This window comes from Lactococcus petauri (assembly GCF_023499275.1).
In the GTDB taxonomy this organism is placed as follows: Bacteria; Bacillota; Bacilli; order Lactobacillales; family Streptococcaceae; genus Lactococcus; species Lactococcus petauri.
Map to the genome: position 1 here is coordinate 172222 of NZ_CP094882.1, position 230686 is coordinate 402907.

General features: G+C 39.7%; 215 protein-coding genes and 4 tRNA genes (2 of these 219 running past the window's edge). 178 read left to right on the top strand and 41 right to left on the bottom strand.

All coding sequences use genetic code 11. From position 1 onward, the window contains the following. From rpsH to lgb_RS00935, 9 genes are all read left to right on the top strand, one after another. Window positions 1–220: the 3' portion of a 30S ribosomal protein S8 gene (rpsH, locus tag lgb_RS00895; protein WP_003133755.1), read on the top strand. It extends 179 nt beyond the left edge of the window; 220 of the gene's 399 nt are visible here — the last part of the coding sequence; the start codon falls outside the window, past its left edge; it ends in the stop codon at window positions 218–220. Between the two features lie 87 nt (window positions 221–307). Further along, window positions 308–844, top strand: a complete 537-nt coding sequence (gene rplF / locus lgb_RS00900; RefSeq protein WP_019291431.1) for a 50S ribosomal protein L6 — start codon at window positions 308–310, stop codon at window positions 842–844. A 142-nt stretch (window positions 845–986) separates the two neighbouring features. Beyond that, a complete protein-coding gene (gene rplR, locus lgb_RS00905) occupies window positions 987–1334 on the top strand; it encodes a 50S ribosomal protein L18 (protein WP_003133759.1) in 348 nt (115 codons plus the stop codon). 20 nt (window positions 1335–1354) lie between these two features. Next, complete coding sequence (rpsE, locus tag lgb_RS00910) at window positions 1355–1849, top strand: 30S ribosomal protein S5 (RefSeq protein ID WP_003133760.1); 495 nt, start codon at window positions 1355–1357, stop codon at window positions 1847–1849. Between the two features lie 10 nt (window positions 1850–1859). After that, window positions 1860–2042 carry a 50S ribosomal protein L30 gene (rpmD, locus tag lgb_RS00915; protein WP_003134512.1) on the top strand — a complete coding sequence of 61 codons (183 nt, stop codon included), beginning with the start codon at window positions 1860–1862 and terminating at the stop codon, window positions 2040–2042. A 137-nt stretch (window positions 2043–2179) separates the two neighbouring features. Further along, on the top strand, window positions 2180–3229 hold the full coding sequence (locus lgb_RS00920) for a BMP family lipoprotein (RefSeq protein ID WP_003133762.1): 1050 nt from the start codon (window positions 2180–2182) through the stop codon (window positions 3227–3229). 201 nt (window positions 3230–3430) lie between these two features. After that, entirely contained in the window at window positions 3431–3883 is a 453-nt protein-coding gene (gene rplO / locus lgb_RS00925; protein WP_003133763.1) for a 50S ribosomal protein L15, read from the top strand. 70 nt (window positions 3884–3953) lie between these two features. After that, window positions 3954–5270 (top strand): preprotein translocase subunit SecY, encoded by a 1317-nt coding sequence (gene secY, locus lgb_RS00930; protein ID WP_019291430.1) that lies wholly within the window; start codon window positions 3954–3956, stop codon window positions 5268–5270. A 151-nt stretch (window positions 5271–5421) separates the two neighbouring features. Continuing rightward, a complete protein-coding gene (locus tag lgb_RS00935) occupies window positions 5422–6069 on the top strand; it encodes an adenylate kinase (RefSeq protein ID WP_003133767.1) in 648 nt (215 codons plus the stop codon). Window positions 6070–6117: 48 nt separating this feature from the next. Here lgb_RS00935 and lgb_RS00940 read toward each other — a convergent pair whose 3' ends face one another. From lgb_RS00940 to lgb_RS00950, 3 genes are read right to left on the bottom strand one after another with little or no spacing between them, the layout of a single operon-like run. Continuing rightward, window positions 6118–6927 carry a metal ABC transporter permease gene (locus lgb_RS00940; RefSeq protein WP_019291429.1) on the bottom strand — a complete coding sequence of 270 codons (810 nt, stop codon included), beginning with the start codon at window positions 6925–6927 and terminating at the stop codon, window positions 6118–6120. Then, the gene (locus lgb_RS00945; protein WP_019293000.1) at window positions 6920–7642 is read right to left on the bottom strand and encodes a metal ABC transporter ATP-binding protein; all 723 of its coding nucleotides are present in this window, start codon (window positions 7640–7642) and stop codon (window positions 6920–6922) included. Before lgb_RS00945 ends, lgb_RS00940 begins: the two co-directional genes overlap by 8 nt. A 21-nt stretch (window positions 7643–7663) precedes the next feature. Next, window positions 7664–8107 carry a zinc-dependent MarR family transcriptional regulator gene (locus tag lgb_RS00950; protein WP_019291427.1) on the bottom strand — a complete coding sequence of 148 codons (444 nt, stop codon included), beginning with the start codon at window positions 8105–8107 and terminating at the stop codon, window positions 7664–7666. Between the two features lie 201 nt (window positions 8108–8308). On the opposite strand from lgb_RS00950, the gene infA reads away from it, so the two are divergent. The 8 genes from infA to lgb_RS00990 all read left to right on the top strand — a co-directional run bounded on the left by infA (window position 8309) and on the right by lgb_RS00990 (window position 13202). Continuing rightward, window positions 8309–8527, top strand: coding sequence for a translation initiation factor IF-1 (infA, locus tag lgb_RS00955; protein ID WP_003133772.1), 219 nt, complete (start codon window positions 8309–8311; stop codon window positions 8525–8527). A gap of 52 nt (window positions 8528–8579) precedes the next feature. Next, window positions 8580–8696, top strand: a complete 117-nt coding sequence (rpmJ, locus tag lgb_RS00960; protein ID WP_014024193.1) for a 50S ribosomal protein L36 — start codon at window positions 8580–8582, stop codon at window positions 8694–8696. A 17-nt stretch (window positions 8697–8713) separates the two neighbouring features. Beyond that, complete coding sequence (gene rpsM / locus lgb_RS00965; RefSeq protein ID WP_003133773.1) at window positions 8714–9079, top strand: 30S ribosomal protein S13; 366 nt, start codon at window positions 8714–8716, stop codon at window positions 9077–9079. 17 nt (window positions 9080–9096) lie between these two features. Further along, window positions 9097–9480 (top strand): 30S ribosomal protein S11, encoded by a 384-nt coding sequence (rpsK, locus tag lgb_RS00970; RefSeq protein WP_003133774.1) that lies wholly within the window; start codon window positions 9097–9099, stop codon window positions 9478–9480. A gap of 51 nt (window positions 9481–9531) precedes the next feature. Further along, a complete protein-coding gene (locus tag lgb_RS00975; protein ID WP_003133775.1) occupies window positions 9532–10470 on the top strand; it encodes a DNA-directed RNA polymerase subunit alpha in 939 nt (312 codons plus the stop codon). A 15-nt stretch (window positions 10471–10485) separates the two neighbouring features. After that, window positions 10486–10866, top strand: coding sequence for a 50S ribosomal protein L17 (gene rplQ, locus lgb_RS00980; protein ID WP_003133776.1), 381 nt, complete (start codon window positions 10486–10488; stop codon window positions 10864–10866). Window positions 10867–11255: 389 nt separating this feature from the next. Further along, complete coding sequence (locus lgb_RS00985; RefSeq protein ID WP_019292999.1) at window positions 11256–12740, top strand: S-layer homology domain-containing protein; 1485 nt, start codon at window positions 11256–11258, stop codon at window positions 12738–12740. Window positions 12741–12749: 9 nt separating this feature from the next. Beyond that, on the top strand, window positions 12750–13202 hold the full coding sequence (locus lgb_RS00990; RefSeq protein WP_019292998.1) for a hypothetical protein: 453 nt from the start codon (window positions 12750–12752) through the stop codon (window positions 13200–13202). Window positions 13203–13449: 247 nt separating this feature from the next. On the opposite strand, the gene lgb_RS00995 is transcribed toward lgb_RS00990, so the two are convergent. Next, a tRNA-Thr gene (locus lgb_RS00995) sits at window positions 13450–13522 on the bottom strand. Window positions 13523–13710: 188 nt separating this feature from the next. Between lgb_RS00995 and radA the strand changes: the two genes are divergently transcribed. From radA to ald, 4 genes are all read left to right on the top strand, one after another. Then, window positions 13711–15072, top strand: a complete 1362-nt coding sequence (gene radA, locus lgb_RS01000; protein WP_029345652.1) for a DNA repair protein RadA — start codon at window positions 13711–13713, stop codon at window positions 15070–15072. 131 nt (window positions 15073–15203) lie between these two features. Then, entirely contained in the window at window positions 15204–16280 is a 1077-nt protein-coding gene (locus lgb_RS01005; RefSeq protein ID WP_019291422.1) for a PIN/TRAM domain-containing protein, read from the top strand. 22 nt (window positions 16281–16302) lie between these two features. Continuing rightward, window positions 16303–16932, top strand: coding sequence for a pyridoxamine 5'-phosphate oxidase family protein (locus lgb_RS01010; RefSeq protein ID WP_019292996.1), 630 nt, complete (start codon window positions 16303–16305; stop codon window positions 16930–16932). 186 nt (window positions 16933–17118) lie between these two features. Continuing rightward, window positions 17119–18240, top strand: a complete 1122-nt coding sequence (ald, locus tag lgb_RS01015; protein ID WP_019291420.1) for an alanine dehydrogenase — start codon at window positions 17119–17121, stop codon at window positions 18238–18240. 30 nt (window positions 18241–18270) lie between these two features. Here the strand turns inward: ald and lgb_RS01020 are convergent, their stop codons facing one another. Continuing rightward, on the bottom strand, window positions 18271–18765 hold the full coding sequence (locus lgb_RS01020) for a GNAT family N-acetyltransferase (protein WP_019291419.1): 495 nt from the start codon (window positions 18763–18765) through the stop codon (window positions 18271–18273). A gap of 145 nt (window positions 18766–18910) precedes the next feature. Between lgb_RS01020 and gltX the strand changes: the two genes are divergently transcribed. Further along, entirely contained in the window at window positions 18911–20350 is a 1440-nt protein-coding gene (gltX, locus tag lgb_RS01025) for a glutamate--tRNA ligase (RefSeq protein ID WP_249663227.1), read from the top strand. 26 nt (window positions 20351–20376) lie between these two features. Here the strand turns inward: gltX and lgb_RS01030 are convergent, their stop codons facing one another. Next, complete coding sequence (locus tag lgb_RS01030; protein ID WP_029345651.1) at window positions 20377–21330, bottom strand: zinc-dependent alcohol dehydrogenase family protein; 954 nt, start codon at window positions 21328–21330, stop codon at window positions 20377–20379. A 248-nt stretch (window positions 21331–21578) separates the two neighbouring features. Between lgb_RS01030 and lgb_RS01035 the strand changes: the two genes are divergently transcribed. Next, entirely contained in the window at window positions 21579–27947 is a 6369-nt protein-coding gene (locus lgb_RS01035; RefSeq protein WP_249663228.1) for a SpaA isopeptide-forming pilin-related protein, read from the top strand. 72 nt (window positions 27948–28019) lie between these two features. On the opposite strand, the gene lgb_RS01040 is transcribed toward lgb_RS01035, so the two are convergent. After that, on the bottom strand, window positions 28020–30317 hold the full coding sequence (locus tag lgb_RS01040; protein ID WP_019292992.1) for a Xaa-Pro dipeptidyl-peptidase: 2298 nt from the start codon (window positions 30315–30317) through the stop codon (window positions 28020–28022). A 176-nt stretch (window positions 30318–30493) separates the two neighbouring features. Here lgb_RS01040 and lgb_RS01045 point away from each other — a divergent pair, with 176 nt between their 5' ends. The 11 genes from lgb_RS01045 (at window position 30494) to lgb_RS01095 (ending at window position 41999) form a co-directional block, all read left to right on the top strand. Beyond that, window positions 30494–30700 carry a hypothetical protein gene (locus tag lgb_RS01045; RefSeq protein ID WP_019291414.1) on the top strand — a complete coding sequence of 69 codons (207 nt, stop codon included), beginning with the start codon at window positions 30494–30496 and terminating at the stop codon, window positions 30698–30700. A 343-nt stretch (window positions 30701–31043) separates the two neighbouring features. Continuing rightward, a complete protein-coding gene (locus lgb_RS01050; protein ID WP_019335976.1) occupies window positions 31044–31706 on the top strand; it encodes a Crp/Fnr family transcriptional regulator in 663 nt (220 codons plus the stop codon). A 248-nt stretch (window positions 31707–31954) separates the two neighbouring features. After that, window positions 31955–32824, top strand: a complete 870-nt coding sequence (gene gla / locus lgb_RS01055) for an aquaglyceroporin Gla (RefSeq protein WP_003133793.1) — start codon at window positions 31955–31957, stop codon at window positions 32822–32824. 542 nt (window positions 32825–33366) lie between these two features. After that, window positions 33367–34218, top strand: a complete 852-nt coding sequence (locus tag lgb_RS01060) for a MetQ/NlpA family ABC transporter substrate-binding protein (protein ID WP_019293605.1) — start codon at window positions 33367–33369, stop codon at window positions 34216–34218. Window positions 34219–34239: 21 nt separating this feature from the next. Then, the gene (locus lgb_RS01065; RefSeq protein WP_019291411.1) at window positions 34240–35316 is read left to right on the top strand and encodes a methionine ABC transporter ATP-binding protein; all 1077 of its coding nucleotides are present in this window, start codon (window positions 34240–34242) and stop codon (window positions 35314–35316) included. Further along, on the top strand, window positions 35317–36012 hold the full coding sequence (locus tag lgb_RS01070) for a methionine ABC transporter permease (RefSeq protein WP_003133796.1): 696 nt from the start codon (window positions 35317–35319) through the stop codon (window positions 36010–36012). It begins immediately after the preceding gene. Between the two features lie 20 nt (window positions 36013–36032). Next, window positions 36033–37454: a dipeptidase PepV gene (gene pepV, locus lgb_RS01075; RefSeq protein WP_019291409.1), complete on the top strand. Its 1422-nt coding sequence runs from the start codon at window positions 36033–36035 to the stop codon at window positions 37452–37454. A gap of 98 nt (window positions 37455–37552) precedes the next feature. After that, window positions 37553–37840, top strand: a complete 288-nt coding sequence (locus lgb_RS01080) for a helix-turn-helix transcriptional regulator (protein ID WP_003133798.1) — start codon at window positions 37553–37555, stop codon at window positions 37838–37840. A gap of 171 nt (window positions 37841–38011) precedes the next feature. After that, window positions 38012–38917: a LysR family transcriptional regulator gene (locus lgb_RS01085; protein WP_003133799.1), complete on the top strand. Its 906-nt coding sequence runs from the start codon at window positions 38012–38014 to the stop codon at window positions 38915–38917. Between the two features lie 97 nt (window positions 38918–39014). Then, window positions 39015–39716 (top strand): phosphoglycerate mutase, encoded by a 702-nt coding sequence (locus tag lgb_RS01090; protein WP_003133801.1) that lies wholly within the window; start codon window positions 39015–39017, stop codon window positions 39714–39716. A gap of 126 nt (window positions 39717–39842) precedes the next feature. After that, entirely contained in the window at window positions 39843–41999 is a 2157-nt protein-coding gene (locus tag lgb_RS01095; protein ID WP_019294194.1) for a penicillin-binding transpeptidase domain-containing protein, read from the top strand. Window positions 42000–42036: 37 nt separating this feature from the next. Here the strand turns inward: lgb_RS01095 and lgb_RS01100 are convergent, their stop codons facing one another. Next, the gene (locus tag lgb_RS01100; protein WP_019294195.1) at window positions 42037–42969 is read right to left on the bottom strand and encodes a TDT family transporter; all 933 of its coding nucleotides are present in this window, start codon (window positions 42967–42969) and stop codon (window positions 42037–42039) included. 158 nt (window positions 42970–43127) lie between these two features. On the opposite strand from lgb_RS01100, the gene lgb_RS01105 reads away from it, so the two are divergent. Then, window positions 43128–43970, top strand: a complete 843-nt coding sequence (locus lgb_RS01105; RefSeq protein ID WP_019294196.1) for a LysR family transcriptional regulator — start codon at window positions 43128–43130, stop codon at window positions 43968–43970. Here lgb_RS01105 and lgb_RS01110 read toward each other — a convergent pair. Then, window positions 43933–44850: an alpha/beta fold hydrolase gene (locus lgb_RS01110; RefSeq protein ID WP_019294197.1), complete on the bottom strand. Its 918-nt coding sequence runs from the start codon at window positions 44848–44850 to the stop codon at window positions 43933–43935. The genes lgb_RS01105 and lgb_RS01110 overlap by 38 nt on opposite strands. 267 nt (window positions 44851–45117) lie before the next feature. Between lgb_RS01110 and recR the strand changes: the two genes are divergently transcribed. From recR to recA, 21 genes are all read left to right on the top strand, one after another. Then, window positions 45118–45720, top strand: a complete 603-nt coding sequence (recR, locus tag lgb_RS01115) for a recombination mediator RecR (protein ID WP_017368792.1) — start codon at window positions 45118–45120, stop codon at window positions 45718–45720. Window positions 45721–45732: 12 nt separating this feature from the next. After that, window positions 45733–46782 (top strand): D-alanine--D-alanine ligase, encoded by a 1050-nt coding sequence (locus tag lgb_RS01120; protein ID WP_019294198.1) that lies wholly within the window; start codon window positions 45733–45735, stop codon window positions 46780–46782. Window positions 46783–47021: 239 nt separating this feature from the next. Then, window positions 47022–47288, top strand: coding sequence for a metal-sensitive transcriptional regulator (locus lgb_RS01125; RefSeq protein ID WP_019294199.1), 267 nt, complete (start codon window positions 47022–47024; stop codon window positions 47286–47288). 105 nt (window positions 47289–47393) lie between these two features. Next, complete coding sequence (locus lgb_RS01130) at window positions 47394–48725, top strand: UDP-N-acetylmuramoyl-tripeptide--D-alanyl-D-alanine ligase (RefSeq protein WP_019294200.1); 1332 nt, start codon at window positions 47394–47396, stop codon at window positions 48723–48725. Between the two features lie 314 nt (window positions 48726–49039). Beyond that, window positions 49040–50713 carry a peptide ABC transporter substrate-binding protein gene (locus tag lgb_RS01135; protein WP_019294201.1) on the top strand — a complete coding sequence of 558 codons (1674 nt, stop codon included), beginning with the start codon at window positions 49040–49042 and terminating at the stop codon, window positions 50711–50713. A 73-nt stretch (window positions 50714–50786) separates the two neighbouring features. Continuing rightward, window positions 50787–51704, top strand: a complete 918-nt coding sequence (locus lgb_RS01140) for an ABC transporter permease (protein ID WP_003133819.1) — start codon at window positions 50787–50789, stop codon at window positions 51702–51704. Window positions 51705–51719: 15 nt separating this feature from the next. Beyond that, window positions 51720–52754 carry an ABC transporter permease gene (locus lgb_RS01145; protein WP_003133820.1) on the top strand — a complete coding sequence of 345 codons (1035 nt, stop codon included), beginning with the start codon at window positions 51720–51722 and terminating at the stop codon, window positions 52752–52754. A 16-nt stretch (window positions 52755–52770) separates the two neighbouring features. Next, window positions 52771–53832 carry an ABC transporter ATP-binding protein gene (locus tag lgb_RS01150; protein WP_003133822.1) on the top strand — a complete coding sequence of 354 codons (1062 nt, stop codon included), beginning with the start codon at window positions 52771–52773 and terminating at the stop codon, window positions 53830–53832. Beyond that, entirely contained in the window at window positions 53832–54767 is a 936-nt protein-coding gene (locus lgb_RS01155) for an ABC transporter ATP-binding protein (RefSeq protein WP_019294202.1), read from the top strand. Before lgb_RS01150 ends, lgb_RS01155 begins: the two co-directional genes overlap by 1 nt. A gap of 152 nt (window positions 54768–54919) precedes the next feature. Further along, the gene (locus lgb_RS01160) at window positions 54920–55363 is read left to right on the top strand and encodes a divergent PAP2 family protein (protein WP_003133825.1); all 444 of its coding nucleotides are present in this window, start codon (window positions 54920–54922) and stop codon (window positions 55361–55363) included. A 107-nt stretch (window positions 55364–55470) separates the two neighbouring features. Beyond that, entirely contained in the window at window positions 55471–57042 is a 1572-nt protein-coding gene (locus lgb_RS01165; RefSeq protein ID WP_003133826.1) for a peptide chain release factor 3, read from the top strand. Window positions 57043–57208: 166 nt separating this feature from the next. Further along, the gene (locus lgb_RS01170; RefSeq protein ID WP_242359052.1) at window positions 57209–59803 is read left to right on the top strand and encodes an LTA synthase family protein; all 2595 of its coding nucleotides are present in this window, start codon (window positions 57209–57211) and stop codon (window positions 59801–59803) included. Window positions 59804–60024: 221 nt separating this feature from the next. Beyond that, window positions 60025–61644, top strand: a complete 1620-nt coding sequence (gene cshA / locus lgb_RS01175; protein WP_019294205.1) for a degradosome RNA helicase CshA — start codon at window positions 60025–60027, stop codon at window positions 61642–61644. A gap of 726 nt (window positions 61645–62370) precedes the next feature. Then, the gene (locus tag lgb_RS01180; RefSeq protein ID WP_249663229.1) at window positions 62371–63546 is read left to right on the top strand and encodes a signal peptidase I; all 1176 of its coding nucleotides are present in this window, start codon (window positions 62371–62373) and stop codon (window positions 63544–63546) included. Beyond that, the gene (locus lgb_RS01185; protein WP_019294345.1) at window positions 63521–64585 is read left to right on the top strand and encodes a hypothetical protein; all 1065 of its coding nucleotides are present in this window, start codon (window positions 63521–63523) and stop codon (window positions 64583–64585) included. The genes lgb_RS01180 and lgb_RS01185 overlap by 26 nt, the downstream gene beginning before the upstream one ends. A gap of 101 nt (window positions 64586–64686) precedes the next feature. Beyond that, window positions 64687–65709: a hypothetical protein gene (locus lgb_RS01190; RefSeq protein ID WP_019294344.1), complete on the top strand. Its 1023-nt coding sequence runs from the start codon at window positions 64687–64689 to the stop codon at window positions 65707–65709. A 38-nt stretch (window positions 65710–65747) separates the two neighbouring features. Next, the gene (locus lgb_RS01195; protein ID WP_019294343.1) at window positions 65748–68810 is read left to right on the top strand and encodes a DUF7601 domain-containing protein; all 3063 of its coding nucleotides are present in this window, start codon (window positions 65748–65750) and stop codon (window positions 68808–68810) included. Window positions 68811–69098: 288 nt separating this feature from the next. Then, window positions 69099–69200, top strand: coding sequence for a putative holin-like toxin (locus lgb_RS10305; RefSeq protein ID WP_080567271.1), 102 nt, complete (start codon window positions 69099–69101; stop codon window positions 69198–69200). Window positions 69201–69823: 623 nt separating this feature from the next. Beyond that, window positions 69824–70735 carry a GTPase Era gene (gene era, locus lgb_RS01200; protein ID WP_019291394.1) on the top strand — a complete coding sequence of 304 codons (912 nt, stop codon included), beginning with the start codon at window positions 69824–69826 and terminating at the stop codon, window positions 70733–70735. A gap of 190 nt (window positions 70736–70925) precedes the next feature. Then, window positions 70926–71750: a DNA-formamidopyrimidine glycosylase gene (gene mutM, locus lgb_RS01205; RefSeq protein WP_019294342.1), complete on the top strand. Its 825-nt coding sequence runs from the start codon at window positions 70926–70928 to the stop codon at window positions 71748–71750. A gap of 100 nt (window positions 71751–71850) precedes the next feature. After that, on the top strand, window positions 71851–73002 hold the full coding sequence (gene recA / locus lgb_RS01210) for a recombinase RecA (RefSeq protein ID WP_019291389.1): 1152 nt from the start codon (window positions 71851–71853) through the stop codon (window positions 73000–73002). 36 nt (window positions 73003–73038) lie between these two features. On the opposite strand, the gene lgb_RS01215 is transcribed toward recA, so the two are convergent. After that, window positions 73039–74403: an amino acid permease gene (locus tag lgb_RS01215; protein ID WP_019291388.1), complete on the bottom strand. Its 1365-nt coding sequence runs from the start codon at window positions 74401–74403 to the stop codon at window positions 73039–73041. A 204-nt stretch (window positions 74404–74607) separates the two neighbouring features. Between lgb_RS01215 and lgb_RS01220 the strand changes: the two genes are divergently transcribed. Then, entirely contained in the window at window positions 74608–74982 is a 375-nt protein-coding gene (locus lgb_RS01220) for a YlbF family regulator (protein ID WP_019291387.1), read from the top strand. Further along, window positions 74966–75322, top strand: a complete 357-nt coding sequence (locus lgb_RS01225; RefSeq protein ID WP_019291386.1) for a YlbG family protein — start codon at window positions 74966–74968, stop codon at window positions 75320–75322. The genes lgb_RS01220 and lgb_RS01225 overlap by 17 nt, the downstream gene beginning before the upstream one ends. 57 nt (window positions 75323–75379) lie before the next feature. Here lgb_RS01225 and lgb_RS01230 read toward each other — a convergent pair whose 3' ends face one another. After that, window positions 75380–75898 carry a hypothetical protein gene (locus tag lgb_RS01230; protein ID WP_019291385.1) on the bottom strand — a complete coding sequence of 173 codons (519 nt, stop codon included), beginning with the start codon at window positions 75896–75898 and terminating at the stop codon, window positions 75380–75382. A gap of 129 nt (window positions 75899–76027) precedes the next feature. Next, window positions 76028–76624, bottom strand: a complete 597-nt coding sequence (locus lgb_RS01235; protein ID WP_003133845.1) for a CYTH domain-containing protein — start codon at window positions 76622–76624, stop codon at window positions 76028–76030. Window positions 76625–76941: 317 nt separating this feature from the next. Here lgb_RS01235 and lgb_RS01240 point away from each other — a divergent pair, with 317 nt between their 5' ends. The 4 genes from lgb_RS01240 (at window position 76942) to lgb_RS01255 (ending at window position 79847) form a co-directional block, all read left to right on the top strand. Then, entirely contained in the window at window positions 76942–77622 is a 681-nt protein-coding gene (locus tag lgb_RS01240) for a GTP pyrophosphokinase (protein ID WP_019291383.1), read from the top strand. Beyond that, entirely contained in the window at window positions 77609–78421 is an 813-nt protein-coding gene (locus lgb_RS01245) for an NAD kinase (protein WP_029343532.1), read from the top strand. The genes lgb_RS01240 and lgb_RS01245 overlap by 14 nt, the downstream gene beginning before the upstream one ends. 212 nt (window positions 78422–78633) lie before the next feature. Then, window positions 78634–79515 (top strand): RluA family pseudouridine synthase, encoded by an 882-nt coding sequence (locus tag lgb_RS01250; RefSeq protein WP_019291381.1) that lies wholly within the window; start codon window positions 78634–78636, stop codon window positions 79513–79515. Window positions 79516–79763: 248 nt separating this feature from the next. Beyond that, window positions 79764–79847: a putative holin-like toxin gene (locus tag lgb_RS01255; RefSeq protein ID WP_225210261.1), complete on the top strand. Its 84-nt coding sequence runs from the start codon at window positions 79764–79766 to the stop codon at window positions 79845–79847. Window positions 79848–80041: 194 nt separating this feature from the next. On the opposite strand, the gene lgb_RS01260 is transcribed toward lgb_RS01255, so the two are convergent. Next, window positions 80042–80800, bottom strand: a complete 759-nt coding sequence (locus tag lgb_RS01260; RefSeq protein ID WP_249663230.1) for a peptidylprolyl isomerase — start codon at window positions 80798–80800, stop codon at window positions 80042–80044. 324 nt (window positions 80801–81124) lie between these two features. Here lgb_RS01260 and lgb_RS01265 point away from each other — a divergent pair, with 324 nt between their 5' ends. The 4 genes from lgb_RS01265 to lgb_RS01280 are packed head-to-tail and all read left to right on the top strand — an operon-like array spanning window position 81125 to window position 84976. Next, complete coding sequence (locus lgb_RS01265) at window positions 81125–82555, top strand: amino acid permease (protein ID WP_019294221.1); 1431 nt, start codon at window positions 81125–81127, stop codon at window positions 82553–82555. Window positions 82556–82567: 12 nt separating this feature from the next. Beyond that, the gene (locus lgb_RS01270) at window positions 82568–83371 is read left to right on the top strand and encodes a transporter substrate-binding domain-containing protein (RefSeq protein WP_019294220.1); all 804 of its coding nucleotides are present in this window, start codon (window positions 82568–82570) and stop codon (window positions 83369–83371) included. A 56-nt stretch (window positions 83372–83427) separates the two neighbouring features. Further along, window positions 83428–84024 carry an NADPH-dependent FMN reductase gene (locus lgb_RS01275; protein WP_019291376.1) on the top strand — a complete coding sequence of 199 codons (597 nt, stop codon included), beginning with the start codon at window positions 83428–83430 and terminating at the stop codon, window positions 84022–84024. Continuing rightward, window positions 83993–84976, top strand: coding sequence for an FAD:protein FMN transferase (locus lgb_RS01280; protein ID WP_019294219.1), 984 nt, complete (start codon window positions 83993–83995; stop codon window positions 84974–84976). Before lgb_RS01275 ends, lgb_RS01280 begins: the two co-directional genes overlap by 32 nt. Before the next feature lie 19 nt (window positions 84977–84995). Here lgb_RS01280 and lgb_RS01285 read toward each other — a convergent pair whose 3' ends face one another. Further along, the gene (locus lgb_RS01285; RefSeq protein WP_019294218.1) at window positions 84996–86594 is read right to left on the bottom strand and encodes an NAD(P)/FAD-dependent oxidoreductase; all 1599 of its coding nucleotides are present in this window, start codon (window positions 86592–86594) and stop codon (window positions 84996–84998) included. Window positions 86595–86689: 95 nt separating this feature from the next. Beyond that, window positions 86690–88180 (bottom strand): lysine--tRNA ligase, encoded by a 1491-nt coding sequence (gene lysS, locus lgb_RS01290; protein WP_153188328.1) that lies wholly within the window; start codon window positions 88178–88180, stop codon window positions 86690–86692. 415 nt (window positions 88181–88595) lie between these two features. On the opposite strand from lysS, the gene lgb_RS01295 reads away from it, so the two are divergent. Further along, a complete protein-coding gene (locus lgb_RS01295) occupies window positions 88596–90434 on the top strand; it encodes an APC family permease (RefSeq protein WP_019294216.1) in 1839 nt (612 codons plus the stop codon). A gap of 14 nt (window positions 90435–90448) precedes the next feature. Here the strand turns inward: lgb_RS01295 and lgb_RS01300 are convergent, their stop codons facing one another. Next, entirely contained in the window at window positions 90449–90937 is a 489-nt protein-coding gene (locus lgb_RS01300) for a hypothetical protein (protein WP_019294215.1), read from the bottom strand. Window positions 90938–90958: 21 nt separating this feature from the next. Next, on the bottom strand, window positions 90959–91747 hold the full coding sequence (locus lgb_RS01305; protein ID WP_019294214.1) for a hypothetical protein: 789 nt from the start codon (window positions 91745–91747) through the stop codon (window positions 90959–90961). Between the two features lie 350 nt (window positions 91748–92097). Between lgb_RS01305 and lgb_RS01310 the strand changes: the two genes are divergently transcribed. The 3 genes from lgb_RS01310 to lgb_RS01320 all read left to right on the top strand — a co-directional run bounded on the left by lgb_RS01310 (window position 92098) and on the right by lgb_RS01320 (window position 95908). Beyond that, window positions 92098–93105 (top strand): YeiH family protein, encoded by a 1008-nt coding sequence (locus lgb_RS01310; protein WP_227671647.1) that lies wholly within the window; start codon window positions 92098–92100, stop codon window positions 93103–93105. Between the two features lie 89 nt (window positions 93106–93194). Continuing rightward, the gene (thiI, locus tag lgb_RS01315; protein ID WP_019294212.1) at window positions 93195–94415 is read left to right on the top strand and encodes a tRNA uracil 4-sulfurtransferase ThiI; all 1221 of its coding nucleotides are present in this window, start codon (window positions 93195–93197) and stop codon (window positions 94413–94415) included. 65 nt (window positions 94416–94480) lie between these two features. Continuing rightward, a complete protein-coding gene (locus tag lgb_RS01320; RefSeq protein WP_019294211.1) occupies window positions 94481–95908 on the top strand; it encodes an MFS transporter in 1428 nt (475 codons plus the stop codon). 20 nt (window positions 95909–95928) lie between these two features. On the opposite strand, the gene lgb_RS01325 is transcribed toward lgb_RS01320, so the two are convergent. The 3 genes from lgb_RS01325 to tyrS form a co-directional block, all read right to left on the bottom strand. Further along, the gene (locus lgb_RS01325; RefSeq protein ID WP_019291366.1) at window positions 95929–98019 is read right to left on the bottom strand and encodes a cation:proton antiporter; all 2091 of its coding nucleotides are present in this window, start codon (window positions 98017–98019) and stop codon (window positions 95929–95931) included. Window positions 98020–98097: 78 nt separating this feature from the next. After that, window positions 98098–98565, bottom strand: coding sequence for a hypothetical protein (locus lgb_RS01330; protein WP_019294210.1), 468 nt, complete (start codon window positions 98563–98565; stop codon window positions 98098–98100). A gap of 124 nt (window positions 98566–98689) precedes the next feature. Then, window positions 98690–99949: a tyrosine--tRNA ligase gene (gene tyrS, locus lgb_RS01335; protein ID WP_019294209.1), complete on the bottom strand. Its 1260-nt coding sequence runs from the start codon at window positions 99947–99949 to the stop codon at window positions 98690–98692. Window positions 99950–100085: 136 nt separating this feature from the next. Between tyrS and lgb_RS01340 the strand changes: the two genes are divergently transcribed. From lgb_RS01340 to lgb_RS01350, 3 genes are all read left to right on the top strand, one after another. Then, window positions 100086–102509, top strand: coding sequence for a transglycosylase domain-containing protein (locus tag lgb_RS01340; protein ID WP_019294208.1), 2424 nt, complete (start codon window positions 100086–100088; stop codon window positions 102507–102509). 78 nt (window positions 102510–102587) lie between these two features. Then, the gene (locus lgb_RS01345) at window positions 102588–103097 is read left to right on the top strand and encodes a methylated-DNA--[protein]-cysteine S-methyltransferase (RefSeq protein WP_019294207.1); all 510 of its coding nucleotides are present in this window, start codon (window positions 102588–102590) and stop codon (window positions 103095–103097) included. After that, window positions 103087–103491 (top strand): methylated-DNA--[protein]-cysteine S-methyltransferase, encoded by a 405-nt coding sequence (locus tag lgb_RS01350; RefSeq protein WP_019294206.1) that lies wholly within the window; start codon window positions 103087–103089, stop codon window positions 103489–103491. Before lgb_RS01345 ends, lgb_RS01350 begins: the two co-directional genes overlap by 11 nt. Window positions 103492–103507: 16 nt before the next feature. Here lgb_RS01350 and lgb_RS01355 read toward each other — a convergent pair whose 3' ends face one another. Continuing rightward, window positions 103508–104191: a phosphatase PAP2 family protein gene (locus tag lgb_RS01355; RefSeq protein WP_242810646.1), complete on the bottom strand. Its 684-nt coding sequence runs from the start codon at window positions 104189–104191 to the stop codon at window positions 103508–103510. Window positions 104192–104301: 110 nt separating this feature from the next. Further along, a complete protein-coding gene (gene pepA / locus lgb_RS01360; protein WP_019291359.1) occupies window positions 104302–105369 on the bottom strand; it encodes a glutamyl aminopeptidase in 1068 nt (355 codons plus the stop codon). A 200-nt stretch (window positions 105370–105569) separates the two neighbouring features. Between pepA and lgb_RS01365 the strand changes: the two genes are divergently transcribed. From lgb_RS01365 to groL, 7 genes are all read left to right on the top strand, one after another. Continuing rightward, the gene (locus lgb_RS01365; protein WP_029343529.1) at window positions 105570–105857 is read left to right on the top strand and encodes a hypothetical protein; all 288 of its coding nucleotides are present in this window, start codon (window positions 105570–105572) and stop codon (window positions 105855–105857) included. Next, window positions 105854–106174 carry a thioredoxin family protein gene (locus tag lgb_RS01370; RefSeq protein ID WP_019291357.1) on the top strand — a complete coding sequence of 107 codons (321 nt, stop codon included), beginning with the start codon at window positions 105854–105856 and terminating at the stop codon, window positions 106172–106174. The genes lgb_RS01365 and lgb_RS01370 overlap by 4 nt, the downstream gene beginning before the upstream one ends. Window position 106175: 1 nt before the next feature. Beyond that, complete coding sequence (ytpR, locus tag lgb_RS01375; RefSeq protein ID WP_019293856.1) at window positions 106176–106799, top strand: YtpR family tRNA-binding protein; 624 nt, start codon at window positions 106176–106178, stop codon at window positions 106797–106799. A gap of 69 nt (window positions 106800–106868) precedes the next feature. Further along, entirely contained in the window at window positions 106869–107258 is a 390-nt protein-coding gene (locus lgb_RS01380; RefSeq protein ID WP_019293857.1) for a single-stranded DNA-binding protein, read from the top strand. Between the two features lie 56 nt (window positions 107259–107314). Next, on the top strand, window positions 107315–107845 hold the full coding sequence (locus lgb_RS01385) for a ClbS/DfsB family four-helix bundle protein (RefSeq protein ID WP_019293858.1): 531 nt from the start codon (window positions 107315–107317) through the stop codon (window positions 107843–107845). A gap of 117 nt (window positions 107846–107962) precedes the next feature. Further along, complete coding sequence (gene groES, locus lgb_RS01390; RefSeq protein ID WP_019291353.1) at window positions 107963–108244, top strand: co-chaperone GroES; 282 nt, start codon at window positions 107963–107965, stop codon at window positions 108242–108244. 29 nt (window positions 108245–108273) lie between these two features. Beyond that, window positions 108274–109899, top strand: a complete 1626-nt coding sequence (groL, locus tag lgb_RS01395; RefSeq protein ID WP_003133890.1) for a chaperonin GroEL — start codon at window positions 108274–108276, stop codon at window positions 109897–109899. Between the two features lie 49 nt (window positions 109900–109948). On the opposite strand, the gene lgb_RS01400 is transcribed toward groL, so the two are convergent. The 3 genes from lgb_RS01400 to yycF are packed head-to-tail and all read right to left on the bottom strand — an operon-like array spanning window position 109949 to window position 112870. Further along, window positions 109949–110761, bottom strand: coding sequence for an MBL fold metallo-hydrolase (locus lgb_RS01400; protein WP_019293859.1), 813 nt, complete (start codon window positions 110759–110761; stop codon window positions 109949–109951). Beyond that, window positions 110758–112176, bottom strand: coding sequence for an ATP-binding protein (locus lgb_RS01405; protein ID WP_242810645.1), 1419 nt, complete (start codon window positions 112174–112176; stop codon window positions 110758–110760). Before lgb_RS01405 ends, lgb_RS01400 begins: the two co-directional genes overlap by 4 nt. Continuing rightward, window positions 112169–112870, bottom strand: a complete 702-nt coding sequence (gene yycF, locus lgb_RS01410; RefSeq protein WP_003133894.1) for a response regulator YycF — start codon at window positions 112868–112870, stop codon at window positions 112169–112171. The genes lgb_RS01405 and yycF overlap by 8 nt, the downstream gene beginning before the upstream one ends. A 210-nt stretch (window positions 112871–113080) precedes the next feature. Here yycF and tmk point away from each other — a divergent pair, with 210 nt between their 5' ends. The 6 genes from tmk (at window position 113081) to lgb_RS01440 (ending at window position 117586) form a co-directional block, all read left to right on the top strand. Then, the gene (gene tmk, locus lgb_RS01415) at window positions 113081–113710 is read left to right on the top strand and encodes a dTMP kinase (protein WP_019293861.1); all 630 of its coding nucleotides are present in this window, start codon (window positions 113081–113083) and stop codon (window positions 113708–113710) included. Between the two features lie 25 nt (window positions 113711–113735). Next, entirely contained in the window at window positions 113736–114599 is an 864-nt protein-coding gene (locus tag lgb_RS01420) for a DNA polymerase III subunit delta' (RefSeq protein WP_019293862.1), read from the top strand. A gap of 12 nt (window positions 114600–114611) precedes the next feature. After that, complete coding sequence (gene ricT, locus lgb_RS01425; RefSeq protein ID WP_064305280.1) at window positions 114612–115385, top strand: PSP1 domain-containing protein; 774 nt, start codon at window positions 114612–114614, stop codon at window positions 115383–115385. Window positions 115386–115409: 24 nt separating this feature from the next. After that, entirely contained in the window at window positions 115410–115751 is a 342-nt protein-coding gene (locus lgb_RS01430; RefSeq protein WP_019293863.1) for a DNA replication initiation control protein YabA, read from the top strand. Then, window positions 115751–116614 (top strand): 16S rRNA (cytidine(1402)-2'-O)-methyltransferase, encoded by an 864-nt coding sequence (gene rsmI, locus lgb_RS01435; protein WP_029345808.1) that lies wholly within the window; start codon window positions 115751–115753, stop codon window positions 116612–116614. Before lgb_RS01430 ends, rsmI begins: the two co-directional genes overlap by 1 nt. 129 nt (window positions 116615–116743) lie before the next feature. Beyond that, window positions 116744–117586, top strand: a complete 843-nt coding sequence (locus tag lgb_RS01440; RefSeq protein WP_249663231.1) for a transporter substrate-binding domain-containing protein — start codon at window positions 116744–116746, stop codon at window positions 117584–117586. A 19-nt stretch (window positions 117587–117605) separates the two neighbouring features. Here lgb_RS01440 and lgb_RS01445 read toward each other — a convergent pair whose 3' ends face one another. Continuing rightward, window positions 117606–117794 carry a hypothetical protein gene (locus tag lgb_RS01445; protein WP_172796624.1) on the bottom strand — a complete coding sequence of 63 codons (189 nt, stop codon included), beginning with the start codon at window positions 117792–117794 and terminating at the stop codon, window positions 117606–117608. 164 nt (window positions 117795–117958) lie between these two features. Here lgb_RS01445 and mvk point away from each other — a divergent pair, with 164 nt between their 5' ends. From mvk to lgb_RS01535, 18 genes are all read left to right on the top strand, one after another. Then, entirely contained in the window at window positions 117959–118891 is a 933-nt protein-coding gene (mvk, locus tag lgb_RS01450; protein WP_019291344.1) for a mevalonate kinase, read from the top strand. 147 nt (window positions 118892–119038) lie between these two features. Then, on the top strand, window positions 119039–119452 hold the full coding sequence (locus tag lgb_RS01455; RefSeq protein ID WP_019291343.1) for a universal stress protein: 414 nt from the start codon (window positions 119039–119041) through the stop codon (window positions 119450–119452). A 182-nt stretch (window positions 119453–119634) separates the two neighbouring features. Then, window positions 119635–120582: a diphosphomevalonate decarboxylase gene (gene mvaD / locus lgb_RS01460; RefSeq protein WP_019293866.1), complete on the top strand. Its 948-nt coding sequence runs from the start codon at window positions 119635–119637 to the stop codon at window positions 120580–120582. Continuing rightward, the gene (locus tag lgb_RS01465) at window positions 120569–121510 is read left to right on the top strand and encodes a mevalonate kinase family protein (RefSeq protein WP_019291340.1); all 942 of its coding nucleotides are present in this window, start codon (window positions 120569–120571) and stop codon (window positions 121508–121510) included. The genes mvaD and lgb_RS01465 overlap by 14 nt, the downstream gene beginning before the upstream one ends. After that, complete coding sequence (gene fni, locus lgb_RS01470) at window positions 121503–122558, top strand: type 2 isopentenyl-diphosphate Delta-isomerase (RefSeq protein ID WP_019293867.1); 1056 nt, start codon at window positions 121503–121505, stop codon at window positions 122556–122558. Before lgb_RS01465 ends, fni begins: the two co-directional genes overlap by 8 nt. 52 nt (window positions 122559–122610) lie before the next feature. Beyond that, window positions 122611–123219, top strand: coding sequence for a superoxide dismutase (locus lgb_RS01475; protein WP_017369434.1), 609 nt, complete (start codon window positions 122611–122613; stop codon window positions 123217–123219). Between the two features lie 119 nt (window positions 123220–123338). After that, entirely contained in the window at window positions 123339–124679 is a 1341-nt protein-coding gene (locus tag lgb_RS01480; RefSeq protein ID WP_019291337.1) for a DEAD/DEAH box helicase, read from the top strand. Then, entirely contained in the window at window positions 124679–125263 is a 585-nt protein-coding gene (locus lgb_RS01485) for a YdcF family protein (RefSeq protein ID WP_019293868.1), read from the top strand. The genes lgb_RS01480 and lgb_RS01485 overlap by 1 nt, the downstream gene beginning before the upstream one ends. 19 nt (window positions 125264–125282) lie before the next feature. After that, window positions 125283–126023 carry a MurR/RpiR family transcriptional regulator gene (locus lgb_RS01490; protein ID WP_019291335.1) on the top strand — a complete coding sequence of 247 codons (741 nt, stop codon included), beginning with the start codon at window positions 125283–125285 and terminating at the stop codon, window positions 126021–126023. 214 nt (window positions 126024–126237) lie between these two features. Beyond that, a complete protein-coding gene (locus tag lgb_RS01495; protein WP_019291334.1) occupies window positions 126238–126564 on the top strand; it encodes a PTS sugar transporter subunit IIB in 327 nt (108 codons plus the stop codon). 24 nt (window positions 126565–126588) lie between these two features. Continuing rightward, a complete protein-coding gene (locus lgb_RS01500; RefSeq protein WP_019291333.1) occupies window positions 126589–127929 on the top strand; it encodes a PTS sugar transporter subunit IIC in 1341 nt (446 codons plus the stop codon). 200 nt (window positions 127930–128129) lie between these two features. Next, entirely contained in the window at window positions 128130–129632 is a 1503-nt protein-coding gene (locus lgb_RS01505; RefSeq protein WP_019293869.1) for a 6-phospho-beta-glucosidase, read from the top strand. Further along, window positions 129632–131068 (top strand): glycoside hydrolase family 1 protein, encoded by a 1437-nt coding sequence (locus tag lgb_RS01510; protein ID WP_019293870.1) that lies wholly within the window; start codon window positions 129632–129634, stop codon window positions 131066–131068. Before lgb_RS01505 ends, lgb_RS01510 begins: the two co-directional genes overlap by 1 nt. A gap of 91 nt (window positions 131069–131159) precedes the next feature. Beyond that, the gene (locus lgb_RS01515) at window positions 131160–131480 is read left to right on the top strand and encodes a PTS sugar transporter subunit IIB (RefSeq protein WP_003133928.1); all 321 of its coding nucleotides are present in this window, start codon (window positions 131160–131162) and stop codon (window positions 131478–131480) included. A gap of 34 nt (window positions 131481–131514) precedes the next feature. Continuing rightward, window positions 131515–131847, top strand: a complete 333-nt coding sequence (locus tag lgb_RS01520; RefSeq protein ID WP_019293871.1) for a PTS lactose/cellobiose transporter subunit IIA — start codon at window positions 131515–131517, stop codon at window positions 131845–131847. A 141-nt stretch (window positions 131848–131988) separates the two neighbouring features. After that, window positions 131989–132059, top strand: a tRNA-Cys gene (locus lgb_RS01525). Window positions 132060–132439: 380 nt separating this feature from the next. Then, on the top strand, window positions 132440–133570 hold the full coding sequence (locus lgb_RS01530; protein ID WP_242810649.1) for a phage tail tip lysozyme: 1131 nt from the start codon (window positions 132440–132442) through the stop codon (window positions 133568–133570). A 136-nt stretch (window positions 133571–133706) separates the two neighbouring features. Continuing rightward, window positions 133707–135452 carry an ABC transporter ATP-binding protein gene (locus lgb_RS01535; protein WP_019293873.1) on the top strand — a complete coding sequence of 582 codons (1746 nt, stop codon included), beginning with the start codon at window positions 133707–133709 and terminating at the stop codon, window positions 135450–135452. A gap of 42 nt (window positions 135453–135494) precedes the next feature. Here the strand turns inward: lgb_RS01535 and lgb_RS01540 are convergent, their stop codons facing one another. Further along, window positions 135495–137636: a transglycosylase domain-containing protein gene (locus tag lgb_RS01540; RefSeq protein WP_064305282.1), complete on the bottom strand. Its 2142-nt coding sequence runs from the start codon at window positions 137634–137636 to the stop codon at window positions 135495–135497. Next, window positions 137636–138757 carry a PASTA domain-containing protein gene (locus lgb_RS01545; RefSeq protein ID WP_064305283.1) on the bottom strand — a complete coding sequence of 374 codons (1122 nt, stop codon included), beginning with the start codon at window positions 138755–138757 and terminating at the stop codon, window positions 137636–137638. Before lgb_RS01545 ends, lgb_RS01540 begins: the two co-directional genes overlap by 1 nt. A 103-nt stretch (window positions 138758–138860) precedes the next feature. Between lgb_RS01545 and ligA the strand changes: the two genes are divergently transcribed. The 12 genes from ligA (at window position 138861) to lgb_RS01605 (ending at window position 155127) form a co-directional block, all read left to right on the top strand. Then, window positions 138861–140828: an NAD-dependent DNA ligase LigA gene (ligA, locus tag lgb_RS01550; protein ID WP_064305284.1), complete on the top strand. Its 1968-nt coding sequence runs from the start codon at window positions 138861–138863 to the stop codon at window positions 140826–140828. Beyond that, window positions 140825–141829: a diacylglycerol kinase gene (locus lgb_RS01555; protein ID WP_019292903.1), complete on the top strand. Its 1005-nt coding sequence runs from the start codon at window positions 140825–140827 to the stop codon at window positions 141827–141829. Before ligA ends, lgb_RS01555 begins: the two co-directional genes overlap by 4 nt. A gap of 310 nt (window positions 141830–142139) precedes the next feature. Beyond that, the gene (locus lgb_RS01560) at window positions 142140–143885 is read left to right on the top strand and encodes a hypothetical protein (RefSeq protein WP_019293425.1); all 1746 of its coding nucleotides are present in this window, start codon (window positions 142140–142142) and stop codon (window positions 143883–143885) included. A gap of 142 nt (window positions 143886–144027) precedes the next feature. After that, a complete protein-coding gene (locus lgb_RS01565; RefSeq protein WP_019292901.1) occupies window positions 144028–145164 on the top strand; it encodes an ABC transporter ATP-binding protein in 1137 nt (378 codons plus the stop codon). Window positions 145165–145424: 260 nt separating this feature from the next. After that, window positions 145425–149072: a pyruvate:ferredoxin (flavodoxin) oxidoreductase gene (nifJ, locus tag lgb_RS01570; RefSeq protein WP_249663232.1), complete on the top strand. Its 3648-nt coding sequence runs from the start codon at window positions 145425–145427 to the stop codon at window positions 149070–149072. 114 nt (window positions 149073–149186) lie between these two features. After that, window positions 149187–150014: a diadenylate cyclase CdaA gene (gene cdaA, locus lgb_RS01575; RefSeq protein WP_019292889.1), complete on the top strand. Its 828-nt coding sequence runs from the start codon at window positions 149187–149189 to the stop codon at window positions 150012–150014. After that, window positions 150014–150967, top strand: coding sequence for a CdaR family protein (locus tag lgb_RS01580; RefSeq protein ID WP_019293423.1), 954 nt, complete (start codon window positions 150014–150016; stop codon window positions 150965–150967). The genes cdaA and lgb_RS01580 overlap by 1 nt, the downstream gene beginning before the upstream one ends. 30 nt (window positions 150968–150997) lie before the next feature. Further along, window positions 150998–152359, top strand: coding sequence for a phosphoglucosamine mutase (gene glmM, locus lgb_RS01585; protein ID WP_019293422.1), 1362 nt, complete (start codon window positions 150998–151000; stop codon window positions 152357–152359). Between the two features lie 193 nt (window positions 152360–152552). Continuing rightward, window positions 152553–153008 carry a tRNA (adenosine(37)-N6)-threonylcarbamoyltransferase complex ATPase subunit type 1 TsaE gene (gene tsaE / locus lgb_RS01590; RefSeq protein WP_019293421.1) on the top strand — a complete coding sequence of 152 codons (456 nt, stop codon included), beginning with the start codon at window positions 152553–152555 and terminating at the stop codon, window positions 153006–153008. Continuing rightward, window positions 153005–153520, top strand: coding sequence for a GNAT family N-acetyltransferase (locus lgb_RS01595; protein ID WP_019292884.1), 516 nt, complete (start codon window positions 153005–153007; stop codon window positions 153518–153520). The genes tsaE and lgb_RS01595 overlap by 4 nt, the downstream gene beginning before the upstream one ends. A 96-nt stretch (window positions 153521–153616) precedes the next feature. Continuing rightward, window positions 153617–154990 (top strand): LCP family protein, encoded by a 1374-nt coding sequence (locus lgb_RS01600; protein ID WP_046401076.1) that lies wholly within the window; start codon window positions 153617–153619, stop codon window positions 154988–154990. Between the two features lie 63 nt (window positions 154991–155053). Next, window positions 155054–155127: transfer RNA gene (locus lgb_RS01605), tRNA-Arg, on the top strand. Between the two features lie 157 nt (window positions 155128–155284). Here the strand turns inward: lgb_RS01605 and lgb_RS01610 are convergent. Further along, the gene (locus lgb_RS01610; RefSeq protein ID WP_019294176.1) at window positions 155285–155875 is read right to left on the bottom strand and encodes a hypothetical protein; all 591 of its coding nucleotides are present in this window, start codon (window positions 155873–155875) and stop codon (window positions 155285–155287) included. Between the two features lie 11 nt (window positions 155876–155886). Further along, on the bottom strand, window positions 155887–156231 hold the full coding sequence (locus tag lgb_RS01615) for an XRE family transcriptional regulator (RefSeq protein WP_019292652.1): 345 nt from the start codon (window positions 156229–156231) through the stop codon (window positions 155887–155889). A gap of 280 nt (window positions 156232–156511) precedes the next feature. On the opposite strand from lgb_RS01615, the gene lgb_RS01620 reads away from it, so the two are divergent. From lgb_RS01620 to lgb_RS01655, 8 genes are all read left to right on the top strand, one after another. Further along, entirely contained in the window at window positions 156512–156718 is a 207-nt protein-coding gene (locus lgb_RS01620) for a hypothetical protein (protein WP_019292651.1), read from the top strand. Window positions 156719–156729: 11 nt separating this feature from the next. After that, window positions 156730–156945, top strand: coding sequence for a hypothetical protein (locus lgb_RS01625; protein ID WP_019292650.1), 216 nt, complete (start codon window positions 156730–156732; stop codon window positions 156943–156945). A gap of 213 nt (window positions 156946–157158) precedes the next feature. After that, window positions 157159–157905 (top strand): tRNA pseudouridine(38-40) synthase TruA, encoded by a 747-nt coding sequence (truA, locus tag lgb_RS01630; RefSeq protein ID WP_019294175.1) that lies wholly within the window; start codon window positions 157159–157161, stop codon window positions 157903–157905. Beyond that, entirely contained in the window at window positions 157898–158731 is an 834-nt protein-coding gene (locus tag lgb_RS01635) for a pyridoxamine kinase (protein ID WP_019294174.1), read from the top strand. The genes truA and lgb_RS01635 overlap by 8 nt, the downstream gene beginning before the upstream one ends. Further along, the gene (locus tag lgb_RS01640) at window positions 158728–159210 is read left to right on the top strand and encodes an ECF transporter S component (RefSeq protein ID WP_019294173.1); all 483 of its coding nucleotides are present in this window, start codon (window positions 158728–158730) and stop codon (window positions 159208–159210) included. The genes lgb_RS01635 and lgb_RS01640 overlap by 4 nt, the downstream gene beginning before the upstream one ends. After that, complete coding sequence (locus lgb_RS01645) at window positions 159191–159733, top strand: TIGR01440 family protein (RefSeq protein ID WP_019292646.1); 543 nt, start codon at window positions 159191–159193, stop codon at window positions 159731–159733. Before lgb_RS01640 ends, lgb_RS01645 begins: the two co-directional genes overlap by 20 nt. A 484-nt stretch (window positions 159734–160217) precedes the next feature. After that, on the top strand, window positions 160218–161822 hold the full coding sequence (locus lgb_RS01650) for a CTP synthase (RefSeq protein WP_019294172.1): 1605 nt from the start codon (window positions 160218–160220) through the stop codon (window positions 161820–161822). Between the two features lie 105 nt (window positions 161823–161927). After that, window positions 161928–162545, top strand: coding sequence for a sugar O-acetyltransferase (locus lgb_RS01655; protein ID WP_019292644.1), 618 nt, complete (start codon window positions 161928–161930; stop codon window positions 162543–162545). 36 nt (window positions 162546–162581) lie between these two features. On the opposite strand, the gene lgb_RS01660 is transcribed toward lgb_RS01655, so the two are convergent. Continuing rightward, window positions 162582–162758, bottom strand: a complete 177-nt coding sequence (locus lgb_RS01660; RefSeq protein ID WP_017369403.1) for a DUF2929 family protein — start codon at window positions 162756–162758, stop codon at window positions 162582–162584. A gap of 106 nt (window positions 162759–162864) precedes the next feature. Between lgb_RS01660 and lgb_RS01665 the strand changes: the two genes are divergently transcribed. Further along, on the top strand, window positions 162865–165981 hold the full coding sequence (locus tag lgb_RS01665; RefSeq protein ID WP_019294171.1) for a DNA polymerase III subunit alpha: 3117 nt from the start codon (window positions 162865–162867) through the stop codon (window positions 165979–165981). Window positions 165982–165990: 9 nt separating this feature from the next. Here lgb_RS01665 and trhA read toward each other — a convergent pair whose 3' ends face one another. Further along, entirely contained in the window at window positions 165991–166644 is a 654-nt protein-coding gene (trhA, locus tag lgb_RS01670; protein WP_019292642.1) for a PAQR family membrane homeostasis protein TrhA, read from the bottom strand. Between the two features lie 167 nt (window positions 166645–166811). Here trhA and lgb_RS01675 point away from each other — a divergent pair, with 167 nt between their 5' ends. From lgb_RS01675 to lgb_RS01695, 5 genes are all read left to right on the top strand, one after another. After that, window positions 166812–167648: a DegV family protein gene (locus lgb_RS01675; RefSeq protein ID WP_019292641.1), complete on the top strand. Its 837-nt coding sequence runs from the start codon at window positions 166812–166814 to the stop codon at window positions 167646–167648. Then, window positions 167641–168465 carry an SGNH/GDSL hydrolase family protein gene (locus tag lgb_RS01680; protein ID WP_029345879.1) on the top strand — a complete coding sequence of 275 codons (825 nt, stop codon included), beginning with the start codon at window positions 167641–167643 and terminating at the stop codon, window positions 168463–168465. The genes lgb_RS01675 and lgb_RS01680 overlap by 8 nt, the downstream gene beginning before the upstream one ends. Continuing rightward, window positions 168455–169039: a YpmS family protein gene (locus lgb_RS01685; RefSeq protein WP_019294169.1), complete on the top strand. Its 585-nt coding sequence runs from the start codon at window positions 168455–168457 to the stop codon at window positions 169037–169039. The genes lgb_RS01680 and lgb_RS01685 overlap by 11 nt, the downstream gene beginning before the upstream one ends. 117 nt (window positions 169040–169156) lie before the next feature. Continuing rightward, window positions 169157–169432 (top strand): HU family DNA-binding protein, encoded by a 276-nt coding sequence (locus lgb_RS01690; protein ID WP_003133973.1) that lies wholly within the window; start codon window positions 169157–169159, stop codon window positions 169430–169432. A 243-nt stretch (window positions 169433–169675) separates the two neighbouring features. Continuing rightward, window positions 169676–170821 carry a cysteine desulfurase family protein gene (locus tag lgb_RS01695; RefSeq protein ID WP_029345878.1) on the top strand — a complete coding sequence of 382 codons (1146 nt, stop codon included), beginning with the start codon at window positions 169676–169678 and terminating at the stop codon, window positions 170819–170821. A gap of 110 nt (window positions 170822–170931) precedes the next feature. On the opposite strand, the gene cysK is transcribed toward lgb_RS01695, so the two are convergent. Continuing rightward, on the bottom strand, window positions 170932–171852 hold the full coding sequence (cysK, locus tag lgb_RS01700) for a cysteine synthase A (protein ID WP_019294167.1): 921 nt from the start codon (window positions 171850–171852) through the stop codon (window positions 170932–170934). Between the two features lie 184 nt (window positions 171853–172036). On the opposite strand from cysK, the gene lgb_RS01705 reads away from it, so the two are divergent. After that, entirely contained in the window at window positions 172037–172966 is a 930-nt protein-coding gene (locus lgb_RS01705; RefSeq protein WP_019294166.1) for a glucosaminidase domain-containing protein, read from the top strand. 102 nt (window positions 172967–173068) lie between these two features. Here the strand turns inward: lgb_RS01705 and lgb_RS01710 are convergent, their stop codons facing one another. From lgb_RS01710 to recU, 3 genes are read right to left on the bottom strand one after another with little or no spacing between them, the layout of a single operon-like run. Further along, a complete protein-coding gene (locus lgb_RS01710) occupies window positions 173069–173695 on the bottom strand; it encodes an MBL fold metallo-hydrolase (protein ID WP_019294165.1) in 627 nt (208 codons plus the stop codon). A 3-nt stretch (window positions 173696–173698) separates the two neighbouring features. Next, window positions 173699–175786 carry a transglycosylase domain-containing protein gene (locus lgb_RS01715; RefSeq protein WP_019294164.1) on the bottom strand — a complete coding sequence of 696 codons (2088 nt, stop codon included), beginning with the start codon at window positions 175784–175786 and terminating at the stop codon, window positions 173699–173701. A gap of 31 nt (window positions 175787–175817) precedes the next feature. Then, complete coding sequence (recU, locus tag lgb_RS01720; RefSeq protein ID WP_019294163.1) at window positions 175818–176468, bottom strand: Holliday junction resolvase RecU; 651 nt, start codon at window positions 176466–176468, stop codon at window positions 175818–175820. A gap of 272 nt (window positions 176469–176740) precedes the next feature. Between recU and lgb_RS01725 the strand changes: the two genes are divergently transcribed. From lgb_RS01725 to lgb_RS01860, 28 genes are all read left to right on the top strand, one after another. After that, window positions 176741–177268 (top strand): SLOG family protein, encoded by a 528-nt coding sequence (locus lgb_RS01725; protein ID WP_029345876.1) that lies wholly within the window; start codon window positions 176741–176743, stop codon window positions 177266–177268. Window positions 177269–177404: 136 nt separating this feature from the next. Continuing rightward, a complete protein-coding gene (gene spx / locus lgb_RS01730; RefSeq protein ID WP_003133982.1) occupies window positions 177405–177797 on the top strand; it encodes a transcriptional regulator Spx in 393 nt (130 codons plus the stop codon). 23 nt (window positions 177798–177820) lie between these two features. Further along, window positions 177821–178102 carry a UPF0223 family protein gene (locus lgb_RS01735; RefSeq protein WP_019294161.1) on the top strand — a complete coding sequence of 94 codons (282 nt, stop codon included), beginning with the start codon at window positions 177821–177823 and terminating at the stop codon, window positions 178100–178102. Next, the gene (locus lgb_RS01740) at window positions 178068–178856 is read left to right on the top strand and encodes an inositol monophosphatase family protein (RefSeq protein ID WP_019294160.1); all 789 of its coding nucleotides are present in this window, start codon (window positions 178068–178070) and stop codon (window positions 178854–178856) included. Before lgb_RS01735 ends, lgb_RS01740 begins: the two co-directional genes overlap by 35 nt. A 72-nt stretch (window positions 178857–178928) precedes the next feature. Beyond that, window positions 178929–180212 carry a UDP-N-acetylglucosamine 1-carboxyvinyltransferase gene (gene murA / locus lgb_RS01745; RefSeq protein WP_019292629.1) on the top strand — a complete coding sequence of 428 codons (1284 nt, stop codon included), beginning with the start codon at window positions 178929–178931 and terminating at the stop codon, window positions 180210–180212. Further along, window positions 180205–180390 (top strand): DNA-directed RNA polymerase subunit beta, encoded by a 186-nt coding sequence (locus lgb_RS01750; RefSeq protein ID WP_019292628.1) that lies wholly within the window; start codon window positions 180205–180207, stop codon window positions 180388–180390. Before murA ends, lgb_RS01750 begins: the two co-directional genes overlap by 8 nt. A gap of 153 nt (window positions 180391–180543) precedes the next feature. Next, the gene (gene tig / locus lgb_RS01755) at window positions 180544–181827 is read left to right on the top strand and encodes a trigger factor (protein WP_019292627.1); all 1284 of its coding nucleotides are present in this window, start codon (window positions 180544–180546) and stop codon (window positions 181825–181827) included. A 156-nt stretch (window positions 181828–181983) separates the two neighbouring features. Continuing rightward, window positions 181984–182316, top strand: a complete 333-nt coding sequence (locus tag lgb_RS01760; protein WP_019294159.1) for an ArsR/SmtB family transcription factor — start codon at window positions 181984–181986, stop codon at window positions 182314–182316. Further along, window positions 182313–182990 (top strand): type 1 glutamine amidotransferase domain-containing protein, encoded by a 678-nt coding sequence (locus tag lgb_RS01765; protein WP_019294158.1) that lies wholly within the window; start codon window positions 182313–182315, stop codon window positions 182988–182990. The genes lgb_RS01760 and lgb_RS01765 overlap by 4 nt, the downstream gene beginning before the upstream one ends. Next, on the top strand, window positions 182990–183910 hold the full coding sequence (locus lgb_RS01770) for an NAD-dependent epimerase/dehydratase family protein (RefSeq protein ID WP_019294157.1): 921 nt from the start codon (window positions 182990–182992) through the stop codon (window positions 183908–183910). The genes lgb_RS01765 and lgb_RS01770 overlap by 1 nt, the downstream gene beginning before the upstream one ends. Before the next feature lie 97 nt (window positions 183911–184007). Then, a complete protein-coding gene (locus lgb_RS01775; RefSeq protein ID WP_019294156.1) occupies window positions 184008–184697 on the top strand; it encodes an HAD family hydrolase in 690 nt (229 codons plus the stop codon). 51 nt (window positions 184698–184748) lie between these two features. Continuing rightward, window positions 184749–184820, top strand: a tRNA-Arg gene (locus tag lgb_RS01780). Window positions 184821–185006: 186 nt separating this feature from the next. Continuing rightward, window positions 185007–185939 (top strand): ribonuclease Z, encoded by a 933-nt coding sequence (gene rnz / locus lgb_RS01785; RefSeq protein WP_064305286.1) that lies wholly within the window; start codon window positions 185007–185009, stop codon window positions 185937–185939. Continuing rightward, complete coding sequence (locus lgb_RS01790; RefSeq protein ID WP_019294154.1) at window positions 185920–186567, top strand: SDR family NAD(P)-dependent oxidoreductase; 648 nt, start codon at window positions 185920–185922, stop codon at window positions 186565–186567. The genes rnz and lgb_RS01790 overlap by 20 nt, the downstream gene beginning before the upstream one ends. 32 nt (window positions 186568–186599) lie before the next feature. Beyond that, window positions 186600–188834 (top strand): single-stranded-DNA-specific exonuclease RecJ, encoded by a 2235-nt coding sequence (gene recJ / locus lgb_RS01795; protein ID WP_019294153.1) that lies wholly within the window; start codon window positions 186600–186602, stop codon window positions 188832–188834. Further along, on the top strand, window positions 188824–189336 hold the full coding sequence (locus lgb_RS01800) for an adenine phosphoribosyltransferase (RefSeq protein ID WP_003134000.1): 513 nt from the start codon (window positions 188824–188826) through the stop codon (window positions 189334–189336). Before recJ ends, lgb_RS01800 begins: the two co-directional genes overlap by 11 nt. Window positions 189337–189461: 125 nt before the next feature. After that, window positions 189462–190022 carry a DNA-directed RNA polymerase subunit delta gene (rpoE, locus tag lgb_RS01805; protein WP_003134001.1) on the top strand — a complete coding sequence of 187 codons (561 nt, stop codon included), beginning with the start codon at window positions 189462–189464 and terminating at the stop codon, window positions 190020–190022. Between the two features lie 105 nt (window positions 190023–190127). Then, entirely contained in the window at window positions 190128–191843 is a 1716-nt protein-coding gene (gene mltG / locus lgb_RS01810) for an endolytic transglycosylase MltG (protein ID WP_019294152.1), read from the top strand. A 24-nt stretch (window positions 191844–191867) separates the two neighbouring features. Further along, the gene (gene greA, locus lgb_RS01815; RefSeq protein WP_019292667.1) at window positions 191868–192341 is read left to right on the top strand and encodes a transcription elongation factor GreA; all 474 of its coding nucleotides are present in this window, start codon (window positions 191868–191870) and stop codon (window positions 192339–192341) included. A 119-nt stretch (window positions 192342–192460) separates the two neighbouring features. Next, window positions 192461–192913 carry a CtsR family transcriptional regulator gene (locus lgb_RS01820; RefSeq protein ID WP_019292666.1) on the top strand — a complete coding sequence of 151 codons (453 nt, stop codon included), beginning with the start codon at window positions 192461–192463 and terminating at the stop codon, window positions 192911–192913. After that, window positions 192903–195353 carry an ATP-dependent Clp protease ATP-binding subunit gene (locus tag lgb_RS01825; protein WP_029345874.1) on the top strand — a complete coding sequence of 817 codons (2451 nt, stop codon included), beginning with the start codon at window positions 192903–192905 and terminating at the stop codon, window positions 195351–195353. The genes lgb_RS01820 and lgb_RS01825 overlap by 11 nt, the downstream gene beginning before the upstream one ends. 122 nt (window positions 195354–195475) lie before the next feature. Then, on the top strand, window positions 195476–196033 hold the full coding sequence (gene hpf, locus lgb_RS01830) for a ribosome hibernation-promoting factor, HPF/YfiA family (RefSeq protein ID WP_003134010.1): 558 nt from the start codon (window positions 195476–195478) through the stop codon (window positions 196031–196033). A 247-nt stretch (window positions 196034–196280) separates the two neighbouring features. Further along, window positions 196281–198614 (top strand): formate C-acetyltransferase, encoded by a 2334-nt coding sequence (pflB, locus tag lgb_RS01835; protein ID WP_019292664.1) that lies wholly within the window; start codon window positions 196281–196283, stop codon window positions 198612–198614. A 238-nt stretch (window positions 198615–198852) separates the two neighbouring features. Then, window positions 198853–199458 (top strand): dephospho-CoA kinase, encoded by a 606-nt coding sequence (gene coaE, locus lgb_RS01840; RefSeq protein WP_019294150.1) that lies wholly within the window; start codon window positions 198853–198855, stop codon window positions 199456–199458. Next, a complete protein-coding gene (locus lgb_RS01845) occupies window positions 199454–200695 on the top strand; it encodes a multidrug efflux MFS transporter (RefSeq protein ID WP_198495147.1) in 1242 nt (413 codons plus the stop codon). The genes coaE and lgb_RS01845 overlap by 5 nt, the downstream gene beginning before the upstream one ends. Further along, the gene (rpmG, locus tag lgb_RS01850) at window positions 200692–200838 is read left to right on the top strand and encodes a 50S ribosomal protein L33 (protein WP_014024306.1); all 147 of its coding nucleotides are present in this window, start codon (window positions 200692–200694) and stop codon (window positions 200836–200838) included. The genes lgb_RS01845 and rpmG overlap by 4 nt, the downstream gene beginning before the upstream one ends. Before the next feature lie 132 nt (window positions 200839–200970). After that, entirely contained in the window at window positions 200971–202194 is a 1224-nt protein-coding gene (locus lgb_RS01855) for an FtsW/RodA/SpoVE family cell cycle protein (protein ID WP_019294148.1), read from the top strand. Between the two features lie 432 nt (window positions 202195–202626). Beyond that, entirely contained in the window at window positions 202627–206046 is a 3420-nt protein-coding gene (locus lgb_RS01860; protein WP_019294147.1) for a pyruvate carboxylase, read from the top strand. 45 nt (window positions 206047–206091) lie between these two features. On the opposite strand, the gene lgb_RS01865 is transcribed toward lgb_RS01860, so the two are convergent. Beyond that, window positions 206092–206691 carry an ATP-dependent Clp protease proteolytic subunit gene (locus lgb_RS01865; RefSeq protein ID WP_003134020.1) on the bottom strand — a complete coding sequence of 200 codons (600 nt, stop codon included), beginning with the start codon at window positions 206689–206691 and terminating at the stop codon, window positions 206092–206094. A 169-nt stretch (window positions 206692–206860) separates the two neighbouring features. On the opposite strand from lgb_RS01865, the gene lgb_RS01870 reads away from it, so the two are divergent. The 7 genes from lgb_RS01870 (at window position 206861) to lgb_RS01900 (ending at window position 211525) form a co-directional block, all read left to right on the top strand. Next, entirely contained in the window at window positions 206861–207238 is a 378-nt protein-coding gene (locus lgb_RS01870; RefSeq protein WP_019294146.1) for a VOC family protein, read from the top strand. 59 nt (window positions 207239–207297) lie between these two features. Beyond that, window positions 207298–207828, top strand: coding sequence for a hypothetical protein (locus lgb_RS01875; RefSeq protein WP_019292658.1), 531 nt, complete (start codon window positions 207298–207300; stop codon window positions 207826–207828). A gap of 161 nt (window positions 207829–207989) precedes the next feature. Then, window positions 207990–208388, top strand: coding sequence for a transcriptional regulator Spx (gene spx, locus lgb_RS01880; protein ID WP_003134024.1), 399 nt, complete (start codon window positions 207990–207992; stop codon window positions 208386–208388). Window positions 208389–208523: 135 nt separating this feature from the next. Then, the gene (locus lgb_RS01885) at window positions 208524–209297 is read left to right on the top strand and encodes a TatD family hydrolase (RefSeq protein ID WP_019294145.1); all 774 of its coding nucleotides are present in this window, start codon (window positions 208524–208526) and stop codon (window positions 209295–209297) included. Beyond that, window positions 209294–209839: a ribonuclease M5 gene (rnmV, locus tag lgb_RS01890; RefSeq protein WP_019292656.1), complete on the top strand. Its 546-nt coding sequence runs from the start codon at window positions 209294–209296 to the stop codon at window positions 209837–209839. Before lgb_RS01885 ends, rnmV begins: the two co-directional genes overlap by 4 nt. Continuing rightward, window positions 209836–210762 (top strand): ABC transporter ATP-binding protein, encoded by a 927-nt coding sequence (locus tag lgb_RS01895; RefSeq protein WP_019294144.1) that lies wholly within the window; start codon window positions 209836–209838, stop codon window positions 210760–210762. The genes rnmV and lgb_RS01895 overlap by 4 nt, the downstream gene beginning before the upstream one ends. Then, entirely contained in the window at window positions 210755–211525 is a 771-nt protein-coding gene (locus lgb_RS01900; RefSeq protein WP_019292654.1) for an ABC transporter permease, read from the top strand. The genes lgb_RS01895 and lgb_RS01900 overlap by 8 nt, the downstream gene beginning before the upstream one ends. 60 nt (window positions 211526–211585) lie before the next feature. On the opposite strand, the gene lgb_RS01905 is transcribed toward lgb_RS01900, so the two are convergent. Then, window positions 211586–212554, bottom strand: coding sequence for a LacI family DNA-binding transcriptional regulator (locus lgb_RS01905; protein ID WP_019293323.1), 969 nt, complete (start codon window positions 212552–212554; stop codon window positions 211586–211588). Beyond that, entirely contained in the window at window positions 212554–213969 is a 1416-nt protein-coding gene (locus lgb_RS01910; RefSeq protein ID WP_019293324.1) for a sucrose-6-phosphate hydrolase, read from the bottom strand. Before lgb_RS01910 ends, lgb_RS01905 begins: the two co-directional genes overlap by 1 nt. A gap of 182 nt (window positions 213970–214151) precedes the next feature. Between lgb_RS01910 and lgb_RS01915 the strand changes: the two genes are divergently transcribed. The 4 genes from lgb_RS01915 (at window position 214152) to lgb_RS01930 (ending at window position 218628) form a co-directional block, all read left to right on the top strand. Further along, complete coding sequence (locus lgb_RS01915; RefSeq protein WP_019293325.1) at window positions 214152–216089, top strand: sucrose-specific PTS transporter subunit IIBC; 1938 nt, start codon at window positions 214152–214154, stop codon at window positions 216087–216089. Between the two features lie 16 nt (window positions 216090–216105). Beyond that, window positions 216106–216981 (top strand): fructokinase ScrK, encoded by an 876-nt coding sequence (gene scrK, locus lgb_RS01920; protein WP_029345684.1) that lies wholly within the window; start codon window positions 216106–216108, stop codon window positions 216979–216981. A 174-nt stretch (window positions 216982–217155) separates the two neighbouring features. After that, window positions 217156–218046 carry a 16S rRNA (adenine(1518)-N(6)/adenine(1519)-N(6))-dimethyltransferase RsmA gene (gene rsmA, locus lgb_RS01925; protein ID WP_029345685.1) on the top strand — a complete coding sequence of 297 codons (891 nt, stop codon included), beginning with the start codon at window positions 217156–217158 and terminating at the stop codon, window positions 218044–218046. Beyond that, a complete protein-coding gene (locus lgb_RS01930) occupies window positions 218047–218628 on the top strand; it encodes a uracil-DNA glycosylase family protein (protein ID WP_019293328.1) in 582 nt (193 codons plus the stop codon). A gap of 97 nt (window positions 218629–218725) precedes the next feature. Here lgb_RS01930 and lgb_RS01935 read toward each other — a convergent pair whose 3' ends face one another. Continuing rightward, on the bottom strand, window positions 218726–219172 hold the full coding sequence (locus lgb_RS01935) for a GNAT family N-acetyltransferase (RefSeq protein ID WP_019293329.1): 447 nt from the start codon (window positions 219170–219172) through the stop codon (window positions 218726–218728). A 109-nt stretch (window positions 219173–219281) separates the two neighbouring features. On the opposite strand from lgb_RS01935, the gene lgb_RS01940 reads away from it, so the two are divergent. The 8 genes from lgb_RS01940 (at window position 219282) to yjeM (ending at window position 229250) form a co-directional block, all read left to right on the top strand. Then, window positions 219282–220403, top strand: a complete 1122-nt coding sequence (locus lgb_RS01940) for an AI-2E family transporter (protein ID WP_019292424.1) — start codon at window positions 219282–219284, stop codon at window positions 220401–220403. Between the two features lie 45 nt (window positions 220404–220448). After that, window positions 220449–221777 (top strand): hemolysin family protein, encoded by a 1329-nt coding sequence (locus lgb_RS01945; RefSeq protein ID WP_004259258.1) that lies wholly within the window; start codon window positions 220449–220451, stop codon window positions 221775–221777. 112 nt (window positions 221778–221889) lie between these two features. Next, window positions 221890–223350, top strand: coding sequence for a DHA2 family efflux MFS transporter permease subunit (locus tag lgb_RS01950; protein WP_019293330.1), 1461 nt, complete (start codon window positions 221890–221892; stop codon window positions 223348–223350). A 66-nt stretch (window positions 223351–223416) separates the two neighbouring features. Beyond that, entirely contained in the window at window positions 223417–224211 is a 795-nt protein-coding gene (pflA, locus tag lgb_RS01955) for a pyruvate formate-lyase-activating protein (RefSeq protein ID WP_019293331.1), read from the top strand. Window positions 224212–224356: 145 nt separating this feature from the next. Then, window positions 224357–225301 carry a manganese-dependent inorganic pyrophosphatase gene (locus lgb_RS01960; RefSeq protein WP_014024319.1) on the top strand — a complete coding sequence of 315 codons (945 nt, stop codon included), beginning with the start codon at window positions 224357–224359 and terminating at the stop codon, window positions 225299–225301. Beyond that, complete coding sequence (locus lgb_RS01965; RefSeq protein WP_019293332.1) at window positions 225301–226065, top strand: DUF1803 domain-containing protein; 765 nt, start codon at window positions 225301–225303, stop codon at window positions 226063–226065. The genes lgb_RS01960 and lgb_RS01965 overlap by 1 nt, the downstream gene beginning before the upstream one ends. Before the next feature lie 2 nt (window positions 226066–226067). Further along, complete coding sequence (gene pepT, locus lgb_RS01970) at window positions 226068–227309, top strand: peptidase T (RefSeq protein WP_019293333.1); 1242 nt, start codon at window positions 226068–226070, stop codon at window positions 227307–227309. Between the two features lie 339 nt (window positions 227310–227648). Further along, a complete protein-coding gene (gene yjeM, locus lgb_RS01975) occupies window positions 227649–229250 on the top strand; it encodes a glutamate/gamma-aminobutyrate family transporter YjeM (protein ID WP_019292419.1) in 1602 nt (533 codons plus the stop codon). Between the two features lie 60 nt (window positions 229251–229310). Here the strand turns inward: yjeM and lgb_RS01980 are convergent, their stop codons facing one another. Next, a protein-coding gene (locus tag lgb_RS01980) for a UDP-N-acetylmuramoyl-L-alanyl-D-glutamate--L-lysine ligase (protein WP_019293334.1) crosses the window boundary here: on the bottom strand, window positions 229311–230686 show its 3' portion. Its footprint extends 76 nt past the window's final position; the window shows 1376 of its 1452 coding nt (coding positions 77–1452); the start codon falls outside the window, past its right edge; its stop codon occupies window positions 229311–229313.

A 230686-nucleotide genomic window follows, 5' to 3' on the forward strand; every position in this document is an offset into this window, starting at 1 on the left:
CCGTGTATTCTTGAAATACGGAAAAAACAACGAAAAAGTTATCACTAACTTGAAACGTATCTCTAAACCAGGTCTCCGTGTTTACGTTAAATCTGACGAAGTACCACGCGTACTTAACGGACTTGGTACAGCAATCATCTCAACTTCTGAAGGCGTTGTAACTGACAAAGCTGCACGTTCTAAGAACATCGGTGGTGAAGTTCTTGCTTACATCTGGTAATCCTTTACCGGTAAGCTGAAAGTATTATAATTGTGAAAACAGGTAGTAGAAATACTCTTGATAATTTAACAGAAAAGGTAAAAAAACATGTCACGTATTGGTAATAAAGTCGTTGTTTTGCCGGCTGGTGTAACAGTTGAACAAAATGGCGCAACAGTAACAGTTAAAGGCCCTAAAGGCGAATTGACTCGTACATTTGCAGAAGCAATCACAATGGAAATCAATGGTTCTGAAGTAACATTCAAACGTCCAGATGATTCTAAAGAAATGAAAACTATCCACGGAACAACTCGTGCAAACTTCAACAACATGGTTGTTGGTGTTAGCGAAGGTTTCCGTAAAGAACTCGAAATGATCGGGGTTGGTTACCGTGCACAACTTCAAGGTTCAAAACTTGTATTGGCTGTTGGTAAATCTCACCCAGACGAAATCGAAGCTCCAGCAGGAATCACTTTCGAAGTTCCAGATGCTACACACATCAACGTTTCAGGTTCAGATAAAGAAGTTGTTGGTCAAACAGCTGCTTACATCCGTAGCCGTCGTTCACCAGAACCTTATAAAGGTAAAGGTATTCGTTACGTTGGCGAATTCGTACGTCGTAAAGAAGGTAAAACTGGTAAATAATCTCTTTGAGATTATGATCCGTCATTTGGTGAATGTAAGTTTGCCAAAATTCTGTACAGACAGAAACTTCCCGCTTGCATTTTTTGCAAGAAAATCGATGGCAGAAACTATCGAAATATAAAATATTTAAAGAGGTAGAATTGTGATTTCTAAACCAGATAAAAACAAACTCCGTCAAAAACGCCACATTCGCGTTCGCGGAAAAATCTCAGGTACTGCTGAGACTCCACGTTTGAACGTTTTCCGTTCAAACACAAACATCTATGCACAAGTTATTGATGACGAAGCAGCTGTAACACTTGCATCTGCATCATCACTCAAATTGACTGGTACTAAAACAGAACAAGCTGCTGAAGTTGGTAAACTTGTTGCTGAAGCTGCTAAAGCTAAAGGCATCGAAGCAGTTGTATTTGACCGCGGTGGTTATCTCTATCACGGACGTATCCAAGCACTTGCAGAAGCTGCACGTGAAGCTGGATTGAAATTCTAAGGAAAGGGGTAATCATTAAAATGGCTAGAAACGAAGAAGTTAAAGAATTCGAAGAACGCGTTGTTGGTATCAACCGCGTTACTAAAGTTGTTAAAGGTGGACGTCGTCTCCGCTTTGCTGCACTTGTTGTAGTTGGTGACCGTAACGGTCGCGTAGGTTTCGGTACTGGTAAAGCTCAAGAAGTTCCAGAAGCAATCCGTAAAGCTATCGAAGCAGCTAAGAAAAACATCGTGACAGTTCCTATGGTAGGAACTACTGTACCTCACGAAGTACTTGGTGTATTCGGCGGTGGTAAAATCCTTATCAAACCAGCTGTAGAAGGTTCTGGAGTTGCCGCAGGTGGTGCCGTTCGTGCCGTCCTCGAACTCGCAGGTGTTGCTGACGTAACATCTAAATCATTAGGTTCAAACACAGCAATCAACGTTGTTCGCGCAACAGTTGAAGGTTTGCAACAATTGAAACGCGCTGAAGAAGTTGCGGAACTCCGCGGCAAATCAGTAAGCGATTTGGCATAAGGAGGATATCATGGCTCAAATCAAAATTACATTGGTAAAATCACCAATCGGCCGTATCCCTGCACAACGTAAAACTGTTGTTGCACTTGGCCTTGGTAAACTTGGTTCATCAGTTGTGAAAGAAGACAATGCAGCACTTCGCGGCATGGCTAACTCAATTTCACACTTGGTAACAATTGAAGAAGTTAAATAGTAATTAAAAAAGTTCAGATTATCTGGACTTTTTTTCTGAGGAAATTGTAAAAATTTTCAAGATGTCGAATTAAATAAGTAAAAATGTACATTAAATTTTAAGGTATAATTGTTTTTAAATGTGAAAGGAAGAGAAGAATGAACAAACGAATTTTTGCACTTGCGACAGTAGCACTTGCATCAGTAATTGTACTTGCAGGTTGCGGAGGACGCAATACAGAAAGATCGCAAGGAAAAACAGACCTTAATGCAGCCTTAGTTTTAGGTAATGATGGGGTTGATGATCGCTCATTTAACCAATCAGCTTGGGAAGGTCTTCAAGCTTGGGGTAAAGATAACGGGCTTTCAAAAGGAAAGGGAATTAACTACTTCCAATCTAACTCTCCAGCTGAATTCACTTCAAACTTTAATTCGGCCGTTTCAGGTGGTTATGATCTTGTGTTCAGCATTGGCTTTGTTTTGCACGAAGCAACTTCTCAAGCCGCACAAAACAATCCTGATACAAAATTTGCTGTTATCGATTCGGTCATCGAAGGTAAAGACAATGTGGTCTCTGCAACTTTTGCGGATCAACAGTCAGCTTACCTTGCAGGTGTAGCAGCAGCAAAAACAAGTAAAACAAATCATGTTGGTTTCATCGGTGGGATCAAGTCAGATGTTCTTGCCGCTTTTGAAACAGGCTTTACAGCGGGTGCCAAATCAGTATCACCAGATATCAAAGTTGATGTACAATATGCGCAGTCCTTCACAGATGCCGGCAAAGGTAAAACAATGGCTTCAGCAATGTACGCTAGTGGTGCAGATGTGATTTATCAAGCAGCAGGTAGTGTCGGAACAGGTTTGTTCACAGAAGCTAAGAATTTGAATGAAACAAGAAAAGAAGAAGATAAAGTATGGGTTGTTGGTGTTGACCAGGACCAAGAATATTTAGGTGGGTATACATCAAAAGATGGAAAAAAATCAAACTTTGTCCTTGTTTCAACAGTTAAAGAAGTTGGAAACGCAGTTAAAGATATTGCCAATAGAACAGAAAAAGGGAAATTCCCTGGTGGTGAAAACCTCAAGTATGATCTTTCTAACGGCGGTGTAACACTTGCTCGAGATAATGCTTCAGATGAAGCTTGGAAAGCAGTTGAAGCAGCAAAAGCTGATATTGTTTCAGGAAAAATTGAAGTTCCAGCAAAATAAACGAAAAAAGGGTATGAAAGACATACTCTTTTTTCTGTTTTAAAAAAAGAAAAGACTATGGAATGATTTGCTTTTTCAGAGTAAATTTAGTAAAATGGAAAAGGTTTAAAAGCCAAAAATTAGAAAAGTACAGGCGAGTTGAACTCCATCCTTCCTTAGAGTGGAGCGAGGCGGCAGCATTGTACAAAATAAGGAGAAAACATGAAACTTCATGAAATGAAAGCTGCTGAAGGCAGCCGTAAAGTTCGCAACCGTGTAGGTCGTGGTACTTCATCTGGTAACGGTAAAACATCTGGTCGTGGACAAAAAGGTCAAAAATCACGTTCAGGTGGTGGCGTACGTCCTGGTTTTGAAGGTGGACAAACAGAATTGTTCCGTCGTCTTCCAAAACGCGGATTTACTAACGTAAACCGTAAAGAATACGCAATCGTAAACCTTGACACTTTGAACCGTCTTGGTGATGGTGCTGAAGTTACAGCTGAAACTCTTGTAGCTGCTAAAATCATCAAAGATGTTAAATCTGGTATCAAAGTTCTTGCTAACGGCGAATTGACAGTTAAAAACCTTAAGGTTAACGTTGCTAAAGCATCTTCTGCTGCGAAAGCTGCTATTGAAGCTGCTGGTGGTTCTGTAGAACTTCTTGAAGCAAAATAATTCAATTGGCGGTTGATTTTCAACCGCTTATTTTATAGGGTTAATATTTAAGAAAGTTTAGAGGGAAATTATGTTTTTCAAAACTCTAAAGGAAGCTTTCAAAATAAAAGATGTAAGAGCACGGATTATCTTCACCATCTTTATTCTGTTTGTCTTTCGATTAGGTGCGCATATCACAGTACCGGGGATCAATGTTGAAAACTTGAATGCCCTGAGTGATTTACCGTTCTTGAACATGATGAACTTGGTGTCTGGTAATGCCATGCAAAACTATTCATTGTTTGCTATGGGGGTATCACCTTATATCACAGCATCAATTATCGTTCAACTTTTACAAATGGATATTTTGCCGAAGTTTGTAGAGTGGTCAAAACAAGGGGAAATCGGACGTCGTAAGCTTAATCAAGCGACACGCTATATTACTTTAGTTTTGGCTATGGCTCAATCTATCGGTATCACTGCAGGTTTCCAAGCTATGAGCTCGGCAAATATCGTACAAAATCCTAACTGGCAAACTTACCTAATGATTGGTGTCATTTTGACAACAGGATCAATGGTTGTTACATGGATGGGTGAACAAATCAATGAAAAAGGGTTTGGTTCTGGTATTTCTGTTATTATCTTTGCGGGTATCGTTTCAGGTATTCCAAGCGCCATTCACGAAGTTTATACAGAGTGGTTTGTAAATGTTCGTCCGAGTCAAATTCCAATGTCGTGGGTAATGGTCGCTATTCTGGTTGTTGCTTCAGCATTGATTATTTACTTCACAACATTTGTACAACAAGCAGAACGTAAAGTTCCGATTCAATACACTAAGTTGACACAAGGGGCGCCTACAAGTTCATACTTGCCACTTCGTGTTAACCCAGCAGGCGTTATTCCAGTAATCTTTGCAGGTTCTATCACAACTGCTCCAGCAACGATTTTACAGTTCTTACAACGCGCTCAAGGTAACAATGTTGGCTGGCTGAATAGCTTACAATCAGCCCTTTCTTATAATACATGGACTGGGATGTTACTTTATGGCTTATTGATTGTTCTCTTTACCTTCTTCTACTCATTTGTACAAGTTAATCCAGAAAAGATGGCAGAAAATCTGCAAAAACAAGGTTCATATATCCCATCTGTTCGTCCAGGTAAAGGGACTGAAAAATATGTTTCAGGCTTACTTATGCGTCTGGCAACAGTCGGGGCACTTTTCCTTGGCTTTATTTCGATTCTTCCAATCGTTGCCCAAAATATTTGGGGATTGCCAAAAATCGTTGCCTTGGGAGGAACATCGCTCTTGATCTTGATTCAGGTTGCTATTCAAGCTGTTAAACAACTTGAAGGTTATCTCTACAAGAAAAACTACAAAGGATTTATGGATAATCCAATTGAAAGCTAAAAAAATCTTGCTTCGGCAAGGTTTTTCTTTATTTATCGTAAGAAATGCGGTAAAATATTAAGGTATAATTTATATTATGTTGTCTGTAACCTCATAAGCAAGAGTTGCAGCATCTATAGTAAAACTTGTAAGAAGAAAACGGGAGAAAACAATGAACTTGTTAATCATGGGCTTGCCAGGCGCAGGTAAAGGTACACAGGCAGAATTTATCGTTAAAAATTACGGTGTGAATCACATCTCTACAGGAGATATGTTCCGTGCAGCGATGAAAAATGAAACTGAGATGGGCAAACTTGCTAAATCTTATATCGACAAAGGAGCATTGGTTCCAGATGAAGTAACAAACGGTATCGTCAAAGAACGTTTGGCACAAGATGACATCAAAGCTTCAGGATTCTTGCTTGATGGTTATCCACGTACATTTGACCAAGCAGAAGCTTTGGACAAAATGTTGGTAGAACTTGGCATTAAACTTGATGCAGTCATCAACATCGAAGTAAACCCAGATATCTTGGTCGAACGCTTAAGTGGACGTTATATCTGCCGTACATGTGGCGCAACATATCACAAACTCTTCAAACCTACAAAAGTTGAAGGCACATGTGATGTATGTGGAGGACATGACCTTTATCAACGTGCCGATGATGTTCCAGAAACAGTTAAAAATCGCCTAGAAGTAAACATCAAGGAATCAGCACCAATCTTGAAACACTATACAGAACTTGGTTTAGTTAAATCAATCGATGGCGGACAAGCTATGGAGAAAGTAACCGAAGATATTCAAGCTGTTCTTGGCTAAAATAGAACAAAAAAAACACTGAACATTATTTCAGTGTTTTTTGTTTGTCTATCTTCGGAAAAGACGTTTTAATAAAGAAACAATTAAGAAAAGTGCAACGAAGATTAAGGTAATTGCAGAACTTGCAGGCGCATTGAAGTAATAGGAGATGATCAATCCACTGTTCATACCAATAAAACCAATGATAACTGACCAGATTAGTACGGTCTTGAAAGATTTTCCAATAAGCATAGATACACTAGCGGGTAAAACCATGATTGCAGAAACCAGTAGGGCGCCACAGGCAGGAATCATCAAAGCAATCGCCAAACCAGTTACAATATTAAAAATCATTGACATAGCACGAACGGGAAGACCATCTACTAAGGCTGTATCCTCATCAAAAGTCATCACATAAAGTGGACGGAGAAAGAATATAAAGCCAGCTAGAACAATCAGAGCGATGATGTAAAGCATCACGACTTGCGGAGTAGCGATAGTTACAATTGAACCAAACAGATATTGGTCAATGCTGATGCTGGTTTTACTTCCTGCCACATTAATAATAAACATGGCTAAAGCAAGTCCAGCGGACATTAAAATCGCGGTTGCGAGCTCAAGATAATTTTTATAGACGGTACGGAGAAATTCCATAAAGATAGCGGCAATAATAACGACAATTAAAGTTGTCCATGTCGGATTTAAACTAAAGAGGACTCCGAAAGCAACGCCTGCTAGAGAAACATGGGAGAGGGTGTCAGAGAGTAGAGACTGACGACGCAGAACAAGGAAAACCCCAAGAAGTGGTGCAAAAAGTGAAATGGCAGTTGTCGCTAGTAAAGCGTTGCGCATAAAGTCATAAGAGAGGATTTCAAACATTAGCTTTTACCTCCTGTTTCATTTTTGCATTAGGGTTGCCATGGACTTCAAAGCATTCAAATTTTCCGTTTTTGTCTCGGGCAAGGTGGATGTTTCGGTCCATATATTTTTTAACAGAGTCAGGATCGTGTGTAACCATGAGAACACTTTTACCATGCTCATGTGCAGCATGGGCCATGAGCTCATAAAAGGCTTCTGTGGTTACATCGTCCATCCCGACAGTTGGTTCATCCAGAACAAAGACATCAGGGTCAGAAGCAAATGTACGAGCAATGATGATACGTTGCTTTTGTCCACCGGAAAGCTCTCCAATTTTTTTATGACGAAAGTCCCACATGCCTACAGCATTAAGAGCAGCTTCTACGTGCTCTTCGTCATGTGCATTAAGCTTGCGGAACCAACCTTTACGGGGATAACGACCAGAACGAACAAATTCATGAACAGTTGAGGGGAAACCCGCATTGAAACTGGAAATTTGTTGTGGGACGTAAGCGATACGTAAACGGCGATTTTGTGTGTCATGGTGTGCAATGATAACTTTACCAGACTTAGGTTTCAAAATTCCGAGCGTTATTTTGATTAGCGTTGACTTTGCCGCACCGTTTTCTCCAGTCAATGTTACAAATTCCCCTGGGTTAACCGAGTAACTCACATCTTCTAAAACAGGATTATTGTCATAATAAAAGCTTACATTTTGAACATCAATATAAGGCATAATTTTTATTTACTTTCTAAACTACTTAAATTTTTCAGCGAGTTGATGAAGAAAGTCTTGGATTACTTTTTGTTCATCTTCTGTATATTTCTGTGTAAGTTGCTGATAACTGTCTAGCGTTGCCTCATGATGTGCAGCGTGTTCACGTGCAATGGGCAATGCTTTTTCTGTTAGATTCCATAAAACAACACGTTCATCGGTCTTACTTTTCGTGGGCGATATAAGTTCTAAATCTTGTAACTTTTTTAAAGCTTTAGTGATGGCAGCCGGAGAGACCGAAAGAGTTTCTGCCATCCGAGCATTGGTTGTTGGTTCTCCATTCAGGAGCATCAAGAGATGTTCTTGAGTAGAAGTTAATTTGATATCACTTTGACACTTTCCAAGAAGAATTTCGTGCTTGTTTTCAGCAAATTGCATGACTTGAGATAAGAATTGATCAATTTGTTTTTCTAAATTTGTATGCATGATTCCTCTCCTTTCATTTACTGGTTAATAATAACATGGCTCTCATTAAATGTCAACCGGTTAATATTAAAGCAGAAAGAAAAATAAAGGAAAAAAATAAATAGAGGGCTTGTCATTTGTCAGTCAGTGTGCTATAATATATCAGTCCGACTTTTTAGATACACTTGTATCTTTCGGGGATTTTTAAGGAGGTACTTTTGCTTGGCAAAAGATGATGTTATCGAAATTGAAGGTAAAGTAGTAGATACTATGCCGAATGCGATGTTCACTGTTGAACTTGAAAATGGTCACAAAGTTTTGGCGACGATTTCTGGAAAAATTCGTAAGAATTATATCCGTATCCTGCCTGGCGACCGCGTGCAAGTGGAAATGTCACCATATGATTTGACACGTGGACGCATTACCTACCGTTTTAAATAACCTGGACATTCATTGAGTGCGAAAGCACAGTAACCATAGAAAGGAAGACACAATGAAAGTAAGACCATCAGTTAAACCAATCTGCGAATACTGTAAAGTAATTCGTCGTAACGGTCGTGTTATGGTAATTTGCCCTGTAAATCCAAAACATAAACAACGTCAGGGATAGAAAGGAACTATTAAATTATGGCTCGTTTTGCTGGAGTTGATATTCCAAACGAAAAACGTATCGTTATTTCATTGACATACGTTTACGGTGTTGGACTTCAAACTGCTAAAAAAGTGCTTGCTGCTGCAGGTGTTTCAGAAGATGTACGTACTAAAGATCTTACATCTGATCAAGAAGACGCAATTCGTCGTGAACTTGACGGCTTGAAACTCGAAGGAGATCTTCGTCGTGAAGTAAACCTCAACATCAAACGCTTAATGGAAATTGGTAGCTACCGTGGTATGCGTCACCGTCGTGGACTTCCTACACGTGGACAAAACACAAAAAACAACGCACGTACTCGTAAGGGTCCTGCTAAAGCTATCGCTGGTAAGAAAAAATAATCTAGAAAGGAGTTAAAATGGCAAAAATTACTCGTAAACGTCGTGTGAAAAAGAATATTGAAACTGGTATCGCCCACATTCAATCAACTTTTAACAACACTATCATTATGATTACTGACGTTCATGGTAACGCTCTTGCTTGGTCATCTGCAGGTTCACTTGGTTTCAAAGGTTCTAAAAAATCTACACCATTCGCTGCACAAATGGCATCTGAAGCTGCTGCTAAAGCTGCTCAAGAACAAGGGTTGAAAACAGTATCTGTTACAGTTAAAGGTCCTGGTTCAGGTCGTGAATCTGCAATCCGTGCACTCGCGGCTGCTGGTCTTAACGTAACTTCTATTAGTGATGTGACTCCTGTACCTCACAATGGTGCACGTCCTCCAAAACGTCGTCGTGTATAATCGTTAGTGAGTTGCAAAATCACTTTACTTTTCTTTTAGAGGAGACTATACATGATTGAGTTTGAAAAACCAAAAATTATTAAATTTGACGAAACAGAATTTTACGGTAAGTTTGTAGTAGAACCACTTGAACGTGGTTACGGTACAACTTTGGGTAATTCTTTACGTCGCGTTCTCTTGTCTTCATTGCCTGGGTCTGCTGTTACTTCAATCCAAATTGAAGGTGTTCAACACGAATTCGCAACAATCCCTGGTGTACGTGAAGATGTGGTCCAAATCATCCTTGCTATTAAAGGACTTGCGATCAAATCTTACGTTGAAAATGAAAAACAAATTGAGCTTGACGTTACTGGACCTATGACAGTAACCGCAGGTGACATTTTGACAGATAGTGATATCGAAATTGTCAATAAAGACCATTATCTTTTCTCTATCGCAGAAGGTCATTCTATGCGTGCTGTGATGACAGTAAACAAAGGTTACGGATACGTTCCTGCTGACGAAAACAAAGTCGAAGGCGCACCTATCGGTACAATTGCTGTGGACTCAATTTACACACCAGTTAGCAAAGTTAACTATCAAGTAGAACCAGCTCGTGTAGGTGGTGATGCATCTTACGATAAGTTGACTTTGGAAATCACTACAAACGGCACAATCGTTGCTGATGATGCTTTGTCTCTCTCTGCGAAGATTTTGACAGATCACTTGAACTTGTTTGTTGACTTGTCAGAAACAGCTTCAGAATCTGAAACTCTCGTGGCTAAAGAAGAAGTTAAAACAGAACGTGTCCTCGATAAAATTATCGAAGAAATGGACTTCTCAGTTCGTGCTTACAATGGTTTGAAACGCGCTGGAATCAATACCGTAGCTGATATTGTGGAAATGAGTGAAGCTGACATGATTAAAGTCAAAAACCTCGGTCACAAATCAGTAGAAGAAGTCAAGGTTAAATTGACTGACTTGGGCTTGGAGCTCAAAAAACGAAAATAATACAGGAGGAAAAAAATGGGTTACCGTAAACTTGGACGCACATCTTCACAACGTAAAGCTATGCTTCGTGATTTGACAACTGATCTTATCATCAACGAAACTATCGTTACAACTGAAGCTCGTGCTAAAGAAATCCGTAAAACAGTTGAAAAGATGATCACTCTTGGTAAACGTGGTGACTTGCACGCTCGTCGTCAAGCAGCAGCTTACGTTCGTAACGAAATCGCTATTAAAGATTTCAACGAAGAAACTGAAACTTTCCCAACTGCACTTCAAAAATTGTTCGACGATATTGCTAAACGCTACGAAGGCCGTAACGGTGGTTACACTCGTATCTTGAAAGTTGAACCACGTCGTGGTGATGCTGCCCCTATGGCAATCATCGAGCTTGTTTAAGAGAGTTCGGATTTAAATATTATATAAGATTACTTATTGAGTGTTATGATGATGGCGCTGTGTTTGAGTTGACGTAAAAACGTCGAGTAGCACTGCTTAGTCTAGCTCTGTCTACCGAGATATTTATTTCGGTAGTTCACTCAATATGTTTTTTTTTTTTGCTTTTTTATAAAAATATAGGTCTCTTTTCAATAAAGAGGCTTTTTTAAGTGTGGGGATTAAAAGAATATAAAATTCTTTCCTTTGATATGATATAATCAAATCAAGGACTACGAACTTGGGAGAGGATATAGTGTCTGTTGTAGTGTGGAATAATTTTAAAAATCACTAAGACGATTTTTTGTTAAGGACGTATGAATAGGAATTTATGAGAAAAAGGAATAACATTTGTGAAAAAATATAAAAAAATATTCACGCTTAGCGCTCTCGTTTTATCGTCAACGCAAGGAATCTTGGTAAGTGCCAGTGAGCTTACAACGACAAATGTGGACAGCAGTGTACCAATAACGAGCAATGTGCAAGAAGAGGTCGAAGCTTCTAGTAGTTCAGAAGGAGGTTCTGAAAATAGCTCTACTGCTGATAGTTCTTTGGAAGAAAGTGTTTCTGAAAGTGACCATCAAAGTAATCCCCCTTCAGATAAGGAAACTGAAGAAACCGGGACAGCTCCAGGAAGCACAACTGAAAAACCAGAGAAAAATAATAGTGAGAAGGAAGTGGCCAAGGAGTCGGTTACCCAAGAGTATTTTTCACGCAAAAATCTCCCCAGAGTTGGTGTTAGTCTTAAACAATTACCCGTAAAAAATTCAGGATCTCCTTTTAGAGATATCTCACAGTCAATGTTCAAAAATAACATCAACTGGATTTATGGTCGTGGTATTACTACAGGTTATACGCCAAGCACCTATAACCCTAATGCAAAAGTAACACGCGGAGAGATGGCTGTTTTTCTACACCGCTTAGCAGGAGCACCAACATATAAAGCACCTTTCAATGTTTATACAGACATTAGTCAGTACAAAAGCCAAATCCTTTGGTTAACAGCGACCACAGTATCTAATGGTACAGCCCCTCACTATAATCCTAATGGTAAGGTAACTCGTGGACAAATGGCGGCCTTTCTGCACAGGATGGCAAAAGCATCAGGAAAAGCTTCTGCTTCTGCAAAATATAATCCAAAGTTTTGGGATGTCCAAAATCATATGTTTAAAAATGATATAGGATGGCTAAGTTCAAAAGGGATAACGACAGGATATACAGCGACATCTTTTAAACCAGATGCGGATATCACACGTGGAGAGATGGCCGCATTTCTCTATCGCTTCTATAGTGTTGTAGTAAATAATCAGAAACTTCCGGCAGCACCACAACCTCATGCTAATCAACCAATATATTATTCTCAGCTGGATGCAAGATGGAAGAATAACAGATTGAATGGCTCCAATGTAGGAGTTTCAGGGTGTGTGCCTACAAGCTTGGCTATGATTCTACGGGGAAGCTATGGACAAAATGTTGACCCAGGAATTGTTGCTAAAAAAGCGGATACGATTAGTCACGAAAGCTTTGGACTCTCAGGGAAGGATTTGATCAATACTGCTAAAGCTTATGGACGTAGTGTAGAAGTTATCAGTAATATCAACCGAGCAGAAACTTTGCTCAGAGCAGGATATCCTCTCATATTTTATATTAATGTGGGTATTGGCCATGCCGTTGTCGTTTCCGACTATGACAACACTAATGGTCGAGTAAATATTAACGATCCTTATGGAAAACTATTCTATCCTTCAGGAAAAACAACTTTGCGTGAACTATGGGGACGTCCTAGTCAAGATGCTATGGATTGGAATGCAGGCCGTCCTGTATTTGCGATTAAGTAGGAGGAAACCATGAAAAAAATATCAGTAGTAGCTCTACTCCTTGTCAGTTTACTTGGTTTATCTGGATGTGGAAATCAGCAAACCAATAAACAACCGCAAAAGGATTCCAGTACAGTGGCAGGTAAAAGCAAAGAAAGTACAGTAAAATCCGATACAGCAACATCAAAAAATGATGCAAGTTTAGAGCAGTCTAAGTCAGAAAAAAACCAAGAATCAACAAGTAAGGATAATACCAGTACAGAGGCTTCTAAAGTGTCTCCAGATCCCCAAGCTCCAGAAGCAGACCATACGGTAAGAACTGAATCAGGCAGCACCACGGACTTAGGTCAAGCACGTATTGCACTTTATGAAGCAGGTATTGATTCCCATAGTATGACGGATGATGACATTTTAACTGTCTGGGAACGTTCAAAAGACAAGGAAGAATTTGTAAAAAATGTAAAAGAATATCTCAGACAATAGTGTTGTTTAGAGCTAAAAATAGGCTTTACAGAGCGTTTTAAGAAGTACTTTACAGTAAATACAATAAAAATGGTAGTGCTATTATAACTACCATTTTTATTGTATTGAATTATCATAAGGAAGAGGATTTGAGAGCTTGAAGAACTCTTTGAGGAGAAAAGAAAACAGTCAGTGAAGTCTGTCTTTTGATATGTTATAATCAAATAATGGGTAAAATAAAAAGCCTTAAGAGGCTAAAATTTATTCATGCCACTGAATGGAATCGAACCATCGACCTCCACCTTACCATGGTGTTGCTCTACCGACTGAGCTACAGCGGCTATATTTGTGCTTTCGCCCAGTCAGAGAGCAACAGATGAGGATTTGCTCTGCAAACCCTTATCCACCGATTGGAAGCAGTGCTTCCAACTCTACCGACTGAGCTACAGTGGCTTATAGTTAAACCATAATTATTTTAACAAAAATACGAATAAAAGTCTATAAGAATAATAGAAATGAGGACTTCAAAATAGCTAAAAAAAAATCAACCTTTCTTTGTCAAGAATGTGGCTATAAATCAGTAAAAAAACTCGGACGTTGTCCCAATTGTGGCGCTTGGGGCTCCTTTGTAGAAGAAGTAGAAGTCCAAGAGGTAAAAAATCAGAGAGTAAGTTTGACAGGTGAGCACTCTAAACCCATGAAGTTAGATCAGGTTGAACTTTTTGATACACCGCGCGTGGAAACCGACCTAGATGAGTTTAACCGAGTCCTTGGAGGCGGTGTCGTTCCAGGAAGTCTTGTCCTTATTGGGGGCGATCCAGGGATTGGTAAATCGACTCTGCTGCTTCAAGTATCTACACAACTTGCTTCAAGAGGGCGTGTGCTTTATGTGAGTGGGGAGGAGTCAGCTCAACAAATTAAGCTGCGTGCTGAGCGTTTGGGAGACATTGATACAGATTTTTATCTTTATGCCGAAACCAATATGCAAAGTATCCGAAATGAAGTGGAACGTCTACAGCCAGATTTTCTTATTGTAGATTCGATTCAAACTATCATGACGCCTGAAATTCAGAGTACCCAGGGTTCAGTTAGTCAAGTGCGCGAGGTGACAGGAGAATTAATGCAGTTGGCCAAAACTAACGATATTGCGACTTTTATTGTCGGACATGTCACCAAGGAAGGGCAACTTGCAGGACCACGTATGTTGGAACATATGGTTGATACCGTCTTGTATTTTGAAGGAGAACGCCAAAATACATTCCGAATTTTACGCGCGGTCAAAAACCGTTTTGGTTCAACAAATGAAATTGGAATTTTCGAGATGCAAGGCAGTGGTTTAGTGGAAGTAACCAACCCGAGTGAAGTCTTTCTGGAAGAACGTCTAGAGGGTTCTACCGGATCTGCTATCGTCTGTGCGTTAGAAGGTACTCGTCCGATATTGGTTGAAATTCAAGCTTTGACAACACCAACCATGTTTGGGAATGCCAAACGTACAACCTCCGGTTTAGACTTTAACCGTGTGAGTTTAATCATGGCAGTACTTGAAAAGCGTGCCGGTTTTCTTTTACAACAGCAAGATGCTTACTTGAAATCTGCAGGTGGGGTCAAGTTGGATGAACCAGCCATCGACTTGGCAGTCGCTGTGGCAATTGCTTCCAGCTATAAGGAAGAGCCAACAGATGCACGTGAATGCTTTATTGGCGAAATTGGCCTAACTGGAGAAATCCGACGTGTCACACGTATGGAGCAACGTCTCAATGAAGCAAGTAAATTAGGTTTCCAAAAAGTATATGCGCCTAAGAATAGCTTAGCAGGTGTAGATATTCCAGAAAATTTGCAAGTGATCGGCGTGACGACTTTATCTGAATGTTTGAAAAAAGTGTTTGGCTAAGAAAAAGCTTTGTGAGTCAAGATGTCATAATCGTAATGGGACAAACAAGTATCTTGTTATGATGTGTGATATAATTGACACAGAGCTTTTTAGTTATAAAAAATTGAGGCTATGTACAGAAAGGAAGTCTTATGCGTCGTTGGATAATTCATGTTCTCATGGGTATTGTGGGTGCTTCTTTAGGCATCACTACTCTCCCTTGGGTTTGGCACCTCTTTAGACAAGAGGGAAATGCTTTTAATCAGGAAATTGTAAATGGGTTAATTGGAGCAATTATTTTTGTTATTTTATCATTCTTTATGTCCAATTTGCTGATGCGAGCATTGAAAAAACTAGATCAAAAAATCACGAGAGTCAATCTTTCAAAAATGGTATTTAATTTTATTGGTGCTATTTTAGGTCTGACCGTAGGTGTGCTTTTAACGATTCCTCTCTCTTTACTTGGGGTACCAGTATTAAGCAACATCATTTCCTTTGTGCTGATTATTGGTCTGCTTTATCTTGGCTATACGGTCTTTGATAAGCGAGGAGATGAAATCTTTAAAATCGTTTTTCGTAAACGTAAAGAAGTCGCTGCAGTGGATAAGCCCGTGGTCAAAGAAGTCGTTACAGCTCAACATGCTATGATTTTGGATACAAGTTCGGTTATTGACGGACGTATTTTGGATGTATTAAAAACAGGTTTTATCAGTGATAAAGTAATTGTACCTAATTTTGTATTACTAGAGCTCCAGCTCATTTCAGATAGTGCTGATCCCTTGAAACGTGCCAAGGGTCGCCGTGGTTTGGATCTCGTAAATTCCTTAAAAGAATTTGACAATGTTGAAATTTCTAATAAAGACTATAAGGACATACGCGAGGTTGACACTAAACTGCTTCGCTATGCTAGCGAAATCGGTGCGAAGTTAGTCACAAACGATTTTAATCTCAACAAAGTAGCGGAGATCCAAGGCGTAATCGTCCTAAACATTAATGATCTTGCAAACGCCGTTAAGACACAACTGGTGGTTGGGGAGCAGATTGAAGTAACAATCATTCGTGAAGGTTCTGAACGTCAGCAAGGTGTAGCCTATCTACCAGATGGTACAATGATTGTCATTGAAGATACGGCCAAAATGATTGATAAAAAAGTGTTGGTTGAGGTTGCAAAAGTTCTGCAAACAAGTGCAGGACGTATGATTTTTGCTGAGCTTGTTCATCCAAAATAGTTAAACAAAAATAAGGAGAAACATGTACTTTAAGCGTTTTTTACAACTTTTTCTTATCTATGTACTAGCAGCACTTGTCCTTGTTGGTATTATTTCAACAAATTTTTTGCAAAATAAAAATCTGACTTTTATCCTAGCTTTACTTATCTCCTACGCAGTACTAACCTTGCCCTTGGTTCTTTTGACCGTGTTGAAAACCAATAAAAAAGCAACGAGTGTTGGTGCTCAAGGTCAAGGAGGTGAAGTACGACGTATATTGGGACTTCTTCCGGGTTACCTTGCTTTGAGTTGTTTAACAAAAGATGGGGGATCAGCAACGACGATTATGAGTTTTATCCAATCAGTCCATGAAGAAAATATATTTTACATGGTAGCTGATAAGCATGCCCGTAAAGTACAAAGCATTAAGGAAAATCCTGAGGTCTCTTTCACTACATGGTTTGATAGTTTAGAGAAGGGGGAGCGGTTATCCTCAAATAACGTGTATGCCGAAGTCTTAGAAGAAGCGGCAGCAAAAGAATGTGTTAAACAGGAACCTAATCTACTGAAGGTGCATGAAAATGCGGCAAATATGGCCATTATCAAACTTACGGTTAAATCCTTGGTTCATGAAAACTTTAAAGAAGGTAGCCACATAATAGAATTTAATTGAAGTCTTTTTAGACTTCTTTTTTGTTACACAGATACAAAAAATACGTATAAGTTCATAGTTGCAATAAAACTTTAGAAATGTTATTCTAATTATGAAGGCGGTTACATTTTCGCTTTTGTCGTATTATGGTTTCAAACAAAAAAGGGGAAAAGCCCCGAAGCATATATCTATATGGAGGATAATTTGATGAAAATAGGTGTTCCAACAGAGATCAAAAAACACGAATATCGTGTAGGACTTGCACCAGAATTTGCTGCAGCTTATGTTGCCGCTGGACATGATGTCTATATTCAAAAAGGGGCAGGTGAAGGCTCATCATATTCCGATGAACTTTACACAGCAGTTGGCTGTAATATCTTACCAACTGCCGAGGATATTTATGAAACAGCGGATATGATTATAAAGGTCAAAGAACCGCTTGAGCCAGAATATTCATTGATGCGTGAGGGACAAATATTTTATACCTATTTCCATTTAGCAGCAGATAAAGCATTGACAGAAGCTGTTTTAGATAAGAAAATTGTCGCGATTGCCTATGAAACCATCCGCGACCGTAACGGTGCACTGCCAGCGCTTAAACCCATGTCTGAAATTGCAGGGCGTTTATCAGTCCAAGAAGGTGCGAAATACTTGGAACGTCCTTTTGGAGGACGTGGTGTTCTTCTTGGAGGAGTGACTGGCGTTCTTCCAGCAAATGTTTTGGTACTTGGTGGTGCAGGAGTTGTTGGTCGTAATGCTGTCGCTATGGCTGTTGGGCTTCATGCTAATGTTACTGCAGTCGATGTGAATTTAGATGCCTTAACTGAGCTTGATAAGCTCTATCAAGGGCGTGTAAACACGGTTTACAGCACTGATCATACGGTAAAAGATCTGATTTCTAAAGCAGACTTAGTGATTGGAGCTGCGCTTATCCCTGGTGCAGCTACACCACAGCTTATTCGCCGTGAACATTTACCATTGATGAAAAAAGGTGCAGTTATTGTCGATGTGGCAATTGATCAAGGAGGAACTTGTGAAAGTTCTCATGTGACTTATCATGACAACCCTGTTTTTGAAGAAGAAGGTGTTATCCACTATTGTGTTGGTAATATGCCTGGTGCTGTCCCTGTAACTTCGACAGCAGCTTTAAATAACGCAACTCTCGCAAATGGTTTAGCTATAGCAAACAAAGGTTATAAAGAAGCCTTGAGAGCTAACTCAGGTCTGAAAGAGGGACTAAATGCAGACCATGGTAAGTTGACATGTAAACCTGTTGCTGATTTCTATAACATGGTTTACACAGACATTGATGAAGTTATAAGTAATTAAATAAAAAAGCGCTGCCTGAGCAGCGTTTTTTTATAGAGGAAGAACCATGTTGTACCATGTTTCTCCTGCAAGTTGTGAGTCAGAAATTCCTTTTGAAACGAATCCATAACGTTCGTAGTAAGGAATAAGGCTTTCTACACAAGTCAAGCTGATGCCTTGACGGCTTTCCTCAGCTGCAGCTTCTTTCATCAAATCCAGTAATGAAGTAGCAATACCAAGTCCTTGGTATTCACTATCTACAGCGAGGCTAACGATAATTTGAAAGCGGTCAGTCGGAAGACTTGCTTCTGTTTTTTCAAACATATCGTCTGTCAGATAACATTTATCAGAAGTTGGGCCCACAAGAATGCCGACCACTTTACCTTCTTCATTTCGAGCGACGAAAAAGCGCTCAGGAATGACTTGGATACGTTCTAACATTGAAGCGCGTGAGAGTACCTCATCCGCTGGGAAAGAAGTCTCTTCAATGTGCATCACATCATCAATGTCTGTGATTTTTGCTTTGTCATATGTAATTTTAGTCATATCTCTATTCTAACATGGTCCTCCTTGTCGAGTCAATGAAGCTTGTGTTTCTTTAATTACAGTATGATTTTATAATGACTCACTGTTAGAAACATTGCTCATAATATGATAAAATAAAAAGGATCGAAACTAACAGGAGAAAACTATGTCTAATAACATTCGTGTGCGCTATGCGCCATCACCAACTGGGCTTTTACATATCGGTAATGCCCGTACTGCACTTTTTAACTATCTTTTTGCGCGTCATTATGATGGAGATTTCATCATTCGTATCGAAGATACAGACCGCGAACGTCATGTGGAAGATGGGGAACGTTCTCAACTTGAAAACTTACGTTGGTTGGGGATTGACTGGGATGAAAGTCCAGAAACACATGAAAACTATCGCCAATCTGAACGGTTGGAACTTTACCAAAAATATATTAATCAACTTTTGAGTGAAGGAAAGGCTTATTACTCTTACAAAACGCCAGAAGAGCTTGAAGCTGATCATGAAGCACAAGAAGCAGCAGGTGTTGCACCTCATTATGTCAATGAATATGCTGGGATGTCAGAGGCTGAGAAAGAAGCTTACATCGCTGAACGCAAAGCTGCAGGAATTACACCGGTTGTTCGTATTTCTGTAAATGAAACAGCCATTTACAAATGGACAGATATGGTTAAAGGCGATATCGAATTTGAAGGTGGGAACATTGGCGGTGATTGGGTTATTCAAAAACGCGATGGTTACCCAACTTACAACTTTGCTGTAGTAGTGGACGACCATGACATGCAAATTTCACACGTTATTCGTGGAGATGATCACATTGCGAATACACCAAAACAGTTAATGGTTTATGAAGCTTTAGGATGGGAAGCGCCTGTCTTTGGGCACATGACATTGATTATTAACTCTGAAACAGGGAAAAAGTTGTCTAAACGTGATACCAACACGCTTCAATTTATCGAAGATTACCGTAAAAAAGGTTTCATGGCTGATGCTATTTTCAACTTTATCGCTCTCTTAGGTTGGAACCCGGGTGGTGAACAAGAAAAATTCAGCCCAGAAGAACTGGTGAAACTTTTTGATGAAAAACGTTTGAGTAAATCTCCGGCAGCCTTTGACCAAAAGAAATTGGAATGGATGGACAACGAGTACATCAAGCATGCAGAGTTTGAGCCTGTCTTTGAATTGACAAAACCTTTCCTTGAAGAAGCTGGACGCTTTGATGAGCGTGCTGAAGAACTGGTTAAGCTCTACAAACCACAAATGAAATATGCTGAAGAAATTCTGGAGTTAACAGACCTCTTCTTTGGTGAATTCCCAGAAATCACAGACGAAGCCCGTCAAATGATGGAATTGGAAACTTCACCAGTTGCGGTAGGCGCTTTCCGCGCGAAACTTGAAAACTTAGAAGATTTTACTGCTGAAAACATCTTCCCGCTTTTCAAAGAAACGCAAAAAGAAACAGGAGTTAAAGGAAAAAATCTTTGGATGCCAATCCGTATCGCTGCTTCTGGTAGCATGCACGGCCCAGAATTACCTGAAACAATCGCTCTTTTAGGCAAAGAAAAAGTCCTTGAACATATGGCACAGTTTTTATAAAAAGCCGCAAGTAATAAACGCACGAGTTAGAGCTCGTGCGTTTTTTTTATGAATGAAATTAACCGTTTGTTTTTTTGCGGATATTTTAAAGACGAGATAAGCTGGTCATAAGGGATGATTTCCACGGCTTGGTTGAGGAGTAAACGTCTATCAGCAACCAAGTTAGCCAGAGTCTGCATGATTTTTTGCCACTCTTCGGGACTGAGTTTAGCATTCCAATGCCGCAGATGAAAGATACCGATGTCAATAGGTAGTTCGGCTATTTTCCCCCAGTTGACCTGTTCGCCCGAAAGGAGCCCAAGAGCTTGAAACTTTCCACCCGATCGGACACAAGCAGCTAAATCTGTCCCATCCTGTCCACCGACACAATCAATGGCAGCATCTACTTCGAGATCAACCAAGTCTGTACGTAATTCCTGAGCACCGCGCTCCTTTAGGAGGTGGTGCTTTTTACTGTCGCGTGTAATAGCGATAAAGTCAAATCCCAGTATCTGTGAAAGTTGGGCAAAGATTTGACCAATAGTAGAACCAGCAGCATTTACAGCAAGTTTTTGACCAGGTTTTAATGCAAGAACTTCTGTACAGAGAAGCCAAGCTGTCAAAGGGTTGATGTAAAGCTGACTAGCGGAAATCAAATCAAGAGTATCAGGAACAAAAAATGCATGAGATATAGGGCATTTGACAAAAGTTTGCCAAGTGCCTTCCCCTTCCAAGGGTAAAACACGTTGACCGATAAGTTTGCGCGAAAGTGCGCAGCCAACATCTGCGACAAGACCAACCCCTTCATAGCCTGCAGTAGCAGGAAGGCTTATCCTGTGCGCATATGCACCGGTCATTGGGATTAAATCTGAAGGATTGACCGGAGCATAAAGCATTTTTACAAGAAGTTCTTGGGGCTGTAAACTTGGTTGACACCTTTCTTTGAGTCTTAGGACTTGATGAGGCGAGCCATAACTTTCGTAGCTGAATGATGAGTACATGATTTTATTATAGCAAACTTATAAATTTTAAGAGACGGCTATAATTTTCCTTCAAAAATATATCTTAGTGTAAAGTTGCAAAAAGATTACGATAAAGTTTATTTGCTTCTTTTTAGTAATCAAAGAAAAAGCTTTGGCAAAAAGTAAACTTATGTTAAACTTAGTGTGTATAATGTGTCTTTTAGGTTAAAAATGTGTACAAATTATCCTATAGGCGTTGAGAAAATATTAAGAAGGAGTAAAGTTGGATGAAGAGTAAAAGACTCTACAAAGTCGTACGCTTACTTATGATCGTCTCTCTTGTGGTTCAAGCCTTGCTACCAGCATTAGCTATCGCAGAAACCATAGACAAGGAAGAAAAAAACGGTCGCACGACTTTGAACAAGGCGCAGTGGGAAGATGAAAAGGATCTTCAAACTGTTATTGTAGAAGGAAAGGTTGAAAAGGGTACTGCGGAAGATAATCAACCTGAAGCCATCGTTTTGAAAGGCGCAGACTTTGAGAACGTCACAACAGAAGAAAAAATCTCCGGCCTCACAGAAGGCAGCTATAAGTTGGAAGGCAATAAAGTGCTTTTAAACTTAACGGAGCAGAGCGAGGGAAATTTCGCTTTGAAACTTCACGTTGTGAAAGATTCTTTAGTCAATGGAAAAGAGATTGAAGTCACTATAGGGGATCAAGTGCTCACTCTTCCGATTAAGCTTGAAGAAACAGATAAAGAAAAACCAACAGATGATGAGAAAACATCTGATAAGGAAGCCGAAACCAAACCTGAAAAGGAAACAAAGCCTGAACAAGAAAGCTCAACTTCTAAGAAGCAAGTTGGCAATATCGCAGATAAGGAGCGTGGCTTACCTTTTGCCATGACAGAGCTTCTGCCTAATGCAGCAGGTCTTCCTTGGGACATCGCTAAAGACAGTAAGGTTTCAGACCCTGATACAGATAGCTTAGCAGACATGGGCTTCACGGATGTTCCTGGCGCTCATGATGGACGTATCTGGACAGACAAAACAGTTCGTCACGACCTCGGAAGCTTGGACGATGATCAGTTTGAAGTAACACTCTCTGCTTTGGCGCAAAGTGCACCTATACGTGCCGGTTATCAAATTCCTGCGGATACTGTCTTTACCATTGACGTTTCTGGAAGTATGACTCGTGTCGATCCTGGCGCAGGACGTTCACGTATCGCTCTTCTGGTTGATGCGCTTAATGAAGCTATTGGTATCTTGCAAGATGCTAACCCGCTCAATCGTGTAGCTGTAGTAGCTTATGGTGGCCGTACAGGTGGTTTTGCCCGTGTCGAAAATGTTTTTGCTCTCGGCAGATATAACCCTAACAGTAATGGTGCTTTCTTTACCATGACAGGGAACTCCCAAGTCAATGTTGTGGCAACTGCTGTAACTGGTTCAGGTGGACAAGTTAAAGTTAATAACTTTGTTTCACAAGGTTCAACGCCAACCCAGTGGGGGATTCGTGAAGCCAGTCGTATTCTGGAAAACGTAACTGACCAACAAGTTGAGGTTCCTGTGACAAATGATGCTGGGGAAGAAGAAAATCCAGTAAGAGTAACACGTCGTCCTAATCTTATCCTAATGACCGATGGTGAACCAACCATGGGTCGTCCTGACTTTGACTTTGATGCTTTAACTCCAGTAACTGTTGGTCCAAATGGTAATCAACTCGTAGCGAGCGACGGTGATTTCTATGGAGATGGTAGTTATGGTGAGCAAGGTCTAGCTGTAATGACAGCCTTGACAGCCGCCTATCGTGGCAAAACAGTCCTTAATCACTATTTTCCAAATGGAAATGTTGCAGGCGATGCACCAACTCAACCTGCAGCAGATATCGGCTTCTTTAGTATCTCTTTAGGAAAACAAGACACAGAAGCCGGTCAAAACTTAATCAGTGCAACATTGAATCCTACGCCGGAAAATACAGACAAGGTCGGACCAAATGTTCGTCATCAGATGGGCTTGACTGGGACATCAGCAGGACCAACAGCTGCTACACCAACCTTAACAACGCTCTTTAATAACTTTGCTACGAATGGTGCAACAGGAAACTTCCAAGCGCAATTTAGACAAGCCTTTGGGACATATCAATGGAATAACACTAAGAGTACAGTTAATATCAGAAATAACGCTTCTGTAGAACTTTCAACAACGGACATTGCTTATGCAGATGAGTTTTTCAAAGCGGATGACTTACAGACCTTGCGCGATGCCTTTATCTCGATTACCAACAGTATTCAAGATACAGGGAACAGCGAAATTTTAGGCGGAAACGGGAACGGCACAAACTTGGGTTCAGGTACACTGGATTTCTCTGATGTCTTGGGCAAATACATGAGCTTTGACGGTCTGACTAATATCGAGTTCCCAGCACCAAATGGTGGAACATTTACCTATAATATTTCAGAGGTTGATGCACACCGTGAAGATTTTATTAAAACATTAACACAGCAAATCCGTCTTCCTGACGGCAACTTTATTGATGCTACAACAGCAGCAAGCATCCTTGATAATCGCCCAGATAATGTCATTACTTATTTTACAAATGACCAAGGGCGCTATATCGGTCTTACGGCTGACGGAGCAGCGACGAAGGCACAGGTTTACCCTATCTGGGGCGAAATTGAAAACCAAGTCGACTCTGCAGTAAATAATGTGAGCGGTCTCCTCTTTACTGTCCATACGGCACTCATAGATCATACTTTTACCTCAGACTATGGTTCAGCAGAGCATAAGTCAGGTTATAGAGAACTCCAAGCCAAGGATCAGTTTGTGCATTGGAGCATTCCTGCGCATCTCATTCCTGAACGTACAGTTCAGCAGAACGAAGATGGAACAGTTAGTATTACAGGGAACACTTCACCTATACAGGCAAGATTCAATGTTGGTTTAGATGAAGCACGCGTAGAAGAAGCTTTACTTGCAGGAGAAGCCCTCCCAACAAACTTCTTCTCTAACTACTGGGATAATGACGCAAACAGCTCTTTTGCAACCTTTGAGCCGTCTACTGAAAATCCCTTTTATAACTTTGATGGTGCAAGAATTGTAGGAAAAACTGCCAATCCGACAAATACCAAAGCTCATGTCAGCCGACAACTGGTCGAAGCAGATCCAACAGCTCCAGCAGGACAAGATGGGCGTATTGTTACCAATCTCTTGGGAAATAACGGTACATTTGCTCTTGATTACTATGGACAAATCAGACTAGAAAAAGAATTTATTTTCCTTGATGAAAATGGTAACCGTGTCAACTCTGATGGAGCTATACCAGCTGGCGTTACACTCCGACCATTGACCTTTACAATCACAGGTCCAAATAATTTTGAGGAAACAGTGACTTTTGACCCAGATAAGTTTACACTAGAAAATGGCAAATGGCACTTTGACTTACCAGAATATCTGCCAGCAGGCGTTTACACCATCAAAGAAGCGGGCGGAGATGTTGAGCAGGCTGACCCAGGTTATACACATATGCCGGGAGAGTTTGACCAAACCGTAACCGTAATACCGGGTGGTGTAGCCACAGCAAGCTTTGTCAATGTTTATGTGCAACCCCAACTTAATACACCTTCCTTACGTATTATGAAATTCTTCCACGGCTTGCCAGCGGACACTTATCCAGCAGACTTTGAAATTCTTATCGAGTATCTTGGAGATGGAAACCCACAACCGGGCAACGGAGATGTATGGACTCTTAATACAACAACGGGGTATTATGAAACAAGAGTGAGCCGAGCAGATGCGATGGCAGGAACATCCTTCATCGGTATCCATGAAGGGCAGTACAGAATCAGCGAGCTTAATGCGGATAATGTCAAAGATGCAGGCTATATCCTCTCCAACAGCACTTGGGCTTATCGTCAGCTTGGAGCAGGAAATCAAGATAATTATGGCAGTGGTCAAGGTCTGGAACCCGTAACGGTGACGATTGGAGCAGCAGAAGATGTGAGCTTTAGATTTGATAACTTTTACCAAAAACTAGGTTCATTGGATTTGAGTAAAACGTTTGAAAATATCCCGCTTGATCGCATTCCAGATGACTTCTATCTTACTGTGACTAACGACAATGGGGATGAAATTGGTCGCTTAACGAAAGCGCAGATTCTCAATGATGAAAAAATCATCCTTGCGGACCAACTACCACCGGGCCGTTACACCATTCAAGAACATAACTATGAGATTGAAAATTGGAGACTTGAAGCTGTAGCCTTTATCAACGGTGCAGCAGAAGTTGGAATGCCTGACCCAATCTGGCATTTCGATGTCCCAGGACTTATCGGAAATAGCGATGTTACCATTAATATCGTCAACAGATACGTGTTCACTGCGGAACCTATCGAACCACCGCTTCCTCCCGTTTATCCGCTCCAAATGACCAAGGTTGACCAATATGGCAATCATGTCGCTGGTGCAGAGTTTGATCTGGAAGTCTTCGATACCTCATTAAATGGAGGTGCAGGTGATTGGAGAATCCTTGTCAAAGGTCTTCAGTCAAATAGTGATGGTTTAGTACGTTATGTGGTCACTGAACCAGGACGCTATCGTTTCCATGAAACGCAAGCTCCTGGAGGCTACCAACTCCCAGATGATCCTTATAGCGAGGAGCGAGAAGTGGTAGATGGGAACACAGACACCATTTACTTCCCTAATATGGTCAACACACTCACCGCACGTATCCAACTTCATAAGACAGATGTGGAGGGTGAAGGCTTAGCAGGTGCCGTCTTCAAGGTTGAATATAGAGCGGCTGAAACGGATAACTGGTCAACTTATGCAGAAGGTATGACAACTGGAGCAGGTGGTTATCTCGGCCTTAATGTCGAAAACGATGGTTATTATCGCTTCATTGAAACGCAAGCACCAGATGGTTTTGTCTTAGATAGTACACCACGTGAAGTTCATGTTAATGCAGGAGAAACTGGAGATACCATCTTTAATGTTGATGGTGTGGTTAACCGTCCGTACGCAAGTATCCAGCTACGTAAGACAGATGTGGAAGGTCAAAATCTAGCAGGAGCTGTCTTCAAGGTTGAATTCAGTGAAAACAAAAATGGCCCTTGGGAAACTGTTGCAGAAAACTTAACTTCTGGCGACGATGGTCTTGTCAAGCTTGAAGATATCGAAAAAGATGGTTATTACCGCTTTATTGAGACAGTAGCGCCAGCTGGCTTTGTCTTAGACAGCGAACCACGTCAAGTCCATGTAACCGCAGGTGTAGGGGGACAAGTCCTCTTCTCTGCTGGCGATATGGCAAACCGACCAATCGCAAGTATTCAATTGCGTAAGATTGATGCAGAGGGTCAAAACCTCGCTGACGCTGTCTTCAAGGTTGAGTTCAGTGCAGACGGCAATGAACCTTGGGAAACCATTGCGGAAGCCTTAACTTCTGGTAATAATGGTCTTGTCAAACTTGATGTTGAAAAAGACGGCTACTATCGTTTTGTTGAAACGCAAGCGCCATCCGGCTTTGTCACCGATGGTAGCCCACGCCAAGTTTATGTTAATGTTGGCGAGACAGGGGAAACAAGCTTTGATGCTGGAACGATGATTAACCATGAGAAAGAAGCACCTATTTCACGTATCCAACTGCGCAAGACAGATGAAGCCGGTCAAAACCTAGCAGGCGCTATCTTCAAGGTTGAATTTAGTGAAAACGAAAATGGACCTTGGGAAACTTACGAGGAAGGTTTATCTTCTGGAACAGACGGTCTTGTTACGACGGTTGTCGAAAAAGAAGGCTACTACCGTTTTATCGAAACACAAGCACCAAACGGCTTTATCCTTGATAGCACTCCACGTCAAGTGAAAGAAAAAGTTACGATAGGAGATACAGGCGAAGCCCTCTTTGAGGCTGAAAATATGGTCAATATACGTAATGCTCGTATCCAACTTCGTAAGACAGATGAAGCCGGTCAAAATCTAGCAGGTGCCGTCTTCAAGGTTGAATACAGTGAAAACGTGAATGGTCCATGGGAAACTTACAGAGAAGATTTAGAATCTAAAGCAGATGGTCTTGTGAGTACTGAGGTAGACAAAGCAGGTTTCTACCGCTTTATCGAAACAGAAGCACCAGACGGCTTTATCTTAGATAGTGAGCCACGTCAAGTGCCACAAGAGGTAACAATGGGAGGTGAAGAGCAAGCACTCTTTGATGCTGGAACGATGGAAAATAAACCAGTCGAGCCAGAAACTCCAACACCCCCAACACATCACTATGCTATCCAACTTCTGAAAGTTAATGAACAAGATAATCCACTTCAAGGTGCTGTCTTTAAGGTAGAAACCGAAGATGGAGAAATTGTAGCACAAAATGTGAAGTCAAACGCGGACGGATTGGTAACAGTTACTGTACCAGGTCCAGGTAAATACCGCTTTGTCGAAATCCAAGCGCCATCCGGCTACAAGTTAGATAAGACACCGCAATATGTCACTATTGCAGAAGAAGATGGCTCGGGTGTCTTTGATGCCGGTAAGTTGGTTAATAAACCAAAACCACGTCTTCCGATTGTCGGAGATAACTTAGGGCTATGGCTCTTGACTTCTGGTCTAATCTTCCTTCTTGGTGCAGGTTTTGTATTATACAAGAAGAAAAAAATCAAAATTTAAGAAAGTCTTTGAAGTAAGGGATTTCCTAAAATAAAAAAATACTCAAGCTCTTTAAACTTGAGTATTTTTCTTTTATTTGTTACTTACAGGGAGAATAATCTTAGACGAACCAAGGTCTACTTCATAAGTCATCTCACGATTATCTCGTACGGTATGTTCGAAGTCTGTACTGTAAAGCAAGAGACGGAGCTTGTCACCTTTTTCCAGCTGATGAAGCGTCGGCTGAAGTTTAAGGTTTACGGTCAGCCACTCGTTTTCCTCGACAGGACTGATTGTAAGCAAATCCTCACGGTTTTGCAGATTGAGGAAGCCTTTAGTCATAAGTTGATAAGGGCTATCCACCAGAGGAATCTCCATCAGATTTTCCAGCATAAAATTACGGCCACGGTCCAGAGCTTTCAAGTCCAGAGTTTGTGCGTTTTCTGAGAGGCGTTTCTTGTTACCAAAGTCAAGAAGTTGCGCAGAGAGAAGGGCTTTACTGTCATTGACTTTGATTTTGAGGTTCAGCTCGACTTGACCGTTCACCATCATGTCTTCTGCTACTTCTAAGTCAACCACAGCTGTTTGAGCTTTGCCTTCATACAAATCTTTTTTGAAAGTATGGAAATCTTTGCTGTAAGCCTTAAAAATCTCTTCATCGTAATGATTGTCAAATTTTAGGATAGAAGCTGCTGTTTTGCCAAGTGGCAATTTAACCGTTTCTGCACTGCCCCAGTCGGCTACCCCTGTCCAACTTTGGGCTTTGCCATTTTCTTGTAAAACAAGAGGAGGTAAGTTCAAAGTCAACTTGCGATCTAAGAGCTTAGCGGTGAAATAACTGTTGATGGTTTCGCTAAAGTCGATGGATTGCCAATTGTTCATATAAATATGGGCGCCGCGGTGTAAGAAGGCGTGTTTAACCGTTTCTTTGGGCAGAGCTTGCCAAAAATGATAGGCTTGATCTGGTGTAACATTCCAGTCTTGTAAACCATGCACAATCAAAACATCTGCCTTGGTATTTTTTGCCTGTGGCAAATAGTTTCTATCGTGCCAATATTGGTTATAATCGCCGGTGGAGCGCTCAAGAGACTCAAGCATTTGAGAAAGGTGAGCTTCATATTGCGTATTATGCGCAAGGAAGTCAGCACCTTGAAGATTACGCGAATAAGTCAATGCTGCTAAAACATCTAAATCTTCACCGGGATAGCCGCCTGGTGAGCGGACCAAGCCATTTTCACGGTAATAAGAGTACCAAGAGGTAATACCGGCTTCGGCTAAAATCACTTCTAGACCATCAATGCCGGTAGTTGCTGCACCATAAGCCATTGTACCCAAGTAGGATTTACCAGTCATCGCGACTTTGCCGTTGGCCCAATCTGCAGTCACTTCTTGTGTTCTCTTGCGAGAAGTAAAAGCACGCGCTCGACCATTGAGCCAGTCAATTGCAGCAGTCATACTATAAATTTGTTGGTAATCACCTGAAGTTTGAAAACCATCTGAATCTAAAGTTCCGACACCGGCAACATAAAGTGAAGCAAAACCACGCGCTAAGAAATAATCGTTCAGTGAATAAGTCCAACCGTGCGTGAACTTTTGAGTGGCTGTTTCAGGAGTAGCTTCTAGAGCAGGTTCTTTTTCGTAGTCTGGAAGAGTAGGAAGTTGTGTTGTAACCTTGATTTTTCCAGGCGCTTTTTCTTCTAAAGATACATTCATGTCGTGCAATTGTTTGTCATTGGCGATTTCATTTATCCCCAGATGGTAAGGACTTGCGGTCATGACTGCTGGCAATTGCCCCTCGAATACGGGACGAATAATCTGTACTTTAATCAAATCATTTTTTCCAGTACGATAAGTATCGACTTTAGATTCGACCCAGACTGTTTCCCGTATCAGATTTGCAGTATCAAAAGTAGCGAGCGATTTGTCATTGAAAAAATGGTAGGTATTGCTTAAAGGAAGCAAACCTTCAGATACCCAATGTTCAACCAATGTCATCCCGTTTTTGCGACGACTACAAAGAAGGAGGTAAAGTGCGCTGATGAGGTTTTCACTGTGGAGTGCTTCCTCATCGATCATCGGTAGATTTACAGATTTTGCAAAAGCTTCTGCTTGGTCCACTTGAAACTCAAAATTAGGTACAAATCCCAACAATTGCAAACTCACCGTCCAAAAGATATTCCATGTGAGTGCTTCATCTGAAGTTAGGAATTCTTGGAAAGAGGCTGTCGGTGTCGCTTGAATGCTTTCACTGTCGACAGGTGCAACCATTAAAAAGTTTTTAAGGATTTTCTTTTCTTCCCAAAAAACAGACCAAGTAAAGCCGAGATGATCCAGCTCAATAAGCTGTTCATCAAAGGTTTTTTCAACGATGGAAAAGTGATTAAATTTCATGCAATATCTTCCTTTCGATACACTATTATAGCCATTATATCAGAAAAGAGCCTTTGCTGCTTTGGCACATATCTTACGTGAAGAAGCAAAAAAGAAAAAGGCTTTACTTGAGCAGTAGATAAAAAGAGTGCTATAATGAAGGAGTAAAGAAGAACAAAACAGAGAGGAGAATAATTATGAAATTCAAATTCAGTGGGATTTCTTCATATGAGGAAAAAGCAACACCAAACTTTATGGGGGAAGCAAATTCGCACAGTATTATAAAAGAGTTCGACAGCATGGATCAAGCCATTCAGCATGTTGTGGATAATAATGGTTTTATGGTGACAGACAATGGCAAATTTGCCTTCCATGTCCGTACAATTACCCAAGAGGACGAATAAAATGTTAAAGGCATGCCAGAGTGCATGTTTTTTATTATCATTCTTTTTGCTTTAGCAAATTAGAATGATAATACGCAGGGAGCGAAGCGAGTTGTGAACAACCTTAAATTCTTTTTGCTTTAGCAAATTAGAATGATAATACGCAGGGAGCGAAGGAGCTAGAAAAATTCTGCCTCAGACAAAGAGTAACAAATGTTAGCGACAAAGTATGTACATTTTTTTAAAATAAGTAAGGAGAGTAGAAAAACTTTAATATAAAATTGAAGCCATTATTTTAATAAACAAGTTTAAATGGTGGTATAATAACTGTTGTATTAAAGGAGTAGATGAATAAAAAAGGAAGATGACAAAAGAATTTATAGAATATTTACTGCGATTACTGGAAGAAAAAGAAGTAAATGTTGTGACTCAAAGACGGCATAGCTACGTGATGTATCAGGGAATTGAGTCAGATTATGTGTATATACTTAAAGAAGGTGTAGCTAAAATCAGCAATATTATGAGGGATGGACGTGAGTTTAATATTGCTTATGTAACAGAACCGGATTTTGTTTCCTTGCTCGAAGAAAAGCAAGAAAATGGTATCTCAGCTCTTTTCAATGTACGGGTCGAATCAGAAGAAGCAAGTTTTTATCGCGTGCAACGTCAAGAATTTTGGAAATGGGTAATGAGTGATCTGACCTTGTTCCGCATCGTTGATGATTTTTATCAAAGAAGATTAGCCATGAACTTAGAACTCTTGCAAAAGATGACAATCAATGGAAAAAAAGGTGCAGTTTGCGCCTGTATCAATAGCTTAATCAACGAATTTGGGATAAAGAAAAGAAACGGTATTCTGATTGATTTTCCAGTAACAAATGAAGACATTGCCGGTTTTTGTGGCATATCAACACGCAATAGCGTAAATCGTATTATCCGAGATCTTAAAACGGAAGAAATTATTGATATTATTGATAACAGGATTATGGTTTACAACTCAGAATATTTTGAGGATTATATTAGCTAAAAAGACTGGATTCAGTCTTTTTTTCTTTATAAAATATTGTTATTTTTAATTTCAAATACAAGAGCAATCGCTTACATGAAGCCGTTTCTCCCCTTTTCTCTCGTCAAACAAATTTTCTGTTCAAGAATTCACATCTTTTTAGCCAAAATAAAAAAAACGTGCTATAATGTCTATGTATAACAAAAGAGTTTAACATTAGTTAATCTCGTTTTTATTTTGTCATTAATTTTTATTACTTGGAGGAATTCATGGACTATTCATGGACAGTGAAATATCTCACTGAATTTATTGGTACTGCCCTTTTGCTTATCTTGGGTAATGGTGCCGTAGCGAACGTTGAACTTAAAGGTACAAAAGCCTTTGGTCAATCTTGGTTGATTATCGCTTGGGGTTACGGACTTGGTGTAATGTTACCAGCCGTAGCTTTAGGTAATGTCACAGCTCAAATCAACCCAGCCTTTACACTTGGACTTGCAGCATCAGGATTTTTCCCTTGGGCACAAGTGCCATTCTATATTCTTGCTCAACTTCTTGGAGCGATGTTTGGTCAGTTGATCGTCGTAATGGTTTATCGCCCTTACTATCTCAAAACAGAAAATCCAAATGCTATTTTAGGAACTTTCTCAACAATCGATAACGTTGATGATGGCACAATCACTACACATACAGGTGCCTTGGTTAATGGTTTCTTGAACGAGTTTGTTGGATCATTCGTTCTCTTCTTTGGAGCGATGGGCTTAACAAAACTTTATCGTGGTGTTGAATCAATCAACTGGATGACAAACTACGCATCGCAACAAGGTGCAGATGTAACAAGTGCAGATGTTACTGGACAAATCGCAGCATCAGTATCAGGTGCAGCTTCATCAGCAGCAATCAGCCACGTTGTCCTTGGTTTCCTCGTGCTCGTATTGGTTGCTTCACTTGGAGGACCTACAGGTCCTGGTTTGAACCCAGCACGTGACCTTGGTCCACGTATCTTGCACTCACTTTTACCAAAATCTATTTTAGGTGAAAACAAAGGGGACAGTAAATGGTGGTATTCATGGGTACCTGTTACAGCACCTATCCTTGCAGCACTTGCCGCTGTCGCTTTGTTCAAAATCATGTATCTATAATCTTAATACGCCTAGGAAAATTCCAATAGGACTTTCCGTCAAACAGTTAGGGCTTTAGCCACAAATGTTAATAGCGGATTATGACCGATTAACCCTCATCTTTGGATGAGGGTTTTATTATTTTAAAAGTGGACATTAAAAATTTGTAAAGCTAACCGAAAATAAATTTGATAGAATAAATTCATAGTCAAAAAGCAAAGAAAGCGACTAGGAGAGTAAAAGCGAAAGTTAGCACAGGGAGCTTGCAGCTAGTGAGAGCAAGACTAATGGAAACTTTGAAAATGGCCTAGAAATCGCGTAACAGTGAGTTTACTTTCTAAATAAACTGTTAACGGAGTGGTTCTCGTTATTGAACACATTATTTTTGGGGCAGTCTTGCTTGTCACCAAAGATAATTAGCAAGACGTAAGACATCCTTTTTTGGTATTTTACGTGAAATTAGAATGGTACCACGATAATTCGTTTCTATTTATAGAGGCGGATTATTTTTTTTGTTTTTGACTATACTGTTATTATTATTGTTAATAAAGGGGAGACTTATTATGAAAAAGAAAACAAGAAACAAAATTATTGCTGTTGTAGCGCTCGTCGTTGTCGTACTTATCGGCTACTTCTCATTCTTCAAGAAGGATGTTGCTGAGGATAAAACCGTTAAGGTCGGTATTATGTCAGGTTCAAAGGAGAGTACGAAGATTTGGGATTCGGTAGCGAAGACGGCAAAAGATGAATACGGTATTAATCTCAAATTTGTCCGCTTCACGGACTATAACCAACCCAATACAGCCTTGGTAAACGGTGATGTGGACATTAATGCATTCCAACATTATGCTTTCCTTAAAGAATGGAATGATGCCAATAATGCTGATTTACAACCCATTGGCGATATCTTAGTTTCACCAATTCGTCTTTACTCGAAGAAACATACAGATGTGAAGGAGATTCCTAATAAAGGAACAATTGCGGTACCTAATGATACCTCTAACGAAAGTCGTGCCCTTTACGTTTTAGAAAGTGCTGGCTTGATTAAGTTAGATACAAAGGCTGGAGCTTTAGCCACAGTTAAAGATATTACTGAAAATCCAAAAGATTTGACGATCAAAGAATTGGACGGGTCGCAAACAGCTTCAGCCCTGTCTTCAGTTGATGCAGCAGTTGTAAATAATGACTTTTCAGTTCCTGCAGGTTTGACAAACAAGGAAGTTATTGCAACAGAACCTTTAAATGAAAATTCAAAACAATGGATTAACATTATTGTGGCACGAAAAGACGATAAAGACAATCAACTTTACAAAGATGTTGTTAAAGCCTATCAAACCAAAGAAACAGAAGAATTATTTGCAAAATTGTACCCTGAAAAAGGAACAATTCCTGCTTGGAATTTGAAATTGAAATAATCATAAATAGTGGAGAAGAAGATGGCAATTATTGAACTAAATAATATCAGAGTTTCCTATGAGACCAAGAAAAATAAGGTGGATGCAGTCAAAGATACAACAATCCATATCGAAAAAGGCGATATTTTTGGAATTATCGGCTACTCAGGTGCTGGCAAGTCAACGATTGTCCGTACGATTAATCTTCTGCAAAAACCAAGTGCTGGTGAGGTGAAAGTCAATGGCAAGGTTCTTTTTAAAGCGGGAGCTGATGGTAAGGATCAAGCTAAAATTAAGACGGCAGAGCTCCGTAAAGAACGTCAAAAAATCGGAATGATTTTCCAACATTTCAACCTCCTTAATGAAAAAACGGTTTTTGAAAATATCGAATTTGCGCTTTTACATAGCCCTTTATCTGATAAACAGAAGGAAGAAAAAATTCGTGACTTGCTTAATCTTGTTAGTTTGTCAGAGTTTGAAGAAAAGTACCCAGCCCAATTATCAGGTGGACAAAAGCAACGTGTAGCTATTGCGCGTGCCTTGGCGAATGATCCCGAAATTTTGATTTCTGATGAAGGAACATCTGCTTTGGATCCAAAAACAACTAATCAAATTTTGGACTTGTTGAAGGATCTCCAAAAACGTTTGGGTCTCACTATCGTTTTAATTACTCATGAAATGCATGTCGTGAAAGAAATCGCCAATAAAGTTGCAGTTATGCAGAATGGTGAAGTGATTGAGCAAAATAACCTTTTAGAAATCTTTGCCCATCCTCAAGAGCAACTGACACAACAATTCATCGATACCACATCGAATGTCTCTCGTTTTATTCATTCATTGACTGAAAATGATACATTCAGTGACCTGGCAGACGATGAAGAACTGATCTATTTGTCTTATTATGGCAATCAATCAGGAGAACCAGCTATGTCGGAAATTACCCGCAAATTTGATGTTTCAACGAATATCTTCTATGGGAATGTTGAGGTTCTACAAAATACACGTTTTGGTTCTTTAGTCGTGTCTCTAAAAGGAACAGAAGAAAATCGTTTGGCTGCTAAAGAATATTTGGCAGGCCAAAATATTGAGTTTACAGTATTGAAAGCGCAGGTGAAATAGATGACAGCATGGTTTACAGAACATTTTCCAAATGTTGTAGCCTTAGGTTTACACGGAGATACAGGTTGGGTGACTTCAATCATAGAAACACTCTTTATGGTTTTTTGGTCAGGGCTTTTTGGTGGGCTTCTTGGACTGGTATTTGGTGTCGCTCTTGTTGTGACTAACGAAGGAGGGATTACGCCTCATCGTGCACTTTATTCTTTTTTGGATAAGTTTACATCAATTTTCCGTGCGGTACCCTTTATCGTTTTACTTGCTATTATTGCTCCTGTCACTCAAAAAATTGTGGGTACACAGATTGGAACAACAGCAGCTTTGGTCCCTTTGACACTTGGTGTCTTTCCTTTTTATGCACGTCAAGTTCAAGTTGCTTTAGAAAGTGTAAATAAAGGGACGGTCGAAGCAGCACAGACTGTAGGCGCTAATTTCTGGGATATCGTCTTTACAGTCTATCTTCGTGAAGAACTTGGTAGTTTGATTCGGGTATCTACCGTTACGATTATTTCCTTGATTGGTTTAACAGCTATGGCGGGTGCGATTGGAGCAGGAGGATTAGGAAACACAGCCATCGCATATGGCTACAATCGCTTTTCTAATGATGTGACCTTCTTGGCAACCTTACTTATCCTGATTTTGGTTCTTTTGGTTCAGGTTATTGGCGATACATGGGCAAAGAGCGTGACCCATAAATGATGTAAACTGGGGGACAGTGCATGACGATTGATTTTAAAAGTGAAGTAGAAAAACGTAAAGAGGTCTTTTTGCAAGACTTAATTGCGTTACTAAAAATAAACTCTGAGCGAAATGATGAAGAGGCTAACGGAGAATTTCCTTTTGGTCCAGGACCGAGTCTTGCTATGCTGGAGTTTCTAAAGATTGCCCACAAAGATGGTTTCAAAACAGCAAATTTTGAGAATTATGTTGGAGAAGTACATTATGGTCAAGGTGAAGAAACATTGGGGATTTTTGTTCATGCTGATGTTGTTCCAGCAGGTCAAGGCTGGACAAATCCTCCTTATGAACCAACACTTAGAGAAGGACGGTTGTATGCTCGCGGTGTTCTAGATAATAAAGGACCTGCACTGGCCACCTATTATGCTTTGAAAATTTTGAAAGAGGCTGGTGTACCTTTCTATAAAAAAGTAAACTTTATTATTGGAACTGATGAAGAGAGTGGATGGAAGGATATGGCTTATTACCTTCCCAAAGTACAATTGCCAGATTTTGGCTTCTCACCAGATGCACGCTTTCCGGTAGTTAATGGTGAAAAAAGTAATCTTACCGAGTATCTGCACTTTGGACATAAAAATGACGGTGACTTTATTCTCCATGATTTTAGGAGTGGCATACAAGAAAATTGTGTGCCAGAAGAGGCTAAGACTTTGATTACGAGTCCTCTCGACTTGAAAGTCGATTTTGAAAAATACCTGGAGAAGAACAGGCTGGAAGGAAGATTTGCGAAAACAGGAGCAAAAACTTCCTTACAAATTAAAGGGAAATCAGCACACAGTTCCACACCAGAAATTGGAGAAAATGCTGCAACATATTTAGCCAAGTTCCTTGCTGCATATGATTTTGGAGCAGATGCACAAAAGTTTCTAGAAGTGGCTGGCCAGAAGCTTCACCAAGATTTTGAAGGAAAGAATATTGGAATTGCTTATGAAGATGAGGACATGGGTAAACTGTCGGTCAATCCTTCTGTCTTTCACTTTGCAGAGGATGGACAGGAAAATAAGATTGCACTCAATATCCGTCACCCGAAAGGTTTGACAGAGCAAGATATCCAAGAACGACTTAGTAAGCATTTGACTGCTTTTATCCAGAAAGTAAGCATTAGTGCGCTTATTAACTACCAACCGCACTATCTTTCACCAGAAGATCCGTTAGTGCAAGTGCTTTTGAGTACTTATCGCGAACACACGGGTGATGACAGTCCACCACAAACAGTAGGTGGTGGAACATATGGGCGATTAATGAAACGCGGTGTAGCTTATGGGGCTCTTTTCCCTGATTCTGCATTTACTATGCACCAAACTGATGAGCACATAAAGCTTGAAGAACTTTATAAAGCTATTGAAATCTACACAGATGCCATTTATCGTTTGGTTTGTGTAAAAGACGAGAAAAACGCTTAGGAATCAGTGACTTTTGGGAAAAAAATATTGCAAAAAGCCTCAAAAGATGATTAAATAGTAAAAGTAACACAGATTTAACAAAATCATCAGGAGGAAGCATGGAAAACAGAATTCGTGAATTTAGACAAGCTCAGAAACTTTCTCAGGAAGATTTGGCGCGCATCGCTCACGTGAGTCGACAAACCGTCAATGCTATCGAAAATGATAAATACGATCCCGAACTTCTGCTAGCTTTTAAATTAGCAGAGATTCTGGGAACTAAAGTCGACGACCTCTTTACTTTTCAGCTTAGTCATGTGAAGAAAAAAGAAGAAGATGTCTTCTGGTGTGAAAAATATCAATGTGTCCTTTGGAAACGTGCAGATGTCGAAAAAAGAGCAAACTAAGTTATAAAATAAAATAAAAAGCCTAGTCAATAGTGTATAATTGAACTATAGGCTTTTTTTAATGTTGCGGCGGGTTTCACCCTTAGTGCGAAACCAAAAAGGGAGAGTGAAAAGAGTTCCCGGGAATAGTATTTATTAATTAATGCTAAAGAAATATCAAGGAGTGCAAAAATGAACATCAAACAGCTTCGTTATGTTGTGGCTATCGCTAACAGTGGAACCTTTCGTGAGGCGAGTGAGCAGCTCTTTGTGAGTCAGCCATCTATGTCAATTGCGGTTAAGGATTTGGAGCAAGAGCTTAATTTCCAAATTTTTGAACGGACAAACACGGGAGCCAGCTTGACGATTGAAGGTGAACGTTTCTATGAGCAAGCGCAAGCGATTTTACGAGACTTTGAAGCTTTTGAGTCGAAATATGCAAAGCCGAAAGAAGCCGAACGACATTTTTCAGTTGCAAGCCAGCACTATGATTTTCTTGCTCCTGTAGGTGTTGAATTTTCAAAGAAAAATCCTGAAATCAAGAATTTTCGTGTCTTTGAATCAACGACTTATAATATTTTACAAGAAGTGGCTCAAGGGCATAGCGAGCTTGGTGTTGTGTACTTGAATAAGCATAATCGTTCTGGTATTCTCCGTATGCTGGATAAGCTGGAGCTAGATTATGAAGAGCTTTTTATTTCACAAACACATATTTATTTACGTAAAAATCATCCTTTGACACGTAAGAAAAGCATCAAAACAAGTGATTTGAAAGCTTTAGACCGTGTTCGCTTCACTCAAGAAAATGAACAATTTCTTTACTACTCGGAAGACCTTGTGGAAACTTTTGAAAATACTTTTATTTATAATGTGACCGACCGTGCAACCTTAAATGGTATCTTGGAGCGTACAGATGCCTATGCGACAGGTTTAGGATTTATTGATAAGGAAAGTGTACACAATGTCACGGTTATTCCAATGGATGGAGATAATGTAAACAGCTTGATTTTGGTTAAACAAAAAGGTCAACTTTTAACAGATGCAGCCAAGTCTTACAAGCGCAGTTTAGAAGTTTATTTTGAAAATTATAAGTTTTAGCCAGCCTAGAGTCTAGGCTAGAAAAAATATGAAAATTAGTGTAAAATAGAGCAGTATACAAATTTTGTAAAACATTTAACATAGGAGAACTCACATAATGGTAAAATTAGTTTTTGCACGTCACGGTGAATCAGAATGGAACTTGGCTAACCTTTTCACAGGTTGGGCTGACGTGGACCTTTCAGAAAACGGAACACAACAAGCAATTGATGCAGGTAAACTCATCAAAGCTGCAGGTATCGAATTTGATATCGCGTACACTTCTGTATTGAAACGTGCGATCAAAACTACAAACTATGCACTTGAATACTCTGACCAACTTTGGGTACCAGTTGTAAAAACTTGGCGCTTGAACGAACGTCACTACGGCGGTTTGACTGGCTTGAACAAAGCTGACGCTGCTGCAAAACACGGTGATGAGCAAGTTCACATCTGGCGTCGTTCATATGATGTATTGCCACCAGCAATGCCACGTGATGATGAGTACTCAGCACATGCTGACCGTCGTTATGCTAACCTTGAAGATAGCCTTATCCCTGATGCTGAAAACCTCAAAGTTACACTTGAACGTTCATTGCCATTCTGGGAAGATCAAATCGCTCCAGCATTGAAAGATGGTAAAAACGTATTCGTTGGTGCGCACGGTAACTCAATCCGCGCATTGGTAAAACATATCAAACAGCTTTCAGATGATGAAATCATGGATGTTGAAATCCCTAACTTCCCACCACTCGTGTTCGAATTTGATGATAATTTGAACCTTGTTAAGGAATACTACCTTGCACCAAAACAAGCATAAATAATACGATAAGACCTGCATCAAGCAGGTTTTTTCTTTTCTTTAAAAAATGTAAGGTAAAATACAGCTTATTGTGGTAAAATGTTTAGGTATAAATATGACGAGTTAAAATTAGGATAGGGTTCCATGTCTGAGAAAAGAAAAACACGAAACGAATTAAACGGAAAAAAAGATAAAACACGTAAGTTATTAAAAAACCCAACCATGTTGGCATCTGGGCGCGTTAAGCTTCTCTTTTTTGTCATCACGGTTCTCTTTTTAGTTTTGATTGGTAAGCTGTACCACATGCAAATCATGAATCAGAGCTTTTATGAAAGTAAACAAGCAGGGGGCGCAGGCTCGCTACAAATCGTTCAAGGCGCACCTCGTGGGAATATTTATGACGCGAAAGGTGTTCCTTTAGCGACAACAGAACCTGTTGAAGCGATCGAGTACACGCGCGGGCAAAATACGACAGCAGATGATATGCGTAAAATTGCGGACCGTCTTGCTGGCATCTTAACTTTAGACAATGATTTTAAACAAATTACCGAGCGAGATAAAAAGGATTATTTTTTGGCTGATGCCAACAACTTGGAGAAAATTGCTAAAAGTCTGACTAAGGACGAAAAAACAGATGAGAAGGGGAATTCGCTTTCAGGTTCTGAAATTTATAATGTCCAACTCAGTAAGGTAACCGAGACGGATATTAACTTTAATGAGCAGCAAATGTTTGCAGTCAAGCTCTTTAAAGAAATGAATTCAACAACAATCTTTAATACAACGATTATTACAACAAGTAATCTTACAGCAGAACAGCAGGCTTATATTGGAGAACATGAGGGCGAACTGCAGGGGATTTCTGTAGGAACTAGCTGGAACCGCAAATATGCGGATACAGCGCTTAAGCCTATATTAGGTACGGTAACGACTCAGAAACAAGGGGTTCCAGAAGAATTGCTGGATGAGTATCTTAAAGAAGGTTTCCAACGCAATGACCGTGTCGGGACTGCCTTTTTAGAAAAGGGCTATGAAAAGTACTTGCAAGGGACACATACGATTAGTAACGTATTGACCGATAAGCAAGGCAATGTCACTGGAACGGAAGTGAAACAAAAAGGGAGCAAGGGAGATAATCTCAAACTTACGATCGATTTGAAATTCCAAGATGCTGTTGATAAGATTTTGGAAACCGAAATGAACAATATGATCGCGGATGGTTTTGGGACTTATTCTCAGGGCGCATATGCTGTTGTGTTGGACTCTAAGACGGGCGCGGTTTTAGCCTTATCGGGGCTTGAACGTGATGAAAAAACAGGGGCAATGCAAAGTAACACTAATGGTACTTTCCAATCTGCTTTTGTCCCTGGTTCGGTAGTTAAGCCAGCAACGCTGACAGCAGGCTGGAATGCTAATGTTATTGCCGGTAATCAAATTCTCAATGATATGCCTATCCAGATAGCAGGGTCAAGTTTGATCGAATCATGGTTTACCAATGGCATCCTTCCAATTAATGCTGTTCAAGCCCTAGAATATTCTTCTAATACATATATGGTTCAAATAGCACTCAAGTTGCTAGGTCAACCTTACGTTCCTAACATGGCTGTTGATGGTACAGACCGTGTAGCTGCCTTCAAAAAGCTACGTGAAGCCTTTGCTTCCTATGGAATGGGAACCTCAACAGGCTTTGACATTCCTGGAGAAACACAAGGCTACATCAAAGATGCAAATAACATAACAGTTTCTGACTTGCTCATGGAATCTTTCGGTCAGTTTGATACCTATACACCACTTCAACTTGCAACATACGGTATGACCTTGGCAAATAATGGTGAGCGTTTAGCACCGCATATTGTGGATGGTATCTATGAAACCAACTCTGAAGGAGGCATGGGTAAACTCGTTAAAAATATCACGCCGAAAATCATGGACAAAGTAAATATCACTCCAGAAAACATGGATGTCCTACATAATGGTATGTATCAAGTCGTTCACGGAAATGACTTTGTAAATGGGCAAATCGGTGCTACAGGTTACTACATGCGCCCTTCACAAGGTGCTGAAGTTTCTATTTCTGCTAAAACAGGTACTGCCGAAGTAACATATGTGGCCCCAGATGGCACAAGTGTACCCGTAACAGTAAACAATGTTGTCGCTTATGCACCAACCGAAAACCCACAAATTTCTATCGGTGTTATGGTTCCGCAAACTACAGTTAAAGAAGGTGGTGTGACCTCGAAGATTGGTCAAAATATCACACGTGAGATTACTAACCTCTATAACTCTATGTATCATTTTAAATAAAATAAAAAAAACCAGCTCAATGAGAGTTGGTTTTAATTTAAGCTTTTTTGACTAAAAAGTAGCTATAACGAATCAAAACGTAAGTAACTGCGAAGAAGGCAATTACAAGTTCTATCACGGAGAGAGGAGTAAGTAAGGCTGTTAAGGCCGGATAACTTTGAGCCATAAGATGAACCGCAGTAGCAGAAATAACCAAAGGGAAGGTAAAGGCAGCGTAGCTTGGGTAAAAAGGTAGACGGAGCAAAGGAATAACGAGGACCACAGTCGCAAGATAAATCAACTGTGAAAGCAGGAATAAACAGAAAACAAAAAGATTTGACTTGCTTTCTGTCACAGTGAGGTAGGCTGCTAAACAGAGAGAACCTGGAGCTGTAAGGATGGTGATGAGTGGAAGCGTCGACTCATGCATTTTTTTGAAAATAAAGATACGATGTGTAATAATCGGGAGCAATATAAAGTAGAAGAGGAGCGCAGGCCAAAGTACGATACGGCCGATTTCTAAATTAAATACTGTTGCTGTATTGGGGATAACACCCAAGCCTACAAAGGTAATAAACCAGCTCGGATAGACATGGACCATTCCGACTTTTTGCGGCAAGATGTGAAGAGCAACAAAATAAGCCATCAAGAGAAAATGTAGGAAGATAGCAAGCAGCCAAATGAAGTAAACTAGACTTGAGTGAGGGAAAATCCTATTGAGAAAGACACAAATGACCATCCAAGCCATAGTGAAAGTTGGGGAAACTGAGCCAATGATAGGATCCTTAAGAGCTTCCAGCAGATGGCGCATCGTAAAAATAAGTTTCAACATGATCAAAAACATAAAAAAGAGACCAACAAGGTCAAAAGTATTTCCTAGAAAGGTGAATCCTTTGGAATAAAGTAGATTTCCCAAGGAGACCATACCTAAAATTAGACCGCAAATAGGGATAGGGATTTTTTTCAAAAAATTTAAAAACATTTGTTTCATCGAGAACTCCTAGTATTTACATGATTATTGAGTATGAACTGTAGTGAAGCTAACAGTTCAAGCACTGCTTTAAGTATAAAACACTTGATTTAATTTGTAAAATGAATTATTGTAATTATAGTAATAGAAAAAAGTAATAAAAAAATAAAGGAGATATAATGTTTTCACTGTTTGAAACCTTCATCGCCATATATGAAACGCGGAGTTTTACCAAAGCAGGGCAGTACTTGTTTATTTCCCAGCCCACAGTGACGGTCAGGATAAAGAAATTAGAAGAAGAAGTGGGCAATTCGCTTTTCATTCGCGGAAAGAACCGCGAAGTCATTCCTACGGAAGCAGCAAAATTGCTGTATAAGAAAGCAGTCCAGTATGTTCAAGACTGGGAAAACTTACAATCTGAACTCAATCAGACGACACTTGCCAAGAAACCTTTTAAAATTGGGATATCACAGAGTGCAGCCATCGGAATTATGCCTTTGCTATACCCTAAACTTGTTCCTTACTTAGATCAGATTGATTTAAAAATATCTATGTATGATTCAGAAAAAGTTTTTAATAAGGTTGAAAATCATGATTTGCATTTTGGCATTATCGAAAAACCTTTGGCAAGTGAGCAGGTAGAAGCCTTTCCACTGTTTAAAGATGAATTAGTTCTTGCAGGTAACTTAGAGAGCGAAACTTTTTTTACAAGAGAAATTGGTTCAGGTGTAGGGCATTACATCAAGAAATATCTCCAAGAAGAAAGTTTTAAACCACGTTACTTGGTAAGAATGAACAATAATGACATGATTATTGCCCATATTCAAGCTGGCTTAGGTGTGTCTTTAATTTCAAAACGCTTTATTTCAGAAGGAATGCCTTATCAAAGTTTAGGCAACAAATATCAGCGGAGCTTTACCAGCATTACTTATGCAGAAGAAAAAGACCCTCTTATGCTAGAAATTGTGCAGCATATCAGAGAATCTATTGTGGGAGATGTTGCATTAACCAGTCGCCAATAGTGTGGTAGACCTCTTCATATTCTGTCTCAAAGAGAATCTCATGACGTAATTCAGGAAAAAGCTGGAGTTTGAGGTGTTTAAATCCTGCTTTTTGGAGTTTCTGATAAACTTTTTGCGGTCCTTTACCCCAGTCGCCGACCGGATCAGCAGCACCGCTAATAATTAGAATTGGCAAGTCCGCGGGCATATTATACATCCAGTTTTTTTGATTGGCTCTATGGACTAGTGAGAAAAGTGTCGCAAAACCATTACGTGTAAACGTAAAGCCGAGTAGAGGATCATTTTCATAGGAAGAGACATTACTTTGATTTTTCGAAAGCCAGTTAAAATTCCCTTTTTCAGGGAATTTTTTGCTATAGCTACCAAAAGCAAGCTTATCTATCAAAGGAGCGACAACTTTTGGTTTTTTTTGACTTATTTTCTTAATGAAGGGCAGGAAGAAATTCAAATGGAGAGGACTTGTCCCCGTTCCCATAAATATCACCCCCTGAATATCAACAGGATAATCTTGCAGAACGTTACGCAAAGCAAAAGAACCCATACTGTGTCCCATCATGAAATAAGGCAGTGTGGGGAGCTTTTTCTTTGCCCAAGTTTTGACTTTATAAATATCAGAGATGACATTCTGGGGACCAGCGGTACCAAAGTAACCGTAAAGGGGCTCTTTCTGCTGTACAGAATGCCCATGTCCTAAGTGGTCATGACCGACCACTGCGAATCCCAAACTATTGAGGTAGAGGGCAAAAGCATGGTAGCGTTCAATGTTTTCTGCCATACCATGAATGAGTTGGATTACCGCCTTTGGATGTTCCAGCGGCCAGTAAAGCAGATGTAGCTCAGTTTGCTCATCGCTAGATTGTAGGGTGTATTGTTCAACCATATCGGAAAGTCCTCTTTCAGTAAATCATTATCAGGATTGAAATTTATTATAACAAAAAAAAGGACAAGCTGCTGCTGCCTTGAGAGTCATTGTTGCTCTTTGAAAGCACATTAGGCTTAAATGTACAGAAATTTAAGTTATGGTATAATACACAATATCTCACATTCGCAGAGTAGAATAGTTCCACAGAATATGAGGATAATTCTCTGAGCGAAAGGTGTGGTATAATAGTTATGACTTTATCACACAGAAAGAAGAAAGGAACACATGGTCTATTATCCTGAACCAATCGCTAAACTTATAGAAAGCTTTAGCAAACTGCCCGGTATCGGGCAAAAAACAGCAACACGTCTAGCCTTTCACACGATTGGTATGGATGATCAAGATGTTAATGAATTTGCCCGAAACCTTATTTCGGCAAAACGTGATTTACGTTTTTGCTCGGTTTGCGGTAATCTGACTGAGAGTGATCCCTGTGCTATCTGTGAAGACCCTCTGCGTGATCGCACAACCATATTGGTTGTAGAGGAAAGTAAAGATGTCTTAGCAATGGAGAAAATCCGTGAATACAGAGGACTGTATCATGTTTTGCACGGAACGATTAGTCCAATGAATGGTATCGGACCGGACGAGATTAACGTGAAAAGTCTCTTAACTCGTCTCATGGGAGACAGTGAAGTAGAAGAAGTTATTCTCGCGACAAATGCAACATCTGATGGTGAAGCAACGGCGATGTATCTTTCACGGATGATTAAACCCGCCGGAATCAAAGTGACCCGCTTAGCGCGTGGCCTTGCAGTTGGCTCAGATATTGAGTATGCGGATGAAGTTACCCTATCCAAAGCAGTTGAAAATCGTATGGAAATTTAAGTGGAGAAAATTATGTCAAAAGAAACATTGATTTTATTATATGGTGGTCGAAGTGCAGAGCGAGAAGTTTCCGTTCTTTCAGCTGAAAGCGTAATGCGTGCAGTAAACTATGACAAGTTTAGAGTGAAGACTTACTTTATCAGTCAAGCTGGTGATTTTATCAAAACACAAGAATTCACTGAAACACCCGCAGAAAATGAAAAATTAATGACCAATGAGACGATCAAGCCAGAACAAAAAGTTGCACCATCGGATATTTATGAAAAAGATGCAGTGGTTTTCCCTGTTTTACATGGGCCAATGGGCGAAGATGGCTCAATTCAAGGCTTCTTAGAAATTATGCGCCTAGCTTATGTTGGTCCCAATATTTTATCGGCCAGCAGTACAATGGATAAACTTTTAGCTAAGCATGTATTTAGTGCTGTAGGTGTACCGCAAGTTCCTTATGTTGCGGCATATGCTGATGAAAATCAAGAAAAAATTCATGCAGAAGTTCAAGAGAAACTGACTTTCCCTGTTTTTGTCAAACCGGCCAATATGGGTTCAAGCGTTGGCATTTCTAAAGTCAGCAGCTTAGAAGAGCTAGAAGCAGGTCTTGCAGAAGCTTATAAATATGATAATCGTGTGGTGATTGAACAAGGGGTTAATGCACGAGAAATCGAATGTGCTGTTTTAGGAAATGGGGGCAAAGTGCGTTCAACACTGCCTGGCGAAGTCGTTAAAGACGTTGATTTTTATGACTACCGTTCAAAATACATCGATAATAAAATCGAAATGGCCATTCCTGCAGATATTCCAGCAGAAGTCGCACAGAAAATGCGTAACTATGCAGAGAAAGCTTATCAAGCAATGAATGGTGCGGGACTCTCACGTTGTGACTTTTTCTATGATGAACAAGGAGATATCTATCTCAATGAAATTAATGCCATTCCAGGATTCACGCAATGGTCAATGTACCCATTGCTCTGGGAAAATATGGGACTTTCATACAGTGAGTTGATTGAAGAACTTGTTTCTCTGGCTCAAGAAGCCTTCGAAATTCGTGAAAGTCATCTCTTATAAAAATAGAACAACTTCAGGCCACGAACCTGAAGTTTTTATTATCATTCTTTCTGCTTTAGCAGAATAGAATGATAATACGCAAGGAGCAAAGCGAGTGGTGAACCCTTAACCATTCTTTCTGCTTTAGCAGATTAGAATGACAATACGAGAGAAGTAGAGTACGCAGTGTGTGGGCTGAGCACACTCTTTTTGACAAATTATGAGGCGCCCTATATAATGAGAGGAAAGAGGAGATACACATGGGAACAATTTACGACAGCAAGACCAAAAATAGATTGAAAAGAGCTGATGGTCAACTGCAAGGCGTGTTGCGCATGCTAGAAGAAGAAAAAGATTGTGATGCTGTAGTGACACAACTTAAAGCAGTACGTTCAAGTTTAGACAGTTTGATCGGTCTGATTGTAGCTGAAAATTTACAAAACTGCCTTCTACTATTAGAAGATGACGATGAAAAAGAACGTGAGAAGAAAATAAGTCAAGCCATAAAAATGATTATTAAAAAGTAATTGTTTTTGAATAGAAGGTTATAAGGCTACCGTTGACAACCGTACGCTGTCTTTTTATGGCGAATCGGTGCGTTATGAAAGGACTTTTGATATAATAAACTCATCATGAAACTAACACTACACGAAATAGCCCGCATTGTCGGCGCAACAAATAATTGGTCAGAACTGGCAGATACAGAAATTCATAATATTGAGTTTGACAGCCGCAAAATCCAAGAAGGTGATCTTTTCTTGCCACTTAAAGGTGCAAGAGATGGTCACGCATTTATTGAGACAGCCTTTGCACAAGGTGCTCTTGCGACATTCGCTGAACAAGAAGTAGCCGAGCCCCATTTACGTGTTGAGGATTGTCTAGAAGCTTTCCAAAAATTAGCCCAGTATTATCTAGAAAAAACAGCAGTAGAAGTTATCGCTGTGACGGGATCAAACGGGAAAACCACAACCAAAGATATGATTCAGGCTGTACTTTCGGAAAAATATAAAACCTATAAGACACAAGGCAATTATAATAACGAAATTGGAATGCCTTATACCATTCTTCATATGCCTGACGATACTGAAAAAATCGTATTGGAGATGGGCATGGATCGTCTGGGGGATATTGACCTTCTATCTAAAATAGCTAAGCCTAAAATTGCTCTTGTTACGCTTATTGGTGAATCACATTTGGAATTTTTCGGTACACGCGATAAAATTGCTGAAGGAAAGCTTGGAATTAAAGCGGGCTTGCGCCCAGATGGTGAACTTATTGTGCCTGCAGATAAGATTATTAATAAGTATTTACCAGCAGACACAAAAATTACCCGTTTTGGACCAGATGAGGATATTTTTGTTACACAGCTTATCGAACACAAGGATCAACTCAGTTTCACAACAAACTTCTTAGACGAAGAAATTACAATTCCGGTGCCGGGTAAATTTAATGCAACTAACGCAATGCTTGCGGCTTATGTGGGTAAGCTGCTTGACATTGATGAGACCAAAATCAAGCACGCCCTGTCTCATGTTGCCTTGACACGTAACCGTACAGAGTGGAAGAAGGCAAGTAATGGCGCAGATATTCTTAGTGATGTTTACAATGCTAACCCAACGGCCATGAAGCTTATCTTGGAAACCTTCCAAGCCATACCTAAAAATGAAAGTGGACGGAAACTCACTGTTCTTGCTGATATGCTCGAACTAGGTGATCAAGCTCCAGAACTTCACGCAGGAATTGCCGCAGCAATTGATTTCTCGAAAATGGATCACGTTTACCTCTATGGTGACTTGATGAAATATTTGCTAGCAGAATTACCAGAAGATAAAGTATCGTACTTTACCGACCTTAACCAATTGACGGAGACACTCCAAAACACGCTTCAACCTCAAGATCAACTTTTACTCAAAGGATCTAACAGCATGAAATTAGGAACAATCGTTGAAGAGTTACAAAACTAAGCACGCAAGTGCTTTTTTATTATCATTCTTTCTGCATTAGCAGAATAGAATGATAATACGCGAGGGGAATTAGCCTCGCTTTTTTTCTTTTTCTAAAGAAGTATTGTGCTAAGAGCAAAATTATATTGTGAAATTGTCAGATAATGTTCGGAAATGACGTATAAAAAAATTAAATGGCAAAAATTTAGAAAAAATATGTAGAAAAGTCTTTACAATTCAGATTGAATTAAGTATAATAGAGAACATAATAAATTTTCAGACAATAATAAACAAATGCAAATTGTCGGATAAGTCAAACAGAAAGAGGATGTTACATGGATAATTGGAAAAAAGTATCATTAGGAACACTTGCCCTGGCTTCGGTCGGGCTCTTGGCAGCATGTGGAAATGGCGGAGGTGGCTCTAAGACAGCTAACCCACAACTTTCCGTTCCGACAAATATTGCTACATTGGATTCGGGCTTGGCTACAGACACTTACTCAAACCTCTTCATCGGGAATACCCAAGAAGGATTGACACGTGTAGATGACAAAGGTGTGGCGCAAAACGCGATGGCATCAGATATTAAAGTCTCTGATGATGGCTTAACATATACCATCACTTTGCGTGATGACTTGAAATGGTCAAACGGCGATGAATTGACAGCAAAAGACTTCCTTTATTCATGGCAACGTGCTGTAAACCCTGCAACAGGTTCACAATACGCTTACTTGCTTGGTAACATCAAGAACGCCAATGAAATTAACACAGGTAAGATTAAAGACCTCAATCAGTTGGGTGTAAAAGCTAATGGCGACCACGAGTTGGTGATTACTTTGACACAACCAACACCATACTTTAAATTCCTCTTGGCAAACAGCGTTTACTACCCTGTAAACAAATCAGCTGTTGAAGAATTTGGTAAACAATATGGAACTTCATCTGATAAAGTCGTTTACTCTGGACCATTCATCTTCAAAAAAGATGCTGGTTGGACAGGGACAAACAACAGTTATTCTCTTGTGAAAAACCCAGATTACTATGACAAAGACAATGTAAAATCAGACGAAATTGATTACACTGTTCAATCTAACCCGAATACAGCGGTTCAACTCTTCAAACAAGGAAAATTGGACCAAGCCAGCTTAGGTACGATGGACTTATACAATGCTAATAAAGGTTACAATGATGGTAAAGATCTTGTTGTCTTGAAAGAAGCAACTACAGCTTACCTTCAATATAACCAATCAGGCGGTGGTACAACAAGCCCAGAAGTCGCTAAAGCATTGCAAAATAAAAATATCCGTGATGCTTTGAATCTTGCGACTGACCGTAAGAGTATCGTTGATCAATTCATTCCAGCGGGTACAGTAGCACAAACATTCACACCAGCAGGTATGTCTGTCACAGCAGATGGTAAAGACTTTGCTGAATTTGCAAAACAAGATTACAACTTCGATGCTACAAAAGCTAAAGAACTTTGGGAAAAAGGTCTGAAAGAAATTGGTGTGACATCACTGAACATTCAGTACACAACCGATGCTGATGCACCTGTATCAAAATCAGTCGCTGACTTCTTGCAAGCTTCACTTTCTAAAACATTGCCAGGCTTGACACTTACTCAAAAAATCGTACCTTTCCAACAACGTTTGAAAGATTCACAAAACCAAAACTTTGATATCGTTCTTTCACTCTGGGGTGGTGACTACGCTGAACCATCAACATTCTTGCAACTCTTTGCAGATGGCTCAGGTTATAACGATGGTAAATTTGTAAATCCTGCATATCAAGCAGCTTGGACAAAAGCATCAACATTGCCAGTAGTCTTGGATGACAAAGCACGTGATGCAGCATATAAAGATGCTGAAGCAGCACTCTTTAATGAATCAAGCATCAACCCATTGTATTACCGTGCAACACCAGCACTCCGTAACCAACACCTTAAAGGTTTGCAATTCAACTCAACAGGTTTGTCTTACGATCTCAAAGGTGTTTACATCGAAAAATAGTAGGCACTAACATCAAACGAATAAGTAGGGCTTATGAGGCCTACTTTTCGTGTTTTTATTAAGGAATTTTTATATGTTAGCTAAATATCTTGTAAAACGTATCTTATTGATGCTCTTAACATTATTTGTGGTTATTACAGCGACTTTCTTCCTGATGCAGGTAATGCCAGGAACACCCTTTAATAACCCCAAATTAACCCCAGAGCAAATTCAACAACTAAATGTTGCATATGGTTTAGATAAACCTCTTATTGTGCAGTACTTCATTTATCTTCAAAATGCTTTCACAGGTAACTTCGGTACATCATTTACCTTTGCCAACCAACCTGTAAGCACAATGATCGCACAACGTCTTCCGGTTTCAGCACAACTTGGTTTCCAAGCCTTGATTATCGGTGTCGTTGTCGGAACATTCTTTGGTGTTGTTGCTGCCCGCTTTAAAAATACATGGGTCGATGGACTTTTGAGTATCATTTCTACAGTCTTCTTCTCAGTACCTTCCTTCATCGTAGGTACTTTACTCCTCCTTTACTTTGGTTACACTTGGGAACTTCTTCCAGTATCAGGCTGGGGAACGTTTGCGCAGACTATCTTACCGTCGCTTGCGCTCTCCTTTGCTCCAATGTCACAGGTCATGAGTTTTGTCCGTGCACAGATGATTGAGTCGCTTTCATCAGACTATATCCTCTTGGCACGTGCCAAAGGTTTATCTGATCGTGAAGTCTTATGGAAACATGCGATCCGTAACTCATTGATTCCAATGCTGACACTTATTGGCCCAATGAGTGCCGGGCTCTTGACAGGTTCTGTCCTCATCGAGTCAATTTTCTCGATTCCTGGTATCGGTCAACAGTTTGTACAGTCGATTCCTTCAAAGGACTTCCCTGTCATCATGGGTACTACAGTTGTCTATGCCGTAATGTTGATGGCGATGATTTTGATCACCGATATTATTACAGCATTTGTTGATCCACGTGTACGTTTGGACTAGAAAGGAGGGGAGAAAATGGAAAATATTAACAGCAAATTTAAACTTGTAACAAACCGTGATTTTGAAGCGAGTGAAATGATCGCAAAACCTGCCCTCACTTTTTGGCAAGATGCATGGCGACGTTTTAAGAAAAATAAAGTAGCAATGGTAGCGATGGTTGTCGTTATCTTCACCCTGTTGTTCTCTGTGGTTTCAACATTTTTTGTCCCACAATCAGCAGCCAATAACTTTGATCCGAATGCGGTTCAAACCTATAAAAACTTACCTCCTAAGCTAGGAAATGTAAATATTCCTGGTTGGAACGGTAATTTTGCAGCACCAGGAAGCACAATCGCAGAAGACCTGTACCAAGTACAAAATGTACCAGAAGGTGAATCTTTTATCTTTGGTACAGACTCTTTAGGACGTTCGATTGCTAAACGTACAATCGTTGGTTTGCGTATTTCCTTGATTATCGCTTTTGCCTCTATCGTCTTTGACGTACTGATCGGGATTACTTATGGTTTAATCTCCGGTTGGATTGGCGGAAAAGTGGACACGGTCATGCAACGTATCATTGAGATTATCAGCTCTATTCCAAGTTTGGTTATTGTAACCATGTTTGGTCTCCTACTTGGGCAAGGTATTGTTTCAATCGTCCTTGCTATTGGTCTCTTTATCTGGACAGGTATCGCCCGGCAGGTAAGGAATATGACCCTGTCTCTTAAGGAACGTGAGTTTGTTCTTGCTGCGAAGACCTTAGGTGCCAGCCCGTTCAAAATCATGGTTAAACACCTTATTCCAAACATGTTAGGTGTTATTATCGTACAAATTATGTTTGATATTCCATCGGTAATTTTCTTTGAAGCGGTTCTTTCGGCGATTAACTTGGGGGTTAAACCACCAACAGCATCGCTAGGTTCATTGATTTCAGATGGTATTCAAAGCTTGCAATTCTATCCATTCCAAGTTGCAGTACCTGCAGTAGTCTTGTCTCTCCTGTCACTCGCCTTCTTCCTCTTTGGTTACGGCTTACGTGACGCTTTCGATCCAAAATCAGGCCAAGACTAAGAAATGAGGAAGTAAAATGACTGAAAAAGAAGAAAAAGTACTTGAAGTAAAAAATCTGCATGTTCATTTCAAAACATATGCTGGGAAGGTCAAAGCCATCCGTGATGTTTCGTTTGATTTGAAAAAAGGAGAAACCTTAGCTATCGTTGGTGAATCAGGTTCTGGTAAATCTGTCACTACGAAAACGCTTATGGGCCTCAATGCAGCAAATGCCGAAATCCCTCAAGGAGAGATTCTCTTTAAAGGGCGTAATCTCTTAGACATCAAAGAAGAAGATTGGCAAAAGATTCGCGGTAATGAAATCTCAATGATTTTCCAAGATCCGATGACTTCGCTTGATCCAACCATGCGTATTGGTAACCAAATTGCTGAGCCATTGATCAAGCACAGAGGAATGAAGAAGAAAGAAGCTTTAGTAAAAGCTTTGGAATTGATGAAAGCTGTAGGGATTCCCCAAAGTGAGCAGCACATTAATGACTATCCACACCAATGGTCGGGAGGGATGCGCCAACGTGCAGTTATTGCGATCGCGCTTGCAGCTGATCCAGAAATTCTTATCGCAGATGAACCAACGACAGCTTTGGACGTTACTATTCAAGCGCAAATCATGCAAATGATGTCAGAGCTTCAACAGCGTATCGAATCATCAATTATCTTTATCACCCATGATTTGGGTGTAGTGGCTGGTTTTGCTGATCGTGTGGCTGTGATGTATGCAGGCGAGATTGTGGAGTATGGAACAGTAGAAGAAATCTTCTATAACCCACAACATCCTTATACATGGGGACTTCTCGATTCTATGCCAACGGTGGATACTGATGTTGAACGTTTGGTTTCCATTCCAGGGACACCTCCAGACTTGCTCAATCCCCCTAAAGGCGATGCTTTTGCCTTGCGTAACCAACACGCTCTCGAAATCGACTTTGAAGAAGAACCACCTTATTTTGAAGTGTCACCAACACATCAAGTAAAATCATGGCTCTTAGATGAACGCTCACCAAAAGTTCTGCCATCTGAAAATATCCAACAACGCTGGACCCGTTGGGAAAAAATGAAAATGAAGGGAAATGCTGAATAATGACTGAAGAAAGAAAAAAACTTGTCGAATTCAAAGGTGTTGATCTGGTTTTCAACAAAGGAAAAAAGAATGTTAATAAAGCCATTAATGACGTTTCCTTTCATATCTATGAGGGAGAAACCTTTGGCCTTGTAGGTGAATCTGGTTCAGGTAAAACAACAATCGGCCGTGCGATCATGAAGCTTTACGACATCAATAAAGGAGAAATCCACTTTAACGGTAATGATGTCAGCAAGATTAAAGGTGCTGAGCTGAAAAAATTCCGTGAAAAAGTACAAATGATTTTCCAAGATCCACAAGCCTCACTGAATGGCAGAATGCGGGTCAAAGACATCATCGCTGAAGGTATTGATGTAAACGGGTTGGCTAAGAATAACGAAGACCGTACAGAAAAGGTCAAAGAACTTCTTAAACTCGTTGGTCTTAACCAAGACCACATGACACGTTATCCTCATGAATTCTCAGGAGGACAACGTCAACGTATCGGTATCGCCCGTGCCTTAGCGGTAAACCCTAAATTCATCGTGGCTGATGAGCCAATCTCAGCTTTGGATGTCTCTATTCAGGCACAGGTTGTTAACTTGATGCGTGATATTCAGGAAAAAGAAGGCTTGACTTATCTGTTCATCGCCCATGATTTATCTATGGTAAAATACATCTCTGACCGAATCGGAGTGATGCACTGGGGTAAAATTCTGGAAATCGGAACATCTGATCAGGTTTACAATAATGCTTTACACCCTTATACGCAATCTTTGTTGAGTGCCATTCCTGCGCCGGATCCTATCTCAGAGCGTAGCCGTGTCCCACAAGCTTATGATCCAACAACAGAGTTGGATGGTCAGCCACGTGAATTGCGTGAGATTACGCCAGGACACTTTGTTCTTTCGACAGAAGAAGAAGCCGAAGAATACAGAAAAATTGCAATGGTATAAAAATAACTGCACCTTGAAAGGTGTAGTTTTTTTATCAAGCCCAGAAAAGCATCTGGGGACTATTTTATTATTGAATTTACCTTAAATGGTATAAAATGAAGTTAAGGTGAGTCACAGTATTTTTATAAATGAAAGAGGAAAGAGGAAGGATGATGAACTTTTTTACTGAAATTATAAGTAACCAAATTTTAATCACGGCCATCGTGGGATGGTTTGCTGCACAAATCATCAAAATTATTGTCGATATCTTTCGCTATCGTAAACTGGATTGGCGATTGCTTTTCGCGACAGGCGGTATGCCGAGCTCGCACAGTGCTTTAGTAGTTTCTATGACAACAGCGACAGGTCTTTCGCAAGGTTTTGACTCCGCTGTATTTGCTGTTGCTACTGTTTTTGCATTCGTCGTGATGTATGATGCGCAAGGAATAAGGCGTCAAGCAGGGACACATGCTTATATTTTAAATATCATTATCAAAACAATCGAAAACCCTAAGATAAATGCAGAAAAAGCCTTGAAAGAACTTCTAGGTCATACACCTTTTCAAGTCTTGGGTGGAGCAATTTTAGGAATTATTGTGGCCCTTTTAATGAATTAAAGAGATAACAAACCTCCTAAAAGCCGTATAGCAATTGATAAAGAACAGTTTCCCTGTTTTTTTGCTATAATAATAAGGCATATATTTTGATAAGAATAGGTTAAAAAATGAATAGAGCAGAAGAAATAAAAAAACGCCGTACCTTTGCCATCATCAGTCACCCGGATGCTGGTAAAACAACAATAACAGAACAACTCCTTAAATTTGGTGGAGCAATCCGTGAGGCCGGAACGGTCAAAGCACGTAAAACAGGAAATTTTGCAAAATCGGACTGGATGGACATTGAAAAAGAACGTGGGATTTCCGTGACTTCATCAGTTATGCAGTTTGATTATGCTGGCAAGCGCGTGAACATTTTGGATACGCCAGGGCACGAGGACTTCTCTGAGGATACCTACCGTACTTTGATGGCCGTTGATGCTGCGGTCATGGTTATTGATAGCGCCAAAGGTATTGAGGCCCAAACCAAAAAACTTTTCCAAGTTGTAAAACGCCGTGGCATTCCTGTATTTACCTTTATTAATAAATTGGACCGTGATGGTCGTGAACCGCTAGACTTACTGAGCGAATTAGAAGATATTTTGGGTATCGCTTCTGTGCCTATGAACTGGCCAATCGGTATGGGGAAAAACTTCCAAGGGCTCTATGACTTTTATAACAAACGTATCGAAGTTTATCAACCTGAAAATGGCGAGCGCTTCATTGAGTTTGGGGAAAATGGTGAAATTGATGCCAGCCATCCCCTGACAAGTAATCCTTTCTATGCGCAAGCTATGGAAGATGCCGAGCTCTTACTTGATGCCGGGAATGAATTTGATGAAAAGGAAGTACTTGCTGGTCAGTTGACACCTGTCTTCTTTGGTTCGGCCTTGACAGACTTTGGGGTCGAAACCTTCTTGGATACTTTCTTAACTTATGCGCCAGAGCCAAATGGACATAAGACTGTTGAGGATGAAATTATCGATCCATTACGTGAAGAATTCTCTGGTTTTGTCTTTAAGATTCAAGCCAACATGGATATTCGTCACCGCGACCGTATTGCCTTTGTGCGGATTGTGTCGGGTGAATTTGAGCGAGGAATGGGCGTAAAACTCCTTCGGACAGGGAAACAAGTCAAACTTTCAAATGTGACTCAGTTTATGGCAGAATCTCGTGAAAATGTCGAAAATGCGGTAGCAGGTGACATCATTGGGGTTTACGATACAGGGACTTACCAGGTTGGTGATACGCTGACCACAGGTAAACTTAAAACACCTTTTGAACCACTACCAACTTTTACACCAGAACTCTTTATGCGCGTGACTGCTAAAAATGTCATGAAGCAAAAATCATTCCAAAAAGGGATTGAGCAGTTGGTGCAAGAAGGGGCGATACAGCTCTACAAAACCTATACGACAGGGGAAATCATGCTTGGTGCGGTAGGTCAACTGCAATTTGAAGTTTTCAAACACCGTATGGAGAATGAGTACAATTCAGAAATTATCATGACACCAATGGGCAGCAAAACAGTTCGCTGGATTAAACCCGAAGATTTAGATGAAAAAATGTCGTCAAGCCGTAATATCTTGGCACGAGATCGCTTCGATCATCCACTCTTCCTCTTTGAAAATGACTTTGCCATGCGTTGGTTTAAAGATAAATACCCTGATGTGGAGTTGATGGAGCAATTTTCTGTTTAATATTCTGACAAATTACTTGAAAAGTCCCTAAAGGACTTTTTTTATTTTTAAGATGAGTATTTCCCAAAATTATATCAGAGCAGAAAGTTCAGTGTTAGTCTTTTTATAAGAAAAAGGCTTGTATATCAGTGGTTTTTAAGTTGTTTAATATGCTATAATGAAACTTATGCAAAAGTATAGTAATATAATAAAAAAGAACAGAATATTGCAAATAATTTCGATAATTTTCTTATTTATAGGCTTATCCAGTGTAAACTTTGCTAATGTTTTACCTGAGGAGGTAACTTACTCAACCCCAGTTACTTTTTTACTTTTAGCCTATCGTATTGTTGGATTTTTCGGTCTTGCTTATCTGGCGCTTGTTTTTGTAAAGAATAAAGATATCTGGATGATGCAAGTCACGAGACGTTCGAGGAGAAAAAACAAGCTATTGGACTGGAAAAAGATTCTTGCCGTTCCTTGTATTTTAATTGCGTATTATCTTTTTCATCTTTCGATGATTCTGGTTGAGAATATAAATAATGCAGCTTTTAGCATAGATTATATTTCCTTAAATTTGAATCTTCTTGTCGAGCGGTACTTTCCATTAGCTTTTGTGATTCTTTTAGCTATAGGACTGGTCACCCATATACCTGACAGTAAGAAATTACAAAAAGTCTCCAATATTGCGGCAGATATTAAAGTCGAGCATTTTTATATGGCTTTACTGACGAGTGTGGCTTTTCTTGATAATATGACACGACGCTTAGTTTGGAACACAGGCTTCGGACCAGTAAATTCTGCAGGGAATCTACGCTTGGTTTATGTCGCAAATAATATCGTAGGACGTGATGACTTTTTACGTCTTTTCGGAAATTTTCTTTTTGCCTTTATAGTTATTTGTATTCTAAGCTATTTTATTGTTAAAGGGATTCAAGCGTTTAAAGCCAACAAAGTGAACTTTTCATTGGCTTTGACAAGCAGTTTACTTTTGGCTATGGTATTCAACTATTTTATCCAAGCATCAATGAAAGTTGAATCAGGACCTATGTTCTATGGTTACGTTGTTGCAGGGATGAGCCTCTTCCAAATCTTAGTTTTAACTTTGATTTTTATGGCTATCTATTTACTACTTAATCGTTACATGATTGCTACAGCAGTTATTATCCTTATCTTTGGAAGTTTCACTGTCGGAAATGCAATAAAATTTTCTGAACGACAAGAACCTGTCTATGTTTCAGAACTTTCATGGTTAATGAATCTTAAGTCTCTGCTCTCTTTCGTTGATCTAAAATTGGTAGCTGTAGCTGCGGCAATACTTTTAGTTCTTGCAGCTCTTGTCATTTTATTAAGCCGGAAATTTTTCAAGGGTAAGATAATGTCTTGGAAAGAAAGAGGATTGACAGCGATTATTCTTATCGTTCTTGCTTTCCCTTTGGTTCAAAACTTCCGAAATTTTACTTCGCCAGATAAACAGATAAATGTGCCGGTATTAACACAATATATTAAAGTTTCAAATGGAGATATTTTATGGAAAGGCTCACCTAATATTGCGCGTGCCAAGTCCCTTTCCTATGTTTGGGTGAAGCAAATATTTGGTAAAGCGATGGATGAGCCAGAAGGTTACAGTCAAGCCAAAATACAAGAGATTGTTCAAAAGTATAGCGATGAAGCGGAGAAAATCAACAAAAATCGCTCCTCGCACATCACGGATCAAACGGTTATTTATCTTTTAAGTGAATCCTTATCAAATCCCAACCGTGTCCAAGGCGCAACTTTATCAGAAAATCCGTTGAAAAATATTGATGAAATTAAGGCAAATGCAACCGGTGGTTTGATGTATTCAAATGGATTTGCTGGTGGAACTGCCAATATGGAAGCACAAACTTTAAGTGGACTTCCAAAAGTTAATTTTTCAAGTAATATTTCTACGATTAATTCTGATGTTTTTCCAAGCATGCCGTTTATTCCTTCTATTTCGAATTACTTCCCAAATAAGATTGCGCTTCATCCAGAAAATGCAACCAATTATAATCGTAATTCAATCTATAGTAAACTTGGTTTCGATCATTTCTATGCGCTCTCGGGCACAGACAAAGCTGATTTATTAACTAATCAAGAAACACTCGATGGCAAGGTTTCAGATGCTCAAACTTATAGAGATGTTTTAGAGAAAATTGATCCCTCTAAATCACAATTCTTTAGTGTTTTGACCATGCAAAATCATATGCCATATACGAGCTATTCTGGTTCCTCTACTATCACAGCTTCAGGTGAAGGTTATTCCGAAGCTCAAAATAAACTTCTGGAGAATTATGTTCGTAAGATTTCGGATACAGATAAGGCAACCAAAGAATTCTTGACAGAACTTGAGAAGATTGATAAAAAAATTACTCTGGTTTTCTATGGCGACCACTTGTCAAATGTCTTTCCTTCTGACTATGCTGGCTTCAAAGAGGATCCACTAAATGCTTATAAGACAGATTACTTTATCTGGACTAACAAAGGAAACACTACCAATAAACAAGTGGACTTAAGTTCAGCAACCTTTACGCCAGCTTTATTTGAAGCAACAGGCTCCAAAGTTTCACCTTACTATGCTCTCTTGTCAGATGTGATGTGGGAAGTTCCGGCAGCCTATAACTCGCCTTTATCTTCAACAGTAACCTTGACAGAAGAGCAAAGCAAACGTATGGAAGATTTGAAGTTGGTACAATATGACTTAACCTCTGGTAAACATTATTTGAAAGAAGATTCTCCTTTCTTCAAATTGGAAAAATAAAAAGCGCTTCAAGGAGTGCTTTTTTATTGGTTCTTTTGATGCTAAAAAAAATTTTTAAAAAAATAAAAAAGGTAAGCATTTACATCTTTAAAAGTATGATATAATAGTCAAGTTATATATTCAGGCGAGTTAAGACAAAGATTTTTTCGCCTGTAACTGAGCTTTCGAGCTTGGTCGTCATATTTGCCAGTGGCAAATTTAGAAAATTATAGGTGAAACAATTGAAATTCAACGAACTCGGCCTTTCAGAAGGCATTGTCGAGACGCTTACAGCTATCGGTTATGAGCAACCAACGCCAATCCAAGAGCAAACGATTCAACTCGCGCTCTCAGGACGTGACGTTCTTGGACAAGCTCAAACAGGTACTGGTAAAACAGCCGCTTTTGGCCTTCCAACAATCGAAAAAATTAATCCAGAAAATAAAGCGATTCAAGCTCTTGTAATCGCCCCAACACGTGAACTTGCAGTTCAAGGACAAGAAGAACTTTTCCGCTTTGGTAAATCTAAAGGGCTTAAAGTCCGCACTGTTTTTGGTGGTTCAAGCATCGAAAAACAAATCAAAGCTTTGCGCTCAGGTGCTCATATCGTTGTGGGTACACCGGGACGTATGGTTGACTTGCTCAAACGTAAAGCGCTTGACCTCTCACATCTTGAAACATTGATTCTTGATGAAGCAGATGAAATGCTTAACATGGGCTTCCTTGAGGATATCGAATTCATCATCGGCAAAACACCAGCAGAACGTCAAACATTGCTCTTCTCAGCAACTATGCCAAATGACATCAAAAAAATCGGTGTCAAATTCATGAAGAATCCAGAGCATATCAAAGTTGCGGCTAAAGAAATGACTGCTGACCGTATCGATCAATACTTTATCAAGACAAAAGAATTTGAAAAATTTGATGTCTTGACACGTTTGCTTGATGTTGAACGTCCAGAACTCGCTATTGTCTTTGGACGTACAAAACGTCGTGTGGATGAAATCACACGTGGTTTGAAATTACGTGGTTATCGTGCTGAAGGTATTCACGGTGACTTGGACCAAAACAAACGTTTACGCGTTTTACGCGATTTCAAAGGTGGCCACTTGGATATCTTGGTTGCTACTGACGTTGCAGCCCGTGGACTTGACATCTCAGGTGTAACCCACGTTTACAACTACGACATTACCCAAGACCAAGAAAGCTATGTTCACCGTATCGGTCGTACAGGTCGTGCCGGTAAGTCAGGTCGTTCTGTAACCTTCGTTAGCTACAATGAAATGGGTTATCTCCGTGCCATTGAAAAATTGACCAAGAAAGAAATGAAGGGCATGCGTCCACCAACAAAAGAAGATGCTTATCAAGCCAGTCTTTCTGTTGCCATGGATGAAATCAAACGTGACCTCCAAGACGGTAGCCTTAAAGGCAAGTTGACAAAATTTGATGCTGATGCAGAACAACTCATGGCAGAATACGATGTCAAAGAATTGGTTGCTATGCTTATCCAAAGCCGTGTGAAAGACCCTGACACAATGCCAGAAGTCCAAATCACAGCAGAACGCCCATTGCCATTTAATGGTGAAGGCAAAGGCTTCAAGGGCAAAGGTAAAGGCGGCAACAAAGGTGGCGGCCGTTATGGACGTGATCGTAACAACAACCGCGGTGGCCGTGGTGGCGATCGTGATGGCAAGGGCGGTTACCGTGGCAAAGGCGGCGACCGTGACCGCGACGACAAGAAACGCAACTGGCGTGATCGTGACGATAAAAAACGGGACTACTACAAAAAAGACCGTAAACCAAAAACACAAGGTAGCGAAAAACAAGCTGGCTTCGTAATGCGTAATCGCGGCGATAAATAAATAGAAAAAACGCTCAAAACGGCATTTGAATAGCTGTCTTGAGCGTTTTTTTTTAGAACGAATATGAAAAAAGGAAAAGTAAAGCAGTATTTGAGGATATGTCATGACAATGTTATAATAATGTCATAGCCAAGTGAGATTGATCCCTCGCTTGTCTTGTAAGTCTGTTTAACTGGAACAAATAGCGTGCCCTTCACACAATCCAAGACATGGGAGGTTAACACTATGAGGGAAAGGAAAGCATGGGATGCTTGTTATCTATGTTGCTCTTGCGATATCGATAGTTCTTAGGGCTTGGGGTCGTTTCAAAATTGACTCATCAATAGCTGATAGAATTAAAAAAACGTCTCGCAGGAGACGTTAAAGACAAGAGTTCCAAGATTTACGCTGGGAGCTACGGCAATAGCTCTCAGCTTTTATTTTAGTATATCAAAACGCGTAAATAAAGTCAATAAGAGTAGCTACAACTATGGCAGAGAGAATATTCCCAACTCATAGGGAAGTATCCAAAAACAAAAACGCAAATTTATGAGAGCTAAAAAAGGCTCTCTTTTTTTTTTTTTTTCATAATCCTCACATATCTTTTTTATTTTCAATATTAATTTTATATAATTGTTATGTAACTAAAATGTAACTATATAAATATTAGAAATGTCATATATATATCTGTAACTCAAAATTTATATGAAGAGAGAAATCATACTTTGGATAGAAAGGAGGAAAGGAATGGACAAGACACCCTACCCGCTCGATACGCTGAAAAGTTGGGATCTGAGTGGTGGCGGCAAGTTTACCTTGGATGCTCTTGAATTTTCACCGGACATCCAAGACCTTCTCGATGAAGTGGAACTCATCCTCTCAGCCAGCGAAGCACGGCTGAAGGATGCCCCATCAGAATCAGCCCCATCAGAATCAGCCCCATCAGAATCAGCCCCATCAGAATCAGCCCCATCAGAATCAGCCCCATCAGAATCAGCCCCATCAGAAACAGCCCCATCAGAAATCTTGCGCAACAAAAGTCCGGCAGTTGTGCCAGATGTTACCGGCACAGCCCAGGACCAGACGTTTGCAGCTACAGCGATAGAAAAGGATGTGGCGCAGGTTGAGCCCGAGAAGCCTTACCATTGTTATACCGCCTTGCCTCTTGAGGAAAGGCGGTATCCGACACTGGTCGTCAGTCAGATGACGGTATCGCCGGCGGCGCGCTCGGAGTTTTATCATCGGCACAGTCCACAGCTGGCTTTTGAGGATTATAGCAGTAACCACCCAGCAAAGCCCAAATCAAAAGGCGCTAGCCTTGTGAGCAATGCTTTTTTCTACCTTATCATCATCGTGCTTTTGGTCTTTGTCGAATCACGCTTAATCTTGCAGGATGAAGCCAGTAAGCCCATCAATATAGGTGGTTTTTCGCCCATGACTGTATTGTCTAACTCTATGCGCAGCGTTTATCCACGAAATAGTTTCCTCCTGACTCGACAGGTGGATGCTAATACACTGGATATCGGTGATGATATTACCTTTATCACCGAGTCCGATCGAGTGGTGACCCACCGTATCACAGGCATCGAGGAAAATCATCTGCGGACCCGTGAGCGAGGTTTCACGACTAAGGGGACGGACAACCAGCGTGAAGATGCCGATATGGTCCATGCCAGCAACATCATCGGGCAGGTTATCTTTTCCAGCTATCCGCTGGGGCGCGCCATTCACTTTATCCGAAACAATCTGATTGTTTCAGTTATCGTCATGTTAATTGCTACCTTGTTGCTCCATGAGATTATCAACTATATCCTTTTGGCATTGAAACAGCGGAAGTTGAAAAAGAAAAAAGGGGGACGGCAAACGCGCGATGTGACAGAAAGCGAGGTGCGGACATATGAAACAGCGCACGAAGTTTTTTGAGAAATGGGCTTTGCAAAAGTGCACTCTAGCTGTCAAAGCCTGCCCAAAAAGCTTGCGCTTTCTGTGGCATTACAAGAAAAGGCATATCATTTTCGTCCTTCTTCTGACAACATTAAGTCTTAGCGTGAGTGGCACCTTTGCCTTTACCAACTTCGGACAACGTGTGCTGGGTATAACTTCTCATCAAGCACCGCCCGGTGCACGCTTGCATGATGACTTTGAGGGTTTTGGTCATCTGACCAATGGGTCAGGTAGAGTAAACAAAGATATCTATGTGGAGAACTTCTCCTCAAGAAAAATCTTGGCTCGAGTGCTTCTGAGCGAGTACATGGAACGTGGACAGGGCGCGGGCGAGCTGACAGGCAATCAAGCGAGGCCACTGGAAGGTGCAGGTTTAGAGCAAGCCCAGCTTACTGATCACAGCTCTTGGGCGGTTGTTAAACCTGAGCGCGCGAGCAACTCTACGATGGCGGACTTTGTCACGCTCTATCTGGGCGATGACAATAGTCGTCCGAAAATCTTCATGCCGACCTTTAACCAAAACAATCACAGTGCCGAGTCCAATACCACAGGAGACGGGCGTGAAGGGCAGACAGGAGGATTCAACACTGACTTAGGGATACCGATGCCCGGCACGCACGATCAGTGGAGCGAGGGACAAAAGCATACGTCTGACTTACGCACTTGGGACAAGGCAGCAGAAGTAGAGGTGGTGATACCTGATGTGACCCACGTGGCACAGGCAACGGTCCAGTCCGACTTTGGCGGCTACATGACCCTGCAGGAATGGCAGAGCACAGGTAAGCCGACTGGCAACTTCTGGGTGCATGATGATAACGGTTGGCTTTACTGGGCGACATGGTTGCCCCAGCGCACAGCGACCAGTCTTCTACTGGATGCTCTAGAGGTGGACTTTGACAACAAAGACACCTACTACGGGCTTTATGCCGAGTCCGACTTGGCAACATCCGAGGATGTGGGCGACTGGACAGGAGTTTCGCCCTCAGCGCAAACACTCCTCGACAAAATCATCAACTAAAGAAAAAGACAACTAAAGGAGGATACTATCACACCGAAAAATACCGTCTCTATAAAGTTTCAACACTCAAAAAATAAAAAAAGAAAAGGAATTATGATTTTATGAAAGATAGAACCAAAAAACTCCTCAAGATTGGTGGCCTTGCTGTGGCGCTTGCCCTGATCGGTGGAACTTTCGCCTTTACCAACTTCGGACAGCGTGTCCTCAATATCACGGAAGACACCAACCGTCCAGAGCACGGTGGACGTGTTCATGACTATTTTGATGATGCTTCAGGCAACAAGGACGTCTTTGCTGAAAACTTCGGGACACAGCCTATCTTTGTCCGTGTGAAGTTGACCGAGCTTATGACCAAGAACGACATCTCGGTCGTACCCGGCGTTGACCCTACAAGTGATCCAGAAGAGTGGCCAGCTTATATCCCGGAAGTGGATAGTCCAGAATCTCTAAGTGGATTTCGTGTCCCTTTAGAAGGCGGAGACTCTAATCCTCTAGATATCTATTACCGTCTAGCCTTAGGAAATCCCACGCATAATGAGAATCGTCCATGGTTTATGCCGACATTTAACCTCACTGATAACGACGAATCTGCCGCCGCAGGAACAGCCCATGATGTTGCAGCTGGAGGAGTTACGCATCCAGGAGCGGGTACAGCTGGTTATTGGCAAGCCAATCAAGTATCTAATGCGCTTGATGGCCGACTTCCCCCTGATGGTACAGACTCTACAGAGGAGCACCCAACGCGTCAAGTGCTTAATCAAGACCATAGTGTCATCACTTTTGAACAATGGGCTTTTATGCGCAATAATCCATCTGAGTTTCCGGGCTTCTCAACAATTGGAAACTACTGGGTTGTTGACGAAACTACAGGTTGGGCTTACTGGGCAAATATCTTAGAACCTGGTCAAGCGACCAGCTTCTATGTCGATGCGAAGCTCCCACAGAGTGCAGGACTTGGCGCTATCAGCGGTGACTGGAATTACACGCTTCATGTGATGGGAGGATTTGCAGGAACTACTCAAGCAAATGTCTTGGAATTGCTTGAAGATGTGGTAGACGTAAATGGAGCAACAATATGGCATAATGTTGCAACTGAGTTAGAGCTTGAGGGTTGGGACGACTAACTTGTAAATAACCCCACTAAAAAAAAGGAGGACAGGTTTTGAGTAAATTCCAGCAGATTTTTCGCGGACTGGTAGCTAAACGCCCTGTCCTCTTTTCGCTACTTTGTTTGTTATTACTTGCCACAGGGATAACAGGAACCTGGGCTTGGAGCAGCGGCAGACAAAGCGCCATCAATGATGGACAGGTACAGACCGCCAAGCGTACCGTCCAGCTACTCAAGCTGGAGCGAGATACAGCAGGAAACACAACCAACATCCCTGTCCCCGGCGCCGACTTTGCCCTCTATGAAATCACTCAGCAAGACCCCGAAGTTTATGAGCAGGTGGGTACGGTTAGGACCACCGATGCAGACGGGCGGATAAGTGTTGCCTTGCCACCAGGGCGGTATTTCTTCCGTGAAGTCCGTCTGCCTTATGGCTTTGCGCCCGATAAGGATCAGCAAGGACAGGAGCTAAAGCGCTACGACTTCACAGTTGAGCCCAGCACGCCCAACGGCTCTACGGTCGTGACCGCCTACAACCGCCGGCTCTCAGGCGACCTCATCATCGAAAAGACACTGAAAAACGACGACGGGCGCGAGCTTTCCGAGCTGCAAGGCGCGCAAAAGTTTGAATTTCGCGTGACCTTCTCTGATGGGGGCACGTACAGCTACCAGATCAATGGCGAGGGCGAGGAACATCAGCTGGCTTCAGGAGAGACATTGAAGCTCCGCCACGGACAGCGTGCGGTCTTTAGCGCTCTGCCTGTCGGCCTACATTATGAGGTGGAGGAAGTTGGCTTCCAGCATGGGCAAGCCCATAATACCTCGGGTAATATCAACCATGAAGCACCGTCTGTCGTAGCTTTTACCAACTTTGGTAAGACACGCACGCTTGATATTAAGAAAGAAGTGATAAACTTTGACGGCTCTGAGGTGACCGAAGAACAAAAGCTACTTGAGTTTGAATTTACCATCCAACTTCCTGATGTGCCAGAAGATGCTAGCTTTCGCTATACCACAAACCGCTACCAAATCGACGATGATCCGGAGAATGACGACGACATTCGTGAAGGCAAGCTTGCGCATGGCGACACGATAAAGCTCCGTCATGGCGAGATTCTCATTATCCATGACTTGCCCATCGGCATATCCTATAAGGTTATTGAGTCAGTTAGGACGGACTTTGTCTCTGAGACGGAGTATATCCGTGGGGAGATAGTAGCAGATACAGTGGGGAACCGCCATCTCTTCCGCAATATCTATCAGCCCGAGGGTCAGTTGCCAAGCTTTACAGCACTTGCCTTTACCAAGTTCCTCTACTCGGATGATTCTGCCGACCTCAAAGAATACTTTGAGTTTGAGGTGATACTTGAACCTCATGAAGGGCGGACTTTCCAGTATAGGATTGTGGAAGGCGATAAAGAAGGGGACTTAATCGACTTCGTCTCAGGCGATATCATTCGCTTGCGCCACGGTCAGAAAGCCCTCTTTCAGGATTTACCACCGGGCTTGACCTACAGGTTGCGAGAAATTTCCACCGACTCTTATATCGAAGCCCTACAAGAAATCAAGGGGCACACGGTCAATGTGCCCAAGGAAGAGCAAGCCAATAAGGCGCATAAGACGGAAAAGACAGTAGAGATGGAAACTAATGATGATGCGGATGACTCTGACGACTCTGATGAAGTTCCTGCTGATAATAACGACTTGCATGTCGTGCGTTTTCCCAACTACCGTATCCCGTCCGAGCGCGCCAAGTTGATTTTGCAAAAGCTTGTCGAAGGTGTGGGTTATGACGCAGGCCATGAGTTTGTGTTTGACCTCTATATCAATGATGTGAAAGACCGGGAGATTCGCCTGCGCAGTGGTGAGAGTTCTGTACCTATCGAGCTGGAGCTGGGCGACCGTTGGCGAGTGGTCGAGCATGACAGCTTTGATGCGGGCTTCAGCCAGCAGAGCATTGAGTATGGCACAGGAAGCGTGGAGGATGAACATCGCAATCGTAATATCTATGTCCGCCAGACTAACCGCTATCTCCGCTCAAACATTTCCCTTTCAGGACAAAAGACTTGGGAAAAACCTGACAGTGTGCAAGTGCCTGAGCAAATCACAGTACAGCTCCTGCAAGATGATATGGTCGTCCGTCAGACCGATGTGACCGGTCCGGACTGGACTTACCGCTTCGAAAATTTGTCCAAGTTTGACGATGCGGGCGAGGAGATAGACTATCGTATTCGCGAAGTGCCAATCTCTGGCTGGCAAACCAAAACTAAGGCGGGGTCTATCGATCTGCATAACACATGGATACCGCCAGTTAAGGCGCAGTTAGAGATTGAAAAACGCCTGATAGGCGATCCTGCACCACAGGACGAACGCTTCAGCTTTATCATGAATCCGGGTGGGCAGACGGTGCATATCACCAATAGCGGGCGCGTTTCTTTTCCTCAGGTTTCTTTGGACCGAGCGGGAACTTTTGAGTTTACGGTACATGAAAAACGTGGAAATACTTTAGGCTGGACCTATGACAATGCAGAGTATACCTGGCATGTACAAGTGGAGCAAGCTCTAGATGGCAAGCTGAGCTTAGGTAAGCAATGGCTGAGCAAAAACGGACAAGGGGTTGAGAGCTTACGGCCGGTCTTTACCAACCATTTTGACAAGCGCGCCTTGCTGGGCGAAAGTTTGGATATTCCTGTGAAAAAAGTTTGGGAACATAAGGAACTTCCTCCTAACTTGCAACCGCAGTCCATCATTGTTCAGCTCTTTGCAGGTCAGGAGGAAGTCAGCCGGAAACAGCTCAGTCAAGCGAACGACTGGCAGGCGATTTTCCAAGATGTGCCACGCTTTGATGCAGACGGCAAGGAGATTGTCTATCAGGTTAAAGAGCTGGCTGTCAATGGCTATGAGACAAAGATAAGCGGCGATGCACGGAAGGGTTTTACCATTCGCAACACTTATGTGGGAATGAAGCAACCGCCAAGCCAAGCGCCTCCAGCAGACAAACCACGAACCACGGAGCGCTTGCCAGATGTTGGCGATACGCTGGCAGTTGGTGCGGTACTTCTAGGACTTATCTTCCTACGGGTTGCTTACCAACTCTATAAGAGGAGCAACAGCTAAAAATAAAAAATGGAGCAAGTGAGGACTTGATCCGTTTTTTAATGGTGTGCCAAATATGGCTTACTGACTGCCAAGTTTTTAGAGCGGTAAAATTCCGTGGAGACAGGCTTTGCAGGGCTTCCCGAGGGGAATAGAAGCACAAGTGAGAAGGAGAAGCGCTCTTTTTAAGGCGCAACGTCTATGCTATAATGAAGCTGAGAGAGTTTTAAGCGGTTGGCTTAGTATAGAAAGAGGGGTGATGCCGATGATACAGGGCAATTCCCTATCAAACTAGAAAGGCTAGATTTTTTGAGTATTTCCGACAGCTTAAGCTTGATGCTCGCCTTTGCGGGCTTCATCCTGATGCTGCTCCATCTCATTATCGAGATAATAAAGAATACAAAAAAATAGACCGCTAACTTTTGGACAGTTCGGTCTATTTTTTGACTAACTAATGCCAACCGTCTTAAGCGGTCTCATTGGAGCTTGTTAGTAGCAAGCTCCTTTTCTTATTTTTATTATAACATTAGCCATACCTTATATCAAGAGAGTTGAAAACAAGTTTTAAAACATTAAAGGACAGGATGGGCATATCTGCCCCTAGCTAAAGCAGACAACTTAGATTTAAGATTTCTCTATGCTAGAATGATAGGGTAGAAGTAAAAAGACGGTAGCCTGATTGGAGGTGATGCCATGGTTTTGGTAATCTCTCATAAAACATGAAAGGCGAAAGGTTTGTCAATATTTGAGACTTTAATGTTTGCTCTTGCATTTGCAACGCTGATGTTAAAAATCAACGATAGAAACAAAAAATAACTGTCATTATACTTTTAGCTGAGTATGACAGTTATTTAAACTAAATATTGGCTACCGTTCTTAAAACGGCTACAGGGGACTTGTTAGCGCAAGTCCTTTTCTTATTTTTATTATAGCATGAGCTATACTTAATATCAAGGCACTGAAAACTTTCTCTTTTCCCTCAAGAAAATATAGAAGAGGGAGAATATAAGGCTAAAATATGGTAGAATAGCACTATGACAAATAATACTTTTAAATCAGGATTTGTAGCCATTTTAGGCCGTCCCAATGTTGGAAAATCAACATTTTTAAATCATGTGATGGGCCAAAAGATAGCGATTATGAGCGACAAGCCACAAACGACACGGAATAAAATTCAAGGGATTTATACGACAGATAAGGAACAAATTATCTTTATCGATACACCGGGTATCCATAAACCGCATAATGCCTTGGGCGATTTTATGGTGCAATCTGCCTATTCTACGCTTCGTGAGTGTGACATGGTCCTTTTCATGGTTGCTGCTGACGAGCCGCGCTCGACTGGTGAAAACATGATTATTGAACGCCTGAAAACTGCAGATGTCCCTGTTATTTTGGTTGTTAACAAGATTGATAAAGTTCACCCAGATGCACTTTTTGAAACTGTTTCAGACTATACTTCACAGATGGATTTTGCGGAAGTTGTGCCAATTTCGGCGCTACAAGGCAATAACACAGAACGTTTACTCGGAACATTGAGCAACAAGCTCGAAGAAGGCCCACAATACTTCCCAGAAGATATGGTGACAGACCATCCAGAACGCTTTTTAGTTAGTGAAATGATTCGTGAAAAAATCTTGCTTTTGACACGTGAAGAAGTGCCGCATAGCATTGCAGTAACAACAGATTCGATGAAACGTGACGAAGAAACAGGTAAAATTCATATCATGGCAACTATCATTGTTGAACGTAAGAGCCAAAAAGGAATAATCCTCGGTAAAGGCGGCGATATGATTCGTAAGATTGGGAAATTGGCCCGCCGTGATATTGAACTAATGCTGGGTGATAAAGTTTATCTTGAAACATGGGTCAAGATTAAAAATGACTGGCGCGACCGTAAGATGGATTTATCTGACTTTGGTTACAAGAAAGAAGATTATATGTAAAAGTTGGCTCGTTTGAGCTGCTTTTTTATTATATCGAAAAAACCAATATAATCTATTGATTTTAATAAGGAAATAGACTATAATATTGATAGGTTCAATATTTGATGGGTGGGAAGAGCTCCGGCTTTTGCATGAGTGTGCTGTACTCTCCATTGATTAGACCCAATAATTAGGATAGGATGGCAAACAGATGCCTGAGTTACCAGAAGTCGAAAATGTACGCCGAGGCTTGGAAAACCTGGTGAGAAATAAAAAAATATTGGAGATTGAAAGTTCATATCCACGAATGGTTTTAACAGGATTCGAGGAGTTAAAAAAAGAACTTGAAGGTCAAGTCATCAAAGATATCCAGCGCCGTGGCAAGTACTTGCTTTTTGATTTTGGTCAGTGGACCTTGATTTCCCATTTACGTATGGAGGGGAAATACCGGGTAGAACCGCTGGAGTTTGTCAAGCAAAAGCACGATCATCTCTTTGTCAAGTTTTCAGATGCGACACTTGTTTATGCTGATGTCCGCAAGTTTGGCACCTGGGAATTATTGAAAAGTCAGGATGTTGAACGTTATTTCCTTTCGAAAAAGATTGGCCCAGAGCCAAGTTTTGAAACCTTTGATGAGAAGATTTTTGCTGAAAAACTAAAGAAATCGAAAAAGAAGATAAAACCTTATCTTTTAGACCAGACTTTAGTTGCTGGGCTAGGAAACATCTATGTTGATGAGGTACTTTGGCGCTCACAAGTGCATCCTGAAATGCTTGCTTCAGCCTTGAGCGATGTTCAAATTCACCGCATTCACGATTATACGATTGAAGTCCTCCAAACGGCAGTTGAACGTGGGGGATCCAGCATTCGGACGTATAAAAATGCGATGGGTAAAGAAGGAAGTATGCAGGAGTTACTTATGGTTTATGGCAAGCAAGGACAGCTTTGTTCACATTGCCAGCAAGCAGTGATTGAAAAGATAAAGGTCGCAGGTCGTGGATCACATTTTTGCCCATATTGTCAAAAAGTAGAGTGAAAACTTCAATTTTTTACGTACTAAAATATGCGGTGCAATCAGTTTCAAACAAAATTAAAAATGCTATAATATAAAGAGCAAGAGATTAACGGAGAAAATAATGGCTACAAAGAAAAAGAAAAAATTAGAAGATATCACAAAAAAATATGGTGCAGAACGTGAAAAAGCCTTAAAAGATGCGCTTGATCTCATCGAAAAGGATTTTGGTAAAGGTTCTTTGATGCGTTTGGGTGAAGCAGCAAGTCAAAAAGTTCAAGTCACAAGCTCAGGAAGTTTGGCTTTGGATATTGCACTTGGTGCCGGTGGTTATCCTAAAGGTCGTATCATCGAAATCTACGGTCCAGAAAGTTCTGGTAAGACTACGGTTGCGCTACATGCGGTTGCTCAAGTGCAAGCTGAAGGTGGTATTGCTGCCTTTATCGATGCGGAGCACGCTTTGGATCCCGTCTATGCTGCAGCGATTGGTGTCGACATTGACCAACTTCTTTTGTCACAACCTGACTATGGTGAGCAAGGCTTGCAAATTGCTGAGAAATTGATTGAATCTGGTGCAGTGGACCTTGTTGTTGTCGACTCTGTTGCTGCTTTGACACCACGTGCCGAAATTGACGGTGAAATCGGAGATTCGACAGTTGGTTTGCAAGCACGTATGATGAGTCAAGCCATGCGTAAGCTTGCTGCAGGCATCAACAAAACAAAAACAACGGCGATTTTTATCAACCAATTGCGTGAAAAAGTCGGTGTTATGTTTGGTAGCCCAGAAACAACGCCTGGTGGTCGTGCTTTGAAATTCTATGCTTCTGTACGTTTAGACGTTCGTGGTAGCACAAAAATCGAAGAAGGCTCTGGTGACAACAAAACAGCCATTGGTAAGTTGACGAAGATTAAAGTTGTTAAAAACAAAGTTGCGCCACCATTTAAAGTTGCTTTAGTAGATATCATGTTTGGTGAAGGTATTTCTAAAACAGGTGAACTCTTAACAATTGCCGTTGAAGAAGGCATTGTGAAGAAAGCAGGTGCTTGGTTCTCCTATAATGACGAAAAGATCGGTCAAGGTGCGGAGAAAGCGAAAGCCTTCCTTAAAGATAATCCTGAAATTTTCAATGAAATCGACCGTAAAGTACGTCAAAATCACGGTTTGATTGAAAGTGATGAAGAAAATGAAAAAGAAGATGCTAAACCAGCAAAAGCAGATGAAAAAGTAAAGGTTGAAGCAGCTGGAGTAGAAGAAATCGAGCTTGAATTAGAATAAATAAAAAAAACTTCTGTATTCAGAAGTTTTTTTTATTTATAAGTCAACTGTTTTTTCTTTACGGAGATAAGAAATAATCCCGAAGACGACGATCCAGATTGCTGAACCAATCGCTGGTATACGTGTATCTTTGAAGAAGAAGAGGGAAATAAAGATTAAGCCAAATGCGACGATAGTCACTGGAACTAATACGTTCGGCATTGGAACCTTAAAGCCGTCTTCGAGATACTCACTTGATTTTCTATATTTTGTATAAGCAATCAAGGTCATGATATAAACGATCAAGAAGAGATTAGTCGCAACACTTGTGATAAAGACAAAGCCGTTAGACACACCAGGAATAAGTGAGATAAATGGGGCTAAGAAGATTAGTGCTGCTGTGAAGAAAAGGGCATTTGTTGGGATACCATTTTTCGAAAGTTTTGTGAAGGGCTGTAATGCTTTGTCTCCGTGTAATTTTGAAAGAGAGAAAAGATTACGTGTAGTTGAGAAGAGTGCTGAATTAAGCGCTGAAGCTGCAGAAGTCAAGACGACAAAGTTAATCACTGCTGCTGCCCACTTGAAACCAATAAGGTCAAAGACCATAACGAATGGAGATTGATCTGCAGGAATATCTGTCCAATGATAGATAGACATAATCGCAGTGAGTGCTCCGATATAGAAGATTAAAATACGAATCGGAATTTGATTAATCGCTTTTTTAAGTGTTGGACGTGGATCCAAGGTTTCAGCAGCGGTCATTCCGATAAATTCCATCGCAACAAAGGCAAACATTACCATTTGGAAGCTCCCGATGAAGTTTGTGATGCCATTAGGGAAGAAGGAGAAGTCCTTCGTCACATTGCTAAGACTAACTGTTGTACCATCTGCTTGGAAGCCACTGAAGGCCATGATGATGGCAGTAACAATCAACCCAACGATAGCAACGATTTTTATCATCCCAAACCAAAACTCTGTTTCACCGAAGAATTTAGCGTTGAGTGTGTTTAAAGCAGTTAAGGCCAAGAGGATAACGGTTTCGGTAAGCCAGACAGGAACACTTGGTAACCAGAACTGGATGTAGACCCCTACAGCGGTTAACTCAGCCATAGCCATAAAGATAACAACAAGCCAATAAGACCATTGAATAAAATATCCGGCCTTGTTGCCTAGATAGTGACTGACGAAGTTAAGGAAAGAGTGTTGCTCAGGATCCATATAGAGCATTTCACCGATTGCACGGAGCAAGATGAACATTAAGGCACCAATAATGATATAAATCAAAAGAATGGAAGGCCCGGTCATACTGATAGATTGACCTGCTCCTAAGAAAAGACCTGTTCCGATAGTTCCTGCTATTGCAATAAGCTGGATGTGACGATTTTTCAGACCTCTCTGGGTCTGATTGTTTTCATTATTCATAAAAACCTTTCTGTAATTTTATGTACAATTATAGACATTATCAGTTAATTATATCTTTTTTGAATTAATTTGGCAAGATGATGTGCTACATGTTTAGAACAGACTTATAAAAAATGTCATTTATGGTAAATGAAAAAACAGAGAAAGTTTACGGAAGAGGGTTGAGAAAAAGCGGTAAAGTTGGTTTTCTGGTATAATAAGGTTATGTTAATCATAAATGAACAGTTGTTTGAAATTGATGATTTAATCGATGAAGTGGTTAAAGATTTTTTGGAATTACCCGAAGTCGCTACTTATCGTGCTTTAAAAAAGGCTTTTGAAGAAGATGAAGACTTACAATCTAAGCTCCGACTTCTTACGGACAATCAGGAGTATATCGCTTTTAGGCCAGAACTGGCTCAGCTCCGAAAAGAAATCCTGCTCAATGAGAAGGTTTATCAGCTTCGCGTAGCTGAAAATGATTTGCAGGAGCTGTTATCCGAGCTAACAAAAGACATCAGTTCAGCAATTTCAGAACACATTTTTGTAGATGAAAATTTACCTTTGAAAGGAGGAAGCCGTCATGGACGCCATCATTGATAAAGAAATATTGACAAAGAAATCGGAAGATAAGACAGTTCGTCCGCTTGAAATGCAAGGGAGAATTGCGCTTTTTGTCTATTGCAACTCTTACAAAGGGAACAGACAACTTAGTCACTATGGGGATCTTGGCTATACAAGCCGCAAAGCGCATTATAGCTTGCTTTATGTGAATGAAGAAGATGTTTCCGAGACAATCAAGAAACTTAAAGCACTTAAATTTGTGAAACGAGTACGTCCAAGTCATCTGAAAGATCTCAACCAGAATTTCTCTGAAGCTTTTGCGGAGACAAATGAAGTGATCAAAGGACAACTGGAAGCTGCTTTAGGTAAATTGTAATGGAGACAAGACATTATAGACAGAGCCTTTAAGGCTGTGTCTACAAAAAAACTGCCCTTAGGCAGTTTTTTCAATGTGACGAAGATAATTTTGAATAAGGGCTTGTGAGCAATTTTCGATGTGTAAACATTCAGTATCGGTATAAATTAAAGTAGAGGGTACTTGGGTAAACTCATTTTTATAAAATTCCTGAGCATTCTTAATCATTTGTTTTTTAGCGAACTGACGATGAGTAATAAAGTCAGCGGTTGTGAGCTTTATTTCGCAGAGAATTTCATGGCGCATTTGATTGTTATAATCTAGTATGCTGAGGTTGTCCAGTCTCTCCTGTAAAGCTAAGATGAATTTTCGCCCATACTTTCGTCCGTGTAGATTTATCGTCAAGAAATCGGAAGAAATTTTTTGGAGGCGGTCAAAGCTCGCGTTGAGATTTTCAATATTTTTGGGAAGTTCACTGTTGTCACGTAATTCTTTAGCTGCAGCAAGTGTAGCTATTGGATAGAGGTACCAGCTGTGCGCATCAAATTCGGAAAATTGATTGAGAATAGGCGTGAAAAAATGATGAATATCATACATGAGAGTTATTGTTTTCCTTGTTAAAATCTTTAATATTATTGTTTATCAGTTGTGTATCCACGTTGTATAGTGTACCAAATTTTATATAGGAGACCAAATTATATGCAAAAAAGTGCTGAAACAGCACTTTTATTGTTTTTTCAGGTGGCGTAAACAGTCCAAGAAGCGTACAACTTTTGATTTTGAAAAACGAAATTCAATATGGTTTTTCTTCAAGAAAGCAAGGAAATCTTTTTTACCTTGTTCACTATCAGTCACTTCTAGCTCCAACTCATAATCAGTATGACCCAGATAGTCATTCTTATCCAGAGCAGCAAGCCCAATAGGGAGATGTTGTTCGTAGCGGATCGTTGTTAAACTACCAATCAGAGTAATACTCTCCAAATCTACTCCGCGCTCAACTAAGATGTCGCAAATTTCACTCAGGTCAGTTTTACCGCAAGTGATACTTTTTTGTGCGAGTAGATATTGTGCTTCTTCAAGTGTAAGGTCGATATTATGTTCGATATTGCCTACTTGTTGAGGGACCTTGAGTGTCATTTCTGCTGAACGATCAAAGGTACGGATACGCAGAGCTAACTTTTTCTTACGCAGTGTAAAATCTTGAGAATCAAGATAGTGATTTGTCTGTCGGACTGGAGTGACGTGTGAAAAAAGTGTTTTCAATCGGTCATACTCCGGCATAGAGAGCATCGTCTTATGCTCAATTTCTAAATTTGTTGACATTTTTATGTATAAAAAGATGCTCTGTTTAGATTACTCTTTACAAGATCTCCAAGAGAGGCATCCTCCCTTCTTATTAAAATGATGATTGATCTATTATCTAAAAGTATATCAAAAGCCTGTATCTAAGTAAAGCCAGAAAAGAAGAGGGAGCTCCTTTCTTACGGTCTACAGTGCTATTAAAACAGAATTTTGCTTCTTTTTCGTAGATGTAAATTAGTCAAGCTGTCTAGTGAATGGGGGCGATATATGGTATAATTGAGAAAGACCTGTAATAAAATACAAAGGAGAATTGACCGAGCGTCAATTTGGATAAACATATGACTGAAAGTACAACAACTGAATTTAACTGGGAAGAATTTCTTGATCCTTATGTCCAAACGGTTGGGGAACTGAAAATCAAACTTCGTGGTGTGCGTAAGCAATTTTTAAAGAAAAAACTTTACTCACCGATTGAGTTTGTCACGGGGCGCGTGAAGCGACGTGATTCGATTCGGAAGAAGGCAGCCATGCGAGGATACACCCAAGAAACAATCCGAGAAATGGAAGATATTGCTGGAGTTCGTGTCATGGTGCAGTTTGTTGATGACGTCTGGGATGTGTTAGAGCTTTTACGAAAACGTAAAGACTTAAAAATTATCGAAGAGCGGGATTATATTCATAACCAAAAAGCAAGTGGTTATCGTTCATATCACGTGGTTATTGAGTATCCGATTGATATGATTGAGGGTGCCCAAGTTGTGCTTGCCGAAATTCAAATTCGGACCTTGGCGATGAATTTTTGGGCAACGATCGAACATTCCTTAAGTTACAAATATGGTGGTGTGATCCCCGAGGAAGTTCGAGAACGCTTGACTGCTGCGGCGCATATGGCTGCGCAGTTGGATAAAGAAATGGGTGCGATTCGCGAAGATATTCAAGAAGCCCAATTGCTTTTCGATGACCCGCAAGCAAGACTGGACTACAAGAAAGAAAACGGAGAAGACAATGAGCTCTGGTAAAAAGATCTGGTTGGTAGGGAATTCAAGTGAAAAATCACAAAAGACGCTGTTAGAATTAACAGCGCTTTTGCAGTCCAAAAATTTCAGGTTTGAAAAGGAAAACCCAGAAATTGTTATTTCAGTCGGGGGAGATGGCACGCTCCTCAAAGCTATGCACCTCTATGAGGACAAGCTGGATAAAATTCGCTTTGTCGGTGTTCATACGGGACATCTGGGCTTTTATACCGACTTTATGAATACAGATCTTGATAAGGTGGCGCTTGCCCTAGAGTCTGAAACTGCTGAGCATGCTGTTCATTATCCCCTTTTACGGATACGTGTGAAATTTCAAGATGGTTCAGAAATGCTGCACTACGCACTGAACGAATCAACGATTCGCCGAACGTCTAAGACTTTAGTTGCGGATATCAGGATTTCGGATTTTCTCTTTGAAAAATTTCGAGGCGATGGCTTATCTGTATCCACACCAACAGGTTCAACAGCTTATAATAAATCTATCGGCGGTGCTGTTTTACACCCTCGTGTGGAAGCTATGCAGATGGCCGAAATAGCTAGTCTTAATAATATTGTTTATCGGACATTAGGGGCACCAATGGTTGTTGCTAAGAAAGACAGTATCATTATCTGTCCAGAAGATGTTGAGGATTACAGTGTTACTGTTGACCAGCTGACTTTCAACTACGAAAAAATTGAAGCGATAGAGTACAGCATGGATGGTAAAACTATCGCTTTTGCAAATTGTGCCCATACAAGCTTTTGGGAACGCGTGAAAAATGCGTTTATCGGTGAAGTCGAATAGCGCTGCTCACACTTTTCATTTGTGTGTAGAGTGTTTCTTGACCTAATTATATTTACAGAGCGAGCAAATATGTTATAATAAAGTTCTGTTCTAGGCAAACTCCGACATATGTTGGAGTTTTTAGATGGAGAAAATTCAGCCATAGAGTTGGAGAACATTTCAGCAGTAAGGTACTCAATGTCAAGAGCAGGCTTAAAAGGAGAAGTTAAACAGTGGAATTTTCATTTACAAATACAATTGATGGGAGTACGGTAAAGGCCTTACTTAAACGTCATGGCGTTTCCAAACGCTTCCTTTCACATATCAAATTTGACGGTGGTGAAATTTTAGTGAATGGCATGGAGCGTAATGTTCTCTTTCCTTTACAAGTCGATGATGTTGTTACGATAATCACACCTATCGAGCAAGGTACCGATTTATTGATTCCTGAAGATATTGACCCAGAAGTCGTCTTTGAAGACGATCATTATTTGATTGTGAATAAACCTGCAGGACGGACTTCAATTACTGGACGTTTACATCCGACAGGAGCTATGTCTAATATTGTAAAGGGTTATATCGTACGAAAGAAATATGAGGACCAAACGGTACATATCATTACACGCTTGGACCGTGATACGAGTGGCTTGATGATCTTTGCTAAACATAGCTTGGCTCACTCGCTCATCGTGCATCCTAAATATAAGGACAGTGTGACCAAACGCTATTATGCCATTATCCATGCAGACGAGAACTTACCCAAAACAGGTGAAATTAATTTACCTATCGGTCGAGTGGAGACTTCAATCATTGAGCGGCGTGTGCATCCTGAAGGGAAGGAAGCCAGAACAAGTTATGAAGTTGTTGCAGAGAAAAATGGCTTGATGCAGTTAGATGTCGTTTTACATACCGGACGTACACACCAAATTCGTGTTCATTTTTCACATCTAGGGCATATTCTTGTTGGCGACGAACTTTATGGAGGTAATCATGACCTTATTGATCGCCAAGCGCTCCACTGTCATCATTTACAATTTGTCCATCCCTTTACAGACGAATTGATTGATATTGAATTAGAAATGCCTGAAGACATGCAAAAATTGATGCGTGAGTAAAAGCTATGTGCCATTATTGGCCGCACAACAATTTCAAGCTCAAAAGTACGCTATAGAGCCATTTTTCCTAAAAAAACAATAAAATAAAGCTGAATCTTGTAGGGACACAGCTTTTTCTTTTAGATTCATTTTGAGTTTGGACATGTTATAATAACGGAGTAGAAGTTAAAGGACGGTAGCCTAACTGGGAGGTGATGCTTATGACGTTTTGTAGGCTATAACCTCAAAATACAGAAAGGCGCCATTTTTTGTCGGTTTATGAAGCTTTGTCACTCATGCTTGCTTTTGCAATGCTGGTGTTGACATTGAATAATAACAACAATAAAAAATAACTGTCCAACTTTAGCCGAGTAATGACAGTTACTTAAACAATAATATTTGGCTACCGTTCTTCATACGGCTACAAAGGGCTTGTTTGCGCAAGCCTTTTTACTTATTTTCATTATATCATCAACATCAGAGGATAGCAAGGCAGATGAAGTTGGGACTAGCTCTAAAAAATCTTCTGCCTACACAGAAGATTTTTTTATTTTTTAAAGTCCCAACCTTTGATAATTTTAACGCCGGTAATTTTTTCTGGATTTACAGGAGATGATTCTTCTTGTGGATTATTTGGGTTAGCTTCCACTTTGCCTGCAGCAATTTTATCAACAACATCCATGCCTGAAATCACTTGTCCAAAGACCGTATATTGTCCATCAAGGAAAGGTGAGCCACCTTTTTTATAAGCATCGATAATCTTTTGAGGATATTTGCTTGTACTTAAACCTTGCTCAGCTGCTTGTGGATTTTGGACAATAAAGAATTGCGAACTTCTTGTCTCGCCAGGACCACTGTTTGCTAAAGAAACTGCACCGCGAATATGATAAAGCTGATTAGAAATCTCAGTCGCAAATGGTTTGTTGTTATTTACTACGGATTTGCTTCCGGTTCCTTTATTACTTGGGTCACCCGTTTGAATCATGAAATCATTAATCACACGGAAGAATTCATTGTTTTTATAGTAACCTTGCTTGGCCAAAGTCAAGAAGTTTTCGACAGCCATTGGTGCCAGTTTAGGGAAGAGCTTAATATTGATGTTCCCAGCTGTTGTTTGAATTTGAACTTCAGCTTCATCCTTGCCCACTTCACTCGACAACTGAGGGAGTTCAACACTTTGCAAATCATTTTTTGCATCTGTCTTGCTGTCAGAACTGTTCGCAAAGTAAAGAAGACCACCAACGATAACAATGATGAGGACTAATAATCCTCCAAAGATAATATTCGTATTTTTTTTGTTTTCCATTCCTATATTTTAACATAAAAGTTTCGAAGACTAAACGACGACAAAAAGTTTATACTTGCAAATTTTAAAATAAAGGACTATACTAAATAAAAAATATCAGGAAGGAGAATCACATATGTTTAAGTTTGACCTACAATCTCAACATCATCATGCGCATAGATAAGAGTTGTGTCATACTTTGGTATAGATGCAACTTTAGAGTACGCTCGAAAGACATCTATGCCGGTGATTCTCAGAAAGACCGGATGGCTAGGCTATACGGTCTTTTCTTTTGGGCAAAATTATGCTGTAAATGAACGAAGAAGTATTAGAGAAAGAAAAAATATGAAAAATGAAAATCAAGTAAAGCGCAATTTAAAACAAAGACACATCACCATGATTGCGCTTGGTGGCACGATAGGAACAGGCTTGTTCCTAACCTCAGGAGCGACGATTAGTCAGGCTGGTCCTTTCGGATCGGTATTGGCTTATATCTTTGTCGGGATTATGGTTTATTTTGTAATGACCTCTTTAGGAGAGATGGCCACTTATTTACCCACATCGGGCTCCTTTACAGATTATGGGGCACGTTTTGTGGATCCAGCCTTTGGCTTTGCTTTGGGCTGGAACTATTGGATAAACGGTGCGATTACGATTGCAGTTGATTTGACAACAGCAGGATTAATTACTCAATTTTGGTTCCCTCAGGTTCCTTCTTGGATATTCTCTGGTGTAGCTACAGTCCTTATTTTTGCAATTAATATCATGGCGGTACGCGCGTTTGGGGAAACAGAATATTGGCTCTCCATTATCAAGCTGATTACAATTATTGTTTTTTTGGTTGTTGGGGTATTAACCATTATTGGAATTTTTGGAAATAATATTGATGTTGTTGGTAATCTCACAGCAGGTAATCATGGCTTTACTGGTGGAGTGACAGGATTTGTTGGTGTTTTACTCATCGCTGGCTTTTCTTTTCAAGGCACAGAACTTCTAGGAGTTACAGCAGGAGAATCAGAAAATCCTGAGAAAAGTATTCCTAAAGCGATGAATTCTATTTTTTGGCGCATTCTTCTTTTCTACATCTTTACGATTATTGTTATTGCAGCTATTATCAATTACCAAGATCCTCGCTTGCTTAACCCTGATTCGACAGCGGTTATGAGTCCTTTTACTATCGTTTTTAAGAATATTGGTTTGGCAGTAGCAGCGAGCTTAATGAATGCCGTGATTTTGACCTCGGTTATCTCGTCAGCAAACTCTGTCATGTATGCTTCAACACGTATCCTCTACTCTTTAGGTAAAAAAGAAGGCGCACCACGCCAGTTCTCCAAAATAGCCAAAAACGGTATTCCTATCAATGCTTTATTGGCAACGACAGCGGTGTGTGTGGTCGCATTTTTAACAGGAATTTTCGGCACACAAATTTATCTTTTGCTTGTGGACCTGTCAAGTTTGACTGGATTTATTGCATGGCTTGGGATATCGATTAGTCACATTCGTTTTCGTCGAGCCTTTTTGGCTCAAGGCGGTGATTTGAGCAGTTTGCCTTACCAAGCAAAATGGTTCCCCTTTGGACCAATCTTGTCCCTGATCATGACGGCAATGATTGTTGTTAATTTAGACCCAGCCATGCTTTTCAGCAGTCACTGGGGCGAAGGCTTAGCCATGTATGCCGCAATACCACTTTTCTTGGCTCTATACTTTGGCTATAAATGGAAGTACAATACAAAATTAGTGCCACTCAAAGCGGTAGATTTGAGCCGAGAGAAATGATAAAATGAAAGCATGAAGAAAATCAAATTCTACCTGCTTCCCTTCCTTCTATTATTTATTTTTATGACTTTGACGGCTTGCGGAGTAAACACGAAGAAAAATACATGGCAAAAGATTGAAGAAAGCAAGACGATTACTATCGGTTATGAGGCAGACTTTGCGCCCCTAACTTCAAAGCAAGAGAGTGGAAAACCTGAAGGTTTCAATATAGCTCTAGCAGAGGCAATCTTTGCTTCTTATAATATAAAGATTGACTGGAAACCATTGGATTGGTCGGCCAAAGAAAAAGCCTTGAAAGAAGGAGAGGTTGATCTGATTTGGGGGCCTTATACAGCAAATAAGACTAGGGAAAAAACTATTTTATTTAGTCAACCTTATCACACGGGAAATTTAGTGTTGCTTGTTCCCAAAGAAGCAGAAATTTATAATATTGGCGATATGCATAATCAAGCAGTAGGCGGGCAAAAAGCTTCAGCAGCTTATGATTTGTTTAGCGATTATCCGCAGATTTTAAAAAATATTGTCAAAGAAAATCTGATGTTTCTCTATAACCAACCGAGCGATGCAATCGCTGCCTTGCAAGCAGGAAAAATTCAAGCTGCTCTTTTAGATAAGGACTATACTAAAACTTATCTTCGTAATCATCAGCTTGAAGGCTTATATAATATGCTGGATACTCCTTACCCACAAGTTGAATATGCCGTAGCAGCACGAAAGAAAGATACTGAATTAATGGATAAAGTCAACCAAGGCTTACAAGTCCTTCAGCATTCTAGTGAATTTAGCAAGCTCTCTAAGCAGTGGTTTCTATCTTAAGGTGTTAAAATAAAAAGAGCGAAAGCTCTTTTTATTTATAGTGAAGAGGAATAAAGATGAAATTTATTGCAATAGTAGGAACCAATGCCAGCTTTTCTTACAATAGAAAGTTGCTTTGGTATATGAAGAAACATTTTATTAATGAAGCTGAGATTGAAGTTATTGAGATTGCAGGCTTACCCTTGTTTTCGGAAGACAGTATGGACTTGCCTGAGAGAGTTCGCGAAATCGCTGAAGCCATTGAAGCCGCAGATGGTTTGATTATCTCTACTCCGGAGTACGATCATGCCATCACTGCAGCCTTGAAGTCTTTGCTAGAATGGCTCTCTTGGGGAGCTTTGCAACCCATTATCAATACGCCAGTTATGATTGTAGGCGCTTCTCTAGGAAAGCAGGGTTCCGTTTTTGCACAGGAAAACCTTAGACAAATCCTCCAATCACCAGGATTGGAAGCCTTCGTCTTACCGGCTAATCAATTTTTATTGAGTCATGCTGCTGATGCTTTTGATATTTCAGGCAATCTAATAGATAGACAAACAATTTCTTGGTTGGAACATTGCTTCAGAAACTTTTGTCGTTACAGTGCGCATTTGCAACCTCTACGAACATTGATAGAAACGGATGCCGATACTGGAGCTTCAGAGTATGAGTGATTTTTTGTCTAAAAAATATCGAGGTTTAGGCACATTTATTGAGCTGAGTTTACTTGATGTGGAGAAGTCAAAAACTACAGAAAAAATTGAGCAAGGCTATAGAAAAATTGCTCATTATGAAGATTTGTTTACAGTCAACAGGGCGTTCTCGGAGTTAATAGCAGTCAACCAAGCTGCGGGTGTAAAAGTCGTTGCCTTGTCGGAAGAAGTCTATGCTTTAACGAAAAAAGCTGTACAGGTCAGTCAGGAGCATTTTGGTTTTAATGCAAGTATCGGACCCTTGGTTAGGCTTTGGCATATTGGTTTTGCTGATGCCCGTGTTCCTTCCGAGCAAGAAATTCAAAAAATACTTGGTATGGTGAGTCCAGATGATATCGTTCTGGATGACCAGCAAAAGACCGTTTTTCTCCCTCGAAAAGGAATGTCCTTAGACTTAGGAGGCATCGCCAAAGGTTATATTGCCGATAAAGTTGTAGATTTTTGGAAAGAAACAGGTTTTTCCACAGGCATTGTTAACCTTGGAGGAAATATTCGGTTTCTGGGCTTGCCCCTCAAAGGTTATTGGCGTGTCGGAATTCGTAATCCACTTACGCATGGGTCATCTTTGTTACTTCAAGTGCTTACCGCATCCACATCTGTCGTGACTTCTGGAATTGATCAGCGTTATTTAGAGCGAGACGGAAAGAGCTATCATCACATTCTCAATCCTGAAACAGGTTATCCTCATGTGAACAACTTAGCCAGCGTGACAATATTTTCTGAAAAGTCATTAGATGGGGAGATTGAGGCGAAGAGGCTGTTCTTTTCGGAAGAACCTGAAAAAGTCTTTGCGAAAAGACAACACGTGATTCAAGCTGCAGTGCTTATTACCAAAGATAAGGAAATAAAAATCCTTGGACTTAAGCCCAAGGATGTACGTTTGATGGATAAACATTTTAAGATTATAAACTGAGCATTGCTCAGTTTTTTCTTTATTCAGGTCGTGCAAAGGAGGCAATCATTTGCTCGGCACATTTAAGCCCATCAATGGCGGCGGATACAATCCCGCCAGCAAATCCTGCTCCTTCACCAGATGGATAAATACCTTGTGTAGAAATAGATTGGAAACTTTCTTCGTCACGATTGATTCGAACAGGAGAAGAAGAACGTGATTCAACACCGGTCATAATCGCATCGTTCATGGCAAAGCCTTGAATTTTTTTGTCGAATCCAAGAAGAGCCTCCTTCATAGAAGAAGTAATATATTCAGGGAAGAGCTGGCTTAAGTCTGTTGGAGTGACACCCAAAGCATAAGAAGGTTTAACTTCACCGATATCAGTAGATGGACGATCTGCAAGAAAATCTCCAACTAATTGCGCAGGGGCTTGATAAGTTTTACCACCGAGGACAAATGCTTTTTCTTCAAGTTTTCGTTGGAATTCAACCCCAGCAAGAGGATGATCTTGGCCAAAATCTTCTGGGAAGACTTGAACCAGTAAACCACTATTGGCATTTTCTTCAGAACGGGCGTGCTCACTCATGCCGTTGGTTACCAAGCGACCTTCTTCCGATGCAGCAGGCACGACAAGTCCTCCAGGGCACATACAGAACGTATAAACACCTCGTCCAGAACTGGCCTTGTGTGTCAAACGATACTCTGCTGCTCCTAAACGAGGATGCTCAGCAAATTCTTTATACTGTGCTTGATTAATCAAGCTCTGAGGATGTTCGATGCGCACTCCAACAGCAAAAGGCTTGGCGGTCATGTTAATTCCCTTGTCGTACAGCTCAGCAAAGGTATCGCGTGCGCTGTGTCCGATGGCTAAAACGGCATGATTGGAGAGGATTTCTTGACCATTTTTGAGAACAATCCCTTGAAGTTTATTTTTGTCGATGATAAATGAAGCGACTTGACTGTCAAAAAGAACTTCTCCGCCCAAAGCAATAATCTGCTCACGAATATTCTTGACAATATCGCGAAGTAAATCTGTTCCTACGTGCGGATGTGCTTTGTAGAGGATATCTTCAGGTGCACCGGCTTTTACAAATTCTTCTAAAACTTTGCGTCCGCGCAAGTCGCGTACACGGGAAGTAAGTTTTCCATCTGAGAAAGTACCTGCACCGCCTTCACCAAACTGGACGTTTGAAGCAGGATTGAGTTTTCCTTTCTTCCAGAAATCATCAATGGATTTCACACGTTCTTCAACTTTTTGGCCACGTTCTAAAACGATAGGACGATAACCCATTTGTGCTAAGAGCAAAGCAGAAAACATGCCAGCAGGACCAAAACCGATGACTAAAGGACGATGTTTCATGGCTTCTGTTCCGATTTGTGGTTCTTTATATTTCAAGTCTGGTGAGAGTGAAACATTTTTTATTTTTTTCTTGAGGAGCTTGGCTTCATTTTTGACTTGGGCATCAACTGTGTAGATAAAGTTGATTTCTCCCCGATGGCGCGCATCAATTGATTCCTTATAAATACGATAGTCAATCAAGTCGGACTCTTGAATTTTTAATTTTTTCAAAAGTAAGCTTTTAACTTTTTCCACAGGCTCATCAATTGAAGTTTTTATTTGAGATATTCTTAACATAGTTTGTTCTCTTATCTAGATAAAGTGTTGCAGATAAAAAATATCGCACACTTCTTGATTGTAAAAACCCAGCCCTGAGAACTGGATTTTTGCTTTTATTTCATTGTTGGGAAGAGCAAGACGTCACGGATAGAAGTTGTACCAGTGAAGAGCATGACTAAGCGGTCGATACCGATACCCAGACCACCAGTTGGTGGCATACCGTGTTCCAATGCTTCAACGTAATCGTAATCTACACCAGTAGCTTCATCATCACCGAGTTCTTTCGCTTTAGCTTGGGCTTCGAAACGTTCGAGCTGATCGATTGGATCATTTAACTCTGAGAAGGCATTGGCATATTCTTTACCATTGATGAAGAGTTCGAAACGGTCAGTAAAACGTGGATCTTCAGCATTCATCTTCGCAAGAGGAGAGATTTCTTTTGGATGTCCAAAAACAAATGTTGGTTGGATCAATGTATCTTCTACGTATTTCTCAAAGAATTCATTGATGATGTGGCCAACGCTTGTGAAGTGGTTTTCCACATAAATATCATGTTCTTTCGCCAAAGCAGCAGCTTCTTCAAAATCCATTTCTTTCCAGAAATCTACGCCTGTTTGCTCTTTAATCGCATCAACCATGTGGATGCGAGCGAACTTACCGCCCACATTGATTTCTTTACCATCGTATTCAACAACATCTTTGCCAAGGACAGAGTGTGCCACGTGTTGGAAAATTCCTTCAGTCAAATCCATGATATCGTCAAAATCAGCATAAGCTTCATAAGATTCCATAGTTGTAAACTCAGGATTGTGTGTCATATCCATTCCTTCGTTACGGAAGACACGGCCAAGTTCATAAACTTTTTCCATACCACCGACGATTAAGCGTTTCAAGTGCAATTCTGTTGCAATACGCAGGGCCATGTCGATGTCTAATGAGTTATGGTGTGTATAGAATGGACGTGCTGCTGCACCACCGGCTTCGTTGTTCAAAACAGGAGTTTCAACTTCAAGATATCCGCGGCCATCCATATAACGACGGATCTCGCTAATAATTTTAGAACGTGTCACGAAACGATTGAAGCTTTCTTTGTTTGAAATCAAATCCAAGTAACGTTTACGATAACGTGTTTCAGTATCTGTCAGGCCGTGGAATTTTTCTGGCAATGGACGAAGTGCTTTAGACAAGAAAGTCAATTTGCTTGCTTTAATAGAAAGCTCGCCCATATCTGTCTTCATGATTTGTCCTTCAACACCAAGGAAATCACCGAGATCAGCCTGTTTGAAAATTTGATAGTTTTCTTCGCCAACTTCGTCTTTACGCACGTAAATCTGAATTTGCCCTTCGCGGTCTTGGATATGCGCAAAACCAACTTTACCCTTACCGCGTTTTGTCATCAGACGTCCCGCGATTGTTGCATGCAAGTCTTTTTCGTGTAATTCTTCTTTAGTATTTTCATCGTATTCCGCATGTAATTCTGCAGAGTTGTGTGTACGAGTAAATTTATGTCCGAATGGATCAATGCCTGATTCACGCAGTGTTTCCATTTTTTCACGACGGACTTTCATTTGGTCATTAAGTTCTTCGATAATTTCAGCCAAAATGTTTTTCTCCTATAAAAAAGTTTATATCAACCATATTTTAGCATAATTTTACGGCTTTTGACAGCTTATAATCATGTTTTTGAAAAATCTTATGAAAGAAAAGTTGAACTTTATTTTTAGAAAAATGAAATGACATCATTTACTCTCGTGAAATATTACATTTAACACAAAAAAAGAGAAATATTGGCGAAATATGGAGCTCAGGAAAGCTTATTTTAAAAGACTTTCAAGCACTTTGTCTTTCTGTTGCATTTGTTACTGAAACCAAACATAAAAATACTACTAAAATTAATAAAAAAATGCTACAATAGTTGAGTTATCTTGGAGAGGCCTCTTTATGCTAGGAAAGTCAAGCCTAGACTGAATTAAGCCGGATAAATCCAACTTAAAGATTTTATGATACAGGAGTTACGTTTTGAAAAAAGTCAAAGAGCTTTTAATTGGTAAATCTTTAAAGTCAACAGTAGGAGATTCACACCTGCTGACTAAATTACAGGCCTTAGCCATGTTATCGTCAGATGCCTTGTCATCAATTGCTTATGGACCTGAACAAATTCTTTTGGTATTGGTTGCAGTAGGTGCGGGCGCTTCATGGTATTCGATACCTATTGCCTTAATTATTTTGGTTTTACTGTTTGCGCTGATTGGAAGTTATACACAGGTTATTCATGCCTATCCATCAGGAGGCGGAGCTTATCTGGTTTCAACAGAAAATCTCGGTACAATTCCAGGATTAATATCCGGTGGATCGCTTTTGGTCGACTATATGTTGACGGTTGCTGTATCTACAGCTTCAGGAGCTGATGCTATAACCTCAGCTTTACCTGAACTTCATCAGTACAATTTAGAAATCGCAGTTGCTCTTGCTTTACTGCTTATGCTGATGAATCTCCGAGGTTTGCGAGAATCAGCAGCCTTCCTCATGATTCCTGTCTATACATTTATTGTGACGACAGTTGCCCTCTTAGGTGTCGGGGTATTCCGTATTTTATCTGGAAGTTTACCCTACCAAGCGCCGGCTCATATCGGTACAACCGTAGGAGGAGTTTCACTTATCCTCTTGCTCAAAGCCTTTTCAACAGGTTCTTCATCTCTGACAGGGGTAGAAGCCATTTCGAATGCTGTACCATTCTTTAAACAACCGAAAGAAAAAAATGCAGCCAAGACTTTGGTAATGATGGGGATTATTTTAGCAGTGTTCTTCAGTGGTGTTATCTTCTTTGCTTATTGGCTTGGGTTAACACCACGCGGTGATGTGACCATTATCGCCCAAATGGCGCAACAGATTTTTGGAGACAGTGTTTTTGGGCACGCATTCTTCTTTATCTTCCAAATTGCTACAGCTCTCATTTTGGCAGTAGCAGCTAATACAGGTTATTCCGCCTTTCCAATGCTTGCTTTTAATATGGCGAAGAAGAAATACATGCCTCACTTGTTTACTGCTCGTGGGACACGTTTGAGTTATTCGAATGGGATTATCAGTTTGGCTATTGGTGCGGTCATTCTCTTGTTTATCTTTGATGGACAAACAGATCGCCTTATCCCCCTCTATGCTATTGGTGTCTTTACACCATTTACGTTGGCTCAAATCGGTATGGTTGTACATTGGCGCAAGAAGCTGGGCAGTAAGTTCCTCTTACGTTCTATCCCTAATATTATTGGGGCAATCATTTCTTTTGTCGTGGTGATGATTTTGCTCATTTTCCGCACAGCTGAAATTTGGCCATTCTTTATTGTTTTACCTATTTTGATTTTCTGCTTTATCCGTATCCACAGTCATTATATGAATGTGGCGGAACAATTGCGCTTGCGCAAAGAAACTGCAGAGCATAAGTTTGATGGTAATACAGTTATCGTCTTGGTCGGAAATGTAACAAATGTCGATGTTGGGGCGATTAACTATGCCCGGTCTGTAGGAGACTATCTTATTGCACTTCACGTGTCTACAAAAGAAGATACGGAAAAAGAAGCCGAAATCGAACGTGATTTCAATGAAACCTTCCCAGATATTAAGTTGACCGTTGTACATACCAGCTATCGTAGTATCATCACGCCAGCTGTTCGCTTTATTAATCTCGCTGCAAAACAAGCAAAAGCGCACAACTATACAACTACTGTTTTGATTCCGACTTTCATTCCGTCGAAACCATGGCAAAATATCTTCCACAATCAGACCGGTTTACGCCTCCGTTATTACCTGAACGCTCATGAAGATATCATCCTTTCAAGCTACAACTATCATTTGAAAAAATAAATAATATAAAGTGTTCACCCTAGTAACTTTTGGCTAGTCGGAGCACTTTTTTCTTTGGAGTCAAGAGAATACTTAAAGAAACAGAGCAAGAAGAGAAGACCAAGGCAGACTGATGCTATATAACCATAATCATAGAAAAGCCAGAAAAATTCACTAAATCCTCGAAGTTGATGGGGCTGAACATGATTGTCAATGGCCATAACTAGGGGGAAGTATATAATGAAGTAACAAGCATATAAGATGAGACAAGCTAGAACTATGAAATGTGTCCCTCTTTCTTTTTTAAAGGAGAGAAAGAAAGCGAGGGATAGAAGTAGAAGGAGGGCAATACCTACAGCCATTTCTTGATGAAAGAGCAGGTAAAAGAAATTTTCATATACTTGTTCCAAGCTTAAAGTTTCAGAAAACTTTACTCTGTTGAGTGTGCTTGGTAAAAACATGGAAGCAAACCAAGCGAGGAACAAGAAGATGAGGTGTCCAGGCTTTATTTTAATATTATTCATGGTTTATTCTCACTTTTTGGATTAATAGGCACTGTTGATTGTAGAAAAGCTCCATGTTGAGTTTCCACGCCGTAAAGTTGCACTATAAGTTGCTCGGATTTGAGTGGAGCTAGACAAAATTTTCACATAAGAATAGTTTCGATTGACAGCCCAAGAACGGCTTGAACCAAGATTAGTCGTATTTATCTGTTGTATGAATCCACCTGTAGCTGCTCCTCTCGGCCCATTATTTGCAGTCATGACGCTAGAACGAGTGACTAAGGTTCTATTATCATAATTTGTATAACCGCCTGTAACTCGTGTAAGTCGAACATTCCCCCCTGAAACTACCCAAGTTATTGTCACATGAAATCTTACAGCCGCAGTTCGATCCCACATCACTCTATTTTGACTAGCGGCAGAGACTTTTTTGCCAAAAATATTTGGTAAAGTAGAGGTAAAGGAGAAGTTGTCTATTGACTGGCTTGTATCTTGTTCAGCTTTATTTAACTCTGAGGTATAAGTAGTGGTTCCTTCTGTGACCTCCTCATCATCATTAGTAATTTCAGATTCAACAACAACAGGTACAGTAAAAGTCTCTGCTTGATTTGTCTCTGCGCTTAGAGTAGCCCCTTTTTTAACTTCATATTTAACTTTATCACTTTCATTAGTGAATACTTCATCTGCATCCTTTGGAATAAAAAGATGAACATCACCATCTTTATCTAACTTTATATCTGGGGCGATAGTATTCTCTGCTTTAGTCCTCACGCCACAGCCAAGCAAGACTGAAAAGAATAAAATTATAATCATAAATTTAATGTTTTTCATTAGCAAAGCCTCTTTTCTCTATTTGTTTACTGATAATATTGGCTACTTTCTATGCAAGCCAATATTTAAAAGTGTGAAGGGAAACTATATAACTCCTTTCTTGTATATTTATAACTCTCTTAATTATAAAAGCCATAAGACGTTTAAGTCAAAATTTATGCTACACTATGTGTACTTTTCTTAAGGTTGAAACCATAATTAGAAAAATGTAGAAAGCTAATTTTTCCTTGTATAGACTACATAGATGGCTATTTTAAAAATAGATTATAAGTGTGCCAAATATGCCCAGCTCTCTTTTAGATGCAAATGAATACACAAATTAATTTTTGTTTTTTGTTATAATAGTTGTCATGTTAAATAAGAAGATTATGCCAGGTTTAGGGCTCAGTTTTGTAGTTGCCGTAGTCAGTTACTTTTTAAATCTCTATGTTTTTAAAGGGATGGGTGCAGCCACGATTGCTATTTTATTGGGAATTATTTTGGGGAATGTTTACTTTAAACAACCAGTCCTCTTTGCAGGTACGGCTTGGTCAGAAAAGAAACTTCTTGAATTTTCAGTAATGTTTTTAGGAGCGACAGTTACCTTTCAAACGATACAAAAGCTAGGCTGGAGTGGTATAAGTTTTATTCTTCTACAAATGGTGCTTACAATTGTTTTTGTCATGTTTATTGGAAAGAAACTTGGATTTTCCTCGAAAGTTAATGCGCTAATGGCGTCAGGAAACGCCGTTTGTGGTTCTTCCGCCATTGCGGCAGTTGAGCCAGTCATTGGAGCAGAAGACAAAGACAAGCGAACAGCGATAACTATGGTTAACCTGATGGGGACAGTGTTAATGCTTCTATTACCCGTTTTAGGTACATGGTTCTTTGGAGCAAATGATTTCCTACGTGGTGCTTTGATTGGGGGAACCATTCAGTCTGTGGGACAGGTTGTCGCTTCAGCAACAATGGTGAATGCTGAAACAACAACAATGGCTACCTTGTTTAAAATCATGCGTATCATCATGCTTGTTTTTGTTGTCCTTTATTTTTCTTTCCACACACGTCGCATAGAGAAAGCACCGACAGGGCAGGAAGGTCAGCTCAAGATCAAGCGCCAATCCTTTCTTCCTTGGTATGTATTAGGATTTATTATTCTGTGTAGTCTGGATACAGTCTTTCAATTTCCAAAAGTAATTACTGAAACGGCACGTTTTATCAGTAGTTGGTGCGAAATTATCGCTTTAGCCGCTATCGGTTTAAGGCTTAATCTAGTAGAATTTGTCCGCGCGGGAAGAAAGTTAGCAATCTATGGCTTAGCTGTGCTTGTTTTCCAAGTGGGGCTTGCATTGGTTTTGATTCGTCTATTATTAACCTAGAAAAATAGCTAATGTGGTATAATAACCTGTACTGAAATTCTCTCAGGAATAAAAAGATAACCTTATATTAAGTAACAAAGGAAAATAAAATGACTATCGTATACGATGAAATTATGGTTCGCTATGGTGAACTTTCAACAAAAGGAAAAAATCGTGGCTTTTTTATCAATCGTTTGGCCAACAACATCAAAGAAGTTCTTGCTGATTTGACAGACTTGAAGATTACAGCGCAACGAGATCGTGCTCATATCCAGTTAAATGGTACAGACTACGAAGAGGTTTCTCAACGTTTAACTAAAGTTTTTGGGATTCAAAATTTTTCAGCGTCTATCAAAGTTGAAAAATCAATCGAAGGTCTGAAAGCAGCAGTTGTTGACTTGATGAAAGAAATTTATCATGAAGGAATGACTTTTAAAATTGCAACACGTCGGGCGGACCATAGCTTTGAACAAGATTCCACAGAGTTAAACATGACTTTAGGTGATGTTGTCTTTGACAATTTTGACTATGCCAAAGTACAAATGAAAAAGCCAGATATCACTCTCCGTGTCGAAATTCGTCTTGAAGGTGCTTATCTTAGTTTCGAAACACTTAAAGGTGCAGGAGGAATGCCTGTAGGAACAGCAGGCCGCGGTCACTTGATGCTTTCAGGTGGGATTGATTCTCCAGTTGCAGGTTACTTGGCTCTTAAACGAGGTGTAGAAATTGAGGCAGTTCACTTTGCTTCACCACCTTATACAAGCCCTGGTGCTTTGAAAAAAGCAAAAGATTTAACAGCAAAATTAACAGCGTTTGGCGGAACAATCACTTTTATTGAAGTTCCGTTTACTGAGATTCAAGAAGAAATCAAAGCCAAAGCGCCACAATCTTATTTGATGACTTTAACTCGCCGTTTTATGATGCGTGTAGTTGACCGCATTCGTGAAGAACGTGGGGGTAAAGTGATTATTAACGGTGAAAGTTTAGGACAAGTCGCTTCGCAAACATTAGGTTCTATGTCTGTGATTAATGAAGTTACAAATACTCCTGTTATTCGACCCGTAGTCACAATGGATAAGATCGAAATTATCGATATCGCCGAAAAGATTGATACCTTTAATCTTTCAATTCTACCATTTGAAGATTGCTGTACTGTATTTGCCCCACCATCACCAAAAACAAATCCTAAACTAGAAAATGTTTTAGCCTATGAAAAACGTTTGGACGTTGAAGGTATGGTTGATCGTGCCGTTGAAGGTATTATGATTAGCCGCATCACGGGCGAAAACTGGGACAAAGCAGAAACCAATGAATTTGACGATTTACTTTGATTTTTGAAAACTGTATCATTAGATGCAGTTTTTAGTCTCTTTGTAGGTAAATAGGAAGGAAATAAATGAAAAATAGAACAAAAGTGCTGCTCACCATTGGTTTATTTACACTCATGTCAACTTTAGACGGCTCGATTGTAAATATTGCCTTACCAACAATGGCGCGTGAGCTAAATGTGTCAACTTCACAGATTACGTGGGTGGTCACAATTTATTTGATCGTTATCAGTGCAATCATCCTTATTTTTGGACGACTTGCGGATTTGATTGGGAAAACAACTGTAACAAGATGGGGCTGGACGATTTTTATTGTCGGTTCGTTATTGGCTGGGCTAAACATCGGCTTAGGCTTACCATTCCTACTCTTTGCACGTGTCGTACAAGCTATCGGAGCTTCCATGTTTATGGCAACAAGTTTTGGGATTGTGGCGCAGGTTTTTCCTGTTGAAAGTCGAGCGCGTGCGATGTCTATCACTTCCATGTTTGTATCTGTCGGCTCGATCGCAGGACCAGCTTTGGGCGGCTTAATTTTACAAGTTGCCTCTTGGAATTATATCTTTTGGATTAATGTTCCGATAGGGATATTGGCCTGGATTTTTGGAAGTCGGGCTTTACCAGAAGATGAAGGGCAAGGCTCTATAAAAGAAGTTGACTTGTCAGGTGGTTTACAAATGACTGCTGTGATCGTTCTTTTATTCATGGCTTTGAATTTTGGCCAAACTTTAGGATGGAATAATCCGCTCTTACTTCTCGGCGTGGCTCTTGGCTTTATACTTTTTGTTAGCTTTATTTTTACGGAGCGCCGAAAGGAAAAACCTTTACTTGACTTGGGGATTTTTAAAAACAGACTCTTTTCTTTGAGTCTGCTGATGTCACTTTTAAACTTCACTGTTGCGATGTTTGCTAGCATCTTGCTTCCTTTCTATCTGCAAGATTATCGTGATTATGCGCCTGGTGCGGCTGGCTTTATCATGATGGCCTATCCAGCTGCCATGCTTATTGTGAGCCCAATAGCAGGTGCACTCGCAGATAAAATAGATAAGGAAGTAATTACCTTTGTGGGGATTTCAGGGATTGTTCTTTCTCAGATTGGTTATCTTTTGATTCGAGCAGATTCGCCACAATGGTGGGTGATTGCGATTCTCTTACTCCAAGGTGCCTCAATGGGGGCTTTCCAAAGTCCTAATAATGCTTTAATCATGGAGACAGTAGAACGTAAGTATTTAGGAATAGCAGGCTCTGTGAATTCTTTGATTCGTAACATGGCTTTTGTTTTAGGAACTTCTGTAGCAACCATTATTTTGTTCCTTTCCATGTCCAGTCAACTTGGTTATACGGTAAGGACTTATTTGCCAGAACATCCAGATACCTTTTTACAGGGAATGCATATGGCTTTCGTATGCTCACTTGTCCTGACAAGTATTTCTTGGATCTTGGCGGGCGTTCGTCTTTTAGGGCGTAAAAAAATAAAAGAACACCTGAGCGAAGGATAAAGCTCGGTGTTTTTTTATTTTCATTTATTTGTTGAAAGTTCATTGTTTGTTGTCTTTTGAACTTTTTTACGTCTCTTTTCAATAAAGTCGTAGAGTAAGGTATGATGATTACTTGCAAGGGAATAATCCTCTAAAGTATTTACATTTTGACGTAAGACTTTTGCCTCGCCGATCGTTAACTCACCACGGGATTCATACTCAAAGATGGTTTTGCGTTCAAGATAGTAAGCACGCATCATCTCTTTCAGATTATTAGGCTGCGCACGATGTAAAATACCAGTAATATAGCCACCGCGGGCAACAAACTCTGCAGAGCGTAAACGTTCTGCTTGTAGGTAATGGATTAAACGCTCATCGTAAACTGATTCCAGATTGTCCAAAGCTTGAAGGACTAACTCCGTATTAGAAAAGTAAAGCTCGGTAATTTCACGATGTGCTGTAGCATTATCTGGTCGTGTTTTACGGAAACTGAAATCTAGACGGATAATTCTTGAGAAGAAAAAATGAAGCACACGGATGGAAATGGCCGAAGCGAACTGGATACTTGAAACCAAATTATGCGCAACGGATTGTTCCATCGAATGAAGGTATCGCTGATAAGTCCGATAGGTGTACATGGAAATCTCATTTTGTCTCAAGGCATTTTCCAGTCCCTCAGCTTCAAGACGGACGATAAGCAATTGCAATTCATTAAAGTCAATCGAAGTATTTGAACTTTCTTGCTCGATGATGAGTTTTTGAATGCGGTCTTGATAGCTGTCGATAGCAATATTATAACCAAGGCGCGCTTTTTCTTTTGTAACTTGTTTTAAATCATTTTCCAATTCTCTAACGACATCGGCTAAGATAGAAATTTTTACCATGTTGTCAACTTTGACAACTTTTTTGGCAGCGATTAAAGGTAAAACAAATAGTCCAGTTAAAAAACTGAGCGCAGTAACTGCCGCACAGAGAAAGATGATTAAGCTATGCGGGATATCTACTGTCCGTGGCAACAAAAGGACAGTGGCAATGCTGACGGTACCTTTGGAGCCAGCAAAAGTCAGTAACAAGATATCGTTCCAGTAAGCAGAAAAGCTTTGATTGCGACGCAGAGATACATAACGATAATAAACAGCCAACAAGGAAAAGCGAAGGGCAAAAAGACCAATGGTTAAAAGTAAAACCATGAATAAAAGAGAAGTCGTAGAGTAAAGTGGATCAGCAATGAGCGGAAAAACAAGCTGATGTAACTCTATCCCGAGGAAAAGGAAGACTGTTGAATTTAAAACAAAGGTCAGCAAATTCCAGATAGTATTTTTCACTTTTGTGACTTGGGCATCAAAAAGCGTGGTCCTTTTAAGACCGTTGGCTTGCATGACTCCAGCGACAACGACAGCGATGATTCCAGAAACTTCAAGCATATCAGCAATTAAAAATGCAGATAAAGGAAGCATAAGCTCCAAAATAAGGTAACCTGTAACATCTCGGGCATCGACATCCTCAAGAATTCTGAGAATAAAGGACTTCATCCAAACTAGAATGAAACCGACCAGTGCGCCCCCGATTGCAGAGACTACAAGGTCAGCAGAAGCATGAGTTAGGGAAAATTCGCCAGTGACCAGCGCAAGAACCGCAATCTGGAAGGAAATGATACCAGAAGCATCATTCAGCAGGCCTTCACCCGTAAGGATACTCATGACCCGCTTGGGGAAACTAAAGCGTTCAGATAAGGCAGCAACAGCGATTGCATCTGTTGGTGCTAATGAAGCCCCTAAGGCAAAACAAGCAGCCAAAGGTACAGATAAATAAAAGAAATGCGTTAAGTAGCCTAAACCAATAGTTGTAATGAAAACTAAGGGAAAGATAAGCATTAATATCGTTCGAGTATGTTTAAAGATATGTTTGACATCTGCCTCTTCACTCTCACGGAAAAGCAAAGGAGCAATGATGAAGCCCAAGAAGAATTCTGGGTCAACCTGCAAAAGTTTTGACGCACCTAAAAAGCCCAAACATAGCCCAATCACGACTTGAATCAGCGGGAGAGCCAACTTTGGGAAAACTTTATTGATGATATTTGAAATAACTAGAGCAAGAAGAAAAATGATGACATAAAAAATAGTATGGAGCACAAATTTTCCTTTCTTTTGTCTATTTTAGAGCAAGAAGCTGCATTAAAAGTACAGCATATTGGTTATAAGGCTAAAAGGCTACTTTATCTTTTTGAAAAGGTCCTTTTTTTGATTAATCTTCTGATCGATTTTGGCACAGCTCTTTTTATTTAAGAGAGCGCGACAGCGTTTGATCTCAAGCTCTGTTAATTGACGTTTAAGTTTCTCTTTTTTAGTGAAGTCTGATTCACCGCTGTCGATATATTCAAGCCTTTGCTGCAGAAGAGATTGTTTATACTTGAGAGCCTCAATTTCATGTTTCAGCTTTGATATTTGTTCATAACTAGCATCTTGCTGATGGAAATCCTTAAGTTTTTGAGACAAGAAAAGTTTCTTCTCTTCGAGAAGATGAAGTGATTCAAGTATTTTGTGTCTTTTTTCCTCTTGTGAAACTGGAGTATAAATCTCACTTTTTTCAGAATCAGAGGGTTCTTCTGTAATTTCTTCTTTTTCTAAATACTGTTCACGTAAATCTCTCAGCATTTGTTCAAAATCTTTATCAGGCATGCTATTATCCTTATAATCTTGTTCTTAAACTCTATTATATCATGATTCAATTAGAAAAATAATGCGTTTGGATTAAAAAAGCAACAGAGAATTCCCTGTTGCTACTTAAATATTAGACTTTAACTTAATAAGTCAAGATGAAATTTTTCTTTTTACCACGGCGAACAACAGTAAGTTGATTGTCGATTTTATCTCCATCAGAGAAGGTGTAATCCAAATCTTGGATACGTTCACCATTGATGTAAATCGCACCGTTTGTTACATCTTCACGTGCTTGACGTTTTGAATTTTCGATTCCGGCAGAAATCAAGAGTTCAATAATATTGAGATTATCGTCTGCTTTCACTTGATATGTTGGTACATCTTTTAAGCCAGAAAGGATTGACTTGGCATCAAGAGCTTTCAAATCACCGCCACCAAATAAAGTTTCCGTGATTTTTACAGCTTGCTCGTAAGCGGCTTGTCCATGAACAAGAGTTACAACTTCGCGTGCAAGTACTTTTTGTGCTAAGCGTTCGTGACGTGCAGCCTCAAATTTCTCACCGATTTCAGCAATTTCTTCAAGAGATAAGAAAGTGAAAATTTTGAGCATTTTTACAGCATCATCATCGTTAACATTCAGCCAAAATTGATACATTTCAAACGGAGACGTTTTATCTGCATCGAGCCAAATGGCATTTCCTTCAGATTTACCAAATTTTTTACCTGTTGAGTCTGTAATCAATGGAATAGTGATGACATGTCCAGTTTTTCCAGCCTTACGACGGAGCAGTTCTGTGCCGGCAGTCATATTGCCCCATTGGTCAGAACCACCGAGTTGTAATGTAATACCATGACGTTGGTTGAGCTCGTAGAAATCGTAACCTTGCATAATTTGGTAAGCAAACTCGGTGTAAGAGATACCTGATTCGATACGACTCTTCACTGAATCTTTACTCATCATGTAGTTAATCGTGTAATATTTACCGACATCACGAAGGAAATCAATAAAAGATAAATTTTCGAACCAATTGTAGTTGTTTTCCATCTGAGCTTTATTTTCGCCATTTTCAAAGTCAAGGAAACGTTCCAACTGAGCACGAATTTTATCAGCCCAAGCTACAACAGTATCTTTCGTTTGTAAGCCACGTTCGGCATCTTTAAAAGATGGATCGCCAACAAGTCCAGTAGCGCCCCCAACCAATGGATAAGGTTTGTGCCCAGCCATTTGTAGACGCTTCATTGTAAGAATTAAGACCAGATTACCAAGGTGTAAACTATCAGCAGTAGGATCGTAACCAACATAATAACTTACCATGCCCTCAGTTAAAGCTTCGCGAAGAGCTTTTTCATCAGTGGTTTGGAAAATCAGACCACGTTCTTTTAGTTCGTCAAAAATATTCATGTTACCTCCTAAATTTAGTTAATACTGACAGTTTTGTTATAGTTTCTCTCAGTAATTAGATTAACGTTCTCATTATATCAAAAAAAAAGGAAAAATAGGGGCGAAAAAAGAGCCTAAGTTTGGTATAATATGTATTATGAAAAAAGATCAAGAACAGTCGAAGGAACGTGCACAGGCACGTTTGCAGGCTAAAATGGAGAAAAAGCGTGCCAGCAAAACGCAGGAAAGTCGTAAAAATTCTCCGAAAAAGCCTCAAAAACCTAAAAAAGTTCAAGCAGATGTAGAAGAAGGGAAAACAACACTTCAGACTATTTTTTCAGTCGTGCGTGGAGTAGTTGTCATTTTTGGTGTGCTTTTTCTTTTAGTTGGTGTATTTGGCGCTGCGGCAGGTGTGGGATATTTTGCTCGCCTTGTTGAAAATACCAAAGTTCCAAGCAAGGAGCAACTTCTCGAGCAGGTTAATAATATTCACGGTGTTTCAGTCATGAAATACAGTAATGGTGAAAATATTTCTGATATTTCCAGTGATTTGGTAAGGATTAATGTAGCAAGCAACCAAATTTCAGAAAATGTGAAAAAAGCTCTGATTGCGACAGAAGATGAAACCTTTAAGACGAACAGTGGTGTTGTGCCCAAAGCAGTAATTCGAGGCGTTCTGGGTGCCGTAGGTGGCGGTACAAGCTCTGGTGGTTCAACGATTACGCAACAGTTGGTAAAACAGCAGTCTCTTGGAGACAGTGTCACTTTCCAACGCAAGGCCAGCGAGATTGTTTATGCACTGCAGCTTAATCAATATTTAAGTAAAGATGAAATTTTAACGGATTATCTCAATGTCTCACCATTTGGGCGAAATAATCAAGGGAAAAATATTGCGGGTGTCCAAGCCGCTGCCCAAGGGATTTTTGGTAAGTCTGCTAAAGATTTAACCGTGCCAGAAGCAGCTTTTATTGCTGGATTACCACAAAGTCCAATTGTTTACTCTCCTTATAATGTGGATGGTTCGCTCAAATCAAAAGAGCTACTCTCTTATGGCTTAGCTCGTCAACAAAATGTCCTGTTTAACATGTATCGTGCAGGATATTTGACTCAAAAAGATTACGAAAAATATAGTGCTGTGGATATCTCGCAAGCATTTCTGCCTTCACAACCACAAGATTCTGTAGCACATGGTTATCTTTATAATGTTGTGTACAGTGAAGCCCTTAATCACGTCTATGATTATCTGATTAAGAGGGACAAGGTTTCGGCAACAGAACAAGGAAATGATAGCACCAAGCAAAAATATCGTGAATTAGCCGCGCAAGCCTTACAAACTGGTGGTTATACTATCACAACAACAATTAATCGTGGTGTGTATGATGCCATGCAAAATGCTGTAGCGCAGTATGGCGGTATTTTACAGGACGGTACAGGTGAAGTTCAAGCCGGAAATGTACTCATGGATAATAAAACAGGAGCAGTACTTGGCTTTATTGGTGGTTTAGACTATGCAACCAATCAAAACAATCATGCCTTTGATACGAAGCGTAGTCCAGGTTCTTCGATTAAACCAATCTTAGCTTATGCACCAGCAATTGATTTGGGATTGATTGGGTCAGCAAGTATGCTGAGTAACTATCCAACAAGTTTCTCTGACGGTACTCCAATCTTGCACGTTGGCGAAACAGGAACCGGAATGGTAAGTCTTAATGAAGCTTTAGGCGTGTCATGGAATATCCCTGCGCATTGGACCTATCAAGCCATTCTTGATTCTGGCAATAGCGTGGAACCTTACATGAAGAAGATGGGCTATTATGTGCCAGACTACAGTGTGGAATCTCTTCCACTCGGTGGTGGTATTGAGCCAACTGTGGTGCAACATACCAATGGCTACCAAGCCTTAGCTAATGGCGGGGTTTATGAGCCACACTATGTTGTCCAAAGCATAAAAGACGACTCCGGTAAAGATATCTACGAACATAAGAGTCAAGCAGAGAGAGTCTTTTCACAAGCAACATCAACAATTACTGAGGATCTTTTACGTAATGTTTTGACCTATGATGTCAGTCGTCGTACAACAAACTTTTTACAAGATTTACAAGCCATTAATCCAACACTTGCAAGTAGCGTGGATTGGACAGGCAAGACAGGTACTTCCAATGATTATGTAGACGGTTGGCTCATGCTTTCAACGCCCAAAGTATCCCTTGGAGGTTGGATTGGTCATGATAATAATACGCCGATGGGCAGCAAGACAGCTGCGGTCAATAATGGTACATATATGGCAAACTTGGTCAATGCAATCGCAGCAGCGGATCCAAATGTGTTTGGTCCTGGTGAAAAGTTCCCAGAACCAAGTAAAGATCCAGATGTGATTCAGAGCACTGTTCTTAAGTCGACCGGTCAAAAACCAGGCACTGTAACCGGAGGGAATCTTAAAAATGTTAAAGTCTCCGGTGAAACAACCACAAGTTATTGGGCTAAAAACGGAGCACCTGTGACACAATTCAAGTTTGGAATTGGTGGTACAGAGGCGAATTATAATGACGCGTGGAACAGAATTTTAGGAACTAGAAAATAGTAAAAAAGAGAGGGTATTCGCTCTCTTTTTTTGCTCTGAGGTAGTTTCTGGGTGAGAGAACTATGTTATAATAAGGACATGAAGAAGCGCCTCTATAAAAACTATATTGACACACCTATTGGTCAAATGATAAGTATCAGTGATGCGCAGTTTCTTTATCGCTTAGGCTTTACAGAGCATAAGAATTTACAGGCGAAGATTGCAAGATTGAATGCTATTATATTGGAACATCCAACTCCGATTTCATGTCAACTTGAAGAAGAGTTGCAAGAGTATTTTGCAAGAAAAAGAAAAAGTTTTAAACTCCCTTTAGCTGTGCAAGGTACAGAGTTTCAGCAAAAAGTCTGGAAAAAAGTTGAAGATATTCCGTTTGGGCAAACAAGAACCTATAAAGAAATCGCACAAGGACTCGCGCATCCGCAAGCCAGTATTGCAGTAGGGGCAGCAAATGCAGCCAATCCCTTTGCAATCGTGATTCCATGTCATCGATTGAAAAAAAGCTCCGGGCAGCTGGCAGGTTATGCTGGAGGACTATGGCGTAAAGAATGGCTGTTGGATTTTGAGGAGAATAATACCTATGTTGAATGAGAATATTTCACTCTCTGTAGAGCGCAATGCTAAGGGGGAGATTACCCAGGTTTTTTTCGATGACCAACATGAAAAGACGACTTACGAAGCACTTAATAAGAACCAGAACTTTATATTGACCACAGGAACAGCATTTCAACAAGCTGTTTGGTTAGAACTTCCCAAAATTCCAGCGGGAACGACTATAAGTTATCAGGAAATGGCTGCGCGTGTCGGAAGTCCTAAAGCACAACAAGCTGTGGGGCAGGCATTAGCACGTAATCCTTTGCCTGTCATTTTACCATGTCATCGTGTCACGCGTAAAGATGGCAGCTTGGGCGGTTTTATGGGTCAAGAAGCAGCAGTAGATATTAAGCAAAAGATACTCAACTATGAAAAAAAGCTTGACATATAGTCAAAGCTTTTTAGCTTTAATCAGCTTTTCTCATTCTTTTAGGTATATAAGGTTGAGGTTTTTCTGAATTTTTATAATGAAGATAAGTTGGATAAGTGAGGCAGATGACTGAAAGCCCCCAAAGTAAGCCGCCTAAAGTATCCGAAGGATAATGTACCCCAAGAAGTACACGTGAAAATATTGTTAAAAAAATTAACCCCACAGCGACAAAACCAACTAATCTTTTGCTCCATACAGAAGAGAGATAGTGTAAGAGGATAAAAAAGAGACAGCCAAAGAGTACTACAGCAAAAGTTGTATGTCCACTGGCAAAACTTTTTCCTGGCTCATCTGTAAAGGCGGCAACACGATGAATGTCAGGGCGATCACGGCCGATAACTAATTTAATCAAGGTATTTCCCCCCACAGCAATTCCGGCTACAAGAGCTAACCATATTGCTGAAACCTTATCTTTGATAAAAATAATAGCAGCAATAACAAGACCAATTATAGCGCCCATTGTGTCGCCTAGAAATTTAGCAATTATACTTGAAATTTGAACCAAAAATTCATTGTTTTGAAGATGCCAAGCAACTGTCTGTAAATGCGAATCAATGCTTGGAATAGGTGCGTGTGTATAAGAAAGTTTTACAATGGCAGTCAGTGTGATAAAACTTACCAGAGTAAGTAAACCAGTAGTATAGTATAGTTTTTTATTCATAAATTTCCCTAAAATTCATATTTGGTGCTTTATGATTTTACTTTTTCTTTCTGAAATAAAACTGAATGACTAAAAAAAGAGGCTCAGGACCTCTTTTTTTAACTTTTTTATTAGTAGTTTTTAATAGCTGCTACTTTTTCTTGGTTTAGACTCGTAACGATAGCCCGGATAAAGTTTTGCGCTTCTGTGAAATCATCCATGTTGAAGATGGTTTGGTGACTATGGATATAACGGGCACACACACCAATAGTTGTTGAAGGTACGCCTTCGTTTTGCAAGTGTGCTGCACCAGCATCAGTTCCACCTTTTGAGATATAAGCTTGTGTTTTGATACCATTAACTTCTGCTGTATTGAGGAGGAAGTCCTTCATACCAGGCAGCATGATATGACCTGGGTCGTAATAACGAAGAAGCGAGCCTTCGCCAAGACGACCATTGTCGTTTCCAAAAGTATCCGTTGCAGGAGAGCAGTCAACAGCAAAGAAAACTTCAGGTTTAAATTTAGTTGTTGAAACATGGGCACCGCGAAGGCCAACTTCTTCCTGAACATTTGCACCGATAATCAAGGTTACTGGCAATTCTTTGTCTTTAAGGTAGTCCAAAAGTTCTAAGACCATAAGACACCCGTAGCGATTATCCCAAGCTTTACTGATGACATTTTTACCATTAGCAGTTAAAATTGTTTCAGATTCAGGAACGATGACGTCACCTTGACGAATCCCAAATTCTAAAACTTCTTCTTTGCTCATAAAACCACCGTCAAAGATGATATCTTCCACTTGTGGCATAGCAGGTGCGCCCGCTGCTCCACGTAAAAGATGTGGTGGTAGGCCACCAGTCACAACAGGTATTTTTTTACCATCACGTGTGAATAGCGTAAAGCGTTGTGCACTAACAACTAAAGGATTCCAACCACCCAGAGTGACTACACGTAAAGTACCATCTGCCTTAATTGACGACACCATGAAGCCGACTTCATCCATGTGAGCTGCAACCATAACACGAGGCGCATTTTCTGTTTTACTTTCTTTAGTGACAAAGATTCCGCCCAGACCATCAGTTTCAGGTGTGTAGCCGAGGTCCACCATACGGGCACGAAGATAGTCACGCATTGGTGCTTCGTAACCACTTGTTGCTTGAATTTCAGTTATTTCTTTAATTTTGTTAAATAGAGTCATCTCGTCTCCTTTGATTTTTTATACTCCCTTATTGTAGCATTTAAAAGCCGTATATAATAGTATTGTCCTAATGCTATTTAATAACTATAATTTTTAAAGACGGATAAGTTTTAGGGGATTTATAGAAAAGCGGAACTGATCTGAGGGGAAACAGTAATTATAAGTACTAATATACTCAAATTTATGTTAAAATTTTTTATATGAAAAAATATTTGAAAGTTGGTTTAGGGCTGCTGGCTGGTGTAGCAGGTGCGCGAGTGCTCTATCAGAGTTATAAGCACGTTGAAGAAAATTTGCGGGCAGAGGTTATTCAAGCAGTACGTGAAGCTTTTGCTGACCAAGATATTCAAACAGTATGGATCTTTGAGGAGGCAGATCGCGGAGCTATTTATAAAGGTGGCGTGATTGTTGGAGCAAACCAAAACATCAATTTTGAAATTGATGGAGAAACCTTAGAAATTACAGAATTAGGAGAGGAGTATTTATGATTATTCCAAAAAATTATGAGGAACTAGCTGAAATTGTAAAATCAGAAGGTAAACATGTCTTGTTTTTCACTGCAGGATGGTGCCCAGACTGTACTTTTATCAAACCAAAAATGCCAGAATTAGAAGCTGAATTTTCAGACTTTAACTTTGTAGAAGTTGACCGTGACGAATTCATGGACTTGGCTATTGAATGGGGAATCATGGGTATTCCTAGCTTTGTGACACTTGAAAATGGTAAAGAAACAGGACGCTTAGTGAATAAGCTACGTAAAACTAAAGAAGAAGTTAGTGAATTTTTGAAGGGTGTAGATAAATAAAATGATTGCAACGTATAATAAAAATGTTGGTGATGTCCTCATGCTGATTGTGGCAAACAATGAGGGAGCAGAAGTAACTTACGAACGTAAGGCGGATGTTGCGCGTATCTTCCGTGAAGATACAGGACAAACAGTGGGCTGGAACATTTTCGATATAAAAAAAGACTGGCCAGATTTGGCTCAAGGACAGAATGATTTATCTGAGCATCAAGTAACGGAACTTAATGTAAAACTTAAGGCAGCTGGCTTTGACGAGCAGCTTACATATGATGGCCAACCTAAATTTGTAGTCGCTGAGATTTTAACGATGGAGGATCATGCAGACAGCGATCATTTACATGTGTGCCAAGTAGAAGTTGGTCTAGATGCACCAGTTCAAATCGTTTGTGGTGCTCCTAATGCCGTTGTTGGTATGAAAACAGTAGCGGCTTTACCTGGTGCAATGATGCCTTCTGGTTCTTTAATCTGGCCAGGCGCTTTGCGTGGCGTACCTTCTTATGGCATGCTGTGCTCGGCACGAGAGCTTGACTTACCAAATGCACCACAAGTTCGTGGTATCATCGAATTGAATGCAGATTTAGAAGCTGGATCAGCTTTTGATGCAACAAGCATGTGGCAAGCCTAAATATAAAATAATAAAGACCTTAGTGAAAGCTGAGGTCTTTTTTCGTACAAAAAGTAAGGAGGTGTCAAAATGAATAAAACGTTACTTGTTGGCCGACTCGTTGCAGATCCAGAACTCACTAAAACATCTAATGGGAAAAGCCTATTGAGAATAAATCTTGCTGTCAAACGACGCTATAAAAATGCTTCAGGTGAAAAAAATACAGACTTTGTCGCTTTGGTCTTTTGGGAGAAACAGGCGGAACACTGTACATCCTATGCTAAAAAAGGCGCCCTACTTGCTGTGGAAGGGGAGATACGAACCAGAAATTATGTGGACAAGCAGGAACAAAAACGCTATGTGACAGAAGTGTTGGTAAAAACTTTTGACCTTTTGGAAAGTCGCGCGACAGTTGCCATGCGACAAGATTCTATAGAAAATAGTGCTCTTAATTTAAAAGAAGATGAATTACCGTTTTAAATTGAAAAAAGCGTTTTCTTTTGATAGGATGAGAACAGGAAAGTGAGGAGGGAAAAATGGTAAAGGCAAAAACGAAAAAAGAGTTGATTTCCTTTTCAGAAGAAAACTGGAAAAAGCTGTGTCATTTGGTTGACACACTACCTTTAGAAGCACAAACGGCAACTTTTGCCTTTGGCCAAGAGAAGGGAAAAGAGGCACATTGGGGGCGAGATAAGAATATCCGTGATGTGTATGCCCATCTTTATGAGTGGCAAGTACTTTTACAAAATTTTGTAAAAAGTAATGTTTCAGGAAACTTTCAAAGCTTTTTACCCACACCCTATACTTGGAAAAACTATGCGACAATGAATCAAGAAATCTGGGAAAAGCATCAAGCTACTCCTTATGAAGAAATAAAGGAAAAACTTGCTACAAGCCACCTAAGAACTATCCAGTTATTGCAACATTTTTCAGATGAAGAGCTTTATACGAAGCAATTTTATCCTTGGACTGGGACAACATCTTTAGCGCAGTATTTTCAGTCATCATTGGCTTCACATTACGAGTGGGCCTTGAAGAAACTCAGGCTTCATAAGAAAACGATTTAAAAAAATAAAAAAAGAAGTTTTTTTCTTGACTAATTTTGACCTTCGCGGTAAAATAAGATATATAAATTAGCACTCCAACTTAAAGAGTGCTAAAATAACATAAAATGGAGGAATAACATGTTGAAACCCTTAGCGGATCGCGTTGTATTGCGTATAAAAGAGGAAGAAGAAAAATCTTTAGGTGGGATCGTCTTGGCCTCAGCAGCACAAGAGAAACCACAAGTTGCAGAAGTTGTGGCAGTAGGCCCAGGTAAAACAACTCCTCATGGTACAGTTATTACACCAACAGTGCAAGTTGGTGATGCAGTTCTCTTTGAAAAGTTTGCCGGTACAAATGTAAAATTTGAAGGCGAAGATTTCTTGATTATCAAAGAATCTGAAATTCTTGCGATTGTTTAAGGAAAATAAAGACAGGAGATAATAAAAAAATGGCAAAAGATATTAAATTTTCATCAGATGCTCGTTCAGCAATGGTTCGTGGTATTGATATTTTAGCAGATACAGTAAAAACAACACTTGGTCCTAAAGGTCGCAATGTTGTTCTGGAAAAATCATATGGTAGTCCACTTATCACGAATGATGGTGTAACCATCGCAAAAGAAATTGAATTAGAAGATCACTTTGAAAATATGGGGGCAAAATTAGTCAGTGAAGTGGCCTCAAAAACAAATGATGTTGCGGGTGATGGTACTACAACAGCGACTGTTTTAACACAAGCGATTGTTCGTGAAGGTTTGAAGAACGTAACTGCTGGAGCTAATCCAGTGGGCATTCGTCGTGGTATTGAGTTGGCAACTGAAACAGCAGTAAAAGCACTCAAGGAATTATCTATTCCAGTATCTGGTAAAGAAGCTATTGCACAAGTTGCCTCTGTTTCTTCTCGTTCAGAAAAGGTTGGAGAGTATATCTCAAATGCCATGGAAAAAGTTGGTAACGATGGTGTTATTACTATTGAAGAATCAAAAGGTATGCAAACTGAACTTGAAGTTGTAGAAGGTATGCAGTTTGACCGTGGTTACTTGTCACAATATATGGTGACAGACAATGAAAAAATGGTGGCCAACCTTGATAACCCATATATCTTGATCACAGATAAGAAGATTTCAAATATTCAAGAAATCTTACCATTACTTGAACAAATTTTGAAAACAAATCGTCCTTTACTTATTGTGGCAGATGATGTTGATGGTGAGGCATTACCAACCCTCGTGTTGAACAAAATCCGTGGTACTTTCAATGTTGTAGCGGTTAAGGCTCCAGGCTTTGGCGACCGCCGCAAGGCCCAACTTGAAGACTTAGCAATCCTCACAGGCGGTACAGTAATTACGGAAGAGCTTGGTTTAGAACTTAAAGATGCAAGCTTAGATGCACTTGGTCAAGCCAATAAAGTAACTGTTGATAAAGAACATACGACAATCGTTGAAGGTGCTGGTTCAGCAGATGCTATTGCTACTCGTGTAGCAACAATTAAAGCTCAAGTTGAACAAACTACTTCAGAATTTGATCGTGAAAAACTTCAAGAACGTTTAGCTAAACTTTCTGGTGGAGTCGCTGTGATTAAAGTCGGTGCCGCTACAGAAACTGAACTTAAAGCGCAAAAACTTTTGATTGAAGACGCACTTAATGCAACACGCGCAGCCGTCGAAGAAGGTATCGTTGCTGGTGGAGGTACTGCCCTTGTTACAGTTATCTCTGCCCTTGACAGTCTTGAAGAAGAAGGGGACGTGCAAACAGGTATCACAATTGTACGTCGCGCATTAGAAGAACCAGTACGACAAATCGCGGCTAATGCAGGTTACGAAGGTTCAATCATTATTGATAAACTTAAATCAGCAGAAAAAGGTATTGGTTTCAATGCCGCAACTGGTGAATGGGTTGAAATGATTGAGACAGGTATTGTGGATCCGGCTAAAGTAACACGTTCAGCCCTCCAAAATGCGGCCTCAGTAGCAGGACTTATCTTGACGACTGAAGCAGTCGTTGCTGATAAACCAGAACCAGCTGCACCAGCAGCTCCAGCTATGGATCCATCAATGATGGGTGGTATGATGTAACAATAAAAAGACACGAATTCGTGTCTTTTTTTATTGCTATAAATACTGTCTAAATATCATAGAGTTTACTTGCATGCTCATGGCTAGTGTCAATAATATGAACGTCACGTTTGGTATCAACATCATGTTGCGCTAGAAAACCGTCCATGGTCATATGTGCAAGCTCTTGAATATTGTTATTCAGGCTAAGGTGACCGAGGAAGATGCGTTTTGTTTTATTTCCTAAAACATTAAAAGCAGCTTCGGCACCATCTTCGTTAGATAAATGGCCTTGGTCGCTGAGAATACGTTGTTTTGTTTTCCAAGGGTAGCCCCCCATGCGGAGGATCTCAATATCGTGATTACTTTCCATAAGATAGCCGTCGGCATTTTCGATTGTACCACGCATACGGTCACTTACATAACCTGTATCTGTAAGTAATACGAAGGATTTATTATCTTTCATAAAACGATAAAATTGGGGCGCGATAGCATCATGACTCACACCAAAACTTTCGACATCGATATCGCCAAAAGTTTTAGTTTTGCCCATTTCAAAGACATGTTTTTGCTCACTCGCAATTTTTCCTAGTGAGTTTTTACTTTCCAGTTCTTGCCAGGTTAATTCATTGGCGTAAAGCTGAATACCGTGTTTTCGGGCAAGAACACCAATTCCTTTGATATGGTCGCTATGCTCATGAGTAATCAGGAGTGCATCGACATCTTTGATGTCTCGGTCAATCTCTCCTAATAAACTCTCGATTTTTTTTCCAGATAATCCAGCATCTACCAGAATTTTCTTTTCAGGTGTTTCCAAGTAAAAAGAATTTCCAGTACTTCCTGATGCTAAAATTGAATATTTAAATGCTGATTCAGTGCTCATTCAGCAAAATCCTCCCAGTCGTTATTTTCTTGATTAATTTCATCACTGTAAGGGAAAGACAGGGTGAAAGTTGAACCAGTTTTACCATCAGAAGTGACTACTATATCACCTTTGTGGAGTTTCATAATATCATAGGCAATAGATAAGCCTAAGCCTGTACCACCGATTTGGCTATTTCTTGAAGCATTGTCGACACGATAAAAACGGTCAAAAACTTTGGCTAAAGCAGGTTTTGGGATTCCCATACCTTGGTCGGCAATAGAAGTAAATGCTTTGTTGCTTTCACACCAGACGCTTACGGTAATTGTTCCGCCTTTTGGAGAATACTTAAAGGCATTATTGATGATATTGTCAATAACCTGCGAAAGCTTATCGGTATCGATTTCAAGCCAAATCTCTTGTTGAGGTATTTGACGAATAATCTTAAAGTTATTGTAATTTTTTTCGATAATTTGATCAAAACGATCCAGGATATAGTTGATAAAATCGACATAGTTGATAATTTCAGTATGAAGTTTAACTTTATCTTGGTCCATACGAGAGAGTTCTAAAAGCTCCCCAATCATCCGAATCATTCGGTCTGTTTCGTTAAGGGAAACATCCACGAAGTGACTAGCAACCTCGGGATCAGCTAGGGCCCCATCATTGAGCGCTTCTAAGTAAGCTTTGACAGAAGTCAAAGGGGTGCGCAACTCATGCGAGACATTGGACACAAAAAGTCGGCGATCTCTTTCTGTTTTTTCTTGTTCCGTTGTATCCTGAAGAACAGCAATAATCCCAGAAATGTACCCTGATTCGCTACGGAAGAGCATAAAGTTTACGCGGAGGATAACAGCTGCACCTTCACAATTGATGGCATTGAGTGTGAGTTCGGGCTCTTTTTGTAGTAAATCATGAAAAGAATATTTGTCGGAGATATTTAGAATATCAATCAAATCTTTACCAATGATTAACTCGTTTGACTGATCAAGAAGAGTCAGTGCTGCGTGATTAGCAAGATTAATCTTACCATGCCTATCTGTAGTGATGACACCATCGGCAAGGTAGGTTAAAATACTCTCCAGTTGGTTGCGCTGATTCTCTAAATGTTCTTGCCGATCTTCGATTTCATGTCCAAGTAATAACAATTTATTGTAAGCTACTGAGAGCTCATTATTTTCTTTAGAAATTTGGCGATTTTCATAGTTATCATGCAAAAAATTATCCACTTGATGAGATATTTTATTTGCCGTTTGCGCCAAGCGACTGAGATACCAAATAAGAAGACTTAAGGTGACCAGATAAAAGATGAAAAACTGTAAGAGTGCAGTAGTGTGTGTGAGGAAGTATGGACTATTTACTATCTCAAAAATGCCAAAAAGAAGTAGATGAATCACTACTCCTTTAAGTACTATTGAATTAAAAAATTTATTCATGAGGTTCGCTCATATAGTATCCAACGCCACGACGTGTAGATACGTATTGAGGACGGCTTGGAGTATCTTCAACTTTTTCGCGAAGGCGACGAACAGTTACGTCAACAGTACGAACATCACCGAAGTAATCGTAGCCCCAAACAGTTTCAAGCAAAGTTTCACGTGTGATAACTTCACCGAGATGTTGTGCAAGATAATAGAGTAATTCAAATTCGCGGTGTGTCAAGTCAAGCTGTGTTTCATTTTTATATGCGGCATAATGTGTTGGGTTGATACGTAAGTTACCAATTACCAATTCTTTTTTAGAATCTTTTGGTTGTTCAACAGGAACGTTTGTCATGCGGCGTAGGTTTGATTTAATACGAGCAAGTAGTTCACGGTTTGAAAATGGTTTTGTGATGTAATCATCTGCACCAAGTTCAAGGCCGATAACTTTATCAAACTCTGTATCTTTAGCAGAAACCATCAAAATAGGGACTTCAGAAGTTTTACGGATTTGACGTGTAACTTCAAGGCCATCAATTTTTGGAAGCATCAAATCAAGATAGATAAGATCGGGTTTTTCTGATTCAAAGAGTTCAAGAGCTTCTTCACCATCAAAAGCAGTGACTACTTCATACCCTTCTTTGACGAGATTAAATTTTACAATATCTGAAATTGGTTTTTCGTCGTCAACAACAAGAATTTTTTTCATGATAATCCTTTCGCTTAGATGTATATAATATTAATTGCTTTTCTCATTATACAATTATTACAGTAGTATAGCAAGGTAAAGCCTTCCATAATATAGAATTTTTACAAAAGTGAAATCATTTGTAAAATAAGAAACTTATATAGTAAACAATATTTATAAAAGAACATTTTTCCCATATTTTTTCTTTTTATTTTTGCTATAATATAAGATATGAATGGAATATTAATTAGTTTGGAAGGGCCAGATGGGGCCGGTAAAACAACCGTTTTACAAAATATTCTTCCCGAACTAGAAAAATCGTCTTATAAAGTCCTTCCGACACGTGAACCTGGAGGTGTACGTGTGGCAGAAGAGATTCGAAATATAATTTTAAGTACAGAAAATACAGAAATTGACAGTAAGACAGAGCTGATGCTGTTTGCTGCGGCACGTCGTCTACACATGCAAACAAAAATGCTTCCAGCGCTAGCTGCAGGCGAGATGGTAATTGTTGACCGTTTTATTGATTCATCGGTTGCTTATCAAGGTTACGGACGTGAACTTGGTGTTGAACCTGTAAACTGGCTTAATGAATTTGCAACAGATGGTCTTAAACCGGATTTGACATTATATTTCGATATTGATACAGATGTTGCACTTGAACGAATTATGAAAAATAGAGCAGATGAAGTCAATAGACTTGATCTCGAACGTGCTGAGATGCATCGTAAAGTCAGACAAGGTTACTTAGAAATTGTTAAGAATGAGCCTGAGCGCTTTGTCACGATTGATGCCAGTCAAGAACTTGACAAAGTTGTTGCAGACACGTTAACAGTCATCAAAAAGAAATTTTGTTTGTAATAAAATTTCAAACTAAGGAGTTTTCATGAAAATTGCAGATATTCAACCAGCACTTTTTGAACGCTTTAAGCATATCTTACGTGTGAATAAACTGAGCCATGCTTATCTCTTTAGTGGGGGTTTTGGTAGTTTGGATATGGCTATTTGGCTGAGTCAGGCTATTTTTTGTGAAAATTTACAGGACAATTTACCTTGTGAGAACTGTCGTCACTGTCGTTTAGTTGCTAGGGATGAATTTAGCGATTTACACATTATTCGTCCGGAAGGTCAAACTATAAAAACAGGACAAATTCGGGATTTGTCGGAAGTTTTTAGTCAGTCAGGATTTGAAGGCGCTCAGAAAGTGGTCATTATCACTGAAGCTGAAAAAATGCACAGCAATGCGGCAAATGCTTTACTTAAGTCCATTGAAGAACCTGATAATGCAACACATGTTTTTTTGATCACAGAAAATGATAATCTCATGTTACCCACCATTAAATCACGGACACAAGTTTTTAGCTTCCCCAAAAATAGTGCCTACATGCAAGAAACGTTGGAACAAAATGGTGTCTTAAAAACACAGGCAGAATTACTGAGTCGGGTTTGTAACTCGGTAGAAGAAGCCCAGGATTTAAGTGGAGCCACTTGGTTTAATGATACATTGAAGAAACTCCAACAATTGCTGAAATTAGTTAAGACGGATCGACGGGAAGCATTTCTTTATCTAACAAATGTTGCAGAAAATATTGAGGATAAGGAGAAACAAACTTTAGTATTTTCTCTGCTCTTGGAGCTTTTTAATCAAGAAAAGATGTCCAAATGGGTTCAAAAAACCTTTCAAGCAGAAAAAATGTGGAAAAGTAATGTGCGCTTTGGATCTTGTTTGGAATATATAGTGCTGAAATAGGAAGAAGATAATATGATTTACGAAGTAGAGTTTACACATGGAGAACAAAATACCTTTGTAAGTGGTCATGAAACATTTGCACCAAGAACGCAAGTCATTATTCAAAACGAAAAAGGCAAGACTTATGGTCGAGTAATGAAGCAACTCCCACAAGATAAAAATGTTGATACATCCGGAGAAATTGTTCGTGCAGCAACAGAAGCAGATGAAGAGTTGATTTATACGACAGAGCAGCTCTCGCAACAAGCCTGCACGAAGATTCGCCAAATTGTTGCAGATTGTGGGATTGACATGAAGGTTACAAATGCAGCTTATAATTTAAACCAAAGTCAGCTTTTTGTGTCCTTTACATCGGAAAATAGAGTGGATTTTCGAGCTTTACTTAAAGAATTAGCTGCGACTTTTCGTACGCGAATTGAGCTTCGTCAGATTGGAGCGCGTGATGCAGCAAAAATGTATGGCGGTGTTGGTCCTTGTGGACGACCGCTTTGTTGTTCGGAGTTTATTTACGAATTTCCGAATGTCTCTATTAAGATGGCAAAAAATCAGTCGCTCTCTTTAAAACAAAGCAAACTGAATGGTCTTTGTGGTCGTTTAATGTGCTGTTTGTCTTATGAAGATGAGTTTTATAGGGAAGCACGTAAAAATTTTCCTGATTTTGGTGAACATATTACGACTGCAGATGGTGAGGGGAAAGTTATTGGACTTAACATTTTGAATAACAAAATTAAGCTTCGCTTAGAGCATACAATAAAAGAGTTTGATATTTCAGAGGTAAATCTTTAAGAAGAATTGACATAGAGGTAAGTTATGGGGGAAATAATGATCGATAAAAATGAGATTTATGTGCAACTGGGGCTGTTGGAGGAAAGTTTGGCTTATACACTGGGCCAAATTTCAACGGTGCGTGATGCACTGGATGAATCCTTAAAAGAAAATGCAACGATTCGCATGGAAAATGAAAAATTACGCGAACGTTTGGCGCATATTGAGAAAAAAGAAGAAAAAGCTAGCTCAAAGTCAAAAGATGAACCTAATCCAAATCTGATTCAAATTTTTAATGAAGGCTTTCATGTGTGTCATTTACATTATGCAGAGCGTTTGCAAGATGGTGAAAATTGCTTGGACTGCTTGGAGCTTTTGTACAGATGATGAATATACAACGAAGCTTTAAAGGTGAAAAAAGCGCAGGTAAGCTTTACTTAGTGCCAACACCTATCGGCAACATGCAGGATATGACACTACGTGCTTTGGAAACCCTAAGAACCGTGGATTTGGTAGCAAGTGAAGATACACGCAACACTCAAAAATTACTTAATCATTTTGAAATCAAGGTGGCTCAAGAGTCTTTTCATGAGCATAACTCCTTTGATAAAATTCCGAAGCTTTTAGATTTTCTTATGGCAGGAAAATCGTTAGCACAAGTCTCAGATGCAGGTATGCCTTCAATTTCTGATCCAGGTCATGATTTAGTTGTGGAAGCCATTAAGCGAAATATCGATGTAGTAGCCTTACCAGGCGCTTCAGCTGGAATAACAGGTCTTATCGCTTCTGGATTAGTCCCTCAGCCTCATATTTTTTACGGCTTTTTACCTCGTAAAAAAGGTGAACAGAAGAAGTTTTTGGAAACTAAAATGACCTATCCTGAAACGCAGATTTTTTATGAGTCTCCTTATCGTGTAGCAGAAACTTTAGAAAATATGGCTCAGATCTATGGGGATCGAGACGTTACCTTAATACGCGAATTAACCAAAATTTATGAAGAATATCGTCGAGGTAAAATTTCAGAAGTTTTACTTTCTTTAAAAGAGCAACCGATTAAGGGAGAATGTTTGATTATCGTTGCTGGCTTCAATGGAGAAGTTGAGGATAATGCAGAGGATGAGACTACAGCATTAGAAGCTGTTCAACTTCTGGTTGCATCGGGAATAAAGCCTAACGTAGCCATCAAGCAAGTGGCGAAAGAGCGTGAGCTGGTGCGGCAGGATCTTTATGCACAGTATCATGATTTATAAAATAGAAAGAGCAACTTAGGTTGTTTTTTTTATATTATCAATATAGCACTTATTTATAAGCGTAGAAAAAAGGAAATTGTTTAGTTTATGTTAAAATCAAAACGTAAGTAAAAAGGAAGTGGAGATATAATGAAAAGAAATAAAGTTATAACCTTATTGGCTTTGAGTGTAGCTGGTGTTACTCTACTAGCAGCGTGCTCGAATTCGAATAAAAGTACAACCGCCGGTCAAGAAAAAACGACCACAGTCAATGTGGCAATCTCTGGATCATCAAATCCTTACGAGTATACGAAGGATGGGCAGCTGACAGGTTATGAATATGATATTCTCAAAAAAGCAGATGAAAATTTGCCTCAATATAAATTTGACTTTAAAACATACGATGACAGTGCTATTCTTGCAGCTCTAGATGCAGGACGTGCAGATATCGGTGTGAATATTTATGGTAAAACAAAGGCGCGTGAGGAAAAGTATCTCTTTAGTTTCCCCACAACGCAAGGCATTAATGCGATTTTCTCTAATGATAAAGATAAAATCACAACCATTGAAGAGCTTGTAGGGAAGAAAACCGAGATTCCAACAGGGACCAACTATGGTGACATTATGGATCAGTGGAATAGTGCACATCCTGATAAAAAAATTACCGTAGATTATTCAAAACGCGGGTTGGCAGAACGTTTACAAGCTCTTTCTGATGGACAAATGGACTTTATCTTTGCTTCAAAATCTGCTGCGGAAAATCTTGTTAAAGAACATGCTGTAACAGGTGTATCTGATACAGTACCTACAGATCTTGAAAAATATCCTGAATTCAAGACCTATACTTACTATATCCTTGACAATAGTCAAACACAACTTCAAAAAGATCTTAATCAAGAGATTAAAAAAATGGCTGAAGATGGATATTTGAAAGAACTTTCTCAAAAATATTTTGGGGGAGATCAGGTACCCGGAATGGAGCAATACAAATAAAAAGTGCTAGAAGCACTTTTTATTTGTATTTAACAATGTCCATCAACATTTCATTAACCCAATGTTGCTCTTGTTCATCAAAGATTCTTAGATGAGGATTTTCATGGATAAAATCAAGTATCACTTTTCTGCTTAACCCACTATATTTAACTGCAGCATCGACAGTGACAATATCCATTTTTTCAATTGCTTTGCGTAAATTGTCCATGTTTTTATTATAACTTTTTTGACACAATACCAGAAGAGAAAGGACAGATTTATCCTATTTATCTAGATATTATGGGCAAAAAAAGAATTGCTACTTGATTTTCACTCTCAAATTTTATAAAATTGTCAAGTACCTTTGCGTACTTTAATGGAGAATTTATAGTTATGACTACAAATAAAATGGGCACAGGAACCGCTCATTCCAAATTAATTTTGATTGGAGAGCATTCGGTTGTTTATGGGCAGCCTGCAATTGCGTTACCTGTTACTATTCTGAAGACAACCGTTACAATTTCTTCTATCAAATACGGACAATATATTGAAAATAATGAATCACGGCGCAGATTGGATGTGTTAGGAGACGAATTTGAGGGGGTACGCCAACTCATCCTACGTCTTTTAGAAAAATTCCATTCCGTAAAACTTCCATTTTCTCTGGAAATTGATTCGAATATTCCTTTGGGACGGGGATTGGGAGCATCAGCAGCTCTAGCAACAGCAATCACACGTGCCTTTTATGATTTTTTTGATGCAGAGCTAACAGATGAAATGCTCTTATCTTTTGCTAACTTCTCGGAGAATATCACGCATGGTCGCTCATCAGGAATTGATGTCGCAACCGTTAATTCGGAGTTACCGCTTTGGTTTATTAAAGGTCAAACTGCCGAATCTTTTGATATCAATCTATCTGGTTATCTGGTTATTGGAGATTCAGGTGTACACGGCTTTACTAGTCAAGCGATTAGCATAGTCAGGGAAAAATTATCAGAGAATAAGGCCAAAGCACAAGGCCATATTGAAAAGTTAGGTCAACTCTCAAAAGCTTCAAAAGATTTTCTCATGACAAATAAATTAAAAGATTTGGGGCAAGTGATGAACCAAGCGCATGAAAATCTTTCTTCACTTGGAGTTTCACACCCACGCTTAGATACCTTAGTGGACACAGCGCTGAGAAATGGTGCTCTGGGAGCCAAGCTTACAGGCTCAGGTCTAGGTGGGGTAATGGTCGCTCTAGCAGCTAATGAAAAAGATGCGATTCGCATTAGTCAAAAGCTTTTGAAAAATGGCGCCAAGAATACCTGGATTTACTCTGTTTAAAAATGAAGTATAAGGAAACCTTAAGTGTATAAGCCACTTAAGGTTTTTTGTTTTACGAAGTCATCTTTGACTGCTTATTTTTAATGCATGCTGCTTTTATTTATTATTAGAAAGCATTATAATATAGGCAAGGAAGGAGAAATCTTGATGAATTACAAAAATATTTTGGTTCCCATTGACGGTTCAGACAACTCATACAAAGCACTCCGAGAGGCAATGGAAATCGCTCGTTTAAACGATATAGAACTTTCGGTCCTAACGGTCCAAGATGACGGAAAATTATATGGTCATGCCCTGCCGATTCTTAAGCACAATTATACAAAAGCTTCCGAGATGATCTTGCAAGAAGCAGTAACTATTGTAAAAGACAATGTCAAAGTTCAAACCTTTGTGGTAGTAGGTATTCCTAAGAAGCAAATTGTTGAATTTGCAACGGAGCAGAAGTGTGATCTCATCGTGATGGGAGCCACAGGTTCTAATTACTTTGAGCGTATGACTTTGGGTTCTACAACAGCCTATGTTGTAAACCATGCACCTTGCAATGTTACCGTTGTGAAGTAAGTAGTGTATGGAGCTTCTCTTTTCTTCTTTCAGGAAATATGTATAAAAGTAACCACCTTTTCAGGTGGTTTTTTGTGAGACCTTAACGATATGGAGGAATAAATTTCAAAAACGACAAATGGCTAAATTACGCCACCTTTGTTATAATAGGAGAGATTAATCGACAAGAGGAAAAAATATAAATGAATGAATTTACTGTTAGAGCACATACGAATATTGCCTTGATTAAATATTGGGGGAAGGCGGATGTGGCGCTGAATATTCCTACGACAAGCTCCTTATCAATGACTTTGGATCAATTTTATACAACGACATCTGTTGCTTTTACTGACCAGGATCAACTGATTTTAAATGGGGTGAACACCGATACTACTCGTGTGCATCAATTTTTAGAAATGCTTCGTGCAAAGCATGGTTCTTTTCCAGGTGTTTTAGTCACTTCTGAAAATCATGTGCCAACTGCTGCCGGACTGGCTTCCTCAGCCTCAAGCTTTGCCGCATTGACAGGTGCCATGTTTGGACTCCTCGAATTACCAGCCGATTTGACAGAAATGTCAAGAATTGCACGGCGTGGCTCTGGTTCAGCTTCGCGTTCAGTCTTTGGTAACTTTGCTGTTTGGAACAAGGGTGAAGACGACGTTTCCTCTTATGCTGAGAGCTTTTATGATGAGGATATCCACTTGTCCATGATTGTTGCTGAAATATCAAGTGCCCAAAAGAAAATGTCTTCAACACGGGGGATGCAACTTGCTCAAACTGCTCCGACCTACAGCGCTTGGGTAGAAAAGTCAGCACGTCAGCTTGAAGAAATGAAAAGTGCGATTCGTCAGGCAGATATTGAAAAGATTGGTTTACTCGCAGAAAATAATGCTTTGGGTATGCATGAACAGAATCGCCTCTGTGTGGAACCTTTTGATTACTTTACTGAAGATACTCAACGGATTATTGCCTTTACGCAAGAATGCTATAAAGCAGGACTCTTGGCTTTTGTTACCATCGATGCTGGGCCAAACGTTAAAATTATTACAGACAGAGCGACAGAGAAAGTACTTCTAACAAAACTACGGGAAAATTTTCCAAATATTAATTTTGATATTGCACATGCGGGGGGCGGACTTGAGTACTTATAAAATAGATGTTCCTGCAAAACTTTTTATTGCAGGAGAATATGCGGTTACTCGTCTAGGAGGTTTAGCTCTGGTAACGAGTCTTGAGAGTGATTTCCAAGTGGTTATTTCAGAAGTAGAGGGCCACAGTCTTTTAGAAACGAATGTGGCAATGCCTGCTCATGCCTTCTCAGTAAAGGAAATTAAACCTGAGCAGAGCGGGCCTTGGAATTTTGTCATGACGGCTATCAAGTATATGAGTAAAGAAGTTGAATTGACCCGGGAATTTCACTTGGAAATCAAGAGTGGACTGGGTTTTGGCGAAAACAAGAAGGGTTATGGCTCATCAGCTTGTGTCGTTGTCGGCGTTGTGAATGCACTCAATCTTTTTTTTCAGCTCAATCTTCCCTTGAAAAAACGCTTTGAAATTGCGGCCCAAGCACATTATGATGTGCAAGGGAGCGGTTCTCGTGGCGATGTTGCTGCAATTATGTATGGTGGCAGTATTTTCTATGAAAATCATCAGCGAGTCCTTCCGCTAACGATTCCTTGGCAGCCTTATGTTGTCCAAACTGCTCAATCTGCGAAGACAGTAGAAAAATTGAAACATCAACTTTCTGAGGCATTTTATGTTAAAAGTGATGAACTTGTTATTGAAATAAGTACAGCTATTGATATGCAGGATTTCGCTCTTTTTAAAGAGAAACTCCTCGAAAATCAACTTTTACTTATTGAGCACCAAGCAAAAGGCTATATGACTGATCAACTGGCTTTAGCTCTGAATATTGTGAATAGCCAACCCGAATTTGCTGGAAAGATTTCAGGTGCGGGGTTTGGTGAAAATATTATTCTTTTTGCAGAGCGTGAAGACAAGATAGTCGAGTTAAGGAGCGCTCTTGAAGCAGAAGGAATGAAGCTTGAGAAAATAAGAATAGGAAAACAAAATGAGTAAAGAAATCCACGGACATCGGAAGGATGAACACTTATCACTTGGCTTAAAGTACTGGCGCGAAGGCCGAAATCGCTCAGAGTTTTCTGCTGCATTACGGGTTGTTCCCAATGGCTTGCCAGAAATTTCTACACAAGAAGTTGACTTATCGGTTACTCTTTTGGAACATAAGTTTGATTTTCCTTTTTACATAGAAGCGATGACTGGGGGATCTAAAAAAGGTGATAAGGTTAATTTAGAGTTAGCGGAGATTGCGGCCCACCATCATATAGCAATGGCCGTCGGCTCGCAGTCGATTGCTTTGAAATATCCCGAATTGGCGGAAGGTTTCCGTCAAGTGCGTCAACATAATCCAAAGGGTTTCATTTTTGCAAATATGGGAGCAGGTCACTCTTTAGAAAATGCACAAAAGGCTGTCGAAATGCTCTCTGCTGATGCTTTAGAAATTCATATTAATACCGGACAAGAGTTGGTCATGAAGGATAGTGAAGGGGATCGTTCTTTTTACTGGCTTGAAAATATTAATCGTATCGCTGAAAATTTAGATGTTCCTGTTGTAGTCAAAGAAGTCGGCTTTGGTATGAGTCAAAAAATGTTTAAACAGCTTAGCCAAACAGCCATCGCTGGCATTAATGTTGGCGGTAAAGGTGGCACAAATTTTGCATGGATTGAGAGTGGACGGGGGCACAGCACCTTAAACTTAAATGATTATGGCTTTACAGGACCCGAGAGCCTCATTGAAGCTCAATTGGCGCAAAATACTAAACCTCTGATTGCTACGGGAGGTATTGCATCAGCTACAGATATCTTGCATGCTCAACTTTTGGGTGCGCCTTTAGCCAGCTCGGCGGGGCATGTTTTATCCATCCTACATACCCAAGGACCTCAAGCCTTGGATGAAATGTTTAGCCACTGGAAAGATGATTTAACAAAGCTCTATACTTTGGTTGGTGCACGGGAGTATGATGATTTAACAGGGGTTGAATTTATCTATGACCGAGATTTGAAGTATTTTCGTGAAGAACGAAAAGATAAGCAGATAATTTTGTAAACGGTTCTTATTTCTTTATAATAATAGTATATTAAAATTTAAGGAGAATACTATGGCTTATACACTTCCAGAATTACCTTATGCATACGACGCTTTGGAACCTTTCTTTGATGAAGAAACAATGCATTTGCACCATGATAAACATCACCAAACCTATGTAAATAATCTTAATGCAGCGATTGAAAAACACCCAGAATTCTTTGATAAAACTGTTGAAGAATTAGTGGCTTATTTGGACCGTTTGCCAGAAGATATCCGCGTTGCGGTACGTAACAACGGTGGCGGACATTTGAACCACACAATGTTCTGGGAATGGCTTGCTCCAAACGCAGGTGGTGCACCAACAGGTGACATCGCTGCAGCCATCGATGAAGCTTTTGGTTCATTTGACGACTTCAAAGCTGAGTTTAAAGCAGCTGCTACAGGACGTTTTGGTTCAGGTTGGGCTTGGTTAGTTCTCGATTACGGTAAACTTAAAGTTGTTTCTACAGCCAACCAAGATAACCCAATTTCTGATGGACAAATTCCAGTACTTGGTCTTGACGTTTGGGAACATGCTTATTATTTGAAATATCGCAATGTTCGTCCAGATTACATCGAAGCTTTCTTTAGCTTGATTAACTGGGATAAAGTAAACGAACTTTACGCTAAAGCTAAATAACATAAAAAAAGAGCACCTTGGAGGTGCTTTTTTTGCTTTTCTGCTTTTTTCAATAAGAATTGGAATTAAAAAGGCGAACCCTGTTTTATAAATGCACTATTCATGCTATAATAGGAGCTATGAAATTTACAGAATTTAACTTTAAGAATTATATCAATGAAACGCTTGAGGCAATCAAGTTCGTTTCGCCAACCCCCGTTCAGGAAAAACTGATTCCTGTCGTATTATCAGGCCGTGATTTGGTAGGGGAATCAAAAACAGGTTCAGGAAAGACACATACTTTCTTGCTCCCTATTTTCCAACAATTGAACACAGAGCTTGATGAAGTCCAAGCCGTAATCACTGCACCATCTCGTGAGCTTGCCACACAGATTTATCATGCAGCTCAAGAATTTGTTAAATTTAATGATGCAATCCGCGTGGTCAACTATGTGGGTGGAACAGATAAAGCGCGTCAAATTAAGAAACTTGAGTCTTCACAACCTCATATCGTGATTGGGACACCAGGGCGTATCCAAGATTTACTTAAATCGGGAGCTTTGATTATTCATACGGCATCCATTTTTGTTGTAGATGAAGCGGACATGACTTTGGATATGGGCTTCTTGACAGATGTGGATAAAATTGCAGCCAGCTTTGGTAAAAAAGTACAGATGTTGGTCTTCTCTGCAACTATTCCACAAAAGTTACAGCCTTTCCTTAAAAAATATTTGAATAATCCTGTCATGGAAAAAATTGCGAATAAGACTGTGATTTCAGACACGATTGAAAACTGGCTGATCTCAACTAAAGGCGCATCACATAACCAAATTTTACTGCAACTTTCGAAGGCAACCAATCCTTATATGGCAATGATTTTTGCCAATACAAAGGGACGCGTTGATGATATTCATCATTTCTTAGTCAACAATGGTGTCAAAGCAGCGAAAATTCATGGTGATATCCCACCACGTGAACGGAAACGTATCATGGCAAGCATCAAGAACTTAGATTATCAGTTTGTTGTAGCAACGGATATTGCAGCACGTGGGATTGATATCGAAGGTGTAAGTCATGTTATCAATGATGAACTTCCTCGTGATCTTTCCTTCTTTGTACACCGTGTAGGACGCTCAGGACGTAATGGTTTGTCGGGAACGGCGATTACACTTTACAGTCCTTCTGATGATTCAGCCATTCGTGAAATTGAAAAAATGGGTGTAACATTCCAACCTAAAGCTGTGAAAAATGGTGAGATTGTTGATTCTTATGATCGTGATCGCCGTGAAAAACGTACAGCCAAGACTGGAGAGTTGTCTAACAAAATGCGTGGTCAGTTGGCTAAGAGTAAGAAAAAAGTCAAACCAGGCTATAAACGTGCCTTGAAATGGGCGATTGAAGAAGAAAATACGAAAAAACGTCGTGCAGAGCACAATAAAAATGCACGTAAGCAACGTGAAGCCCGCAAACAAAAATTCTAATGAAAAAATTCTTTCGAGTTTTAGGGTTAATCTTTGCTTTGGGAACGGCCTATGGCCTTTTCTGTTTCTTTTTGATACGGAGTGATGTCGCTCATCAAGGAGATACAGCACAAGATTTTAAGACGATACTAGTTTTAGGCAGTAAGATTGAGCCAGATGGTCAGCCTGCATCTACTACGAAGAGCCGTCTTGATACTGCTTTAACACTTGCTAAGAGCAATCCTCAAGCTAGAGTTATTGTCACAGGTTATCGAAGTTCCGCTTCTCCTGTATCTGAAGCTGAGGGAATGGCCACATACCTCAAAGCACATGGTTTAAACTCTAGCCGAATCATTGAAGAAAAGAAAGCGCGAAATACTGTCGAGAATTTCGCGCTTTCTCAAAAGTATGTGCAAGGGAAGACACTACTTGTGACGAGCGACTTTCATCTTTATCGTAGCCTTTATTTGGCTTCCAAATTAGGCTATAAAAATGTGCAAGGTTATGCAGCGGAAAGTAAAACCCCTGCTTGGCAGACTATGAGCAATTACGCTAGAGAGTGTTTAGCTCTGGGTTACTATTTGATCAAATATACACTATTTTAAGCTAGATAAAGGAGTTTTTATGTTTCAACCTGAACAAATAAGCAAGCTTAATGAGCTCGAAACCTTGGTCCTTGATTTTATCATCAAATCTCCAGATAAGGTTCAAAAAGCAACGATTCGGAGCTTAGCTAGCCAGCTTCATGTTTCTACTACAACAATCGTAAGAATGAGTACAAAGTTGGGCTTTAATGGTTGGGCAGAATTAAAATTTTTTCTAAAAAATCAAAGCAAACCTAAAACGGCGGAAGAGCAGCATTATGACAATATGCTAGAATTTGATATGTTTTTACGCCGTATGAATTCTGAAAGTTATCAAAAGCGACTGACTGAAGCTGCCAAGATGATTGCTAAAGCAGATTATACCGTTTTTATGGGAATTGGGAACTCAGGTTCTTTAGCTGATTATGCATGTAAATACTTTGTGAATGCAGGTTTACGTGCCTTTGTTATTAATGATCCTTTCCAAGCTATCCAAATCAATGGCACAGGTAATGTCATTGCATTGATTTTATCGGCCTCAGGAGAAACGATTCAAATCATTAATAAGGAGTTGGAATTCAAACAAGAAGGCGCACAAATTATTTCATTGACAAATAATGAAGACAGTACAGTTGGCCGGCTGGCTGACTTGCAACTCTTTTACAATCTCACGCCGGAATGGTCTAAACTTTATCCGCTAGGAAATTTAACGACACAACTTCCTGTTGTTGCAGTTCTTGAAGTTCTGGCTCATAAAACGCTCCATTTTTTAGAGGAATAGTGTTCGATTTGTTCCAAAATGCGAAACATGTTTTAAAAAACTTGCAATTTTTGCAAGTTTTTTTGTATTTATTGCAAAAAATTAAGCCACAAATCCTTAATTTAAACCATTTTCTCTTTGTTTCAATACAGGAAAGGTGTTTCATATTATCGTTTGAAAGCCTTTTCAGAAAACGCTATAATATTCTTGAGCTCAAAAGAATAAGGAGAAAAAAATGGCAGAAAAGGTTATTGCACTGGCATGTGCAGCAGGTATGTCAACATCATTGCTGGTAACGAAGATGCAACAAGCAGCAAAAGAAGCTGGAAAAGATTATGAAATTTTTGCTAAGTCAGTAGCAGAGATCGATAATATGTTAGCAGGCTCTGGTTCGAACAAACCAGATGTGCTCTTATTAGGTCCTCAAGTTTCTTATATGAAAGCAGAAGTTACTAAGAAAGCGAATGCTGCAGGAGTTCCTTGTGATGTGATTAAGATGCAAGACTATGGCATGATGAATGGCAAAAATGTAGTTGCAGCTGCAGATGCCCTAATGAATTAAAAATAAAATTTTTGGAGTAAAAATATGAATAAATTTATCAACGAGAAATTAATGCCTCCGATGATGAAATTTTTGAACACAAAAGCCGTTACAGCAATTAAAAACGGTATGTTGTATCCAATACCTTTCATTATTATTGGAGCAATCTTCCTCATCTTAGCAAACTTCCCTCAACAAAATGTTGCGGACTGGATTGCACAAATTGGTTGGGCCCCTATTTTTAATCAAGCCTATGCTGCTTCATTTGGTATTATGGCCCTCTTTGCAGCTTTTGGTATTGCTTATTCTTGGGTGAAGAGCGAAGGCTATGAAGGCGCCTCTGCTGGTTTGACTTCTATTATTGTCATGGTTATGCTTCAACCAAGCACTATTTCAACAGTGACTAAAATTGCTGATGGTTCTGCTGTCGTGGGAGAGTATCAAGTAAGTGGTGTTATCGATGCAGCTTGGCTTGGTGGGAAAGGAATGATTCTTGCTATGCTTGCTGGTTTATTGGTCGGTTGGTCTTACTCATGGTTCATGAAAAAAGATATCCGTATCAAACTTCCTGAACAAGTGCCTGCAAATGTATCAGATTCCTTTGGTGCTCTAGTGCCAGCTTTCGTTATTACTTTTGTAGCAATGCTTATCTATGCCCTATCTGTATTGACAACGGATCAAACACCGATTGAATGGATTTATACTTTAATTCAAACACCTTTGCAACATGCTACAGACGGCCCACTTGGTGTCTTCTTAATTGCATTCTTACCTGTATTTATCTGGTGGTTTGGGGTACATGGTGCCACAGTTATTGGCGGTATCATGACACCGTTGCTCTTGGCTAACAATGCCGATAACCTCAAATTGTTCCAAGAGGGTAACTTATCACTTGATCATGGGGCACATATTGTTACGCAAGCCTTTATGGATCAGTTTATTACGGTTACAGGTTCAGGAATGACTTTCGGTTTCGTTATCTTTATGATTTACCGTGCGCGTTCTGTTCAAATGAAAACCATTGGTAAATTAACATTAGCACCAGCCTTCTTCAATATCAATGAGCCTGTACTCTTTGGTATGCCGATTGTCTTAAACCCAATCTTGGCTTTCCCATTCTTGATTGCTCCTCTCGTTTCAGGATTTGGAACTTATGCAGCTATTGCGCTGGGAATTATCCCACCGTTTAATGGTATCTTCGTCCCATGGACAACACCGCCAATCCTTTCAGGTTTGATTGTCGGAGGTTGGCAAGGTGCAGCATGGCAAGCCTTGATGATTTTTGTGACAGGTGCCATATACTGGCCATTTGCTAAAAAATATGATGCGATTCTTGTACAACAAGAAAAAGAAGCATATGAAGCAGAGCAAGCTGAACAAGCATAACTGTGAGATGAGATTAAGCATTGACTTAATCTCTCTTCTATAAATGTAAACTCATCAAGAGCTGGGAGAGTTTACATTTATAGAGGGGAACTGAGCGTCTAAAAAAGGGGAGGATGTTAAGAACTGAAGTATACGCAAGTTCAAACCTTGTAAAAGATTTAAAGTTAAATCAACAGAATTAGAGGAAAGAGAGAAGAAAAATGACTTTAAGAAAAGATTTCCTATGGGGCGGTGCAGTTGCTGCTCATCAACTTGAAGGCGGCTGGAATGCAGGAGGCAAAGGGGTTTCTGTGGCTGACGTTATGACTGCTGGAGCAAATGGTGTTGAGCGCCGAATTACAGATGGTGTCTTACCTGGTGAAAATTATCCTAACCATGAAGCCATTGACTTCTACCATCGCTATAAAGATGATGTCAGACTTTTTGCAGAGTTAGGTGTGAACTGTTTCCGTACATCCATTGCTTGGACACGTATTTTTCCAAATGGAGATGAAAGTGAGCCTAATGAAGAAGGTCTTCAATTTTACGATGATTTGTTTGATGAATGTTTGAAAAACGGTATTGAGCCAGTCATCACGCTTTCCCACTTTGAAATGCCTTATCACTTGGTTACCGAGTATGGTGGCTGGCGTAATCGCCGCTTGATTGACTTTTTTGTAAGATTTGCTGAAGTAGTAATGACCCGCTATAAAGATAAAGTTAAATACTGGATGACATTTAACGAGATAAATAATCAAGCAAATTTTGATCTGGATTTTGCACCCTTCACTAACTCTGGTTTGAAGTTCGTGGAAGGCGAGAACCGTGAAAAGATTATGTACCAAGCAGCCCACTATGAATTAGTGGCTTCTGCTAAAGTTGTAGATCTAGGACATAAGATTAACCCTGATTTCCAAATTGGTTGCATGATTGCGATGTGTCCTATTTATCCTGCAACATGTAAACCCGAAGATATGATGGCAGCACAGGTTGCCATGCAACGGCGTTTATGGTTTACCGATGTCCATGCGCGTGGTCACTATCCAAGCTATATGCTCAAATATTTTGAACGTAAAGCCTTTGATTTGGACATTACTCCTGAAGATATTGAAGATTTATCCAAAGGTGAAGTAGATTATATCGGCTTTAGTTATTATATGAGTTTTGCTATTAAAGATCAGGCTGAAAAGATTGATCCAAGTCTTAAGCTAAATTATATGCCAAGTACAGCTGAAAAAATGGAGAATCAAGAGCATCTGGGAGCGCCAACTTTTGATTACATCGAAAACCGAGATTTGGTAAAAAATCAATATGTCGAAGCATCAGAATGGGGTTGGCAAATTGATCCATTAGGTCTGCGTTATAGCATGAATTGGTTCAATGAGCGTTATGAAAAACCACTCTTTATTGTAGAAAATGGTTTTGGTGCTGTGGATAAAGTAGAAGAAGATGGTAGCATTCATGATCCATACCGTGTGGAATATCTAAAAGCACATATTGAAGCAATGAAAGATGCTGTCGAATACGATGGGGTAGACTTAATGGGTTATACACCATGGGGCTTTATTGATCTTGTTTCTGCAGGAACTGGGGAGATGAAAAAACGCTATGGTTTTATCTATGTAGATAAAGACAATGAAGGAAATGGCAGCTTGGAACGCTCGAAGAAAGATTCCTTTGAGTGGTACAGTCAAGTTATAGCCTCAAATGGAGAAAAATTATAATGGAACATACAAAACTAAAAGCTTTCCCCGATAACTTTTTATGGGGCTCGGCTTCGGCAGCTTATCAGGTTGAAGGTGCGCATGACGAAGACGGAAAAGGTCCATCAGTTTGGGATAATTTTGTCCGCATACCAGGAAAAACTTTTAAGGAGACAACAGGAGACATTGCTGTTGATCACTACCATCGCTACAAAGAAGATGTAGCACTTATGGCTGAAATGGGATTAAAATCCTATCGTTTTTCGATTGCTTGGACACGTATTTTTCCTGAAGGTCGGGGCGAAATTAATCAACAAGGCTTACAATTTTATATGGATTTGGTTGATGAATTGATTGCTAATCATATCGAACCTGTAGTTACGCTCTATCATTGGGATTTACCGCAAGCTCTTGAAGAAGAATATCAAGGTTGGGAAAGTCGCCAGATTATTGAGGATTTTGTGCATTATGCGCAAACACTATTTACAGCTTTTAAAGGAAAAGTGAAGTATTGGGTATCCTTGAATGAACAAAACATCTTTACACAACATGGTTGGATATTGGCAACACATCCACCAGGAAAAGTCGATATGAAGCTGTTTTATCAAGTCAATCACCATGCAAATTTGGCTAATGCAGCTGTAATCAATGCTTTTCATGAAATGGATATGCCCGGTCAAATCGGTCCTTCCTTTGCTTATACACCAAACTACGCGATCAATTCCAATCCCCTTAATGTCTTGGCAGCTGAAAACGCAGAGGAAATGTTTGCTCATTTTTGGATGGATGTCTATTGCTATGGCGAATATCCTATTGTGGCTTTGAATTATCTTAAAGAAAATGATCTGATGTTTGAAACCGAAGAGGGTGATTTTGAACTCTTAAAATCAGCCCGACCAGACTTTTTAGGGATTAATTATTATCAAACTGCTGCCAATGCTTGGAATCCGCGCGAAGGTGGAGTCACACTTGGTAAAATGAATACTACCGGAGTTAAGGGCTCAGGAGGCGACCAAGGCATTCCGGGCTTGTACAAACGTGTAACTAATCCTGCTGTTGAACGTACAAACTGGGATTGGGAAATTGATCCAATGGGATTGCGTATCGCCTTACGTCGAATTACCAGTCGCTACCGCATACCTGTGATGATTACCGAAAATGGTCTAGGAGAGTATGACAAGCTTGAGGCAGGGCAAATTCACGATGATTACCGCATTAGATATCTGGAAAGTCATGTTAAAGCTATAAAAGAAGCCTTAACCGATGGTGTTCAAGTGATTGGCTATCATACATGGTCTTACACTGACTTACTCAGTTGGTTGAACGGTTATCAGAAGCGCTATGGCTTTGTCTACGTGGATCAGGACGAAAGTATGGAAGGAAGTCTCAAGCGAATACCCAAGGATTCTTACTATTGGTATCAAGCGCTCATTAAAGAGAATGGGGATAGTATCTAAAGTCGTTCTCTGTCAGTATGAAAACACTTGCAAAAAATCAATGAAAGCGGTATACTTAAGACTATAAAAAGAAAAAGAAGGAAAAATAATTATGGCTGATAAAATAATCGCTTTAGCTTGCGCAGCAGGCATGTCAACATCACTTTTAGTTTCTAAAATGCAAAAAGCAGCAGCAGATAAAGGATTGGACTACGAAATTTTCGCAAAATCAACAGCAGACATCGATAACATGCTTGCTGCTACCCCTAAACCTGATGTCCTTCTCTTAGGCCCTCAAGTAGGCTTCATGAAGGCAGAGGTACAAAAGAAAGCACAAGCTGCTGATGTACCAATGGATGTGATAAAAATGCAAGACTACGGTATGATGCGTGGCGATAAAGTCCTTGAAGCAGCAGAAGCTTTAATGAAGTAAAAGAACTCAAGACGACGAAATAAAAGGGGATGTAATGAACGAAGAAAGAATGGAAATTGTGATGGGAATCATCATGCATGGTGGAAATGCCAAAGGTTTAGCCTTTCAAGCAATCCAACAAGCAAAAGAAGGAGATTTTGAAGCAGCAGAAAAATCACTTCAGGAGTCGAACCAAGAGTTGCTCCAAGCCCATGATGTTCAAACAGATATGCTGACAAAAGAAGCACAAGGTATTCATACAGAAATCGATCTCTATATGGTACATGCGCAAGACCATCTGATGAACGCAATTACCTTCAAAGATTTGGCTACAGAAATTATTAGCCAGGAAAAACGTATTCAAGCTTTAGAAAAAGCGGCAAATTAATATTGATAACACTTTGAGAAAAAAGAAAAGTTCTAAGAGAAATTGCTTAGGGCTTTTTCTTAACCCTTGAGGGGTGAAATCTGAGAAGCTGTAAAAGTTCTTGCTTTTATCCTTAAATTTCGATATAATGGTTAATGTTGTGGCGGCATAGCCAAGTGGTAAGGCATGGCTCTGCAAAAGCTTGATCGTCGGTTCAAATCCGTCTGCCGCCTTTCGCAATAGATTGTATAATATAAAAAACTGCTGAATTCAGCAGTTTTTTTGTTTTTACCTGAAACAATTTAAAATTAGGGCTTACAATTATAAATGTGATCAGCGATAAAGCAAAACTTGGTCGCCATCTTCAAGCAGAAAAATTAGCTTTATAGAGATCGGTTTTCCAACCTGGAATAAATGAAAATTCGGTCATATAATTAAATCAGGCTTCAAAATGGCAAGTCCATAAGAGACTGTTGGTTCGATTCCAACTTGAAGTCATTCCTAAAAAATGCAGCTGTATGTTAGGTAGAACAATCGGTAAGTCGACGGGTTTATTAGAATTGTATAAAAAAAGGAGGAAAATAAACTGGGACAACAAGAAACAGCAAAACAAATCTGGGACTATCTTACGTCACGCGGATGGACAAAACAGTCAGTATCAGCTCTCCTAGGTAATATGCAGAGTGAGAGCGGTATTATTGCCGATCGCTGGGAAAGTGATAGAGTTGGTAATATGAATGGTGGTTATGGTCTTGTTCAATGGACACCAGCGACAAAATATATTGACTGGGCAAAATCAAATGGTTTAGCTTATCAAGATGTTTTCTCTCAATGCAAGCGTATTGAGTGGGAAGTTGCAAACAATCAACAGTTTTATCACCCAAGTATGACTTTTGCACAATTTACTAAGAGTACGGCATCTCCTGAAACATTGGCGGATATTTTTATTCGATATTATGAACGGCCGTTAAATCCAAATCAACCTGCTCGAGGTACACAGGCACGTTATTGGTATAACCTTTTCCAAGGTTCAACTCCAAGTAATCGTAGAAAAGTAGTTGATTGGTTCAATACACATCGTAATCAAATTACCTACTCCATGACAGGCTCTCGTATTGGTACAGATGGAACAGCAGACTGTTCGGGCAGTATTGTTATAGCCCTTAAAGAAGCGACAGGAGTTGCTTATGATTATGTTTATAATACCGTAACCTTAGGTGGTTATCTCTCAAAATGTGGCTATACGAGAATTCTAACAGGAAATATGTCAGGTTCTAATCTGAATCAAATGCAGGATGAAGATATTATTCTACTATCTGCTGGAAATTCAATGGCGGAATCAGGAGGCGCAGGAGGCCATACAGGTGTAATTACTGGAGGTGGCAAAATTATTACCTCGACTTGCTATTATACTAATGGTCAAGCTAATACAGCAATACAAGATTTACCAATTAATAGTACATATTTAAGTAGCAACAGTTTTAAGTACTATGAAGTATGGCGCAAAGCCGGTGAATCAGAAATAGATGAAGGAGAAATTGAAATGATTTTATATAAAGTAAACGACAAAAATTCTAAAATGAATGGTTCAATCTGGATGTTCAATGGTGAACAACTCACACGCTTAGATGGTGTATCAGCAGCGAAGTTTGCAAAAAACTTTAAGACTACAGATGTCAATCAAGCCGAAATGAGTTCATTTAAAAATATTGGATTCCGTACTGTAGGTGAATTTAAATATTAAAAATTATTCCAACCTTATGGGTTGGTTTTTTATCCCAAAATAATTAGTTTTATTGTTGACAAAACTAATTAAAAGTTTTATAATCGATTTTGTTAGTTTGGTTAAAATAAAAACTAATTAATTAAAGGAGATAAAAATGGAAAAAGAAATAAAAGCCAATAAAATAAAAAGTAAGGATTTTTTGAAACTCATTGCCAAGAGTAAACCAAAATACTCCTATTTTGCCATTGGGATGTTGTCAGGGATTGTGGGAGCGGTACTACAGCTTATTGTACCTCAAATGATACAGCCACTTATTTCAGGATTTGCACAAGGGATTAATTATGGTCTTTTAGGAAATGTAGTTCTGGTTTACATCCTTTCGGCCTTACTTGGTGCAATTGGCGCCTCAGTGCTTGGATTTTTTGGAGAAAATGTAGTAAAAAGATTACGTTTAACAGTGTGGAATAAGATGGTTCACCTACCTGTAAAGTACTTTGATGAAGTCAAAACAGGAGAAATTGGAAGCCGCTTGGTCAACGATACAACACAAGTGAAAGATCTTTTAGCTAATACTGTACCTCAAACCTTAACAAGCCTTTTGCTTCTTGTGGGTTCAATTTTTATGATGTTTCGTATGGATTGGCAGATGACTGTAGCAATGGTGATAGCTGTTCCTATTGCGACATTGATTATTATGCCCTTGGCCACTTTTGGCCGAAAATTTGGAATCCAGCGTCAAGATGCTCTTGCAGGGTTTTCTGGCACAGCAAGTGAAGTGCTTAGCGAAATTCGTTTGGTCAAATCTTCCAATGCGGAGGTACAAGCGACACATTCAGCTGAAAAAAACATCAATAAGCTTTATAAAATCGGGCTTCGTGAAGCAATTTTTGATGGTTCCATGCAACCAATTATGATGTTGTTAATGATGTCAACAATCTTTGGATTGCTGCTTTATGGAATTCATCGTGTTGCCGTAGGAGCAATGACGATGGCCACTTTGATGAGCTTCTTGATGTATCTTATGAACATGATTGGTTCTGTTCCTACTCTAGCACTTTTCTTTACCGCAAGTTCTAAAGCCTCAGGAGCCACAGCCCGTCTGAATGAAGTTTTAGAAGAAGAACAAGAGCAGTTAAGTCTTGGAGAAAACCTAGATATTGAAGGCCAAGTTTTACGTGCAGAAAATATTAGTTTTTCATATGATGACTCTGAAGAAATATTGAAAAATATTACTTTCGAAGCGAAACCAAATACTATTGTTGCCTTTGCAGGTCCTTCTGGGGGCGGAAAATCAACTATTTTCTCTATTTTGGAACGCTTCTACAAACCAACAGGAGGAAAACTAACAATGGGGAATCATGATATTGAAAACTTAGCCCTCAAAGATTGGCGTAGCCAAATTGGGTTTGTTTCACAAGATTCAGCGATTATGGCAGGAACAATTCGTGACAACTTGACTTATGGTTTAGACGGTACATACAGTGATGCACAATTATGGGAAGTGCTAGACTTAGCCTTTGCACGCGGTTTTGTCGAAAATATGCCCGACCAATTGGACACACAAGTAGGGGAACGTGGAGTGAAGATATCAGGTGGGCAACGTCAGCGTTTAGCTATTGCACGTGCCTTCTTGCGTAATCCGAAAATTCTCATGCTCGATGAAGCCACAGCTAGTCTAGATTCAGAGTCAGAAGCAATGGTTCAAAAAGCTTTGGATAGCCTGATGAAAGGTAGAACAACATTAGTCATTGCTCATCGTTTATCCACAATTGTTGATGCAGATAACATTTACTTTATTGAAAAGGGAGCAATTACAGGAGCAGGTAAACACAGTAATCTTGTAAAATCACACCCACTTTATGCACAGTATGTTCAAGAACAACTGACCGTTGCATCATAAATAAAAAAGCTGCTTGCAAGCAGCTTTTTTATTATAAAGAACTTAGTTCTTAGCACCATATATGGAGTCAGCATCTAAGAGCTTGTCTTGACGGTGCATTTGATAAAATTCTTCTAAACCGGGAGTAACACTTGGAGCAACAGCATCAAAGGCTTTAGCTTGCTGGATAGCTTGGGTCGTTGGTGGCTCAGTAAGCTGGGGCAGCTCTGGTAAGAGAGGTTCATGGGACATCGCTGTGCCTGAGTAACTAAATGGCGGCACATTTCTGCCTTGATTCATATATCTGATGGTGTTGTTCAAAAGATAGACACGCATATTGTTTTCTTGTTCAATAGGCGCAGCTGGCACATAATATTTCCCACTCATATCTGGGCTTCCGACCCATACAGCGGTTGAAACACCTGTAGAGGTAGCAGCCATCCAAGCATCAGGAGCACCTTGACTACGGGCCGGTTCTGTGGCAGTATCGGGGAAATTAGAGAGCCCGGACTTAGTGGCGAAAGCATTCGGCCATTGCGGCTGAGCAGCTAAAGGCTCGGAACCATTGGGCTGTGTAACATTTTGCATGAGATTAACAAGCGAGCGAGCTGTTGAAGAACTCATAGCGCGTTGTGATTCAGGCTGAGTAAGTGGCAGTTCTTGACCATTTACCGTGACAGAAGCCACAGCAGTAGGGGTAACGCGAACGCCATCATTACCAATCGCAGAATATGCAGATGCAGACTGTAAAGGAGACAAATTATAGTCAATAGACATGGATTCTTGGTCATATTTGACAGAAGCAATACCAAGTGGCTGCATAATACTGTTTTTTTGCTCATTATTGGTCATGTTAAAGGTTTGCAGGGCTGCAGAGTTCAAAGAGTTACCAAGGGCAAAACCGACAGGAACAGGGCCATAATTATTCCCACCGTAATTCATCAGCGGTGTGCCATCAGCGTAAGTTGTAGCATTACCATTCAAGGTGCTGTTTTCATTGATATAGCCATATTCAAGAGCGGGCGCATAATCGAGTAATGGTTTAATCGTTGAACCTGAAGAACGGCCAGAGGAAATTGGCAATTGTGGATTGTCCGAATTTGTATTTAAAGCTAAGATATGACCTGTTTGGGTATCAACCACAGATATTGCAGTTAAAGTACCTTCTGGCAGATTATTACGTGGAATATTTGAGACATCAGGTGCGGTATGATTTGCAACGCTCTCTAGATAATCCAAGTGTGCTTTCGTAGCATATGTTTTGACAACAACCTTAGCGTTTCTTGGTAAAGCAATCTGGCCAAGCTCTTTTTGTACTTGTGCAATATAGGCTTGATAAGCATGGGGAATGCCTTGTGTATAACTTGGCTTAAGTGCGAGTTCTTTTTTCACAGCTTCGGCGCTGTCTTTGTATTCTTGGTCAGAGATAATTTTGTTGGACTTCATCACCGAAAGAACAGTCAAGGCGCGTTGTTTCCCTGCGCCTTCAAAATCTTGAACATAGGTTGAAGGTGCTTGACCCAGCCCCGCTAAATAAGCAATTTGAGCAATATAGAGTGGTGTTTTCTCTGAGGTAATCATCGGTGTAGAGAAAAGATTGTTCCAAGCAGCCCCAGGGCCAATGGTTTCAGGTGTCAAACGCAAGGTGTCGAGATAACTGGTGAGAATTTCTTCTCGAGAATAGCGTTCAGCAAGGCTATGCGCATCAATCAATTCGACGATTTTGCGGGACAATGATTTATCGGCAGTAAAACCTCCATGCGCAAGATTTTTTGCTAATTGTTGATCAAGGGTTGAGCCACCACGTGCACCGTTTGCGAGATGTAATTTCGTAAGTACTTCTGATAAGACGGCATTAGTTACTCCTTTGATAGAATAACCTTTAGTTTTACGGGAATAGAAGTCACTATCCTCAACTGCGACTAAAGCTTTTGTGTATAGTTCAGGAATATTTTTATCTTTGCCTGAGAGCTGTGCTGGAATGTACTTATAGATATTTGAGGAATCCTGAAGTGCTTCCCCATTAATATCCGTAATAGTAAAGGATTGGGAGATGGCTTGTGGGGAAGGCTTAAGCTCGATCGTATGTGCCTGATGTGATTCTTTATCCAGGAGATAGACTGCACCAACAGCACCAACAGCGCCTACAAACAAGAAGAGCAGAAAAAGAACGGCAAGGGTGCGGAGAATTATTTTTTTAGCCATTATTCATCTCCTTTCTTTTTAGCTTTAGTGTCCTCTTTTTTGGAGGCTTCTGTTTTTTCTTTGTCTTTTTTGGCAGAATCAGAAGAAGTTTTCTTTTCTTCAACTTTTTTCTGTGTTTGAACCGTAATTGTTTGACCTTTTAGAATACGAGTATACTGAGAGGGCTCAGGTTTTTGTTGAGTTACAATCGCTGTATCTTTCTCCTCATAGTTTGGCTCCACTTCAATTTTATAATCGATGCCTGCTTGTTTTCTTATGGCCGCAAGTGTTTGACCTTTGAGATTAGGCATTTCTATGCTTGAACTTTTTAACTGTTCTGATTTTTCGACTTTTTGTTGGAAATCTGTTAATTCTTTGATACGAGCTTCTACAGTTTCCTTCTGGCTGAGATAAGCATTTACCTTGTTAAATACAGGGAGAAAGTCTGCCATGAGTGAATTATTGGTAGAAATTTTATCAAATTGAAGTTGTGTGATAGCTGTGTAATTATTGGTATAGTTTACAAACTGTGTAAAGTTACTAAGGAGAGAGTTTGCATCATTGAGGGCTTGAACCGAAGCAGAAATCGTCGATTTAGAAACAGCATTATTATCTTCAATATAAGATTGAATGCTCTTCTCAGTCTGTTGTGCCAATTGGTTTGCATCTTGAATAAACTGAGACAACTGCTCAGCTTTTAAAGTTTTTGTTTCTGCTTGGAGCTGATCAATGGAACGATTAAGGCGGGCATTCTCATAAGTTTGAGCAAGTTGCGTCATTTGCTCATCGCTTGCGCCCAGCGCTTGTTGTAATTCGTCCTGATTTTGTGAAAACTGTTGTTCGGGAAGTTCGCCATTGACAATACTGTTGACGCGTTTTTCGTTCTCCTCTAACTTTTCCGCAAGTTCACTGGAAGCATTACTTAGGTAAACGTCAAGCGCATTATTTTTTAATTTTTTGATATAGTCGTTATCCTCAGGTAGGATATTCGTTGTTTCGACAATCTCTTTTTGGGACATTGACTGGAAAACAGGATAATCACGAAAAAGTATCTGTCGACCAAGAATACCAGCTGTTATGATGATGATACCGAGCAAGGCCGCCAGTATAATCACAATCTTATTAAAAATCTTTTTCTTCATTAAAAACCTCATAAAAATTAAGCTTAACATAAGCTATTGAACTTCTCCATTATAACAACTTTCTTACTCCGAGGAAACCGAAAAATATGATAAAATTATTAGTATGAATATCGAGTCAAAGATCAAAGATTTAACGGAGTTATTAAATAAGTACGCTCACGAATACTATACCTTGGATATGCCATCGGTTGAAGATGCGGAGTATGATCGCCTTTATCGTGAGTTAGAAACTCTAGAACACGATAACCCACATTTGATACGCGCTGATTCACCGACCCATCGTACAGGCGATGTTGTGCTATCAGGATTTGAAAAATATACTCATGAATACAATCTCTACAGCCTAGCAGATGCTTTTTCACGTGAAGAGCTGGAAGACTTTGATGAACGTGTACGTAAAGTCATTCCAAAGCCTGAGTACATTTGTGAGTTAAAAATTGATGGTCTCTCACTTTCTCTTAAATATACAGCAGGTAAACTTGTCGTAGCTGCGACACGTGGAGATGGCAGTGTAGGGGAAAACATTACAGAAAATGTTAAACGCATCAAAGACGTCCCACTGGTATTAAAAGAACCTATTGACATTGTGGTGCGAGGTGAAGCTTATTTGCCACGCAAAAATTTCGTCAAACTCAATAAGGAACGCGAACTTGAAGGTAAACCTTCCTTTGCCAACCCGCGTAATGCAGCAGCCGGAACTTTACGACAGTTAGATACGAAAGAGGTGACCAAGCGTGGCTTGGCAACCTTCCTTTATCAAGAAGCGAGTCCTGCGACAAATGACACTCAAGAAGAAGTTTTGGAGTACTTAGAAAAGCTTGGACTTGTCGTCAACAAAGAACGTGTTTTTGCGCGAAATATTGATGAAGTCTGTGCCTTCATTGAGCGCGTGGCTTCTCTTCGGGATGACTTAGACTATGATATTGATGGTGTTGTCATCAAAGTTAATAATCTAGCTGAACAAGAAGAGTTAGGCTTTACAGTCAAGGCTCCACGTTGGGCCATCGCTTATAAATTTCCAGCTGAGCTGGCAGAAACGGAAATCCTGTCTGTGGATTGGACAGTAGGGCGTACAGGGGTCGTTACACCAACAGCAAATATGGTTCCTGTGACCTTAGCGCAGACGACAGTATCACGCGCCACACTGCATAATGTTGACTACATTAAGGAGAAGGATATCCGTCTTAAAGACAAAGTCATGATCTATAAGGCAGGGGATATCATTCCAGCAGTTCAACGTGTTTTGTTTGAGAAACGTCCAGCAGATTCTGTAGAAATGGCAATCCCTCAATATTGTCCGGAATGTTCATCTGAACTTTTGCATTTCGAAGATGAAGTAGCCTTACGCTGTATCAATCCGCTTTGTCCAGCACAAAATCGTGAAAAACTTATTCACTTTGCCAGTCGTGGTGCAATGAATATTTCTGGTTTGGGGCAATCGATAGTTACGCAACTTTTCAAAAATAACTTAATCAAAGATGTGGCAGATATCTATAAGTTGCAGCTTGACGAATTAGTGGCACTGGATAAGATTCAAGAAAAATCAGCAACCAAGTTATTAAATGCCATTGAAGCCTCAAAAGAAAACTCCGCAGAAAAGCTCCTTTTTGGCTTGGGTATTCGTCATGTAGGATCGAAAGCTGCCAAACTATTAATGGAGCGTTTTGGTAATCTTCGGGCCTTGTCGCAAGCAAGCTTAGAAGAAATTGCTGAAATTCCAAGCTTAGGTTCAGTTATTGCCAAAGCTGTAACCAGCTACTTTGCCACAGAAGGTGCGCAAGTCTTGCTTCAAGAATTGGCAGAAGCGGGAGTCAACTTCGACTATCTTGGTCTTAAGCCCAAGACAGACAGTGTGTTGTCAGGGAAAACCGTTGTTTTAACAGGGAAATTAATAGCTATGACACGAACAGAGGCAAAAGAAAAATTAGAAGCTTTAGGTGCAAATGTCTCAGGTTCAGTTTCTAAAAAGACAGATTTAGTTATAGCTGGAGCAGATGCTGGGTCAAAACTGGCTAAAGCACAGGATTTGGGCATTGAAGTTTGGTCAGAAGAGGAGTTGCTGAAATTATGAAAGCAAGATTGATTTACAACCCAAGTAGTGGTCAAGAAATCATTAAAAAAAATGTCGCGGATATTTTGGATAAGTTAGAAAGTTTCGGCTATGAAGCCTCTGCTTTTCAGACAACACCAGAACCACAGTCTGCCCAAAAAGAAGCTGCACGTGCTACTGAAGCAGGTTTTGATCTCATTGTAGCAGCTGGCGGTGATGGCACTATCAACGAAATAGTAAGTGGAATGTCTCCATTTGATAAAAGGCCGAAGTTAGCCATTATCCCCACAGGGACAACTAATGATTTTGCGCGTGCACTTAAAATCCCACGCAATAAGCCCTTAGCAGCTGTTGAAATGATTGGGAAAAATCAGACTTTGAATATTGATGTGGGTCAAGTGAATGATGCCGAGTATTTTATCAATATTGCTGCTGGTGGAAGCTTAACAGAGCTGACTTATAGTGTACCAAGTCGTTTGAAAACAGCTTTTGGCTACTTGGCTTATCTTGCCAAAGGTGTTGATTTACTGCCCCAAATTCGTAAACGCAAAGTCAAGGTTACGCATGATGATGGCGTGTTTGAAGGTGAGATTTCCATGTTTTTTGCGGCCTTAACTAACTCTGTTGGAGGATTTGAAAAAATCGCACCAGATGCCAAACTAGATGATGGTCTGTTTACTCTTATCTTGGTGAAGACAGATAATTTATTCGAGTTACTGGCTTTGATTTCCATGGTGATTAAAGGTAGTCACGTGGATGATGTCAATATTGAATACCTAAAATCAAGCCAAATCAAAGTCGAGCCCCTCACAGATAAAAAAATGATGATTAATGTGGATGGCGAGTATGGAGGCGATGCACCAGTAACTTTCAGAAATCTCCATGGTCACATCGAAATTTTTGTCAACCTCGATGAAATCAATAATGACCATTATCTGGGAGATGAGGAAGAAGAAGATCTCGAAGCCGTTGCTCAGAAATTTGCTGAGGAAGCCGAACAACTCAAAGAAGAAGTAAAATAAATGCTAAAACATCTCTAAAGTTCTAAAATCGTAAAAATACCTCTATTGGATAACAGCCAATAGAGGTATTTTTATAATGTGGATATTACTTTGAAATGAATAAGAAAAATATTACAATATAGTTAAATAAATTACTTGAAGTTAACAAAAAACTTGAAGAAGGAGCACCTATGTTGTATAATCCTTTAGCAGAGCAGAGCAGAGCAGAGCAGAGCAGAGCAGAGCAGAGCAGAGCAGAGCAGAGCAGAGCAGAGCAGAGCAGAATTTTCTGTGTTCTAAGTTTCCTATGTCTTAAGGGGGTGAGTCACAGATGAGCCCAGAAAAGAAACGTAAACTGCGGAATATTGCGCTCTTAGCCATTCTTGGTTTAATCGGAGGCACATTCGCCTTTACAGCATTCAACCAACAAGCCATCAATGACCGAGAATTCGAAAACCGTGCTGACGTTGGCGGACGTGTACATGACTATTTTGATGGTGATGAAAATAAAGATGTCTTTGTCGAAAACTTTGGTCAAAAACCTATCCTTGTAAGGCTTCAACTTTCTGAGTTCGGGGAGTTTCAAGAGCGTGGAAGTGATGTTTGGCAACCGATAATATCTGGGGAACGTGAAGAGTTAGACAGCTGGACGACCTACATTCCAGAAGCAACCGATGTTTCACAGCGTAGAAGTGACAGTCTTTCAGCTGCCTTTAATGAGCTATCTAACCTAACATTTGGTTATAGCCGTGGAGACGTCAGCCCACCATGGTACTTACCAACTTTTAATACAGCATATAATAGTCCTATTACCGCAGCAGCAGGACACGCCCGTGACCTGAGCTATCGAGGAGAGGATGGAGAACTCTATCAAAGAGCGACGCATCCCGGAGCCGGTACTACTAATTACTGGAGTCAAGGTGATACTTATACTAACACTGGCCAATGGCCGGGACAAACCATCACGCGTGAAACAGCGCAAAACCTGTATCAAGACCGGGCACCGATAACACTCCATCAGTGGAATGAACGTTATACTGCTTTTCGAGAGGGAAACTCTGATGGTGATGATTTACTTGGCAATTACTGGGTGATGGATGAAGCGAACGGATGGGCCTACTATGCACGAGCCCTTCAAGCAGGGGAAGCTACATCTTATCTCCTAGATGCCTCTCATATGACAGAGGTCGTCCATAACTTTCAAGGTTCTTATTATTATGGTGTGCATGTGAAGAGTGAGTTGATTGGTATGCCGCCACCTATGGAACAGGTGAATACTCTAAGCCCTGATATACCACGTTTTCAGGATGAACCAGCATATAATGGATTTGACGGTGCATTAGGAGACTTCCTTCATCTTATCAGAGGGGGTGAAGTTTTAGATCCTTATGCAGACATTCCTGACTCTGAGCTTGATCGTTTATTACCCTCATTAAGAGCTGGTGCCCGCTTCACAACAGATGGGGAGCAATTTATGTATCTTGGAAATTTAAGACATGGTGAGCATATGATTATCCGTAATCGTACAATTAAAGGCTCTTCATGGAATGAGCAACCTATGGTAATAGAGAATTGGTACGCTGATCGTGGTGATGATTTAAAAGCAAGGGTACAACCAGTAGTCATACCAGCCCGAGATGATGTATCAGGTGTGATTTCCCCTGTCGAATGGTTGGGAGGTACAGATTATGAAGGTTGGGTTCCGACAAATCTTCCGGAGCCTGTAGTCGAAGATTTGACGCGTGTTAATCCACAAGGAACACCACAAGCCTTTGCCTTATCGATGGCAGATGTAATACACTTTTCATCACCTTCACCTGGAGCAGCTGTAAAAGATACACCTTTCCATAGCTTCCAAAGCCGTATCGCTGGTGATGGGGAGTGGTGGTTTACACGTACACCTGAGAGAGGCGAAGGTGTCCACCCTGGCCCCATGGCTTGGGGGATAAGTAGTGGAACTGGTCAGATGCCCTATTTCCCGGGAGGGCTTGTTCCCGGGCCACGTGGATTACAGGGGAATAATGGTGGTGTGCGCCCTGCTCTTATCGTTCAAGCTGGGGTTGTAAAAATGCGCTGAAAGATTAATAGTTTGAGCCTCATAACAAAGAAATAAAGCTGTGCATTTTGTACAGTTTTTTTGTGCATCTTAGATATTGTTTAAAGGAAGCGTTTGCATTAAAATGAAGATAGCTTAAATACAACAAGATGAAGGAGAAGCAATGACAACACTTAAATTAGACAAGGTTTATAAAAAATATCCGAATGCTACACAATATTCGGTGGAAGATTTTAATTTAGATGTCAAAGATAAAGAATTTATCGTCTTTGTTGGACCATCAGGTTGTGGGAAATCAACAACTTTGCGTATGATTGCAGGTCTAGAAGATATTACAGAAGGCGAATTTACTATCGATGGTAAACTGATGAATGACGTTGCACCTAAAGATCGTGATATAGCCATGGTTTTCCAAAACTATGCCCTATATCCTCATATGACGGTTTTTGACAATATGGCTTTTGGACTTAAACTGCGTAAGCATAAAAAAGATGATATCAAGCAACGTGTAGAAAATGCAGCGAAGATTCTTGGACTGACTGATCTACTTGATCGTAAACCTGCCGATATGTCTGGTGGACAACGTCAACGTGTAGCTATGGGACGTGCCATTGTTCGTGATGCTAAAGTTTTCCTTATGGATGAGCCTTTGTCAAACTTGGATGCCAAGCTTCGTGTTTCTATGCGTACAGAAATCGCTAAAATTCACCGTCGCATTGGAGCTACAACCATTTATGTCACTCATGACCAAACTGAAGCGATGACTCTCGCAGATCGTATTGTCATTATGAGTTCAACACCGAACGCGGACAAATCAGGTACTGTCGGACGCATTGAGCAGATCGGCACACCTCAAGAACTTTATAATGAACCAGCGACAAAATTCGTTGCTGGCTTCATCGGTAGCCCAGCGATGAACTTCTTAAGTCTCAAAATTGAAGGCAACAAACTCATCGGTGAAGGCATCAGCTTAACGCTTCCAGAAGGCCAACACAAGCTCCTTAAAGAAAAAGGTTATTCTTCAAAAGAAGTCATCATGGGGATACGTCCAGAAGATATCTCCGCCTCAATTCTTGCAGAGGAAGCTTATCCTGAAGCACAAATTGAAGCTGAAGTCACTGTCTCAGAACTTTTGGGTGCTGAAACAATGCTCTATCTGAAGGCAGGAGATGCAGAACTCGTGTCTCGTGTAGAAGCAAGAGACTTCCGTCAGCCTGGCGAAAAAATCACTGTCACACTTAATCTTAATAAAGCACATTTCTTTGATAAAGATACCGAAGTACGTATTAAGGAAGGTTAAATCAAATTCTGATAATATTAAATATTATATCCATAAAAGCAGAGATTTATAATAAGTTTCTGTTTTTTTTATATTTTTTGTCAAAAGTGTTTGACACTCATCACTCATGGAGCCTATAATTAAAAGTGCTAAAATAGAAGTAGTCAAAAATTTAAGCGTAAGAGCTCTTGGATTTTCAGGAATATTTCCACAGAAAAAACAAATGACACCGTTTTTTCTGATGAAAAACCAAATAAATGCTTTTACATAAGGACTTTATCATGAAAAAAACTATGGATGGGAATATGGCAGCCGCACATGTTGCGTATGCTTTCTCTGAAATTGCAATGATTTACCCCATTACGCCAAGTTCACCAATGGCTGATTATACAGATGCTTGGTCGATTTCGGGCCGCAAAAATATTTGGGGACAACCTGTTAAACTGAGCGAGATGCAATCAGAAGCAGGTGCTGCTGGAGCTTTGCATGGTGCCATAAAAGCTGGAGCTCTAGCAACAACATTTACCTCGTCTCAGGGGCTTTTACTGATGTTGCCCAATATGTATAAGATGGCAGGCGAACTTCTTCCTGGGGTTATCCACGTGGCAGCACGTGCTATTGCAACAGGTGCACTGAATATCTCAGGCGATCATTCGGATGTTATGGCAGCGCGTTCCACAGGTTTTGCCATGTTAGCAGCATCTAGCGTCCAAGAAGTTATGGACTTGTCAGCTGTATCCCACCTGACAACAATTGAAGCATCGGTGCCCTTTTTAAACTTCTTTGATGGTTTTCGCACCTCACATGAAATCCAAAAAATTGATGTTCTGGATTACGAAGACCTAGCAAAATTGATTAATCAAGAGAAATTAAGTGCTTTCCGTCAACGTGCGATGAATCCAGACCATCCAACTGTGTCAGGAACCAATCAGAATGCTGATATTTATTTCCAACAGCGTGAAACGGTCAATCCATATTATGAGGAACTTCCTCAACTCGTGCAAAAATACATGCGGGAAATAAATCACTTGCGTGGGACGGACTATGATCTGGTAGATTACTATGGAGCACCAGATGCCGAAGAAGTTATTGTAAGTATGGGATCTGTTGCCGGAACAGTTAAACAAACTGTTGATTACCTGAATCATCAAGGGCGCAAAGTAGGCTTTTTGAATATCCATCTTTACCGTCCATTTCCCTCAGAAAACTTTCTTGAAAAATTACCTAAAACGGTGACTTCACTTGCCGTACTTGACCGGACAAAAGAAGCAGGAAGTAATGCTGAGCCTCTTTTACTCGATATTAAAGATTTGCTGTTTGAGCAAAATATTTCTGTTATTGGTGGACGTTACGGTATAGGTGGTAAAGATACGCGACCAGAGCACATCGTGGCAGTTTTCGAGCAGCTGAAAAATAAATCTGTGAAGAAAAGCTTTACTATCGGTATAGATGATGATCAGACTCATCTTTCCTTACCGCTTGCAGGGAACTTGGATCTCACTTCAGCAGATACTTATCAAGCAAAATTTTGGGGCTTTGGTTCAGATGGGACCGTGGGTGCAAATAAAGCTGCTATCAAAATCATTGGTGACCATACGGACAAATATGTTCAAGGTGCCTTTGAGTACGATTCGAAAAAATCAGGTGGACTGACCGTAAGTCATTTGCGCTTTGGTGATAGTCCTATTCAGTCGGAGTATATGATTTCGCATCCTGACTTTGTAGCCTGCCATAATACAACTTATGTGCGCCAATATGATTTAACAAAAGGCTTGCGCCCTGGAGGGATTTTCCTCCTCAATACAAGCTGGACAGATGAACAACTTGATCGAAATTTACCTGCCCAGCTTAAAAAGTATATTGCGAAAAATGCGATTCGTTTCTACACAATCGATGCTGCTAAAATTGCACAAACCACTGGTTTGGGACGACGCATTAATACCATCATGCAAGTTGCTTTCTTTAAGTTGACCAACATTATGCCCTTTGATAATGTCTATGCGATTCTTAAAGAGGATGCACAGAAGTATGCCCGTAAATCGCCAAAGATTGTAGAGCAAAATTTACAAGCTATGGAAGCAGCTCTGCATCATTTACATGAAGTAAAAGTACCTACCTCATGGGCTGACACAGAAGAAAAAGTTACCAAAGCCGCTCCGGCAGATACAGCACGTAAACGCTATGTTTTCAACTTTTTAGATAAGGTCAATGCCTTTGAAGGTGATCAATTAACTGTTCAGGATGTGGCTACCAATGTAGCAGCAGGAAGTAGTCCGCTAGGGATTTCTGCCTTTGAAAAACGCGGCATTGCTTTGGAAGTTCCCGAATGGAATGGTGCTGCTTGTACGCAATGTAACGAATGTTCTTTTGTCTGTCCACATGCTGCCATTCGTCCTTTCCTCGCAGATGAAGATGAATGGAATGTGGCGCCAGAAGGCTTCAGTGTGATGGATTACCGTGGCAAAGACGGTCTGAAGTACCGGATTCAAGTTTCCGTAGAGGATTGTACAGGCTGTGGACTCTGCGTGGAAGCTTGTCCGAAAAAAGGGCAAGCCCTAAAAATGGTACCTTATGAAAGTCAAAAAACTCAAGCCATCAACTGGGCTTTTGGGATGACACTTAAGCAAAAAGAAAATCCAGCACGCTCTGGTACAGTCGCTGCTACACAGTTTAACCAACCACTCTTTGAGTTTTCTGGTGCGTGTTCTGGCTGTGGGGAAACGCCTTATATCAAACTGCTTACACAGATGTTTGGTGATCGTATGATGATCTCCAATGCCACAGGATGTTCTTCTATTTATGGGGGGACACAGGCTGCCCCTTATGCCACAAATAATGTTGGGCAAGGTCCAGCATGGTCAAATTCGCTCTTTGAAGATAATGCTGAATACGGTTATGGTATGTGGTTTGCGAGTCAAACAAGACGGCAAAAACTTGCAGCACAGGTTAAGGTAGCCCTACCTGAAATGTCGGCTACCTTAGCACAGTTAGCTGAGGATTGGCTGGAGCACCTGGAAGATTCTGAAGGTACAAGAGCACGTGCTGAAAAGTTCAAAGCCGTGCTTAAAGAGGAAAAAGAAAATTCAGCTCTGCTACAAGAAATATATAATGAAAAAGACCAATTTGTAAAACCTACACAGTGGATTTTTGGTGGCGATGGCTGGGCCTATGATATTGGATTTGGTGGATTGGATCACGTTATTGCCAGCGGTGCAGATGTAAATATCCTCGTTATGGATAACGAAGTTTATGCCAATACAGGTGGACAGGTTTCCAAAGGTACACCGGCAAGTGCGATTGCGCAGTTTGCTTCTGGCGGAAAGGTTGCTGCGAAGAAAGATCTTGGCTTTATGGCTATGACTTACGGCAATGTTTATGTCGCTCAAATCGCAAGTGGTGCAAACATGATGCAAACAATCAAAGCCTTTGATGAAGCGGAAAAACATAAGGGCCCTTCTCTAATTATTGCCTATACACCATGTATTACACATGGAAACTATGAGGGAATGAGCAAGGTGCTTGATGAAGCAAAAGCTGCAGTAAACAGTGGATATTGGCAACTTTACCGCTACAATCCAGCACTTGAAGAAGTTGGAAAAAATCCTCTGACATTAGATTTTAAACGTCCAGATTTTGGACAAGTCAGAGAATTGTTGGTGAAACAGTCTCGCTTTGCCAATCTTATGAAGGTCAATGCAGAGCAAGCAGAATTGCTTTATGCAAAAGCTGCGGCAGATGCGAAGAAAAAATTCTTACGGTATGCCCGAATGTCAGGGGATTACGAAAAATTTATTGCTCGTGAAGCAAAAGCTTCGGATAAAAAAGCTGCGCAGCCAGTTCGTGAAAAAAGAGAAAGAAAAGAACACCCAGTAGATCCTGAGCGTGAGGCAAGACGAGCTGCACGAAAAGCTGCACGTCAAGCAAAATAAAAAAGAGAAAAGCGGCAACTTAGTGTAGGTCGCTTTTTCTTTATGTGGGAGATAACATAAAGAAATGTATTTTTGGTATAATAGTAAAGAATAAGTCAGTGAGGAGGGCAGTATGTGAGTGATTTTAGTCAAATTTTTAATCTTGACTTCTGGCAAAAAATATTGGAGTTAAACCAATCGCCTTGGCGTGTGTTCATTTCAATCATCGATATCGCTATTGTAAGCTTTTTTCTTTATTTAGCTATGCGTTTTGTACAAGGCACAAAGCTGGTCAGCTTAGTACGTGGTGTTATTATTTTTGTTCTCATAAGAATAGTTGCTGGTTTGATCGGTTTGACCACTTTAGAGTGGCTACTCAATCAAGTAATTACCTATGGTGCGATTGCCGGTGTTATTATCTTTCAACCAGAAATACGTAGAGCTTTGGAAGGATTAGGTCGGACGACCAATCGGTTATCCGGTGGACGCAACCGGTCTATCAATAGCTATATTGAGGCATATGAAAAATCTTTTGCCTATATGTCTGAGCGTAAAATTGGAGCACTCATTGCTATTGAGCGAACACAAACTCTGAGTGAGTATGCTTCCACAGGGATAAGGTTAGATGCAGATATCTCCAGTGAATTAATCATCAATATCTTTATCCCGAATACGCCTTTACATGATGGGGCAGTGATTATTCAAGATGATAAAATTGCTGTAACCAGTGCCTACCTTCCTTTAACTGAGAAAACGGGAATATCCAAAGAGTTTGGGACACGGCATCGTGCAGCTATTGGTTTATCAGAATCTTCAGATGCTTTAGTTCTTGTTGTTTCGGAAGAAACAGGAGGAATATCTATCGCTTATAATGGTGAGTTGTACGCGGATATTTCAAAAGAAGTGTTCCATGAAAAACTTATCGCTATTTTGGGACCAGAAGAAACAGGAGGCAAAAAATAATGAGAAATAATTTTTTCGCTTCAAAACTTTTTACAATCTTAGCTTCCATTTTCTTTGCAGTAATTTTATTCTTTAATGCAAGCTCTGCTGCGTTGAGAAATCAAGGTAACTCAACAACTGGAGAAGTTTATACGACAACTATTTCCAATGTACCAATTGAAATTAAGTATAATTCAGATGAATATTTTGCCAGTGGTTATAATAATACTGCTAATGTCTACCTGACAAGTTACAATCGCGTTCAGATTAATACAGAAGAAAACCCGGATTCTCGGAACTTTTATCTTGTGGTGGATTTATCCAATGCAAAAGAAGGAACAGTGACGATGCCCGTACGTATCCAACAACTTCCTAATGGCATAAATGCACAAATTGAACCTACAACCTTGACCGTTCGCTTAGAAAAGAAAGCCAGTGCTGAATTCAATGTAACACCCTTGATTGAACAAGCGCAGCTACCAGATGGTTTCAAAGTTAATGACATCAAGCTGAGTCAAGAAAAAGTCAAAGTAACAGCAGGGGAAACAAGCATCAAACAAATCCATGCCATCCAAGCGGCCTTACCAAGTGATGCATACTTAAATGATGATTACTCTGGTACGGTTACCTTGCATGCAGTTGATGCTGACGGAAAATTACTTCCCGCACAAATCAGTCCGGCGACAGTGCAAATGAAAGTGAGCGTAGAAAAGCCGTCAAAAACAGTCCCAGTTAATGTGAAGAAAACGGGAACACTTGACCAAAGTCTTTCAGACATGAAGACGTCTCTCTCTCAGAAGACAGTCACCATTTCAGGAGAACAAAGTGCTCTAGATAAGATTAATAGTGTTGATGCGACGGTAAACATATCTAATATTACGGAAAAAGAGACTGTAAATGTCGATATACAGGCAGATGGAGCAAGTGTGAAACCTAGTCAAGTAGAAGTAACAATGACTCCAGTAAAAAAATAAATAAGTAAAAAAAGAAAAGAGAAGAATAAAATGGGTAAATATTTTGGAACAGATGGCGTTCGTGGAGAGGCAAATGTAGAGTTAACGCCAGAAATGGCCTTTAAACTTGGGCGCTTTGGTGGCTATGTTCTTAGCCAACATGAAATCGGAACACCAAAAGTGTATGTAGCACGTGATCCACGTATTTCGGGTCAGATGCTTTCAACAAGCCTTATTTCAGGTCTGTTATCAGTAGGGATTGAGGTTTATGACTTGGGTGTTATTGCTACACCAGGAGTGGCTTATTTGGTACGTAAAGAAGAAGCCTCTGCAGGGGTTATGATTTCTGCCAGCCATAATCCAGCCTTGGATAACGGAATTAAGTTCTTCGGAGCAGATGGTTTTAAACTTGACGATGATAAAGAGTTAGAAATCGAAGCTTTGATTGATGCTGAAGAAGATAAATTACCACGACCTTCTGCTGAAGGTTTGGGAATTTTACACGATTATAATGAAGCTGTACGTAAATATCAAGCATTTTTGAAAACAACAGCTGAAGGCGATTTTGAAGGTTACAAAATTGTACTCGATACAGCTAATGGTGCTTCATATACATCTGCGCGTGCTGTGTTTGCTGATTTAAATGCCGAACTCACAGTGATTGGTGAAAATCCAAATGGACTTAATATTAATGACGGTGTTGGTTCAACACACCCAGAGAAAACAGCAGATACGGTTGTAGAAACTGGAAGCGACATTGGTCTGGCTTTTGATGGTGATGCGGATCGTCTTATCGCAGTAGATGAAAATGGCAATATCGTTGATGGTGACAAAATTATGTTCATAGTTGGGAAGTATCTCCTTGAGCAAGGGAAATTAGCAAAAGATACCGTAGTTACAACTGTTATGTCTAATCTTGGTTTTCATTTAGCATTGGAAGAAGCAGGTATGAATTCCGTTGTAACGGCTGTAGGTGACCGCTATGTTGTGGAAGAAATGCGTAAAAATAATTACAATTTTGGCGGTGAACAGTCAGGTCATATGGTCTTCTTGGATTACAATACGACTGGTGATGGACAACTCTCAGCTATCCAACTTGTAAAAGTCATGCGTGAAACAGGTAAAAAATTATCAGAACTAGCAGCTGAAGTCACAATTTATCCTCAAAAACTTGTAAATGTTCGTGTAGCAAATAACGCTGCTAAAGAAGGGGCAATGGATATTCCAGCTATTCGCGAAGTTATTATGGCCATGGAAGAAAAAATGAACGGTAAAGGCCGTATTCTTGTCCGCCCAAGTGGAACAGAACCCCTTCTCCGTGTTATGGCTGAAGCACCAACAGATGAAGAAGTAAATGAAGTTGTTGACACAATAGTTGACGTAGTCAAAGAAGAAATTGGCGTAAAACTATAAAAGAAAAAGATTCGTAAGGAATCTTTTTTTGTTCCCAGACATACTGCATGAAAGAGGAAAGGAGTCAATGGCCAAAGACAAGACTCCTTTAGACTTTGCTAGAGTCACACAAGACTTAGCGAAAAACAATCACTTCCGTTTTCCGGGATTTAATTACTAAATTTCACGTGTTGAGTTGTGCTATAATAAGGCTATGAAATTAAAAGTTAATGAAGAAAAGATGCTCGCATTTGCAGAGCGTTTAGGTGGCCTTCTTCAGGCACAAGATATTATTGTTTTGACAGGAGAGCTTGGTGCAGGTAAAACAACCTTTGTGAAGGGTTTAGCTGTGGGCTTAGGAATTTCGCAGATGATTAAGAGCCCAACTTACACCATTGTACGAGAATACGAGGAAGGAAAGCTCCCTTTATATCATATGGATGTATACCGTGCAGGAGATGATCCTGACAGCTTTGACCTTGACGATTATCTTTTTGGTGAAGGCGTTTCTGTTATTGAATGGGGCGAGCTACTGGGAGAAAGTCTACCTGAAGCCTACTTAGAAGTGAAATTTGATAAATACGCAGACGGCTTTGCAACGGATGCTGAACGTGTCTTAGAACTTCTTCCACATGGACAACGCTATGAGGCACTACTAGGAGAATTATGAGCACAGAGTTACTGATTCGTGAAGCAACTCCTGAAGATAGCATAAAGCTTATTGCTTTTCTTAATCAGGTAGGAAAAGAAAGTCATTTTTTGACTTTAGATGAGGCGGGGATTCTTATGTCGCCCACGCAGATGCAAGATTACTTGACACAGATTCTTACGAAGGACAATAACGCTTATTTTCTAGCCTTTATTGGTCAAGAAATTGCTGGCGTTCTACATATTACGGCAGATTTTCACTATCGCATACGCCATATTGGGGATATTTTTATTGCTGTAAGTTCACAATTTCAAGGTTATGGTATTGCTTCTTTTTTATTTGAGGATGCCCTTGAATGGATTGAGGAGATGGACGTGATAAAGCGACTTGAATTAACTGTTCAAAAACGCAACAAAGCAGCTATCCATTTATATGAAAAGTTTGGTTTTGAGCTTGAAACAGTCCAAAAATATGGCGCACGCGATGAACATGGACAATTGATAGATGTGTATCAAATGGTCAAATTTTTCTAAGTGAAATAAGAGTGATCAGATAGGAAAAAAGAAGCCTATCTGGTTGCTTTTTTCATTTCCTGTTGTTTATTTGTAGAAATTTGATATAATTTTACTATGAAACTTTGGAAAAAATCGCTGTTGATGATCGTTGGGATCATCGCCTTAACGGCTGGAGCAGCCACTGTCTATGTTTCGACAGTTTTAGATAGCACAACAAAAGCATTTTCGAAAACCTATGCGGAAGTTGGAAGCACAGATGCGGGAAAAATTATCAAAGCGACTGAGCCATTAACAATTTTACTCATGGGTGTCGATACTGGAGGAGCTGACCGCGGAGGATCAACCAGCTGGGATGGTAACTCTGACTCACAGATCGTTATGACCCTTAATCCCAAAACGAACACAACAACGATGGTTTCTCTTGAGCGAGATGTCATGTCAAACATTTTGGATAATAAGGGTAATACTGTTTCGACACAGAAGATGAATGCCGCTTATCCGATGGGGTATAATGCAGGAGGGCTGGAAACAGGTGTCCAATATGCCATGAAGACAATCGGAGAACAGGCTGGTATTAATGTTGATAACTTCCTCATGATTAACTTTGATGGCTTGGTTAACTTGGTCAATGATGTGGGTGGTATTGATATTGACAATACAACTGGGCAGACTCTTTATATCTCTGACACAGAGCCGGAGTACACTGCGAAAGTTCCACCAGGTAAACAACACATTAATGGAGACCAAGCGCTGGTTTATTCGCGTGATCGCCATCACTTACCTAATGGAGACTATGGTCGTGCAGCACACCAGCGTGAAGTTATTTCAGCAGTTGTGACGAAGCTCTTGGCATTGAACAATATCACTCAATATCAAAAATTCTTGGACGATATTAGTGAAGACATCAAAACAAATATTCCAATCAATGGCTCAACTTTAACTTCTTTATTAGGTTATAGAGATTGTTTTAATAAAGTAGTTTCGATTCAATATCAAGGGATTGATTATATGAATCCAGGAGATGGTGGTTCTTATCAGCTGTTGTCTACAAATACGACTTTAGCCGTTCAAAACGCTTTACGAAACTCTCTGAAAAAAGAGACAGGCAATAGTTTAAGTAATAATTTAATTACATACGAAACATTAACTGGTAATATACCTGATGCCTATTTCATGCCTTCAGCAACAGTAACAGAAAATGGCAAGTCAACTGTTTATGGTATTGATGTCAATGGTTCTTTTGTAAATCTTGACAGCAGCAATTCTGCTACCTATGTTGCGACAGATGGTAGCGCAGCGACAAGTGATAAGCCAACTTCATCGGATAAAACAAAATCTTCTGAAGAAAGTCAGGCTGATGCAACTACCCCAGATCCTTATGGGGCTTCTGTAGACGATGGCGCAGCATATGGAACGACTGACCCAGGAATGGGAGGTGCGAGTGCAGATGGTACAACCACTTATGTTGATCCTTATACAGGACAATAATTGCTTCAATTAGAAAAATATGATAGACTAGACAAGTAGTGTAAAAATCTACTTGTCTATTTTGGTCCGATAGCTCAGCTGGATAGAGCATTCGCCTTCTAAGCGAACGGTCGAGGGTTCGAATCCCCCTCGGATCATGGTGCCAAACCTCGCTCCGCCTTCGTGGCGGGGCATTTTTTGTTCTAAAAGTAAAGCTTAAAAGATGGCTTTTTAAATTAAAAAAATAAAGCACTTCATGGGAAGTGCTTTATTTTATACTATATATCGAAAGGCGTACTCCGCATTAGTTCAAAGTTAGCACGCGTAATCCAACTTTAAAATCTTTTTAAAAATTTCGACGGCAGCATCATAATCCTCATAAGGCAAATTATAGGCTTCAAGAAATTGATAAGTATTGATTTGCTCAACAACATCAAAGTGTGAGATGTAGTCAATCACACATTCTTTGAGCGACATCGTGCTAAAATCTTTCGTTCGGCTGTCTGATTTGTTTAATGCGTGTATCACTTCCTCGTTCACTTTACAGAGTAGCGCAAAAGAAGTGTCACATGGACAACCAGAAATTTCGATAAATTTTTGGAAGAGTTCAAAATTTCCGCCTTCGGACACAAAGATATCCCAGAGGAAGAGGATAGCTTCTTTATTTGTTCGTTTCTCCTGAGGGCTGGTTGTATCACATTCTCCAAGACGATAGCGATCATTATTCTTAATGTGCATTAACTCATGGCACAACTTAAAGGCCTTGACCGTTTTCGGATTAAAAATAGTAATCTTTTTTCTGTTATGTGTGACAGCATCCAATGGAAAATAGTTGTCCCCGATAACTTCAATTCCATATTTTTCTATCTCAAGGATTATACGCTCTATTAGTTCCTGTTCGTTCATAGAGCCCCCACTTAGTCTTCAAGACGCTTACCTAAAATAAGTTTTAATGCCGTTTTGACTTCATCAGTAAGTGGTTTGCCATCAAAAGACACCCATTCGTCCCAGTCAACCTTACTCTCGTCTACTAAAGGAGCAAGGTCGATAGGTTCTTGATGATTGCTTTTTTCTTGGTGACCAAGGAGATAATCAACACTGACATTAAAGTATTTGGCGACTGCTGTTACTTTATCAACACCAGGTGTTTGTTTACTCCAGCGGCGTATTGTTCCATTACCATAGCCCAGATGTTCTTCAATTTGTCTGATGGATACATGCTTTTGGGCCGCTAACTCTTTTATTTTTTCGTATAAATCCAAATTTATTAACCTTTCAGAATAGCTTTATCTGTTTGTAGCATATTAGTATATTTTTCACTTGACATTTTATACCAATATGCTATAATGTTTCTTGTAAAGAAGATTTGCAACTTTTATAAAGAAGTCCTATAAGGTATGTGTGAGTGAGAATATACACACCAATCAATAGGTTTTTCATTCTACATTAATTGTAGCTTATTAGTATACAAAAGTCAAATTGAGATAGACAAAAGTTCTATAAAAGATGTGAGTTGAAAAAAGGTATAGAAAGGAAGAAGATATGACAATAATCCAGACAAAAGTTTCTAGGGCTAAAGAAAGAGTTAAAATATCGCAAAGGAAAAGCAAGCAGGAAGAATTAGTCTTTGAGGAGGAACTGCTCAAGCTAGAAATAGAGCGACGCAAGCATGAAAGTAAGGAGAAACGTAGAATGCGGCGTAAGATGCAAAGAGAAAAAATGCTTGCCAACTTGCATCAAAATGATTAAGGAGGAAGACGATGAAAAAGTTATATGCGGTTTATAGAGGAGAAGCATTTTTAGATTGTGGAACAGCCAGTGAACTTGCAGCGCGTTTTGATACTAATCTAGAAAATGTCTATTCAAAAGTTAGTAAAGAACGCAAAGCAAGAAGTAGGGGCCAGTCTTTTTCAGACAATACTTTGCATTGGTATAGCTTTGATGATGGTAATGATGAGAACATCTGGCTTTCTTAGCAAAAGGTTCCTTTGGGTGACTCCAAAACGTATGTGGGCATTTCTGGCTTCTATATTGACATATAGCATTGTTGTGTAAAAGAGCTTCTAACCTAAATAATGCAAGGTTGGTCGCATTAAAGGGCTTTCAAAATAGAGTAGAAAGTTTGCAGAATAAGGGAAACTCTAAATTAGGTTAGACAAATCTATACTTGATTTTGCTATAATATAAACATGACTAGATATATGGCAACGATTGCTTATGATGGCACAAATTTTGCAGGTTTTCAAACCCAAAATAATCAACGGACTGTACAAGAAGAGATTGAAAAAGTTTTGACAAAATTAAATTCTCACCAGACTGTGATATTGCATGGCTCAGGACGTACAGATTCGGGAGTGCATGCGCATGCTCAACGTATTCATTTTGACTTAAAAGGGCAGCGAGATGAGGAACGTTTACGTTTCGCTTTGGACACGCAAACCCCATCAGATATTGCCTTTCGTGAAGTCATACAAGTTGAAGAGGATTTTCATGTTCGCTTTAACAAGCATGAAAAGATTTATGAGTATTTTCTGGAAAACAGTAAAGTTCGGAGTCCTTTTCACCGTTTGTATCGTGCACATTTTCGCTATCAACTTGATGAAGATTTGATGCGACAAGCTCTAGCAGATTTGGTTGGTACACATGACTTTACTGGCTTTACAGCAGCTGGTGCTACAGTTGAAGATAAGATACGAACGATAACTCAAGCTGAGCTTGTAAAACTAGACGATGAAAACTATAAATTTATTTTTCGGGGCAATGGGTTTCTTTATAAACAAGTTCGTAATATGATGGGAACTGTGATTAAAATAGGAAATGGGCGGATGCCTGTCTCGCAAATTAAAAAGATTTTAGAAAGTAAAAATCGCGACCTAGCAGGTCCGACTGCTGCCCCAGAAGGGCTCTATCTCAAGGAGGTAATTTATTTTGACTAAAAATATTGTTGCTGTACATGACATTTCTTGCGTAGGTCGTTGTTCCTCAACAGTGGCGCTTCCGATTATTAGTGCTTACGGCATAGAGTGTCGACTATTGCCCACAGCGCTTTTATCAACACATACAGGTGGTTTTACCAACTTTACTTATCTTGACCTTACAGATGAAATGCGCAACATTATTCAAGCCTGGCAAGAATTAAATCTCCATATGGATGGAATTTATAGTGGCTTTATGGCTTCTGCGGAACAAATTGACGTGCTCAAAGACTTGATTGACATATATAAAGATGCGAACAATCTGGCTATCATTGATCCAGTCATGGCTGATCATGGGGAACTTTATAGTGTTTTCGATATGCACTTTGTAGAAAAAATGGGTGAACTTTTGCCTTATGCAGATGTTCTTTTGCCTAATATCACAGAAGCGTGCCTTTTAACAGGAACACCTTACCAAGAAGGTGTGCAGTCAGAAGCATTTATTGAAATGCTCATTGAAAAATTACAAGCACGTGGGGCAAAAAATGTTGTTTTGACGGGTGTTATGCTTGATGAAAAATATATTGGAGCCGCGGCTGCAAGAAGTACCGGACAGATTGACTATGTTTTGGCAGAAAAATTGCCAGGTGCATATCATGGCACTGGAGATATCTTCGGTTCTGTTTTATCTGCAGAGTTAACTAATGGTAAAACTTTAGCCGCAGCAACACGAGAAGCTGTTGACTTTGTAGTTAAATCAATAAAAAATACACCAAAGTCTGCTGACAAACGTTATGGAGTAGAATTCGAGCAAACTTTGAAAAGTAAAAGAAAGCAGGAGCAATGAAGTACTCAACTAAAAAATTAACCCTGTTGGCTTTGTTAGCTGCCTTGACATTTGTCTTAGGCTATTTCACCAAAATACCTATTCCTGGTGGTTATTTTACCTTGCTTGATGCGGGTATTTTCACGACAGCAATGCTTCTTGGAAAACGTGAAGGTCTAATTGTTGGTGCACTAGCAGGATTTCTCAATGATTTTATTGCAGGATATGCGGCATACATGTTCTTTACTTTAGTCATTCATGGACTCCAAGGTTATTTAGGTGTTATAACAAAAAATAAAGCACTTAATTACGTGTTGGCTACTGTGGTTATGGTCGGCGGTTATTTTATAGCAGATATGTTTATTGTTGGAAGTTTAGCCGTGGCATTACCAGACATGGCAATCAATGCCGTGCAAACCAGTGTCGGTTTTGTCGTTGCTTTGCTTCTTACAGAAATTCTTAAGAAATCAGGTGCTCTTCATGGACTTAAAACAAATTAAAGAAGAAACAAAAACAATTATTGAAGATGTTATTGCAAAAACAGAGATAAAAGCTGGACAGATTTTTGTCTTGGGCCTATCTAGTTCCGAAGTCAATGGCGGTACAATTGGTAAGAACTCCTCAGCTGAGATTGGCGAAGTAATTGTCGGAACGATTTACGAAGCACTCAAGGCGCGGGATATTTATTTAGCTGTCCAGGCTTGTGAACACCTTAACCGTGCTTTACTTATAGAGCAAGAATTGGCGGACAAAAAAGATTTGGAAATCGTTTCTGTTGTTCCACAGCTTCATGCAGGAGGGAGTGGACAAGTCGCAGCTTATAAGCTATTTAAGGCACCAGTAGAAGTTGAGCATATCACGGCATATGCTGGACTCGATATTGGCGATACAGCTATTGGAATGCACGTAAAGCATGTCCAAATCCCTGTGCGACCTGTCTTGAAAGAACTTGGCGGAGCGCATGTCACAGCTCTCAAATCACGTCCTAAGCTTATTGGTGGGGAACGTGCAAGTTATGAGTAAGTAAAAGTCTGGATAAGTACCTCACTGGAAATTTTGCATATCAGTTGGTAATAAGGACAAAGTGTGAGAAAATGTATTTAACAATAAAGAGGGAGGTGCAGATGACATTTAAAGTCGAAGTAGATGACCTCAGAGGGAAACCAGTTGCTCGCGAGTCCTACTGATATTCACTAATTTCTAAAAGGAGGATAGATGTTCTTATCCTCTTTTTTACTCCAGATAAAATCTAGGACCTTGACAAAAAAATCAAAATCATATAGAATAATATTCGGGCACCGCTTTTTGCGGTAAAGTCAGAAGCTCCCTTACAAAAGGGAGCTTATTTTTTTGTTTCGCTACCAACATTTGTGGCTAAAACCACTAATTGATGGATGGCAAGCTCTACGGAGCTTTGCCTAAGCGCCTCATTAGGAAAAATAAAAAAGCAACTATTTTTCCATTATATTTTCCCAGGCTTAATATAGAAAACAGAGGAGATTTCGCATTGGCAACTAAGTATATTTTCGTCACAGGTGGTGGTACATCATCAATGGGTAAGGGTATTGTTGCAGCGTCTTTGGGACGTTTGCTCAAAAACCGTGGCCTTAAAGTAACTGTACAAAAATTTGATCCGTATCTTAATATTGACCCAGGGACAATGAGTCCTTATCAACACGGTGAGGTTTTTGTTACAGACGATGGTGCTGAAACAGACCTTGACCTTGGACACTACGAGCGTTTTATTGATATCAATCTTAATAAATACTCAAATGTAACTTCAGGTAAAGTTTACTCTGAAATTTTACGCAAAGAGCGTAAAGGGGAGTACCTTGGAGCCACAGTTCAAATGGTACCTCACGTTACGGATACATTAAAAGAAAAAATTAAGCGTGCAGCAACTATGACTGATGCGGATGTTATCATCACTGAGGTGGGTGGTACAGTAGGTGATATGGAATCCCTTCCGTTTATTGAGGCTCTACGTCAAATGAAAGCCGAAGTTGGTTCAGATAATGTGATGTACATTCACACTGTGCCAATCCTCCACTTGCGTGCAGCTGGGGAGTTGAAAACAAAAATTGCACAAAATGCAACAAAAACATTACGTGAGTATGGTATCCAAGCGAATATGTTGGTGCTTCGTACAGAAGTTCCAATCACACGGGAAATGCGTGATAAAGTAGCTATGTACTGTGACGTTGATCCTGAAGCAGTTATCCAGTCTCTAGATGTGGAACATCTTTACCAAATTCCGTTAAACTTGCAAGAGCAAAACATGGATCAAATCGTTTGTGATCACTTGAAACTTGATGCACCTGCAGCTGATATGACAGAGTGGGCAGCAATGGTTAACCATGTGATGAACCTCAAGAAAAAAGTCAAGATTGCCTTGGTTGGGAAATACGTAGAATTACCAGATGCATATATCTCAGTGACAGAAGCATTGAAACATGCCGGATACCCAGCAGACAGCGATATCGAATTGGACTGGGTAAATGCCAATGACTTGGACGATAGCAATGCTGCTGCACGTTTGAAAGATGCACATGGTATTATCGTTCCTGGTGGGTTTGGTGAACGTGGATCAGAAGGTAAAATTTCGGCTATCCGTTATGCACGTGAAAACGACGTTCCAATGTTGGGGATCTGTCTGGGTATGCAAATGACATGCGTGGAGTTTGCGCGCAATGTTCTCGGCATGGAAGGGGCACATTCTTACGAATTAAACCCAGAAACACCATATCCAATTATCGATATCATGCGTGACCAAGTTGATGTTGAAGACATGGGAGGAACCTTGCGCTTAGGACTCTACCCATCAAAACTAAAAGCAAACACTAAAGCACGTGCGGCATATAACGATGCGGATGTCGTTCAACGTCGTCACCGTCACCGCTATGAATTTAATAATAAATATCGTGAACAATTTGAAGCGGCAGGCTTTACATTCTCTGGTGTTTCCCCAGACAACCGTTTGGTCGAAATCGTTGAGTTAACCGATAAGAAATTCTTCGTTGCTTGTCAATATCACCCAGAATTACAATCACGTCCAAACCGTCCAGAAGAGCTTTATCAAGCCTTTGTTAAAGCTGCAGTGGAAAACATGTAAAAATAAAAATCCCTACTTAAGTTGGGGATTTTTTTAGTGCTTACTTTTTAATATTTTTTCCTATCATAATTTGATATACTGGATGCAATATTGAGAGGAGAAGCCATGTCAGAGTATCAACGTATGATTTCAGGACAACTTTATAGAGCATCTAAGATTGAAAAAGAGTATGATCCACAACCAGGAAGAGTACTTGCCCAAAAGATAAATCAAACCAGCCTAATGGATCAAAAAGAAATTATTGCTTTAGAGAAACAATTGTTTGGGAGTACAGGAAAATCTATTTATGTGAATCCGCCACTTCAAGTCGATTATGGTTTTAACACACACATTGGTGAAAATTTTTATGCCAATGTGGATTGTATTTTTTTGGATGTTGCACCAATCACTATTGGAGACGATGTGATGTTTGGACCTCGCGTAAGCCTGATTACACCATTGCATCCTATCGATGCAGCTGTTCGGGTTCGAGGGCTTGAATATGCAAAACCAATCACTATTGGTGATCGTGTATGGCTCGGTGCAGGTGTGATTGTGAATCCAGGTGTTAGTATTGGCGAAGGAACGATTGTAGGGTCAGGAGCAGTAGTTACTAAAGATCTGCCCGCACATGTCATCGCTGTGGGAAATCCGGCACGTATTTTAAGAGAAATTAGTGAGACAGATCAAGAGTATTGGGAGCTACAAGAAAAGGATTATTATGACACAAAAAAAGCAGATTAAAAACCTGCTTTTTTTGATCGGTCTTTGAAAGAGAGATTAATGCTTTGGTTCCACAACTCCGACTTTACTAATGAGTAAAACAAAAAGTCCGAATACCAGTGAGACAACCAAAGTGCTAAACGGCTTGTCAGCTACCCCAGCGAGTGCGGTCATGATGTAACCTACAACTTCGCCGATAACGGCTGACCAGAAAAGAGTTACAAGTACTTTCATAATAATTCTTCTTTCGATTTTTCTTCAAAATAAAGTATAATACTATTAGAGCTAAAATTCAAGAATTATGCGAAAAAAGTATAAAAACAAAGGAGAAAGGGGCCAAATGTTTGCACAACTCAACACCAAAACAGAGTACAGTTTTTTAGATAGTGTTGTCCGAGTAGATGATTATCTGAATGTGGCAGAAAAAATGGGCTATAAACAGCTCGGCATTTGTGATGTCGGAAATTTACATGGTGCTTATCACTTTGCTATTGAAGCACAAAAGAGAAACATACAGCCCATTATTGGGGTTGAGCTTGTTTTTGAGCTGGACAGTTTACCTGTATCCTTTAGTTTTATTGCTAAAAATACTGAGGGGTATAAAAATCTTTTAAAAATCTCTTCCAGTCATAATTACGGTCGTCACCGTTTTTCTGATATTGAGAGTTTTTTAAATGATGTCGTTTTAGTGGTACCAGAGTCTTATGCGAATCTCTCAGCCCTTTCACAGATTCAAGCAGAAGTATATATTGGCATCTTGCCTACAGGTGTCGGAGGAACTTCGCTTCAGTTTCCGTACCTTCCTTTTCAGCCTGTGCGCTACTTGTCACAGGTCGATAATGAAAGCCTTGAAGTTCTACATGCGATTCGTGATTTAATACCTTACAATCAAGAGTTGACTTTGTCAAATGACCAACTTTTGCAGAGACCAGAAATTTACGAAAAATTATATGCTAAGAATTATCCTCAAGCCTTAGATAATCTTGAAAACTTAGTTGCAAATATTGCGTATGACTTTAGTGAGAAGTTAGGCTTGCCTCAGTTTGATAAACAAAGAAATGCAGCAGAGCTTCTTCGTGAAAGAGCAGAAGTCAATCTGCCTGCAGGAGAAGACTATCGTGCACGTCTCAATCATGAACTATCGGTCATCCATCAAATGGGCTTCGATGACTATTTTCTTATTGTTGCCGACTTATTACGCTATGCAAGTGAAAACGACATCTATTGCGGCATGGGGCGTGGCTCTGCTGCTGGTTCATTGGTGGCTTATACCTTAGGTATCACTCATGTTGATCCGGTGGCAAATAATCTCTTCTTTGAACGTTTCCTTAATCCTGAACGTGTAGCAATGCCCGATATCGATATTGATATGCCTGATACCAAACGGTCCGAGTTGCTTGCTTATATGAAGCGGCGTTATGGTAGCGACCATGTGGCGCAGATCGTGACTTTCTCGACCTTAGGTAAACGACAAGCTTTACGTGATGTCGGAAAGGCTTTTGGGATGAACGAAGCTGAGCTTTCTTCTCTCACACGCATGTTGAGACAACGGTTTGGTTCGCTTCGTGATGAGTACGAGGAAAATCCTAAACTTAAGGCTGAAATTTTACGCGACAGTCGATTGCAGAAGGTGTATGAGATAGCTACTCGTATTGAAGGCTTACCGCGTCAAACATCGACACACGCTTCGGGCGTGGTGTTAAGCCAAGAATCCTTGGTCAATTACGTGCCTCTAAAACCATCCGATGATTTGGCCTTGACACAATATGAGGCACCGGATGTTGAAGCAATTGGTCTGTTGAAAATCGACTTTTTGGGTTTACGAAATTTAACGATAATTGAGCGATTATGTGAATTAGTACAAAAACGAAAAAATGTTCACATCGATCCTTTGCACATAGATTTAGAAGATGACAAAACGTTAGCACTTTTCCGGGCTGGAAATACTCTAGGTATTTTTCAATTTGAGAATCCACAGATGAGACGTTTTTTGCGTAATTTAGCTCCAACAAAGTTTGAGGATATTGTTGATGCGACATCTATTTTCCGTCCAGGCCCTTCACAGTTTATTCCCCAATTCGTTGCCCGCCGACATGGACAGGAAAAAGTAGAAGTTATTGACGAGACACTGACAGAAATATTAGCGCCAACCTATGGTATTATGATTTATCAGGAACAGATCATGCAAGTTGCACAACGCTTTGCTGGCTTCTCTTTGGGTAAGGCTGACTTGCTCCGCCGTGCAATCTCAAAGAAAAAAGGAAAAGAATTTGAAGAACTCCAAGCTGAATTTTTAGCAGGAAGCTTAAAGTTGGGGCACACCGAAGCACAAGCGATGGAGATATATCGTCTGATTGAACGTTTTGCTAATTATGGTTTTAATCGTTCTCATGCCTATGCTTATGCTGCTCTAGCTTTTCAAATCGCTTATTTCAAGGCGAATTATCCCGATGAATTTTATGAGGTTCAGCTGCGAGACCGTAAAAGAGAGAGCATGATGCAAGACGCTTTGGATAATGATTTTCAAATGGAGCAACCTTCCATCAATCGGATGCCTTATCATGACAGAGTAGAAAATGGTAAAATCGCCTTGGGCTTAGCAAATGTACGGAGCATTCCACGAGATATGGCATTTTGGATTGTTGAACATAGGCCCTTTAGTGATTTAGCAGATTTGGTGAAAAGTTTACCTCAAAATTTCCAGAAAGAAGATTATTTGCTACCACTTGTACAGATTGGAGCTTTTGATGATCAAGACATGAACAGAGGGAAGCTGGCTCAAAACTTATCAACTCTCATTGATTATAGTCAAAATATTCAACTGGATCTCTTCGGTGCATCTGCCTTAAAATTCTCTTTTCAAGATGCAGAAGATTATCTGCAATCCGAGAAATACGAGTATGAAAAGCAGTTTTTAGGTGTAGGGATTACGCCACACCCCTTGCAAACTTTAGCACTTAAACTGAAAACAAATTTTACAGCACTGACTGATTTGCAAAAAAATAAGCGAGCGACTGTTTTAGTCGAGCTGCTTGCTGTGCGTACCCATCGTACAAAGACAGGAGAGACAATGGCTTTCCTATCCACAACTGACAGTAAAGAAAATTTTGATATTACACTTTTCCCAGAAAATTATCGGCGGTTTATGGCAAATCTCGAAAAAGGAAAATTTTATTTAATTTCTGGCAAAGTTTCTGAAAGAAACGATGCTTTACAGATGCTAGCTGATCGTGTCATCGAAGTAGAAGAGACAGACCGTAAACTTTGGTTGAATCTTGAAGATGCAAGTCATAATACGCATATTTCTCGAATTTTACGGGAGTTTCCTGGAGGAATACAAGTCATTTTGCATTTTGCTGACACAAAAAAAACCACACAGACTCAAGTCTATGTGGAAGAAAATGATTTACTTTTGAACAAGTTGAAAACCTATGTCTTAAACGCTGTTTATAAATAGCGTTTTTTCTTATGATCCCACATAACCATAGATGGAGAACCACATCAGCATTGCAGCACCAAGAACAAAAAGATGCCAGACCACGTGAGCGAAAGGGAATTTATAACGGTATATAATTGCACCGACAGAGTAAATTACGCCTCCTCCAACGAGAAACCAGAAGCCATAGGCAGGCAGAAGCTGCCAGAGAGGGTAAATGGCAAAGAGGATGACCCATCCCATAACAATATAAAGGACAGTTGAACCTCTAGGCACGGTATTCCATCGTGGGAGGTAGATAGCTGTAACGACTATTCCCAAGATCGCACAAAGCCAAACAAGTGCTAACATTCCCCAGCCTAGCCAATTTCCTAATGTAACGAGGCAATAAGGGGTATAAGTTCCTGCGATGAGTAAAAAGATACCGCTATGATCAAAAACTTGAAAAACTTTTTGAGCGCGTGTAAAGTGTAGGCTGTGTGCCAAAGTTGAAAAGAGAAAAAGTAGTACAAGAGAGGCTCCATAAATTGAGAAAGCAACAATCTGTATCGGTGAATGATTGGCTACTCCTTTAAGTATGAGTAAAACAAGTCCTGTAATAGCAAGACCAGTTCCGACTCCGTGTGTGATGGCATTAAAGACCTGGTCGACAATTTGATAAGCGCGAGAAGCTGGCTTTTCCATTGATCTCCTTCTTTCCATAATAATTTCGCTTTCTAAAATCAAAATATTTATAAATTTGAAAAAGAGGATTAGCGAAATTGCAGTTCATTTGGTATAATATTAATATATATTAACATAGATTGTTTAGAAAAGAAATCGAAGTCTTTTTATTTTGATTTGGAGAAAATATGACAATTAAAATTGTGACAGATTCATCAATAACTATTGAACCAGAATTAGTAGAAGAACTTGATATTACTGTAGTTCCATTGTCGGTAACTATTGACGGGACAACTTACCTTGATTCAGACTTACCCTTGGACTCATTTATGGAAAAAATGAAGGCTTCTAAGGCATTGCCTAAAACAAGCCAACCTCCTGTAGGGGTCTTTGCAGAAAAATATGAAGAAATTGCCAGTGAAGAAGATGCGATTATTTCCATCCACATCACTGAAAGTTTAAGCGGTACAGTACAAGCAGCACGTCAAGGGGCAATGCTATCTGGCCGTGATGTAACAGTTCTTGATAGTGATTTTACGGACCAAGGTTTGAAATTCCAAGTAGTGGAAGCCGCACGATTGGCTAAAGAAGGTCTTGGAAAAGAAGAAATCTTGAAGAGAATTAATCACGTACGTGAAAATACAGAACTGTTTATTGGGATTTCGACGCTCGAAAACCTGGTTAAAGGCGGACGTATCAGTCGTACAACCGGAATCGTGGGAAGTCTCTTGCATGTACGTATCGTGATGGAACTAAAAAACCGTGAGCTAGGTGTAATGACACGAGGACGTGGGAATAAGACATTTACCAAATGGTTAGATGAAACGGTAGAACACATCGCAAACTCTGGACGTAAAATTCGTGAGATTGGCATTTCACATGTAGAAGGACTTGATTTTTCTAATAAAGCGAAGGAAGCTTTGCAAAAATTTGTTGAAAAACCAATTTCTATCCTCGATACTAACTCTACTATTGCTACTCATACAGGACCGGGTGCTTGGGCTGTAATGATTGATTATGAATAAAAAACTGAAAATTATTCTTGAACTTGCTGGCTTTTTGCTAGCAAGTTTACTTGTATTCTGTTTGCTTTCCTTGATGAGTACTCCAGCTGGCAACCGTTTAAAAGAAGAAGTACAGGATCAAGATAAAATCGTGAATTACGTGGCATTGGGAGACTCATTAACAGAAGGTGTTGGTGATGCAACAGGCCAAGGTGGCTTCGTCCCTCTTTTAGCAAAAGAGGTAGAAAACCAAACCACAGGAAAAGTAGAGTCACAAAACTTTGGTCATGCAGGTGATACAAGTACCCAAATCTATGAAAAAATGCAGGACAGAGAAATCCAAACTGCTATAAAAAATGCAGATTTTATCACTTTGACTGTTGGTGGGAATGATGTTATGAAAGTTATCCGAGATAATGTTGCTCGTCTTTCAAAACTTAAAGAAAAAGACTTTGAACAACCTGCGCGTAATTATCAAAATGAGCTGAAAAAAATCTTTGAGACTATTCGGCTAAATAATCCTAAGGCTCATGTCTATGTTTTAGGGATTTATAATCCTTTCTATATGAATTTTCCTAATATAACAGCCTTGCAAACAATCATTAATAATTGGAATATCGCAACAGAGGAGACGGTAAAAGAAGAAAAAAATACGAGTTTTATTGCCATTAACGATTTGCTTTACAAAGGAATCGGAGGGGAGAAAGGGATTTCTGAAAGTCAGTCTCAAATCAATGATCTCCTTTATACAGCAGATAGTTTCCACCCCAACAATATTGGCTATCAAATCATGGCTGATGCAGTATTCAAAGAATATCAGGTGATCAATGAAAAATAAAAAAACAATCTGGAAATGGCTCTTTCTTGCTCTATTAGCAATTAATCTTGGAACTTTTGCTTTTATTTCGAGTCGCGTATTTAATGTGCGGGACCAACAATCTTTGAGACAAGTAAGTAAGCCTAAAGAGACGACAGAAGTCGCTAAAATAACGACTAATCGGGACCAGTTAAACCAGCTTATTAATACTTATCTGCAAGATTTTCAGACTTCAGACATGAGTTATAAATTCTATCTATCAAATAGTCAAGCTGTTTTAGAAGCTTCTTACCAACTTTTTGGCCAAAAAATTCCACTCTATATTTACTTTGAACCTTTGGCTTTAAATGATGGTTCTGTTGCACTTCAGGTGAAGAATGTTTCGGCAGGGACATTGAACTTACCAACAAGTGCTGTTCTTGCTTATGTGAAGTCAAGCATTAAGCTTCCAGCCTTTGTAGAAGTCTTACCGACGAAGGATCAAGTCATATTACATCTGCCACAACTTACTTTAGCAGATAATTTATATTTAAAAGCAAATCAGCTAGATTTAGTCAGTGGAAACTTTACTTTTAATTTGATGATTCAACCTTAAAATCAGCTAAAAACCGCAGAAAAACGCTGTTTAGGCTTGCAAAGGTTCACAACATTTGATAAAATGAAAAGTGCCTAATAAGAACAGGTAAAACAAAATATGGAGGACATTTTTAAAATGGCTAACAAACAAGATCTTATTGCTGAAGTTGCAGCAAAAGCTGGATTGACTAAAAAAGATGCTGAAAAAGCAGTTAACGCTTTCGGTGAATCAGTAACTGAATTCCTCGCAAAAGGAGAAAAAGTTCAACTTATCGGTTTCGGTACTTTCGAAACTCGTGAACGTGCAGCTCGCGAAGGACGCAACCCACAAACTGGTGCAGCTATCCAAATCGCAGCAACTACAGTTCCTGCATTTAAAGCTGGTAAAGCTTTGAAAGACGCTGTTAAATAATCTAGCGTAGAAATACTGATACCGTGGTTAACCATGGTATTTTTTATTGTCTTTGATTATAAAAATTTGTAGCTCTTGCATGTTTACTTACAGTAAAACAGAATGAAGATAACAGTTGAGTACATAATGATTTTCAAGCTGTAAAAAGCGAGAAAAAAGTGATAGAATGTAAGGATGAAAAAATGCTTCCGCTGCTTAAGCTAAGGAAGCTGCTAAATGTTATTCAGAAATGGGGAAACTAAAATCATTTACTTTGATAATTCAGCCACTACCGCTATAAATCCAGAAGTTTTACGCACATATACAGATGTAGCCACTAAAATCATGGGAAATCCCTCGAGCTTGCACAGTTTAGGAACAACTGCAACACGTCTTTTGGAGGCTTCACGCCGTCAAATCGCGGATCTACTTCATGTTAATGCAGAGGAAATTTTCTTCACGAGTGGTGGAACAGAAGGCGATAACTGGGTCTTAAAAGGTGTGGCATATGAAAAAGAAAGATTTGGTAAGCACATCATTATCTCAGCCATAGAACATGCTGCAGTTAAAAATACTGCAGCATGGTTAGCTACGCAAGGATTTGAAATTGATGAAGCACCAGTTGATGAACGGGGATTTGTTAAAGTTTCAGAGCTTGAGGCATTAATCCGCGAAGATACAATTTTGGTATCTGTCATGGCCGTAAATAACGAGATAGGCTCTATTCAACCGATCAAAGAAATCGCTAAACTCTTGGAAAATCGTCCTACCATTTCTTTCCACATCGATGCTGTCCAAGCCATTGGTAAAATAGCTGTTGAGGACTTTATGTTGGAACGTGTGGACTTTGCAACATTTTCAGCGCACAAATTCCACGGGCCACGTGGTGTCGGTTTTCTTTATATTAAATCAGGGAAACGCTTAGCCCCTCTTTTACATGGCGGTGGTCAGGAAAATAACAAGCGTTCGACGACTGAAAATGTTGCTGGTATCGCTGCTACAGCTAAGGCCCTTCGTCTTGCACTATCTGATTTTGATCATAAAGTTGAGAAAATTCGTCAAATGAAAGCAATCATCTTTGAGGAACTCTCTAAGCAAGAAAAAATTATCCTTTTTTCAGAAATGGATGACTTTGCTCCCAATATATTGACCTTTGGAATTCGTGGAGTTAGAGGAGAAGTTGTTGTTCATGCTTTTGAAAAACATGAGATTTTCATCTCAACAACATCTGCATGTTCTTCGAAGAAAAATGCTGCTGCCGGCACACTCATGGCTATGCATGTCAAACCTGATCTTGCAACCAGCGCTGTACGTGTTAGTCTGGACCATACAAATAATATGTTAGAGATTGAAGCCTTTCTTACAATCTTCCGCAATATTTATCAAGAAATGCTTAAAGTAGCGAATTGATAAAAGAATAAAAGCCCGATTAAGTGTCGGAGCTTTTTTATCTGTTGTTTAAGTAAAGACGTGGCTAAATTACAACTATTGATGTTTCTCTTAAGTTAAGAGTTTAAGAATTAAAAATCATAGAGTTCTGTAGAGAGGTAGCGCTCGCCATTGTCGGCAGACAAGGTCAATACTTTCTTTCCTTTACCTAATTTTTTCGCAACTTCAAGAGCAGCCCAAATTGCTGCACCACTTGAAATCCCTACAAGGAAGCCCTGGCTAAAACCAATTTCGCGAGCAGTAGTAAAAGCTTCTTCCACAGGGACATCAATTACTTCATCATAAGAAGAAGTGTCCAAAGCTTTAGGGATAAAAGGAACACCAATCCCTTGAAGTTTATGGGGCTGTGGTTGCCCGCCTGTTAAGACAGGAGAACTTGCAGGTTCTACCGCATAACTTTTGAGATTAGGATTTGCTTTTTTCAGTACATGGGAAACCCCAGAAATAGTTCCACCGGTTCCCGCACCAGCCACAAAAGCATCCAAACCTGTTTCACCAAAAACGTCCAGTATTTCTACAGCTGTTGTGGCTTCGTGAGCAGCTGGGTTAGCCGGGTTGTCAAATTGAAGTGGAAGGAACCATCCTTTTTCTTCTGCAAGATGCTCTGCTGTAGCAATAGCTTCATTCATTCCTCCAGCAGCTGGAGTTAAAATAAGTTCAGCACCGTAAGCTTGAATTAATTTACGGCGTTCAAGTGAGAAGGTTTCAGGCATGACAATCACAACTTTGTAGCCTAAAGCAGCTCCGACAAAAGCAAGTCCGATTCCAGTATTTCCAGAAGTTGGTTCAATAATAGTCCCACCTTCTTTTAGTAGTCCATCCCGCTCTGCTTGCCGAATCATATTGAGGGCAATACGGTCTTTTACTGATCCTCCAGGATTAAATGCCTCAAGTTTAACGTAAACCTCAGCACTGTCTTCAGGAAGATTGCGAAGCTTGATAATGGGTGTTTGCCCAATGAGTTCAGTAATGTTTTCATAAATTTTAGACATAGAAATCTCCTTTTATCTTTGATGATCCTGCTTCTTATTATAAAACCTACTTTATCAGTTTTACATAAAAAAAGCGAATAAGCGCTATAAAAATATAATATCAAGGATTATATAGTTTTACATTAGATAATAAATAGTATATACTTAGAAATAATGAATATTTTATTTATGGAGTTTTTATAAGATGAATACAAAACACAAATTTTTATTTGGCGCAGCTGCTGTAGCCCTTACAAGTCTTGGGGCTGTGAAAGCACAAGCAATGTCAGTACAAGAGTTGGCTGAAGCAGCAACTCCAGTCGCAAACGAATATGGTCTTTACCCCTCTGTTATGATTGCCCAAGGTATTTTGGAAAGCAGTGCTGGACAAAGTGCACTAGCTGTAAATTATAATAATATTTTCGGTGTGAAATACACTTCAGGAAATCCAGTTTATTTGCCTACACAAGAATTTCTTGACGGACAAATGCATAATGTCGTGGAACCTTTCCAAGCTTATGCTTCAGTTGCAGAGGCTTGTGCTGCACAAGCACGTTTATTACGTGGCTCTTTCTTGTATTCAGGTGTTTGGCGTGAAAATACAAGCTCTTATCAAGATGCAACCGCTTGGTTGCAAGGACGCTATGCTACAGATCCAAATTATGCCTCAAAATTAAATGCTGTTATTGCGCAATATGGTTTAACAGCTTATGATGGCGGAGAAGTCGCTACAACTTCAACAACAAGCTATGTGACAACTACAACTTCTACAGATACAAGTTCATACGGTACACAAACTTATACTGTTCAAGAAGGTGATACAGTCTATGATATTGCAGCACACTATGGTGTATCAATGGATGCAATTCTTTCCCAAAATGGTCTCTCAGCTACAGAACACATCATGCAAGGCCAAGTTCTCCAGATACCAACAGCTGGGACTAGTGCAACGACGACAACTTCAACTACAAGTGCTTCAACGATGGCAACAAGCACCGTTTCTAGTTCTTATACTGTTCAATCAGGTGATACTTTAACGTCAATTGCCTCTGTTTATGGAAGAACAGCAGATGAACTTGCCGCAATGAACGGTATTACAGGAAATATCTATCCTGGCCAAACATTATCTGTATAATAAAAAACATCTCTATATTAATATAGAGATGTTTTTTTTTTGAGGGAAATTTCTGGAAGCTTACTAAGCTGAATATAAAAAAGCCCATTGGGGCTTTTTATATTAGAAAAATGGATTATAAAGTTTTTCTTTTCCAATCGTTGTGCTTGGACCGTGCCCTGGATAAACCGTATAATCATCGGGAAGGCTAAAAAGTTCTGCCTCAATGGACTGTAGTAATTGTGTGTGATTCCCACTTGGAAGATCTGTTCTTCCAATCGCACCAGCAAAAAGTGCATCACCGGAAAAAATAAGCCTCTCTTCTTCGAAAACAAGACTAATTCCTCCAATAGAATGTCCGGGTGTGTGGCGCACGTGGAATTTTAGCCCAGAGAGATTATAAGGTGTATCACAGACATAATATTCATCTATATTAGTCTTACAAGTGACAGGAAAGGGGAGCATTAAAGCTGAAGCATTAAGCTCGGGGTTTTTGAGCCACTCTTTTTCATTTTCATGTAGATAAACTTGAGCATTAGGATAGGCTTGCTTGAGGGTGTCAAGTCCCATAATATGGTCAAAATGTGCATGAGTCAAGAGAATAGCACTTAAAGGCTTGCCAATCTCTTGGAGTTTTGCAATAATTTTTTCTGGTTGACTGCCAGGATCAATAAGTATACTAAAAGCAGAATTGCTCAGGATATAAGCATTTTCCTGAGCAATTTCACTAACGATTTTCTCGATTTTCATAAATTAATTTCCTGTTACACTAAGGTCAGAACCTTGTTTTACGACATCGCTTGGCATTTGCCAGTCTGCAACAGATGTTGGATCAGGATATAAATCTGTCATCATTGCTTTGAAAACTTTAGCAGCGATATACATATTTTCGCCATAGACAGGTTGTAGTCTATTTTTGTAACCTGTCCATACAGCCATAGAATATTGTGGTGTGTAACCAACAAAGTTTTCGTCTGGTGCCATTGAACCACCTTGGAGCTGAGCTTGCGTGATTCCAGCTGTTTCAAGAGCTTTAGGATATTCAGCATCATCGTAGTTGGAAGTTCCTGTTTTCCCTGCTTCAGGAAGACCAGGAGTTTGTGCATAAAGCCCTGTAGAAAGAGCAGGTATTGTTCCGTCGTTTCCTTTGATAACATCTTTGAGAATATCAGTAATAAGATAAGCAGTTGAAGACTTCATCGCACGCGTGCGCTCTGGCTCATAAGTTTTTGTTGAGCCGTCAGGCATTACAATTTTCGAAACATAGTAAGGTTTTGTGTAAATACCATCGTTCGAAAAAGCAGCATATGCAGCAGCCATACGTTCAGAGCTTGCACCATATTGAGAATCACTACTTCTTGAGTTACTTGAAATCCCATTAGCGAAAGTCATAGTTCCTGGTTCAAAAATAGGGTTACCTTTGTCATCATATTTTCCTGTTTCTACAGGATACTTAAATCCGAGTTTGTTGGCAAAAGCAGTCGCATTGTCCAGTCCAACAGCATCCAAAGTTTTAATAGCCGGGATATTACGTGAAAGAGCTAAAGCCTGTCGTACGGAGATATTTCCTAGATACTGATTGTCCCAGTTGTTCAGTTGAATATTTTGAGCATCGGGATAGAAGTAAGGACCAGAGTCGGAAATAGTTTGGGCAGTGCTTGTATAAATGCCATTTTCAAAGGCAGGTGCGTAGTCGATGAGTGGCTTCATCGTTGAGCCCCAGTCACGAGTAGATTCTGTTGCAGGATTTGAACCAAACACCGCAATTTCTTGCTTACGTCCACCGATTTGGGCAGCAACGCCACCTGTCTGTGTATCAATCAAAGTTGAAGCAACTTGAAGTTCGTCATCAGTGAATGGTACAGAATCATTGGTATTGACAATATTGAACAGATCTTGCTGCGCTTTACTGTCAAGCGTAGTATAAATCTTTAAGCCAGCATTTGGCGCATCTGTTCCTGTTTCTTGATTGGCTTGCTTGATGGCTTCGGTGATGAAGTCATTGGCATATTCAGGAATGCTCACACCGCTCTTCAAGTCTTGAAGACCGTCATCGATTGGTGTATTGATGGCTTCATCTCTTTGTTTCTCCGTGATTTTACCATTGCGGTACATCGCATTGATTACCAAATCGCGACGATATTTCGCAGCTTCTGGGTTTTTATAAGGATTATAAGTATTTGGTGCTTGTGGCATACCCGCAAGTAGGGCTAACTGTGCGATAGACAAGTCTGTTAACGGTTTATTATAGTAAGCTTGAGAAGCTGTTCCCATACCGTAATAACCATTCGCCATATTGACTTTATTGACATAAGCAGTAAAGATTTGCTCTTTTGACCATTTTTGGTCCAGCTGTAAGGCAAGCCAAGCTTCTTGAATTTTGACTTTCATGTTTTGGTCAGCTGAGTCAGTAGAGAAGAAAGACAGTTTAATCAACTGCATATCTAAGGTAGAACCACCTTGCATATGTCCACCACGTAAGTTATTGACTAAAGAACCAGCAATACGTATTGGGTCAACACCACGTGTATTGAAAAAGCGACGGTCCTCAATTGAGGTTACAGCATTAACAAGCATGACAGGTATATTATCAGTCTGTACTAAATCACGTTGTTCCGCACCAAGAGTAGCAATTACTTTCTCATCCTTGTCATAAACGACCGTTGATGGGGGTGACTCTAATTTGCTCATATCTAATTTTGGTGCATCTTTTGCGTAATAAATAAAGAGCGCACCAGCAGCAACAAAAGTCAGAATAATTGTTGAAAAAATCAGAATTAAAGCCCATTTCAATGTTGAAATGAGAGATCTTTTAACTGCAGTGTTTTTATTTCGATTCATTTTTGATTTTTTTCGTTTGTTAGTAGGAATTTTAATTCACCTCGCAAAGTTGATTAACGATATCCAAGTAAGGGATTCTAGGAATCTGATTTGATGGGATTTGATAAGCATGTTGCTTAATATAATCAAGAGGAATAGACTTTAAGCCTTTTTTTTCTTGATAAAAACGAATCAAATTCTCAGATGGCAAGTAGTAAGTTTCGTCCAAAGAGGCAAAGTGTAAGAGCACAAAGGCAATGCCTTTTTGTTCAAGAACTTTGGACATATGGACGATTTGATGCTCATGAAAATTTTTCAGAGGAAAACTTGTCTTCTGATGGGTTTCCTTAGCTTCAAAATCAATATATCTTCCCTGATAGACGCCAGAATAATCTGTAGTTGAAGCCTGTCTAAAGTAGGCTTCGGTAATTTTAGCACGGCTACGTTGGGGATAGTCAACCTTTACAATTTGGATAGGAGTGGGTTTTTTATGAATCACAGCGATATCATGTGCAAGATAATAATCATTAGTCGCATTGATCTCTGCTTCAAAGTTCATACCACGTTTACCAAATTTTACTGCCGATTTAGATTTTACCATATTCGGAGTACTTTTCGCAGCGTTATGCACCACTTTTTTCTCTGTTTGTTTTCCTGAAAAATTTTTTCTTTGTTTATTTAATCCTTGAGGATATTTTAGCATTTGTGTTTTTCCATATATTAAATTGTTACTTCTATTGTATAATGTAATTATAGCAAATTATTTGTCTTTTGGATTATTACAGTTAAAATGGTATCTTATTGTAGAGTTTGCGATTAGTTTCTTTACTTTCAAATTTTAATAACAGCAATAAAAATAGCTCCTTTATTTTTGCTTAAGTCGTATAAAAAGTATAAACGAGGAGAAAAGATGTTTTTGGATAATCAAGAAAAGAAAAAATATGATGCCTTATATTGTGCAAGGAAGGATCCGTTATGAAAACATTGCTTATTACAGGTTACACAGCTTTTGATTTAGGGATTTTTGATGAGAAGGATATCAAAATTAAAATTATCAAAAAAGCCTTTAAAAGAAGATTGGAAGCGTATCTGGACAAAGGATTGAAATGGGTTATTTTCACGGGTAATTTAGGCTTTGAATATTGGGCATTACAAGTTTCTAAAGAATTACAAACAGAATACGAGTTCCATATTGCAAGTATTTTTCCCTTTGAAACGCAGGGAAAAAACTGGAACGAGGCGAATCAAGCAAAATTGCGTGAATTTAAAGATGTAGATTATGTTAAATATGCTTACGAAGATTACGAAAATCCAAGTCAATTTCGTCAGTATAACGATTTTTTGCTCGAAAATTCAGATGGTTCTTTAGTTTTATATGACGAAGAAAACGAAACTAAGCTCCATTTTATTACGGATAGGATGCAAAAGACATCAAATTATAATATGGAATTGATTAGATTTGAAGATTTACAAGAAATTTGTGACGATATGAACAATATGTAACATAGACACAAATTCTTACACAATAGTAAAAAAACGCACTTTTTTTAATCTATAATTTTTGGTATAATAAGTAACAAATAATAGCGCTGCTCAAGTTTAATAATTGGTTACAGCCTAGATAGAATGGGGAAAGAAAGTGGTTGATTTATACTTATCGCCTTCATGTACAAGTTGCCGTAAGGCACGTGCATGGTTGGACAAACACAGTGTCCCTTATACGGAGCACAACATTTTGACACAGCCGATGACAAATGATGACTTACGTAAAATTTTGTCAAAAACAGAAAACGGAACGGAAGATATTATTTCAATTCGGTCAAAAATATTTCAAAAGCTTGCTTTGGATCTTGATGAGTTGACCATTAACGAGTTGATTAATCTTGTAACAGAGTATCCAAACCTTTTACGTCGTCCGATTATCACAGATGATCGTTTGTTACAAATTGGTTTTAATGAAGACGAGATTCGTGCTTTCTTACCTCGTCATTATCGTCGTGCGGAAATGAAACGTGCCGTAAACGACTTCTAAATGAATAAGGGAGAGTGGAAATAATGAAAGCTAATTATCAATATCCACTTGATTTAAGTTGGAGTACTGCTGAAATGACTGCAGTGCTCTCTTTTTTCAATCAAGTGGAAAATTTTTATGAGAGTAAAGTGAACAAAGAAGAATTCTTGGAGGCTTATAAAACATTCAAGAAGATTGTACCTTCCAAGATGCAAGAAAAACAGCTGGGGCGAGAATTCGAAGAAAACAGTGGTTATTCGCTTTATCGTGCCGTCAAGGAGGTACAAGCGAGTGAAAGACAATTTGTTCGCTTTGAAAAAGCTTAAACAAGCAAAAACTTGGGTGAGAGAAGCCGGAGCTTTTCTTCGTGATAATATTCATCAAACTTTGGAAGTTTCGCAAAAAAGTAATTTTAGTGATTTGGTGACAAATTTTGATCAGCAGGTTCAAGAAATCATCATTGAAGAAATTAGGAAGAATTATCCTCAGGATAAAATTCTAGCCGAAGAAGCCGGACGAAATACAGCAGCTTTTGACCGTAGTCAAGACAATTTTTGGATTTTAGATCCTATTGATGGTACGATAAATTTCGTGGTGCAGCAGGATAACTTTGCTGTGATGCTGGCTTATTATGAAAAAGGTCAGCCCCAATTTGGATTAATTCTTGATGTAATGGCGGACAAACTTTATTGGAATAACGCGCAAGAAGTATTTTGCAATGATAGAAGGCTTTTCTATAAACCGCAAGCATTTGAAAAAAGTCTACTTTCAATCAATTCAATGATTTATCGTAAAAACTTATATAAACTAACGGACTTTAGTTTAACTACTTTAGGAGTAAGGATGTTAGGCAGTGCAGGAATGGCCTATGCGGACCTTCTTGAAGGAAAAACTGTCGCTTATTTTAGCCTTTTACAACCTTGGGATTATGCCGCAGGAGGTATTTTGACCGAAAAACTCGGTTTTGTGACCAAAACCTTTGAGGGAGCAAAACCCAATCTTATAGACCGTCAGTACGTTTATAGCCTGCCTGCACATTTAGTTGAACAACTAATACAAAGGACAGACATAATCCTGTAAAGTTGACGAAAAGATTCATTGTGCTATAATTTAGGGTGTCTTTCAGAATAAAGAAATTATAGGAATGTATAAATGGATAAAATAATTGTCAAGGGTGGAAATACCCGCCTTAAAGGAACTGTAGAAATTGAAGGAGCAAAAAATGCTGTTTTGCCTTTGCTTGCAGCGACACTTTTGCCAAGCGAGGGAGAAATTATTCTTCGTAATGTTCCTATCTTGAGCGATGTTTACATGATGAACAATTTAGTGGATCATCTTGGAGTTGACTTAGAGTTTTCAGAAGAAAGCAAGACGGTTCACGCACAAGCAGCTTCTAAAGTAAAAACAAAAGCACCCTACGAATTTGTAAGCAAAATGCGTGCCTCTATCGTTGTAATGGGTCCAATTTTAGCTCGAAACGGGCATGCTCGTGTCTCAATGCCCGGAGGTTGCTCAATTGGTTCACGTCCTATCGATCTCCACTTGCGTGGCTTTGAATTGATGGGGGCGGAAATTACTCAAGAAGCGGGTTACATTGAAGCTAAGGCTGAAAAGCTACGTGGTGCACATATCTATTTGGACTTCCCATCAGTAGGTGCCACACAAAACTTGATGATGGCTGCAACTCTTGCAGAAGGAACAACAACTTTAGAAAATGCAGCACGCGAGCCTGAAATTGTTGACCTTGCAAATTGGCTCAATAAGATGGGTGCAAATGTCAAAGGTGCTGGTACAGATACAATTATTATCAAAGGTGTTGAAAAAATGCATGGTGCTAACCACGCAGTCGTACAAGACCGTATCGAAGCTGGAACCTTCATGGTAGCAGCGGCAATGACACAAGGCGATGTGTTAATTAAAGATGCGGTTCGTGAGCACAACCGTCCCTTAATTTCTAAATTGATTGAGATGGGTGTGGAGTTTGTCCAAGAAGATGAAGGACTTCGTGTTCTAGGTCCTGAAATCTTAAAAGCAACAAATGTAAAAACTTTACCACATCCTGGTTTCCCAACAGACATGCAATCGCAAATGACTGCGGCTCAAGCTATCGCTAAGGGTGAATCAACAATGATTGAAACGGTTTTTGAAAATCGTTTCCAACATTTAGAAGAAATGCGTCGTATGGGCTTAACGGTCGATATTACACGTAACACAGCCATCATCCAAGGCACACGAAAATTACAAGGTGCACAAGTTAAATCAACAGATTTACGTGCAAGTGCAGCATTAATTTTGCTTGGTATGGTTGCGCAAGGTCAAACTACAGTACGTAAATTAAGTCACCTTGATCGTGGTTATTACCGCTTCCATGAAAAATTAAAATCACTTGGAGCAGATATTGAACGTGTTCCAGAACTTGAGGAAATTGATGATTAAAAAAACGATTAAAGTATTAGGCGTTCGCCTTTCATTAGTCTTTTTAGTTCTTGTACTTGTCCTTATAGCAGGTGCAGCGGGCTTGATGTTAGGCTATGGTGTGTTAGGCGGCGGACAAGCGTCCCGTGTTTTTAGTGGCGACCTATGGCAAGAAGTCATACAACGTTTAAATCCATAAAAGTTTGCTTTTGCAAGCTTTTTTTTTGACTTAAACTCAAAGAAAAGCGCGAAAAATAATTGTTCAAAAAGTTGAATTCACTCAGTTTTTATGCTATTCTAGAAAGGTATGAAATTTCTGAGCTCAAGGCTCATAAATAAGGAGAAATAATTAATGACTGCAAGTTTTGAAAAAACTGGTGTTAACACTGGTACACTCTCATTTTCAATCGACCAAGAAACAATCAAAAACGGTCTTGACAAAGCTTTCAATAAAGTAAAAGGTAATATCTCAGTGCCTGGTTTCCGTAAAGGTAAAATCAGCCGTCAAATGTTTAACCGCATGTATGGTGAAGAAGCTCTTTTCGAAGAAGCTTTGAATGCCGTATTGCCAACTGCTTATGATGCAGCTGTAAAAGAAGCAGGTATCGAACCTGTTGCTCAACCAAAAATTGATGTCACTAAAATGGAAAAAGGTTCTGACTGGGAATTGACAGCTGAAGTAACTGTTAAACCTGAAGTAGAACTTGGTGACTACAAAAACTTGGAAGTTTCAGTAGAAGCAACTAAAGATGTTGCTGATGAAGAAGTTGAAGCACGTTTGACACAAGAACAAAACAACCTTGCTGAATTAACTGTTAAAGAAGGTAAAGCTGAAAACGGAGATACAGTAGTTATCGACTTTGTTGGTTCTATCGATGGTGTTGAATTTGAAGGCGGAAAAGGTGCAAACCACAGTTTAGAACTTGGTTCAGGTCAATTTATTCCTGGTTTTGAAGAACAACTTGTTGGCACTTCAGCTGGCGAAGAAATCGATGTGAAAGTGACTTTCCCAGAAGACTACCAAGCTACAGATCTTGCAGGTAAAGAAGCAGTTTTCGCAACTAAAGTTAACGAAGTTAAAGCAAAAGAAGTTCCAGAACTTGATGATGAATTAGCAAAAGATATTGACGAAGAAGTTGAAACTTTGGATGAGCTCAAAGCTAAATTCCGTAAAGAACTTGAAGATGCTAAAGCTGAAGCTTATAACGATGCTGTTGAAACTGCAGCTATCGAAACAGCTGTAGCAAATGCTGAAATCAAAGAAATTCCTGAAGAAATGATTCACGAAGAAGTTCACCGCGCAATGAACGAATTCCTTGGTGGAATGCAACAACAAGGTATCTCTCCAGAAATGTACTTCCAAATCACAGGTACTACTGAAGAGCAATTGCACGAACAATACCAAGAAGATGCTGGTAAACGTGTGCGTACAAACCTTGTTATTGAAGCAATTGCTAAAGCAGAAAACTTCGAAACTACAGATGAAGAAGTTAAAGCTGAGATTGCTGACTTGGCTGCACAATATAACATGCCTGTTGAACAAGTTGAAAAACTTCTTCCAGTTGACATGCTCCAACACGATATCGCAATGAAGAAGGCTGTTGAAGCAATCACAGATTCAGTTAAAGTTAAATAATTGTTTTATATAAAAATAAAAACTCATAGCCTTTGGTGCTGTGAGTTTTTTTATTTTCTTTTTAAAAAAAACAAATAGGTTGTCAATCCAATTTTTTGACATTAAGGTTAGATAATGGTTTAATGGTTTAAAAATATAAACTAACAAGGAGTAATAATGAAATTTGAACATTTAAAACATGAACTAAGTGAAGTCAGCGACTTTTTAATTGCCTTAGGTGATGAAAAGAGACAAGCAATTATTATTAAGTTACTGGAGAAGAGTGATTGCAAAGGCATACAAGTTGGAGATTTAATCGAAGCTACAGGTTTATCGCGCCCCGCTATTTCACATCATTTGAAAATCTTAAGACAAGCAAAGATAGTTAATTATCGTTCAGAAGGAACAAGAAACTTTTACTATCTTGAACATGATACATCAGAAATTATGAAATTACAACATTTTCTGGATGAAGTAACAAGGATAATGAAAGGAAAGCAAGAAAAATGAATAAAGTTTTGATTGTCGAAACAAATATTAAGCGTTATAAGAATACCGATGAAGCGACGGGGCTTTGGCTGGGCGAAAGTGCAGAATTTGTTGATGAACTCCAAAAACATGGTATTGCTTATGACTTTGTTAGCCCAAATGGTGGCTATGTTCCACTTGACCCACGGAGTATGAAATATATGGATGAAGCCATTTGGAACATTTATGAGCGGCAAGACTTTGTCGAAAGAGCTTTAAAAAAGACTTTGAAACCTGAGGAAGTAATCTCGCAAGACTATCGTGCCATATATTTCACAGGTGGCCACGGTGTGATGTGGGATTTTCCAGATAATCCAGAAATAAAAGGTATCGCCCAAGCTATTTATGCGCATGGTGGTTATCTCACTTCCGTTTGTCATGGTATCGCCGGTTTACTTAATCTTAAGAACCAAGAAGGTCAATACATCATTTCAGGGAAAAAGATAACGGGTTTTACAACAGCTGAAGAAGTTCTTGCAGGCAAGAAAAAAATCGTTCCTTTTCTCAATGAAGAGGTAGCCAAAAGCCGTGGGGCAACATGGTGTAAAAAAAGATTCTATAAAGATTTTGCTCTCCAAGATGGGCAACTTATCACGGGACAAAATCCGTTTTCTGTAAGGTCAGTCGCTAAAATGCTTATAAAGGAGATTGCATAATGCAAACAATACTAGGAAGTAATGGACAGATTGGTCAAGAGCTGGCCAAGGAACTTTTTAAAAAATATACAAAAGACATCAGGCTTGTGAGCAGAAAACCTCGCAAAGTAAACCCAACAGATAGCTTGTTTTCGGCTGACTTACTGAAGGCTGAGGAAGCGCATGCAGCGATTGCTGGCAGTGAGATTGTTTATTTTACAGCCGGTTTACCGATGGATTCTGAGCTTTGGGAAGAACAATTTCCTCTGATGATGAAAAATGTCATTGACGCATGTAAGCTGCACCAAAGTAAGTTGGTTTTCTTTGATAATACCTATATGTACCCTAAAAATGCGGAAATACAATATGAAGACACTAAATTTGAACCGAGGGGAAGAAAATCCACGGTACGTGCCCGATTAGCAGAAATGGTAATTGAGGAGATAGAGAACCATTCGCTCGAAGCTGTAATCTGTCGCGCGCCGGAGTTTTATGGCCCAGGTCAGACGCAGAGTATAACAAATACAATGGTCTTCAATGCAATTAAAGAGAATAGAAAAATAAAAATTCCCTTGAGTGCTACTCGTTTGAGAACCTTGATTTGGACACCCGATGCTAGCCGTGCAATGGCTCTCATAGGGAATGATGCGGATGCTTATGGTCAAACTTGGCATTTGCCATGCGCACCAAGCTTGACTTACCAAGACATCATTACACTTTCAGAAGAAATCACAGGAAAAAAACTTCAATACACAATAATTAAGATGTGGCAATTCAAATTGGCGGCCCTTTTCAGCCAAAAAGCGAAAGAATTGCAAGAGCTTCTTCCGCGTTATGCAGAGGACAATGTATTTAATTCAGACAATTTTAAAAAACATTTTCCAGAGTTTGAAGTAACAAGCTTTGAAGCAGGTGTAAAACAGGTGCTTTTAGAGAAATAGCCTTATGAAAAACTTCCTGATGGCTCGTCTTAATTCATTTGATATCCAGAAGGCAAAATGATAAACTTTTAAAGAAAGAGGAAAGGGATTAAGAAACATGAAAGAGATAAAAAATATTATTTTTGACTGGGACAATACACTCTTTCCTTTTAAAAAATATTGGGAAACAGCACACCGAAAAGTTTTTTTGGACTTGATTGATTTTCAGGATGAATTTTCTATAGATGATTTTATGGCAAAGTATCGTGAAGTGGATGAGCAACTCTGGCCTTTAGTTCACGAAGGGAAAATGACGATTGAGCAGCTGCGCGAAGAGCGTGTTCGCCAAGTCTTGGATTACTACGCAATTCACTATAAAGAAAACTTTGTGCGCCTGTTCTTTGACATTTTTTTGACAGCTTTACTTGAAGAGATAGAAGTTGATCAGAATTTATTGTCTAAAATGCAGGAGCTCTCCCAAAATTATAATATTGCTATTTTAAGCAATGGGGAGAGTGGAGAGCAAAGAGAAAAGATTAAACGTTTTGGCTTTGAAAATCTGTTTCCAGTTTATATTTCGGCCGAAACTGGCTTAATCAAACCTGATCAAGCAGCTTTTTATAATATTTTAGATAAGGAAGGCTTTGATCGTGAAGCAACACTTATGGTTGGAGATCTCCTTGAACATGACATTCTTCCAGCACAAAAACTTGGTTTAGCCACTGCTTATATAGGACATGACAATAAGGAAATCGCAGATAAAACCTATGAAAGCATCGAAGATTTCCTTGAAGATTTTTTGAAATAAAGAAACTTGAAATTTCCTTTATTTTCCTGTAAAATGATAGAGTTATCAGTGCCGTCTGTAGTGTAATGGATATCACGCAAGATTCCGGTTCTTGCGATGGGGGTTCGATTCCCTCCAGACGGATAAATTTTTTATTTTGAGCGCTGTAAGACATTGTGAGAAGCACAATGTTTTTTACATTTTGATATTCTCTTTTCTGACTTAATGAACAGGTGGAAACGATGAGAGACAAGCATCAAAGTAGAAAATGTTTTTTATTTGATTCCAATAATGGATAGGAAAGAACATAATTAGAATATTGAGGAAGATATGGATATTCAATTTTTAGGGACGGGCGCGGGCCAGCCATCACGAACGCGAAAAACACAGGCTATCGCTTTGAAGTTACTCGATGAACGTAACGAAATATGGCTATTCGATTGTGGCGAAGCGACCCAACATCAAATTTTAGAAACATCAATTAAACCAAGAAAAATCACCAAGATTTTTATTACACATTTGCATGGCGATCATATTTTTGGTCTACCGGGTTTTCTATCTAGTCGTTCTTTCCAAGGTTCAAGTAAAGATGAGGAACATACGGACTTGGAATTATATGGACCAAAAGGTCTGAAAGACTTTGTGATGACGGCTCTGCGCATGTCGGGTTCGCGTCTTGGATACAAGATTCACTTTCATGAAATTGAAACGCCTGGTAAGATATTTGAAGATCAAACCTTTGAAGTATATGCTGATACCTTAGATCATACAATTTTTTGTCTCGGCTACCGTGTAGTCGAAAAAGATCGTCCTGGAGAACTAGATGCAGCGGCTTTGAAAGCATCAGGTCTACCTTTCGGTCCCCTCTTTGGCAAAATAAAGAATGGTGAAACAGTAGAGCATGATGGGAAAGTTTTTCATCCAGAGGACTATATTGGCGCAGATAAGCAGGGGAAAGTGGTCACCATTCTTGGAGATACCCGACGTACACCAAGCGCTGTTCGTTTAGCGGTTGGGGCAGATCTTTTAGTTCATGAAGCAACTTATGAAGCAAAAGAAGCAAAAATGGCCCGCCGACACGGACATTCGACCTCAAAACAAGCAGCAGATGTTGCTCAGGAAGCAGGTGCAAAACGTTTGGTGCTCACGCATATTAGTGCACGCTATGTTGGCCCACTTGTAGCTCAGCTTGCGCAAGAAGCACGAGATGTTCATCCTAATTCGTATGTGGCGAAAGATTTTTATGAAGAAAAAGTTGAGTAAAAAGAATATTGTAATTACAGGCGCTAGCGGTGATATAGCACAAGCACTTGTTCAGCGTTTAGAGGATCATAACCTTATCTTGATCAGTCGCTCGCTTCCTCAGCCAGACATGCCTGAAAAAGTAGATATCCTCATTAATAATGCAGGTTTTGGAGAGTTTACAGAGTTAAGTAACTTATCGGATGAGCAAATTGATGAAATGTTCAAGGTGAATACGTTAGATCTGATTAAACGGACGCGTGATTTGCAACCACAGTTGCAAGTAATTAATATTGCATCCATAGCAGGGAAGTTACCTACAGCGAAATCGACAGTATATGCAGCTTCCAAAGCCGCTGTTCTCGCTTTTTCTGATGCTTTACGTTTAGAAAAACCCGATCTTATCGTGACAACAGTCAACACAGGGCCGGTCCGCACAAAATTTCACAAAGACAATATGGACTATTTGGAAAAAGTGGGCGAAAATGCGGTCAGTGCAGAATATGTTGCGGATAAGATTGAGCAGGTTTTAGGGAAAAATAAAAGAGAATTGAACTTACCTGTCCAGCTGGCTTTCGTTGCGAAAGTTCGTGCACTTTTCCCAAGTCTTGTAGATAATATAGGAAATAGGTTTTTTAATTATAAATAAATCTTCAAATAAGCAGTCGAAGTGGAGGAAACTTGATTAAATCAAAATATATATGGAAGTTAACTGAGTCAGACTTACCGGATGAGTTTCTTAAGTTAAGTAAAAAATATAAATTAGATACACTGGTAGCGCAAATTTTGTGGCAACGCGGCATAAGGGCAGAAGAGGAGATTCAAGCTTACTTGAATCCTGACCTTCAGCAATTACATGATCCGTTTTTGTTGCACGATATGGAAAAAGCCGTTCAAAGAATTTTGACTGCAATTGAAAATGGGCAAAATATCTTAATATACGGTGATTATGATGCGGATGGTATGACGGCAAGTTCCGTAATGAAATCAGCTTTAGATGAATTAGGAGCGGAAGTTCAGGTCTATCTTCCTAACCGCTTTACTGATGGTTACGGGCCAAATCTTGATGTCTATAAATATTTCATTCAAAATGAAGACATTGATTTGATTATTACTGTGGATAATGGTGTGGCTGGCCATGAAGCCATCGCCTATGCACAAAGTCAAAATGTTGATGTTATTGTAACTGACCATCACAGCATGCCAGAAGTACTGCCAGAAGCTTTTGCAATTGTACATCCTGAACACCCAGAATCAAACTATCCTTTTAGGTATTTGGCTGGAGTAGGAGTAGCTTTTAAAGTCGCAACAGCTCTTTTAGACTATATTCCTTCAGATATGCTTGATTTGGTGGCAATCGGAACAATTGCGGATATGGTTAGTCTTACTGATGAAAATCGTATCTTGGTGAGTCATGGACTAAAAGTATTAGCGAATACTGAGCGTGCAGGCTTGATGGAACTCATGCGTCTCTCAGGAACTGATTTTGAAAAGGTGAATGAGGAAACGGTTGGTTTTCAAATTGCCCCTCGTTTGAATGCTCTGGGGCGCTTAGATGATCCAAACCCAGCGATTGAACTATTAACAGGCTGGGATGAAGAAGTGGCTGCCGAAATTGCGCAGATGATTGATGAAAAAAATAGCGAGCGTAAAGTAATCGTAGAAAATATCTTCAATCAAGCCCTCACAATGATAACGGACGAGCCCGTACAAATTCTGTATCATAAGGATTGGCATAAAGGTGTTTTAGGTATCGTTGCCGGACGTTTACTTGAGCAATTTCACAAACCTATTATTATGTTGGCAGAAGAAGAGGGGGTTCTTCGAGGATCAGCACGTTCGATTGAAAACTTTAATATATTTGAAGCACTCAACGAACACCGTGAACTTTTTATGGCTTTTGGTGGCCACAAACAGGCTGCTGGGATGACTTTTGCCTTGGAGAATGTGGAAGTAATCAAGCAAGTGATGCTCGACTTTATTCAAGAAAACGATATCGATATGTCAGGAAAAAGTTCACTAGAAGTTCAGGGCAGTTTGCAGTTTGACGAGATTAGCTTAGAGACGATTAGAAGTTTAGAAAAGTTATCTCCTTATGGTATGGACAATCCGAAGCCTCATTTTCTCCTTACGGATTATCAGGTTGAGCAAGCACGTAGTATGGGAAAAGACAACAGTCATCTCAAACTTAAATTAGTACAAAATGGACAAGCTTTAGATGCGGTTTACTTTGGGCATGGAGCTGAAAGCCTAGAATTTGAACAAAGTGATACAGAACTTGTCGGTACCTTATCTAGCAATACTTGGAATGGTACAACAACTGTTCAGCTTATGGTGGCTGATGCTAGAGTAAATGGTGTTGAGCTTCTGGATATTCGAAGTCGACAAGTTGAATTGCCTAAAAATACAATACGTTTTGTCCATAATGAAGTGAAAAATGGTACAATAGAAGAAGTGCTTATTATTGAGGAAGCCCCAACTGATAAGGAAGCCTTATCTGCTTTGGCGGAATTAATACATGAGCAGGAATTTGAATTGATTTATTTCAAAAATACAATCAAGAAAAATTATTATTTGACGGGAGCGGGGACGCGTGAGCAGTTTGCGCGCTTCTATAAAGCAATTTATCAGTATCCTGAGTTTGATATACGTTTTAAATTGAAAGACTTAGCAAATTATTTGAAGATACCCGATATTTTACTGATAAAGATGATTCAAATATTTGAAGAACTGAATTTTGTCACTATTGACAATGGCATGATGAGTGTGAATAAAGCCGCCGAAAAGCGTGATATTTCTGAAAGTAATATTTACCGAGAGCTTCAAGAAATTGTTGCTTTTCAAGAACTTTTCGCCTTATCCCCTGTCAAAGAAATTTATAAAAAATTAAAAGAGGAAGATGCACATGCAACTTAAAGATTACATTGCAACGATTGAAAATTACCCAACAGAAGGTATCGTTTTCCGCGATATCTCACCACTTATGGCTGATGGAAATGCCTACAACTATGCAGTTACTGAAATTGTGCAATATGCACGCGATAAAGAAATTGATGTAATTGTTGGCCCAGAAGCGCGTGGATTCATCGTTGGATGTCCTGTTGCTTTTGCACTTGGTGTTGGTTTTGCTCCTGTGCGTAAACCAGGAAAATTACCACGTGAAGTTATTTCAGCAGACTATGAAAAAGAGTATGGTACAGATACATTGACAATGCATGCTGACTCTATTAAGCCAGGACAACGTGTTCTGATTGTAGATGATCTCTTGGCAACAGGTGGAACAGTAAAAGCTACTATTGAGATGATTGAGCGTTTGGGTGGTATCGTTGTTGGGTGTGCCTTCTTTATTGAACTTGATGACCTTAAAGGGCGTGAAAAACTCGGTAACTATGATTATAAGGTATTGATGCATTATTAATTTCATCCTACCAAGCAAGACGGAAAACGACATATAATGAAACAGTTTAAATCCGTTTACATATTGACAATGAAGCGAATTTAATATAATATAGAAAAAGAAAATCTGAAAGAGAGCAAAAAAGTTTGAAAATTGAAGCATTAGAAGGACAAAATATCGAAGAACTTTCAATGATTGAAGTTGCTCATGCAATTTTGGAACAAAATGGTAAGGAAATGGCTTTTGCAGAAATCTTGAACGCCGTTCAAGACTACTTGAAAAAGTCGGACAATGAAATCAAAGCCACAATTGCACGTTTTTACACAGAAATGAATACAGATGGAAGCTTTATTCCATTAGGAAATAACATTTGGGCACTGCGCTCATGGTACGCGATCGACGAAATCGATGAGGAAGTAATTGCTCTTGATGAAATTGACGACGAAGAAGAAAAAACAACTAAAAAACGTACAAAAGTTAATGCATTCGGTATCGAAGATGAAGTGGATCCTGAAGATGAACACATCGACAAAGGAAACGATGCAGATGACATGACTTATGATGATGAGAATCCAGATGATGAAAAAGATGAGGTTCAAGCTTATGATGCTGAACTTGCTGAAGTTGAACTGGATAACGTGGATGAAGACGTTGAACTCGATGAAGAGGACGACGATGATGACGACAGCGACTCAGAAGAGAATTAAAATCTAAAAGAGTGAGGTCCCTGACCTCGCTTTTGTGAATATTACCCAACAAACTTACGCTTCACTGTTTAAAAAAAGAGGGTGGCGTGATAAGGAGGATTAACCTTGGTAGAAAAAGATACGGAGAAGTTTTCGAGAGAAAGTTTCAAAGATAAAATCTTGCGTGAACTTGAAGAAGGAAATCGAGCCAACACGGATGGGACTTTTGAAAACTATGCCCGTGAATCCAACAAAGAACTTTCTTCAACCCCGAGTAGACATACTCGGCGAGAACGTGCTGATTTTTCGGATATTCAACGTCCAACTCCATTTAAGTTGACAGAAGAACTGGAAAATCCAGAAGTAGAGGGACAAGCTAAAATTTCCGAAGATGTAGAATTTCCTGAAAAAGCTGTTTCTGATCAAGTGAAAACAGAAGCATCAGCACATGAAGAACGTCCAGACTTTGCAAGTGTTCGCGAGCAAATGCTCCAAGCGAGCCAAGGACAAAGTTATTCACGACTTAGACGCAAGACAAAAGAGTCTGATAAAGAAGTTGTTGATGAATATGAGCAACCTGAAGCACAAGCAAGTGATGCTGCAGAGCCTCTTGGCGAAGAGACGACTCACAGACAAAGAAGTCGTCGTGCAGCAGTAAAATCGGATGCGGAAGCTGAAGAAATGCAGCCCAAGTCGAAAGCGAAAAAATCGAAGAAGAAAGTTTCTTCTGGAAAGATTATTGCTGTTATCGTAGCTGTTTTAATTCTGGCTGCGGCAGGGACTGGTTTTTACGGTTATAATTTCATCAAAGAAGGTGTACAACCGCTCAATACTGCAAATACAACCAAACGCGCCATTAACATTCCAGCGGGAGCAAGCAGTAAACAAATCGGAGATATCTTACAACGAGAAGGTATTATCAAAAATGGTATGGTTTTCCAATACTATACTAAATTTAAAAATTTCAGTGGCTTTAAGAGCGGCTACTACAACTTGGCGCCTAGCATGAACTTGTCGGATATTGCAAGTCTTTTGGAGCAAGGAGGAACCGAACATCCTGTGGAACCAACTCTGGGCAAAATTTTGATTCCTGAAGGTTATACATTGGAACAAATTGCTCAAGCTGTTACAGTGAATTCTGCGGATAAAGATGAAAAAACACCTTTTACTAAAGATGAGTTTATGAAGACTGTACAGGATCAAGCGTTCATCGAAAAAATGAAAGAGAAGTTTCCAAAACTTCTTGCAAGCTTACCAAGTAAAGACAGTGGTGTGAAGTATCAACTTGAAGGTTACCTCTTCCCAGCAACTTATGAGTATACGAAAAAGACAACTGTTGAAAGCTTAATTGAGACCATGCTTTCAACAACTAATACACAGCTGGAACCTTTGTATGAACAAATACAAGCGAACGGACTTACGGTCAATGAAACCTTGAGTTTGGCTGCCATTGTCGAAAAAGAAGCGAATAGCGATGATGATCGCCGTAACGTTGCACAGGTCTTCTTTAACCGTAAAGATTTAGGGATGACGATGGATTCTAATACAGGAATCTTTTATGCTGAAGGTAAGCTAGGTAAGGATACGTCGCTTGATCAGCAAGCTGCAATTAATACACAATTAGACTCACCTTTCAATACTTATTTGTACCCAGGTTTTGGTCCTGGACCAATCGTGAGTCCAAGCTTGTCGTCAATCAAAGCAGTGCTTAACCCGACTGCGAATGATTATCTTTATTTCGTAGCAGACGTTGAAGGTAAGATTTACTTTGCGCAAACACTTGAAGAACAAAACATCAATGTTCAAAAGTATGTCAATGATGCGATTGCGTCGGGTAATTAATTAGAAATTTAAAAAGGATAAAAAATGGTAGAAAAAACTTTCCCCATGACCAAAGAAGGTCTGGAAAAATTAGAACAAGAATTAGATAACCTTAAATTGGTTAAACGCCCTGAAGTTATTGAACGCATCAAAATTGCACGTAGCTACGGTGACCTTTCAGAAAACTCAGAATACGAAGCAGCAAAAGATGAACAAGCCTTTATTGAAGGTCGTATCTCAACTGTGGAAACAATGATTCGTTATGCTGAAATCGTAGACAATGCTAATATTGACAAAAATGAAGTTGCTCTTGGTAAATCAGTTGTTTTCCAAGAAGTTGGAGATGACGAAGAAGAAGAGTACGAAATCGTCGGTACTGCTGAAGCTGATCCATTTTCAGGCAAAATTTCAAATGAATCTCCAATCGCTCAAGCCTTGATTGGCCGTAAAGTTGGCGATGTTGTGAAAATTCCGTTGCCTATGGGTGAAATCGAAGTTAAGATTGTTGATGTAAAATAAAATAAAAAAATCTGCTTTTAGCGGATTTTTTTATTTTAGAGACGTTTCAGCCACTATTTTTGGTAAAAAATTAAAATTTTCGATATAATAGTCAATAAAGGTCAAAGATTGGAGGTTCTATGTCTGCCCAAAATACTTCAGATATTATCGAAGCTTATTTGCGAAAACTGCTAGAAGAGGCACGTGAGATTGAGATTAAACGTGCAGATTTAGCCAGTCAATTTGACGTGGTTCCTTCGCAAATTAACTATGTGATTAAAACCCGTTTCACCCCATCTAAAGGCTTTGATGTTGAGTCAAAGCGTGGTGGTGGCGGCTATATTAAAATATTCAAATACCATTATTCGGCAAAGCATGAATTCTTGCTTGATTTAGCACAGAAGTTGCCTGCCAACTTGACCGAAAGTATGGCACAAGATGTCTTGCAACTTTTATTTGATGAAAACATTTTGACTGAACGAGAAGGAAATCTTCTCCTTTTGCTTTTAGCTGATAGTGATATTTCTAACAGTTGTCGAGCACAAATGATGATAAAAATACTACAGAGATTGGATCGTGATGATGAAATTTAATGAAAAGGACTTTACACCACAAGTCATAAAAGTGCTTGAGAAGTCTGTCGACTATGCGCACAAGTTTAACTACGCTTGGGTTGAAAGCTCGCACTTATTGGCTGCCTTGGCTGAGGTCCCGGCTTCATTGGCATTTACGCTACTTAATTCAGAAAAGATTGATTTGGAAGAAATGTTAATCGACATCGAAGATTTTTCAAGTCAAGTGAAGACAAAAAAATCAGAAATAAAGCTTAGTCCAAGAGTGGAAACGATTATTGAGCAAGCACGAGCACTGGCTCAAAATAATGATAAAAACCGCATCGGGACCGAGCATCTCTTATATATGCTGTTGGCAAATGAAGCCAGCTTTGCAGGACAACTTTTACGTGAGCAAGACATCAATATCGTTAACCTCCGCAAAAAGCTAGAGCAAAAAGCATATCTACGTGTACCAGAGCGCCGTAAAGCGGTGACACCAGCTTCGAAAAGAAACCTGTCGGGGAAAGTGTCCGAAACAACGACAACGCCTACTTTAGACACGGTATCAACAGATTTGACAAAAGCAGCCCGTGAAGGCAAGCTTGATCCCATGATTGGAAGAGAGCGTGAAGTTGAACGTCTTATCCACATTTTGAGCCGTCGAACAAAAAATAATCCCGTTCTTGTTGGTGAGCCAGGTGTTGGTAAGTCAGCGATTATTGAAGGTTTTGCGACACGTGTGGCTGCAGGAAATGTTCCTGTAGGTTTACGCGGCAGCCGCATTATGGCTTTAAATATGGCGATGGTCGTAGCGGGGACAAAATTCCGTGGTGAATTTGAAGATCGTTTGACGGCTATTGTTGATGAAGTGACACATGATAAAGATGTTATCGTCTTTATCGATGAACTCCATACCATTATTGGTGCTGGTGGCGGCATGGACTCGGTCAACGATGCCTCAAACATTTTAAAACCAGCATTAGCACGGGGCGAGTTCCAACTCATTGGTGCTACCACTTATCAAGAATATCAAAAATATATTGAAAAAGATGAAGCCCTAGAACGCCGTTTTGCCCGTGTCAATGTCGAAGAACCCTCAGAAGAGGAAACGGTTGCGATTTTACAAGGCTTGAAAGAAAAATTTGAGGCTTACCATACAGTCAAATTTGAAGAAGGGGCTTTGGAGCGTGCTGTCAGCTTGAGTAATCGCTATATGCCTAGTCGTCGTCTCCCAGACAAAGCTATTGATCTTCTTGATGAAGCAGCAGCCAAAGTTAAAATCACGAGTAAAACAAATTATACCAAGTTAGACGAGTTAAAAGCAGAATTAAAAGCGGAAGAACTGAGATTACAAAAAGCAGTTGTTGCTCTTGATATTGTTGAAGCGCAAGGGATTGAAAAAGATATTGAAAAATTAACGCACAAGATTGATAATTTTACAGTATCGGAAAATGATAATCCTTTGGTGGAGGAAAGCGATGTTTATGCTGTCGTTTCTAACCTTACAGGAATCCCACTCCAACAGATGACGAAGACAGAAAGTGAACGTCTGATTAACTTAGAAAAAGAGTTACATAAACGTGTGGTTGGACAGGAAGAAGCGATTTCTGCTGTTTCTCGTGCCATTAGACGTGCACGTTCAGGGATTGCCGATACGAGACGTCCTTTGGGCTCATTTATGTTCCTTGGTCCGACAGGAGTTGGGAAGACAGAGCTTGCTAAGGCTTTAGCGGAAAGTGTTTTTGGCAGTGAAGAAAATATGATTCGTGTAGACATGAGTGAATTTATGGAAAAATTCTCGACATCGCGTCTTATCGGAGCACCTCCTGGATATGTAGGTTACGATGAAGGTGGGCAATTGACAGAGCAAGTCCGTAATAAGCCTTATTCTGTTATTCTCCTTGATGAAGTCGAAAAGGCCCACCCTGATATTTTCAATATCATGTTACAAATTTTGGATGATGGTTTCGTTACAGATACCAAAGGACGTAAAGTTGATTTCAGAAATACGATCATCATTATGACATCTAACTTGGGTGCAACGGCTATTCGTGATGATAAAACGGTTGGTTTTGGGGCTAAATCAATTTCAACGGATTATCCAGCTATGAAAGCAAGAATCATGGAAGAGCTGAAGAAACAGTACCGTCCAGAATTTCTCAATCGTATCGATGAAACTATCGTTTTCCATTCACTGACAGAAAAAGAGATTGAACAAGTCGTGAAAATCATGAGTAAATCTCTTGTATCGCGTTTGAAAGATCAAAATATCAAAGTAAAATTTACACCTGCTGCTTTGAAAGTTATTGCTGATAAAGGATTTGATCCTGAATACGGTGCCCGCCCATTGCGTAAAGCTCTGCAACGTGAGGTTGAAGACACGCTCAGTGAACAATTGCTTGCCGGCGAAATTCATCCAGGGGATACGATTTCGATTGGTTCTTCTAATAAAAAGATTAGAATAAGTGTTATTGATTGACTTGTAAGCGATTATATATTATAATTAAATTAGAAATAAAGAAAGGACGGTTCTTAAAACTTGACTGTCCAGCGCCTGCAAAACAGTGAAGGTTCAATACAAGAGCCGTTAAGGTAGACTCTATGATCAAATATAATATCCGTGGTGAAAATTTTGAGTTAACAGATTCAATCCGCTCATATGTTGAAGATAAGGTTGGAAAACTTGAAAAATACTTTAACGATGGTCATGAAGTAACAGCCTATGTAAATCTTAAAGTTTACTCCGACAAACGTTACAAAGCAGAAGTTACCGTTCCTGCTAAAAATGTAACTTTGCGTGCAGAAGATACAGCAGCTGACATGTATGCAGCTATTGACTTTGTTGAAGAAAAACTAGAACGTCAAATTCGCAAGTATAAAACACGTGTAAACCGTAAATCTAAGATTAATGTTCCTACTGGACAAGCTTTCGGAGACGAGTTTGCACCACTTGATGAAGCTGAAGAAGTAAATGAAGATCAAGTAAAGATTGTTCGTACAAAACATGTTTCCTTGAAACCAATGGATGCTGAAGAAGCAGTCCTTCAAATGGACATGTTAGGACATGATTTCTATATCTTTACAGATGCAGATACAGACAGTACTAATGTCGTTTACCGTCGTGAAGATGGCAACATTGGTTTAATCGAAACCAAATAAGATTTAAGTACAGAAACTGTATCAAGAAAAAAGTCAAGCAAAAAAGCTTGGCTTTTTTTGTTATCTCTGTACTTCTGTGACATTTCATTTCTGTAATCGTTTACTAAAAATATAACAGTTTAACTTAAAAATCAAACTGTACTAGTAAAGAAAGTGCAAACATTCCCAGATATCCCTTGAAATTAGTAAACTGTATGATATAATAAAAGCGTAATCTGAAACAGAAAGACCAAAGGAGATTTTCTACATGAAAACAGAAACTAAAGAAATCTTTGAGCAAGCCTGGGAAGGTTTCAAAGGATCAGACTGGCAAGATAAAGCAAGCGTTACACGCTTTGTTCAAGCCAACTACAAACCTTATGATGGAGACGAAAGTTTCCTCGAAGGGCCAACAGAACGTACGCTTAAAGTAAAAGATATTATCGAAACAACAAAAGCGCACTATGAAGAAGTAGGATTCCCATTCGATACTGATCGTGTGACTTCTATTCACAAAATTCCTGCTGGCTACATCGATCCTGAAAACAAAGATCTCGAATTAATCTACGGTATGCAAAACAGCGAACTTTTCCGTTTGAACTTCATGCCAAAAGGTGGTCTTCGTGTAGCAGAAAAAATCTTGACAGAACACGGACTCAGCGTTGATCCTGAATTGCACGAAGTGTTGGATACAACAATGACTTCTGTAAATGATGGTATCTTCCGTGCCTATACATCAGCTATCCGTAAAGCACGTCACGCACACACAGTAACTGGTTTGCCAGATGCTTATTCACGTGGACGTATCATCGGTGTTTACGCACGTCTTGCACTTTACGGTGCAGACTACTTGATGAAAGAAAAAGCACGCGAATGGGATGCAATCACTGAAATTACAGAAGAAACTATCCGTCTTAAAGAAGAAATCAACATGCAATACCAAGCACTTGATCAAGTTGCTAAATTTGGTGATCTTTATGGACTTGACGTTCGTCGCCCAGCCCTGAACACTAAAGAAGCTATCCAATGGATCAACATTGCTTACATGGCTGTATGTCGTGTTATCAATGGTGCGGCTACATCACTTGGACGTGTGCCAATCGTTCTTGATATCTTTGCTGAACGTGACCTTGAACGTGGTACTTTCACTGAACAAGAAATTCAAGAATTCGTTGATGATTTCGTATTGAAACTTCGTACAATGAAATTCGCGCGTGCTGCTGCTTATGATGAACTTTACTCTGGTGACCCAACATTCATCACAACATCAATGGCAGGTATGGGTAATGACGGTCGTCACCGTGTTACAAAAATGGACTACCGTTTCCTTAACACATTGGATACAATCGGTAACGCTCCAGAACCAAACTTGACAGTACTTTGGTCTGATAAATTACCGCATGCCTTCAAACGTTATGCAATGTCAATGTCGCATAAACACTCTTCTATTCAATATGAAGGTGTAGAAACAATGGCTAAAGAAGGCTACGGCGAAATGTCTTGTATCTCATGTTGTGTATCACCACTTGACCCAGAAAATGAAAACGAACGTCACAACCTCCAATACTTCGGAGCGCGTGTTAACGTTCTGAAAGCTATGCTTACTGGTTTGAACGGTGGATATGACGATGTTCATAAAGACTACAAAGTGTTCGACATCGAACCTGTAACTGACGAAATTCTTGACTATGATACAGTTATGGAAAACTTTGACAAATCATTGACTTGGTTGACTGATACTTATGTGGATGCAATGAACATCATCCACTATATGACTGATAAATACAACTATGAAGCTGTACAAATGGCCTTCTTGCCAACACGTGTTCGTGCGAACATGGGCTTCGGTATCTGTGGTTTCGCCAATACAGTTGACTCACTTTCAGCAATCAAATATGCGAAAGTTAAAACTATTCGTGATGAAAACGGCTACATCTATGACTACGAAGTTGAAGGCGACTTCCCACGTTACGGTGAAGATGATGACCGTGTAGACGATATCGCTAAACTTTTGATGAAGATGTACTACGAAAAACTAGCTTCACACAAACTTTACAAAAATGCTGAAGCTACAGTTTCACTCTTGACAATCACTTCAAACGTGGCTTACTCTAAACAAACAGGTAACTCACCAGTTCATAAAGGTGTATTCCTCAATGAAGATGGTTCAGTGAACAAATCTAAAGTAGAATTCTTCTCACCAGGTGCTAACCCATCAAACAAAGCGCGCGGTGGATGGCTCCAAAACTTGAACTCTTTGGCGAAACTTGAATTTGCTCATGCAAATGACGGTATCTCATTGACAACTCAAGTTTCTCCACGTGCACTTGGTAAAACACGTGACGAACAAGTAGATAACTTGGTTCAAATCCTTGACGGTTACTTCGGACAAGGTGGACAACACGTTAACCTTAACGTTATGGACCTTAAAGATGTTTACAGCAAAATTATGGCTGGCGAAGACGTTATCGTACGTATCTCTGGTTACTGTGTAAACACTAAATACCTCACACCAGAACAAAAACAAGAATTGACTGAACGTGTGTTCCACGAAGTTCTTTCACAAGATGATGATGAAGTAATGCACACATCAAACATTTAATATCTATTGAAATGTAGAAACAATCTCTCCTTTGGGAAGGTTGTTTTTTGCTTATTTATATAAATTAAGCAAATTCTGTTTTTTTTTTAACGATAATACTTACTTTCTGCAGTGGAAGAGGTAGTGAATGGACAATTACAACAGTCCGAAGCCCTTTCTGGACTGGAAAAATATCGTTTTTGCTTCATGGGGGCGTAATTACTGAATATCGTATCATGAGTTGTGCTATAATAAAGCTATGAAGAAAGTAATCGGTTTGACAGGTGGAATAGCTTCTGGGAAATCAACGGCGGTTGATTTTTTGCGTTCTCAGGGCTATCCGATCATTGATGCGGATCAAGTGGTTCGTGAATTACAAGCCCCAGGTGGCTCCTTATATCAGGCGATTCTACAAGAATTTGGCCCTGCCTACTTTGATGAGAAAGGACTTTTGGTTCGGCGAAAGTTGGGCGACTTAATTTTCTCAAATGATGAAGCGCGAGAAAAACTAGCATTGCTCCAAAATCATATTATTCGCCAAGAACTCTATAAGAGACGTGAAGCACTTTTGAAGGATGATAAGGTTCAAAAGGCCATAATTATGGATATTCCCTTACTCATCGAACAGGCTTATGATGGTTTTGATGAAATATGGTTAGTCGCTGTTCCAGAAAGCATCCAAATTGAGCGTATCATGAGTCGGGATAATATGACAAAAGAAGAGGCAGAAGCGCGTATCAAAGCTCAAATGCCTTTGTCAGAAAAGAAGAAGTATGCCACACGTATTATTGACAGTTCAGGAACAATTCCTGAAACTTATGAAAAAATCACAGAACTGTTAAAAGCAGTAGAAAAGAGGGATTAAAACGAGTAAATCAACAAAAAACAGAAAAGTTAATTGGAAACAAAATTTGTGGATCACATGGATTGGCTGTTTTATTGTGGGCTCATCTTTTTCACTGGTGATGCCATTTTTGCCCCTTTATATTCAAAGCCTAGGAGTGACAGGTTCTAATGTAGAGCTGTTTTCTGGTATTGCTTTTGCTTCGACAGCTTTGGTCTCAGGCTTAGTTGCTCCTATGTGGGGAAAATTAGCGGACAAATACGGCCGGAAACCCATGATGGTCAGAGCTTCTTTTGCCATGACCTTTACCATGTCTGCGATTGCTTTTTCTCATCATATGGGTGGCTATTGGTGGCTACTGCTCATGCGCAGTCTTATGGGCTTCTTTTCAGGATTTATTCCCAACTCGACAGCAATGATCGCTTCTCAAGCACCGAAAGAACGTTCAGGTTATGCCCTGGGTGTCTTATCCACTGCAATGATTACGGGAACTTTGATTGGCCCTTCTATCGGTGGTTTATTGGCACAATGGTTTGGGATGGCGAATGTCTTCCTTATCGTTGGGAGTCTGCTAGCTCTTGCAACAATTCTAACTGTCTTTTTTGTCCATGAAAACTTTGAACCTGTAACGAAAGATAATATGTTATCTACAAAGGAAATTATCAATCGTGTAAGTAACAAGCATATCCTTTTTGGCTTACTTATTACCAGCTTCATTATCCAAGTCACCACACAATCAATAGAGCCATTTGTGACCCTTTACATCAAAACATTGACTACAAATACAAATAACTTAATGTTTATCTCAGGTCTTATTGTATCTGCAGTTGGCTTATCTGCAATGATGTCTTCTAGTACATTGGGTAAATTAGGAGACAAATATGGCGCACATCGGCTGATTTTAATCGGTTTAGCTTTTAGTTTCGCTATGTATTTACCGATGGCTTTTGTAGAAACCCCTCTTCAATTAGGAATCTTAAGATTTATGCTGGGGTTCGGCACGGGTGCTCTGATGCCTTCCGTCAATTCCCTTTTGGCTAAAATCACCCCTAAGGAAGGTGTGTCACGGATCTTCGCCTATAACCAAATGTTTTCTAACTTTGGTGTTGTTGTAGGTCCGATCGTTGGCTCAGCAATTGCAGGTTGGGTTTCCTATCGGATGGCGTTTATTGTGACAAGTCTTTTCGTAGTTGTTAATTTCTTTTGGTCCTTGGCTAATTTCCGGAAATATTTAAGAAAACGGAGCATCGTAGAATGAGAGTGAAAATAACTTTAGCTTGCACAAGTTGTAAGAGTAAAAATTATATTAGCAGTAAGAATAAAAGCAGCAACCCTGATAAAGTCGAAACGATGAAGTTTTGTCCAAAAGAGCGCATGGTTACATTACACCGAGAAGTTTAAGTGCTATGAAGTATTTTTCATTCTAGAAAAACCATTTATTTTTAAAATAATTGCACATCTGTAAAAATGAAACTGAAAAAATGGTATAATAAAAAATGTTAAAAAATAATAGAAATGAAATGATAACATAAAATGAATGATGGATTGAAGAAAGCAAACTTCCTGAACTATTCTATTTTGATTCCCTACCTGATAATGTCAGCTGTAGGTATCGTGATGGTTTTTTCAGCAACAGTCCCATATCAGCTGGCGAAGGGACTTTCACCTTATAAAATGGCAATCAACCAAGGCGCGTTCATGTTGCTGAGTTTTGTTGCTATTGCAGTGATTTACCGGATGAAACTCCGGGCTCTTAAAAGTAAAAAAATGATTGGCTGGGTTTTATTTCTTTTGATCTCAGCCATGATTTATTCGCGTGTCGGGCCAAATACTTCCGCAAATGGCGCTCATGGCTGGATTCCCATCCCAGGTGTGGGAACGATTCAACCTGCTGAATATGCAAAATTTTTCGTTGTGTGGTATCTGGCTTCTGTCTTTTCCGAAAAGCAGGATGAAATATATGAAAAAGATATCGCAGCAATTTTCAAAGGGAAAACCATTTGGCAAAAACTATTTGGTGGATGGCGCTCTGCGATTCTCGTAATGTTAGGGATTTTGGTTATCATGCCAGACTTGGGTAATGCTTCTATTATGGCGATGATTACAGGAGTAATGATTGCTTCGAGTGGAATCTCTTGGCGTTGGTTTAGTGGCTATGGCAAGATAATTTTGGGAGCTATGGTTGCCTTTATTGCCTACCTTTATGCCGTAGGTGGCGATGTTATCCCGGGACACTATGTCAATGCACGTTTTAAGGCAATGGTTAATCCTTTCGGAGGCTTGTCAACATATGGTCACCAAATGGCCAACTCCTATTACGCCGTAAGTAATGGCGGATGGTTTGGTCGTGGACTCGGAAACTCTATTGAGAAAAACGGTTTTCTACCTGAAGCGCACACGGACTTTATCTTCTCGATTGTCATTGAGGAGCTGGGTCTAATCGGAGGGATTCTTGTTCTCGGCGTATTGTTCTTTATGATTGTTCGTATCTTAATGGTCGGTATCCGTGCAAAAAGTGCGTTTAATTCGATGATCTGTATCGGTATTGGTTCTACCCTTTTGATTTCAGTATTTATCAATATTGGGGGAGCCTTTGGGATTATTCCGGAAACAGGGGTAACATTCCCATTCCTATCGCAAGGAGGATCATCATTCCTTGTGTTGTCTTTGGGGATTGCTTTCGTACTCAATATTTCGGCAGATGAAAAACGTAGAGAAGTCAGAGAGCTTTCAAGTACATATGCTAGAAATGTTTAATATTAAATGCTAAAGTTAAGAAAAAGCTAATCAAATTAGCTTTTTTTATAAAGTTTGTATGTTGTGAAAATTCATAATTTGGTTGCTGATGCTTTCTAATACTCAATGTCTCTATCCTGCTAAAGCAAGGAGAGCCAAACGCAAACTCTTATGAAGAGTTGCTAGAGTCTTACTACTTCCTTCGCAAAAAATGTTTTTACTGTGTCAGGTCGTAATACTCAATGCCTCTATCTTGCTAAAGCAAGGAGAGCCAAACGCAAACTCTTATGAAGAGTTGCTAGAGTCTCACTACTTTCTCCGTAAAAAATGTTTTTACTGCGTCAGGTCGTAATACTCATGCCTCTATATTGCTAAAGTAAGAAGGGAATTGAATTATAAGGTATCGTCAACCATATTACACAACATATTTAGGGAATAAAGATAGGGGATTGTATGAAAAAACTGCTCGTTGCCAACCGTGGTGAAATTGCCATTCGTGTTTTTCGTGCCTGTAATGAATTGGGTTTGTCCACTGTAGCCATCTATGCAAAAGAAGATGAGTACTCAGTACACCGTTTCAAAGCAGACGAAGCATACTTAGTCGGACAAGGTAAAAAACCGATAGATGCTTACCTTGATGCGGATGATATTATTCGTATTGCTCTAGATGCAGGAGCGGATGCAATTCACCCGGGATATGGTTTGCTTTCTGAAAACTTAGAATTTGCGACTAAGGTCCGTGAAGCTGGCTTAGTTTTTGTAGGGCCAGATTTAAAACATTTGGATATTTTTGGCGATAAAATTAAAGCTAAGAAAGCAGCGGATTTAGCGCAAATTCAAGGTATTCCAGGAACGGATGGAGCTGTCGATTTGGATGGGGCTCTTGCCTTTGCTGAAACTTATGGTTACCCTGTTATGATAAAAGCAGCTCTCGGTGGCGGCGGACGTGGAATGCGTGTTGCTCGCAATGACGAAGAGATGCGTGATGGTTATGCGCGTGCCAAGTCTGAAGCACAAACAGCTTTTGGTTCAGCAGAAATTTACGTTGAAAAATATATTGAAAATCCAAAACATATCGAAGTACAGATTTTGGGAGATACACATGGCAATATTGTTCATCTTCATGAGCGAGATTGTTCTGTGCAACGCCGTAATCAAAAAGTCATCGAAATTGCACCAGCTGTAGGCTTAGAACCAGAATTTAGAAATGAAATCTGTCAAGCAGCTGTCCAACTTTGCCAAGCTGTGGGTTATGTTAATGCAGGGACAGTTGAGTTTTTAGTTAAAGATAACCAATTTTACTTTATTGAAGTTAACCCACGGGTCCAAGTAGAACATACGATTACGGAGATGATTACTGGTGTAGATATTGTTACAGCACAAATTCTTATTGCTCAAGGCAAGGATTTGCATCAAGATATCAAAATTCCTGCACAGGATGAAATTCCATGTCTAGGTGCAGCCATCCAGTGCCGTATCACGACTGAAGATCCCGAAAATAATTTCCTTCCAGATACAGGAAAAATTAACACATACCGCTCACCAGGCGGATTTGGTGTACGTCTTGATGTAGGTAATGCTTATGCAGGATATGAAGTGACGCCTTATTTCGACAGTCTTTTAGTCAAGGTTTGTACTCATGCGACAGATTTTGAAGAGGCGGTGCATAAGATGCAGCGTGTCTTACGTGAATTCCGCATTCGTGGGGTAAAAACGAATATCCCGTTTTTGGAAAATGTTATTGAGGACGAGCAGTTTACTAGTGGTCAAGCAACGACAACCTTTATTGACAATACACCACAACTCTTCAAGTTTTCTCGCAAACGTAATCGCGGTACAAAAATCTTGAAATATATTTCGAATATTACCGTGAATGGATTCCCAGGGATTGACAAAACAGAGAAGCGTTATTTTGAACCTGCTCGTCAACCTGAAATTGAGCTTCTCCAGAAAACAACAACAAAGAATATCCTTGATCAAGAAGGTGCTGCAGCCGTAGTAGACTTTGTTAAAGGTTCACATGAAGTTTTGCTCACAGATACAACTTTTCGTGATGCACACCAAAGTCTTTTAGCCACACGCTTGCGTCTACAAGATATGAAGGGGATTGCAACCTCTGTAGATCAAGGTCTTTCTGATCTATTCTCTGTAGAGATGTGGGGCGGGGCAACTTTCGATGTCGCCTACCGTTTCTTAAATGAATCACCTTGGTATCGCTTAAGAAAATTGCGTGAACAGATGCCCAATACGCTTTTTCAAATGCTGTTCCGCGGCTCAAATGCAGTAGGTTATCAAAATTATCCTGATAATGTTATTCAGGAGTTTATTCAAAAAGCAGCAGCTGAGGGAATCGATGTTTTCCGTATTTTTGATAGTCTTAACTGGCTGCCGCAAATGGAAAAATCTATCCAAACTGTACGTGACACGGGTAAAATTGCTGAAGCAACGATTTGTTATACTGGCGATATCTTAGATAAAACACGTCAAAAATATGACTTGAAGTATTATAAAGACCTAGCTAAAGAATTGGAAGCTAGCGGTGCTCATATTCTTGCAATTAAGGATATGGCTGGTCTTCTGAAGCCACAAGCTGCCTATGTACTGATAACAGCACTGAAAGAAACAGTTGATTTGCCGATTCATTTGCATACACATGATACGGCAGGTAATGGTATTATTACCTATTCAGGTGCGATTAAGGCAGGTGTAGATATCGTCGATGTGGCGACCGCATCACTTGCTGGTGGCACATCGCAGCCTTCTATGCAGTCACTCTATTATGCCTTGGAGCATGGTGGACGTCATGCGGCTTTGAATATTGCTAACGCGGAACAAATTGACCATTATTGGGAAGATACGCGTCGTTATTATGCACCTTTTGAAGCTGGAATTACGAGCCCGCAAACAGAAGTTTACAGGCATGAGATGCCAGGGGGGCAATATACCAATCTTAAAGCACAATCTGCTGCAGTTGGCTTAGATGCTCGTTTTGATGAAGTCAAAGCTATGTATAGCAAAGTGAACATGATGTTTGGTGACATTATTAAAGTGACTCCAAGTTCGAAAGTTGTGGGCGACATGGCACTCTTTATGGTGCAAAATGATCTCACAGAAGAAGATGTTTATGCAAAAGGCGCAGAATTAAACTTCCCAGAGTCAGTTGTTTCCTTCTTCCAAGGAGATTTAGGTCAACCTGTAGGTGGTTTCCCAGAGAAACTTCAATCGCTGGTTCTCAAAGGTAAACAAGCATTAACAGATCGTCCTGGTCTTCACGCGCCAGCCGTTGACTTTGCACAAGTGGAAAAGGAACTCTCAGACATATTAGGTTACCCAGCTGAAGAACATGAAGTTTTAAGCTACATTATGTACCCACAAGTCTTCTTGGATTATCAAAAAATGCAAGATGCTTTTGGCTCAGTAACCTTGCTTGATACGGAAACCTTCCTTCATGGTATGCGTATGGGTGAGCAAATCGAGGTGCAGATTGAGAAAGGTAAAACTCTGATTATTCGTCTGGATGAGATCGGTGAGCCAGATGTTTTAGGAAATCGTGTGCTCTTCTTTAACCTTAATGGTCAAAGACGTGAAATTAGTGTAAATGACCAATCGATCAAAACACAAATTGTTGCGAAGCGTAAGGCTGACAGCACGGATCCACAACAAATTGGTGCAACCATGCCGGGATCTGTTTTGGATATCCTAGTGAAAAAAGGAGATCAGGTCAAAAAAGGACAAGCACTGATGGTTACAGAAGCAATGAAGATGGAGACGACCATCGAAGCACCGTTTGATGCTACGATTGAAGAAATTCATGCCGTAGCAGGAGAAGCGATTCAGACGAAAGATCTTCTTATCGAACTACGTGAGCAATAAAAGAAAAACGTTCAACTCTTAGGTTGAACGTTTTTTTGTTTTACTTTACTTTAAGCTGTTGGCTTCCATGATTTCGTCAATGAAACCATAATCCAATGTTTCTTGGGCTGTCATCCAGTTGTCACGTTCTGCATCAGCATGTACTTTTTCCATAGACTGACCAGAGTTTTCGGCCAAAATCTTTTCTAAAGTACGACGTGTTTTGAGCAAGTGTTCTGCTGCGATAGCCATATCGGTTTGTTGTGTACCACCACCAGTACCGCCCATAGGTTGGTGGATCATGTATTCAGCATGCGGCAACATGAAACGTTTGCCCTTGGTACCACTAGAAGCAATGATTGTACCCATAGATGCAGCAATACCCATAACAATTGTTTGAACGTCAGATTTGATGAAGTTCATAGTATCAACAATTGCAAGTCCAGCAGAAACAGAACCACCAGGTGTGTTAATGTAGAGGTAAATATCCTTTGTGCTGTCTTGGGCATCCAAGAAGAGGAGTTGTGCGATGATTGAGTTGGCCATACCATCCTCAACTTGGCCTGTCAACATGATGATACGGTCTTTCAGTAGACGGCTATAAATGTCATATGCGCGTTCACCACGGCTTGATTGCTCGATGACAGTAGGTACTAAATATCCCATAGATAAGTCTCCTTTTTCAATGTTTTATTCTATTATAAATCAAAGGTCAAAAAATAAGTACGATTAAAAAGGAGGAAATGAAGATATCTTTTCAAAAGTAAAATGTTTCAAAGAAAGGAACACTTTTATCTGTCGGAGTATATTATAATAGAGTCAAGGAGATAAAAAGATGAAAGTTGAACATATCGGAATTTGGGTAAGAGACTTAGGGAAGATGAGGAATTTTTATGAAACCTTTTTTTCTGCAAGGGCGGGTCAGCAATATCACAACTCTAAAACAGGCTTTACTTCATATTTTATGAGTTTTGAAGAAGGGGCACGTGTAGAGCTCATGCATCGTGCAGATATTGAAAAGATAATGCCTGAAGGTCTGGGTTTTGCTCATCTTGCTTTACAGGTGGGAGATGAAGCCGAGGTAGACAAGCGGGCTCAAGAATTTTTAGAACAAGGTTTTGAAGTTTTATCTGGACCACGGAGAACTGGCGATGGCTATTATGAAGCCGTTATTCTCGATCCTGAGGGAAATAAGATCGAAATAACAGCTTAGCTATATAAATTCTGGAGAAATGAGTTTTAAAACATTAGTCATTTTGTTATAATAATAGTATGAATTCAGAACTTATTATTTCTATGATTATTGCTATGATTGCGGGTGCTTGGCTTTTTATTGCGGGCATGTATATCTACAAACGTTTTGACGAAAATCGCTATAAGAAGCGCTTAGCCATTGAGAAACTCTTACGCGAAATTGAAGTCAGAAACACCTTGAATCAAAAAATTATCGAAATCTTGAACCGTCCGATTATTGGAGATGATGAAGAAATCGTTAATCCCCGTAGTGATGTAAAAGTGCCGTTTTACGACTATAATTTTTTGAAAAATTATACTTCAATGTATAATTTGTACATCCCCGCTTATTTCTTAAGTACTTTCTTTAAAAATCTATCCCACCATTTGGCTGTTTTCGAAGATGAACAAGATTTGAAAAATGGCGGCTATATTTTCAAAGAAGCACGTCCTATTTTTGAAAATTTTTCGGTCGAAATTACGGAAGATATTGAGAATAAGAAAAAAGAACTGGAAGAAGCAAAGAACATTTATCCATCTATGTTAAAACGCCAGTATTATAACATTTAAATACTTTTTTTAATCTGTCCAATAGGACAGATTTTTTTAGAATAAAAAGGGAAAGGGTCTTTTTTTTGTCTGTCAATTGTGCTATAATAGCAAATGCTAATACCGCTAGGTATTATAAATAAGATCATGGATTGTTCCATATTAATATAAAGGAGAGAGGGATGCTTACTATTTATACGGCCCCATCTTGTACGAGTTGTAAAAAAGCTAAAACTTGGCTTACTTATCACAATATTCCATTTCAAGAACGTAACCTCATTGGCGACCCACTTTCAGCAGAAGAAATTAGTCGTATTCTTGAAAAGTGTGATGATGGTGTGGAAGGGCTTATTTCTAGCCGTAATCGCTTTGTGAAGACCTTAGGCGTTGATTTTGAAGACTTGTCGCTTTCAGCAGCCATCAAAATCATTTCAGAAAATCCGCAAATCATGCGCCGTCCAATCATTATGGATGAAAAACGTCTACATGTGGGATACAACGAAGAAGAAATCCGTGCTTTTTTACCGCGTACAGTACGTATTTTAGAAAATGGCGGCGCTCGTTTGCGCAATGCCATCTAAAAGCAAATGCAATTATTATAAACACCCCGAGCGGGTGTTTTTTGCTGCATGCTTTTAGTAAAGGAAAATTTTCTTTTTAAAATAGAGCGGTTTTTCTAAGATAAGATTTGCTTTATTTTGGGTTATAATAGAAGAATGGATATTTTTGACACGCACACACACCTCAATTCAGATGAATTTATTGGTAGAGAAAAGGAAATTATTACTCAGGCACATGAGCTAGGGGTTCATCGCATGAATATTGTCGGAGTGGATCGTAAAACAAATGATTGGGCGATAAAGCTTGCTACAGAACATGAAGAATGCTATGCTACGATTGGTTGGCATCCAGATGAATGTGGAAGCTTTGATCAAGCTGCAGAGCAGTATCTGCTGGAAAATTTGCAAAAAAATAAGGTGCTTGCAGTGGGCGAAATTGGCTTAGATTATCATTGGATGGTCGAATCAAAAGAACTGCAAGAACAAAGTTTTCGGCGCCAAATTCAAATTTCAAAAGAAGCAGATGTTCCTTTTGTGGTACACACACGTGATGCTTTAGCTGATACTTATGAAATTATAAAGTCTGAAGGCGTTGGCTCTCGTGGAGGAATCATGCACAGCTTTTCTGGTACCTATGAAGAGGCCCGACAGTTTCTGGAGCTTGGTCTAATGCTTTCTTTCTCAGGTGTTGTGACATTTAAAAAGGCTCTTGATGTCCAAGAAGCAGCTACAAAGCTTCCTTTAGATCGCATACTTGTGGAAACTGATGCCCCTTATCTTTCACCAATGCCTTATCGCGGTAAGGAAAATCAGCCAGGCTACACACGTTATACAGCAGAGAAAATTGCGGAACTTCGTGGACTTAGCTTGGAAGAAGTGGCTGAGCAAACCTATGCAAATGCACTGAAAGTTTTTGGTTTGACCTCATGAAAGAAAAAATCGAAAAAGTTATCGTCGTTGAAGGGCGAGATGACACAAGAAACCTGAAGCGCTTTTATGATCTGGATACCTATGAAACTGGTGGAAGTAGTATAGACGCGACTGATATCGAGCGGTTAAAGGTCCTCCAAGAGAAACGAGGGCTTGTTGTTTTTACTGATCCAGATTTTCAAGGGGAACGCATCCGTAAGATTATTATGCAAGCTATTCCTGAGGCGCAGCATGCCTTTTTGAAACGTGAAGAAGCACGACCTAAAGGTAAAGGTTCTCTCGGAGTAGAACATGCCAAGTATGAAGATTTGCAAAAAGCTTTGGGACACTTGACAGGAGGCGCGAATATCGAGCCGACTGTGGTTCAAGCAGATCTTATTAACTTTGGTCTTGTCCTCCGCTCTGATAGTCGCCAACGTCGGGAATATCTCTGTGAAGAACTCCGCATAGGTTATGCTAATGGCAAGCAAATCCTCAAAAGACTTAACATGTTTGGGATTGAGCTTCAACAAATAGAAGAAATAATGAAGGGCTATAAATGAAAAAAGCACTTGAAATAAAAAACTTAAGAAAAGTATATGATTCCGGTACGGAAGCCTTAAAAGGTATTGATTTAGCAGTTGAAGAAGGAGATTTTTATGCCTTGCTTGGTCCTAATGGGGCAGGGAAATCAACTACTATCGGTATTATTACTTCACTCGTGAATAAAACGTCTGGAACAGTTAAAGTCTTTGACTATGATATTGATAAAAATCTAGTGCAGGCTAAGCAACAACTCGGACTTGTGCCCCAAGAGTTTAACTTTAATCAGTTTGAAACGGTTCAACAAATCTTAGTCAATCAAGCCGGATACTATGGTGTACCTCGTAAGGAAGCGCTCAAACGCTCAGAAAAATATCTCACACAGTTGGAACTTTGGGAAAAGCGTAATGATCGTGCAGGACGTCTTTCTGGTGGGATGAAACGTCGTTTGATGATTGCGCGTGCCTTGATGCATGAGCCTAAGCTCTTGATTTTGGATGAGCCAACAGCGGGTGTTGATATTGATGTTCGCCGCTCAATGTGGGAATTTCTCGCACAACTCAATGCTTCAGGTACAACAATTATTCTGACGACACACTATTTGGAAGAAGCAGAAATGCTTTGCCGAAATATTGGAATTATCCAATCTGGACAAGTAATTGAAGATACAAGTATGAAAAACTTACTATCGAAATTACAGTCGGAAACATTTATTCTCGATATTAAAGCGGAAGGGCAAGCACCAGAGCTTATTGGATATGAGATGAAATTGGTGGATTCCCAGACCTTGGAGCTTAAGATTGAACGCAACCAGGGCATCAATGTTGCTTTTGAGCAACTAACTGCACAAGGTGTTCAGGTCCTCTCCATGCGCAATAAATCAAACCGTCTAGAAGAGCTTTTTGTTAAGCTTACCCATGAAGAGGAGGGAAAAAATGTTTAAACTCTACTGGACTGCAGGAAAATCTCTTGCTATCAAGGAAGTCACACGTTTTATGCGTATTTGGGTGCAAACTCTTGTGCCACCAGTGATTACGACCACACTTTATTTTATTATCTTTGGTAAAATGATTGGTTCACGAATCGGTGATATGCATGGTTTTTCTTATATGCAATTTATCGTGCCCGGACTTATCATGATGTCTGTTATTACTAGCTCTTATGCGAACGTTTCTTCGAGTTTCTTTTCGCAAAAATTTCAAAAAAATATTGAAGAATTACTCGTCGCTCCAGTGCCTACACATGTGATTATTTTAGGCTTTGTGGCCGGCGGAAGTCTTCGAGGTATTTTCGTTGGGACGTTAGTGACTATCATTTCGTTGCTTTTTGTTCCTTTAGTTGTGAAGTCTTGGCTCGTAATTATTGTAACTCTGTTGTTGACGGCTTTCCTCTTTTCCTTGGCTGGGCTTCTTAATGGTGTCTTTGCGCGTTCTTTTGATGATGTTTCGATCGTGCCAACATTTGTCTTACAACCTTTGACTTATCTCGGTGGTGTCTTCTATGCTATCTCTATGTTACCCCCAATTTGGCAGGACATTTCGAAAGTCAACCCGATCGTATATATGATTTCAGGTTTCCGTTATGGCTTTTTAGGTGTGCAAGATGTTGCCCTGTGGATTAGCTTGCTTGTGCTACTTGGTTTTGTCATTGCTCTCTATGCCGTTTGCTATTACTTTATTGAACGTGGTCGTGGTTTGAGATCTTGAAAGTAAGATAAAGAAAGTTAGAATAAAAAAAAGCGAAAACCAGTTGGTTTTCGCTTTTTTTTATTCTTCGAAAGGCTTCTGACCTTGATGTAAAGTTATAGGAAGTTTATAGGATTTTTCAACAGTTTCTCCCTGAATTTTACGAATAACTAAGTCGACTAAAAGCTCCGCCAAATCTGTAATAGGTTGCTTCACTGTCGTCAAGTCTGGATGATATTCCCTGATAAACTCTGTGCCGTCAAAGCCAATGATACTTATATCTTTGTTCATTGCCGCCGCTAGATTTTTCACAAGAAGTGCTGTTAAGTCATCTGTGCAGAAAATCCCGTCAAAGTCAGATTTTTTTAAAATTCTCTTGATTTCTTCTTTTTTATTCAGAAAAGTTAAACTTGTTGGGATTTTAATCACATGAGGTTCTAAGTCATGCTTTTTCATCACAGAGAGATAGCCTTCACGTCTGAGGCGCGTGGGCGAATTAGTATTGTCACTGCCGGTAAAAATAGCAATTTTTTTGTTCCCGTTTTTTATCAAAGTTTCTGTTGCTAAACGACCGCCTTGCAAATTATCTGAACTAACGATAGTAGTTTGTGCAGTGAGGATGCGGTCAAAAGATACGATAGGTGCGTGGATTGCAGTATAATCGTTAGTACTTAAATTATGACTTCCATAAATGATGCCATCCACTTGGTTAGAAAGAAGTAAAGTTAAATAATCTCTTTCTTTCCTTTCGTCGTGCTCAGTTGTTGCCAGCATGGCTTTATAGCCTCTTCGAAAGAGTGCCTGTTCAATTTTTTCGATTAATTCTGCATAGAATACATTCTGGATATTAGGAAAAACGAGACCAATTAATTTTAAAGATTTCCCTTGTAAAGAGCGGGCTGCAGCATTTGGGACATAATGTAAGTCACGCATTGCGGCCTCAACCTTAGCAATAGTTGTGTCGCTTAAGTACCCTTTGTTATTAATCACACGCGAAGCGGTTGTCAAACTTACACCCGCTTTTTTTGCAACATCTTCAAGTTTAACCACTAATTCAGTTCCCACATTTTAATATTTATCGGTTTTTCACTTTGTATAAAATACTGTTCTTTGTTAGGAAATACACGCCCCGATAAGACTTTCTCTCCATCATTAATAAAAATTTCAAAAATAGATTTATCTATAAATAGATTAACTTTTTCTATTTTAACATTTACTGTCCTTTTTTCATAATTTCTTTTAACCGTGAAACAATCATTTTCCTTGTCAATGTGTATTTCCAGTGCACTTTCATGAGAAGCGTTTGCCATGATATTCAAATGGTGTGATTCTTCAGACTTGAGGTCAATTTCCATTTCAAAAGCATTATGTGTAGGAATAAGCTCTTCTTTGAGTAAAAACTCTTTTTCTTTCTTGCGTAAATTTTTCATTTCATCTACAGGAGTTTGATAAAGCTTTCCGTCTTTAATACTTAGTTTTTTGACCATAGACAAGGCGCCTTGCACGCCAAACTGATCTGTCGGATAAGTTGTATCTGGTAAACCTAACCAAGAAATAGCATAAGCAGAGCCGTCAGGAGCATTAAAAGCCTGTGTGGCATAACAGTCAAAGCCATAATCAAGATTTTCTATCCTATTGTCGCCCATTAACCAGACTTCTTTATCAACAGAAAAAGAATCGGCAATAAGATAGGTATTGGGGTAAATATTGCCATAAGAGCAGATTGATTGATCCAAGCCTTGGGGGCAGAAGATGAGGACCGGTGTGTTATTTATAAAGATAAGATTGGGACATTCAATCATATAGCCCATCTTTTCTGAAGTAAAATTCAAAAAACCTAAGTCTTCCCAAGCTGTTAATTGCTCATTTTTAGAGCGATAAATCTTTATTTTTCCTTCTTCGGCGACAGATTGTGCACCAATCAGCATATAGTGTTTCTTTTGGTGTTGAAAAATTTGTGGATCTCGAAAGTGATCAGTTGTTTCTGAGAAATTGGGATAGATTATAGGCTCTGGCAACTTTTCTAGCTGATTTTCTTTATCCAACTTAGCACCAAGTTGATAAGGTATGCGTGTCCAATCCTCTTTACGATGATTTCCTGTGTACATGATAAAAAGTGCATCATCAAGAGGAAAAGCAGAACCAGAAAAAGCACCAGCGTTCTCAAATTTCGTATCAGGGTAGAGAATGAGTCCTGATTTTTCAAAGTGCACCAAATCTGTAGAAGTCAAATGTACCCATGACTTCAAACCATGCACAGCGCCAAATGGAAAATGTTGGTAAAAGAGATGCCATTGGCCATTAAAAAATGAAAAACCATTGGGGTCATTGAGAAGACCGGTTTCTGGCTCAATATGAAAAGTTGAGTGCCAAGGTGATTGAGCAACACGTTCGCGTAAGGTCTTTAATTCATTCTCAGAATAGCTTTCATAAGCACGGTATCGTTCAGTGGTAGTCCATGTCATTTCTTGTATTTCCTTATCGTCATATTTTATTTTTATGATAAACGTTTTTCATGCAAAAGTCAATTTATAAACTTGATTAATTTAAATAATATTTTATTTTATGTTAAACGCTTGACATATTTTTTGTAAAGTGATTAAATGTGTTATGTAAGCGACACCAAAATAAATTTTAGGAGAAAACTATGAACCACAAACAAGTTGCTGAACGGATTATTTCTGCTGTGGGAGAAGAGAATATTCAAGCAGCAGCACATTGCGCAACCCGCTTGCGCCTTGTACTGAAAGACAGCTCATTGATTCATCAAGAAGCCTTAGACAATGACCCAGATCTCAAAGGAACTTTTGAGACGGCGGGACAATATCAAATCATTGTGGGACCTGGTGATGTCAATAAAGTCTATGAGGAATTTGTCAAACTTACAGGAGTAAAAGAGGCGTCGACAGCTGATTTAAAAGAGATTGTAAACAGCCAAAGCAAACCAAATCCTGTGATGGTATTAGTCAAACTTCTTTCAGATATCTTTGTTCCTTTGATTCCCGCTCTTGTTGCAGGTGGTTTATTGATGGCACTCAATAACGCTCTTACCGCTGAGAATCTTTTTGCAGCAAAATCAGTTGTTGAAATGTTTCCAGCTTGGAAAGGATTTGCAGACATTGTCAATGCTATGAGTGCAGCACCATTTGCCTTTATGCCTGTTCTTATAGGATTTTCGGCTACCAAACGTTTCGGAGGAAATCCCTATCTTGGTGCTGTTATCGGGATGATTATGGTGATGCCATCGCTTGTCAATGGTTATGCGGTGGCCACAGCTATTGCAAACAATGAAATGACCTACTGGAATATATTTGGTTTAAATGTTGCTCAGGCAGGTTATCAAGGTCAAGTACTTCCTGTTATTGGGGTATCTTTTGTCCTTGCAAAGCTGGAAAACTTTTTCCATAAACATTTGAACAACGCAGTTGACTTCACTTTCACACCATTGCTTTCGGTAATTATTACAGGATTTCTCACTTTTACCATAATTGGTCCTGCACTTCGTTTTGTATCAAATGGTTTAACAGATGGCTTGGTTGGCCTTTATGACACCTTAGGTGCCTTAGGAATGTTCATATTTGGCGGCTTTTACTCACTGATTGTTTTGACAGGTTTACACCAAAGCTTTTCAGCAATTGAAACCATGCTTATCACTAACTATCAGCATTCGGGTATTGGTGGGGATTTTATTTTTCCGGTTGCAGCCGCAGCCAATATGGCACAAGCAGGTGCAACCTTCGCGATCTTCTTCCTGACAAAAAATATTAAAACAAAGGCGCTCGCAGCTCCAGCTGGTTTTTCCGCCCTTTTAGGGATAACTGAGCCTGCCCTCTTTGGGGTCAACCTAAAACTTAAATATCCATTCTTTATTGCACTTGGTGCTTCCGCTGTTGGTTCATTATTTATGGGGCTTTTCCATGTGCTGGGTGTAAGCTTAGGTTCTGCCGGTTTGATTGGCTTTATCTCCATTAAAGCAGGCTACAATCTGCAGTTTATGTTCGCTATTTTGATTAGCTTTATCCTTGCATTCATTGTTACTTTGATTTACGGACGACAAGTTGAAAACAAAAAAATTAAGGAGCCTCAGGTAGAGAAGCCCACTTCTGAAATGCAAGATATAGAAAACTCTGAAAAGGAAGCAATTTTCGTACCAATCAATGGCACAGCTTTTCCACTCTTGCAGGTCAATGATCCTGTCTTCTCCACAGAAAAAATGGGCAAAGGTGTCGCTATCCAACCTGTAGATGATTATGTCTTTGCACCAGCAGATGGAGAAATTGTGATTGCTTACGAAACGGGTCATGCCTATGGTATGAAAACCGAAAGTGGAGCAGAAATCTTGATTCACATTGGTATTGATACGGTCACGATGAAGGGGAAAGGCTTTAGCCAAAATGTGAAGGCAGGCCAAAAAGTTAAAAAAGGAGACTTGCTTGGAACATTTAACAGGAAGGCTATCAAGGAAGCTGGGTTAGAGGATATGGTAATGATGATGATTACAAATTCGTCTGACTATAACGATGTTTTAGTATTAAAGCAACATGTAAAAGTAGTAAAACATGAAAAAATTCTTTCATTAATTTGAAGAAAAGGAGTAGAAGTTGACAATGTATTATGGATCTATAGAAGCTGGTGGGACAAAGTTTGTGCTCGCCGTTGCGGATGAGCAGTTCGAGCTTGTAGATAAAATTAGAATATCTACCACAACACCCGAGGAAACAATTGCTGCTACCGTAGATTACTTTAAATCAAAAAATGTTGCGGCAATTGGCTTAGGATCGTTTGGTCCTATCGATATTAACAGTAAAAGTAAAACTTACGGCTTTATTACTTCAACACCGAAGGCAGGTTGGGCAAATACGGATTTGGTTGGACTTTTAGAAGAGGCACTTCATGTTCCCATAGCTTTTACTACTGACGTAAATGCATCGGCTTATGGTGAAATGATGAATACTGCTCTTGAAAATCTAGTCTACTTTACTATTGGTACAGGGATTGGCGGCGGCGCTATTCAAGGCGGTCACTTTATTGGTGCTACAAGCCATGCTGAAATGGGCCATCAAATGGTTAAACGTCATCCAAACGATCTTTATTTTAAAGGTATTTGTCCGTTTCATGGTGATTGTTTGGAAGGACTGGCTTCAGGTCCAAGTCTTGAAGCCAGAACAGGGATTTCGGGTGAAGAACTTCCTGCAGACAGCCCTGAGTGGGAAATCTTGGCCTACTATATCGCGCAAGGCGTGCTTAATGCAACTTTAACATTAGCACCTGATGCTATTATACTAGGCGGTGGGATTATGGAGCAGCCCAATATGCTCGCATATGTTCAAAAAGAATTTGTGAAACTTCTGAATCATTACGTTGCTCTCCCATGTCCGATAGATGAATATTTGCGACTGCCGAGTGTTTCGGAAAATGGCTCCGCAACCCTTGGGAATTTTGCTTTAGGTAAAGTAGCCTTAGAGCTTGTGGAGTGAGATGTTGGGCTTCCTAAAATATTATTCGTGGCTCACAAGCTAAAGTTAAGGAGAAAAAGTATGTTTTGCTTAGCTTATTTGCATTTACGGTTATAAAAAGAAAAAAACGGAAATTCTTTGATTTCTGTTTTTTCTTTAAAAGCAGTTCGTCGGCTTTTCTGCTATAATAAAGCTATGACAACTTCAAATATAGATCGTATCTCAAATGTCATTCGCACACAGGATATTCTTCGTCGGCATGACTTTAACTTTAAGAAAAAATTTGGTCAAAACTTTTTGACGGACCATAATATTTTGACAAAAATTACGGCAACTGCTGACCTTTCAGATCAAGTAAACGTGATTGAGATTGGACCAGGTATTGGTTCACTCACACAGTATTTACTTGAAGAGGCAGCAGAAGTAATGGCTTTTGAAATTGACAAAACTTTGATTCCAATTTTGGAAGAAACTTTGGCGCCGTATGATAACTTTCAACTTGTAAATGCTGATGTTTTGAAAGTTGATATGCGTGAGCACATCAAGAATTTCAAAAATCCTGACTTGCCTATAAAAGTCGTAGCAAATCTTCCTTATTACATTACAACACCAATTCTCATGCACTTGATTGAATCTAAGATTCCCTTTACTGAGTTTGTAGTGATGATGCAAAAAGAGGTTGCGGATCGTATTGCAGCTAAACCAAGCACAAAGGCTTATGGCTCGCTTTCGATAGCGGTGCAATATTATATGGAAGCACAAGTCGCTTTCACTGTGCCGCGCACAGTTTTTGTTCCAGCGCCTAATGTAGATTCAGCTATATTGAAGATGACACGCCGCGAGCAGCCTTTGGTTGCTGTGAAGGATGAAGATTTCTTCTTTAAAACCATGCACTCAACCTTTGTTCACCGTCGTAAAACCTTGATGAACAACTTACAATCTGCTTTTGGTAAGGATAAAAAACCAGAAATAACTGAACTTTTGGCCCAGGCGGATATTTCGCCTACCATTCGTGCCGAAGCACTTTCAATACCAGAATTCGCACGATTAGCTGATGCTCTACTTCCTCTCAAAGAAGGAGAATAAATGGATAAGCTGTCAAAAATTTTTCAAGCCATAAAAGAAGATCCGCAAAATACTTTGTATACTGCACAAGGTATTGACCCGCTCTACTCTGCACACCAGGAAGCAAAAATCCTTATCGTAGGTCAGGCACCGGGGATTCGAGCACAGGAGAGTCGTCTTTTTTGGAATGATCCTTCCGGGGATCGTCTTCGTGAATGGCTAGGGATTTCTTATGAAGAATTTTACAGCTCATCTAAGCTCGCCATCTTGCCTATGGACTTTTACTTTCCAGGTAAAGGAAAATCTGGTGATTTACCGCCCCGTAAAGGCTTTGCGGAAAAATGGCATCCTTTATTGATTAAAGAAATGCCGCAGTTGGAGCTTATTGTCCTCATTGGTTCTTACGCGATTCCTTACTATCTTAATGTGCCGAAGAAAACACGTATTACTGATGTTGTACGTGATTTTGAGAATTATCTACCGGAATATTTTCCACTTGTGCATCCTTCACCACGTAATAATATTTGGTTACGGAAAAATCCATGGTTTGAGGCACAGGTCTTGCCGGAGTTAAAAATAAGAGTAAAAAATCTCCTTGCTTGAAGCAAGGAGGTTTAGTTTTGTTTAAGGAATTGCTAATATAATGCATATAAATAAAGGAAAGCGCTCTCCAACGGTGAATAGGTGAGTGCTTATTTTTTTATTTAATTTCAAAAGACATGGTAACATGTTCGATTCCAGCTTCTGTAAAGGTTTTGCCTTGCGCTTGAAAGCCGAATTTTTCATAGAGGCCTTTGGCGCTAAGTTGTGCATGCAAAGTTAAAAGGGTAATTCCTGCTTGATTGCAAAAATCAAGAAGACTTTGTAATAGGACATTTGCATAACCTTTGCCACGTTCCTCTTTTAGAACGGCCATTCGTTGGACCACAGCATGTTTCTTATCTTCGCTATCCACCAAAAGACGAACAGTCGCTAAGGCTTTACCATCCTCGTAACCTACAAAGTGCACGGAATGTGCCTCATCAATAGGACTGCCAACTTCTAAATCAAAAGGAACACCTTGCTCCTTTACAAAAACCGTATTACGAATACGTAATGCATCACAGTATATTTCCGACATGGTGTCACGGGTTTGCTTGATTTGCATAAATTTCCTCCCGAAATCTTGAATTTGCGTAAAAATCTTATTTCAATTATAATATAAATAGCTTTAAAAAAAAAGAAAGGGCTTCGTTTGCCCTTATTAGTAGGATATTATGTTTAAAAACAGTAAATTATTTTTTTGGACAGTAGAAATTTTAGCAGCGACCCTGCTTATTTTTATGCTCATGCAACTGGAATTTCTCTTCCAACCGGTCAAAACTCTTTTGGCCCTGCTCTTTATTCCCTTCATCATCGCGGGTTTTCTTTACTACATCTTCAAACCTGTAGTGACTTATATGGAAACCCGTTGGAAAATTAAACGTTTCTTTGCGATTTTGATTGTTTTGATTACTTTGCTTGGACTTGTGGTTTGGAGTATTGCATCCATCATCCCTAATGTCGTTTCGCAGTTAAGTAGCTTGATTGATGCCAGTACGAAAGCATTTCCTGAGTTTCGTCATTGGATTGAATCTTTACAAAATGATCCACGATTTGCTCACATTTACCGTCAGCTGGACATTAATGGCATGATTAGTAATATTAATTTATCTTATACTGATATTCTGAATAATTTGCTTAAAAATTTAACGGACAGTGTTGGAAGTATCGTAAGTATCATTTCCTCTGTGGTTATGGTTGCTATCTTAGTTCCTATCCTACTTTACTATATGCTAAAAGATGGTGAAAAATTACTTCCTTCTTTAAAACGTACAATTTTTCGTGAAGATCCACTTGGTTTTGTTGAGCTCCTTGAGAAGATGAATGCGACAATTTCTCGTTATATTTCGGGCGTGGCTTTGGACTCGCTTTTGGTTTTCATCTTTGTCTTTGTAGGTTACATGTTGTTCGGCATTCCTTACGCCTTCTTGTTTGCCAGCTTTTCGGCTATTACCAACTTAATTCCTTATGCAGGACCCTATATCGGAGTTTTGCCGGTAATTTTTACTTTGGCATTTACTCAACCTTGGACAGCTGTACTCGCTGTCGCTTATGTTTTAATCCTACAACAGATTGACGGGAACCTTGTTTATCCTAAAATCGTGGGGAATGCTGTGCGCGTTCACCCTGTGACGGTTATGGTTTTGATGTTGGTTTCAGGAAGTTTATATGGGATTCTAGGTATGATTATTGCCGTACCTGTCTACTCATTAGTTAAAGAAATTGTGAAGTTCCTTGCTGGCTTATGGCATAATCATCGTGAGCAAGAAAAGAAAAAAATATTTCAAAACGATTAAACTATGATATAATAGTTTTCATATTACTAAAAAATAGGAGTAAAAATGGCACACCCTGACCCCGAGAGCACCTCGATAATTTTACAGATTTTATTACTTGTTTTTCTTACTGCTTTGAATGCATTCTTCTCAGCAAGTGAGATGGCACTCGTTTCTCTATCGCGATCGCGTGTAGAGCAAAAGGCGAGTGAAGGCGATGAGCAGTATCAATATTTGCTTAGTGTAATCGATAATCCGACACACTTCCTGTCCACCGTTCAAGTTGGGATTACCTTCTTGAATATCGTAGCGGGGGCAAGTTTGGCTGATACATTAGCTGCACAGCTGGCACCGTTGTTTGGTGATACAAGCTTTGCCCAAACCTTAAGTAAAATCATTATCTTGGTTATTTTGACTTTCTTTACGATTGTATTTGGTGAGCTTTTCCCTAAACGTATCGCTCAGGCTCTTAAAGAAAAAGCAGCTTTGAAAATGGTTCGTCCCTTGATGGCGATTGGTGTAGTTTTAAAACCTTTCATTTGGTTGTTGACCATTACGATTAATGGGCTGGCAAGAATTTTCCCAATCAAGTTTGACAGCAGTGATGATGACATGACACGTGATGAGATTGAGTATCTCGTGCACACGGATGAAACGGCCTTAGATGATTCTGAACGTGAAATGATTACAGGTGTTTTCAGTCTTGATGAACTTGTAGCACGTGAAATTATGGTTCCACGTACGGATGCCTTCATGATTGATATCAATGATGATCCGCGTGAAAATATTGAGAAAATGCTCAGCGAGTCATACTCTCGTGTGCCTGTTTATGATGATGATAAAGACAACATCTTAGGGATTATTCACACCAAACGTATCTTAGCTCGAGGCTTTGCTGACGGTTTTGATAACATTGATTTCCGTGAGATGTTGCAAGAACCACTCTTTGTTCCTGAAACAGTCTTTGTGGATGACTTGATGCTCCAGATGCGTAATACCCAAAATCAAATGGCTATTTTGCTGAATGAATATGGGGGCGTTGAAGGTATCGTCACACTTGAAGATTTGATTGAAGAAATCGTCGGAGAGATTGAAGACGAAACGGATATTGCAGAAGCAGAAGTTCATAAGATCGGTGAGAACATGTATGTGGTTCAAGGTAAAATGACCATCAATGACTTTAATGACGAGTTTGGCACACATTTGGTCAACAAGGATGTAGACACAATGGCTGGTTTCTTCCTCTCAGAAACAGGACAAATTCCAGAAAAAGGACAACAAGTGATGTGTAAGATTGACAACTTAGAAGATCATTTCTCACTCACAAGTCTGGAAGTAGATGGAAATCGTATATTAAAACTTCGTGTGGAGTTCGATGTAGAGCTTCCTGAATAAAAGTAAAAGATAGATTAAAATTAATCTATCTTTTTATTTTACTGTCCTGACTTTCTGAAAAAAACTATGATAAAATGTAAAAGAAATGAAGATATAGAACAGAGGAGGGAATATGAAAAGAAAAGAACATTTGGCTATTGTTATAGCTATTTTTATTGCAACATTTATGACATCTGTTGAGGTTACGATTGTGACCACAGCTATGCCAACCATCATTTCTCAGTTGAAAGGACTAGAACTCCAAAGCTGGGTATTTGCTATTTATTTACTTATTTCGGCTATTGCAACACCAATCTATGGAAAACTTGCGGATAATCTGGGGCGAAAAAATATTTTTATCTTTGGACTTGTCTCTTTTGTGATTGGTTCGATACTTTGTGGTATTGCCCCCAACATGCTGTTCCTCATTATTTTTCGAGCGATTCAAGGTATCGGTGCAGGAGCTGTGATGCCTTTAACCTTCACAATTATTGCTGATTTATTTGATTTTGAAGAGCGTGCAAAAATTATGGCGCTGAATAATACAGCTTGGGCGATTTCGGCTTTAGTAGGACCGTTGCTTGGCGGATGGATTGTTGATACGTTGGGTTGGCACTGGGTTTTCTTCATTAATGTGCCCTTGGGATTGATCACACTTTTACTTACAATTTTTGGTTATAAGGATGTACATGAAAAAACAGCAAAACAACCGATGGACTGGTCAGGTATTGTCTCTCTATCTGTACTTTTAGTTTCATTATTACTGATGTTTCAAGAAATGTCAGCTTCCACAATCAATTGGCTATTAGAAGTTGTGCTCCTCTTCTTGATTGTTACGGCCAGCATCATTTTTATTCGTACAGAGAAAAAAGCAGTCGATCCTTTATTTAATTTAGAAATGTTTAAAACAAGGACTTTCAGTATTCAGATTATTATTTCAATGCTTTTAAGTGGCTGCTTGATTGCTTTCAATATTTATTTTCCTATTTGGCTACAAGCCATTTACCGCGTTCCAGCCTTTGTTGCAGGTCTTGCATTAACACCTACATCATTGTTTTGGATGGTAACCAGTTTCTTTGTTGGTTTTCTTTTACGACGTTTTGCGCCGAAGAGACTTTATGCCGTTTTAGTGGGTATTCTTATCCTGGTCTACATTCCCTTGGTTCTTTCAAGTGTTGCTTTCCCAATTGAAGGTTTTTACATTATTTCAGCTTTCACAGGAAGTGTGATGGGGGTTATACTTTCAACAACGACACTTTTGGCACAAAAAATGGTTCCTGCTGAAATGGTTGGTCAAGCAAGTTCTCTCGTTGTGCTAGGGCGAACTTTGGGTCAAGCAATGATGACCGGGATATTGGGGCTAGCTTTTTCCTTAGGTATCAATGCGGGGCTCAGTAAATTTCCAGAAGTCAGCTTTAAGAATGTCAACGAATTTATTAGTACAGCTTCCAACGTAGTCGTTCCCGAGAAAATTCATGGTCAATTAGAACAAATCGTTCTTGGAGCTTTGCATAATGTTTTCTTCTTGGCCTTGCTTCTCTGCGTGATTACTTTTGTGGTTAACCTGTTTGATGATGGAAAATTAAGAGCCTAGAAAAGGATTTGATAATAAGAGAGATTTGAGGTATGATAAAAGCATATTGAAGAAGAGGAAAAGCTTATGACTGATACATATATTGAAGAAGCCAAAAAAGTAACCGGCCTGATTCACTCTACCGAATCCTTTGGATCTGTAGATGGTCCAGGAGTACGTTTCATTGTTTTTATGCAAGGTTGTCAAATGCGCTGCAAATATTGTCATAACCCAGATACTTGGGCGTTGAAAAACGAAAAAGCAACGACACGTACGGTAGAAGATGTGATGGACGAAGCACTTCGTTTCCGTGGTTTTTGGGGCGAAAAAGGAGGTATCACTGTATCTGGTGGGGAAGCCATGTTGCAAATTGACTTCGTCATCGCTCTTTTCCAATACGCTAAAAGCTTGGGAATCCATACCACATTAGACACTTCAGCACGGCCATTTAGAACGGATGAATATATCACCTCTCGTATTGATGAACTTCTTGAAGTCACAGATCTTGTCTTGCTGGACTTGAAAGAAATTGATTCAAAACGTCACAAGGCCTTGACGGGACACCCTAATGAAAATATTTTAGAATTTGCCCGCTACCTTTCTGACAAGGGGCAAGCCATGTGGATCCGTCACGTGCTTGTACCAGGTGAAACGGATATTGATGAAGATTTAGAAAAGCTAGGGGAATTTGTTAAAACCTTGGATAATGTTCTGAAATTTGAAATCTTACCTTATCATACGATGGGGGAATTCAAATGGCGCGAACTAGGCTGGAAATATCCACTTGCTGGTGTTAAACCACCGACAAAAGAACGTGTGTCCAATGCAAAAACAATCATGGGTACAGAAACTTATCAAGAATATTTAGAGAGAATTAGATAAAACTTGAAGGCCGCATTTGGCTTTCAAGTTTTTTCAGTGCCAAGATTAAGGCAAGAACACTTCCAGTAATAGATTGAAAGCGTGCGTAAATCCTCTTTTTTTGATATAATGAAGCGAATATAAATATATAAATGAGGTAAAAGAAATGTCAGATAAAATTTTTGTCTTTGGTCATCAAAAACCAGATACAGACGCAATCGCATCATCTTATGGTTTCTCATATTTGAGCAACCATCGTCCAGTTGGCGCTTTGAATACAGAGTGTGTTGCATTAGGTACACCTAATGAAGAAACGCAATTTGCGTTGGACTATTTTGGTGTAGAAGCACCACGTGTTGTAACATCAGCAGCAGCTGAAGGCGTGGATACAGTTATCTTGACGGATCACAATGAGTTCCAACAATCAATCGCAGATATTGCTTCATTAAATATCTTTGGTGTGGTGGACCACCACCGTGTGGCTAACTTCAATACTGCTTCTCCTTTGTTCATGACAATTGAACCTGTTGGCTCAGCTTCTTCAATTGTTTACCGCAAATTCCTTGAAGCGGGTGTTGAGATTCCCCGTGAAGTAGCAGGTCTCTTGCTTTCAGGTTTGATTTCAGATACCTTGCTTTTGAAATCACCAACAACACATGCAACTGACCATAAAGTTGCAGAAGAATTGGCAAAAATTGCTGGTGTTGATCTCCAAGAATATGGTATGGCTATGCTTAAAGCTGGCACAAACTTGGACAACAAGTCAGCAGATGAACTCATTGATATTGATGCAAAAACATTTGAACTTAATGGCAGTCGTATCCGTATCGCTCAGGTAAATACAGTTGAAATTCAAGATGTACTTTCACGCTTACACGATGTCAAAGTAGCCATCAAGAAAGCAATGGAAGTTGAACATTATGATGACTTTGTCTTCATGATTACAGATATCGTAAATTCTAACTCAGAAATTGTCGAAATCGGTAGCCACAAAGATAAAGTTGAAGCAGCTTTCCACTTTACGTTAGAAGACGACCATGCTTTCTTAGCTGGTGCCGTTTCACGTAAAAAGCAAGTTGTACCACAACTTACTGAAGAGTTTAACAAATAATGCCTATTCGCGTTTTTAATGAAAATAGGCTGACTTGTCAGCCTTTTTTCTTAAAACTGATTAATTACCTGCACGTGCATGAAGATGTAACCTTACGCCAAATTCATAAAGTTTTTGAACAAGAGAAAAACTTAGATCGCCAGCTTGATAGCTTTATCGCTGCTGGTTTTATCTGGCGCAAGGATAAACGTTATGGCAATAATTTTAAAGTTTTTACTGATGCTGACTTTGATCTTTCTTCAAAAACAATGCCTGTAGCTGTTAATATCTATGAGGAACCATTTTTTGTGGCAGCTGGAAGTCAAGTGGAGCAGAGACTGGAGCAGTCTATTGTCCAGCAAAAACTTCAAAATAAAACCAATACAATCACGCTACATTTTTCAAGTCGGTATGATTTGACCACAGATAGCTTATTTAACTATTTTTACAAGGTGGCGCATCACTTACCGCTTACTATACTTGAACAAGAAGTATATCAGCTTATGGGCGATGTTGATCCAGAGTATGCTCTGAAATACATGACCAGTTTTTTACTCAAATTTACGCGTAAAGATATTGTCAAAGCACGTCCAGATATTTTCATCAGAGCCTTAGAAAAATATGGCTACATCTCCGCAGTAGGTGAACGAGAGTTTACGTCAAATCTTGCGTTTGACGATACACTTCAACTTGGAGAAATTCATTTTGATTCTCCTCAAGACTTCATCTCTGCCCAAATCCAACAAACAAAGGTATTAAAGAACTTCATTTCCATAGGAGGATAAAAATGAAATACGAAAAATTGTTACCCCGTTTCCTTGATTATGTTAAAGTAAACACACGTTCAGATGAAAATTCAACAACTGTACCATCTGTTCCTGCTCTTGTTGATTTTGCTCATAAAATGGCAGATGAGATGCGCGAAATTGGTATTCAAGATGTACACTATCTTGAATCAAACGGTTATGTTGTAGGGACTATCCCAGCAACTACAGACAAAAATGTCCGTAAAATCGGTCTGATTTCTCACATGGATACAGCAGACTTTAATGCAGAAGGTATCAAACCGCAAATTCTTGAAAACTATGATGGAGAGTCTGTGATTAAACTTGGTGATTCTGGTTTCAGTCTTGATCCAGCAGAATTCCCAAACTTGAAAAACTACAAAGGTCAAACTTTGATTCATACAGATGGTACAACACTTTTAGGTGCTGATGACAAGTCGGGGATTGCTGAAATCATGACTTTGGCTGATTATTTAATCAATATCAATCCTGATTTTGAACATGGTGAAATCCGTATTGGTTTTGGTCCAGACGAAGAAATCGGTACAGGGGCTGACCGTTTTGATGTTGAAGATTTCAATGTTGACTTTGCTTATACAGTTGACGGTGGACCCCTTGGTGAATTGGAATACGAAACATTCTCAGCTGCCGGTGCTGTTTTAGAGTTTCAAGGTAAAAATGTTCACCCAGGTACAGCCAAAAATACAATGGTTAACGCTCTGCAATTAGCAATGGATTACCATGCGCAATTGCCAGAATTTGATCGTCCCGAAAAAACAGAAGGACGTGAAGGTTTCTTCCACCTTTTGAAATTAGATGGAACTGTCGAAGAAGCACGCGCACAATATATTATTCGTGACCATGCAGAAGATAAATTTAATGAGCGCAAAGCCTTGATGCAAGAAATTGCTGATAAAATGAATGCTGAACTTGGCTCTGAACGCGTAAAAGCCACAATCAAAGATCAATATTACAACATGGCTCAAGTTATTGAGAAAGACATGTCAATCATTGATTTAGCCGAAGAAGCAATGAAAAACTTGGATATCGAGCCAAAAATCGAACCTGTTCGCGGTGGGACAGATGGTTCTAAGATTTCATTTATGGGCTTGCCAACACCGAACATCTTTGCTGGTGGTGAAAACATGCACGGTCGTTTTGAGTTTGTAAGCTTACAAACTATGGAAAAAGCGGTAGATGTACTGCTCGAAATGCTTAAACTCAATAATAAAGTTGAAAAATAAAGCATAATAAGCTAAAATAGTTCTTAAGGTTGGGAGGAGTGGCTTTCCAACAGTGAATTTTTCGAGAGAATTTACTTTTCTTATAAATAAACCAATAAACAAGTCGCCTTCTGGCGGCCTGTTTTAGGTTTTTCTTAAAATTGTCGCACAATTATAACGAATTCTAGTTATGATTGTTCTATTCTATCTTTTATAAAAGACAATATAATTCACTGTTGAGAGTTCTGGTCAAACTACCCGCTCGCCTTTACTTATGGTAATTATACAAGTACTTTAAGTTACTTGATTTACAAATATTTTCGATCAGTCAATCTGATTATAAAAAAAGGAGGACATTTGATGTCTGATAAAGCAAAAGGGAAACTTTCTCTTGTCGGCTTATGCCTGATGATCTTCACGTCAGTATATGGATTTAACAACATCCCACGTGCATTCTACATGATGGGTTATGCTGCAATTCCATGGTATATCGTGGGTGGATTATTCTTCTTCCTGCCCTTTGCCTTCATGGTAACTGAACTTGGTTCAGCTTTCAAAGAAGAAAAAGGTGGGATCTATTCTTGGATGGAGAAAGCAGTTGGTCCAACTTTCGCCTTCGTCGGAACATTTATGTGGTACGCTTCATATTTGGTATGGATGGTCAACGTTTCAAATGGTATCATGGTACCCATCACAAACATGATTTTTGGTAACTCGCTTCATGTGCCAGATCCATGGATTCTCTCAATCATTGCTATGATTTGGGTTGCTGCAATCACTTTCTTTGCACTTCGTGGTTTGGATGCAGTCAAAAAATTCGCTACACTTGGTGGTATTGCTGTTCTTTCATTGAATGCGATTCTCTTGATTTGCGCACTCTTAGTCCTTATTCTTAATGGACATCCAACAACGCCAATTACTGCTGAAGCTTTTGTAACCAGCCTTAATCCTAACTTCAATAACAGTTCTGCAATTGGCTTTATTGCCTTCATGGTATTTGCTATCTTTGCTTATGGTGGTGTTGAAGCTGTTGGTGGTTTGGTTGATGAAACAGACCAACCTGAGAAAAACTTTCCTCGTGGTGTTGTAACGTCAGCGCTTATCATTGCAATCGGTTATTCTGTAATGATTCTCTGTGTTGGTTTCTTCATGAATTACCAAACAGGCGGTGCATTTTACGAAGGCGTAAAAGCTGGAACAATTAACCTTGGTAATGCAGGTTATGTAACAATGCAATACCTTGGTGAAGCGCTTGGTGCTGCTTTTGGTATGAGTCATTCAGGTGCGGTAGTTATCGGTTCAATTCTTGCCCGTTACATGGGTCTTGCAATGTTGCTTTCATTAATGGGTGCTTTCTTTACATTGATCTACAGCCCAGTTAAACAAATTATTTCTGGTACACCAGATAAACTTTGGCCTGGTCGCTATGGACAACTTGATAAAGAATCAGGTATGCCAAAATTTGCCATGGTTATCCAATTCGTAATTGTCTTTGTTATCATCTTGCTGAACATGCTCATCAACCTTGGTGGTGGTGCAGAAGCAGCAGCGAAATTCTTTGCAATCTTGACAAACATGGCCAACGTTGCGATGACATTGCCTTACCTCTTTATCGTTATTGCCTATGCAAAATTCAAACTCAATGATAATATTGAAAAACCATTTACGCTTTATAAATCTAAAGGTGTAGCGATGGCGGCTGTAACGGTAACATTTCTTGTTGTTGCTTTTGCAAATGCCTTCACAGTAATCCAACCTATCACAGATTACTTTGCTTTGCCAGTTGCTGAACGCTCTGCAGTCCTTGGAGATACAATCCAAACAGTTGTATCAATGATTGCTGGTCCAGTTATCTTTGGTTTGGTAGCCTTCTTTATGATGAATCGCTACAAAAAACGTTACCCTGCAGAATATGCCTCATTAACAGAACTTTCTGAAGATGAATTACATAATGCTAAATAAAAAAGAGCAGCTTAGGCTGCTTTTTTTATTCCAAAACATAAAATGCCGATGAGGCAATTTTTAAATAAATTTTTCTGCTACGGCTCTATCACCAGGATAAGGTTCACGTTTATCATTGACTAACTGGAACTTGTCTGCACCCTTTCCAGCAATAATAACAGCATCATTTTGATCTGTCACACGTTGAATGGCTTGTTTTATAGCCTCTGCACGATCTGTTTCAAAATCACAGGAGCGTGAAACATAACTTGCGATTTCATCAGCAATAGCTTTAGGATCTTCGTGGTTAGAATCATCTTGAGTGAGAATGACTTCTAAGCGTTCGTGTGCTTCGATAACTTGGCCAAAATCCTTACGACGACTTTCACCTTTATTACCCGTAGCTCCTAAAACCAAGACGATTTTACCGTTATGATGAGGTTCAACAACAGACACTAAGTTTTGCAAACTAATACCGTTATGGGCGTAATCGACATAAATTCTTGCACCTTTTTTTGTAGTTAACATCTCCATGCGTCCAGGTACTACGGCTTTTGCTAAGCCGTTTTTAATTTGTTCGATTGTGGCTCCTAGATGTTGGGTTGCTAAAGCTGTTGCTAAGGCGTTTTCTTGGTTAAATTTTCCAAGTAAACGAATGTCAAAATGGTCAGCTATTTTACCGCTTGTTGTAAAATCGTGTGCATGAGATTCAATGATTTGATTGTCAGATTTTTCACCGTAAAAATCATGCGGGATTTTAAGATCTGCTAACTCTTGCTTAATGACATTAAAATGGGTCATTTCGCTGTTGGCTACAAAGTAACCGGAATGATGTAAAAGTTGTCGCTTGCAGTAAAAATAATCTTCAAGTGTAGGATGTTCTACAGGTCCGATGTGATCGGGAGAGATATTAAGGAAGACGCCAACATCGAAGTTAATAGCATAGACACGTTCAGTCTTATAAGCTTGTGAGCTTACTTCCATCACAAGGTGTGTCATTTCATTATCCACAGCTTGGCGCATCATTTTGAGTAAGTCAAGACTTTCGGGTGTAGTTAACTCAGATTTGAAGAAATTTTTCCCATCAAGAGTTGTTTCTGCTGTAGAAAGCAAAGCTGTTTTTTGTCCGTTCATTTCATCTAAGATTGATTTAGCGAAGTAAGCAGAAGTTGTTTTTCCTTTTGTTCCGGTCAAAGCTAATATTTGGAGTTCATTTTGTGGATAATCATAAAATGATTGAGCTAAGAGACTCATTGCACGCTTAACATTTGAAACAATGATTGCAGGTATTTCCACTTCATAATCTATTTCAGAAATGTAGAAAGGTGCTGCTATGTTTTCTAGATATTCTGCTTTAAAATTTAGACCTTTCGCAAAAAATAGGGTTGATGCAGAAGTGTTTCGGCTATCATAGCTTAATTGATCGAAGGTGAAATCTTCTTCCCAGTTATAGTAAT

Excerpts from the sequence above, each read along its gene's own strand:
- mvk (WP_019291344.1), top strand. The coding sequence starts at position 117,959 with ATGACTACAAATAAAATGGGCACAGGAACCGCTCATTCCAAATTAATT.
- glmM (WP_019293422.1), top strand. The coding sequence starts at position 150,998 with ATGGGTAAATATTTTGGAACAGATGGCGTTCGTGGAGAGGCAAATGTA.
- lgb_RS01595 (WP_019292884.1), top strand. The coding sequence starts at position 153,005 with ATGAGCACAGAGTTACTGATTCGTGAAGCAACTCCTGAAGATAGCATA.
- lgb_RS01555 (WP_019292903.1), top strand. The coding sequence starts at position 140,825 with ATGAAAGCAAGATTGATTTACAACCCAAGTAGTGGTCAAGAAATCATT.
- ligA (WP_064305284.1), top strand. The coding sequence starts at position 138,861 with ATGAATATCGAGTCAAAGATCAAAGATTTAACGGAGTTATTAAATAAG.
- hpf (WP_003134010.1), top strand. The coding sequence starts at position 195,476 with ATGATCAAATATAATATCCGTGGTGAAAATTTTGAGTTAACAGATTCA.
- lgb_RS01080 (WP_003133798.1), top strand. The coding sequence starts at position 37,553 with ATGGAAAACAGAATTCGTGAATTTAGACAAGCTCAGAAACTTTCTCAG.
- lgb_RS01710 (WP_019294165.1), bottom strand. The coding sequence starts at position 173,695 with ATGAAAATCGAGAAAATCGTTAGTGAAATTGCTCAGGAAAATGCTTAT.
- lgb_RS01180 (WP_249663229.1), top strand. The coding sequence starts at position 62,371 with ATGGACAAGACACCCTACCCGCTCGATACGCTGAAAAGTTGGGATCTG.
- lgb_RS01030 (WP_029345651.1), bottom strand. The coding sequence starts at position 21,330 with ATGTACTCATCATTCAGCTACGAAAGTTATGGCTCGCCTCATCAAGTC.
- lgb_RS01640 (WP_019294173.1), top strand. The coding sequence starts at position 158,728 with ATGAAGTACTCAACTAAAAAATTAACCCTGTTGGCTTTGTTAGCTGCC.
- spx (WP_003134024.1), top strand. The coding sequence starts at position 207,990 with ATGCTTACTATTTATACGGCCCCATCTTGTACGAGTTGTAAAAAAGCT.
- lgb_RS01545 (WP_064305283.1), bottom strand. The coding sequence starts at position 138,757 with ATGAAGAAAAAGATTTTTAATAAGATTGTGATTATACTGGCGGCCTTG.
- lgb_RS01300 (WP_019294215.1), bottom strand. The coding sequence starts at position 90,937 with ATGAATAATATTAAAATAAAGCCTGGACACCTCATCTTCTTGTTCCTC.
- lgb_RS01775 (WP_019294156.1), top strand. The coding sequence starts at position 184,008 with ATGAAAGAGATAAAAAATATTATTTTTGACTGGGACAATACACTCTTT.
- lgb_RS01130 (WP_019294200.1), top strand. The coding sequence starts at position 47,394 with ATGAAACTAACACTACACGAAATAGCCCGCATTGTCGGCGCAACAAAT.
- groES (WP_019291353.1), top strand. The coding sequence starts at position 107,963 with ATGTTGAAACCCTTAGCGGATCGCGTTGTATTGCGTATAAAAGAGGAA.
- lgb_RS01500 (WP_019291333.1), top strand. The coding sequence starts at position 126,589 with ATGAATAAATTTATCAACGAGAAATTAATGCCTCCGATGATGAAATTT.
- recA (WP_019291389.1), top strand. The coding sequence starts at position 71,851 with ATGGCTACAAAGAAAAAGAAAAAATTAGAAGATATCACAAAAAAATAT.
- lgb_RS01770 (WP_019294157.1), top strand. The coding sequence starts at position 182,990 with ATGCAAACAATACTAGGAAGTAATGGACAGATTGGTCAAGAGCTGGCC.
- ytpR (WP_019293856.1), top strand. The coding sequence starts at position 106,176 with ATGATTGCAACGTATAATAAAAATGTTGGTGATGTCCTCATGCTGATT.
- lgb_RS01345 (WP_019294207.1), top strand. The coding sequence starts at position 102,588 with ATGAAGAAGCGCCTCTATAAAAACTATATTGACACACCTATTGGTCAA.
- lgb_RS01100 (WP_019294195.1), bottom strand. The coding sequence starts at position 42,969 with ATGAAACAAATGTTTTTAAATTTTTTGAAAAAAATCCCTATCCCTATT.
- lgb_RS01680 (WP_029345879.1), top strand. The coding sequence starts at position 167,641 with ATGAATAAAAAACTGAAAATTATTCTTGAACTTGCTGGCTTTTTGCTA.
- greA (WP_019292667.1), top strand. The coding sequence starts at position 191,868 with ATGGTAGAAAAAACTTTCCCCATGACCAAAGAAGGTCTGGAAAAATTA.
- lgb_RS01620 (WP_019292651.1), top strand. The coding sequence starts at position 156,512 with ATGACAATAATCCAGACAAAAGTTTCTAGGGCTAAAGAAAGAGTTAAA.
- nifJ (WP_249663232.1), top strand. The coding sequence starts at position 145,425 with ATGAAAAAAACTATGGATGGGAATATGGCAGCCGCACATGTTGCGTAT.
- lgb_RS01645 (WP_019292646.1), top strand. The coding sequence starts at position 159,191 with ATGGACTTAAAACAAATTAAAGAAGAAACAAAAACAATTATTGAAGAT.
- lgb_RS01520 (WP_019293871.1), top strand. The coding sequence starts at position 131,515 with ATGAACGAAGAAAGAATGGAAATTGTGATGGGAATCATCATGCATGGT.
- lgb_RS01040 (WP_019292992.1), bottom strand. The coding sequence starts at position 30,317 with ATGAAATTTAATCACTTTTCCATCGTTGAAAAAACCTTTGATGAACAG.
- lgb_RS01565 (WP_019292901.1), top strand. The coding sequence starts at position 144,028 with ATGACAACACTTAAATTAGACAAGGTTTATAAAAAATATCCGAATGCT.
- lgb_RS01320 (WP_019294211.1), top strand. The coding sequence starts at position 94,481 with ATGAAAAATAGAACAAAAGTGCTGCTCACCATTGGTTTATTTACACTC.
- murA (WP_019292629.1), top strand. The coding sequence starts at position 178,929 with ATGGATAAAATAATTGTCAAGGGTGGAAATACCCGCCTTAAAGGAACT.
- gltX (WP_249663227.1), top strand. The coding sequence starts at position 18,911 with ATGTCTAATAACATTCGTGTGCGCTATGCGCCATCACCAACTGGGCTT.
- tyrS (WP_019294209.1), bottom strand. The coding sequence starts at position 99,949 with ATGAATATTTTTGACGAACTAAAAGAACGTGGTCTGATTTTCCAAACC.
- lgb_RS01215 (WP_019291388.1), bottom strand. The coding sequence starts at position 74,403 with ATGAATAATGAAAACAATCAGACCCAGAGAGGTCTGAAAAATCGTCAC.
- lgb_RS01485 (WP_019293868.1), top strand. The coding sequence starts at position 124,679 with ATGAAAAAATTCTTTCGAGTTTTAGGGTTAATCTTTGCTTTGGGAACG.
- lgb_RS01510 (WP_019293870.1), top strand. The coding sequence starts at position 129,632 with ATGGAACATACAAAACTAAAAGCTTTCCCCGATAACTTTTTATGGGGC.
- lgb_RS01940 (WP_019292424.1), top strand. The coding sequence starts at position 219,282 with ATGTTTAAAAACAGTAAATTATTTTTTTGGACAGTAGAAATTTTAGCA.
- thiI (WP_019294212.1), top strand. The coding sequence starts at position 93,195 with ATGACTATCGTATACGATGAAATTATGGTTCGCTATGGTGAACTTTCA.
- lgb_RS01220 (WP_019291387.1), top strand. The coding sequence starts at position 74,608 with ATGTTAATCATAAATGAACAGTTGTTTGAAATTGATGATTTAATCGAT.
- lgb_RS01330 (WP_019294210.1), bottom strand. The coding sequence starts at position 98,565 with ATGCCTGATAAAGATTTTGAACAAATGCTGAGAGATTTACGTGAACAG.
- lgb_RS01260 (WP_249663230.1), bottom strand. The coding sequence starts at position 80,800 with ATGGAAAACAAAAAAAATACGAATATTATCTTTGGAGGATTATTAGTC.
- rpmG (WP_014024306.1), top strand. The coding sequence starts at position 200,692 with ATGAGAGTGAAAATAACTTTAGCTTGCACAAGTTGTAAGAGTAAAAAT.
- lgb_RS01150 (WP_003133822.1), top strand. The coding sequence starts at position 52,771 with ATGACTGAAAAAGAAGAAAAAGTACTTGAAGTAAAAAATCTGCATGTT.
- lgb_RS01400 (WP_019293859.1), bottom strand. The coding sequence starts at position 110,761 with ATGAGCACTGAATCAGCATTTAAATATTCAATTTTAGCATCAGGAAGT.
- lgb_RS01140 (WP_003133819.1), top strand. The coding sequence starts at position 50,787 with ATGTTAGCTAAATATCTTGTAAAACGTATCTTATTGATGCTCTTAACA.
- lgb_RS00935 (WP_003133767.1), top strand. The coding sequence starts at position 5,422 with ATGAACTTGTTAATCATGGGCTTGCCAGGCGCAGGTAAAGGTACACAG.
- lgb_RS01280 (WP_019294219.1), top strand. The coding sequence starts at position 83,993 with ATGCCGATACTGGAGCTTCAGAGTATGAGTGATTTTTTGTCTAAAAAA.
- lgb_RS01760 (WP_019294159.1), top strand. The coding sequence starts at position 181,984 with ATGAAATTTGAACATTTAAAACATGAACTAAGTGAAGTCAGCGACTTT.
- gla (WP_003133793.1), top strand. The coding sequence starts at position 31,955 with ATGGACTATTCATGGACAGTGAAATATCTCACTGAATTTATTGGTACT.
- lgb_RS01005 (WP_019291422.1), top strand. The coding sequence starts at position 15,204 with ATGCGTCGTTGGATAATTCATGTTCTCATGGGTATTGTGGGTGCTTCT.
- lgb_RS01440 (WP_249663231.1), top strand. The coding sequence starts at position 116,744 with ATGAAAAGAAATAAAGTTATAACCTTATTGGCTTTGAGTGTAGCTGGT.
- lgb_RS01885 (WP_019294145.1), top strand. The coding sequence starts at position 208,524 with ATGGATATTTTTGACACGCACACACACCTCAATTCAGATGAATTTATT.
- yjeM (WP_019292419.1), top strand. The coding sequence starts at position 227,649 with ATGTCTGATAAAGCAAAAGGGAAACTTTCTCTTGTCGGCTTATGCCTG.
- lgb_RS01405 (WP_242810645.1), bottom strand. The coding sequence starts at position 112,176 with ATGAATAAATTTTTTAATTCAATAGTACTTAAAGGAGTAGTGATTCAT.
- lgb_RS01125 (WP_019294199.1), top strand. The coding sequence starts at position 47,022 with ATGGGAACAATTTACGACAGCAAGACCAAAAATAGATTGAAAAGAGCT.
- rpmD (WP_003134512.1), top strand. The coding sequence starts at position 1,860 with ATGGCTCAAATCAAAATTACATTGGTAAAATCACCAATCGGCCGTATC.
- cysK (WP_019294167.1), bottom strand. The coding sequence starts at position 171,852 with ATGTCTAAAATTTATGAAAACATTACTGAACTCATTGGGCAAACACCC.
- lgb_RS01495 (WP_019291334.1), top strand. The coding sequence starts at position 126,238 with ATGGCAGAAAAGGTTATTGCACTGGCATGTGCAGCAGGTATGTCAACA.
- lgb_RS01355 (WP_242810646.1), bottom strand. The coding sequence starts at position 104,191 with ATGAATAAAAAACTATACTATACTACTGGTTTACTTACTCTGGTAAGT.
- lgb_RS01170 (WP_242359052.1), top strand. The coding sequence starts at position 57,209 with ATGCAAAAGTATAGTAATATAATAAAAAAGAACAGAATATTGCAAATA.
- lgb_RS01945 (WP_004259258.1), top strand. The coding sequence starts at position 220,449 with ATGGCACACCCTGACCCCGAGAGCACCTCGATAATTTTACAGATTTTA.
- pflB (WP_019292664.1), top strand. The coding sequence starts at position 196,281 with ATGAAAACAGAAACTAAAGAAATCTTTGAGCAAGCCTGGGAAGGTTTC.
- lgb_RS01610 (WP_019294176.1), bottom strand. The coding sequence starts at position 155,875 with ATGAACGAACAGGAACTAATAGAGCGTATAATCCTTGAGATAGAAAAA.
- lgb_RS01230 (WP_019291385.1), bottom strand. The coding sequence starts at position 75,898 with ATGTATGATATTCATCATTTTTTCACGCCTATTCTCAATCAATTTTCC.
- lgb_RS01095 (WP_019294194.1), top strand. The coding sequence starts at position 39,843 with ATGTCTGAGAAAAGAAAAACACGAAACGAATTAAACGGAAAAAAAGAT.
- lgb_RS01365 (WP_029343529.1), top strand. The coding sequence starts at position 105,570 with ATGAAAAAATATTTGAAAGTTGGTTTAGGGCTGCTGGCTGGTGTAGCA.
- lgb_RS01625 (WP_019292650.1), top strand. The coding sequence starts at position 156,730 with ATGAAAAAGTTATATGCGGTTTATAGAGGAGAAGCATTTTTAGATTGT.
- lgb_RS01675 (WP_019292641.1), top strand. The coding sequence starts at position 166,812 with ATGACAATTAAAATTGTGACAGATTCATCAATAACTATTGAACCAGAA.
- lgb_RS01665 (WP_019294171.1), top strand. The coding sequence starts at position 162,865 with ATGTTTGCACAACTCAACACCAAAACAGAGTACAGTTTTTTAGATAGT.
- lgb_RS01135 (WP_019294201.1), top strand. The coding sequence starts at position 49,040 with ATGGATAATTGGAAAAAAGTATCATTAGGAACACTTGCCCTGGCTTCG.
- mutM (WP_019294342.1), top strand. The coding sequence starts at position 70,926 with ATGCCTGAGTTACCAGAAGTCGAAAATGTACGCCGAGGCTTGGAAAAC.
- lgb_RS01690 (WP_003133973.1), top strand. The coding sequence starts at position 169,157 with ATGGCTAACAAACAAGATCTTATTGCTGAAGTTGCAGCAAAAGCTGGA.
- ald (WP_019291420.1), top strand. The coding sequence starts at position 17,119 with ATGAAAATAGGTGTTCCAACAGAGATCAAAAAACACGAATATCGTGTA.
- lgb_RS01105 (WP_019294196.1), top strand. The coding sequence starts at position 43,128 with ATGTTTTCACTGTTTGAAACCTTCATCGCCATATATGAAACGCGGAGT.
- lgb_RS00940 (WP_019291429.1), bottom strand. The coding sequence starts at position 6,927 with ATGTTTGAAATCCTCTCTTATGACTTTATGCGCAACGCTTTACTAGCG.
- lgb_RS01070 (WP_003133796.1), top strand. The coding sequence starts at position 35,317 with ATGACAGCATGGTTTACAGAACATTTTCCAAATGTTGTAGCCTTAGGT.
- rnmV (WP_019292656.1), top strand. The coding sequence starts at position 209,294 with ATGAAAGAAAAAATCGAAAAAGTTATCGTCGTTGAAGGGCGAGATGAC.
- lgb_RS01385 (WP_019293858.1), top strand. The coding sequence starts at position 107,315 with ATGGTAAAGGCAAAAACGAAAAAAGAGTTGATTTCCTTTTCAGAAGAA.
- lgb_RS01305 (WP_019294214.1), bottom strand. The coding sequence starts at position 91,747 with ATGAAAAACATTAAATTTATGATTATAATTTTATTCTTTTCAGTCTTG.
- lgb_RS00990 (WP_019292998.1), top strand. The coding sequence starts at position 12,750 with ATGAAAAAAATATCAGTAGTAGCTCTACTCCTTGTCAGTTTACTTGGT.
- rpsM (WP_003133773.1), top strand. The coding sequence starts at position 8,714 with ATGGCTCGTTTTGCTGGAGTTGATATTCCAAACGAAAAACGTATCGTT.
- lgb_RS01535 (WP_019293873.1), top strand. The coding sequence starts at position 133,707 with ATGGAAAAAGAAATAAAAGCCAATAAAATAAAAAGTAAGGATTTTTTG.
- lgb_RS01265 (WP_019294221.1), top strand. The coding sequence starts at position 81,125 with ATGAAAAATGAAAATCAAGTAAAGCGCAATTTAAAACAAAGACACATC.
- lgb_RS01515 (WP_003133928.1), top strand. The coding sequence starts at position 131,160 with ATGGCTGATAAAATAATCGCTTTAGCTTGCGCAGCAGGCATGTCAACA.
- rsmI (WP_029345808.1), top strand. The coding sequence starts at position 115,751 with ATGAATATACAACGAAGCTTTAAAGGTGAAAAAAGCGCAGGTAAGCTT.
- secY (WP_019291430.1), top strand. The coding sequence starts at position 3,954 with ATGTTTTTCAAAACTCTAAAGGAAGCTTTCAAAATAAAAGATGTAAGA.
- lgb_RS01705 (WP_019294166.1), top strand. The coding sequence starts at position 172,037 with ATGAATACAAAACACAAATTTTTATTTGGCGCAGCTGCTGTAGCCCTT.
- lgb_RS01965 (WP_019293332.1), top strand. The coding sequence starts at position 225,301 with ATGCCTATTCGCGTTTTTAATGAAAATAGGCTGACTTGTCAGCCTTTT.
- coaE (WP_019294150.1), top strand. The coding sequence starts at position 198,853 with ATGAAGAAAGTAATCGGTTTGACAGGTGGAATAGCTTCTGGGAAATCA.
- mvaD (WP_019293866.1), top strand. The coding sequence starts at position 119,635 with ATGAATGAATTTACTGTTAGAGCACATACGAATATTGCCTTGATTAAA.
- lgb_RS01540 (WP_064305282.1), bottom strand. The coding sequence starts at position 137,636 with ATGGCTAAAAAAATAATTCTCCGCACCCTTGCCGTTCTTTTTCTGCTC.
- lgb_RS00920 (WP_003133762.1), top strand. The coding sequence starts at position 2,180 with ATGAACAAACGAATTTTTGCACTTGCGACAGTAGCACTTGCATCAGTA.
- lgb_RS01430 (WP_019293863.1), top strand. The coding sequence starts at position 115,410 with ATGGGGGAAATAATGATCGATAAAAATGAGATTTATGTGCAACTGGGG.
- lgb_RS00950 (WP_019291427.1), bottom strand. The coding sequence starts at position 8,107 with ATGCATACAAATTTAGAAAAACAAATTGATCAATTCTTATCTCAAGTC.
- lgb_RS01490 (WP_019291335.1), top strand. The coding sequence starts at position 125,283 with ATGTTTCAACCTGAACAAATAAGCAAGCTTAATGAGCTCGAAACCTTG.
- lgb_RS01725 (WP_029345876.1), top strand. The coding sequence starts at position 176,741 with ATGAAAACATTGCTTATTACAGGTTACACAGCTTTTGATTTAGGGATT.
- rpsK (WP_003133774.1), top strand. The coding sequence starts at position 9,097 with ATGGCAAAAATTACTCGTAAACGTCGTGTGAAAAAGAATATTGAAACT.
- lgb_RS01340 (WP_019294208.1), top strand. The coding sequence starts at position 100,086 with ATGAAAAAAGATCAAGAACAGTCGAAGGAACGTGCACAGGCACGTTTG.
- lgb_RS01235 (WP_003133845.1), bottom strand. The coding sequence starts at position 76,624 with ATGTCAACAAATTTAGAAATTGAGCATAAGACGATGCTCTCTATGCCG.
- lgb_RS01870 (WP_019294146.1), top strand. The coding sequence starts at position 206,861 with ATGAAAGTTGAACATATCGGAATTTGGGTAAGAGACTTAGGGAAGATG.
- lgb_RS01050 (WP_019335976.1), top strand. The coding sequence starts at position 31,044 with ATGACAAAAGAATTTATAGAATATTTACTGCGATTACTGGAAGAAAAA.
- rnz (WP_064305286.1), top strand. The coding sequence starts at position 185,007 with ATGGATATTCAATTTTTAGGGACGGGCGCGGGCCAGCCATCACGAACG.
- lgb_RS01120 (WP_019294198.1), top strand. The coding sequence starts at position 45,733 with ATGTCAAAAGAAACATTGATTTTATTATATGGTGGTCGAAGTGCAGAG.
- lgb_RS01035 (WP_249663228.1), top strand. The coding sequence starts at position 21,579 with ATGAAGAGTAAAAGACTCTACAAAGTCGTACGCTTACTTATGATCGTC.
- rpmJ (WP_014024193.1), top strand. The coding sequence starts at position 8,580 with ATGAAAGTAAGACCATCAGTTAAACCAATCTGCGAATACTGTAAAGTA.
- lgb_RS01875 (WP_019292658.1), top strand. The coding sequence starts at position 207,298 with ATGAATTCAGAACTTATTATTTCTATGATTATTGCTATGATTGCGGGT.
- trhA (WP_019292642.1), bottom strand. The coding sequence starts at position 166,644 with ATGGAAAAGCCAGCTTCTCGCGCTTATCAAATTGTCGACCAGGTCTTT.
- lgb_RS01065 (WP_019291411.1), top strand. The coding sequence starts at position 34,240 with ATGGCAATTATTGAACTAAATAATATCAGAGTTTCCTATGAGACCAAG.
- lgb_RS01190 (WP_019294344.1), top strand. The coding sequence starts at position 64,687 with ATGAAAGATAGAACCAAAAAACTCCTCAAGATTGGTGGCCTTGCTGTG.
- lgb_RS01240 (WP_019291383.1), top strand. The coding sequence starts at position 76,942 with ATGACTGAAAGTACAACAACTGAATTTAACTGGGAAGAATTTCTTGAT.
- lgb_RS01750 (WP_019292628.1), top strand. The coding sequence starts at position 180,205 with ATGATTAAAAAAACGATTAAAGTATTAGGCGTTCGCCTTTCATTAGTC.
- lgb_RS01915 (WP_019293325.1), top strand. The coding sequence starts at position 214,152 with ATGAACCACAAACAAGTTGCTGAACGGATTATTTCTGCTGTGGGAGAA.
- lgb_RS01660 (WP_017369403.1), bottom strand. The coding sequence starts at position 162,758 with ATGAAAGTACTTGTAACTCTTTTCTGGTCAGCCGTTATCGGCGAAGTT.
- lgb_RS01275 (WP_019291376.1), top strand. The coding sequence starts at position 83,428 with ATGAAATTTATTGCAATAGTAGGAACCAATGCCAGCTTTTCTTACAAT.
- lgb_RS01445 (WP_172796624.1), bottom strand. The coding sequence starts at position 117,794 with ATGGACAATTTACGCAAAGCAATTGAAAAAATGGATATTGTCACTGTC.
- lgb_RS01865 (WP_003134020.1), bottom strand. The coding sequence starts at position 206,691 with ATGGGATATTTAGTACCTACTGTCATCGAGCAATCAAGCCGTGGTGAA.
- tsaE (WP_019293421.1), top strand. The coding sequence starts at position 152,553 with ATGAAATTAAAAGTTAATGAAGAAAAGATGCTCGCATTTGCAGAGCGT.
- recU (WP_019294163.1), bottom strand. The coding sequence starts at position 176,468 with ATGCTAAAATATCCTCAAGGATTAAATAAACAAAGAAAAAATTTTTCA.
- lgb_RS01145 (WP_003133820.1), top strand. The coding sequence starts at position 51,720 with ATGGAAAATATTAACAGCAAATTTAAACTTGTAACAAACCGTGATTTT.
- lgb_RS00945 (WP_019293000.1), bottom strand. The coding sequence starts at position 7,642 with ATGCCTTATATTGATGTTCAAAATGTAAGCTTTTATTATGACAATAAT.
- lgb_RS00975 (WP_003133775.1), top strand. The coding sequence starts at position 9,532 with ATGATTGAGTTTGAAAAACCAAAAATTATTAAATTTGACGAAACAGAA.
- rsmA (WP_029345685.1), top strand. The coding sequence starts at position 217,156 with ATGACAACTTCAAATATAGATCGTATCTCAAATGTCATTCGCACACAG.
- truA (WP_019294175.1), top strand. The coding sequence starts at position 157,159 with ATGACTAGATATATGGCAACGATTGCTTATGATGGCACAAATTTTGCA.
- tig (WP_019292627.1), top strand. The coding sequence starts at position 180,544 with ATGACTGCAAGTTTTGAAAAAACTGGTGTTAACACTGGTACACTCTCA.
- lgb_RS01790 (WP_019294154.1), top strand. The coding sequence starts at position 185,920 with ATGAAGAAAAAGTTGAGTAAAAAGAATATTGTAATTACAGGCGCTAGC.
- yycF (WP_003133894.1), bottom strand. The coding sequence starts at position 112,870 with ATGAAAAAAATTCTTGTTGTTGACGACGAAAAACCAATTTCAGATATT.
- lgb_RS01475 (WP_017369434.1), top strand. The coding sequence starts at position 122,611 with ATGGCTTATACACTTCCAGAATTACCTTATGCATACGACGCTTTGGAA.
- lgb_RS01380 (WP_019293857.1), top strand. The coding sequence starts at position 106,869 with ATGAATAAAACGTTACTTGTTGGCCGACTCGTTGCAGATCCAGAACTC.
- lgb_RS01165 (WP_003133826.1), top strand. The coding sequence starts at position 55,471 with ATGAATAGAGCAGAAGAAATAAAAAAACGCCGTACCTTTGCCATCATC.
- pepT (WP_019293333.1), top strand. The coding sequence starts at position 226,068 with ATGAAATACGAAAAATTGTTACCCCGTTTCCTTGATTATGTTAAAGTA.
- lgb_RS01855 (WP_019294148.1), top strand. The coding sequence starts at position 200,971 with ATGAATGATGGATTGAAGAAAGCAAACTTCCTGAACTATTCTATTTTG.
- lgb_RS01310 (WP_227671647.1), top strand. The coding sequence starts at position 92,098 with ATGTTAAATAAGAAGATTATGCCAGGTTTAGGGCTCAGTTTTGTAGTT.
- lgb_RS01800 (WP_003134000.1), top strand. The coding sequence starts at position 188,824 with ATGCAACTTAAAGATTACATTGCAACGATTGAAAATTACCCAACAGAA.
- lgb_RS01910 (WP_019293324.1), bottom strand. The coding sequence starts at position 213,969 with ATGACATGGACTACCACTGAACGATACCGTGCTTATGAAAGCTATTCT.
- lgb_RS01060 (WP_019293605.1), top strand. The coding sequence starts at position 33,367 with ATGAAAAAGAAAACAAGAAACAAAATTATTGCTGTTGTAGCGCTCGTC.
- pflA (WP_019293331.1), top strand. The coding sequence starts at position 223,417 with ATGACTGATACATATATTGAAGAAGCCAAAAAAGTAACCGGCCTGATT.
- tmk (WP_019293861.1), top strand. The coding sequence starts at position 113,081 with ATGAATGGAATATTAATTAGTTTGGAAGGGCCAGATGGGGCCGGTAAA.
- pepA (WP_019291359.1), bottom strand. The coding sequence starts at position 105,369 with ATGACTCTATTTAACAAAATTAAAGAAATAACTGAAATTCAAGCAACA.
- lgb_RS01735 (WP_019294161.1), top strand. The coding sequence starts at position 177,821 with ATGAAAGCTAATTATCAATATCCACTTGATTTAAGTTGGAGTACTGCT.
- lgb_RS01010 (WP_019292996.1), top strand. The coding sequence starts at position 16,303 with ATGTACTTTAAGCGTTTTTTACAACTTTTTCTTATCTATGTACTAGCA.
- fni (WP_019293867.1), top strand. The coding sequence starts at position 121,503 with ATGAGTAAAGAAATCCACGGACATCGGAAGGATGAACACTTATCACTT.
- lgb_RS01350 (WP_019294206.1), top strand. The coding sequence starts at position 103,087 with ATGTTGAATGAGAATATTTCACTCTCTGTAGAGCGCAATGCTAAGGGG.
- lgb_RS01160 (WP_003133825.1), top strand. The coding sequence starts at position 54,920 with ATGAACTTTTTTACTGAAATTATAAGTAACCAAATTTTAATCACGGCC.
- lgb_RS01960 (WP_014024319.1), top strand. The coding sequence starts at position 224,357 with ATGTCAGATAAAATTTTTGTCTTTGGTCATCAAAAACCAGATACAGAC.
- rplQ (WP_003133776.1), top strand. The coding sequence starts at position 10,486 with ATGGGTTACCGTAAACTTGGACGCACATCTTCACAACGTAAAGCTATG.
- lgb_RS01860 (WP_019294147.1), top strand. The coding sequence starts at position 202,627 with ATGAAAAAACTGCTCGTTGCCAACCGTGGTGAAATTGCCATTCGTGTT.
- lgb_RS01930 (WP_019293328.1), top strand. The coding sequence starts at position 218,047 with ATGGATAAGCTGTCAAAAATTTTTCAAGCCATAAAAGAAGATCCGCAA.
- lgb_RS01820 (WP_019292666.1), top strand. The coding sequence starts at position 192,461 with ATGTCTGCCCAAAATACTTCAGATATTATCGAAGCTTATTTGCGAAAA.
- lgb_RS01765 (WP_019294158.1), top strand. The coding sequence starts at position 182,313 with ATGAATAAAGTTTTGATTGTCGAAACAAATATTAAGCGTTATAAGAAT.
- rplO (WP_003133763.1), top strand. The coding sequence starts at position 3,431 with ATGAAACTTCATGAAATGAAAGCTGCTGAAGGCAGCCGTAAAGTTCGC.
- lgb_RS01045 (WP_019291414.1), top strand. The coding sequence starts at position 30,494 with ATGAAATTCAAATTCAGTGGGATTTCTTCATATGAGGAAAAAGCAACA.
- ricT (WP_064305280.1), top strand. The coding sequence starts at position 114,612 with ATGATTTACGAAGTAGAGTTTACACATGGAGAACAAAATACCTTTGTA.
- lgb_RS01895 (WP_019294144.1), top strand. The coding sequence starts at position 209,836 with ATGAAAAAAGCACTTGAAATAAAAAACTTAAGAAAAGTATATGATTCC.
- lgb_RS01270 (WP_019294220.1), top strand. The coding sequence starts at position 82,568 with ATGAAGAAAATCAAATTCTACCTGCTTCCCTTCCTTCTATTATTTATT.
- lgb_RS01935 (WP_019293329.1), bottom strand. The coding sequence starts at position 219,172 with ATGCAAATCAAGCAAACCCGTGACACCATGTCGGAAATATACTGTGAT.
- rpsE (WP_003133760.1), top strand. The coding sequence starts at position 1,355 with ATGGCTAGAAACGAAGAAGTTAAAGAATTCGAAGAACGCGTTGTTGGT.
- lgb_RS01480 (WP_019291337.1), top strand. The coding sequence starts at position 123,339 with ATGAAATTTACAGAATTTAACTTTAAGAATTATATCAATGAAACGCTT.
- lgb_RS01560 (WP_019293425.1), top strand. The coding sequence starts at position 142,140 with ATGAGCCCAGAAAAGAAACGTAAACTGCGGAATATTGCGCTCTTAGCC.
- lgb_RS01370 (WP_019291357.1), top strand. The coding sequence starts at position 105,854 with ATGATTATTCCAAAAAATTATGAGGAACTAGCTGAAATTGTAAAATCA.
- lgb_RS01505 (WP_019293869.1), top strand. The coding sequence starts at position 128,130 with ATGACTTTAAGAAAAGATTTCCTATGGGGCGGTGCAGTTGCTGCTCAT.
- lgb_RS01455 (WP_019291343.1), top strand. The coding sequence starts at position 119,039 with ATGAATTACAAAAATATTTTGGTTCCCATTGACGGTTCAGACAACTCA.
- lgb_RS01285 (WP_019294218.1), bottom strand. The coding sequence starts at position 86,594 with ATGTTAAGAATATCTCAAATAAAAACTTCAATTGATGAGCCTGTGGAA.
- lgb_RS01155 (WP_019294202.1), top strand. The coding sequence starts at position 53,832 with ATGACTGAAGAAAGAAAAAAACTTGTCGAATTCAAAGGTGTTGATCTG.
- lgb_RS01020 (WP_019291419.1), bottom strand. The coding sequence starts at position 18,765 with ATGACTAAAATTACATATGACAAAGCAAAAATCACAGACATTGATGAT.
- lgb_RS01185 (WP_019294345.1), top strand. The coding sequence starts at position 63,521 with ATGAAACAGCGCACGAAGTTTTTTGAGAAATGGGCTTTGCAAAAGTGC.
- lgb_RS01950 (WP_019293330.1), top strand. The coding sequence starts at position 221,890 with ATGAAAAGAAAAGAACATTTGGCTATTGTTATAGCTATTTTTATTGCA.
- recR (WP_017368792.1), top strand. The coding sequence starts at position 45,118 with ATGGTCTATTATCCTGAACCAATCGCTAAACTTATAGAAAGCTTTAGC.
- lgb_RS01825 (WP_029345874.1), top strand. The coding sequence starts at position 192,903 with ATGAAATTTAATGAAAAGGACTTTACACCACAAGTCATAAAAGTGCTT.
- lgb_RS01900 (WP_019292654.1), top strand. The coding sequence starts at position 210,755 with ATGTTTAAACTCTACTGGACTGCAGGAAAATCTCTTGCTATCAAGGAA.
- lgb_RS01655 (WP_019292644.1), top strand. The coding sequence starts at position 161,928 with ATGTCAGAGTATCAACGTATGATTTCAGGACAACTTTATAGAGCATCT.
- lgb_RS01245 (WP_029343532.1), top strand. The coding sequence starts at position 77,609 with ATGAGCTCTGGTAAAAAGATCTGGTTGGTAGGGAATTCAAGTGAAAAA.
- lgb_RS01225 (WP_019291386.1), top strand. The coding sequence starts at position 74,966 with ATGGACGCCATCATTGATAAAGAAATATTGACAAAGAAATCGGAAGAT.
- lgb_RS01420 (WP_019293862.1), top strand. The coding sequence starts at position 113,736 with ATGAAAATTGCAGATATTCAACCAGCACTTTTTGAACGCTTTAAGCAT.
- lgb_RS01685 (WP_019294169.1), top strand. The coding sequence starts at position 168,455 with ATGAAAAATAAAAAAACAATCTGGAAATGGCTCTTTCTTGCTCTATTA.
- lgb_RS01090 (WP_003133801.1), top strand. The coding sequence starts at position 39,015 with ATGGTAAAATTAGTTTTTGCACGTCACGGTGAATCAGAATGGAACTTG.
- lgb_RS01085 (WP_003133799.1), top strand. The coding sequence starts at position 38,012 with ATGAACATCAAACAGCTTCGTTATGTTGTGGCTATCGCTAACAGTGGA.
- groL (WP_003133890.1), top strand. The coding sequence starts at position 108,274 with ATGGCAAAAGATATTAAATTTTCATCAGATGCTCGTTCAGCAATGGTT.
- lgb_RS01715 (WP_019294164.1), bottom strand. The coding sequence starts at position 175,786 with ATGAATCGAAATAAAAACACTGCAGTTAAAAGATCTCTCATTTCAACA.
- pepV (WP_019291409.1), top strand. The coding sequence starts at position 36,033 with ATGACGATTGATTTTAAAAGTGAAGTAGAAAAACGTAAAGAGGTCTTT.
- era (WP_019291394.1), top strand. The coding sequence starts at position 69,824 with ATGACAAATAATACTTTTAAATCAGGATTTGTAGCCATTTTAGGCCGT.
- lgb_RS01580 (WP_019293423.1), top strand. The coding sequence starts at position 150,014 with ATGAGAAATAATTTTTTCGCTTCAAAACTTTTTACAATCTTAGCTTCC.
- lgb_RS01110 (WP_019294197.1), bottom strand. The coding sequence starts at position 44,850 with ATGGTTGAACAATACACCCTACAATCTAGCGATGAGCAAACTGAGCTA.
- lgb_RS01600 (WP_046401076.1), top strand. The coding sequence starts at position 153,617 with ATGAAACTTTGGAAAAAATCGCTGTTGATGATCGTTGGGATCATCGCC.
- rplF (WP_019291431.1), top strand. The coding sequence starts at position 308 with ATGTCACGTATTGGTAATAAAGTCGTTGTTTTGCCGGCTGGTGTAACA.